This window comes from Priestia sp. JNUCC 25, from assembly GCF_053667915.1.
This window is the reverse complement of record NZ_CM132211.1, coordinates 1,858,198-2,088,883: the sequence shown is the minus strand read 5'-3', so window position 1 is coordinate 2,088,883 and position 230,686 is coordinate 1,858,198. Positions and strand designations below refer to the sequence as shown.

Here is a 230,686-nt window from a genome sequence, read left to right as displayed (position 1 = left end):
TTTTTCTGTATCCTTTTTTCCATAAAAAGGTGCCTGCAAACACCTCAATTTCTTCTATTTTCTTTCTTCTAATAATCGTTGTTTTTCGTGTTAAAAACTGCGATCGAATACTGACAAATACATCGTTCATCATTAAGCCGCCTTGACGATAGCTGCCCCAGTGAATAAGTACGTATACAAGGCATAGCACAGCAATAATCCACACAAACATGGATTTCCAAAAGCTGATGCCAATCCCTGCCGCCGCAAATAACAAGACCGGTACTAGTAATGGATACCACGCATATTGAATTGCTGTATTTCTTGGACACTTTATATATTCATAGTGCGGCACATATACGTTCATTAACGCTGCAATCTTTTTTTGCTGGATAAACGGGTGCAAATAGACCTTTTCTTTTAAATCAGAGGTTACGACGTTTAACGAAACGGAAGACCATCCAAATAAGCGTCGAACCAACCCTTCCTCTATCGTAACAGCCTGTATTTTATGAAAAGGAATCGTAAGGGATTTCTTATTTAACAGTCCGTATTTAATATGTAGATAATGATCGTAGCGTTCTACGGTAAAACCGCCAAATCGTATCACATATAAAACGATAGACAGCAAATAAGCAAGCACCACAATTACAGTCACTAATACAAATAAACCAAGCATCGATTGATGAATCACTTCTTCGTAAGCTGTCTTCACCCAGCGGTTGATATACGTATCAATATACTGATAGAGAAAACCAAGAGCAGCAAATATATAGCCAAAATTCCCGGAAAACGCAGCAGCTAACGCCAGCTGTTTCACCGACACTTTCATCGTACGTTCAGGACTTTTTTCCCTTATTTCCCGCTGACTCCCTGACAGCTTTAACGTATCTTTAAGATGGTGCGCTTCTTTTAGTGAAATACCAGATAAATCAATTTCAGCATCTGTACCGCTGCTGGCCGTGTCAATACGAAGCCGGGCTAAGCGAAGAATTCTAAAAACAAAAGGCTGATCTAACTGAATCGATTGAATGCGATTTCGTTGAATAAATCTTTTTTCTTTTTTAAAAATCCCTTTATACAGACGCACTTCCGTTTCCGTTACTTCATAACGAAATTCCTTCCAAGTAAAAAAAGCAAATAAAGCGACTACGCCTCCCGCTAATAGCGTTGCCCACCAATATGTAAACAACAGGTGCCGATTGACAATAAATACAAACACAAAAGGCAGGATATTATTTTTTATATGTTCAATAAATGCTATTGCAATATATAGCGGATGCAGCCGCTTACTCATCTTCATCATCTACCTCTGCTAGTCTAGCAATATACTCTCGCAGTGCTTCAGCATCTCTTTGTACAAGTGCAGGAATTTCGACGCTTCCAGCTGCTGTGATGATTTTAACAGATGCCAAGTCAAATTTTCGAAAAATCGGCCCTGTCAACGTTTCAACGTGCTGCACTTTCACAAGCGGAATTTTCGTATGATACCAGATGAACAGCCCTCTTTGTACATCAATTTGAGTATCTGTGACTTCATATGAATATACATTCATATATACATTTGGAGCTATAATTGTATATATGATAAAGCTCACGACTAATAGTCCAGCTGATATCCATCCAATAATTGACCACCAATCAAAAAAATGAACGAGTAGAAAATAACCCGCTGTTGCAAGAAGCCACAGGCTATGCGTAAAAATGGATTGCCAGCGCATCGCTTTTTTAGCCTCGAGGGGCAATTTGCCCTTTAAATGTTCAAACTCCATAAAAACTCCTTTCTCTACCTTTTTTACTATTTCTATTACTATATTACGTTAAAAAAGGAAAAAAGTTTCATAGTTTGCTATTTTCTTATTATTTTTTGATAAAAAACAAACAAGGCTGCCTATTTCGAGGCAGCCTTGTTTGTTATCGATAAACGCCGTCTTTCTCTCCGTGTACAACAGCCGCTCTTTCAACTGCTTCAGATACTGCTTCATGTACAGCTAGATTAAGAGGATGAGGAACTAAATCGCCTGGACGCGTTGAATTTGCAATGGCTTCAGCTGCAGCTACAAGCATCGTATGCGTAATATCGCGCACCCCCGCATTTAACACTCCTCTGAAAATACCTGGGAAGCCAAGTACATTATTTACTGACCTTCCGTCAGTAGCGTAAATAGCTCCTGCTTCAAGAGCATCTTCAGGTTCAATTTCTGGCTTTGGATTAGAAAGTGCTAGAATGATTTGCCCTTTTCGAATCCATTCTTTTTGTATTAAGCCAGGTACACCTGTTGTCGCAATAACAATATCACAGTTCTCCATAAGCTCTTCTAATGAATCCGCTACTTTTCCACCGTAGCTGACTAAGCGCTCATTCGCTTCAGGAGACTTATCAGCTCCTATCACCTGTTTAACACCGTAAGCCATGAACATTCTGCAAGTAGCGATGCCGGCAGCTCCTAAGCCGATTTGTCCTACTTTTGCTTCTTTCAAATTCACACCTGTGCTGCGACAAGCTGAGATAGCTGCCGCTAGTGTCACCACCGCTGTTCCGTGCTGATCATCATGCATAACTGGAATATCGAGCTCTTCTTTTAAACGTTCTTCAATTTCAAAGCAGTGAGGCGACCCTATATCTTCTAGTAAAATACCGCCAAATCCCGGTGAAATATTTTTAACCGTTTGAATGATTTCTTCCGGCTCATTTACATTCAACAAAATAGGGATAGCGTTTACATTGGCAAGTTGATCAAATAACGCAGCTTTTCCTTCCATAACAGGCATTCCTGCAACTGGACCAATATTTCCTAATCCTAGTATAGCGGTACCATCTGTTACAATCGCAACCGTGTTTCCAATACTCGTATAAATCTTCGCTTTGTCCGGCTGTTCTTGAATAGCACGGCAAACGTTTGCTACACCAGGGGTATATACTCTTCTTAAATCAGCAATTGACTCAATTTTCATTTTGCTTTTCATTTGAATTTTGCCGCCTTCATGCGCATGAAGAACTTCATCTGATACTGTATGTAAAGTAATGCCTTCTAAACTGCGAACCGCTTCAAGCAATTCCTCAAGCTGGTCTTCACTTTCTACTTGAACCGTAATGCTTCTCATGGTGTAGTTATGTCCTACTTTAACGGTTTCAACTTCACCAATATCTCCTCCAACATTTCCAATAGCTGTTGCTACTCTTCCTAAGTTTCCCGGTACGGTCGGTGTTTGTACCATTAATGTGCGTATTAAATTGTTCATCATATCCCCATATCCCCCTTGTCTTAATCCTGCAAGTACGTATGCTTACTAATTGATACGTTTAAAATGGTCAAATTTCCTATAAGTTCATGTTATCTACTTATCTTACAAGTAGATCTATACGTACTGTCTTTTCCATTAAAAGAAAAGCAATAGATAACGCTTTCAAACAGACGTTTCGCTTTGATTATAAGCAAAGTTTTTAGAATAATCAAGCGATGACATTGTGAAAATTCATAAATTATTAAGAAGGAATTTGTTCTTCACAAACAGAAAAGACTTATATAGAAAAGAAACAAAGGAGTGAATCAATTGAAATCAATTTGTGTGTTTGCAGGATCAAGCGCTGGAATAAAAACAGAATATAAAGAGGCCGCCGTCTCGCTAGGACGCTACATGGCCCAAAAAAACTACCGGCTGATTTACGGAGGCTCGCGAATGGGCCTGATGGGAGAAGTCGCAAATGAAATGCTTCAGCATGGAGGCGAAGTCATCGGCATTATGCCCCGCGGTTTGTTTAGCGGTGAAATTGTTCATACCGCGCTGACAGAACTCATCGAAGTAGAGAGCATGCATGAGCGAAAGGCAACTATGCACGAGTTAGCTGATGGTTATATTGCGCTTCCTGGAGGTTTCGGGACATTTGAAGAGTTGTTTGAGGCTCTTTGCTGGGCTCAAATTGGTATACATAAAAAACCAGTAGGGTTATTAAATGTGAACGGCTACTACAACCCGCTTATGCAAATGGTTCAGCATGCCGTAGATGAAGGGTTTTCTACGGATTCTGCTATTCGTCTCATCAACATTTCTGATACTCCCGAGCAGCTTATCTCTTCAATGGACACGTACACGTCCCCTTCAGAGGACCAAAAATGGAACACTGAACGCTAAAAAGCAAGCGCATAATTTGCGCTCGCTTTTTAAGCTTTATTAAAAGTAATCTCGTATTTTTTTACGCCAAAAACAAAAGGGCTGCCTATTGGTTTTAAAGACTGATTTTGAACTTTCGAAAATTCTCCTTTTTCTAGTAACTTAGTAAAAGCAATTTTCCCTTCCATTCTTGCTAGCGGTGCTCCTAAGCAAAAATGGATGCCAAATCCAAAGCTCACGTGAGGATTTGTTTTACGATGCACGACAAAAGTGTCAGGACGTTCAAACTTAGCTGAATCTCTATTTGCACTCGCTGCCCAGCTAATTACCTGCTGTCCTTTTTTAATCTTACACTCTCCAAGTTCTACATCTTCAGCAGCTATGCGTCCAATCGCTTGAATAGGAGGATAATAGCGAAGCGTTTCTTCTACCAGGTTCGGAACCAGCGATATGTCTCGACGAACTTCATTCTGCACGTCTACGTCTTCTGTCATATACCGAACTCCGTTCGTAATTAAGTTTGTTGTTGTCTCATTACCTGCTACTAGCAATAAAATACAAAACCCCAGCACTTCCTCTTCTGTTAAATGCTCGCCGTCGATTTCTGCTTCTAAAAGAAGCGAAATGAGATCTTCTTGTTTATTTTGCTGACGCTCCGCGATAATTTCTTTAAAATACCCTTGTAAAAAAATCACGCCTTCATTACGCTTTTGCATCATTTTCGCAAAAGCTTCGTCTGAATTATTTTCAGCACCGCTCACTAAGTCATCGGAGTATTTTTTAAACAGTGCTCGGTCTTGTATTGGTACTCCTAGCAGCTCTGCTATTACAATAATCGGCAGTGGTCCAGCAAAGTCTTCTACTATGTCAAACTTTTTTTTGCTGCTTACTTCATCTAATAAATAATCTGCAATCTCTTCAATATGACCCTCCAAGTGCTGAATAGCTCTTGGCGTAAAAGCTTTGTTTACTAAGTTTCGTAACTTTGTATGTTTTGGAGGGTCCATCATTAAAATACTTTCTTGGCGTTCTTCCATTGCTCGTTTGGATGAAAAAAGCGACGGGTTTTTTAAAATATACTTTACTGTTTCATAATCAAATACATCCCAGCAGTTTCGGCTTTCATCGTAACGAATAGGTGCCTCTTGACGCAGACTGTTATAAATATCAAATGGGTAAAGCTGCTGTTCAACTGATTTGATTTCTTGCATAGGAATCCAGTTAGCATAGCGATTTTCTCTTTTTACTGCTTTTGAATTCATCTCGTATTCCTTCTTTCGTTTAAAAGTGACCTCGTTAAGTTTTTTAATCTTCTACAGGTCAAAGAATTTTTTTCCATCTTTGTATCTTTTGATCAGACTATCACAAGGTTTTTTCACTTTCAACGGACATAATCAGAAAATTTTGTCAATTATACAGAAGACTTATTTTATTTAAGGTCTAAATCAGTGATTATTTTCCATTTTTTTAGTTCATTTATCTTGTTTCATAATAATCATAGAGATGGTTACACTACAAGTAAGTACGTAAGAAAGTAGGGATCTCATGTGATAGATGCCCTTATGTGGGGTGGTGTCTCAGGCTCAGCTGTATTAATTGGAGCTATTATAGCTATTTTTATACCTTTAAAAAAACAGTTGACTGCTTATATTATGGCTTTTGGCACGGGCGTTTTGTTAGGAGCTGCTGCTTACGAGCTCATTCAAGATTCGGTAAAAGAAGCGGGAATCATTGCTTCTTCTTTAGGCTTTTTAACAGGCGCAGCACTTTTTACTCTTCTTGACATCTCCTTAGCTAAAAAAGGCGCTCACAAAAGAAAACGTTCGGACCACCTTGTCCCCGCTAGCTCGGGACTAGCCATTTTTATTGGTACCATTATGGATGCTATACCTGAGTCACTGATGATTGGCGCAAGTTTGATTGAACAGCACCACGTTAGCTGGCTGCTTGTTGTTTCTATTTTTATCAGCAATATACCCGAAGGAATCTCCGGGACAAGCGGACTACTAAAAAGCCAATATAAGCAAAAGAAAATTTTTTCATTATGGCTTTCTGTCTTCTTTATCTCAGCTCTTTGTTCTTGGATTGGATATCTATTTCTTCAAAATGCTACCCCAAACATGATGGGTTTTATTGCCTCATTCGCCGGGGGTGGAATTGTGTCAATGGTTGCTTCTACGATGTTGCCGGAAGCTTTTGAAGAAGGTGGCCCTGTTATTGGTTTTATTGCTTCATTAGGGTTATTAACTTCTATTATTTTGGATTATCTGTCTTTTTAGTGAATAAACTTATATTTTGTATGAAACAAAATATATAGGTCTTTCGTCTTTACAAGTAGATATAAATAAAAGGAGTTACCATTATGAAAAAAATATATGCTTCTCTTACACTTTGCACAGTGCTCACTTGCCTATCAGGGTGTGCTTATGCACCTCATAATAATCTGTCTGCCGAAAGAGTCTCTGCTTCTTCTATTCAACATACTTCTTCAAAACATGAGGCTTCAGTAGAGCAAATTACAAATAAGCTTCCAGGACACGTTTATTTAAAAGGTATAGCCTTTCAAGATACGCAAAAACCTTATTACTTAGCAATTAATTACGCTGCAATAAATAATCAGCATACGTTTGAAAAAAGCTGGACGCCTGTGAAAACTAAACGCATACTTTTACATAACGCAATCATCTTACTTTCTGCCGTACAAAATGCTGACAGCGTTCACTTTACTATTAATACGACTGTTCCTCAGACAATCACCATTACTCGAAAAGAGTTAACCGACTTCTACGGAATAGATCTTCGGAATTATAATGATGTGAAACAAGTATGGAAAGAAAAATTCGAAGGACAGCAAGAAAAAATCGAGGAATTTTATGATGCACATCCAATTACGGAAATGCAGTAAAAGCGGCCCATGGCCGCTTTTTAAAGTTGTTTTTTCATAAACACCTGCTCAAGTTTGATTCCTTCATCTGTATATAAATCTTGAAAACCAAATGATTTTAACATTTTCACGAGTAAGCTATTTCTTTTTTCAGGTACATTATATGTATTGTAAGCAATTGGTCCATACATATTAAAAATGGTTGCTAATAAAAAGCCCAGAACGTCCTCTGAATTTGAGATATGTTCCTTAACGCTTCCTTGATAAAAAGTAACGAAATTCACGATGCCTATGGAAGAAAAATTCTTTTGAAATAACAAATAGCCAACTTCTTCGTTTTTTTCATTCAACGCAATAAACGATTCTCCATCATGAATACAGTCAAATTGATTTTTCCACGGAACGTCGTACGTATAAAAGGGTAGGTTTCGAATATTTTTTGCAAGCCTTCGCTTTAACGAATACGTAAGCTGATTCTTCTTTTTAAGTAGAGAAGCGTGAAAACTACCTCTATGCTTTAGAAATAAAAGCTTATCTACAATCTCATATCCGTATTTCTGATAAAGGTGAATGGCTTTTTCATTCACTTTAAATGCTTCCAGACTGGCTTCCACTACTCCTTGCTGCTGGTATCTCTCAAGTGTAGCTTTTAGTAAGGCTTCACCAATCCCCATTTTTCGGTAAAGGAATGCTACACCTGTACCTCCATTCCAAGCATGTTTTTTTCCCTTGACCTTTTTTATTCCATTTAACATAATTCCAGCTGGTGTATTATTATAAAAAGCCATAAAAGAATGGTCGACAGATAGCTGATCGAAACCAAATCTACAAGTGAATTGATCTAGTGACAGCTCAATCGGAAGATAATAATCTTCAAAACCTTTATTGAATACTTGTAATGCATCAGAAAAAGAACACTGACTTAGAGGCTTAATTATAATCACGGGACATTCCTTCCTTTTGTAAAAAGATAATAAGCTAGAAAATCATTATAAGAAAACATCATCAATAACATTCTGAATTTTTGTGGTTTTTAAAAGAAAAGAAAGAGACATACCGTTTAAACACCCTGTCTCTTCCTTTCTTTTAACACTCTATTCTATTGTCTTTTAACCTCTACATCCGACGCTTTCACAAACGCATAGCGGTGATTAAAATAAATTTGATAATATTCGTCTTTTCCAACAATCATTTTGTGATCGTTTGGATTTGTTGTAAAAGTGGGTGCATAGTAATAGTCACTCCTTACTTTTTCTACCGCCACGTACACCTGCTCTGGAGAAATTTTATACTGAAGTGGCACCATAGCTTTAACTGGTATACCAGAAGGATAGGCTGAAGCTTCCGGAAAAGCTCCTCCGTATACTTGAATGCTTTCTTTTCCTGGTTTTGGCGTTAATAATATGCCTGTACCTTTACTTGTATTTTTATTATGCGGATTATAAAACCACGCTTTTTGCCCTCCGTACCAAATCGCTGTCCATTCTCCTTTTGTCTCAGCTACTGCATACGTTTGGCCAGTTACAGCTTTGCTTCCCCAGTCTAACGTTTGTTTCGTTCCCGGTCCTGAAGCTGCAGGCTCGTTCAGTAGCGGTGAATCATTGCTGGGAGCTTGATGCAAATACACAAAGTTGGCCGGCTGCTTTGGTGCATCTGATACCTCCGGCTGATTGTTTTGAAAGACTGGATTAATCGTAACGGCTAGTTTGTTTGTGTGCTGGCGCTCAACCGGGCTTCCTACCAAATCCATATAGTGTCCCCAATCCCAAAACGGCCCGGGATCTGAATGCATACCTGATTGAGCCTTAGGAGACAAACCTGGCACCTCGTCATGACCAATAATGTGAGCTCGGTCTAACGGAATATTATATTCTTTGGCAAGGTGGCGTACGAGTCTTGCCGAAGAACGGTACATTTCTTCTGTAAACCACGTGGATCCTTCAAGCGCAAACCCTTCATGCTCGATTCCAATACTGTGCGTATTAAAATACCAGTTTCCTGCATGCCATGCTACGTCTTTGTTATGAATCATCTGTGCGATGTGACCATCACTTGAACGGATTACATAGTTTGCAGCTGCTCTATTTGGGTTAGCAAACAAATCAATCGTTCCATCATAACTTACTTCTGTATCATGAATAACAATATAGCGAACATCTGATTTTTGGCGATTCGCAATATCATAGTTTCCGTAATCTGAAGGACTTTCGCTGAATTTCCCGTAAAATGCAGGGATGTATTCACATTTTAAAGATGCGGGACAATCTGCTTTATTCGTATTGGAATTTTCAGAGCGAGGAATCGATATATCTATGTTTTGAGGAGAAATTTTAAGATGCTGTCCATCTGAAGTTGTAAGCTCTGCTCCTTTTTCCAATGTTTCATATACATCATCGGCAAATACTTGAGCGTTTTCTTTATCCTGAGAAGCACTGTAAGCGGCGACTGCATCGTACCATTTCTGATCAGTGGACGGTATGTTTCCATTTTTGTCTTTTGCGATAAAAGCTAGCACAGCAGCGCCACCGCGAATATTTTGCACAGGATCTTTTTTTAATCTTTCTTTATCTGAGTTAAGCAGCTTAGCAGCTAAGGAGAGCGTTTGCTGTTTGTCATATGCTGGTTTTGAAGATGCAGCTCCGTTTCCTTTTCCATCTTCTAAAGAAGGGATGTCTGTTAAATGCATAAGACCGTATCCCCCGGCCGCACTAGGTTTTCCATTATGATTTTCCCAGCGCGACTTGTTGTAGGAAATTGCTTTTAAAAGCGAAGCTGGCACACCAAATTCTTTAGATGCTTGTGCAAATGCTAGCTCCAAAGAATCTGACTGATCCTCTGCAGCCAAAGCGACTACAGGCGCTTGTAGCGTATGAATAGACGTATAAGCTGTACACATAACCCCGGCTGCAAGCATGGCTACCCCTATCTTATTTAATTTTAATCGTTTCTTTAGTTTCAAACGTATTCCTCCCCCGTAAAGTATGTAAATGAAGTCAATAAAGACATAATATGACTTTACCTCGTTCTCAACCATTTCGTCTTCTTTCTTTCTATTCCCTTGAGACAATAGTCTAGAAGATTCGACAGAGTTACTAGGAGGAAAGATGTGGTACGAGGAAAAAATCATAAAAATCATCCCTCTTCTTTAAAGCTGCGCTCTCAAAAATGGTTGAGTACAAAGGCGGTCCATTCATCCCTTTTGCTGCCTTTTTAATAAAGCAGCAATATTGTAGATAATGACATTCCTTCTATAATTCAACTATTACTAAACCAAATTTCTTAATTTACCAGTTTTTTAACAGACTGTACGTTCGACATTTTAGTAACTTTTCACCATAGTTAACCATGGAAAAGGTTGCTATTATTAAAGACAAGAGAATGTTTACATATGATTGAACGCAGCAAGAACTGCTCTTGAAAGGAGATACCTTATGAGAGGACACAGCATTCCAGCAATTAAGTTGAATGAAGAAGAAAAAGAAAAATTAGAGGAACTTATTGAACACTATAATTTAAAACGAACGTCTCTCATTCGAAAATTTATTATGGATGGAAAAGTCAAGCCTCCTTTAATCGGCAAAGAAGCAGGTGTGGAACTATTGGTTAACCTCCGAAAGATTGAGTCTGAACTAAGCCGGCTAAGCAATAATATGCATCAAATTGCAAAGTACTTACATAAACCAAAAGATAAGCAAAACCATTCACAGAATCTTGAAGAAATACTATTAGAAATGATGAAAAAACAAAAACATGTACAAGAAGATGTAGAGACTATTTCAGAGCAGCTTAGCGATCATTTATACGTTAAATAGAGAAAAAACGCTCTTTTCATTTCAGAAAAGAGCGTTTTTTATAAAGAAGTAGGGATTTAAATGCTTTTTTTCATCCCGCACTTTGCGCATGTACGGATAAAAATAAAGTCTTTTACTAAGCTTTTAAATTTCACATGTCCACAGTTATCGCATCTGCCTGCAACTTTATCCGGAAACTCCTCATATACATATACTTTTGTTAAATCAATCGCTTCTTGTTGCTCTTCCATTTCCATCACACCTTTATGCATCTTTACGATTCAGCTCTTTATATTCTATCAAAAATAAGTAAAATTACTAGGGTGAAAGCTTCAAAAAACAAGCAGGTTTTTTCACTATTTTTTTATCCGTTCAGCTTTGTACCACCATTTTTCTCTATCTAAAAATGCTTTTACATTCAGTATTTTTTTATCCCGAAGTGTAATGATGGCTACTGCAGCTCCTTCTTTGGAAAAGGTTACCGCTGTTTCTAACTTTTCTTTCGTCACAAATACTTTTAATGTTTCCATATTCTCTTTTGTTAATTCCGCAGTTGTGATGGTTTCTCCTTCAATGATTGTATCTTTTTTTTCAATAAAATGTTGTCCATCAATCACCCAGGCTGCACGCGTTTCACCATAAACTTGAAAGAGGGTATTCTTTTTTAAATAACCTGTTCTCTCTGACATATTTGCATCCTTATACGTCTCCGTATCCTCAGTTGTTTTAATCCATAAAGGTTTATATAAAAAAGTAGGCTTTGGACAACCTTCCTCGTCAGAATCTCCCAAAGGATTTGTAGATTTAGGCTCCAAGTTTAAAAACTGTGCAACCCCTTTTGCATATGCCACCCCCATATCTTTTAGAAATTGAGGATTTTTTAAGAGCTTTGCATCATGTTCTGTATCAATAAACCCAATTTTAGTTAGTACAGACGGCATATATGAACGCCTTAACAAACTATGATTAGCCAATTTCCTGCCTCGGTTAGAGTGATTGTATTTAGTGAGAACAAATTTCACATGATCGTGAATATCGTTTCGTAACACAATGGTTTGGTTATTTATATTTTTGCTATAAATAAAATCTTCATATCCCGTTTCGCCGCCTGAATTTATATGAATAGATAAGTATACATCAGCACCCCACGCATTGGCTTTGTTGACCCGTTCATTTAATGACAAAAACACATCGGTTGTACGCGTTGTACAAAGAGAAAATCCTTGATAGTGAGTAGAAAGAAAAGAGATGATGTACTGTTGAACAGCTAACACTAAGTCTTTTTCATACAGCCCGCTGGCGACAGCCCCTAGATCTGCCCCTCCGTGACCTGCATCTAAATAAATTTTTTTCATATAACCTGTCTCCTCCTTATCCGTAGCATATGCATGAATAAGCGAAGACGTTTGTTATACAAAACTACTTTTATGTATAAAGCTTTTTGCTATGGCTCATTTAGAAGTCTTTACAACTGATTTACCATAGCTGGTAACATCAAAATATGTATTTGATCCATCGTCTTCATTGATCACAACATCTAAGTCATGAAAATAACGATGAAGTTCTTTTAACAGTGCTTGATCTTTCGTCTGCTCTAGCTGTCCAGCGAGCTTCTCCATATGCTGAAAGTCTTTCTTTAAAACAGAATCTTTTACTTCAATCGTGCCAATCGTATTTTTAATGGCTGTCGCTTCTTCTTGTACGGCAGGCCAGTCTGGGTGCTCAATGGCACTCCACCCCGTCAAATCATTTAGTACGTCATGATGTTCAGCTATAAAATCTTTTGCCTGCTGATCACTGCTTTCCAGCTTATCAACTTTTTGTTGATTCACTTTAATGGCACTTGCCTTTATACTTTGCTGTGATAAAAAAGGAATTTTTCCGTTTTGGTACAATATCCATCCTGTCGCTCCTCCCCCGACTAAAAGAACGGATAAAGATATCGAAATGATCATACGCTTTTTCTTACTTTTATGTCTTTTTTCCATTTGACTCCTTTCCGGGTATTCAAAACCCTTTAGGCCTTATGAACTGAAACGAATAACCTACAAAAAGAATTTTACCATATTTTTAATATTAAAAATATTAAAAAAGAGACTCCTTCGAGTCTCTTTGAATCCACTTCAATTAACTTTCACCTGTGTGTAGCGATTCTTAGGAACATTCAACTGCAAGTTACTTCTTAACGTACTCCCTTCGTATTCTGTACGATACAGGCCTCTTTCTTGCAGTATCGGTACAACGTGTTCAACAAAGTCATCTAAGCCATGGGGAACGCTTGAATGAATAATAAAGCCGTCAGCTCCTTTTTCTTCAAACCACTGTTCCATCAAATTAGCGATATGCTCTGGCGTCCCAATAAATTGTGTTTTAGGTGTAGCAATTCGCAGCGCTGCTTCTCGCAGTGTCCACTTATATTTTTTAGCATTTTCTTTAATTTTGTCTGTTGTACTGCGGAAACTATTACTTCCTATATCTCCTAAGTCAGGAAATGCCTCATCTAATGGAAACTGTGAAAAATCAAAATGATCGAAAAAGCGTCCTAAGTAGTTTAGCGCATGTTCAATTGTCACCAATTGAGAAAGTTCTTCATATTTTCTTTCGGCTTCTTCGTTTGTACTACCAATTATAGGACCAATTCCCGGGAAAATTAAAAGTTCGTTTTCATTGCGCCCTTGCGCTGCGGCTCTTGATTTTACGTCTTGGTAAAAAGCTTTTGCTTCTTCTAAATTGTCTTGTCCCGTAAACACTGCGTCAGCCGTTTTCGCTGCTAGATCTTTGCCGCTTTCAGAAGAGCCTGCTTGAAACACTACGGGCTGCCCCTGAACTGAGCGGCCAATGTTTAACGGGCCTTCTACAGAAAAAAATTCGCCTTTGTGATGCAATCGGTGCAGCTTTTTCTCCTCAAAAAATTGTCCGGTTTCTTTATTTCGAATAAAAGCATCATCTTCCCAAGAATCCCATAATCCCTTTGTTACTTCTAGAAACTCTTCAGCTATTCTATAGCGTTTGTCATGAGTGGGGTGCTCTTTTCCATAGTTAAGCGCAGATCCTTCTAATGGAGATGTGACAACATTCCATCCCGCTCGGCCGCTGCTAATATGATCAAGTGAAGCAAATTGTCTAGCCACCGTAAACGGTTCGCTATACGAAGTCGATAGAGTGCCGACTAAACCAATATGAGAAGTGACAGAAGCAAGTGCTGATAGAATAGTAAGAGGTTCAAAACGATTCAAAAAATGCGGAAGCGATTTTTCATTAATGTATAACCCATCGGCAATGAACACTAAATCAAATTTTCCTTCTTCCGCTTTTTGAGCCTGCTGCTTGTAAAAATCGAAATTAACGCTGGCATCTGACAAAATTTCAGGGTGTCTCCACGCCCCCATATTTCCTCCGACTCCATGAATAATAGCCCCTAGCTTTAATTGTCTTTGATGTGTCATATTACCATTCTCCTTTTTCATATCCATTCATAAATTCTCGTAATTGATTAGTTAAACCGCCTGCTCCAAAGCGAAGGACTCCTTCTTTTTCTGTCTTTCTTTCATTTCCTTCTTGTGCAAATTGTAAAAAAGCGATAACGTGAACTCTTCTAGGGTGAATATTTTCAATTCCTTCGTCATAAAACCATTGATCAATTGTATTGTAAATCCCTTTATTGACTTTGAATTGACTGTGGCACCAATTAAAAAACTGGAGATCAGGCAGATTTAAATATCTCGCTTGCCCTAGCTTGGAAGCTGTAGCTTCACTAGATACATAGCCCATATGTTGAAATCTTTGCTTAGCTTGTAGCGTATCAGCTTTAATTTGATGCTTTAAAAACTCAATAGAAGGGAACTTTTTCTCTCCTCGCACCCGAAAGATTACGTCGCATTGAACTGTCTCTCCATAAATAACGTCGTTAAAATCCAAAATATGAACCTCAAATGTTTTAGATAGTTCCGATCCAAATGTCGGCTTAACCCCTACATTCATAACTCCTATATGTTCAAGTCCCCGCAGATGAACGAGGACACCATACACGCCATTTTTTAATTCCTCATGCTGAGTATCTATATTAGCTGTTGGAAACCCTAAGTATCTTCCTTGCTGCCTTCCAGGTACAACCTGGCCTTTTATAATAAGTTTTTTGCTTGTTTTAGCTTTTAATGCTCCTCTATTCACTACGTTCACCCTTCTTCCCTTAAGTCTAGTAAAAAATAAAAGGTTCTTTGCACAATGTCACACATTGTGCAAAGAACCTCTAGTGATCTAGTCGGTTTGTTTAATTTGATGATTTTATCATATACTTATTATTCCTATGAGTCAAGTTGGTTTTTGATTAAAATATTAGATTGTTTTTTCATAAATATAAGAGTAAGGAGAATGCGTTGGGTTAATACGCTTGAAAAATTGCTTTGTTCGATCTTCTTTTGGGTTTAAAAATATGTCTTCAGGATGACCTTGTTCGACAATCTTTCCTCCGTCCATAAACACCACGTGATTAGAAACTTCACGGGCAAAACTCATTTCGTGCGTCACAATGATCATCGTAATTCCTTCTTCAGCAATTTTACGAATAACAGACAGTACTTCACCCACCAGTTCAGGGTCCAAAGCAGACGTCGGCTCATCAAATAAAATGACTTCAGGATTTAAAGCAAGCGCTCTAGCAATGCCCACTCGCTGCTGTTGACCTCCTGATAACTGACTTGGATAAGCATTTGCTTTTTCAGCAAGCCCAACTTTTTCAAGGACGTCTAAACTGCGTTGTTTCGCTTCTTCCTTTGGCAGCTTTTGAACAATAACTAGCCCCTCCATAATATTTTCAATAACGGTTTTGTGTTTGAACAAGTTGTATTGCTGAAAAACCATCGTTGTTTTTTGTCGAAGAGTTAAAATGTCTTTGCGATTTGGCTTTTGGCACTGAACCGTAAATTGATCAATCGAAACTTCTCCTTCATCTGCTTTTTCTAAGAAATTAATGCAGCGTAAAAACGTAGTCTTTCCAGAACCACTCGGTCCTAAAATGGTTACAACGTCGCCTTTTTTAACAAGTAAATCAATACCGTCCAATACTGTATTATGACCAAATGTTTTTTTTATATTTGTTAGTGTAATCATACAACCCCTCCTCGATTATAAACAGTTAATTTACGTTCAAGCAGCGCTGTTATTCCTTCTATTAACATCGTCAGCATCCAATAAATAAGAGCAGCAGCAATATAGGCTTCTAAAAACTTGAGATTATTCGAAGCTACGATATTAGCAGCACCGTTTAGCTCTTTTTGCGATACGATGAATGCGATAGAAGACGTATGCAAAAAGCCGATGAAGATATTACATAAATTCGGTAAAGACAAAGCAAACGCCTGTGGAAAAACAATTCGTTTCATCGATTGAAAACGATTCATCCCAATAGCATACGCAGCCTCAATTTGTCCTTTTTCTACAGCTAACAAACCAGAGCGAATAATCTCTGACATATAAGCTCCCGCTGTAAAAGACAAAGCGATTAATACAAATACGACAATAGGAATGCTGTTTGCATTGAAGCCCCATCCATAGTAACTCGATAGTTTATTAATAAATAGCGGGAACCCTAGGTAAATAACCATAATATGAAGAATAGCAGGCGTTCCTCGGAAAAATGATACGTATACGTTGGCAATTGGCGTTATTATTTTCACTGAATTGATTCTCACAGCCGCAACAGCAATACCAATAAGCAACCCGCCTAGTAACGGACCGATGGTAATAAGGAGCGTTAAAGGCAATGCCTTTAAAATTTCTACAAATGCTGTCCATATAAACGGTACGTCAATAATCATGTTTACACCTCTTTTAGTAAGCTCGTTTTATACATGAACAGGCTGATCATGTTTTTGCAGCTTCTGTTCTGATTTCACAAAAAATTTCTCTAATATAATCGCCACAAAATAATAAATAATGGCAAGTGCGATATATACCTCCACTGCATGAGCCGTTGCAGCGATAATGGTATCTCCTCTTCCCATCATATCCATCACACCAATGGTAAAGGCTAAAGACGTATCTTTTAAGGACCCAATCACAAGATTTCCAAAGTTAGGAAAGGCTACAACGAGAGCTTGCGGCAGCACAATTCGAGTGAACGTTTGTTTTCCGGTCATTCCTATACTATAAGCTGCTTCAGTTTGCCCTTTATCTACACTATTAATGGCACCGCGCATCATTTCAGAAAAAGACGCCGCCGTGCTCAGTGAATACGTGATAATAACAAATACGAGCGGAGCCATTCTTGAAACGTCAATATGAATCAATTGTAAAAGGGCAGGTATCCCGTAAAAAACTAAAAATAATTGAATTAAAATAGGCGTTCCCCTCATAAAAGAAATATAAACTGCTGCTATTTGACTTAACACCGGTACTTTATAAATACGAGGCAGGGCAATAAACAATCCCAAGGTACTGCCAATCACAAGTGAAGCAATCAAAATCCAAATTGTAATATGCAAATAAGATAATAATTGAGGAATAGAGGTGAAAATCAGCTCTATATCAAATGCTTTTCCCATCTTTTTCTCTCCTTTGTTTCCCTCTACAGGTAGCGAAAGGACCCAAGTTCAAGGCTTGGGTCACAGTAAGTGCTTTAATTATTTCCAGCTGCTTTTGTATAATCTTCTCCCAGCCATTTTTTACTTAATTTTGTCAATGTTCCGTCTTCTTTTATTTCTTTTAACGCTTTATCAACATCTTTTTGTAAACCTGTTTCATTTTTGCGAAGCATAAAATATACTTTTGAATTTGAAATAGCAGGCCCTACAACTTTTTGCTCTGCGTCCGCTTGTTTATTGACAAAGTCAACTGCAAACGGCGTACTAATCGTGGCATCCGCACGCCCTGTTTTCAGCTGCGTTTTTGTATCATCAGATCCTTGGCCTGAATAGACGATATTAATTTTATTTCCATGTTCTTTGTTATACTTATCGATTAAGTTAGCAGAATTACTCGTTGCTCCTACAATTACCTTTTTACCGTTCAAATCTTTAATTGATTTAATAGACGTATTTTTTTCGTTTACAACTACATGTAGCGGAAAGATATTATAAGGTTCTTTATTAAAAAGGAACTTTTGTTTTCTCTCTTCATTCACTTCCATCTGATGGGCTACTAAATCAATTTTGTTCGATTCTAAGCTCAAAAGTAAATTAGAAAAATCCATTGTCTTAAATTCGAACTTATAGTTTGGAAGACGTTTGTCTATTTCTTTAACAAGTTCTACGTCATACCCTGTTAGATTTCCTTTATCATCAAGAAAGCAAATGTTCGGAAATTGCGTACCCGTTCCTACAATAATTTTTTGTACTTTGTCTTTGCTTGCGTTAGCCGCTGTTTCTTTATTTGGTGTTCCGCAAGCGGCTAGTAATAAAAGAAGTGATAAAAAGATAGCTGTCAGCTGTAGTTTTTTCATGTGTTTTGTCCCTCACTATGTCTCAAAATAATTTATTGTTTTAATGAATTAATAAAATACATGTTCCAGCTATTTAACGATTGGTGAATAGTCTTCAATCAATTTTTCTATTTGTTCATAATCTTTTTCAATTACTCCTTTAAACTGCCCCTCGTCTCCAATTTCAACGACCGGTACATGGCGAATACCGTATTTAAATTCAAGTAAATCCCGCAAATAATCTTTTCCTTCTACATCGATACTTTCATATTGATATCCTTTCTCATGAAAATATGCTTTTAGTTCCTCGCAATGATGACAACCTTTTCGATTCCATAATAAAATCTTTACTGACATTTTGTCTCCTCTTTTCTTTTTAATTATTAATTAGCTTTTTGCAACTCTTTGTGTTTTTCTAACTCGTATCTTTCAGGATGTAAGATTTTCCTTAAGAATACGCCTTTTCCTTCTTCTCCTTGATCGACTTCAAAAAAACGTTCGTACCCTTTCCTTTCATACATAGGAATCAACCACGGATGTCGATCAGAAGTAGCCAATGTAACGGCAGGTTCCCCCAATTGATCCCGAATAATTGTTTCTTCAACCCATGTTAAGAGTTTAGAACCTACTCCTTTCTTTTTAACCAAAGGATCTACCGCAAACCACCATAAGAAAGGCCAGTTCGTTATTTCTTTATACGTTCTTGCTGTAATCGTAGCTACGATTTTTTTATCACTTTCCAGCACGTAGCAACGGCTGTTTTGAATGTTTTCTTTTACAAGTTCAATCGTTGCCGTTGCGGCTGGAAACTTAATTCCTAGCTCTCGAATCGGCTCGTATGCTCGAAGTGTTAAATTCAACAGTTCTTCAGCATCTTCTACGGTTGCTAATCGAAATAATTCACTCATTTTCTCCACCTCATTTTATAAATGATTGAAGAGATAGACCTGCTTTATAAATCAGCTCATCCACCGCTTCCTTTAAACGACTTTTAGCATTCATATTGTTGATGCCTGCAAAAGACACGTATTCATGCAGCAGAAAAAGACTGCTGAGCCAATAAGGTCTACCTAAAAAAGACGCTAAAAGTTTTAAATCATATTTAGCTTTTAGTAAAGAATTCACATTTTCCCCAACAAGAATCGGCAGAAGTATTTTTTTATGCAATAAATCTTCCGGCAATACTTTTGTTAGTTGTTCAAAAGACTGTACGTATGTTTCATTTACTCCAGATAACAGAACGACAATACTTTTAGCTTGGTTCACTTTTGAAATGAATACCTTTGCTTCTTTCTGAGCTTCCTCCGTTAAAGCGTGTACATCATGATACAAAATAGCTTCTGCGTGCACTCCTTTTGAGGTTAAGCAAGCTTCTAGCTCATCTTTTACTGAAGCTATTTGTTGATAATTATGAGAGCTTCCGTTATATAAAATACATACATCGCTCACTTTCTTCCCCTCCTTTTTATAGCAAAAAGGCTCCTGGAGTTTACTCAGGAGCCTTTGGTAGACCAATCAGCTTTAACTGTTTGTTTGATAAAACTGGAGAATGAAGTGAAGTGTCTTTGAAACATACTCACTTAATTCTTATTTATCCAAGTTGTTTTATCGGCTTTTCTGTTTGATGATTCAACTATATAGCCTCAAAATGGCAAAGTCAACTTATTTTTTTTAAAAATATTTTTCTTTTAAAAAACTCTTTTCATTTGGAAAATCCTTTGCTAAAATAAATCCCAATTATTCTTACCTTTTTTATCAACTTTAAGGAGTGTTTTCAGTGAAATTAAGTATTTTAGATCAAAGCCCACGTTATGAGGGTGAGCGTGCTGAAGATGCATTTCAGCATACCGTTCAATTAGCTCAGCTAGCAGAAGAACTTGGTTACCATCGCTTTTGGGTAGCCGAGCATCACGACTCTGAACATGTTGTAGGATCATCACCTGAAGTGTTAATTTCTCACCTGCTCGCTAAAACGCATCATATCCGTATTGGTTCAGGGGGCGTTATGCTTCAGCATTACAGCCCTTATAAAGTAGCAGAAAATTTTAATGTTTTAGCCTCATTATCTCCAAATCGCATCGATCTTGGAATCGGTAGAGCACCAGGAGGACTACCTCATTCTACTCAAGCCTTACAACAAAACTCTCAGCCCACTAAGTCCTTAACAGACAAACTGATAGAACTTAAACAATACCTAAACGATACGCTGCCGGAAGATCACCCTCTTTACGGTTTAAAAGCCTATCCAAGGCCGGAAAAAGCAGCAGATATGTTTTTACTGGGAGCAAGTGCTTCAAGCGCAGAGCTTGCGGGTTCATTAAACCTTCCTTATGTATTTGCTCAATTCATTAATGGTGATCAAAAAGTGCTAGAAGAAGCGATTTCTGTCTATAATCAGCACGTTTCATCTCGCGCACGCTCGCTTGTCGTTGCCCTTTCCGTCATCGTAGCGGATACCGTAGAAGAAGCAAAAGCATTAGCATCCAGCACAAAAATATTTAAAGTATACTTACAAAATGGTAACTCCGCTACATTAGGCTCCAAAGAAAAAGCGGAAGAATTTGGTCAGCAGTCCAAAGAAAGCTATCAAATTGAAGAAAAAGAAGCCAACGTCATATACGGTACAAAAGAAACCGTTCGTCAAAAGCTTAAAGCTTTGAAGCAGTCATTTTCTATTGATGAATTTATTATTCTTACTGCTATTCAAGATTTTGAACAAAAAAAGCGGTCTTATACGCTCTTAAAAGAAGCTTTCAGTGAAGGAGATGCTCAGAAAACTAATCACACTTTAGCTGCTTACTAATCTAGAAGCTGGGACAAATAAATTTTAGTTGAAGTAAAACACGAACTAATAATCAAAATTTCCGATTATTAGTTCGTGTTTTTTTATCATTAAAATGGACGTAGCTTTCATGTGTTTAGTTGCTTCTAGCTGGTGGTTGGAGGACAAGACAGAGACTCCTGCAGGAAAAGCGGAAGGGATGAAACCCCGCAGGAGCGTATGAGACGAGGAGGCTCATCCCCCGCGGAAAACGAAGTCTTGCACGGAAATCAACAGCGGTGTAACAAGTCATCCATACTAGATCATTTATTTCATTTGTTCGTCTATAGATCCGAGTGATTTCGTTATATCTCAATTTCTTTGTTTTATCTACTTACGAGGAGTTCAAACAAAGTATACGCATGCTTCTTTTTTTCAGAAAATCATTAAATTGAATCGAACGTTTTTTTATAGTACCATATGAAGATATGAGTCTAGTAAAAGAAGGGAATTTACACATATGCCTTACAAAATGATTGTTTTAGATTTGGATGATACACTATTATGCGATGATCACACTATTTCTCCGCGCACGAAAGAAGCATTAATGAACGCGCAAGAATCAGGAGTAAAAGTTGTACTTGCTTCTGGACGACCAACTTACGGAATGGTTCACATTGCGAAAGAGCTAGAATTAGAAAAGTACGGAAGCTTTATTTTATCGTTTAACGGGGCAAAAATTATTAATTGCTTAACAAATGAAGAGCTATTTAGCAGCACATTATCTCCGAGAACCGTTGCACGTCTCAACGATATTAGCCGCGAAGAAGGCGTTTTAATTCATACGTACGTTGGAGATGAAATTATAACAGAAGTAGAAAATAAATTTACGGATATTGAAAGTGACATTACAGGTCTGCCGATCCGTGTTGTTTCATCTTTTACTGATGCCGTTACAGAACCTGTTGTAAAAGTACTCATGCTTGCAGAACCAGAAATGCTGGTTCACGTTGAAAAGAAACTTCAAAAGCAGCTTCAAGGAGAGCTAAGCGTAATGCGCTCTAAACCATACTTCCTTGAATTTACAGAAGAAGGCGTCACAAAAGGGACAAGTCTCCACTTATTAATTCAACAGCTTGGCATTACACGCGATGAAGTGATCGCCATTGGCGACAGTTATAATGATCTTGCCATGATTGAATTTGCTGGACTTGGCGTAGCAATGGGAAATGCTCCTGAAGATATTAAAGAAAAAGCCAACCACGTAACAGATACAAACATGAACGACGGTGTGGCAAAAGTTGTGGAAGAATTTATCTTAAAACCCGTTAGCGTTTCATAAGACAAAAAAAGCAGCTCGTACGAACCGAGCTGCTTTTTTGTTCTGATTTTATACTCCTAAAAGTTTCATAAGAAGCGTAGCTAAAATAACAGTAGAAGCGCCTCCAAGTCTTGTTGCTACTTGAGCAAATGGCATAAGTGACATACGGTTGGAAGCTGATAAAATCGCTACATCTCCCGTACCTCCTAAACCGCTGTGACAGCCGGTTACAATGGCAGCATCCACTGGATGCATTTTCATCATTTTACCTACAAAATAACCCGTTGCTACCATAGCAATAACAACTGCAGCACATACAACTACATAGCCTGGTGTAACAATTTTCACTACATCTTCAAGAGGAATATACAAAATTCCTAGCCCCACCATTAACGGCCATGTTAAGCTCGTAGAAATGAATTTGTACATATGGTAAGCACCTTGCTCCATCTTAGCAGGCATTACTTGTAAACATTTGACTAGCGTTGCTGCTACGATCATTAAGACTGGACCTGGAATTCCTAAAAACTTATGTGCTAAGCCTCCGAAAATAAAGAAACTACATGCAATTAAAAGGCCTGCACCCATTAACGAAAAATCTACTGGCTTATTGATGTTTGTTTCTTCTGAAATTCCATCTCCACCTTTTGTCTTTACAAGAACTCCGTTACCTGTTAATTCTGGCTTTTTCTCTCCAAGACGTTTCATTAAGCCGGCACACACAATCGCAACGATGTTTCCAATAACAGCAGCTGGAATCATTTGCGACACAAAAGATTCTGCTGAACTACCTAAAATTTGAGAATAAGCAAGTGAAAGCGGTAAAATACCTTCACCAATCCCTCCTCCAATGATTGGTACAACAATGTAGAAAAATGTATGTTTTGCTCCGTAACCAAATAACGTCCCAACAGCTACCCCTGCAGCTACAGCGGCTAGCGTACCTAATACAAGCGGTACAAACATACGTGTAAAGCCTTGAATTAAAACTTTTCGGTTCATACCAAGGATACTTCCGGCTACTAAACAAGAAATATAAAGGTATAAAAAGTTTGATGTTTTCATCAAAGTTGTTACCGCTTCCATAGATGCGGGATTTAAAACATTATAAAAAACTAATACGGAAGGTACAAGCAGCGATAAAATAGCTGGTCCGCCAATATCTTTTAAAATCGGAATTTTTAATCCTAAATCACCAAGCAGCATTCCCATTACCATAATAATTGCAAATCCGCCAATCATATCTGGAGGAAGCTCGTTGTAAACGGCCGCTCCATATACAATTAAGGCAAGTAACACATATAGCGGCAGAGGAATAACTCCTACTTTAATATTGTTGATGCGCTTCCAAAATCCTTTGTTTTTAGGCTGTGAATCTTGAGTAAACGTTTCCAATTTACGTGCTGTATTCATGTCATAACCCCCTGTGGTTCTAATATAGAGAATCATACACAAGTTTAAAAAAACTATATACGTTATGTAACTTAAGAATTCTTTTTGTAACTAAAAAAAGCACAGCTTCTTTTTTGAGAAGCTGTGCTTTTTCTATCTAAAAATTAAGCATTTACTATTTCTAAAGCTTTAATTTCTTTGTATGTTGGTTCCCACATTGCTGCTTTCACTGCTGCTTTAACGTCTGATGGAACTTCTTTTGCAACTCCATCTTTAATCGCTGCGTTAGCAACTGCTAAAGCAACGTTATATGATACTTCACGTAATTCTTCTACGCGCGGTAGTAATGAAGCACCTGGTTTGCTGCTGTCTACCATCTCAGCTACAGCGTGTGCACATGCTGCGAACATGCTGTCTGTAATAACTTCTGCTTTTACCAAGATTGATCCAAGACCAAGACCAGGGAAAACAAAAGCATTATTAGATTGACCAATTTCATATTCCACACCATCGTAGTTAACTGGTTCAAACGGACTTCCCGTTGCTACAAGCGCTTTTCCTTCTGTCCAATTTAATAGGTTTTCAGGAGTAGCTTCCGCAAGCGGAGTTGGATTTGACATCGGTAAAATAGCTGGGCGTTCTACATGCTTCGCCATTTCTTTTACGATTTCTTCTGAGAATGCGCCTGCTACACCAGACGTACCAATTAAGATTGTTGGCTTAACTTGTCTGACAACTTCTAAAAGAGAAATTTTGTCTTCTTCACGGTTCCAGTCCTTCACTTCTTCTGCTTTTCGTGCATAAGGCGTTTGGAAACCTAATAAGTCGTCCATGTCATCTGTTAAAAGGCCTCGGAAATCAACTGCCCAGAAGTTTTTGTATGCTTCTTCTTCTGTAATACCGTCTAATACCATCGCGTCACGAACTTGGTCTGCAATACCGATACCTGCTGTACCCGGTCCAAAGATTAAAACGCGGTGGTCACGAAGTGGCATTTTAGACACTTGAACTGCTGAGAAAATAGCGGCAAGCGTTACAGCACCTGTTCCTTGGATATCATCATTAAACGTTAGAATTTCTTTTCCGTACTTGTTAATAATGTTACGAGCATTTACATTACCGAAATCTTCCCAGTGTAACAGTGCATTAGGGAATATTTCAAGAGATTTTGAAATGAATTGATCTACGAAATGATCATAACGCTCACCGCGGATACGTTCATGACGGTTTCCGATATATAAAGGATCATTTAATAATTTTTCGTTGTTTGTTCCTACATCAAGAACAACTGGAAGTACTCTGCTTGGGTCGATTCCTGCTGCAGCTGTGTATACGGCTAATTTACCGATAGCAATATTAATACCGCCCACGCCCCAGTCACCAATTCCTAAAATACTTTCTGAATCTGTAATAACCATTAAATCAATGTCTTCACTATTTGCATCGATATTTTTAAGGGCTTCTTCAATGCCTTCTACATTATCGATTGACAAGTATACGCCACCCGGACGGCGATATTCGTGGCTGTATTCTTGGATTGCTTGTCCAACTGTTGGTGTATAAACAACTGGAAGCATTTCTTTTAAGTGATCTTGCAATAAGCGATAGAATAATACAGCATTACGGTTCTGTAAATCGTTTAAATACACATTCTTACCAAGGTTATCTGCCTGAGCTAAAAATTGCTCATATGCACGTTTTGCCTGCTCATCTAAAGTTAAAGTCATTGGAGGAAGTAAACCTTCTAATCCTAACGTTTTACGCTCTTCTTTTGTAAAAGCTACTCCTTTGTTTAACATTGGAGCTCCTAAAATTTCTTTCCCACGTAAAGTCGTTTCAATTGTTTCATTATCTGCAAAAAATACGTTGCGCATACGACTATCTTCCTTTCTGTAGACTTGTATGACAAGCATACAAGTTGGTTAGATTTAAGTAATTAATACCTTATATGGATATTACTCATATTATTCAAATGTCCGTTAACTTTTTATGAATAGCTTGCTAATTCATTTGACAATAGTATATTTTATGCCTATCTATTTCTGCTGTCAACTATTTTAGTAGAGCAATTTTTTAGTTATAAAGAGGTGGAAATTTCTGAATTTAATATCTTTTATCAATTTTCTTTTTATATAGGTACTAAGAACCCTCTTTATTCTATTCATCTCTTTTTAAAAGTCAAAATAATCCTTTAATATGGAAAAAATGTTTAATTATAAAAAATTTATTTTGAAATAATTTTAATTTAACTATAAAAGAATATTTTTTATTTTTTTGTCTATGCTGATTAGTGAATTACTATGAATATTTTTTCCTTTCTATCTATACATATAAACTACATAGTTCTTTTTTATAATAATGGAGGTTATTGTATGTTAAAACCAGATACAGCTATTATTTTTGGATTTCTTATCGAAGAAGCGGCCAGTCGATTAGACGATCAAGAGATTAAAGAAATTGCGGCTAAAGAGCTAGAAAATGGAGAATTGGTGTTTGAAGAAGCGAGTTATTTTTATAAACGCTTTTTTATCCCTGCTTCCTCTGAATTAAGACAAGCTCTTCGCCGAGAGGTCTTATCGCTTCATTTAACATTAAATCAAATCAAAAATGCTCATGGCAACGGATCTATGTCTAAGATTGCTCATATGCATCAAATTATTGCAGAAACTGAAAAATCAACAAACGAACTTAACAGACTTTTAAATCTTGCGTTCTATGAGGGTGAGGACGATCAGACCTACGCCTCCTTCATGAATATTTTTTCAAATAAATCATAAAAAAACCGTCCTTAAGGACGGTTTTTCTTATTGAACACCTTTCATTAAACGCTGAATTTTTGGAGAAATCATTAGCACAATTACACCTAAAATGACCGACACTCCGCCCAATGCAGCAAAATAAACAACTTGCGAAATGTTTTCATAGTATTGAACAAGCTGAGCATTGATTGCCTGCGCCGCTGCGCTTGTTAAGAACCATAAGCTCATCGTCTGAGCAGAAAACGCTGCAGGTGCTAGTTTTGTTGTAGTTGATAACCCTACTGGTGATAAACAAAGCTCTCCAACTACAACTAAGAAGAAGCTTAGCACTAGCCATAGCGGGCTCGCTAACGTTTCATTTCCATGAATGCTAGCCGGGATAACCATGACAAGGAAAGAAAGCCCTGCAAATAAAAGTCCTAATGAAAACTTCTTTGGTGTAGAAGGCTGTCTGTTTCCTAATTTTACCCAAACCGCTGCAAAAACTGGCGCAAATATAATAATGAATAGGGGATTTAACGATTGGAACCAGCCAACTGGAATTTTAAAACCACCATACGTTAGCTGCGTATGATCTTTTGCATACGTTGCTAAAATTGTTGACCCCTGCTCTTGAATCGCCCAGAACATTACTCCAGAGATAAAAAGAGGAATGTACGCTAATACGCGTGAACGCTCATCAGCTGTTGTCTTGGGGCTCTTATACATAACAACAAAGTAAATAATAGGAATAACAATCGCTAAAATACTTACAAATAAAATAACGCCTTCAACAGTTAAAATGCCCGCTAAAGAAGTCAGTACAATAAAGATTGCAAGTACAACTACAGCAAGTGCAATGGTACCAAAAACTTTTTTGCGTTCTTCTGGTTTTAAAGGGTTTGGAACTTGTCTGCCTGCACGACCTAGGTTTTTGCCTCGTGTAGCCATAAATACGATTAGACCTAAAAGCATTCCTACTGCCGCGATTCCAAAACCTAAGTGGTAGTTATACTTTTCACCTACTGTTGAAACAACTAGCGGCGCGATAAATGCTCCAGCATTTACACCCATATAGAAGATACTAAATCCAGCATCTCGACGGTTATCAGTAGGGCTATACATATCACCCACAACGCTTGAAACGTTTGGTTTTAATAAACCTGTTCCGATGATAATTAAGAACATTGAAATAAACAGCGCGGTTACACCTGCTGGCAACGCAAGCACTAGATGTCCGAGCATAATAAATATACCACCGTAAAACACCGTATTAGACGTACCTAAAATGCGGTCTGCAATCCAACCGCCAATAATTCCAGACATATAAACAAGGGAACCATAAATAGAAAAGATCGCTAAAGCGGTTCCTTGTTCCATTCCTAATCCACCGTTTGCAATTGTATCGTACATGTACAATACAAGTAGCGCACGCATTCCATAGTATGAAAAACGCTCCCAGAATTCTGTAAAGAACAAGGTAAATAACCCTTTAGGATGTCCGAAGAATCCTTTTTGAGGAACTGTTTCATACACTTTTTCTCTCTCTACCGACATATTCCTTAACCTCTCTTTCAACCGTAAACCATCATAGACAAAACTGTCAAAAAATTATGATGATATAAAAAAATAGAAACAAGAAAATTTTATTCTTATAAAATGATTCTGTCAATATCAGAATTTTACAATGAGTGCATAAAATACGGTTTTCCATTATAAAATTGCACCTATAAAAAGCTTTAAATCAAGATTTCTTTTCTTAAAATATCTTTTTGAAAATTTTTTTATACAAAACCCTTGATTACAAAGCATCTGATTATCTACTTTTCATACAACCAGATAATATTTTTCTTTTTGGAAATTTTTTCTCCATATTAAAAAAGAAGCTTTATTATTTTTTCATTATGCTTCCCTCAACCAAAAATATATTTTTTCAGAATAATAAAAACCTCTTTAGAAATGTCTCTTTTGTTATAGTAGATACTCATTTTTCTCCTATGTATTACCTTTAATATAAGTCATCCTCATTTTTTTATGTAAAAAAAGAGATAAAAGGTTTATTTTTTATCTCTTTTTTCACTGTACCTACAATTTTACGTATTCACCGTTTACCATTTGTCCTTTGTGAAGAGGAAACACACCTTCTTCTTTATTGTATACAATCGTTCCTCTATTAATAGTGGTTAAAATAACGCTATTAAATACCGTTCCTTCATATATACTGTGCTTATGTTTGAAAACCATTCCTTCTTTTGTCACTTTTTCAGTTTGATCCAGATCAACGATAACCAAATCCGCATCCGACCCTAGCAAAATGCTTCCTTTTTTAGGATATAAACCGAATCGTTTAGCTGGATTGGTTGATACAAGCTTTGAAATGTGAGAAAGAGAAATCCCTCTAGTGATGGCTCCCTCACTAATCATTGCTTGCAAAGAGTACTGACCGCCTGATATTCCACCCCAAACTTTAAATAAATCATTCTGATGAACTGTTTTTAACTCAATTGGACAAGGAGAATGATCCGAAGAAATCATATCTACCTCCTCTGATTGAATACAAGCCCATAATTTTTCTTTTTGACTCCTGCTGCGAAGAGGAGGTGCACACTTAGCCGTTACGCCAATTTCTTCAAAGTCTTCCTCTGTAAAAAGTAAATAATGCGGACAAGTTTCCAGCGTAACGTTCATTCCATTCTTCTTTGCTTCCGTAATAAGCTGCACTGCTTCATAGCTGCTAATGTGCACAAAGTGAAGCGGACATTCCGTTTCTTCACCGTACTCAAGCGCTTGCTTTACTGCGTTTACTTCTGCTACAACCGGTCGCGTTTCTAAATAATCTTTAATAGCAGTTTGCTTTTGCTTCTGTTTAGCCTGTTCAAGCTTTTGTATTAAGTCATTTCTTTCAGCATGCAGGGCAAGCACTTTATTTAGTTTTGCAATCTCTTTCATTCCTTCGTATAATGTGAGGTCATCTGAGAAATCAAATTCAGAACCGGCTTCTGACATAAATGCTTTAAAACCTATTACACCCGAATGAGCCATTTTGGCTAATTCTTCTTTATTACCAGGAACCAACCCTCCCCATAGACCATAATCTACTACTGACTTTTGATCAGCTAGCTTTTTCTTTTCCCACAGCGCTGCTTCTGTTACGGTAGGAGGAACGCCGTTTAAAGGCATATCAAAATATGTAGTGCAGCCTCCCGCAGCCATAGATGCTGAACCATAGTCAAACCCTTCCCAATGGTCTCGGCTCGGTTCATCAAAATGCACGTGAATATCAATCATTCCAGGCAGAACATATTTGCCTTTAGCATCTACGTATTTTTTTGCTGGTGTGCTAACACCTTGCGCTATTTCTGCAATCTTTCCTTTTTTAATCCCTATATCCGCTTTTACTATTTCGTCTTCTAATACGACCGAACCATCCCGAATAATTAAATCGTACATGTTATCAAACTCCCCTTTATTTAACTACTCCATCTTCTTATTAAACGAAGCAGTCTGCTATTGTTCTATCATGCACTGTTTCCTTTAAAAAGTCTTTATCCTTGTAAAGAAACCTGACACATAGACTGGTTATTACGCTAGTAAATATAACTGAATTATCTGATTTTCACACTCGCCATTTTGTCTAAACTTTTCTTTTTTATTTGGTCACTTTCACTAACTAAAAAGAGATTAAGACATAACCAAATCAACAGCTAGAAGCAACTACATACATGAAATCTACGTTCACCCTAAACATAAAAAAACCGAACGAGTTTGATTCCCCATTAAGAATCAACTCGTTTGAATCTTCCTTCAACTAATTTTTTCACAGTCTCTTTTAACTCTTTTTCACTTTTTGTGACATTGGCAACCTTACTGTAAATGTACTTCCTTTTTCTTGTTCACTTTCTACGTCAATTTTCCCTTTATGTGTTTCTACGATCCATTTAGCGATTGCTAAGCCTAGCCCATGACCTCCCATTTGACGAGATCGCGATTTGTCAGCACGATAAAAGCGGTCAAAAATCCGATCCTTTTCATCTGGATGGATCCCAACGCCCGTATCACGTACTTTTAATATACATTCACTTCCATGCTGAACTACTTGAATGTTTACACTTCCATGAGGAGTCGTATATTTAATCGCATTGTCTAACAAAATGTAAATCAGCTGAGTTAGACGCTCTTGATCTCCAGTTACTACTAATTTTTCCGGCGTATCCAGTTGCAAATCAATATGTTTAGAAATCGCTAGGGTTTCAACGGATTCCATTACCTTTTGCACCGCGTCTGTAATATCAAAGGGCATCATTGCTTTTTCTACTTTATTAGAGTCTGAGCGTGCAAGCGTAAGCAAATCACTGACGAGACTCGTCATGCGCTTCACTTCAGCTTTCATATTATTGATTAATTTTTTAGAAAAAGGATCTTCTGTTACTTCCTCCTGCATTTCTAAAGCGTTGATAGAAGAAAGCATAACGCTAAGCGGCGTTCTTAACTCATGGGATGCATCCGCCACAAACTCTTTTTGCTTTTGGAAAGCTGTTTCAATTGGAACCATGGCCCGTTTTGACATTAAGCGGCTAATATAAATGGCTACTCCTACAAACAGTACGGTAAGGCTTAACATAATAATAAGGAGCCACTTTAACAGCTGATAAAGAAATGAAACGTCTTTTCCAATATAAAGCATCCCTAAAAATTGACCTTTATAAAAAATAGGTTCACCCGCCATCATCAAATCAATATCTATTTTGCCTTCCCCGTTTTGCCCTTTTACTCCTTCAATGTGTTCGAAACTAGGACGCGGGGCTTTTATTCGTTCTTTCCTCACTTCATTTTCAATAGGGATCCACCCATCAATTAAATCTAATAAGTTAGAGCGAAGCCGCTCGCTCGCTTCGTTTCCCATAATAAGGTCCCCTTCAGGACTGATTACATAATAAAAAAATTGATCTTCACCAGCTACGACAATGTTTTTGTACTCTTCTTTTGACTGTTGATTGGAGCTGTTTATCGCTTGTTTAATTAAGATGCTTTGGACAATTCGGGACTCTTGCTTTAGCATGCTATTTAAGTTTTGCTGCTGACTATTGGATACAACCACATATACCAATGCATAAACAATAAACACGAATAATAGCAAAAACAGCATTAGTAATGCGCTATATCGGAATGTTAAACGATTTTGCGTCTGGCTGAATAAATCTTGCTTTACTTTTTGTTTTACTTTCTGTTTAGCTCTTGTAAGGAGTTTAGCTTTCAATTTTGTAGCCTACTCCGCGAATGCTTTGAATAAGATCCTGTTTGTTAAATTTCTCTAGTTTTTTTCGCAAAAGTTTAACCGTCGCATCAATCGTTTTAATGGAAACATCTGATTCATATCCCCATACCCGGTCTAAAATAATATCTCGAGAAAGAACTTGTCCTTTGTTTTTCACTAAAAAATCTAGGAGTTGAAATTCACGAGGACTTAATTGAATAAACTCCTCGTCAAACTGTACGGTTTGACTTGCTCTTTTTAATATCATGCTGGCAATCTCTACTTCTTCTTCTAAAATCGGTGCATAATTACGACGAGACAAAGCACGAAGCCTTGCAAGCAGCTCGTCAATTTCAAATGGCTTAATAACGTAATCATCCGCTCCCGCATCTAAGCCTTGTATACGATCTTGAACCGCATCTTTTGCTGTTAACATAAGAATAGCTCCGGCGTATCCTTCTTTTCTTAGACGTTTACATACATCGATTCCGTCGCCATTGGGCATCATCCAGTCAAGAATTAACACATCATAATGCGCTTCAGATGCATAATCATATGCATCATTCCCTTCCGTCACCCATTCGACGTTATAGCCTCCTTTTTTCTTTAGCATATAACTAACTAATTCACCTAGCTGCAAATCATCTTCTGCTAGCAGTACATTCATTCCGCGTAACTCCTTCCTTCGATACATTTCGCTGCATCCTTTTGTTTACTTTATTATACAAAAAGAATCAGCAGAAACAAGCTGCCTCTACTGATCTCTTTTCATTTTAAATTCCCTTAGCTATACTCAGCAGGGGCGTAAACTGCTGTTCAGCAGTTTGCGTCTTTTGTACTCTTTATGAATGCCTAACGATTTGATTTGAATATGAAGGATTTGATCCATTAACAGTTTCTGTGACCTTTACAACACGCCGGCATATCTCAGCTCGTACACCTCTGTGCTTCAATTGCTCGACGATTTTTTCTAACTTACTATAAGACGCTGTTTGTTTCATATCCATCCCCTCATTTCGTTAAGGTATTATTTATGAATCAAGTTTGTTTGTAATATCATACTTTTTCTTTAGCTTTTGTAACCATGTTGGATACTCTGTTTGGTATTTTTGATCAAGCAGCGTTTGCTTGATTTTTGCTTTACTATTTTCATATGTTGCTTTTTGCGCTTCTTTTTTGCCTGTTACTTTAATAATGTGATAACCGTATTCTGTTTTAACTGGATCACTTACTTCATTTACCTTCATTGAAAATGCTTTGTTGGCAAAAGCTTCGACCATATCACCTTTTTTGAAATATCCAAGGTCTCCGCCATTTGATTTAGAAGCTGTATCTGTTGAGTATTCTTTTGCTAACTTCGCAAAATCTTCTCCTTTATCAAGCTTTGCCTTTACTTCTTTCGCTGTTTTTTCGTCTGCTACTAAGATATGACTAGCTTTCACCTGTGCTTCTGTAGCTAGTGAATCTTTATTTTGATTAAAGTACGATTTCATTTCACTATCTTTAATATTAATAGTCGACTCGACCATTTTTTTTGCTTCAATATTCGTCTTTAAATCTTTTTTCAGCTCTGACAATTTTACACCGCTAGATGCTAATGCTTGATTTAATGCATCTTCTCCCCCGTACTGACTTTTAAGGTTTTCTAATTCAGCATTAATTTCTTTATCGGTTACTTTAATATTTTGTTTAGCTGCTTCTTTTGAAATAACTTTTTGTTCAATCAGTGAATCAAGGACACTTGATCCTCCTTGAGCAAGAAGAGCATCGTACAGCTGATCTTTTGTGATTTTTTCATCACCAACGGTAGCAACCACCTTTGATTTATTCATTGCTACGGCACCAATAGCTACTGCAGCAATAATCACAACGGCTGCAATAATTATAATTATTTTGTTTTTAGACATCGTTAAACTCCTTTTCCATTTCTCATTACTTACCTAAACTTAAACTTTTGCGCCTTGGTAACGGTTTAAGCTCAATTAAAGGTCTTGCAATAGTAGATACGTATTTACTCGACAACAACCACGCCACTCCACAAGCTCCAATTAGAAGAATACTGTATCCTTGTACACTTTCTATCCAGTCTCCAAAAGAAGATAGGCGGATATATTTAATCAGAAACCCATGTAGCAGATATACATAAAAGGTTTGAGCACCTCGAGATGTAAAGGACATCGTTTGTGTAGGGATCAAAGCTAGAAAGGAAATCGTCATTGCTAAGCTGATGCTATAAAATAGCGTACGAATGGTCATTCCCTCTAATTGATTTACACCTAAAGAGGCATAAGATTTTGAACCAAATAACCACTCTTTCTCAAAATCCGGTGCTATATACTGAATCCATAGAGCAATAATCAGCAAAGTGCCTCCAGCTACTTTTTTGCAAGAAACAGACGTCAACTTTTTAAAATGTTCTTTTTTCATATAAAATCCTGCTAAGAAGAAGGGAAAGAACACAAAGGTTCTAGAAAGGCTTAACGTTGTTTCCAGCGGTTCACATAAGCCAATCATAATTCCTAAAACTGCCGCAACGGCTAAAGGATATTTGATTTTTGTAAAAATGAACAACATGGCGTTCCAACAAAATAAACTCAACAAAAACCATAGCGACCAAGCTGGCTGAAACACTGAAACTTCGAATGTGGATTCATCATACAGTTTATAGTCGTATACCGCATAGATAAGTTGAAAAATAATATAAGGAAGTAATACTTTCTTCGCCATCTTCCACATATATCCTTTTTTTCGGTATCCCTTTGCAAAATAGCCGCTTATTAAAATAAACGCTGGCATATGAAAGGTGTAAATAAATATGTAGAGCGTTCGTAGCCACTGTTCATCATTGATGAAGGGAGTTAACAAATGGCCAAACACTACTAATACAATTAAGATAAATTTTACATTATCAAAATACGCATCCCGCTTAGCCATTTGACCTCCTCCTTTCTTTCGCGTTCTACGGATCTGTACGACGTGCTGCTGCGAATATCTTTTCTTTACATTCCTTACTATACATAGTGAAAATGAAAAAACAGTGAAAACCTTGCTTATTTCTATTTTTAAATAAGGCGCGGCTAAATAAGTTTGACAAATGGCGCCTCTTTCTCTACTATATAGATACGCACCCTATCCAATTCAATTTCGCTTGTTGCGGGACACTTAACCAGTACGGATGGATAGGGTGTTTTTGTATGCAAAAAAAGCAGAAGACCTAGGTCTTCTGCTTTTTATTTTGCTATAGGCTGACTTTCGTTTTTTCTGTTTCCTTTTTTATTTTTCAAATAATAAAACAAGTAACAAAAAAGGACAAATGGGATACCGCAGTATAATGCGATACGCTGACTCTCATCAAAAGCCAGTCCTACACAAGCAGCAAAGCATAAAACAAACGCTAAAATAGGTACAATAGGATATAAAGGAGCTTTGTAAACAAGCTTCGATACATCATTCCCTTCTTTAATATAGCGTCTTCTGAACATAAAGTGAGAAGCCGCAATAGCCATCCATACAGCTACAACCGCAAATCCAGAAATAGAAACTAATACTAAGTAAACAGTTGTTGGTGCAACTACGCTTGACAGCAAGGACAGACATGCCACTCCCATGCTGATAAGTAACGAATTAAATGGAACTCCTTTAGACGTTACTTTCCCTAACCAAGTGCTGACCATTTTTTGATCAGATAATGACCATAGCATTCTCGAACATGCGTATAATCCTGCATTAGCGTTTGATAATAAAGCTGTTAAAATAACCAAGTTCATGATATCTGCTGCGTAAGGAATACCTATTTGATCGAATACCGTTACAAAAGGACTTTCTAACACTCCTGCTTGTTTCCATGAAATCAATCCAGATAGTACAAACATGGCGCCAATAAAAAAGAAGAACGTACGCCAAATGATATTTTTAATTGCGCGAGGTATGTTCTTTTCCGGATCCTCTGTTTCCCCCGCCGTAATACCAATTAATTCTGTTCCCGAAAAAGCAAAGCTAACAGAAACCATCGTAATTAATACAGGCATAAGTCCATTTGGAAATAAACCGCCCTCTCCTGTAAAATGAGAAAGCATCGGCGCTTTTTCATGACCGCTAAGAGGAATGAATCCAAACATCGCTGCTGCGCCTAAAATAATAAATACAATAATCGTTAATACTTTAATACTTGAAAACCAAAATTCTGTTTCGCCGAAAAAACGTACAGATGTTGCATTTAAACCAAATAATAAAAGGGCAAACAGCGCGCTCCATATCCAAACCGAAACGTCAGGAAACCATCTTTGCATAAGCAATCCAGACGCTGTAAACTCCGAACCGACAGATACCACCCAAGTCAGCCAGTAGAGCCAGCCAACCGCAAAACCAGTTCCCGGCCCGATAAACTTCGTAGCGTATACTTGAAATGATCCTGACACAGGCATTGCTACGCTTAGTTCCCCTAGACATATCATGACTAAATACATAATTAATCCACCGATTAAATAAGCAAGGAGTGTTCCCCCAGGACCTGCTGCATTAATTGTGTAGCCTGAATTAAGAAACAGCCCCGTACCGATAACACCACCAAGAGAAATCATAAATAAATGACGGCTTTTCATTTTTCTTTGTAACTGATTCATAGATGTTGTATTCTCTCCCATTATGTACCTCCTTTTTGTAGTAAACCCATCCAAAAACTTGGTTTATTTACATATTCTCTATAGTCTCTTCTCTGCAGGAGTAGGCTCTATTTCTTCGATATGTACGAATTTTGTATATTGTATACAATATACACTTCTTAAATCTTTTTACGATTATATCATTTTTCAGATTTTTTACAACAATGAATAGTAAAAAATATTTTAATAATTCTATTTTTTATATTCTAACTAAGATTAAATGAAGTGATATGATATGATTATTTTTACACCTGTACGTTCTTTCATGCTATTTTTATACTTTTTCATCACCATGACATGAAGAGAAAGAACGGCTGATGCGATATTTATTTTAGGGGGAAACAATGAACAAGGGGCCTATGATTTATCATTCATTAAAAGATCATGTATATAACTACATAGCAAGTCAAATTCAAGACGGTACACTGCTGCCTAACGACAAAATAAATGAAGCCAGTATTTGTTCTCAGCTGAATGTCAGCCGAACGCCTGTGAGAGAAGCGCTTATTAAACTGGCTTCAGACAATCTATTAGAATACAGACCGCGCAGAGGGTTTACTGTAAAGGAAATTGACACACCAAAAAAACTAGAAGTATTTGAAATCGTCGGTGCTTTAGATGGTCTTGCAGCTGCGCTGTCGATTGATCACTTAACGGAAGAAGATTTTACGAAGATGGATGACCTTATTAAAAAAATCGATGTTTCGATTGAATTAGAAAATTATCAGGATTATCAAAAATATCAAACGTATTTTCATCGAGTATATTTGAACCGATGCGGTAATGTGACCTTAAAAGAACAGCTTATGTCTTTGCAAGACGGATTCATCAGACAAACGTACTTTAGCAATGACAATAAAGAGCTATACGCCATTTTACATGTGATGAATGAGCATCACCGCCATATTCTAAAACTTCTGAAGCAGAAAAAAAAGGCGGATGTTCAGCTTTACCTTCAAAATGTCCACTGGAACATCGAATATCCAGAAATGATTTGATCAAAGAGCTCGAGACATAACTAAATCAATCCAATCAACAGCTAGAAGCAACGAAATACATGAAACCTACGTTTATCATACCAATAAAAAAATCCGAACGAAGTTGATTCTCCATCAAGAATCTCAATTCATCGTTCGGATCTTCTTTCAACTAACATACTGTTGTCTCAGCCTCTTTTATTTCGCTATAGAAGAACGCTGTTTTTCTTCGGTTACGTACCAAATGAATTTCCCTGTATATCCGTAAATAATCGCCAAAATAATAGAGACAAAGCTTAGCCACATAAACGGCAGATAAGCGAATGTAGAAATCCCAAGCGTTGTAGCTAGAAATACACCGTTGTCCGTCCACGGAACCATCCCTGAAGTTAAGGTTCCCCCTACTTCCGAGTTACGGGCAAGCACTAGACGCTGTATTCTTAACTTGTCATAACTTTTCTCCATAATTTTCGGTGTTAAAATTAATGAAACATACATTGCACAACCAAATATATTCCCTAATAACCCAACGAAAATAGTAGAAGCCGTAACGTTTCCTGAATTGACAAGAATTTTTTCGAATTTAGATAACAGGACTTCTAAGACGCCGAGCTCATCTAATAACCCGCCAAAGCCTAGTCCAAAAATAATGACAATAATGGAACCGACCATGCTTAAAATTCCGCCACGATTTAACAGCTCACTTAAAAATGTGTTGTCGGTATTAATTTTAAACCCTTCATAAGCCGTATTAAATGCGCTCGCCACATCCATATGTTGAAAGACAACTGCCCATATAATTCCTAATAATGAGCCAATCGCAATTGCTGGAAGAGAAGGTTTCTTGAATGCTAAAAGGACAATGACAGCCAAAGCCGGAATCAGCATCCACCCGCTGATATGGAATGTATCCAACAGCGAAGATTTTAATCCTTCTACCCGTCCAGCATCAAAATCTTTTCCTCCATACATAAACCCTGTTACCGTAAATAATACTGCCGTAATGAGGTAAGCAGGAATATCCAACACTAACATTGCTTTTACGTGATCAATAACGTTCACTCGAGCCATTGACGCAGATAAAATGGTACTGTCAGAAAGAGGAGAAAGCTTGTCTCCAAAATAAGCTCCTGAAATCACAGCTCCAGCTACTAAAGCGAGCGGCATGCCTAAGCCTTGTCCGATTCCCATCATCGCGATTCCAGCTGTACCAACCGTTCCCCAAGATGTTCCTGTTGAAATCGAGGTAATAGAGCAAATGATAAGTGTAGCAAGTAAAAAGAATGTTGGATTAATAAACTCTAATCCAAAATAAATAAGAGAAGGAACAACTCCTCCGGCAATCCATGTTCCAATTAACGTACCGACGGCTAATAAAATTAAAATAGCTTCTAAGCCGTTTGATATTCCTCTTGTAATGGCCCCTTGCAGCTGATTATACGTATACCCAAGTCGTACTCCTAGCGCCATAACAATAAACCATGAAATAAATAAAGCGAGCTGAATAGGTAAATCAAAAACAGTTGCAAATGAAATAACAACTGCTAAAAATAAAGCAAGCACAATCATTATTTCCCACATAGCTGGTAAACGGGTTGTGTTCAAACTAGCTCCTCCTAAACTGGTATGTAGATTCTGGAATGTGGTATCGTTTAAGAGTAAAACGTCCTTATTCTATTCTTTAATTGTTCCTCTTACTGCTTGAACCTATGTACTTCTTTGAATGCTTAAACAATAAACTGCATCTTTTTAAGAACATAAAATAAGGATACTCGTGTAAACAATAAGCCATTTTTCTTTTATCCAGTGGTCATAATACCACAAGAGCGTGCTTTCTTACAAGACTAGTTATAAAGCGCTTTCTGTTTATTTATACATTTTAATACATAAATATATTTTTATTTATTTCATTCAACGAAAAGAGGTAAGTAACGTGAAAGAATATGCAACATTTGCGGGAGGATGCTTTTGGTGCATGGTCGCTCCTTTTGATCAGCTTCCAGGAATCAGCAGTATCCGCTCGGGCTACGCTAAAGATGAACAAATTACTTCTGAAGCTAAACAGGAAAGCGAATACGTAGAAGCAGTACAAATTGTATGGGATCCTTCTCATATTATGTTTGAAGAACTGCTTAACCTGTATTGGCAGCAAATTGACCCTACGGATTCTGGCGGACAGTTTTCAGACCGCGGACCGGCATATCGAGCCATTATTTTTTATCACAACGAAAAACAAAAAGAAGCGGCTTTCGATTCTAAAAAAAAGCTAGCCCAAAGCGGACGCTTTAAGCATCCTATCGTCACACCTATTTTACCTTTTTCTTTTTTTTATGAAGCAGAAGAGCAGCAGCAGGATTATTATCGAAAAAACACATTTCACTATAAATTATACAAAGAAGGCTCGGGGCGAACTGATTTTCTGGCACAGCATTGGCCAAAGGACCGCTCCTATCTAAAAAAGGTCCTAACGCCCATGCAATATTTTGTTACGCAGGAAAACGGAACCGAACCTCCTTTTACAAATTTATATTGGAATAACAAAAAACAAGGAATTTACGTTGATCTTCTAACGGGAGAAGCACTGTTTAAAACGTCAGATCAACTCCCTTCCCATACAGGGTGGCCGGTTTTTAAACGCCCTATTTTATACGGAAATATAAAAAAAGTTCCGATGCAGCATGAAACAGCACTAAAAAGCAAAGAAGGAAATAACTATTTGGGTTTACTATTAACCGAAGAAAACAGCGAATACTATCAAGTAAATTCCGCGGCTTTGCGCTTCATTCCAACAGAGAAGCTTAAAGAAGAAGGGTATGAAGACTTTTTAATTTTGTTTTGATACTTATACTTTTTTAAAAGGATAAAAATAAGCCGTGACTTGATTTGCATAGTGCACAATTAAATCGCGATTGTCCGCGGGACGCAAAAAAGGCGGAGTAATAGAATCATCTCTTATTTCACACTCCCCTTTTTGCAGCTCCCAAGGATCATGATAAAGGTCTCCTCTGTAGACATTTCCTTGATGAGTGGTAAATAAGCAGTAGCGCTCTGTAAGCCAATGAGCTAATTCTCCTTTTCTACTGCGATAGGACGGAGAAATACCTCTATATGTAAGCTTTACTCGCTCTTTTTTTGAGTCTCTGTGCGTTCGAACTGACTGAAAAGAAATATGGTTCTGAGTTTTGTTGAATGTCATAGTAGCGTGGTAATAAGGCAAATGAAAAAACTGACGAGCAATCCATACCCCTAGCGGATTGCTTGCGTCTAAACTAAAAAAATAAACGCCTTTTTCCCCTTTATATGTAACATATGTACGCACATTCAGCTCATATAGCCGTGAAAAGAGGGGAACTGCGGGCGTTCCTTTGAATCGAATGTCTGTCATCGTAAAAGGCACAAGTGCAATCCATCCTTGACCATCATAGGTGTCAGGCTCTAACTGACTAGGCAATAAAGAAGCCAAAAATGCCGGATCTACAGGCCAATGAATAAACAGTAAATCTTTCCACGTTTGTTTCATTATCCAATTATTTTTCACTTCTTGGTCCCTCCTTTTTCTAGATGTTCTTTCCCATTAATTCAGCGGCTGCCGATTTCCCTGACAAATATGCGCTCTCTAACCGTGAGTGATTTGTTTCGTCTTCCCTTCTTAAAAAAGCATCTCCTGCCACCAGTAGCGACGGCATAATTTTAGCAAAGGGCTGATGAAGAACTTGTTCAACCTCTGCATAGCGCCATTTCTTTAACTGAATGCTTTTAATATGATTTGCACCTATCCATTCTTTTATTTCATTTTTTATCGCCCGCAGCAGCTCATGTTCATGTTCATCAAAATGTTTTTCTGACCAGTCTTTATTCATATATATGCTAAGAACGGGCGTCTTTGATATTCCTTTTTGCTCATGATTAACGATTCTTTGGATTGTGCTAGAAGGATTCGTGATTTGACCATGATCACCATACAGCATCTCTGTGTAAAGCTCCACGATAGCAACCAAGCAGGGACTAAATTTCAGTGTATTAAGAATTGATTGGTCCGTTTGCAGCTTACTATTATTAAGTACCTCAATAACCTGAGGAGACGGAGGTGTAAGAATGATATCAGTCGCTTCAAAAATCTCATTTTCTTCTGTATACAGCTGATACCTTCCGTTTTGAAAATCAATGGCTTGAACTTTTCGATTCACGTATACGCGTAGATCTTCAGCTAAATATTTAGCTAGCGCATTCATGCCATTCATACTTTGATACCGAGGGTGATGGTCACCAAACCACTTCTTAACCTTTCTATCAGCTATCCATTTATTTACGTCTTTTTGAAATTCATCGGATCTCACTGTAAAAAATTGAGCTCCGTGATCTGCTTTTCCATCTCCTACTCTTCGGGTAGCCATTCGTCCCCCTACACTTTTACCCTTATCAAGAAGAAAGACCTCTATTCCTTCTTTTTGTAATTCAGCCGCTGCTGTAAGGCCCGTCATTCCAGCACCTACTATTCCTACTCGTCTCATTTTTTCCTCCTTATTTAACGCATTTACTTACAGTATAAAAAAAGCGGAATGATTGAGCTAATTTAAACTGTCTTTTTCATTTAACTGCGTTTCTGCTTGTTTCAAAAAAATAGTCTACGATTCCATTCAGCTGAGTATACTTGTTGTATACAAATATATCTTTACCTGCTAGCACGTCTATAGATAGGAGGACTGTCACATGATGCTCTATGATATTAAGCACAAAGTATATTACGAAGTATTTAATACAGCTCGCCCTAAAATGAAGGACGCTCACCAAGGACGAAGCTGGGGATATGTTTATAAAAATCTCAATGGACAACCTACAAAGTTTTGGATTGATTTTACGCACGGACGGTTTATGTACTTTCAAGTTGAAGACAAGTGGTATCGCGTGCAATATTTGCAGTCCAATGATAAGAAAAAAACAGCGGATGTCTTTAAAGGCGCTCTCATTGACTTGATTTTAGATGGAATGGATCTCAAGTTAGTACGAGGAAACTTTGAAAAGAGAAGACTCTTAGCTTTATAACACATAGAAAAACAGCCGTAAAAGCAGGACTGCTTTTACGGCTGTTTAATTGTACGAGGAGTAATCAATATTTCAACCCTCCTATTTTTCGCTTGTCCCTCTGCTGTATTGTTAGATGTCACCGGTTTGAACTCTCCAAATCCTTTTGCACTGAACATGCTTGGATTAAGCTTATCGTTTTTTAAGATAACTTTCATAAAGTTAACTGCTCTCATCACGCTTAACTCCCAGTTGGATTCAAAACCAGCGTTGCGAATAGGTACGTTATCGGTGTGACCGCTAATAATAATATTACGAGGAGGATCAATCACCAAAAGCTCTGAAATATCATTTGCGATTTTTGTATCTTCACTCCGAACTTGTGCTCTTCCCGAATCAAACAATACATTGTCTCGAATGGAAATTAAGAGACCTTCCTCGGTTAGCGAAGTCTGTAATTGATTTGTTAAGTTTTTCTTTTTAATATACGCATTAATTTTAGATTGAATTTGCTGAAGCTCTTCTTGATCAGCTTCTCGAATGGTTTGCTCCTTTTGTTCGCTCGTCAACGATTGTGAAGAAGCAGGAGACTGATTGGGGGCTGTCTCCACTTCATTTGTTTTTTCCGTACTTTTAGCTGCAGGAGTATTTGAAGGCTGAACCGCTTCTTCAGATTCCTGCAGAGATTGAAATTCCATCACGCCCGTTCCTCCAACGAACGCTTCATTAAATGCGCGAGAAAGGTTCTTAAATTTCTGCGCATCCACTGAGCTCATTGCAAACAATACAATGAATAAAGCAAGTAAAAGTGTAAGCAAATCTGAGTAAGGAAGCAGCCAGCTTTCGTCAACATGGTCCTCTTCATGCTTTCGTTTTCTGCGTCTACTCATTTATGCCCACTTCACTTTCTTGAAGAAGCTTTTTACGTTCCGCTGTTGGCAAATAAGAAGCCAGCTTTTGCTCAATTACTTTTGGTGTTTCTCCTTCTAAAAGTGAAAGCACTCCTTCGATCATCATATACTTTACCTTTACTTCATGTTTCGATTTACGCTTTAGTTTATTTGCAAACGGATGCCATAGTACATACCCAGTAAAAATACCAAGAAGCGTAGCAACAAACGCCGCGCTGATCGCATGTCCTAGCGTATCTGTATCTTCCATGTTCCCAAGCGCAGCAATTAACCCTATAACAGCTCCAAGTACACCCAGAGTTGGAGCATATGTACCTGCTAAAGCGAAAATACTTGCACCCGTTTGATGTCTTTCTTCCATAGCATCAATTTCTTCAGACAACACGTCTCGTATATAATCCGCACTTTGACCATCAATAGCTAAATTCAAACCATTTTTTAAGAAAGGGTCATCTACATCAATAATTTTGGCTTCAAGTGATAGTAACCCTTCTTTTCGAACAACTTGTCCCCATTCAGAAAACATGGATACTAAATCAACGGGCTGCAGCATTTTTTGTTCTTTAAACAGGACACCAAACAGTTTTGGGACTCTCTTGATTTCATTTGAAGGAAATGCAATCACTACTGCTCCGACGGTTCCGACAATAATAATTAAAATAGCAGCCGGATTTCCTAACACAGATGGATTAACCCCTTTGAAAAACATGCCTACAATAAGAGAGGCTATTCCTAAAATCAGTCCAATAAAAGATGTTTTATCCATATGTAATTCTCCTATCCTTAACTTCCTGTTCTTTCTTTTTGTGTATTTTATCCTCATCTTTTATTTCGACTATTTCATAGAATTTTTAAGCTTTTTATGAATCATATTTACAATTACAGCTTTTCTCTATTATAAAAACACTTTTTTTAACTTTTCATAAAGAATATCTGAAGGTCCAGCTATAATCGCTACAATTTGATTTTCCACATAAATAGCAGCCGTCATCTTATTATCAATATCAGCTAAAATTGCAAATCCGACGTTAATGTTCAACTTTACTCACCTCTATCACGTTCTTGTTTATCCAACATATAAAAAGAACAGTCTTACCATTTATTTTTCCGTCTTTTATTGACATTTGTAAATTTTATATTAAGATTATGTAAATGAGTTGACAAAATGGAGGTGATATCATGCTACTAGAAAAATACTGTAAAGACACTGATTTAATGATTATCCAGTTTACAATCGAACTAACAAAAGACATTCACGCTAAAATCTCCGCACGTACTTTATTTTATGAAGAACAGGTGATACGTTATGCTAATAAAAGAATACGTTCTTTCTTACATCCTCTTTCCCTTAAACATACGCTAAAATTTGTCTATCAATCTGAAATACTACAAACCATTCTATTCAAATTAAAACCAACTTTTGAGCAGCAGCATGTATTGCGCTGTATTTCATCTTAAAAAGGAGTTTCCTTTAGCGGAAACTCCTTTTTGATTTGATTCTACGATATAGACGATATGCTTTTCTGATAACGTTTAAAAGCGGGTACGGCAAGCGGATATGGTACTTATCAATAAACGGATAAAAGGTGTAATAAGCTTTTACAAGGTCTGTCCATTTTTTATCAATACCTTCTTTATAAAAGTCAGAGATATCCACCACATACCCTCGTCCATCTTTCATCATGACATTTTTACCATGCACATCATATGGGTTTAAACCCTGGCTTCTTGCATAGTCCAAAGCTTTATTCACATCTTTTATGACTTGTTCTGGAATCTTTATGCCCCGCTGGACGGCATCATACAGTGTAACGCCTGTAAGCCTTTTTAAAATCAAGTACGTCTTTCCCTCATGAAAAAGTTGAGAATAAGCTGGGTGAACGCCCAGCTTTCTATACACTTGCGCTTCTTTTTTTACACCATAAATTTCTCTTCCGTATACTTTCACGACAAATTCAGGATAATTTTCGTGCGTAAACACACCGGCATAGTTTCCTTTACCAATAAGTACCCACTCTTTTGTTTTGTTCGTAACTTCAACTGGATCATAGTCACTTTCACTTTGAATCGTAACTTGCGTTAGTAATGATGTTTCAACTAGCGACACCAACTGTTTAATTATTTTATCCATAGTCCCCTCTAAAAATCCTTCAGTAATCTCTATCAAATATTACCCTATGATAAATCTCAATGGAGGATGTGTCAATAAATTGACAGCCTGATATAAAGAGGGAAAGTATTCCCGTTCATTCAAGACTGCGTGTGAACTTTGTGAACATTCACATTCAGTTCTTCTTTCATATTCAGCATTACGCCCGCCATCGGAGCAATAGATTCGGGCTTAGTCAGCTGAAATAAAAAGCGCTTTGTCATTTCTGACATAAAAATGGTTACTATTTCAGTGATATAGTCCATGCCCCTTTCCGCTTGATGCTCAATCCCAAGCGGCATATACATATAGCTTGGGACATCAATGGACCCTCCTTTTTCGAAACGGTCAGGTAAAAATTCACTTGGCTCTAAAAAATAGTCTTCATGGCGATGCATCATATAAGGGCTAATTAACATAATCTCCCCTTTTTTAATACTATAGCCATCTATTTGTATATCTTCACGTGCTTGACGCCCAAATAGCCAAAGAGGCGGATACAACCTCATGCTTTCAGCAATTATTTTACGCATATAGGTCAGGTTTTTGGTTGAAAGTGATTCGCCGCTAGCATAGGCTTGAATTTCTTTATGCAGCTGAAGATGCTCCCTAGTATTTTGAGACAGTAAATGAATAGACCAGCTGCATACGTGCGTAATCATTTCATACATCGAAAGGAATATAGATTTTAGCTGTTCGTATATTTCTCTTTCATCGATTTCTTCTCCGCAAGAATTCAATATATACTCCAGTAAATCATTTCCTTCGGTTTTGTTTTGAACACGCATTTGAACACGTTCAAAAAGGAGTTGTTCTAGCTGCTCATCTGAGTCAGGCTGGTGCAAAGGTAGACGAATATAAATTTTGCCTAACTTTTCTTTTTTTCTCATAAGCGCTTGAACATAGTAAATTTTATCTTTATCCTGAATCGAAATGCCAAATACAAGTTGAAGGAGTACAGCTACGACTATCTGTCTTATGTCTTTTACTATCGTTCGAAGCTGCCCTTCTTCCCACGTTTCCGTATGCTTTTCAATTATTTTTGCGATTACTTCCTTATTATAAGTTAGATGTTGTTTAAGTTGTGAGGGTTGAATGGGGCTCATGTATAATGCTTCATCTGTCCATAACATTTCTTCGCCTAGCAGTGTTTTAAACATGTGCGTTAGTTTAATTTTTTGAAACGCCTTGCTGTTTGTAATGACTACATCTTTAATAAGTTGAGGGTCTCTCGTTACATAAAAGCGTTTGTGCGCAACTCTAAATGTTGCAATTTCTCCATACTGAGTCAAGTTTTCCAAAAAACCCAGTGGGTTCTCTCTAAACTTTTGCAGGTGACCGGTAAGCTTATACGACGAGGGGCCCTGTATAACCGGCAATGTTATCACTCCTTTTCTAAAAATGCGGGACTTAAACAAATAAAAGAGTAGTCCACTAAAGACTACTCTTTTTCACACAAAGATATGCTATTGATTTTCACAAAAAATCTTACTTATTATTCCATATTGATCCATACGCTTTTCACTTCAGTGTAATTATCAAGCGCATAGCTTCCCATTTCACGACCAATTCCCGACTGTTTATAGCCTCCAAACGGGCTTGCTGCATCAAATACGTTGTAACAGTTCACCCAAACTGTACCCGCTTTAATACCATGAGCAATATAGTGTGCTTTCTTTAAATCCTGTGTCCAGACGCCCGCTGCTAGACCATATGCTGTATCATTTGCTTTGACAATCAAATCATCAAGATCGTCAAACGGCATAGCAGCTACAACCGGACCGAAGATTTCTTCACGAGCAATCGTCATCGAATGATCGACATCTGCAAAGATAGTCGGTTCTACGAAATAGCCTTGATCAAATGGAATGTTTCCTCCTGCGAGTACTTCCGCTCCTTCTTCAATTCCTTTATCAATATAGGTTTTCACTCGTTTTTGCTGCTGCGCAGATACAAGCGGACCCATTGTCGTCTCATCTGCTAATCCATTTCCTTGTTTAATAGATTTCGTTTGAGAAACTAAATCAGCTACGACATTATCATATAAGCTTTTTTGGACATACAGACGACTTCCAGCACAACATACTTGTCCTTGATTAAACATAATACCTGAAAGCGCACCAGGCACTGCTTTTGTTAAGTCTGCATCCGGGAGGATAATGTTTGGTGATTTACCTCCAAGCTCTAACGTCACACGCTTTAAGGAGTCGCTAGCTTGCTTCATAATTGCTTTTCCGACAGCAGTAGATCCTGTAAAAGCAATTTTATCGACAAGATCATGATGAACGAGCGGTTCACCTGCTGTTTTCCCGTAGCCTGGCACAATGTTTAGCACGCCTTTTGGGAACCCTGCTTCATCGGCTAGTCGAGCTAAGTAAAGTGCAGAAAGCGGCGTTTGCTCTGCTGGCTTGAGCACAATTGTACATCCAGTTGCCAAAGCGGCTCCGAGCTTCCAAGCGGCCATTAAAAGTGGAAAGTTCCACGGAATAATTTGGCCAACAACCCCTACTGGTTCATATCTTGTATAGTTAAAATACGCTCCTTGCACAGGAATAGTTTGTCCAACCATTTTAGTTGACCACCCAGCAAAGTAGCGGAAATGTTCAATTGCTAATGGAATGTCTGCATTTGATGTTTCACGAATTGGTTTTCCGTTATCAAGCGTTTCAAGCTGCGCAAGCTCCAATTGATGTGTTTCCATTAAATCAGCTAATTTATAAATAAGTCGACTTCTTTCAGCTGCTGACATCTTTGTCCAAGGTCCATGATCAAAGGCTTCTCTAGCCGCTCTGACGGCACGATCAATATCCTCTGGATTTGCTTCAGCTACATCTGCCAACTTTTCACCCGTTGCTGGATTTACTGTTTCAAACGTTTTTCCTGAAACAGAGTCTACCCATTCGCCGTTAATGTATAGCTGTTTAACTCCTTTTAAAAACTCCACTACTTTCGGACTCATTTCAACTTTTTTCGCTCCAAGATTTTGCATCAAATACATACCTCCCCACGAATTTTGAAAACGCTAACAATGAATATTTTACCATGTTATCTAGTAAAATCAACAATTTTGCATACAATATTCTGAATTTTTCTACATATATTCTAGTTGTCTAAAATTTATCTTACTAGTACAAATGTCGAAAGAGGCGAAACGTTTACTGTATTTCCCTTCACCGTACGGAGCGTTTTTGTTCCTGCCTGCTCGCCGTCAACAAGTAATCTCCACGTTCTGTTAGAAGGTAGATGAACCGTTTGAGCTTGTTTATTTGCATTATGAATCACCATTATTTCGTTTGCTTTATCTTTATTGGCTTTAGCATTTAACGTATAGCCTACTACGTTTGCTGATGCATTAACAAAGCGTAAATTTTGATGAATAGCCTGTGCACTCGTCATTCTAAATGAGGAATATTGCTTTCGAAGCGCAATAAGTCCCTTCATATAATCTACTTCTTGGCTGAAAGCTGCTCGGCGCTTCCAATCTAGCTGATTGACAGAATCGGGTGACTGATAGCTATTATGATCTCCGCCTTTTGTTCTCATAAACTCTTGACCTGCATGTATAAAGTTCATTCCTTGAGATGTTAAAATAATAGAAGAAGCAAGCTTATGCATTTGCTTTTTCGTTTGTTCGGTTTCAGCAGGGTTCGTCAGCTGAAGTTTATCCCATAATGTATGGTTATCGTGTGCTTCTACATACGTCACAACTTGATCTGGGTCTTCATACGTGGCAGTTGAATGATCATAATCAATTCCAGCTGCTATACTTTGCTGTATGAGCTTTTCTTGACCCTGTTTTCCATTGACAAATCCGTTGTCACGATCAAAAAATACGCTGCCTTTAAGACCATCTCGCATACCGTCATTAAAGTGAGCGATGCGCTTCATATCCTGAGCGTTTTTCTGATTAGCTTTTAGCTTAGCATCAAGCTCGGTTTCTAGATCCCAGCCTTCTCCTAAGACGATAATAGAAGGATCAACTTCATCTAACTTCTTTCTCACTTCATTCATTGTCTTTATATCGTGAATCCCCATTAAATCAAATCGAAACCCGTCAATGTGGTACTCTTTTGCCCAATACGCAACAGAATCTACAATAAACTTCCGAACCATTTTCCGTTCAGACGCCGTGTCGTTTCCAACACCTGTTCCGTTGGATAGAGTTCCATCTTCTTTATAACGGAAGTAGTAGCCTGGAACTAGTTTATCAAAGCTATGCTCACTCACTGCATACACATGATTATAAACAACGTCCATTATCATACGAAGCTGCTTATCATGAAGCGTTTGAATCATTTGCTTGAGCTCAATAATTCTCGTCTTAGGATTATATGGGTTTGTTGAATAGGAACCTTCTGGGACGTTGTAATTTTTTGGATCATATCCCCAGTTAAACTGCGGCTCGTTTAATTTCGTTTCATCCACCGTACGATAATCGTAAATAGGCAGGAACTGAACGTGCGTCACACCTAAATCTTTAATATGACTGAGTCCTGTTTTTACGCCATTTGGTCCTTTCGTATTCCACTCCGCTACGCCTAAATATTTTCCTTTATTTTTGATACCGCTCTCTTTTTGAGACGATAAATCTCGTACGTGCAGTTCATAAATAATCGCATCTTCTGGATTTTTAAATTTCGGCTTATTTGTACTCCACTTTCTCGGATTTGTCTTAGCCAAATCTACGACAACTCCGCGATCTCCATTCACCGTTGTTGCTCGTACATATGGATCAACCGCTTCGCTCCAGCTGTTCCCAATTTTTACTTTGTACGTATAAATTAGTTCATCTTGATTTCCTTTTAATTCCGCTTTCCACGTTCCTTTTTCACTTTTGGTCATAGAAATTTCTTTTACAGCTTTGGAGTTCCATGACGAATAAGTCACTAGCTTGGCTTCACTTGCGGTTGGAGCCCATACGCGAAAATTTGTTTGTTTCTTAGAATACGTGTTTCCTAAATCGTTTCCGCTATATGCATACTTTTCGTCAAATTCTTTCGTGCGAACGACATTTCCATTGACTACATCAGCTGAGCCGTAGCCTTTTTGCTTAACTCTATACGTTTTTGTAACGTCCAAAGGCTGTTTTGTTATAATTTTAACTTTAGTAGTAGCAGCGTCTCCTCCCTCTTTATAAGGTGTCACTTTCTCAATTTGAGCTCCGTCAATTTCAATGTCTCCTACACTCTTAGAAGAGTCAAACGGCACGTTTGTTTCTAAGGTGATTTGATTAAATGTATCCATAGTCGCTTTCGTGATTTTCCGAGTGATATCTACTCCAGCTCTATCATAATAAATTCGATTTTGTCCTTGAACAATCCATACTTCTACATTCCCATCTTTACCAACCTTGGTAATAAAGCGGTCCCCTCCGTCTTTATTTTCCCAATCGCTGTCACTAGTAGAATGGCGTACAATAAAACCAATTTTGTCAAATAAATTACCGCTTCCACTGTTAATGGCGTAAGTCGCTCTCTTCCCAAAATTCGTGTCTTCCGTAAATTCGATTTGCTTGCCTTCTTTTTCATCACCTGGCCATGTCCAAATGTTCCACCCGCTGTAATCTCCGTCGTACCGATGATAATTTAAGGTAACGTTTACTTTATCAAACTTCGGTAAATCTCGGTATTCACCGTCAGGAGGAGACGTATATGTATGTTCATCTCCACTTTTCACCCATACTTCTCCTTCACCGTTCTCCACTGAAACGAAGCGGTCTCCTCCATCTTTTTCCCACGACTCTGTTCGAACAATAAAACCTACTTTGTCATAAGTACCGGGTAATTCAACTTCAGCTACTTTTCCAAACTGGTCTTCTCCTGTAAATGCGTAAGGCTTCCCTTCTCCTCCTTCAGGAAAAACCCATAATCCCCATTCCTTTTTATCATTTGGAGCAGACTGATAGTGAATCGTGATTTTTGTTGCGTCTGCCGCAGATGCAAACGATTGCATAAACGGGCTAAAAAAAGAGCTTACTAGTAAGAGCAAAGCCGTCAGTACCATTGCATATTTAGTCCAACTACGTTCCAATGAAAACCCTCCCGTAAAATAGAGTACGTACACATTTTTCACTATAACCTTTTTTGAAAGCGTTATCATAAGTATTTTTTCCTATTTTATGTGAATGAAGAAAAAAAATCCATAGTTAACAATGTTAACTATGGATGACGTATCTCTTTTACACTTCTGCTGTTTCAGGTGAAATGGTTTGATCGTTGTATACGCTTGTATCTAGCTCTTTTGTTAATTTACTAGTGACGACTCCGGCTGTCATACTTCCACTTACATTAAGCGCCGTACGCCCCATATCAATTAATGGCTCTACTGAAATTAATAAACCTGCTAGCGCTACTGGTAAATTCATAGAAGATAATACAAGTAAAGCCGCAAATGTCGCTCCTCCGCCAACGCCTGCTACGCCAAACGAACTAATTGCTACAATGGCAATCAACGTGAAAATAAATGAAGGCGTTAAGGGATCAATACCTACCGTTGGTGCAATCATAACGGCTAACATAGCTGGATATATTCCAGCGCATCCATTTTGACCAATTGTAAGACCAAATGAACCTGCGAAATTTGCAATTCCTTCTGGAACCCCTAACTGTCTTGTTTGTGTATTAACATTCAAAGGTAATGCTCCAGCACTTGTACGGGAAGTAAAGGCAAAAGCCAATACAGGAAATACTTTCTTAACATATGTGATCGGATTTACACCGATGATTGTTAGAATAACTAAGTGAACAATAAACATAGCTGCCAATGCGACATAGGATGCTACAACAAATTTTCCAAGTTTAACAATTGCATCAATATCACTCGTTGCTACTGTTTTGGTCATAATTGCAAGTACCCCATAAGGAGTTAAACGAAGAATTAGCGTCACTACACGCATTACGATTGCATAAAGCGTATCAATAATTTTTGAAAATAACGCCGCTTCCTCAGCTTTTTTACGCTTCACGCCTAAATACGCAATTCCAACAAATGCCGCAAAGATGACAACGCCAATCGTGGAAGTTGAACGTGCGCCTGTTAAATCAAGAAACGGGTTAGCAGGTAATAATTCTACTACTTGCTGCGGGATTGTTTTTGCTTCTAAACTAGATAAATTGTTTTCTAAGTCCTCTCCGCGCTGAAGTTCCGCTTCCCCTTTTGTGATTTGGACAGATTCTAAATTAAAGCTCGTTGTTGTAAAAATACCAATTGCAGCTGCTATCGCTGTTGTGACAAGCAAAATCCCAATAATTAAACTACTAATCTTTCCAATATTGCTCGTCAATTTTAAGCGAGTGAATGCCGCTACAATCGATACAAATACAAGCGGCATAACAATCATTTGAAGAAACTTAACATATCCGCTTCCTACAATGCTAAACCAATCGGCGGTCGTCATCGTTACTTCATGAGTCGGACCATACACCCACTGAAGAGCAAAGCCAAAAATAATCCCTAGTCCAAGCGCTGTAAACACACGCTTTGAAAATGATACATGTTTTTTCTGCATCATAAACAGCCCCGCAAGCAATGCGAGCATAATGAAGATGTTTAGAATGACTAATAAGTTATTCATAGATGTTCCCCCTGTAATTTTTCCATAAATTATGTCTCTATTACTTATAATATAACAATACCAATAAGTCAACTAGGTTTTATGTTTTTTCCTAAAGACAGTTTTTTTGAATAATTTTGATAAAGCAAAAAAGCTAAGGATTTTCCTTAGCTTTCTATTTTACGCTTGTATGTACTTCAGTGGTCTTTTGCTCCGTTACCAGAGATGGTCCTTCTTTCATCACACCGGATGTACTACGATTCATATATAGGATTACATTTCATATAATTCATTTAGCCATTTTACAAACAAATGTCTCGGTAATTCTAGTTCGTGAAGCTCGACATATTGAATATCAGATAGCGTCGTCCCTCTAGCCATATAAAAGTACCACTGCCAGCCAATATCTTTAGCAATGGCATAGGATTTAGCTAGATCTTGTCTATTATCTGTCTGCTGCATATCATTCATCCACTGCGTTTCATCCGCTTCATACTCATAATAATGGAGAGTATATTTATCACACCAATACGCAAGGTCTTGATGGGAAAACGGATTTTCCCCGTCACATACTTGAAGCAATAGCATTCTTAAATTTTCCGGTGTATACGGTAATATAATTTTTTGATCTGCACGTCTCATTTTGCTACCTTCCTGACATGTTCGTTTCTTTTATTACATCATGTACGGCTGCGTTTAGCAATAAGAAATGGATGACGTTTTCATTACTTTTCGTTTACAACATTTCATTTGCTTGCAAAACCGCCGTATCTTCGACATACAGAGGCAGTCGGATTTTAACAATCGTCCCTTTGTTCTGTTCACTCTCAATCTGCAGGGTACCGTGATGATCATGAATAATTTTGGAGCTGATTGTTAATCCAAGCCCCATTCCTTTTTCTTTTAAAGTAAAAAACGGTTCTCCTATATGTTCTAGACGGTCTTTAGAAATTCCTACTCCTTCATCTCTAACTTCTATAAAAATATGGTTATCCTGCGCTGTTTTGATTGTAATGTAAATATTTCCAGGCCTATCCATGGCTTCAATTGCGTTTTTAAAAACATTAAGTAATACTTGAATAAGGTGATTTTTATTTCCATACACACTAGCGTTATTTGTTTGTTCATCGTATAAGAAGTCAATGTTTTTCAATAAAGCTTCATGGGAAGTTAAACTCATTACATACTTAACCGCTTCTGTAAGAGAAAACACGCGAAAATGTTCACTTTCAGGTTTTGACAAAAGGAGCATTTCACTGACAATACCATTAATTCGTTCCAGCTCATCAAGCATGATGTTAGCATACCCTATTGCGGATCGGTCTGTTTCTTTCATGAGCTGAACAAACCCTTTAATACTCGTAAGCGGATTTCTAATTTCATGAGCAATTCCAGCAGCTAATTCGCCTACTACAGAAAGCTTTTCCTTTTTTATCAGAAGCGCTTCTGCAAGCTTTTGCTGAGTAATATCTCGTCCAATCGTGATAAGAGCTTTTCTTGAGCCATCATCAAAAAACACAGGTATTTTAATAACATCAAATGTTTTGACCTCGCCGTTTGGTATTTCAAATGCTTCTTCCGTGCGTACCTTTTCCTTTTTTCTCCAAGCTTCTTCATCCGATGAAATACAGTGTAAGAAAGCCGCTTGAAAGAAAGGCACAAGCTCCCCAAGTTCTGCATCGGTTTTACCCCTGTAATCAATACCCTTTAAATGATAAAGTTCTCTTCCAAAATCATTCACCGCCACCCATTTGCCAGCTCCATCTTTAAAACAAATAAAATCTGGCATTGAATTTATTAATGTAGCAAGCTGATACTGTTCATCAGACACCTGGGTATGAACCGAACGCTTATGAAGTAAATAAAACGTGCCAGCCGTTACGCCCACTAGTAAACTATCTTTTATCAAACTGCTAAGAGCATATGCTCCTTTAAAAAATGCCATTGTTTGAAAGACGATGTACGCCCCTACAAGCAGAAGACCCGCTACCGCCGCTGCTTTTCGTACACCCTCCCTATTTTTTATCAATATTTCCCACCAGCCTTTGTTTTTTACGTGAATACTCTCTATGTCTCATCAATTAAGTTCTGAACATTCTTCTTGCTTTTAAACTAGTTTACCTTATTTTTTTATTCTTATCTAATACCTTTTTTTATTACTTTTGACACAGTTTCTTTTATCCTCTTTATTTGTTTCCGCATTTTCATTTTATTTGAATTATTTTCTCTATCAAAATAGGAATTTAGATACGGAATACCCTGGAACATTTAGGTAATAATACTCTTTTTTGTATTTTCTTAATATTGTAAATTCGAGTAGTACCAACTACATCGATAAATTTAGGGGGATTTTAATGAAAAAAACCGTGATTTCTTTGGCTGTAGCAACAAGTTTGACTTTATCTTTTACAAGTGTACAAGCTTCTACTTCTGCAAATACTTCTCACCATCAAAGTTCTGAACAAAAAGTATTAAAAAAAATCAATGCTGAGAAAATTTATCAAGACATTGCGTATCTCTCAAAAAAACCTCGTGTGGCAGGAACTGAAGCTGAACGCGAAGCTGCTACATTTGTTCAAAAGCGTTTGTCTAAACTAGGCTATGAGAGCGCAGTAGAGCCTTTTACCTTTACCGGTTACACACCAGCAGCTAGTTTTTCACTAAGCGTAAACGGTACGAGCTACTCTTCAACAACTTTTACTTATAGCACCAATGGAAATGTCACCGCTGAAATTGTAGATGGAGGGCTGGGTACAAAAGATAATTTAGCAAACAAAGATGTGACAGGTAAAATTGTATTAGTTCAGCAAGGCACTATTACTTTTGGTGAAAAAGTATTAAATGCTGCTGAAAAAGGGGCTGCAGCCGTCATTATTTTTAATAATACAGACGGTGAGCTAAACGGAACGCTTGGCGGCGCTAATGATAACTACATTCCGTCTCTTGCTGTTACCAAAGAAGAAGGTGAAAAGATTCTTAGTTCTATTCAAAAAGGCGAAAAGCCTTCAGGTACAGTAAAAATTGAAGGAGCTGTCGTAAGTGAGCGAACATCTTATAATGTAACCGCTACTAAACCTTCTACTTTTAAGAAAAAAGGAACAAATGATATTATTGTAGTAGGTGCTCATCATGATTCTGTGGCCGGAGCGCCTGGGGCAAACGACGATGCTTCTGGAACAGCAATGGTGCTTGAATTAGCTCGCGTATTTAAAACTCTTCCTACTGATACAGAACTGCGATTTGTTACATTCGGAGCTGAAGAAGTAGGCTTACTAGGATCCGAGCATTATGTTAGTGAGCTATCTGAAGATGAGAAAAATCGTATTGTTGGAATGTTTAATTTAGACATGGTAGGAAGTCGAGATGCGGGAGATTTGGTGATGAATACAGCTGATGGAACACCAAATCTTGTCACAGAATTAGCTCAAGCTTCAAGTACAAGATTAAATGGATCACCTACGCCATTTCAAGCTGGCGGCCGCAGTGATCACGTTCCTTTTGCAGAGGCAGGAATACCGGCTGCTCTATTTATTCACAGTCCGTCTGAACCTTGGTATCATACGCCTGAAGATACCCTTGATAAAATAAGCAAAGAAAAACTTCAAGATGTGGCTGAGATTGTTGGAACAGCTATTTACGATCGTTCCAGTCCCGACCAACAAGGTTCTTCAGTTAAAAAGAAAGCAACATTTAAAGCTCCTCACCTTTATCACGAGCAAGATGTTAAATAAGAATCTATCCCTGTTATTCATACATGATCAAAAAAAGAGATGTTTATGCATCTCTTTTTTTGATAAGCAGATTTCTCAAGATTTTAAATCCATTATGCTACAATTATTATAGAGGAACCTCACTTATTGCTTACATAAAACTTTTGAACAAAAGAGGTGTATTTTTTGGATTTTACGGTAGACCATTCAATTCTTTTATTATCTATTCTCCTTGTCATAGGGGTACTTACTGCAAAGTTCTCTACTCGCCTTGGAGTCCCTTCGCTCGTACTCTTTATTATTGTAGGAATGGTTGTTAGCCACTACATCTACTTTGACAATGCTCTTTTAACACAAGGATTCGGAATATTAGCACTTATCATTATTCTTTTTGATGGGGGTGTGCAGACAAAATGGAAAGATGTTAAACGCGTTGTTCGCCCTTCCGTTTCATTAGCTACTTTCGGAGTCCTCATTACGACAGTTTTAACGGGTGTACTTGCCAAATATATTTTAGGTGTTACTTGGCTTGAAGGCTTTTTATTTGGGGCAATCGTTGGCTCTACAGATGCTGCGGCCGTGTTTTCTGTACTAGGGACACAGAATATCCGCCAAAAATTAAACTCCACGCTAGAAGCAGAATCTGGTTCCAATGATCCGATGGCCATCTTCTTAACCGTTTCTATTATTGAATTAATTCGACATCCGGACTCTCCTATCCTCTCATTAATCCTTAATTTCTTTTGGCAAATGGGAATCGGGCTGGTACTTGGTTTAGTACTTGGAAAAGCATCCGTTTGGATTATTAATCGAATTAATTTGGATTCTTCAGGTCTTTACCCTGTGCTTACATTGTCATTGGCCGCCTTAACCTATGGAATTTCCACATTTGTAGAAGCAAGCGGTCTACTTGCTGTATATGTAATGGCAGTGGTAGTAGGAAATGCAGATCTAACTTATCGTCATACAATTGTCCGCTTTAACGAAGGTTTTGCATGGATGATGCAAATTTTAATGTTTATTTTACTCGGCCTTCTTGTCTTTCCTAATCAACTGCTAGATATCATTTGGCAGGGTATACTGTTATCTCTTTTACTTATGTTTGTCGCTCGTCCGCTCGGCGTATTTCTTTCGATGATGTTTGCTAAATACTCATCCAAAGAAAAACTGTTTATTTCTTGGGCCGGTTTAAAAGGAGCTGTTCCAATTGTATTAGCCACTTATCCTATGATGGCAGGTTTGGAGAACAGCACGCTCATTTTTAACGTCGTTTTCTTTGTTGTCTTAACTTCCGCTCTTCTTCAAGGAGCAACAATCGCTCCTTTAGCCAAATTTCTAAACCTTTCTCAAGGTGAAAAAGAGACGGTTCCTCACAGTCTCGAGCTTGTTTCGATGGGCAAAACCAAAAATGAAATGATTGAGTTGAAGCTCGTGGAACATGCAGATATATCAGGAAAATCGCTTGAAGAACTTCACCTCCCTGAAGACATTTTAGTGACTGCTGTTATTCGAAATGATAAACTACTTACACCTAGAGGAAATACACAAATTTTTGCAGGTGATACATTATATATTCTTATTTCGAAGAAAAAACGGGATAAAGTAAAAGCATTTTTCCAAAAAAATACGTCTGACGGGGACGAAAGAGAAGGAAAAACCAGTTAAAAAATTGGTTAAAGCCTTTACTAGAAAAACAGCACCCGATTATTGAACGGAGTGCTGTTTTTGCTGTTGCATCAAATAAAGAGATTTATAATTAGGGTGATGTTTTAAAAGTTCTGAGACCGTTACAAATTTATACCCCTCTTCCTTTAACTTCGGTAAAATTTGTTTTAATGCTTCAATGGTTTGGGTTCGATCTCCTCCAGTATCATGAAACAATACAATATCTCCTGACCTGGCATGGTTAAGCACTTGACTTACAATTTTACCTACGCCTGGATTTCTCCAATCAAATGTATCTTGATGCCAAGACCAAAGAATAATGGTATACTGCTGATTTTTAGCAGCTTTTACTACCCGATCGTCATAATAGCCAGTAGGTGGACGAAACAGGTAAGGTTTTATTCCTGTAATAGCTTGTATACGTTCATCCGCTTTTTCAATTTCTTGTTCAATTCTCTCTACTTCCTGGCCCCTTACTTTCAAATGGCTATATGTATGATTAGCAAGTTCATGACCTTCGCGAACTTCTCTTTGAGCAAGCTTGGGAAACGACGTTATTCGATCGCCGACTACAAAAAAAGTTGCTTTGGCACCGTACTTTTGCAATAAATTTAAAATGGTCGGCGTATATTTAGGATCTGGTCCATCATCAAATGTAAGCGCAATTAACTTTTCATCTTTCATGGGAACTTCCCACACGATATCTCCTTTTTTTTCATAATAAAATCTGCTCTTCTTTGCAGCATCCGCCTGAATACCATAGAAATTAATGGAAACAATAATGATAATTGACAAGCACCATTTCACTCAATGACCTCCTTTTTTGTCTAGGTGTGATTCATGCGTATTGTCAATAAACGCTTTAATACCAACTGCAAATAATCGTTCATCACCCAAACACACGCGCTGTTGACGGCGATTAGCTGCAGAAGTTGATTTACGGTTTTTCATAGTCTTCTCTCCATTACTAATTGATTGTGTTTTTAGCTTTACCAAAAAGTCAAAAATAAACCTACGGGTTCTAACATGGCGAAAACATTTTTATATAGTAACTACACGCTGTCTAGCGTTTTGAATAGGAGATATATACATGCGAAAATTTTATTTAGCGCTTCTGTTAATGATAAGCGCAACCATAGTTATACTGCCTTCTGTTAAAGCAGTCAGTGAAAGCAATGAAAAACATCAGCAGCTCACCGTAAGCGAACAAGGATATTCTCTTTCATTGCCCAATGAATATACGCTTCAAAAAGAAGAGGATGGAAAAGATATTCTTTTTTCAACCAAGACTCCCTATACGTGGATGCGAATTGAAGTCCTTTCCGGGAAAGAAAATACAAGCAAATCATATCTAGATCATTCAAAAGAATTGTTTGATGACCAGTTTGGAAAATCGTTAAAAATTTCTTCTACATCCCTATTTATTCAACCCGTTGTATTTGCATCTATATCCGGGAGTAAAAAAGAAACGGCAAAGCTATATGTACTAAGAGAAACAAAGGGGCACCCTCCTTTAAAAATCACGATGGTTACAGCTAAAAATTCTGATGATGAAAAAAAGTTAATTTCAATTGTTAACTCAGTAAAAACGCATGAATGAAAATAGATAAGGAAGCCAGCTATGAAAAAAAAGATATTTCTTGTTTGCTTTATATGTTTGATGAGTGGCTGCTCAACTGCTTTTCGTGAAGAGCTTATTAACACACAGGAAGAAATTCCAAAAGAACGCTTGCCACAGCAAGAATTCACCTATCCTTACAAAGGAAGCAGTAGAACAGATGTGGGTTATCTTAAAAGAAGCATCAATCAAAACTATACGCTTTACGTACTAGAAGGATACGAGTTTACAGAAGAAGAGCCCCGAAAAGATGTCATTTACAACAAAAAAAATGATGCTTTGTGGATGCGGATTGAAGTGTTTCCCTCAAATAAAAGTGTAGAGGAGCTCAATAAAGAAACAAAAGAAATTTTAAGAGCTGGCTTTTCAGAAGTGGCTTCCCTTGATACGCACCTCATTCACCATAACTTAGAGATAGAAGCTGCGTACAAAGCATCAGATGATAAAAGTAACGCATACGGTTTTCTCGTTCGAAAGCAAAATCAACACCCTACTTTCCGGTTAACGATCTTTGCTCCTAAATCTGAAAGAGATTTAACTCCGTTTTTAGAAATGGCGAGAACGCTTCAAAATGCATAAAACAGAGAAAAAGTCGGTTTACAAAGTGTGTAAACCGACTTTTTCTTTATTTCATATCTAATAGTTTAGTTTTTAAATCTTTTTCCATTTGATACAGCTCTGATTCTGCCTCGGTACGCTTCGTACGTCCTTCTTCTTGTATCTTTAGCACTTCTTCTAACGTGGTAATCAAATCGGACTGCGTTTTTTTCAATGTTTCGATATCGACAATCCCCGCCTCGTTTTCACGAGCTACTTCAATCGTATTCTGCTTGAGCAGCTCTGAATTTTTAGTAAGCAAGTCGTTTGTTGTCTTAGATACTTGCTTTTGGGCTTCCATTGCTTTCTTTTGGCGTAATAAAGTGGTTGCGATTACTACTTGATTTTTCCAAAGTGGAATAGCTGTTAAAATAGAGCTTTGAATTTTTTCCACAAGGGTCTGATTGACTTCTTGAATTAATCGAATCTGCGGTGCACTTTGAATGGCAATTTGACGGCTCAGTTTTAAATCATGCACTCGTTTTTCTAGCCTATTGATAAATTGATTTAAATCATTGACCTCCTGAGCCATCAAGTAGTCATTTTTTTGAGATGCTGTTTGCTGAAGCTGGGGCAGCGTTTCATTCTGCAGCGCCACTAACTTGTATTCTGCCGCTGCAATGTAGACGTTAAGCGCCTCGTAAAACTGTTTATTTTTATCATATAAGCTATCTAGCATCGTAATGTCTCGATACAGCATTTGTTTTGAGCGCTCTAACTTATCTGCAATTTTATCAATTTCAACATTAATGCTTTGATATTTTGTTAATAAATTTTGAATAGGCCTAGAGACTCCTGAAAATAATCGACCGATGACTCCTTTTTTCTTTGCAGAAAAATCATCGGGATTCACTTGGCGAATCTTACTCATTAAATCTCCTATAACGTCTCCTACTGGTCCCGTATCTTTCGTTTGAACATGCTGTAGTACAGATTGAGAAAACTGAGATAGTTCTGACTGAGCTGCTACCCCGTACTGTAAGATAGCCTGCTGATTTTTATAATCAATTTGATTTGCGATTTTCTGTGCTTTTTCCTGATATTCCGGTGTCAAATCATCGTATGTGTTTCTTTTTGCAGCGCGAGAGTCCGATTGTACCTGCGGGGTAGGCGACGCAAAAGGATCATCAAGCAGCGCATCTAACGATTGATTTTGATTATATTCTTTCATCATAAAATCCCATCCTTTGCATTTACGTTACTTTGTGCGATTAGTAGCTGTCGGTATATACGGCTGCTCCTCTTCAAATGCTTGTTTTAGCACTTTAAGCTCTACATCTAACGTCAGCTTATCTTGTGAAAGAGCACTTGTTAATAAATGCTCATACTTCCCTGATAACCCGCGCAGCATGTCTTCCGCTTCATGAAGACTTTCTTTTACTTCTATGCTTTTTGTTGGTTTTGATAATAAAAACATATACCTTTCAATGACGGTAACCGTTGATTGTAAGTAGTTCGTAAAAAAGGGCTGAACATCTTTATATCGTGCGGGCTCTTTTTCTACCATTTCAATGATGCTTTTACCTACTTTGTATAGTTTAGAAAGTTCTGTCCACATATGAACAGACCGAATTTTAAAACGATAGCTTCCAATGGTTCTTAATTGCTTTTTTGCCTCTTTTACTTGATGACGAACGTATGCAATTTCTTCTCTATACGGATTTTGATAATGACGTCGAGCACTGCTCATAATAAAAAACAGGCTCGTCACGACCATTACTCCTATACTAATGCCAAAGGATTGAATCATCGTGGTACTAAATCCAAAATAGCTGACCGGAACGGCTACTGCTCCTGTTACCCAAATGGCAAGAATCTTTTTTATGATTCGAACGACTTTCATCGCTTTCACTCCTATCTCAAATGTGACCGAACTTTTAAACGTATACATATTATACCATTGTCTTTCCGTCTCTTAAAACGATTACTGTTATAATTTATATACGGATAAAACCTTTAAAGGTTTCATAAAACAAAAAAACAGGCAGCTATTAAAAGCTGCCTGTTTTTTATTGATCTTCGCGCTTGTTGTAATCATACTTCGAACGTTCAATTGGTTTGAACCCTTCTGGTGTATGAAAGCGGAGTAAATCTCCGTAAACAAGTTTATCTGATAGTTCTAGTTTTTTCTTAACTAGTTCATCATACTTATCATACTGTTTCGCTTCCTTATCTGAAAGCTGCTTGCCCGTTGCGTTGTCATACACTTTCTGATCAACTTTTGTTACCTTAGGTGTAACAAAGTCACCGTTACGGAAAGGTACAACTTGCTGATGTTCTTTTGATAATAAGTCTGTACCAAAGTCAATATAGTCTTTTGTATCAAGACCTAATAAATGCATCACTGTTGGACGAACATCTACGTCTCCGCCATACGTATGATTTACGCCGCCTTTAAGGCCTGGTGAAGTAATAAATAATGGTACGCGCTGCAGTTGAGCTTGTTCAAAATCATTGATGTTTTTACCCATTACTTTGCCCATTGCACGCTTATGGTTTTCAGAAATACCGTAGTGGTCACCGTACATCACGACCATCGTATTGTCTGCTAAACCAGAGGCCTGTAAATCCTCAAAGAATTGCTTGATTGATTCATCTAAATAACGAGCCGTTTGGAAGTATTGGTCAACTGACTTATCTCCCGTATTGTGAGGTCCAATCGTTTGGTCTTCCTTATCTAGCGGATAAGGGAAGTGGTTTGATAACGTAATGAACTTCGCGCTAAATGGCTGCTTTAAGCCTTTTAGGTACGGCATTGATTCTTTAAAGAATGGTTTATCTTTTAAACCATAGTTCAGCGTATCTTCGTCTGACATATTGTAATAAGCTGAATCAAAGAATTTTTCTACACCCATTGATTTATACATTTCATCACGGTTCCAGAACGATTTTCCATTTCCGTGGAACACAGATGTTGTATAGCCTTGCTGATCTAGAATACCAGATAGCGACTGATAGGTGTTATTTGCTTTTGTTGTAAATACAGAACCTTGAGGTAAGCCGAATAATGAGTTCTCCATCATGAATTCAGCATCTGACGTTTTACCTTGCCCTGTTTGATGGAAGAAGTTATCGAAATACATTGTGTTCTGATCTTTTAATAGTGAATTTAAGAATGGCGTTACTTCTTCACCATTTAACTTATAACCAATCATAAATGACTGAAGTGACTCTAATGAAATATAGATGACGTTTTTGCCTTTTGCTTGACCGAAATATTCTTTGTTCGGCTCAGCATATGTTGCTTTTGCATAGTTCTCTACCTCAGCCACATCACTGCTATCTGCTAACGCGCGCTGTGCTGAAGATTTCGAGCTCTGGATGATGTCATAGATCGTATAGTTATACGTTCCTAAATATTTTACTAAATAGTTGCGGTCAAATGTTCTTGTTAATAGTTGAGGACGATCCATTTCCGCTAGTGCGATGTTGGCACTTAAGAATAAAATCCCTGATAAAAATACACCTGTCACAGTACGTCGACTAATTGTTGCTGGTAAGTCAACTTTTTTCCATAGTACTAAAACTAAAAGAATAAAGAAATCTGTGAAGTATAAAATATCAGTTGGGCTAATTAAAGCCATGGCACTGCCGCCTAATTGACCAAAGTTGTTTGACTGAGTCAATACAGGAACAGTAATAAAATCATTAAAGAAGCGATAGTATACTACATTTGCGTACAGGATGAATGAAAGTAAAAAATTCATTCCAAGCAGTGCTCGTACTTTTCCGCGCCCTTTAAATAGTAGTGCAATGGCAAAAAAGAAAATTGCCGAACCAATTGGGTTTATGAAAAGTAAGAACTTTTGCATAAAATTATCTAACCCTAAGTTAAATTCGATACGATAAACGGTATAGGTTTTAATCCAGAACAACAAAACTGCAATTAGAAATAACGGCAGCTGTTTCGAAAAAATATTTTTACCGTTTGTCATGAGCTGTTTCATATTCCCACCTCTGTCTCTATTGAAATTTAAGCTCACTTTTATTTTTATAGTAAATGTAAAAAGAAATCTCTCTTACAAAAAATGTAAGAGAGCTAATCTGTTCTTTCACATTTTAACTCTTTAAAAAAAATTGTCAACACCGCTACGTATAATTTTCACCAAACGTGAGAAAATAACTACTTTCTTATTCCCAGCTCTATCGGCTTTCAAACACAAATGTTTTCTGTGCTTTTTTCTTCTCACTATTTAATACGGACAACTTCTCTTTAAGTTTCACTATTTTATATTTATTTTTTATTTTGTCCACTATACATATAAATTTAACACTTGCCTTAGTTTTCCTTCTCCTTTACAAGAGAATGCATAAAAGCACTTGTGAATATTTGTTATATCAATACCTCTTATTTTCTTTTCTTTCTACAGTAAACCACATATTTTGAGTTATTTCTTTCTTTAAATTTGAAAAAAATGTGTCAGTTTGCATCGAAAATTTTTATTTTTTTACCTTTTTGTTTATAATATAAATTATAAATATTATTTGAAATTTCAGATCTCTTTAACATCTGATCTAGAAAGTGCATTTTTTATATAAAATTGGAATGAGTACAGGCTATGCATGCTTGTATACCTAGAAGTTTAAACGTCTTACATTTTTATAAAGGAGAAAAAATGAAAGAATGTATTGTTTTCATTACAAATATTATTAATGTATTGCACGACGGATTAATTTATATTTTTTATTTACTAGGATTTTCTCTTTCAGATAAAGAACTTCACTTCTGGATTATTGGTATTATTGGACTGCTCACGTTTTTAAGCGTTTATATGATCTTTAAATTATTGTCAAAGTGGAAATTTAGTATTACAGCTATTTCTTTTATCTATACCCTTACCGTTATGCTTGTCTTAGTTTTTGCCATTGAAATTCAGCAAGGAATTACCACCCGGGGCAATATGGAATTTGATGATGCCATAGCAGGTTTATGGGGGTTTTTAGTCTTTTTTAGTATTTATATCGCCTTTGCTTCTTTTTTTCTTTTATCCAAGAAGTTATTGTCTTCGAATAAGGAGAAAAAAATAAAAACCGAGGCCCCTACTCGGAGCCAAAGGCACGTGAATTAATTTCGTTTGAGTTTCAAAACGACTTGATGAATTCGTATTCGATTATATCGTTGAACCAAAATAAACGGTACGTTTGCAACAATCGCATAAATAACCATCCAAACACCTATAGAAGGAGAGTTCCATATAAAAAAAAGAATAGAAGGAAGTATGCTGATCCAGTGAGTTAACTCTGCTCGATTTGTTTCAATTAAAAAAAGCTGTGCATATTCCTTCGTTCTACTCTCCCATTTCTTTTTATAAAACCCTCGTTTAAATAGCTTTCCTCCATCAGGAAGCCACGTTTTCCATCGGTGTACCCCGAATTTTTTATATATCCCAACTGTTTCCCAGGTTTGAACCTTAAACAGCGCAAGGTCCTTCTTTAAATAAAAGGGAGAAATTTTTGTGCATCTGTAGGCGATCAACATGTGAATCACAAACCATGCCATGATATTAATTAAGAGCTGAGCACCTGTCATTTTATCACTTTCTTCTTTTTTTCTTCTTCTATAGATATGCTGCGTTCTTTCCATTTAACTTGCTTTCTCACTGCTGTTTGGATGAAAGACCATACGAATAGACCCAGAAAAAACAGCACATGAATAGGAAATAAGCACAAAGAAAAAAAAGTAAAAGAACCTATTTTTCTTAAGCTATTAAATAAGAGACTTACATAGCAAACATAGCTGCTAATTGCCAAGCCTGCATGTTGATTCCATAGAGTAGGTAAAAAGAGGACATAATTAATCATGCTAGTAAGCCACAAACTTACTAGAAATAAATAAATGGCTTCCGTTTTCCCCGCACCTGAAGCAAAACTTTTACTCCACCCTCTTATAAGGCTTTTTATACCATTTGGATACATGCGCATGGAAAGAGCTCCCTGTCCACTCATACACGTAATAAATTCACCTTGTTTGTTCATTTTCTCAACCAGCGCCATATTTTCAACCACTTCTTTTTTTATCCCTTCGTGGCCTCCGCTTTGAAAGTAGGAGGCTGCGCTGCAAAGCAAGCACTGCCCGAAACCGACAGAAGGACTTTTCCAATTTTTAAAGGGGTGAAACGCGCCAATCGATGCAAACGTAACATAGTGAAATAAAGCAGAAAACATTTCATAAGGCCTCTTAACAAGATGATAAGGATGAACCGACAGCACGCCCCCTTGCTGTTGATAATAGAAAAATACTTTTTCAATTCCGTCTTTCTCTACTGTAATATCAGCATCTAAAAACAAAAGCACCGAGCCTTTTGCTTCTCGTGCTCCATTCCAGCATGCCCATGACTTTCCTAGCCACCCAGCTGGAAGTGCGCCAGGGTGCACTACTTTTACGCCAAATGCTTTGGCTACCCTCTCAGTATTATCTGTTGAGTTGTCATCTACAACAATCACTTCAAAGTCAGCGTTCCGTAACTGGAGTGACTGCAATAAAAAGGTAAGGTTTCTTTCTTCATTTCTAGCTGGAATAATAATGGACAAACATGACATATCGTTTCTTACTATTTTTACACGTTTAAATGTAGGGATAGTGATGACAAGCGTACCTGTCAAGACAAGAGCAACCAGTAAAAAAGACATCCTTTTCTCCTTTCCTTCACGTATGAAAATTAGCGAACTGGACAAAATAAAAAGTTGTAGACCTATTTTTATTTTGCGTGAAGTCATTTTATACACATTGTTGACAACTCGCTTTTGTTTTATAAGGAGGAAAAAGATGAAAAAGAAAGTAATTGTTGTAGGCGCAGGTTTAGGTGGTCTGTCAGCTGCTATTCGTCTGTCAGCTGATGGATATGATGTAACAGTCGTTGAAAAAAGCGAGCGAATTGGCGGTAAGTTAAATATTCGCAGCGGCAAAGGATTTTCTTTCGATACGGGACCTTCTATTTTAACAATGCCGTGGGTGCTAGAGCAGCTGTTTGACAGTGCAGGCCGCAATATCCACGACTACTTAACAATAGAACGAATTGAGCCTCAGTGGAGAACTTTTTTCCAAGATGGAACACAAATTGATTTGACCAGTGACCTTCCTCGCATGCTTCAGCAGCTTCAAGAACTTGCTCCAGAAGACATTGAAGGTTTTTTTGACTATTTATCTTATGCAAATAAAATGTATGAATCGAACTTAAAAAGTTTTTATAAAAAAAGTTTATCTGGACTGCACGATTTACGAACGATGCACACGGTAAAAGAACTGCTTCAAATGGATCCAATGAGATCTATGGATGCTACTACACGCAAATATTTTTCAAACAAACATTTGCGTCAATTGTTTAATTTTTTAATTATGTACATCGGTTCTTCTCCTTATCATGCACCGGCTGTATTAACACAGCTTGCTCACGTTCAGCTAGGATTAGGTATTTATTACGTAAAAGGCGGAATGTACAAAATTGCTGAAGCGATGGATAAGCTCCTTCAAGAACTTGGCGTCACTGTACATCTAAATACGCCGGTAAAAGAAATCACAACAAGCGGAGCAAAGGCAACTGGAATTAAACTAGAAAATGGCGAGAATCTATCAGCAGATATTGTGGTATCTAATCTAGAAGCAATTCCAACTTACCGCTATTTATTAAAAAATCATGCGCAAGCAGCTAAACAAACTCAGCAGCTTGCAAAATTTGAACCTACTGTTTCTGGCCTTGTTCTTTTATTAGGGGTTAACAAACAGTACAAGCAGCTTCAACATCATAATTTCTTCTTCTCAAAGGATCAGAAAGAAGAGTTTGATACAATCTTTAACAAAGGTCAAGTAGCCATGGATCCGACAATTTACATTGGCGTATCGTCTAAATCAGACCCTACGCAAGCTCCTGAAGGAAAAGAAAACCTGTTCGTTCTTACTCATGTACCTCCTTTAAAAGAAGGCGACGACTGGGCTGCATTAAAAGACCGCTACCGTGATGTCGTATTGAAAAAGCTTGAGGCAATGGGATTAGAAGACTTACGTTCAAGCATTGAGTTTGAATATACGTTTACTCCTAATGATATCCAAGAGCTTTACGGTGCTAACGGCGGGGCCATTTATGGCGTAGCAACTGACCGTAAGAAAAATGGAGGTTTTAAAATTCCGGCAAGAAGTCAGCTTCTTTCTAACCTTTATTTTGTGGGCGGCTCTACACACCCTGGAGGCGGCGTGCCAATGGTGACATTATCAGGTCAGCTTACAGCGGACGCAATTAATGAAGATTTTCAGATTCCTCGTATGCAAAAAGATATTGGATAATGAAAAAGTGCAGGAAATTCCTGCACTTTTTTTAAAAGTTCATTTTTGACTGTCCACCGTCTACGTTTAACGTCGCACCCACTATCCATGAAGCTTGAGACGATGCTAAAAAAACAACGGCGTTTGCCACTTCTTCCGGCTCTCCAAAGCGCCCTGCTGGTATTTCATTTTCAACAAACTGCTTAATCTTTTCCGGATTTTCATCCATTCTTTTTTTCCAATTACCCGTTTCATGCAAAATGCTTCCCGGCGCTACTCCATTTACACGAATTCCTTTAGAAATCATTTCATCTGCAAACGACTTTGTAAAGCTGATAAGCGCTGCTTTGGCGTTATTGTACGTGACTTTCCCTCCACTTTCCCTTCCGAAAATAGACGTAACATTAACGATTGCCGCATCTTTTGTCATATGCGCCGCTGCTAGCTTGCTCAAGTGGACAGCTGAAAAGTAGTTAAGCTCCATCGCTTCTTTGAAAAGGGATAAATCTGTTTCCATCGCAGTGCTTCCATTACTTCCTCCAGCGTTATTAATTAAAATATCAATGCTTCCGAGGTCGCTAATGAACTTCTCAATTAATGCAACTCTGTCTGATTCGTTTGTTAGGTCTGCTGTATATGTATGCACGTTTTCTAATTCTGACTGTGCATCCTGTAACGCTTCCTCTCCTCTTGCCGCAATTCCAACATTTGCTCCTTCTTGAATAAACAAAGCAGCAATAGCCTTCCCAATTCCTTTTGACCCGCCGGTAATAAGTACATTTTTACTTTGCAACTGTAAATCCACACGTATCCCTCCACGTTAAATGATAATTACTATACTTTCTATCATAGCTCACTGCATGTCAAAATTAAAATCATATACTGTTTTACCTTTTTATTCCTTTTAAATCGCTGCGTTTTATGGATACATTCTTTGAATTTATTGTCAGAACTCTTAGCAAAAACAAGCCACGGCGTGATATAATGCTTTTTGGTGTAAATGTTTTCAAATTGGGGGTTTTTTAATGCAACAAACGTTTTCAACATCTCAAAAAGTTAAGCAGTTCGTTTTTATTTTATTTCCGATATTGGTCACCCAGTTTGGAATGTTTTCAATGACTTTTTTTGATACGATGATGTCAGGAAGGGTAAGTGCAGATGACTTGGCAGGGGTAGCAATTGGTTCAAGCTTGTGGGTACCTGTTTTTACAGGGCTAAGCGGGATTTTAATGTCTATTACGCCAATTGTTGCACAGCTTGTTGGAGCTAATCAAAAGAAAAAGGTTCCGTTCTCCGTCATTCAAGGGCTTTATGTGTCCATTTTAATGGCCGTTGTTATTATTTTAATCGGTTTTTTTGTTGTTGATCCTATTTTAAAAGGGATGAATTTAGAAGCAAACGTAATGCGCATCGCCAAACAGTATTTAATTGCTTTATCTTTTGGTATTATTCCGCTTTTTATTTATACGGTTTTACGAAACTTTATTGATGCTTTAGGGCAAACTCGTACGTCTATGCTTATCACCATTTTAGGGCTTCCGGTTAATGTAGCTTTAAACTATGTATTAATCTTCGGTAAGCTGGGCTTCCCCCACTTGGGTGGAGTAGGCTCTGGTTATGCAACTGCCGTTACGTATTGGTGCATACTCATTGTATCCATTGTAATTATTCATAAAAAAGAACCTTTTTCTAACTTCGATTTATTTAAAAGATTTCACCGTATCTCTTTTTCTACTTGGAAAGAAATATTAAAAATTGGTTTACCTATCGGTTTTTCGGTCTTTTTCGAAACAAGTATTTTTTCAGCCGTCACGCTGTTTATGAGCTCGTATAATACCATTACAATCGCTTCTCACCAAGCAGCTATTAATTTTGCCTCATTTCTCTATATGATTCCGCTGAGTATTTCTATGGCTTTAACGATTGTTGTGGGATTTGAAGCGGGTGCTAAGCGTCATCAAGATGCAAGAAGCTATAGCAGGATCGGTGTAACTATCGCTGTTGGCATGGCTTTTGTTTGCGCAGGTCTTTTATTTACTCTTCGAGAATCAGTAGCTTCTTTGTATACAAAAGATGCAGATGTACTTGCATTAACTTCTCATTTTTTGATTTATGCAATTTTCTTTCAGCTTTCTGATGCTCTTCAAGCTCCTATTCAAGGCGCTCTGCGAGGATATAAGGATGTAAATGTTACCTTTTTAATGTCCTTGGTATCTTATTGGGTAATTGGTCTACCTTTAGGCATTGTTTTAGCAAAATACACCGATTTGCAGGCGTTTGGCTATTGGATTGGACTAATTGCGGGGCTTGCTGCAGGAGCAACAGGACTTGCGTATCGTTTGATAAAAATACAAAAAAAGCAGCTGCTAGAGGAGAATAAATCTTCTCGAACGGCTTAATCAAAAAAAGAACGTTCTCAAAAGAACGTTCTTTTTTAGTTTAAAGACGGATTGATATTCTTCCTTATACTAAAACTTCTTATTTATTTAAGGTACGCTCTAACTCTTGTAAAAGCTGTTCCGCACCTTTTTTACTTAACACAACGTTTCCATTCCCAAAGGTTAAGTTTTCACGCGTAATTTCCCCAGTTACTAAGCAAGCACCATACGGGCTATACTTTTGTAAAATAATAATATCTTCATCAACATATATTTCTACTGGATCACCTGTGTTGATATTTAAAATACGGCGCAATTCAATAGGAATTACTACGCGACCCAATTCATCTACTTTTCTTACAATTCCTGTAGACTTCATAAAATCCATTCCTTTCATAGTAAACAAATAATATCTTCTCGATACAAATCTAGTCAAATTCGTCAGAGTTGCTAAAACCAAAATGCTTCAATGATGGTCTGATAACGGTTTATAAGTTCTTAAAATATGGCAAATAACGCATTAAATAGATTTATATACACTTTGTATCATATCAATTCGTACACTATTTATGAATAGTGCATAATCTTTAAAATCGAATTCATCCATATATGTTAAAAGTGTGTATTTTATCCATAATATAACTATATATCCATCTTTTACACTACTTTGTACCCATTTTATAACTTTTATTCCGACATAAGACGACAAAATCAGCTATAGAAAAAACGTGTCTTTTCTAACTAAAGACACGTTCATTTGGACCCGAAGTTGTCACGAATAGCTTTTTGAATCATAGCTTCACACCGCTCCAGCTCTACTTTTAATTGTTTTTTATATAATTTAGCTTTCTCTTCTCCCTCATTTGTAAATGTATAATAAACCACTTCTTGAAGCTTCATTCCTTCTTTTTTACGCTTCACCTGTTTGAGGACACCGTCTTCAATCAAGTCATGAAGAGCTTTGTATACTTCAGAATGATTAGGTTTGAACCCAAAAGGTCGAAATTCATCTCTTAACACATCTAATAACCGAAGGCCATACAGACGCTCTTGTTCTGTCATCGTAATCATATATAATTTTAAGAAAGCACGTTGTTTTAATAGAAAACCACTGGATGTACGCTTTTCTCTCATCTCAACTTCCTCCTTCACATACTTGCTTTCATTCAGGATAATAGAAAGCTCTATACGTAATTATACTTTTTTTATTCTACATAATCCTTCTTTTTCACTCAAAATCTCTTTTTTTTCTCACATTTTTTCACTTATTTACGTGTTTTTCTCATTCTTTATAAGCAGGCATTGAATTTTCTTTTTTTCATATATATAGAAGGAATTTACGTGAATATAAGGAGGGGTTCCTTTGAGTAAAAAATATGAAGAGATTGATTGGGGTTCGATTCAGCATAAGGTAGAAGATATGCTTGGAAATCACTTTTGGAGCGATTTAAATCACATCTTGCCCAAGCGATTTCCAAACGTCGACTTATATGAAACCGATAAAGAAGGCATTATCGTCGTTGAGGTTCCTGGACTGCATTCAACTAACGACATTCAAATCAAGTTGGACGCAAATATATTAACAGTTGAAGGAAACGTTCCTTATGCTTATGAAGCATCTAAACAAAAGTTAAAGCTCAACGAACGCCATACAGGCATATTTTCTCGCACGGTCAAACTTCCTTTTCACTACACAGACGAACCAGTTCGCGCTAAGTACAAAAATGGATTATTGGAAATTCGACTGAATAAGATAGAAAATGATCAAACCATTGCCATACAATTTGAAGATGATTAACTGCACGTAACAAAAACCCTTCTGTTAGCAGAAGGGTTTTTGTTAGAGCGCTGAACTTAACACAATGTTTCCTTTTGGCGTCTTATTATTCGCATTCGGTTCTAAAGTAATCGCCATAACATCCCACTTTTCAGTCTGTTCTTTTTGGCTCATCGTATAGACCACTGTCCCGTTTCCATTTTTATCTGTTACAAAAGCACCTGCCGGATGAGGCTTATCACCTTTTATGAGCCACACCTGATAGACTTCATTCCCCTTTACGTTTTTCAAGTTATTCGCTTGAATGACCACATTTAAATTTCCACCTTTTTTCGTAAGGGATGCTGTTGCTTCGCCAGAAACGTTCGGCTCTGCCTGCAGCTTCATTGTTTTTTCAGATGTAAGAGGTTCGTTTTGAGGAGCAACCGAAACATTTGATTCTTGTTTGCCTTTGTCTTCATCTTTCAACAGAAAGTAGCTGTTTCCTGCAAGGGATAAAAGAAGTGCCGCAGCTAATCCAATAATGATGGATTTTTTATTTGATTTCTTAGACGCAGCATGTTGTTTTTCATTTTTTAAAGCTATTGGTTCTCTCTTTGTCTCCCCTTGATCTTCTTCGAATACATTCGCAAGTATTCGCTGTTTCATTTCTGGCGGAGGAGATTGTTCTGGTGTCAAATACGTTAGATCTCCAAGAACTTCCTCCAGTTCTCTTAGTTCTTCTTGACAGCTTTGACAGTTTTTTAAATGCATTTCAAACTCTTTTTTCTCATGGGAAGTCAACTGATCATTATAGTAATCAATTAGTTTATTGCACATACTCATGAATCAGCTCTCCCTTCTGCATCAGTACCTAAATATGTTTTTAATTTCCGCAACGCTAATCGCACCCTACCCTTTACTGTTCCTAGTGGGATTTGCTGCTCTTCTGCTACTTTTTGCTGCGTTAATCCCTTAAAATAAACGGATTGAATAATCTTTTTTTGGTCTTCAGACAATTTTGATACAGCGTGCCGTACTCTCTGCTGTTCTTCTTTCCACTGAAGCTGCTCGTCAATCTGAGGATGATCATCTTCAATAAAATCAAAAATCTCTTCTGAGAAAATAGGATCGGTTTTTCTTTTTCTCACAATATCAATCGCGGTATTTCTTGTAATCGTAAACAGCCATGATGAAAACTTCCCTTTTCCATCGCTGTAAACTCCCTTTCCTCTCCACAGCTTAATAAATACTTCTTGAACAGCTTCTTCAGCAATATCAGAGCTATTTGTTAACCGGTATACAAACGAATAAAGAATTCGCTCATACTTGTCATACAGCAGTTCAAGGGCTTTTTTGTCTCGTTCTTTTATTCTATTGTATAAGACAACGTCGTTTTGCTCTTTCATACCCTTCTCCTTTAACTCTTATGAGTCCTTATTATATAATCGAATTACCTTTGAATTCGGATCACTTTCACATCTTTTAAAAGTACCTTTATTTTTCAAAAATGACAAGTAATTATACTTTTTTTATGGAATAGGAGCGAAATTGTCCAATGAAACATTTAATTCTTTTTGATGGTATATGTAATTTATGTAATAGCAGTGTTCAATATATTATTAAACATGATGAACAAGCTTTGTTTTCTTTCGCTTCTCTTCAATCAGATTTCGGAAAGCAGCAGCTAGCCTCTCACGGCTTACTTCCTGAGCAATTAGACAGCATTGTATATATTCATGGAAACCAAAGATATGTAAAATCAACGGCTGCTTTAAAAATCGCCAAGCGCTTAGATGGACCCGTTAAATTTTTATATGCTTTCATTATCATTCCTGCACCTATTCGAGATATAGTATACAACTGGATCGCTCGCAACCGATATAAGTGGTTTGGCAAACAGCAGCACTGCATGCTTCCAACTTCTGATACGAAAAAGCGGTTTGTTGATGACTAAAAAAGCTTGGGACATAGAGAAAAAACAGTTCTAAAGAGGACTATATTTATGTTAAGGAAGTCTATTCATTAAAAAATCCGAACTGATTCAACATTCTAATGAAAGAATGCTGAACTATAGTTCGGATTTTTCAGCTAACATATGGTTGTACGAGCTTTTTTAGCTTCCACCCATTGCTTTTTTATTCGTTGCTTCAATTGCCTGCTTTATTATTAAGGAAAAGTCTTGTTCTTTCATCACTTTTAACCCTTCGGCAGTAGCGCCGCCTGGAGTTGTTACTTGCTCTCTTAAAGACGCAGGATCTTTGGTTTCATGCAACATTTGTACAGAGCCATACATCATTTGAATAACTAAATCTTTGGCTGTTTTTTCGTCCACACCGTAAGCAGTAGTTGCATCAATTAACGATTCTGCAAAATAATATAAAAATGCCGGTGCACTGCCAGTTACAGCCGTTAGCTCATGTACTTCTTTCTCTGAACACTCATGCGCTTCACCAATTCCTTTTAAAATCATTTGAAGCACTTCTTTATGCTCTTTTGTGGCAGAAGTTCCAAGTGTATACAGTGACATCGATTGTCCAATCATAGCAGCTGTATTTGGCATAATCCAAGCGACAGGCGTATCCTGCGGAAGATGACTTTCTAAGTAACTCGGACCAATTCCTGCCGCTAACGTTACGACAAATTGTTGATTTAAATGAGTCGAAAGTTCCTTGAGCACGGAAGGATGGGCCTCGGGAGGCATCGCTAAAATAATAACATCCGAATTGTCAACTTCTTGGCGCCAATTTTGCGTCGTTTGTACGCCGTACGTTGTTTCAACACGCTGTAACCGCTCAATATCTCCGTTGTTTGACATCACCACTGCCTCAATACTGTCAGCGCTGCTCGTAACCAAACCAGCCGCTACAGCTTCAGCCATTCGTCCTGCTCCAATAAATAAAATTCGCTGTTTTTTCATCTGTTACTCCCAGTTATATGTCCAGAATTCTTCTCTAGTTAATAAACGTTCCATTTGCGGATAGTCAGATAAGCGATCGAAGTCAATTGCGTTCATCATTCCTTCTGTTTGAGAACGATGGGCTTTTAACGCTTCAATTTTTTTATCTTTCATCGCTGTTACATCAAAAATAACATCTGGTTCTCCAATATGTTCAATACGATCTTTTGAAAACGCATGACACCAAACAACCGGACGCTTTTCTTTTGGCATACGTTTTACCGCTTGAATCGTAGCTGCACCCGTAGCATTATGATCAGGGTGTACCGCAAAGCCAGGGTAATGCGTTAAAATGTGAGTCGGCTTTACATCGTTAATGATTTCTTCAATTTTATCTGCAAAAACATCAATATCAAGAAATTCCAGCGTTTTATCACGAAGCCCTAGCATACGCAAGTCTTGAATATCTAAAACGTTCGCTAAATCTAAAAGTTCTTTTTTTCGGATTTGAGGTAAAGTTTCACGGTTAGCAAACAGCGGTCTACCCATATTTCGTCCCATTTCACCTAGCGTAACACAGGCATATGTAACGGGCGTTCCCTTTTGTCTAGCTTGCGTGATCATTCCTGCTGCTCCATATGCTTCATCGTCAGGATGCGGAAATACAATTAATAATCTTTCTTCCATGTTCTATTCTCCTCTCTTTTCTGTTATGAAAACGGATGTTCACTTAATTGAAGGGCAACTGCTAAACGACCTTCAAAGTCATGCCCAGCTAGAAGAAGTCGGCCTTCTTCATCAATTTCCCAATCTGTTAATCCCTCTGCATAAATCCATCCTAAATCAATTTGAAGACCTACACGATAAGGACCTTCTCCAGTTATCTTTCCGTTTGAAATACTGACTTTACCATTGCGAATAAAAGCCCCAACTGTCATTACTTTTTCATTTACGTGTGAAGCATATGCACCGTTTGTCGTTTCAAGGTGTACATATACGTCTTTATTTAAAAATGTTTGTATTTTTTTTTGGACTGTTTCTTTATGAATTGGTTGCACGCTTGTTACTCCTTTCTCATGTTCATAAATTGTATTGTACTAAAAATCATGAGCGAATCCTAATGTTTAGTTCTAGACTTTGAATTTCTTTATTCCATCGTTCATAATCATACATAAATGTTAATTTTTCCCAAGTCAACATACTGATTTCTTGAATGTCTATAATAATCTCAGCGAGTTCACGACTAAGCATACCTAGTTCTTTTCCTTCGACCAGCTTTTTTTTGTAACGATTAAAAGCTGGATCTAATTGTTCAATTTGTGCATAAATTTCATGGATAGAGCCATATTGTTGAATAAGAGGCAGTGCGGCTTTTTCTCCTACACCAGGAACGCCCGGAATATTGTCAGATTTATCACCAAGCAATGCTTTTACGTCCACCCATTGACGAGGATGAATATTGTATTCTTCTTGAAAGTGCTTAAAGCCATAAACAAGATCGCCAACCTGCTTTTTGGCAATAATTTGCGAAATATGTTGATCTAGAAGCTGAAGCAAGTCTCGGTCATTGCTATAGATGTACCCTGGACTTTGCTTTTCCTTACTCCACTTGCTTGCAAGTGCTCCAATTAAATCATCTGCTTCATAAGAAGACAATGACATTTGATAAATGCCTACTGTGTCAAAAAATTGTTTTAACGTTTCGTACTGCTGAATCAGCGGCTCAGGCAGCTCTGCTCTTGTTTGCTTATATAGGGCGTATGTATCTTTACGTTTTGTATCCTCACGCTTAACATCCCAAGCGACGAAAATATGGCTTGGCTCATATTGGTGAATCAATGCATGCATTTTTTGAATCGTTACTCTCAGGGCATTTGTAAATTGGCCCTTACTGTTTCTTGTCAACGCTGCTTCATCTCTGCCATAAGAAGTAGCAAAATAACAGCGGCTTAATAAATTAAATCCATCAATTACTAATAGTGTTTCGTTCACGTAGTCACGTCCTTTGAAAACTTTGCTCCTTTAGCTTTTAGAGCAAACATACTATAGCACTTGTTCTTTGCACGCGTCAATGAAGCGCACAAAGCTCAAAACACGCCCACTTTTTTCTCTCAATGTAAATGTAGTATAAAGATGTTAAATTGTTGTTATGATTTATTCGTTTGACTTTTAGAACTTTTGACTATCCTATAAAATGAGGATGAAAGATCAATCCTACAAATGAAGGTGAAAAAAGTGAATAAAAACACGATGATTAAAACATTAAAAGTTATATCTGTTGTGTCGCTTCTCGCTTTGTTATTTATCATTGCTTATGATCGTTCCATGTCTACATCCATGATTATTTTGTTCAGTTCGCTCATTTTCTTTGTATTTGTACTTAGCGACTTTTTTTTCGATCGCAAGCCGTGGGGATTAAAAGGCCTTCAATTATATATATCACTGATGTTATTCATCATTGCCATTTTTGAAATGCATCAAGTTGTCAGTTCACTTTGCGTTATTTCCATTATGGCTCTACCAAAAGTTATTGACGAATTAGCTTAAGTGTGAATGATAAATGATAAAATCCATGATCACAATGATCATGGATTTTATTACGTTTTGAGTAATTTTTCAGAGATGCGAAGAGCTTCTTCTATGCCAAATTTACGCACTAAACTGATGGCTTCCTTTATTTCTCGTTTTTTCAAATCATGGGTCAGATTTAAATTTAACAACACTTGAATAACAACTAAATCCCGCATCGTAAACATCATATTCTTTTTCATATCTCGCTGAAATGTATACTGCTCTTTTAAGAGCCGGTCACTTATTGCTAACACTTTCGACTCCGGAAGATGTAGCTGCGCTCCTGCTTCTTGACAAGACCACAATTTTTTCACTCGATCTTCAGCATTCATATTTGCGACTCGTGCATATGTAATATCGCTGTTTTCTTGACGAATCTCTATCTCTTTTAACGTTGGCTTTAGCACCGTTTTTCGCTTGGAGACTTTTTTCTTATCAACTCCTGTATCCCTGAGGACTCTGCCGTGAACGGTGTAAATGTCGTATTCATTTTCTCTTTTTACATCTTGTTTATTGTATTTTGGAAAATAACCATTTACAAGCATCGTTCTCAGCATATCTAATTCTTTTTTTAATCCATGAACTTCAATATATCCAACAGCATAAATTTCTTTGTGGAATTTTTTTGTGTTGCTAACGCCTTTTCCTGCAACGTGAGCTCTTACTCTTTCTAATAGAGAGCCCGTCGTTGTTCCGATATACAAAAGCCTGCCGGGTTTATCAAAGAAAAAATAAATGCCGGGAGCGGAAGGCAATTGTCCTATTTCTGCTGTACTTAGCAGCTTCTGCAGTACCTGCATGACTGCTAAATCAATTTTCGCTGTCATTATTTTTGATAACCTTTTAACATTTCTTCATACACTTTTAGATGCGTATACACAGTTTGAAGAAGGGGTACGTGTATAGACGATTTTTCAGCTAATGTCAACAAATATCCTTGAAGGTGGTCTCCTTCAATTTGAAAACTTTTTTCCATATCACGCTGCATCGATGACTTCATGTCATACGTCATTTTGTCCATCGTATTCATATGCTGTTCAATAATCCCTTCAGCTAATGGTGCATCGTATGCCATCATAATATTTTCAACTTCTTTAAAAAGCTCTTGTACGAATTGACGCCCTCCTTTTGCCGCTAGCACTGGGCCAACAGGTGCGCGCATAAGAGTGGTCATGCCTGACATAACCGTAATAAATAAATACTTATGCCACATATCCTGTTCAATATATGAACTTTTTACAAACGAAGCTTTTGTACCACTGAACGCTTGCTCAATCAGTTGTAATCTTTCTGTTTCCTTCTGCTTAAATTCACCGAATACAAGTCTGTGAGCTGGACTTGTCTGGACGACATCTCCATCTTTGTTTAAAGTTGTTTCAATAAAACACAGTCCTCCAATGACTTTTTCTTCCCCAAAAGCTTCTTGTAAAGGAACGACGTGAGCCATACCGTTTAACAAAGGTACGACAACTGTCTGATTCCCTACAAAAGGACGCACATCCTCAATTGCCTGTTTAAGATGATAAGCCTTAGTTGTGAACAAAATAACATCATAAGGCTCTTTCATCTCAGATTTTGTAATAGCTTGTACAGGTGAAGTGAAGTCACCGTGTATGCTCTTGATAACAAGTCCATTTTGTTCCAGCTCTTTTTTTCTGCGTTCTCTAACAAGAAAAGTAACATCCTCTCCTTTTTCCACAAGCCTGCCTCCAAAATAACCTCCAACGCCGCCTGCGCCTAAAACTAATATTCGCATAACTTTTGCTCCCCTTTTTCTTTTTCTTTTATTGTAGCACAGCTAGTTTGAAATTTTATAATATTCTTATTTCATTGTATTTTGAGTTTTTTACAAAAGATAGCCATAGCGCTTTTAAAGTTGTTATAATGAATACAAAAAAGCATAAAAATTTACGCATAGATATTTATCCCCTCTTGGATATACTATTTACCAATCCGTAATCGGAAAAGTTTCGATTTAAACAATGTTATTTACATAGGAGAGACTGAAATGAAAACAGAAATCTACATTTTATCTGGATTTTTAGGCAGTGGAAAAACAACGTTACTTAAACAGCTGCTTCAGCAAGAAAAAGATCGTAATCGCAACATTGCTGTTGTGATGAATGAGCTTGGCCAAGTTTCGATTGACTCAAATGAAGTAGAAAAAGACACGCCGTTAAAAGAATTGCTAAACGGCTGCGTGTGCTGTACTATTCAAGGTCAATTTGAAACTCAGCTTCATTCACTTCTACAGGAGAACACATTGGATGCTATCTATATAGAAACAACCGGAGTTGCACATCCCATTGAAGTATTGGATGCCTGTATGTCTCCTCTTTTTGCGCATCAAGTCACGATTAAAAGTATTATCACCACACTCGATGCAACAAGGTGGAAAGAACGTGGGTCCTTAAGCATTCAACTTCAAAAACTTCTTCAAGAACAAGTAAAACATGGGGATGTAATTTTATTAAATAAAACGGACATGCTGTCTGAGGCAGAAAAGTCTTCCCTGCTTTTTGAGGTTCAATCAATTAACGCTCGTGCAATAACATTATTAACGACATTTTCCCGCGTGAAGCTTGACGTGATTCAAAGAGCTCAGCTGTCTCAAAAACAGCCGCACCATAAGGCTCATGTTGAAGATCATCTTCATTTGAAAACATTTGTATATGAGTTTACAAAAAAAGTGGATCTTGAATTATTTGAAAATTGGCTGCGCCAAATGCCAGATACCATCTATCGTATTAAAGGCTATATGCGCTTTACTCATTCGGATGATACGTATTCGTTTCAATATTCATACGGCATGCCTCTATATATGAAAGAAATAATGAAGCTGCCCACCACTCTTGTCTTTATAGGGGAAAACCTCAACCACACTAAGATGAAACAAGAATTATTTAATCTTGAACAGCAGTCCAATTAAAAATCCCGCCTAGAGCGGGATTTTTTTTATTACTTATAAACAGGCATTTTGTACTCTGCGCAAAATTTCATATGCACGATTTCCAGCTAACTCTGTCAACTCTTCAAATTTTTCATCTCTTTTCAAATCAAGTTCAATAATTTCTTTTGCCAGCTCAATAATCTCTTCTTTTTTCAATTGTTGCACAGCCATTTAAAACGCCCTTCCCTTTTAGAATTTATGTATATTCTCACATTTATTTTCTATTCATCATTTTGAAAGCAAGTGGTTAACCACAAAGCTTTATCCTGTATAGTTAACCACTTGGGATCGAGTTAATCATTAGTTTATAGGACTCTTTTCCCTATTTCATTATTTATGTCACTTTTTCTCACATAGTAATTCAAAAATATAACATATATATGTTAGAATGTATTACATGTTATAAATTTTTGTATTTTTTTCCTTTATAATAATAACATACTACTACGTACTCAGGGGTGAGGGAGATTGTCTACGAATGAAGCGTCATATCGAGATAAAAAAGTCATGTCTATTGGGATTGTAAAAGAATTAACCGGTTTATCAGAAAGGCAAATTCGCTACTACGAGAAAAGAAGCCTGCTCTTTCCGGACCGAACCAATACGGGTATCCGGAAATATTCGTTTTCAGACGTCGAACGATTAATGGATATTGCCGATCGCATAGAAGAAGGAGTTCAAACGAGTGAAATACGCACAGAACTGGCCAAAAAAGATGAAGCGAGAAAAATGAAAGAAGTAAAAAACCAAATGCTTCAAGGTCAGTTGAACGCTCATTTCAAGCGGAAGCTATAAAGTTATACATACGGTGACTTTCCCGTCTCCGTTTTTATTTCTTTACGGCAGACAAAAAAGCGCATATCTAAAGATATCCGCTTTTTTGTCCGTTAAGCTGAGCGCCCTTTAAAGAATTTCGGCTGATGAGAACTCATGAACTTAGTTTTAGATAAAATGAACATAACCGATCCGCCCCAAATGAACAAAAAGGCAATCATCTCTACGCTAGAAAACGGTTCATGATACACGAATACCCCTAATAAAAGCGTCATGGTAGGAGCAATGTACTGTAAAAAACCGACCATCGATAGCGGAATAAGCGGGGCCCCTTTAGCGAAATATAATAGTGGCATAGCTGTAGCAACACCGCCTCCAATTAAAAGAGCACTCAGATCAAGCGACTGAAGGGAAAAACTTGAAGATCCTTTCACTAAAAGAAAAATAAAATAAATAACTGCAATAGGTGCAACCATCATCGTTTCAATCGTTAATCCTACTTTTGCTTCTAATTGAATAGTCTTTTTTACAAGACCGTACAAACCAAAGCTAAACGCTAAGCTTAATGATACCCATGGGATATGCCCGTATGTAACTGTCATAACGATAACACCTATAGCAGCTAATCCAACAGAAGCACCCTGCCAAAAATTAAGCTTCTCTTTTAAAACGACTATACCAAGTAAAATACTAACGAGCGGGTTGATGTAGTAACCTAAACTTGTTTCAATAATATGATTATGGTTAACCGCCCAAATGTAAACGAACCAGTTGATGCTGATCAGCACTGAAGCCACAAATAAAATGACCGCTTGTTTCGTATTACGAAATAATAAACCAAGCGTCTTCTTTAAAGCACTCATTTGCTTTGTCACAAGCAAAAGTAAAAGCATAAAAACAAATGACCATATGACACGGTGAGCGAGTATTTCATTCGCATTCACCTCGCCAAGAAGCTTCCAGTAAAGCGGAAAAAGCCCCCACATAACGTAAGCGCTGGCTGTATAAACAATACCTGCTCGTTTAGAATCTTGATTCATTTCTCAACCTCTTTTCTTTATCTCTCTGTCTCTTATCATTATAGATGCATTTACCTCTTTTTTACAGCTTTATTTTGCCTATCGAAATAGCTCATTAAAAAAAACGATCGCTTTTAGCTCGACCGTTTTTTATACCTTATTTTTTAGGCTGTTTAAATACTTTGGCACTGCGAATATATTCTACATCTTGTACATTTTCTCGCGCGTTAGCGATTCGAGCCGCAGCAAAGAAATAATCGGATAAACGATTTAAATACTGAAGCACCGCCGCATTAATTTTATACTCACGCTGCACGCCAACAACAAGCCGTTCTGCGCGGCGTGTAATCGTCCGGCAAATATGAAGCGTTGTCGCTGCAGGTGTGCCTCCAGGTAAAATAAAACGCTCAATGGCCGGCGCTTCTGACATATAGACATCAATGCGTTTTTCAAGTACTGATATCATGTCGTTTGTTACTTTGTACGGATGATCATCTTTTGCAAATGCTAAATCACTTCCACAGTCAAAAAGCTCATGTTGAATCGTAATTAGCTCTTCTTTTACATCTTTTAATGTTGTTTCATCCAGCTGATAAATCGCTTGACCTACAAAGCCATTTAGCTCATCAATCGTACCGTATGCTTCCACTCGAATATCATCTTTATTTACTCGTCCTCCAATTAAGCTTGTCTGCCCTTTGTCCCCTGTTTTTGTGTAAATGTTCATTATATTTCCTCCTTCAATCGATTAGCAATTCCGTACCAAATGTGATCTACTTTCCGGGCATGTGCCGCTAAATGCTGATACGCATACCCGCATTCATCTCTCCACTGCCGTTCTGTTGGATCTAAAGGAACAATCCCTTTGCCGACTTCAGTTCCGATCACTATTAACTTTTCCCATACACCGCTGTCTCTCCACTTCTGTATTAACTTTTTAACCACAAGGTGCGGAGACTCCAGCTCGCTATGTATTAATTCCTTAACATAGTGCTCAAATCCTTCTAGCACTATGTAACTTTCTTCGAACTCAAGCGCTGGTAAAACAGGGTTTTCATACAAACAATGCCATTTTACCGACTCACTGGCATAATGCTGCTTCACCCATTTTCTTTTGCCGGTAAATGCACCGCCGAATACGAAATGCATGCTCTTCTCTCCTTTGCCTGTTTGTATGTACACGCTACTGAAAAACCTTCTCCATAAGAAAAAGAAACATCCCAAAGCGACGCTGTCTGTTTAAAGTGGGATGCAAGTAAACGCAGTGGTCCGCCGTGTGAAACAATAGCAATGTGACGCAATTGCTGACTGGCCGCCAAATCGACCGCTTCTTCCCACGCTGCCCAAATTCGGTTTGAAAAGCTTGAGAAGCTTTCACCATTCGGAGGCGTATGTTCTGTCCAGTGATCAATCCAATTTCTATACGCCCGTATGTTTTTTAAATCTTCATACGTCTTCTCTTCCCAATCTCCAAAATGCAGCTCACGCCAATTTTTACTTTTAACCACCTGAGATTTTGGAAAAACAACTGCACTTGTTTCTAGCGCTCTTTTTAAGTCACTGGAAATAACGAGCTGAGGTTCTAGAAAAAGCTCTTTCAATTCATTTTTCCCTTCTATACTTAAAGGCGGATCACTCCACCCTATATATTTTTTCTGTTGATTTTCAAGCGTCATGCCGTGACGAATACATGTGATAACCAAAGAATTATCCATAAAAGCGTTTCTCCTCCTTCAATGGTTGCCCCTATAACATCTCCTGTTACGCCACCAAACTGCGAACGATAAAATCGTATCCAGAGCCATAGAAAACCGGCAAAGAAAAGAATAATGAATTTATTGTCCATAAAAATAACGAAAATAGCAACTAAGAATAGGCTCATGATGATAAATCCGTAAATAGACCGTTTGGTGACTCCTTTTTGAAAATATGCAGCCAGACCCGTCTCTTTAGCGGGCTTATCTCTCAACAACAAAAAGGCTGCTCCAATTCTTGGAAGCGTAAAGACAATTAAGCATGCCCAAATTGATAAAGAAGAAAGAGACACTAATTCATAGATCGCACTAAAACGCAGCAGCAGCAGAACCATAAGAGAAAGAATAGCAAAAGACCCAACGTGCGGATCACTTAAAATCTGCAGTTTTTTTTCCTTTGACTGATGAGAAAAATACGCATCGCTTACGTCCATCCAGCCGTCTAAATGAAGGCCACCCGTTAAAACAAGCGGTAAAAGCAAAACTAAAATACTATCAACAATCGTAGTGATAGGTGAAGATTGAAGCAGCTGTAAAAAGCTATAAAACATCAAGCCTAGTAACATACCAATCCAAGGCAGCACAAAAAGTGAGCGTGCCGTTCTTTTTTCAGTCCATTGAACGGTTTTAGCCAGTGGTAAGATCGTAAAAAACTGGAGAGAAATTCGTAGTATAGCTATCCATTCTTTCATATATCTACACATTCCTTTCCTTTTTTAAAACGATAAATTCCCGCTTCTACACAAATAGCCACATCTGCTTTTTCTACAATATACTGATGTAATTTCCCTAACATCTTCATATAGCTATATGTGGGCTCTTCTAATACGCCCGCTTCAAACAGTTCATTAGATACTAGCACAACCGTCTGAGACTGCGCAAACAGCTTATCGAGCGTTTCTATCATATGAAGAAAAACCGCTTGTTTCCCTTCTTTTGTTTGCCACCTTCTTTCTGTTAAAAAAAGCTCATTGGCAAGCCAATTCGTGACACAATCCAAAAGTATAGCATCATCACTTTGAAGATTTGGAAAAATTTGTTGTAAATTTACAGACTGTTCGATCGTTACCCAAGGCGTGTTCGCTGCTTGGCGTTCTTTTTGATGAAGCTGGATGCGTTTTTGCATTTCCTTATCTGTTTGCCTGCTTGTGGCAATATAAACAGCGCGCTTTGCACAAAAAGTTTGAACCATATTCTCCGCTCCACGTGATTTTCCGCTTCGAACGCCTCCGCTAATAAAGATGATCATATTTCATCGAGTCCTTGTTTGATTACTTTAAGTAAATAGTCATTTTCTTCTTTCGTTTTCACGGCCAAACGGATATAGCGTCCATTTAAAAATGGAAAGTTTTCAGTATGACGAGCTACCACGCCATGGCTTGCTAAATAGACAAGCCATTCGCGCGTTTTAATAGAAGACGGAACGCTGCAAAGATAATAGTTTGTTTGAGAAGGAGAAACCAAAAGCCCCCATTCCTTTAGTTGACTCAAGATCCGTTCCCGTTCTTGTTTAATATAATGTACGGTTTTTTTCACAAAATCTTTTTCATCCACACATATCATTCCTACTTGCTGCGACAATCCATTTACACTCCAAGGAGGCTGCTTTTTAGACATCTTGCTAATGATTTTTTCATTTGCCAAAATATAGCCAAGACGAAGCCCGGCAATATTAAACATCTTTGTCATGGAACGCACCACAATGATATGCTCATAATCCAGAATAAGAGAATCAAATGAAGGCTGATGTTCGACAAAATCAATGAATGCCTCATCAATTATTAAGTATGTACCATGATGAGCAGCAGCTTTTACTACTTTCATCCATTCCTCATGACTATACATAACACCCGTTGGATTATTTGGATGGCAAATCCACAGTACTTTTATGTCCGGAAGAATACTCATAATCAACTCTATATCCCAACTCCAGCCATTTTCTTCAGCTAAAGGAACGTATGTCACTTCACATCCATAAGCTTTACTTGCCTGTTCATATTCAACGAAGGTCGGCTGTACAATCCCTGCTTTCTCTCCTGAAAATAACGAAGCAATAAGGAAAAACGCTTCAGCGGCGCCATTTGTAGGCAGCACTTGAGCAGCTGAAACATGATGATGAGCTGCAAGTTTATTTTTCAGCTCTGTTACTTGAGGATCAGGATAACTAAACGCTGCATCCTTGAATTCGTTCCACTTTTCGTGAAGCACAAGGGGAGCCCCTAAAGGATTTGTATTCACGCTAAAGTCTTTTATATGCGATAAATTCTCGGCCCCTATTGCTTTTAAAAAGACATTAGGATTAGCTCCATGTGTAGGTAATAGCACTAATAACTCCTCCTAACAAAAGATATAATAACCACGTAGCATAGACCGTCCTTTTCATAATGAAAACAGCTTGTTCAATATGACCGGCTTGCAGGGGAATGAGTGGTTCACCCATTTTTGCACGATTAGATTCTATGCCTTTATATGTATTAAGCCCTCCGAGTTGAATACCTAAAAGAGCAGCCACTGCGCTTTCCCCGTATCCGCTATTTGGGCTTGGATGCTTCTTAGCATCACGCTTAATCAAACTCGTTACATGCCCAAGAGAATACTGGCTTTTTACTACATTAACAGCCGTCATCACTACTGCAGTTAGCCGACTTGGAATATAGTTTAATACGTCATCGGTTTTTGCACTAAAGTAGCCGAACAGAAAGTAGCGGTCATTTTTGTACCCAACCATCGAATCACATGTGTTAATAGCTCGGTAAAAAAAGGCTAGGGCTCCTCCTCCTATAAATGCATAAAAAAGCGGAGCTGTAATACCATCACTTGTATTTTCAGCCACGGTCTCTACCGTCGCTCTGGCAATTTCTCCTTCTGACAAACGATCTGTATCTCGTCCCACAATCATACTTACTTCATATCTAGCTTTCTCCATATCTCCTAGCTGAAGCGGCTTTTGTACCTTATAAGCAGCTTCGCTTAAAGAACGAGTGGATATAGTAGTCGCAATCATTACGCCCTCTACTAAAACACCTGCTATAAAATCAACTCCGTACAAAGCATGGAGGAACAAAAAGGGAACAACTCCTGCTAGCACAGCCATACTTATCACAAGAAGCAATCCTTTGAATCGTTTTCCTACACCTTTATTTAATCTGGAATCCATCCAATAAATCCACTTGCCAAACCAGCGAACGGGATGCGGCCAATTTTCGGGGTCGCCTATGATTCGGTCAATTAGTAAAGCAATCGTCATGGCCGTCATGTGTGCAATTATCGCTTGTGTAATACTCATTTTTTCACCTCTTTCCCTTAAGTCCCTGCTCTAAGCTTATTTTCACCAGCTTGGCTACCGCTTGACCTAAAGCGGTCATAGAGCCTGCATATTCATATAATGGTCCTTGCTGAGACGCTGCAACTGAGATGCTGTCCGTAGATGTTCCCGTAGCAATCGTCTTTGTAGCTGGATCTATGACCCCCAGCTGTGACAGCGTTTTTGTTTTAGCTTCTGTGGCCGCAATAAAAAGCTGTAAAAACGCAGCATCCGTAAGCGTACCTTCCACGAAAAAAAACATATTAATTGTACCGGGAGAGGAATAGAACGGGGCAGCTTCGTCAGCTGTAATATCTACTGCGTTTCCTACTCCAGCCGTTATCACGGAAGCTACTCTTACTCCGTAGCCTTCATAACAGTAAACCGCTCTTTCTTTTAACCAAACGGCTGTCATCAACCCTACGATTTGCTCATGGCGTACATTTTCTTTCATCAAATATTGCTCATACTCCATAGAAGGAGTATCTGAATAATAGTCTTTGTGAACAAATCGATTGTAAAAGGTGTCCGTTTCCGTAATACCTGTTCCTAAAACCCCTGAGCTGTATGTTTTATAAGAAGTCTCGGTTTTCACGATTAAAAGCTCAGGCCGTTCTTCAATTTTAAGATGTGAAAAGGGACCAATCCCCTTTTCAATTCGAACTGGAATATGGTCCCTCTTCTTATTTATTGTACACCTCAGGGTATACTGCTTTTGCTAAGTCCTCTAAGCCATCTACAATACGAGGTCCTAAGCGGTTGATTTTGTTTTGATCAACCTTCTCGATGTTACCCTCTTTTACAGCAGTCATGCTGCTCCAAGCGGGACGCTTCATAATCTCATTTTTGTCTGCATCATACGTTGCGATAATAACGTCAGGGTTTAACTTAACAACTTGCTCTTCAGAAAACTTAACCCAACCCTTTTCACTACCCGCTACGTTATCAGCACCGATCATAGTAAGCATTTCGTTCATGAACGTACCTTTTCCTGTTGTATAAATCTCAGGAGCTCCTGATACCTCTATCCATACTTTTTTACGATCTTCTTTTGAAATCGTTTTTGCTTTTTTCTCAATTGAAGCTACTTTTTCTTTCATGTCTTTAATTGTTTGATTAGCTTCTTTTGTTTTACCTGTTAATTTACCGATTTGCGTAATAGAATCATAAACCGTATCAAACGTTGTTGAATCTTTTACAACAAATACCGGAATACCCGCACTTTCAATTTGTTTAAATACTTCATCCGAAACGCCCATACTTGAAGCGTGTGCCAGCACTAAATCAGGATTTAAAGCAATAACTTTTTCTGCATTAACGTTCATATCTCCTACCTGCGCTTTTTTCTTTACGCTTTTAGGATAATCATCGTTGCTTGTAACACCGACTAATTCTTTTTCAAGGCCAAGGGCATATACAATCTCCGTATTACTTGGCATTAATGAAACAATTTTCTTAGGCTGTTTTTTCAACGTAATTTCTTTATCACGCGCGTCTTTTACCTTCACTGGAAATGCAGCTTGTGACGTTTGTGCCGTATCTTGCTTCGTTTTTTTATCACTGTTGCTTTGGCTGCCTGCACCGCATGCAGCAAGTACGATGACTAACAGTGCAATAATGGAATACGAAAGCCATTTTTTCATCTAAATACTCCCCCTATATATTGTTCATTGTGAATACGAAACCTCCACGTTAAAGAAAAAGCAAATGATCATGCAAAAAGCAGCGCTATCCCGTTTTTCCGCTTTGACTATGTATACTGCTCGCCGGCAGCTTCAAAATAAAAAAGCTTTACTTTCAATTGAAAGCAAAGCAGGTAACGTCAAGATAAGCAGGAAAAGAATCCGTTCACTATACTTGATAAGTATGTTCATTACCCTGCTTCACCCTTCCTCGAAGGTTTCACAGCTAACAATAAGGCAGGTCTCCTGACTTACGCACAAAGCGCTTACAGTGGCGGGACCGCGCTGGTTTTTCACCAGACTTCCCTTTTCACTCAATCTTTAAATTGAGACCTTATTGCTTTACGATTATTCACTTGTCCTAGTATACCCCACTCATGGAAAAATGGAAATAGCCATTCTCACAAAAAAAGCTGCGAGAATGCTCTCGCAGCTTCAGGAATTAAAGAGTTGCTAAAAATTCACGGACCGCTTCAGGCGTTTTAGCATTTGCACTGTGCAAGTGTGCAATTTTTTCACCGTTTTTATATACAAGAAGAGAAGGAATACCCATTACATTGTTTTCAGCAGAAAGTTCTTCAAACTCATCCTTGTCAATTTTAAACCATGCTTTATCTGTATTTTCGTCAACAATTTCATCAATGAACATATCCAAACGTTTGCAATCAGGACACCACGTTGTCGTAAAAATCCCAACGCTTAGTGTTTCGTTCTTAATTTGTTCGCGAAATTGTTTTTCTTCCGTAAATTGTTTCATTGTGTTACCTCCAGCATCTATTCGTTCCTTCTCACTATTCTATGGTAAGAAGTCTGACTTCATTATAAACGATTTTTTTATCGTTGTGCTAATGTTTCAGCTTATTTAGACCATAACGGTTTTAGACGTAAAAAAATGCTAGCTTAAAAAAGCTAACATTTCGAAATCGTAGAATGTTGTGTCTATTATCAGCTAAACCATTTAGGCGGCATGTTTCGGTTCCAATAAATTTTCCCTAAATCATAATGCTTTTGAAAATTATCTGCAGCCGCATGATAGTGAAAATTAAACCAGTATCCATCTTTTGGAGGATTTTCACGCCGTACGTGAAACCGTATTAAGTCCTGACCGGTCTCCCGGTCATATACATGGAAAATCTTTTCACCGTAGCCAGCAGCAGGATGCTCGCTTATCTCGAGATTCTGAATTGACTGTTCACGTTCAGTGCCAATGTCGGTCAGCACTTCTTCAATTTTAGGTAACACTGCTTGACGAAATTCATCTTCAATGACAGGCCCAATTTTTGTTCCAAATTTTTCCACTGACTGTTTTTCAGCTGATTCCATTGCATACGTAACAAATGATGAAACGTCTTCATATTTTGGTTCTTCATATGGCAAATGAATATCTTCTATAACAGCTGTGACAGGAGTTGTTTCTCTTACATACCCTGCTTTATGTTGCTTGTCCGCTTTTGCATCATCAACGTATAAATATTCTGGTGGAGTGACAAGCCCAAATGTAAATACTGTAATAAATACAACTAGCATTCTTTTTATCCATCTAGGCATTCGTATCTTTCCTTTCTCATCTTTTCCCATATGGTCTTTTCATATCGTAAAATTCATTGTTATAACTCACTAGGTATTGTAACATACTTATTAATTTTTTACCTATATTTGCTTATTCATTTATGCTGCCTACGGGCATTCGAAGACTTTTTAGTTAGCACCTTCCTTCTTCTGTTTGAGGTTGTCACACCGAGCGGAAACCTATACAAGATATTCCTTTTTTGCTGGATGCTTAAACACAAAAGTATTTTTATGTTCAAAAATATATCATACTTTTATGAACTTTAGATGAAATTCATAAAAAAAACTTCCAAAACTTTTTAATTCCTAAAAGGTTTTGGAAGTCTTTTCAATGATCGGAATTCATTTTACTTTTTTGTTTATTATTGTATATCAATTGTCCCGTAATGAAATTTTGATGTTTTTCGTTTCTGTACGGTAAATCCATGTTCTTCAAAACGACTGCTTTTCCAATGATCTTTTAGCACGATCTTTTGTTTGGCTACTCTTTTTGCTTCTTGTATAGCCATTGGCGTCAGCGTAGTATACAGTGCTATTGCTTTAATACCGTTAATTCCATTCGATTCATCAATTTGCTCTTGAAACATAGGATCAAAGTAGACAACATCAAAAGAATTACCTTCACAACACGCCAAAAACGATTCAAAATTTTGATGAACCACGTTTATACGCTTCATTGCATCGTTCAACTCTTGTACGTCACTTTCCCAATTTAAAAGTCCTTGTTTGACTAAATAAGCTACATAGCGGTTGCCTTCTAGTCCGACAACTTTCCCGCTTTTCCCTACCGCTGCGCTCGCCATCATACTATCCGATGCAAGACCAAGTGTACAGTCAAGCACGCTCATTCCTTTTTCTAAACCAGCAGCTTCAATAAACGGATCACGTTCTCCGCGCAGCCATCTCTTCACTCTAAACATAGCGGAATTTGGATGAAAAAAAATAGGTTCCTCTTCGTTTTGAACGTGCAACTCTACTCTATTCTTACCGACAACCAGCACGTCTGCAGCTTGAAGATTCTGAAGATCTGCAACGGATTTCTTCTCTCTTACTACAAAAGGTATACTTAAATCAGCGGCTACTTGTTTGGCTTTTACAATCATCTGTTCATTTGTTCGACCAGCAGTCGTAACAATCACTTTCATAACTCCCCCTACACTGTTTGGCTATTTACATAAAGAAAAAGGATGCCGATAGACATCCTTTTTCTTATAAAGTATATGCGATTTTTCTCTAAAAATCTATATACTAGATGTGACAAAAGCAGGACATTTTATGAACAGTGCTGCTTAAAGCCATTTAAAATGTTTTCAAAAATAACTTCTAACGGCTGACCTTCAATTTCATGTCGAGGAATAAAATGAACGACTTCTTTTCCTTTTAAAAGCGCCATAGACGGTGATGAAGGCTCAATGTCCCCAAAATATTCACGCATTTTAGCTGTTGCTTCCTTATCTTGACCGGCAAAAACAGTTACCACTTGATCTGGTTTTTGCTCAGACTGTAAGTACGCTTGCGTTGCTGCAGGACGTGCTAAACCAGCAGCGCATCCACAAACTGAATTAACGACAACAAAAGTTGTTCCTTCTACGTTTTCCATAAAATCAACTACGGCTTCCTCTGTTGTTAATTCTTCATAACCAGCTTGAGTTAATTCTTGACGCATTGGTTTAACTAACTGACGCATATATTCTTCATATGCCATTGACATATTAACATTCCTCCTAACAATCATTCACGCTAAAAGCATACTATAAAAACCAGGAAAAATCTAGCTACTCACTCTTCAAATCCTTATCGTTGTCCCAATCTCATTTTTCATTTGACAAAAAAAGATTAAAACCGGGTCATATCATCTAATTTTTTTCCATAAAAATGTCGATTTTTACTATTAATATTCCATTTTTTGTACTATAGTAGTAAATAGTAGTTTAGTAGAAAGGATTTTCAAATTGAACCAGCGATTTAAGCCAAACAAACGATTTTATGCATTTTTGTCTTTAGTGTTAGTGATCGTCGCTTCTTTGTTTTTTATTACAGAAGTCAAAGGGAGTGAATCCGCTGCATCTCAGCAAGTCTTAGCATCTACTGATTTGCCGCTGAAAGAAGCTGCATCTTCAGTACAGCCTGAGAAGCTGCTTAATACACTTCACCATAATATGTATGTAGGAAATACGTTAAACGATCAAAATCAAGCTCTTACACAGCCTGTTTACCTTACGTTTGACGATGGCCCAACACCTGATACCCTTCACATTTTAGATGCTTTGCGTCAATATAACGTAAAAGCAACTTTCTTTATGTTAAAGCATCAAATTGAGGCTCACCCTGAAATTGCTAAAAAAGTAGCTCAGGAAGGACATGCTATCGGCTGTCACGGTGTCTCTCATGATATTCATGTCATGTATAGTGAAGATGGCGCAGCGTTAAAAGAAATGCAGGAGTGTCAAGCGACAGTTAAGAAAGTAACCGGTGTTGACAGTAAGTTAATCCGCGTTCCTTACGGCAGCGTTCCTTATTTAAAAGAGCCCCACCGTACAGAGTTGCTAAGCCACTTTAAATTATGGGACTGGAATGTAGACAGCGAAGACTGGGCACTTCGTTCTGCACCTAGAATTATTCAGGGCCTTGAACCTCATATTCAAGGGGTTAACTCCAATGGAAGAACACCAGTCATTTTATTTCATGATAAATCCTTTACGGCACAATCCCTTCCTGCTATTTTGACTTACTTAAAGCAGTCGGGCTATCAGCCTATTAAAATTGATAACACTATGCAGCCTATGCAGTTTCCAACTCCCGCTGCAAAACAGTCGTAAAAAAAGATCATTCAAGTGAATGATCTTTTTTTATGCTTTTCTGCTTTCCGTCATTTGTTTCCAAACAGAACCTTTTGCTTCTTCTCCGCCTTCGATACGTTCAATTGCTAGCTTGATTTGTAAATCTACCTCAAATTCTTTATCATTCTCTGCTGCTTTTAATGCAGGAAGAGCCGTCTCGTCCCCTACCTCGTATAAATACATAGCTGCACGCCAGCGAACAAGCTTGTTTTTATCACCAAGAGCTTCACACATTGCCGGAATACCTTCTTCAAAACCTAAATCTGACATGCAGTCTCCAGCAGTACGGCGCACAGTGACTGATTTATCTTTTAATGCTTTGTATAAATAAGGCAGTACCGCTTTTGATTCAATCATTCCTAAGTAGACCGTAGCTAAGCGGCGAATAGATGCTTTTTCATCATCAAGCGCTTTATTTAAAACTTCTAAATCAGCTTCTGTTGGATCCATTTGTTCTAAATGGGCATAGCGCACTGACCAATCGTTGTCTTCTAGCATTTCTTCTGTAACTTTATAGGTTTTACGCGGCTGTACAACTTTTCCGCCTTCTTTTTCTTCTTGTGCATTAGACACAAGGCGAGTTAATCTTTCTTGCGGATATGCTGCTGCTAACTCTTCCACTACTTCGTCTCCGATAGCCGATAACTCTCCATAACGAACGCCTTGTTCTTTCCATTTCCGTTCTAATACCACATTATCTGAAAAACGTTGAAGTTCTGCTACCGCTTTTGCAAATCGCTCGGGCAGACCAAAGCGCTTTTCTTCATTTCCGTCCGTTAGCTTGACTTGCATCGGTACATTTTTGAACATTTGAACTGACACATTGACCTCACCAAAATGCTCATTCATTTTGTGCTGTTCACTGTTGCTTTGCAAATCTTCACCAAACGCTGCACGAACTTGCGGCAAAATCTGCTTCCAGTCATATTTGGCATTTCGCTCTACTGCCAAGAAGTCCGCTACGTGGTAGACTCCTTTTACCCCTTCTACTTTCAAAATGTCTTGAACAACTTCAGGGGCTGCTTCAGCATTTTTTTCCGTATAGTTATTGCTTTTTCCGCCTGATAGCACTTCGTCTAAATTAATTTTCATTGTATTCGGACTTGGCGTTGGCTCAATTGATTTAATGTTCATGTCGTATCGTACTCCTCTCATTAAAATTGTAGCATGTGGCTTATACTCAGTCTAACGACTTGTTTACGCGTTTTCAATTTCTTCAATCAGCTCTGAAAGCTCTGCCCAGCGATCAAGCAGTGCACTTAATTCTTCATTTGCTTTTTCTTGTTCTAACGATAGGTTATGCGCTTTTGTATAATCGCTGCCCACCTGTTCAATTTCACTTGTTAAGCGTTCAATTTCTTCTTCTTTTGCTGCAATATTATCTTCGATTTCTTCCCATTCTTTTTGTTCTTTATACGTTAAACGACGCTTTTTCGTTTTCTCCGGCTGTTTTGGCTTTTCTTCTTTCACTTTAGCCTGCTGAACCATTGCCTGCTTCTTCATCGCTTCTTCCAATTGATCTGTATAAGCTCCAAAATAAATCGAAATGTTTCCTTCTCCTTCAAAAACTAGTAAGTAATCTGCTACTTTATCTAAGAAATAGCGATCATGCGATACGGTGATAACAACACCTGGAAATTCTTCGAGATAGTCTTCAAGCACCGTTAGCGTTTGAGTATCCAAATCATTAGTCGGCTCATCTAGAAGCAATACATTCGGCGATGTCATTAATAATTTCAACAAGTATAAACGACGGCGCTCTCCTCCGGACAACTTTTGAATCGGTGTTCCGTGCGTATGTGAAGGAAATAGAAATCTCTCAAGCATTTGCGAGGCAGAGATCATTTTCCCATCCGTCGTATGCACAACTTCTGCCGATTCTTTAATATAATCAAGCATGCGTTGATTCAAGTCCATATCATCGCTTTCTTGGGTATAGTAAGCAACTTTAACCGTTTGTCCTCTGTCAATTTCACCGCTGTCCGGCTCAATTCGTCCTGCAATCATATTCAAAAGAGTAGACTTTCCGCTTCCATTTTTTCCTACAATTCCAATTCGATCTTGTTTTTTCACGATGTGCGTAAAGTCTGAAAGAATGATTTTATTTTCATACGTCTTAGACACATCTTTTAATTCAAACACTTTTTTCCCAAGGCGACTGCCTGCTAAACTTAAATCCAGTGATTCTTTTTCAGAGGAATCGATTTTCCCTTCTAATTCATCAAATCGCTGAATACGCGCTTTTTGCTTAGTCGTACGCGCTTTTGCTCCTCTGCGAATCCAAGCCAATTCATTGCGGTATAAGTTGCTTAATTTTGCTTGAGTTGCTTTTTCCTGCTCTTCTCGAATCGCTTTTCCTTCTAGAAAAGCAGCATAGTTTCCTTTATAGCTATATAAATTTCCACCGTCTAATTCAAAAATTCGGTTTGTAACAGCATCCAAGAAATAGCGATCATGAGTAACAAGCAGCACAGCTCCTTGATATTTGGATAAATATTCTTCGAGCCATTTAACGGTCTCATAATCTAAGTGGTTAGTCGGCTCATCTAAGATCAGTAAATCAGGTGTTTGAATTAGACTTTGCGCAATGGAGACGCGCTTTTTCTGTCCACCTGAAAGCTCACCGATTTTTGCACTCATATTTGAAATTCCAAGCTTCGTTAAAATCGACTGTGCGTTAGAATTGGCTTCCCACGCGTTCATCGCATCCATTTTCTGCTGCAAATCATACAATGTTTGCTGATTTTTTTCGTTTGCAGAGTCTTGCTCTAACGCATACAGAGCTAGCTCATAGTTTTTTAATAAGTTAAGAAGAGGCGTATCTCCGCTGAAAACTTGCTCCAAAACCGTTAAGTCTTCATCAAAATCCGGATGCTGCGGTAAATATGTCACGCTGTAGTCTTTAGCATGAACAATATCTCCTTCGTCCCCGAGCTCTAAACCCGCGATAATTTTAAGAAGCGTTGATTTCCCTGTTCCGTTTACACCGATTAAGCCGATTCGCTCATTTTCCGTAATGGTAAATGTTAGTTGATGAAACAGCTCTTTTTCTCCATACGTTTTTGTTAAGTTTTCAACAGTCAGCATTTTCATAATGATAATTCCACTCTTTCTTAAATTGAACTAAAAATTCTTTCATATATGTATGTCGCTCTTGCGCTAGAGACCGTGCTGTTTGAGTATTCATTAACGCAGTGAGCTTTAATAACTTTTCATAAAAATGTGCAATAGCCGTTGATTTCCCGTGTCTGTATTCTTCTTCCGTCATCTCACTTCGTACAGCAATGTTTTCATCATACAAAACCGTGCCTTTAGCACCTGCGTACATAAACGTACGTGCGATACCAATTGCACCGATCGCATCTAAACGATCTGCATCTTGAACAATTTGACCTTCAAGCGTAGCCATAGCCGGACGGTTTCCGCCTTTAAATGACATCGTTTGTAAAATGTGAACGATATGCTTGCAGTTCTCTTCTTCTACCTGCTGACTCTTCAGCCACTCCCGCACTTCTTCGTACGCCTTTTCAACATCTTCCACTAGCTTATCATCTACAACATCGTGTAAAAGCGCAGCTAGTTCGATAACTTCCCGATTGCCGCCTTCTTTTTTATATAAAAGCACTGCATTTCGACGCACGCGATCGATATGCTGCCAGTCATGACCCGTTGTGTCATGCGCAAGCTTTGCTTGAACCCACTTTTCCGTTTCCACTATTTTATTCATTTGCTCACCTCAATTATATCCACCATTATTTTAGCACAAAGTAAGGCGCTCGTCTCACTGACAGCGGATCACCGTTTGAAAATCCTCGCTGAAAAATAAAAAACAGATGGAGATCCACCTGCTTTTACAGCAATTCTTTTATATCTTTTTGAATATCTTTTGGTGCAGTTTGAGGTGCGTATCGCTTCACGACTTCACCTTGACGATTCACTAAAAACTTTGTGAAATTCCACTTTATCCCTTTGGAACCTAGTAGACCCGGTGCTTGTTCTGTTAAGTATGTAAATAACGGGTGTGCATGCTCCCCTTTTACATCTACTTTTGCAAACATCGGAAACGAAACGCCATAGTTTAACTCGCAAAATTGTTCAATATCATTTGAACTTCCTGGCTCTTGACCACCGAACTGATTGCAAGGAAAACCTAGAACCGTTAGGCCGTTTTCTTTTTCTTCTTCGTACAGCGCCTGCAAATCTTTATATTGAGGGGTGAAGCCGCATTTGCTAGCTGTATTCACAATCAACAGCACGTCACCTTGATAGTTAGATAGCGATACGTCTTCGTCTTTAATTGTTTTTGCCGAGTATTCATACACGCTCATCAAAACGCCTCCTTTTCCCTATTGTAATTCACTTTATTTCGGAAGTACAACTGAAACGCTCTTATGATTTGTCGTAAAGAACCTTTAGCTGATCAGTCGTTTGCAGCATGTAATCAATCATCTCGATTAAATCTCCTACTTGGTCTTCGTAAATAAATCGGTTAAAGGTTACCTCAATATTGTTTTCGTATTCACTTCCTCCGACTTCATGAGTAATACGCTGCTTAACAACTCTTGTTGTTCCCCAGATCCTCTCACACATTTCCTGTATGTTTTGAAACTCAGCTTCTTCAAACGGTTTTTGTTTTTTCAGCTGAAAATGAATATAAACTGTACACCCTGGTTTTTCTACACGGGAAGGCGTTAATTCGGCATGAATGTTGTCTAAGTCGGTTGATAAAGTTAGCGACGCGGTACAGCAAAAATGCTGTTGAAAAGAAATGCGGTACGTTCGAGTAAACTGAGCTAAGTCTACAAAATCTTCGCGATTCGTAACAGATACTTGCCCAGATAAGTCAAGATCATAGATCTCTCCTTCTACAACAACTTTTAAATTATCAAATACAATCGGATCAAACATTTCAACTACTTCCTTTTTTATAAAATACGAACAGTCAGCTCTTCTTCTTTCTTGCCAAATTAATTCATAACATACCTGTTATTTTATTTTATATTGCAAGAAAGAGATTGAGACACAACTAAGTCCACCCAATCTACATCTAGAAGCCACTACACCCATGAAACTTATTTTTACCATAACTATGAAAAAATCCGAACGAGTTTGATTCTTCATCAAGAATCTTGCTTCATCGTTCGGATTTTCCTTCAACTAAAATACTCTTACCCTAGCCTCTTCTCTTAAAAAATCCCTAGTGCATGTCCATTCTCGTCAATATCCATATTGAGCGCAGCAGGTTTTTTTGGAAGTCCAGGCATTGTCATAATTGAACCTGTTAGCGCCACGAGAAACCCAGCTCCGAGTGAAGGACGGAATTCCCTTACCGTAATCTTAAAATCAGTTGGTCGCCCAAGCTTCGTCTGATCATCACTTAACGAATACTGCGTTTTGGCCATACAGATCGGCAGATGATCCCAACCGTTTGCTTCAAATTGCTGTATTTGCTTTAACGCTTTTGGAGCAAAATCTACGCCTTTTGCTCCGTATACGGTTTTAGCAATAGCTTCTACTTTTTCTGGAATCGAAGCTGACACATCGTAAAGAGGAGAAAATTGACTTTCTGTCTCGTTCATGACTTCAAGAAGTTTTTCAGCAAGCATGACGCCGCCTTCTCCGCCTTTTTCCCAAACTTCTGTTAAAGCAACGGGAACATTCTTTGAAGTACACCAATTCATAAGCGCTTCTACTTCGCCTTTTGAATCCGTTACAAAACGGTTCACGGCTACAACATAAGGAACGCCGAATGCTTGAATCGTTTCAATATGCTTTTCAAGGTTTTCAATTCCCGCTTCTAATGCCTCAATGTTTTCTTCATTTAACCGCTCTTTAGGAACGCCTCCATGCATTTTCAGAGCGCGAATTGTCGCAACGATTACCACCGTTTCTGGTTTAATATCTGCCATACGAGCTTTAATATTTAGGAATTTTTCTGCGCCTAAATCTGCCCCGAATCCCGCTTCTGTTACTACATAGTCGCCTAGTTTTGCAGCCATTTTTGTTGCAATGACGCTATTGCAGCCGTGGGCAATATTAGCAAAAGGACCTCCGTGAATGAGAGCTGGAGTATGTTCCAACGTCTGTACAAGGTTTGGTTTAATCGCGTCTTTTAAAAGAAGAGTAAGCGCTCCTTGTGCACCTAAGTCTGCAACCGTTACAGGCTCATTATCCATGTTGTAAGCTACCACAATAGACGCTAAGCGACGTTTTAAGTCTTGTAAATCTGACGCTAAGCAGAAAATAGCCATAATTTCTGATGCCACCGTAATATCAAATCCATCTTCTCGAGGAACACCTTGCATCGGACCACCTAATCCAATGACAACCTGACGCAACGCGCGGTCGTTTAAATCAACCACTCGTTTCCACGTGATTTTACGTGTATCAATGCGCAGTTCATTGCCTTGATGTATATGGTTATCCAAAATAGCGGCCAGCGCGTTGTTAGCTGTTGTGATGGCATGCAAGTCTCCAGTAAAGTGCAAGTTAATATCCTCCATTGGAAGCACTTGAGCATAACCGCCTCCAGCGGCACCTCCTTTAATTCCCATTACCGGACCAAGAGATGGTTCACGCATGGCGACAATCGCTTTTTTACCTAATCTATGTAATGCCTGAGCTAAGCCAACCGTCACTGTCGACTTCCCTTCTCCTGCTGGAGTTGGATTAATAGCTGTAACTAAAATCACTTTTCCATCTTGTTTTGTGTGTAAACGTTCCATAACGGACAAAGAAAGCTTGGCTTTATAATGTCCATACGGCTCTAACTCGGCCTCTAAAATATCTAGCTGCTCGGCAATCTCTTTAATCGGTTTAATCGTTGCCTCTTGTGCAATTTGCAAATCACTTTTTATTTGCTTCTTAGTTGTCATATAAAAACCCCTTTTCTGCTGAGAATTCTTTTTAAACACTTCATCAAAAAAGGATAAAATCCGTTTTCTGGGGGAGATATGAAGTTTAATGAATACAGGAACGACTGCTCTATAAATTTTACTGAGTTTCAGTCACGCTAAAAAAGCATAGCAACGCTCCAGTTTAACCTTATTGTACCATTTCATTTTAGCCATTACGCATATTAATGCTCTTTTTTTTTCAAAATTCAATTGCTTAATATTCTGTATATTCCTATAATAGTATATTGTACATAAATGTTGAACCTCATCTTCACGTGAGAAAGAACATTTATACGCGTCATTACTTCGAAATCGAATAGGAGGAATTTTATTGCCTATTAATATTCCACGTGATCTTCCGGCAAAAGAAATTTTAGAAAAAGAGAGAATTTTCATCATGGACGACGTGCGCGCGGTTAACCAAGAAATTCGCCCGCTTAATATTGTTATCCTAAACTTAATGCCGGAAAAAGAAAAAGCTGAAACGCAATTATTACGTTTACTCGGGAACTCACCGCTGCAAGTGCATATTACACTTCTTTACACAGCAAGCCATAAAGCAAAAACAACGAGTAAAAATCACCTAGATCAGTTTTATAAAACGTTTGAACAAATTAAAGAACGAAAATATGACGGAATGATTATTACAGGAGCACCTGTAGAACATATACCATTTGAAGAAGTAAACTACTGGAAAGAACTTCAAGAAATTATGGATTGGTGTAAAACAAATGTGACTTCTACCCTTCATATCTGTTGGGGAGCTCAAGCCGGACTTTATCATCACTTTGGCATTGACAAGCGACCTCTTTCTGATAAATGCACGGGTGTATTTACACATGTTGTATCGAGTGAAGAACCGATTAAGCTGCTGCGAGGATTTGATGATGTCTTTTATTCTCCTCATTCTCGTCACACCGACGTCGACATGAATGAAGTAAAAAACCATCCTGACCTTGAGCTTCTTTCCTACTCTGAGGAAGCTGGTGTTTATATGGCGATGTCTAAAGACGAAAAGTTTGTTTTCGTTACAGGACACCCAGAATACGACGTTCAAACACTGCAGGAAGAATTTCTTCGAGATACAGAAAAAGGGCTAGAGCCAAAGCTTCCGGAACACTATTTCCCAAACAATGATCCTGACAAAAACCCTTTAAAAACATGGCGTTCTCATGCCAACCTGCTGTTTATGAATTGGTTGAACTATTATGTTTACCAAGAGACTCCATATCTGTGGGAATGAAAGAACCGATCTGTCCCAGTGTTCAATTAAATTACGCATGCTCTTTTTTATGTTAAAACTGCAGCAAATGAGAAATAAAATAGAAAACCTGCTGCTCGTTTAGAGAAGCAGGTTTTCTATTACTAATTCTTCTTTATTCCGCAATTAAAGCTTTCTTTCAGAAATTCAGCATCAACAACACTGCTTTTGAGATCCAACATTCACATACTATTGCTCATTCCCCCTTTTCATCTTCATTTAGTTTTGTTTCATCCATTTCCTTTTTTTGTTCTTCTATCATTGTGTCCAGCCATTGGGGCGGCTTACCGTCTTGGCTTTCATTGTATACTTCTGATATATCTTTTTCTTCCAAAGAGGATAAGATGTCCTGAATGTCATTTTGGTTGCCTAAAATATTGCCAAATCCTTGACTCACTTTTTTATGACTTCTGAAGTTTGTCGGAAAATTATTGCCAAAATTCACAGCTGAAGCATCTTCAATTGTGCCAATGTGGATGTCACCTATGCTAAAAGCTGATTCTAGAGCTTGATCAGGCTCCCCCATTTCTTCCGTATGGGTTAGTGTATAAGGGACACTTCTTTCATTAATTTTAACTGATATTTCAGAAGGACCCTTTTCTTTATTATTCTAACTACCCGATTTTCGACTGACATCAGATTCATTTGTTGTTTTTTTACTTTTCTTTCCCGGCACTTGATATTGATTCGTTTGCGAAGGAAAAGTATTACCAATATTCAAAGTTCCACTAAGTTCCTTTACATCAATGTGCTCTAAATAATAAGACAGTTCGTCCAAGTTTAGTGTTTGAACGTTCTTTATATCTAAATGAAAAGAATGGACCGTTTTTTTTGAAAGTTCATTCATGTTTTTTTCTAAATCTGTAAGCCTTTTTTCAATGTTTTGGAGTATATTCAGCACCTTTTCATCCATAGAGTTTGACCCCTTATTTGATTTAACACTTTTAGCCCATCTACAACATATAATAGTGTATTAGATGACTTCTATTAATGTCTCATATGTATCGGGAGGAATTATGAAAATACATCTTCGTTCTCCTCAGATCGTTTTTGATGATCTCACCGTAAATGCGGTTAAAAACAACGCAGGAGTTTTTATAGGGAAGAATGTGCAACAAAATTGGGAAACTACGATCAGCAGCAGTAATTCAGGTTTCGGCACAATTTTGGGAGATGATAATCAACTATCCTATAACACACATCTTGTTCTTGGTGAAGATGATGTAAATGATTCTTTTGAACAGGTCAGAAAGGAGGATTGACTCTACGTTTTTATTCATCATTCTTTTTAGGGATTTTCGCAATGGTGGTATTATTTAAAATTTTATTAGAATTACCAACTACTTTTCCGAAACCATCAGAAATTCGACTTTTATGATTCCACTTATATTGAATATTAACGCCGTAAAATAGGCCTGAACTATTTTGAATTTTGTTTACTTTAATCGAATGATAGTGAATATTAGCCATAGACAACACCTCACAGACAGAAGTTTGCTTCATCTGATTCAATATAAAACTGAAAATACATTATCTTATGTTTAAATTCTTATCTATTTACCTCAAATTGAATGTCTCTTTAACCATTTGAGCTTTTACGTCTTTTCTATGATACTTACTCCGTTTACGATAAAAGTATTCCTGTCATTACCTTTTAGTCTATGTTAATAGCTGCGATTACACCCTAAAATAAGCTAGCAAAAAACCATCTGTATAAAAGATGGTTTAACTCTATTACTAATCTATTCTCGCCACTCTAACAGAATAATTAATAGAGTGCTTAAACGGGTATTTGCGGAACCCGTTTTTCCTCATTTAACTTTGTGTAACAGGGGCGTTGTTGACATCTATATTTTCAGAAAAATAGGAATCAACGACGTCATTATCGTTAATGATATTTACAATTTGAGAGGCAAAGTTGTTATAGCCGATTATTTCACCAAACCCCGTATTACTTTTCCAATTTACTTGCCAATCTGATTGAGTATTTTCCCCTGTGAAAATACCAGAATTAGTAGAAATATACGTAACATTAAGATTAGTAAATTTTATAATTAACTTTTTCAACTTCTTTCGTCTTCTGTTTTCCTAGAACTGAGAAACTGGTTGAGGATTAATATTTTCCGGCTGGGTAATTGGCGTGTCACAAACATCCTGATCATTAATGATATTCGTACTGCCCAATATAGCTGAATTTACAGCAAATCCGTTTCCTAAGTTAAATTTACCTTGGGAATTCCAATCTGGCTGGCTATTTTGTCCCGAAGCAATTACTGAATTGGAAACCATGCTCACCACATTTATTTGGTTAAAAATGACGGAAACAGGCATTAGTCCATTCCTCCGTTTTTTAAAAATTTTAATGTAGTATATGCGTTCTTTTAAAGGATGGTTCAATCGATTTTCTGCAGTTACAAATGTTAGTCATTTCTACAGCCACTAATTTTAAATGTTCTTCTCATAAGCCGTTTTGCACTACCCCTAATTAGCAAGCGTGAAATGGGGAATTTCTCGATTATCTTGGCTAAAAAAAGTATTTAGTCATCGTTTCTTTTTTGTACACAGCTATGTTTTTCTCTTTAATTCGCATTTAGAACATAGTTTTACTAAAAAATAAAACACAATCTTTTAAGAGATTGTGTTTTATAGCTCTTTAATATATTCAATGACAGAGTCTGGAAATTCATTTCGACTTCCGCAATTTCCACAGTAAAATCCGCTATATTCGTCTGTCGCAACGTACTGTCTTAAAAGAAACAATGTTAACCTGTTTGGGAGACCGCATTCTGTGCAAAACGCCAAGTACTTGCTGCGCTGTCTGTTTGCTGACATACGTTTCATCCTTTCGATTAACTATAGAAAGCGTTTTCTTATTTATATGGAGCTTTCTTATCAGTTTATGACAGCAATTACGGCCTATCTCCAATTATTGTCGCGGCGAGAAGAGCGAAAAAAGCGCAGAATTAAATTAATGACAAGCACAATAGCCAAAATATTAATTAATAACCCAAAAATCCCGCCCAGTGCCCCCATATGACCAAGCAAACCTCCAAATAAAAGTCCTGCTAGCCCTCCATACAGAAGTCCACGGGCGAATCCCCCGCGGTTTGAACGAGTAACGCCTCGATTTACCGTTCCATTTCTGCGGTTTGAAAAATTAGACCTTGGCTCATTTTGTCTAACGCTCGGCTGTCTATTAAACGAACGCTTTCCCGAACGATACGACCTTGCACTTGCGTTATAGTCATCGTGATAGGAAATATATTCAGCTAAGGGAGATAAACTTAGCGAAAAGATTAATGCTACAGCGATCAGTATTTTTTTCATCTGTTTTTTCCTTTCTTGACCTAATAGTAACTGTTTATTATAGTGCGCTGTTTCATGCATATCATACGTTTTGGAACAAAAGGGCAATTCAGCTTCATACAAATTTTTTAATCGGGTATCATAACGTTATACTTTGTCCTAGAAAGGAGCGTGCATGTACATGATACGAAGAATTAGTATACTGCTTCTCACACTGTGCTTCTTATTTAATGGAGCCCTTCCTGCACTATGTAAAGCGGAACAAGTAAAAAATATAGCTGTGCGTGACCGTTTGCTTTATCAAGGTAATAACCACCTAAAGCAAACCGCCCTAACATTTGATGATGGACCGGATCCGCGCTTTACTCCACATGTATTGGATCAATTGAAAAAGCATGGTATTAAAGCAACCTTTTTTCTTATTGGGGCAAAAGCTCACGAACATCCTGAACTGGTGAAAAGAATGGTAGCTGAAGGTCATGCTGTTGGGATTCATACCTATTGGCACCCCAATTTACTAAAAGAATCGACTGAAAAGTTTCACTGGGAAATTGCCAAAACTCAGGCTATTATTAAAAACATTACCAGTTTTGAAACACAGCTGTTTCGTCCTCCATATGGAAATTTAACGCAAGAAATGATCAGCGAGCTGCCAAATGAAAATGTCTATGCGATTAACTGGTCTTCTGATTCATTAGACTGGAAGCAAATCCCAGAAGCAGAAATCACCAAGAATGTATTTAAGAACATGCATGCCGGAACAATTGTTTTGATGCACGACGGAGGCCATTGGACCATGGACCTTTCCAACACCGCAAAGTCGCTGGATACCATCATTCCTAGACTTAAACAAGAAGGATATCATTTTGTGACCGTCCCAGAACTTTTGCACATCCCTTATCCAAAAAATTAAGCTCCAACGAGTTTCTGATTTAGAAACTCGTTGGAGCTTTACGATTTCCCTTAATAGAAAGTAAATATGCCCCTCCTACAAAAAGAGCGTGTCAAAAGATCTAATTCAAATCCATCTTAAAACTCAAACATATGCCTTATTTCTTCAAAATGTTATCATACTAAAGATACAAAATAAGGCATTCTTTTTTTGTTCCATCGCTCTACAATAGAGGGAATTTACGGATAACCTCTAAAATAGGTTTTAAGTTGCATGATTAGGAGTAAATATTATACTATAACTACTCTCATATTTTTAGACAAGCTGCATATAGATAAAATGAGAGAGTCGAACGCATTCCACATATCCCTAAATTTCTTCTTCTCACAAAAAAATTGACGAACTTTTTTTGTCAACAGGTGCGTATAGATATGATAGAATTCCTATATAATGACCTGGATTCATTTCTAAACAAGGAGTTTTGACTATGATTAATGAACAAGAGACGTTGTTATTTATTAAAGAACTTGGCCGCTTGTTGAAAGACTATCAAAACTGTTCAAACGCCTCTGTAAAAAGTGAAATATATAAAGATATCGTGTTGTTGAGCAATGTTATCCAGTTAGATCACGTGAACGTTTCTTACGCTTAGAAAATCCTTTTTATTTCTTTATAAATTTCAGTTTTTCTACTATAACTACAGAAAAGGAAGAAAAGAGACGATTTCCATCCATCTCTTTTCTTCCTTTTCTCGTTCTCATATTTTTATGGTTATTTAGAACATAGTTTTATTAAAATTTCTATAGAGTTTTTCGAGTGTCTTCGGTCCAACTATTCCATCTACCTGCAGATAAAGTGCTTGTTGAAAAGCTTTTACCGCTTTGAGAGTGGAAGACCCGAATATACCGTCTGCTCCTCCAGAAAGAGAATAACCTAAGTGAATAAGCATACGTTGAATTAACTGTACATGATTTCCTCGATCTCCGTATTCAATTAGCACTCTTGAAGCCTTTTCCGTCTGTTTCTCAGGTTTTTTTCCACTTCGAAGCTCCGACAAAGATAAACCGAATGTATATTGAAAATGAGGGTAATCTTTTAAGCTTGTCCAATCTCCTCCCCATTCCAACCCGATCCTTTTTCCTATCTCTCCCGCTTTGTTCCATCTTCGATCAATGGTCCAGTCAACTTCTCCGTTGTCATCAAGCAGCGCAATATCAAAAGCTAGTCCATAATTATGATAAGAATAGCCGCCTTTAGCATTAGTCACGATACTTCCTGGTGTTGTTCGGCCTTTTGAATATAGTTTATGCTGCTGCTCTATCGATCTAAATCCTTCAGTTATCACAACAAATATGCTTTCTTTATATGCTTGCCTAATGAGCTCGTACGATTTTTCTTGCACTATTTCATGTACATTCTGCAACTTATTTTCTGCTTTTTTTAACAGCTTGTCTAATGATAAACCGCTCATACTCCCCACTCCTTAACTAGATGGCTTCTCCTTATATATACGTATAAGACGAACTCTAAGGGAGGCATCCAGTATCAGTTTATGCGGGAAGTAGTTAAATGGTGCAACAGTGCCTGCTGTGTAGAGCTGCTGTTATTTCAGCACCCAGTGGCTGATAGCCTTCGCTACTCCGTTATTGACATTTGTATCTGTCACCCAGTCCGCTGCTTCTTTTACAGCTTCCTGAGCATTTCCCATGGCGATTCCACAACCTGCCGCTTCAATCATAGCCATATCATTTAAGCTGTCTCCCATTGCAATGACTTCATCCATTGAAATGCCCAAACGTTCACATACCGTCATAATCCCTTTTGCTTTGTTAATACCAAGTGCATTAATTTCTAGATTCGTTAAACTAGAGTTGCTGATTTCAAAATCTGAAATGCCTGCTATTTGTTTCAGCACTTCTTCTCGTAAAGCATCATCTGGAATATCGTAGCCAAACTTCAGCCATTCCTGTGAAGCAATATCTTCTGGAAATTCATCTCTCCATACTTTATCCGTAGTCACCGCCCAAAAGTTAAGCTTATGCTCTTGCGTTAAATTCCACATTTTCTCAATGTGTGAAGCATCAATTAACTTTCGTTCTACAAGCTGTCCAGATTCATCCCAGATTTCGCTTCCGTTTACTGTAATAAGGTAAGAAGACAGCTCAAGAGATTGCGCGTATTCACGGCATGTTAAAAGAGAGCGTCCCGTACTTAGCACCACATGAACACCTTGTTCTTGAGCTTTAGCAATGGCCTCACGATTTTCTTTAGAAATTTCCTGCTGATTGTTCAGCAGCGTTCCATCCATATCTAGTGCAATCAGTTTAAATTCTTTTTTTTCATTTGTTGGCATCTTTCTCTCTCCTTCTTATGAATAGTAGATATAACATTACGCTGAACATTTGGCTTACACTATGTAACTCTTACTACAACTGTAGCACAGGAGCATTTCCCTCTGCATTAGATAAGTGCTGAAATGGTCAATTATTCTACGGGGAATAATTGAAGGAAAATAAAATAGCTTTGCCGTAATTTATATTTAACGCTTTTTATTTTTATTTATTTCAACTAGAATGTTGGTAAAAGGATGTGAATATTATGAATACTATTATTTCACCACGCGAATTACATACTGCATTGCAACAACCCCAACAATCCATTATTTTGCTTGACTGCCGATTTACCCTTGGAAAGCCTGAGGCAGGCTCAGATGCTTATCAAAATGAGCACCTCCCGGATGCTCATTATTTGGATTTAGAAAAAGATTTGTCCTCTGTGGCTACTTCCCACGGAGGCAGACATCCCCTGCCCGATGTTCAAAAGCTAGCTCAGAAGCTCGGCAGCTTAGGAATTAATGCTGATTCCAGAGTCGTCGTTTATGATGAACAAAACGGGATGATGGCTTCAAGAGCATGGTGGCTACTGCGATATATAGGAATTGAATACGTACAAATTTTAAATGGAGGTTTTACTAACTGGAAACAATCGGGATATGAAACAACTAAGAGCGTTCCAGCAGCTTCTCCTCAAACTTTTGTACCTTTCGTTCAACAAGATTGGGGACTTGCAGGAGTTGAATACGTAAAAGAGAATCTTCATAACCCTAATGTTGTTCTTGTCGACTCTCGTGAAAAAAAGAGATATCTCGGCTTAGAAGAACCCATTGATTTTGTAGCAGGACATATTCCAGGCGCCATTCATTCTTTTTGGCAAGATGTGTTAACTTCAGAAGGTTTATGGAAAACAGATAAAGAGTGGAAGGAGATGTTTTCTGCTATTGATTCTCACGCTGAAATCATTGTATACTGCGGATCGGGTGTATCTGCTTGCCCTAACGTTTTAGCTTTAAAATCAGCAGGTTTTCCAAATGTAAAATTATATGCCGGCAGCTGGAGCGATTGGATTAGCTATCGTGACAATCCAATCGAGAAAAACAGATAGACAAAGAAGGCTCAGTCTCACCAAAAGTATAGGGACTGAACCTTCTTTTTTTGTATTCTTCTTATTAGCCGCATGTTATTTGCTGAGCCTTAACATAAAATCATGAAGCCGCTCTAAGGTAAGCAAATTTTGATTACATGCTTCGCTATCTTGACAAATATAATTTCCTCGTTGTGTAAATGTCCCTTGAACAGTTCCTTTGATTTCAGCAGTGAACATACCGACTTCCTCGTAGCTGTGGCAAAGCGTGCATATTCCTTTCTGATTTATAGGCTTAAACGTTCCTTGAATACCTTTTAACTTCTGGGTATACGGCTCCTGCGCTACGATAAACTTTCTGTTTGAGCCTTTATCGATCCAGCTAACATAGGAAATGCTCGTTAGATCAACGCTATCAGCAGAAGGGACTTTTAACTTTTTCACTTTTGGAAACAACTTTTTCACGCCAGCTTCTGTAAAAGATTTAAATGGAATCACGTAAGGCTTTATCGTTTCTAAAAACACCTCTGCTTGCTCCTTATTTCTAACTTCAGCAACTGACAGCAGTAATTCTTCCTGTTCCTCGCTAAGAACATCAAACACATTTAATACTTTTTCTTTTGCAAGAGCTTTTAAAGCCTGCAGCACATCAGAATTGTTTACTGTTCCATGCCCATTGATAAGGATTTGCGTTTGGCTTTTGATAAAGTTATATTGATCATTTCTTATAAACGCTTCCACGTTCTTCACTCCTTCTTCATTTAATCAGCTACTTTTTACTTTACCGTACAGATTCCTTTTATGAAATGTAAAAAATAAATCAGAAATAAACTATACCTAAAAAAGCGCGGGCATTCAGTTGCCAGCGCTTGATTTCTATCGTTGCTTTTTATATACAATTTTTTTGATGGTTTCGGTTGATAAAAAGTATTCACGGGCTAGTTCCTCAATTGAAGTTCCTTTTTCAAAGAAATTCTTAATCCGTTCGTTTCGCTCGTCAATCAACTTTCTTCCACCAGAGCAAGTTCCCCATTTTCTTTTTGCCTTCTGCGGCTTTGGAATATAAATGGTTTCTCCTTGAATATATTTTTGAATTTCACTAATCAGCTCTTCAGGTAAAACATTTGTTGCTTTTACATACGTCATTTCTGCCAGCTCCTTATGTGGTTTTGCTCATACAATAAGGGGCAAAGCCGTATATATTAGAAATGAGATATGCGCGGTTAGGCGATGTCTATTACTAAACCGTCCACCCCATGCAAAGTATCGCCTTTCTAATATCAGGCTTTGCATGAGACGCTGCAGTATCCGGTAAACATCTTTTATTTACCATTTATTACACCTCCACTTTACATCGACTGTAAACCAAACTTGTATAAAATTACAATTATTGGCTCAGATTTTATTATAAGCTATCTATAATCTTGCACACAACACCTTCTTACTTATAAAGATGACACCAAAAATAAAACGAACTTGCAGTGAGCTCGTTGTTCTCCCTGCAAGTTCGTTTTATTTTTGTTATGAACGCTTCTGCTTTTTGTTAGCTGAACTGCTTTGAACACCTTGTTCAGAAGTGGTCGTCCCTTGTCCTTCTACATTTGGTGAACCTAGCTCTGATTTTGAGCGGTCTTTTTTAATTTTACTCATGTCACTCACCTCCAGTTTGTAGTGTACCCTTTGTACAGCTACATATAAGGAGAGGTGTGCTGTTTTTATTGTTTCTTGAGCATAAATAGCCATAGAAACGTTAAAGCTTGCTTTAATTCATTTGGGAGCTGTCCAATCAGCTTATCAGTAACATTTCGCTTATATACACCTTCGCCATCGATTACTTCCCATCCATTTTCTTTTGCAAGCTGTTCAAACTCCCACGGCATCATCGTATTGCAAATGACGTGTTCACCATATAATCGTCGAAAGCTAGTGGTACGAGGCTGAGCAGTTGGTCCAAGAATACCTACGCATGCATATCCTCCTGGTTTTACAACTCGGTACAATTCCTTCAGAGCTAATCGAGGATGCTCGGTCCATTCTAGGGCGTTGATTACCATAACCCCTTCTACTGATTCAGAAGAAAGCGGCAGCGTCATAATATCAGCTTGAGCGAACGACAAATTTTCACTTTTATGCAGCTGGGATGCTTTTTGAATCATTTCTTCCGATAAATCAAGACCGATTGCTTTATATCCAGAAGCAGCTAGAAGAGACGTTCCAAACCCATCACCGCAGCCCACGTCTGCCACCATACCACCTGATTTAAGATGTTTTTGAATAAATGGAATCACTGTTTTCCGACTTCCGTTTTTCCACATTTCTTCACTTCGGCTATTCCAAAATGATACTTTTTGGTTCCACTCGTCTTGAGCTTGATCATGCCAATTAAATGTTGTCATTTTTTATCCCCTTTGTACTCTTTTCTTTACCTTATCACTTTTTGCAATGAATAAAAACGACTATTTCAGCAACCATATAGATGTAAAGGAAGGTGTTTATTTGTATGAAAGAACGTTTCGTTGCAGTACGTAAAAATGCAGACGGTGACCTCTTAGAATTCCAAACAGCTTCAGGAGACGTTTTAACCTATGAAGAAGCATTAAAGAAAGTAGAAGCAGGGGACGTTGAGCATGTGAGTACCTTTGTAGGGAAAGATGGCGGTACGTATATTCGCAGCATTCCTGATCATGACAAAACAAATAATCTCGATGCATTGCCATCGTTTTAAAGGAGAATGAAGATGACTAAAAAGAATAACAAAGGAAGCGCTAATCAAAGTAATCCAAAAACGCAGCACCATCTTGTAGAAATGGGTGAAGAAATTTCAAGCGGGGATAATTCAAAAGGAAACAAACGCAACAAAGATCAGTCAAGTAAAACACAATAAAAAAAGCCGTGCTTCTTAGCACGGCTTTTTCTTATTAATGTTGGCTAGGAAGACCTAATGTTGAAAAATCTCCTGTTGCTACGCTTGTTCCAACTGACGCAACACCTGCTACTAATGTAAACGCTAATGCCATACCGACTAATACTTTTTTCATAATTATTTCCTCCTCTTTCTTTGATTTGACTCTAGTGTATCACAGGATAAAAGTAGATGAATTCCTTTCTATCAGCATTTATCCCCTTAAAACCACGGATTTCCTCCATTTTGATAGAAATTTCTCAAAAATTATAATGATAGGAATATTTTAAACAAATAGAGCTTCAAGTTCTTTTTCTACTAGCTTGACGAATCGCTCATTTCGTTGCAGGGTGAAAATGGTCATAGACTTTTCCATATATTCTTTACCTTGTTCAATTTTACCTAATTTGATTAAGCTCTCTCCTGCTTGGTAATGAAGTTCTCCAAATAAATACATTGATTCATTACTAATGCACAAATCAATTCCTCGGTTGCTATATATTAATGATTCATCATAGTTACTCATATCTCCAAGCGTTTTGGCAAGTGCATTTAAAATTCTAATTTTTATATTTTCGTCTTTTGTTTGGGGCAGCTCATTTAAGCTTTTGAGTGCTGTTTGATATGTATCTAGAGCCTGTTCATACTCTTTCTCTTCATAAAGAATAATCCCAATGCTATTTAAAATTTCAATTTCTCTTTCCTTATAAAACGTTGCCGATTGCTTAGTAAGATCGATCGCTTGGTACATTTTAGACAGCGCATCTTCTTTGTTGTGATGAATGTAATACACGCAAATACCTTCGTGCCACATTAAAAATTGCTTGTTCAGCGGGTTTTGAAACAGGGGACTTTCTTTTTCTTTTACAATGATATTATGAATAGCATCATAATCTCTCTGACGAATATATTGACGAATTAACGATTGAACCGCATCTACGTAATCAAGTCGAGGTGATTCTACACTATCAAAAAAGTAGTTAACATCTACGCCAAGGCGCTTAGAAATTTTATAGAGGGTAATGCTTGATGGATATTCTTCACCGTTTTCAATTTTGCTGATTTGCGCTTGTGTACAAATGTCTCTTGATAATTCTTGTTGTGTCAACCCTGCCATTTTGCGAAGGTCTCTCATAACACTCCCAATTCTATACTCTCTCATCTCTTTTCTCACCCTTACTTTCACATAATATATTCTCTCTATAAACATATAGTGATTTTATTTAGATAGTCAACTGTAAACTCGTTAAAAATTTATACAATGTTTCGAAATTGACCATTCCCTATAATAGCAAATTAATCTATAATAGTAAAATAGTGTATTATTTCTCTTCTCTAAAAAATCCTGCAAAAAAATAATATTGAGACATAACGAAATCAATCCAGTCTACAGACGAACAAATAGGATGAATAAGCTAATATAGATCACTTGTTACACCGCTAAAAGCACCTGCATACATGAAACCTATGTTCACCATAACAGCAAAAAATCCGAACGATTTATCGTTCGGATCTTCCTTCACCTAACATATTTTTGTTCCATCCTCATTCACATTTTTATTTATAAACAGGATATCCAACAAATTTAAAGTCTTTGCCGATTGACGTCACAGAAAGACGCTCCACGTCCACTGCGTCCCACATTTTCTCTACGCCTTTTCCTTCTAGGAAAGTAGGAGCTTCTTTTCCTCCTGAAAGCTTTGGAGCCATATACAGCACCAATTTATCAATTAAACGATTCTCTAAGAATGCGGCATTCACTTCGCCCCCTCCTTCAATTAAAAGAGACGACACAAATTTCTCACCTAGTATAGAAAGCATATCTTCAAGATTTACTTTGTCCTCACCGCTTGTAACAAATACTTCGACGCCTTGCTTTTCGAGCTGTTCTTTTTTTTCTTTTGAATAGCCCTGACTTGTAAATACCCACGTTGGAGCTAAAGAATCTGTTGCTAGCTTAGATTCAAGCGGCATGCGCAGCTTTGAATCCATCACAATACGAATTGGACTGCGGCCGCCTTCAATGCGAGTTGTCAGCTCGGGGTTGTCCTTAATGACCGTGTTCACCCCTACTAAGATACCCGCTGTTTCATGACGCAGCTGATGTACATCCAAACGAGCTTCCTCAGACGTAATCCACTTGCTGTGAGAAGAAGCAGTTGCTATTTTACCGTCTAACGTAATCGCTGACTTTAATGAAACAAACGGCTTCTTCGTTACAATATACTTATTGAAGACCTCATTCATTTGACGTGACTCTTCTTCACATACACCTGTTATGACCTCAATGCCTGCGTTTTCTAAAATTTTAACTCCATTACCTGCTACTAAAGGATTGGGGTCTAAAGTTGCTATGACCACTTTTTTTACACCGGCTTCAACTAGCGCTTCAGCACAAGGACCTGTACGTCCGTGGTGTGAACAAGGCTCTAGCGTTACGTAAGCAGTCGCTCCTTTTGCTTGTTCGCCAGCCATTCGCAGCGCATGAATTTCAGCGTGCGGCTCTCCCGCTTTTAAATGCGTACCGATTCCAACGATTCGATTATCGTTTACAATGACAGATCCTACAAGCGGATTTGGATCTGTTTGTCCTTTTGTTGCTTTTGCGTTTTGTAACGCTATATTCATATAAAATTCGTGATTGATCAAAGAAGAACCTCCTCTTTTAAGTGTCCTGAACGTTTAACTTTGGTGTCTAGATACTTTTCATTAAACTGAGATACATCTCCCCAAAGTGGAACGCGCCCGGATAAAAGTGCGCCGTTTTTCTCAAGCGCGATTAGCTTTTTCGGATTATTTGTAATCAGCGTAACAGGTTTTTGACGCAGCACTTTTAACACGCTGATGGCATCACTATAGCTGCGAGTATCATCTTCAAATCCTAACCCTTCATTCGCCTCTACCGTATCAAATCCGTTTTCTTGAAGAACGTATGCCATTGCTTTGCTGAATAGGCCAATGCCGCGTCCTTCATGATTTGCTAAATAAAATATCGCTCCGCTTCCATTTTCGACGATCATTTTCATAGATTGTTTTAATTGAAAACCGCAGTCGCAGCGTTTGCTTCCGAATATATCTCCCGTATGGCAGATACTGTGCATACGAATTAGTGCCTCATGCGATTCTTGAAAATCTCCGTACACAAGAACACTCGATTGCTGCATGTCAGCTAAATTAGCTCCTTGCATTTTTTCAATAAGCTCTTCCGTACTTAAAGATTCTTCTTTTACATTATCAGAACGCAGCCATGAATACCAACTAAATACTTGTGTCTCTCCATCTAGATTCACCGGAAGCGTGATAGGTCCTACTATATAAATAAAATGATCATCATTTTTTACTACGTTAATTTTATCTTTTAAAATTGAAACAACTTTTTCGTTAATCACAGTCATTTCCTCCTCTTATGTGTCTTTCACTTATCTACTATTTTCACATTGTGTTCAATCTCTCACATGAACAAATATTTTTTCTAGCACTTCACTACATTTATCTTTTATCTTTTTTAATTGATGTATCAGCTTACTAAAAGTAAGTAACTTTACTTGCTTAAAGTATTATATGACGATACATTTATCTTGTAAAGCTTTTATGTTCTTTTTGTTACTTTTAGTAATTAACTTCTTTAATTATATAAATTATATAATCAAAACATAAAAGCGTAAAGTAATTTATGTTCTTTAAGTAATTAAATTACACAACACTAGATAAAATGCTGACTTTGTTTTATAATATAGGAAGAGAATGGAGGTAATAACATGGACGGTTTAGCACTCTGCCCGCGTTTTGAAAAGGCTGTTACTATACTAACGAAACGTTGGACGAGTTTGATCATTTTTCAGCTACTTTCCGGCTCACAGCGGTTTTCTCAAATGCAAGAAGCACTTCCAGTAAGCGGAAGACTCTTATCCGAGCGCCTAAAAGAATTAGAGCATGAAGGAATCGTCATTCGTACGGTTATTCCGGAAACTCCTGTTCGAATCGAGTATTCGTTATCCGACAAAGGATTAGCACTAGCGCCGGTAATTCAGGAAATTCAGACATGGTCCAGTGAGTGGATTACAAAAGAAGAAGTGGAATAAAAGAAATCTCTAAAGAAATCAGGAGAGCTTCTATATCGATATGCTCACAGCCGTTTTCTTTAGAGCTCCATAAATAAAAAAGGCATGCTCCCCTTGAGCACGCCTTTTTTTATTTATGTTATTTTCCTAATGATTCATTTTGAGAAATAATACGCTGTTTCTGGCTTTTTCGGCCGTGCAATACAAGGTATGCTGCTATAGCTAAAAGAGCAACAATGGAACAGAATACATACATTCCTTTATAACCGGCTGCTGTGGATAAAATGCCTAATAAAAAGGACCCTAAGCCCATTCCAGAATCAAAAAACACAAAAAACGTAGCTGTGGCGACACCTCGGCGATGAGGAGAAGCTTTTTTTACAGCAATGGATTGAAAACTTGATGTAATCGTTCCAAAGCCTAATCCAATCAATGCTCCAGCTAATAAAAACACCCAGCTTGTTGTCGCTTGGCTAAGCAAAAAGATACCGATAGCTAAAGATAAAATGGACGGATATACCACGCTGTTTTCTCCGTATTGATCAAACCATTTTCCAGTAAAAGGTCTAGAAGCTAATAAGCACACCGCGTAGACAACAAAGAAAAAGCTTGAAGCTTGCGTAAAGCCCATTTCTTTTGCATAAATAGACACAAACGAAATAACACTTGCATATGAAAAAGCTACCACAAGGCCAGCAACAGAAATAGGCAGCGAACGGTATTCAAAAAACGCCGCAAGACCTTTAGCTGGCTGTATTTCATTTGTTGCAGAAGAAGCTTGCACCTCAGGTACACGAAGTACTAGACTGCATAATACTGCTAAAACAGAAGATACAACCGCAACGGTAAAGACCGCTGTATGACCCAAAGTATTCGTTAACGTTAAGCCTACAAACGGACCTACTACCATCGCTAAGTTCATAAACGTCGCATAGTACCCCATCCCTTCGCCTTTCCTCTGTTCTGGAATTACATTTGCAACGATTGCTCCTGTGGCAGTTGTGCTCATTCCAAAACCAATACCATGAAGCACACGCAGCAGCAGCAGCGCAGATAATGAGTGAATGTTCATATATAAAATAGAACCAATTAAAAAGATAAAGACACCTATTAATAGTACTTTCTTTTGTCCTAATGTTGTCATCCACTTACCGGCTAGCGGTCTGAACACAATGCCGGACACTAAAAAAATTGTCACAATTAGCCCTAGGCTTTGTTTACTTGCATGAAGTTCATCCGTTGCAAACAGCGGCAATGTGACAGTTAACATATAAAAAATGACAAAAACAAAAAAGCTGGTCAATGAGACCGCTAAAAAATCTTTTGTCCATAATTTTGATTTCTGCATGATTTTCCTCCTTTTATTTGTTTGTTCGTATCTATTTATTAAAACAAACTAAATCATAGTCTAGAAATAATATGCATACGAATTATCTCAACTCAAACTATTATAGGGTTCATATATGTAAGTGTCAACATGTATTTATCGATTTTGATTTCCGTGCAAGACTTCGCTTTTCCCGCAGGAGTCTTCGCCTTGCCCTCCAATCAACCGCTAGAAAGACCTACACACATGAAACCTACGTTTACCACAAAAAAACAAACCATGAATCAAACACTTTGATCAATGGTTTGTTTTTCACTTCGTCTAATATTCTTTTGTCCTAGCCTCTTTTAGAACCTTCACTTCTTTAAATGAGAAATAATTTGATCCGTTACTTCACTAGTAGTTGCGCTGCCTCCAACATCTGGTGTAATGATGCCCGATTCCGTCACTTGTTCGATAACCTCTAATAAATGACTGCCTAATTCTTGTTCACCAAAATGATCCAACATCATTTTAGCCGTCCAAATCTGTCCGATTGGGTTTGCAATTCCTTTTCCGACAATATCAGGAGCAGACCCGTGTACCGGTTCAAACATCGAAGGATATTTTCCGTTCACATTAATATTTGCAGCAGGAGCAACGCCAATACTTCCCATAATAGCAGCTCCGATATCTGTTAAAATATCTCCAAATAAATTGCTTGCCACAATTACATCAAAACGACTTGGATTTGTAACGAAAAAAGCCGCCAGCGCATCGATGTGCTGTGATTCTGTTTCAATATAAGGATAACTCTTTGCAACATCTTGAAACACTTCGTCCCAAAACGGCATTGAATGAACAATTCCATTTGACTTCGTTGCGCTTGTAACTTTCGCTTTTCTTTTAGAAGCTAATTCAAATGCGTAGCACATCGCTCGTTCTGTTCCTTTTCGAGAAAAAACCGCATTTTGAATAGAAATTTGATCTTCTCCTTGATAAATCCGGCCTCCTACTTCACTGTATTCTCCTTCACTATTTTCACGAACAACAATTAAATCAAAATCTTTTGGGTTCGTTAGTGGAGATGCGATGCCTTTTAACCTTTTGGCTGGACGAATATTAATTACCTGCTGAAATTCTCGACGAATCTTAATGAGCAGACCCCATAGCGACACGTGATCTGGCACAAGATTTAAATTTCCTACGGCTCCTAAAAAAATTCCGTCAAAGTGTTGAAGCTGCTTTAGCCCATCTTCCGGCATCATCTGTCCGTACTTCAAATAATAATCACAGCTCCAAGGAAATTCTGTAAATTCAAATTTTACTCCCCCGTGAAGATCTGCAATCGTGTGAAGCACCCTAACCGCCTCCGGCACAACTTCTTTTCCTACTCCATCTCCTGGTATGTTCGCTATTTTTAACGTTTTCATCAAAAATCCCCCTGCGTCTTTTATGTAAAAAATTATCGGTCGACCGTCGACTGATATTATCTATTTGATTATACGTAAAAAGAACGCTTTTAACAAGAAAATTCTGAATATATTCATTCTCTTCAAAAGTTCAAAATTATTATGACTCTTATGAACAAGCGTATTATAATTAGGAAATAAATGATTATAAATAAACGAGGTATATCAATGAACAATTTTGATTTACACAAGCCGTTACCATACTATCTTCAATTTTATGAAAAAATTAAGCAAATGATTGTGAACGGTGAATATGAACCGGGTCAGCGAATCAATGAAACCCAGCTAGCTAAAGCATTTGGGGTCAGCCGCTCTCCCATAAGAGAAGCAATGCGTTTATTAGAAAAAGACGGCCTTTTAGTTGCAGATCAAAAAACAGGCTTTATTGTTTATTCCCTGTCTCCTGAAGACGTAGAAGAAATTTATCAAATTCGTACGGCTTTAGAGTCTTTAGCCATTGAGCTGTGTATTACTCGCGCTTCTGATGAAGAGCTTCTTTTCATTGAGCAACTGTTAGACAGAACCGCTGAGGAAATAAAGCAAGGAGCCGAAGATTCTCGACTTATTGAGCTAAATGAACATTTTCATCAGCTGATTCTTCAATACAGTCATAATAAACATTTAAAAAAACAGCTCGATAGCGTAAATGTATTGATTTATTTTTGTCGGGTGCTTAATTTTAAAGGTAAAGGGCGCGCTGCTGAGATTTTAGATGAGCATCAGCAAGTGTTCACCTTTATGAAAAAACGCAGTTTAAAAGCTGTTGAACATATGCAACAACATTTACATCATGATCTTGTTTATTTACAAAAACGATTAAACACCAAAAGAGATTGAGACATAACTAAATTCATTCAATCCAAAGACGAACAAATGAGATACATAAAAAAATCCGAACGATGAATCGAGATTCTCCATCAAGAATCTCAATTTATCGTTCGGATCTTTCTTCAACGAAAAAAATTTTGTCCTAACCTCTTTTTTAAATAGGCACAAACACTCCAGGTGCTTCCCCATGCTCATCGTCATCGAGCCACCACTTAAAGCCTTCTTGTTCAACTAATTTCTGGGCTTCTTCAGGGCCTTGTGAGCCGGATGGATATTCATAAAGCGGCAGCATATCAGCTTCAAATGCATCTAATACAGGCTGCACCCACTGCCAAGATAGCTCTACTTCTTTCCAATGAGCAAAAAACGTGGAGTCTCCGATTAATGCGTCGTAAATAATTCGTTCATATGCTTCCGGCACACTTTCTTCTTCTCTTGAAAACGTAATACGAACCGGCTCAATAACACCATTTTTTAATGGGTTTTTGCTGTTAAGCTGCAAAGCGACGTTTTCGCTTGGACTGATTTCGATAATAAATAAGTTTGGTGCTACTTTGTCATAAGGAGTTTCGTACAGACCCTTTAAAGAATCTTTAAATTCTACGACGATACGAGTTGATTTTTCTTTCATTCGTTTGCCCGTTCGAATATAAAAAGGAACGCCTTTCCAAAATGGATTATCAATCCATAAACGTGCTGCCACAAACGTATCATTTTTAGAGTCTGCTTCTACGCCAGGCTCTTCTTTGTATCCTCTAACAGATTTGTGATTGATTTCTCCGTTTCCGTATTGTCCTCTTACAACATCGCGAGCTACTTCTTTCGCTTGAATTTTCCTCAGTGACTCCATTACTTTTTGCTTTTCTTCTAAAATGTTTTCTGAGCAAATTCGTTTTGGAAGATGCATAGCTGTCATCATGAGAACCTGCAGCATATGATTTTGAATCATGTCGCGTATGGCCCCCGTATGATCATAATACCCTGCACGATTTTCAACACCGACTGTTTCACTTGCCGTAATTTGTACGTTCGCAATGTGTTTGTTATTCCACAGCGATTGCAGCACGGGGTTCGTAAATTCAAGCGCTTCTAAATTTTGCACCATCGGTTTACCTAAATAATGATCAATTCGATAAATTTCTTCTTCTTTAAACGTACTGCTTAGCTTTTCATTAAGCTCTCTTGCTGAAACAAGATCATGTCCAAATGGCTTTTCAATCATAAGACGCTTCCACCCGCTGGTTTGATCCAAGCCGCTTTTTTTTATATGCAGAGCAATTACATCGAAGTATTCGGGTGCTACGGACAAATAAAACAAACGATTTCCTTTACTTCCATGAGTTGTTTCTTGCTCATTCACAACCTTTAATAGCTGTTTGTAATCTTCTGTTTTGCTTGCGTCTACTGCTTGATAATGAAACAGGGACAAAAAATCTTCTTCGTTACTTTCCATTTTCTGTCTCGAAAAATCGTTTATAGATTGCTTTACACGCTCTTTAAAATCCTCATGAGACATCTGCTCGTACCCCGATCCAATAATAGAAATAGCATCAGGGAGCTTTTTGTCTGTAAATAAATTATAAAGAGCGGGAAAGATTTTTCTTTTTGCTAAATCACCCGTTGCGCCAAATAAAACAAAAGTTAAGGACTCCACTTTTTTTCCTCCCGTCAGGTTGTATGTATGATGGATTTTCTCTTCTCCTAGCTTACCTCTGTTTATTTGGGAATATCCTTTTTTTCATCAAAAAGGACGCTCACAAGTGCGAGCGTCCTCAGTTATTTACATTAAAATGTTTGTCATTCCCCACAGCAGCAAAAAACTCAGCAGAATCGTCATATTTGAAACGGTGCCGACAAATTTTTGATCGTATTTGAATTCTACTGCGTAAGGTAAAACTGACCCCGCTACTGGTAGAATGAAGCAAACTAAGATTGTATACCGGAACATATCTTCAAATGGAAGCAGGAAAAACAGCGCAATTCCTACCCCGAGTCCGATTACGTAGCGGATACTTAAAAACATAATAATTTTTTTCAAGTAGCTTTTTTGGAACGAAAAATTTAAATATACGCCTAAAAGCAAAAGAGAAAGCGGCATATTAGCTTTAGAGATAATGCCTGAAACGTCTAATACATATGATGGTAAATGAATGCCTATAATCGCAAGAAGACAAATGATTACGTAGGTAAGAAGCGGCATCGATTTTAATACTTTGTATAAAATCTTTTTAAATTCAATGTCAATATCATCTCCTGAGTAGTAGCTGCCAATCACATAGCATAAAACAAAAATAACAAAGGCATTTCCGACATCAAACATACCAAAATATTTAAGCCCTTCTTTTCCCCAAATGCCTTCTACTAACGGATAAGCAAACATTCCAATATTAAACCCTGGAATCATCATCGTCAGCATGCCTTTCACTTTTCTTTCATCTTTTCGAAAAACAAAAATTCCTACCGCAGCTAACAGCAAGCCATAGACAATTCCAATAACTAATAGTAAAATAAGCGATCCATCAATTTTAATACTGCTGAATGTGACAATAATCAAGCAAGGCATTGTAATATTAAAAATAATTCTGGCTAAAGCTTCCCCGTCTTTTTGCTGAAGGAGGTTTGTTCGTTTTAGTATGTATCCTAATAGAATGATTGTAACGGAATACAAAAACTGACTGTTAAAGCTGCTCATAGACCTACTCCCTTGCCCTCTAAGATAAACGTTTTATAGAAACGTTCTTCATATCTTTTATACTTATTTAATCGATTGTTTTACCCTGTCTTTTTTAATCCTTGTTTCATTATAATATAAGCAGCTTAAAAAGAAACTAGAGAATTGGATGCAGTTTACCTGTTTGTTAGACAAAAACAGCTTAGAAACAAATGAAAAAACTTTCCTCCAAACTGATTTTAAAACAGGAGATTTTTCTTTTTTATGGAATTTGTTTAAAAGGTATGTAGTATTTTTATGAGGAGGAAGAAACGTGAAACGAAAAATGATAGCGCTTACTTTTTCTGCTGCTCTTTGTTTTTCAGCTTCAGGATCTCTTGCTGAAGCTTCTAACAAAACAGATGTAATTCCAAATGCTGATCAGTCGGCAGAAACCTATTTCGACGGAGCGAACGGGAATTGGCTCACCACTAAAAACCCCACTCAATATCAGCAGGCTACGCTCTATGGCAATATTGGGCTTACTCCTTATAACTGGGGGAAACCTGAAGATGGATCGGGCTGGTATCGAATCAATCAGCCCGCTGAGGTCAAAGGAACGCAAGTAAATGGCATTTTTGAAGACGCTCAGTTCGTCATCCGTGTTCCTGATAACTGGAACGGAAAACTTGTGGTAGCCGGCATTCCTGCCACGCGCAACGAAACGTCCACCGATTTATTATTCAGCGATTACGTTCTTAAAAAAGGCTATGCATTTGCAGCCACCGATAAAGGAACGCAAGGAGAAAGTGACCCTAACGATCCTTTTGCTAAAGTAAAAAATGCACTCGCTAACGATGACGACAGCGTAGCAGAATGGAATATGCGCTATCGTCAACTGACAAAAGCTGCCCAGCAATACTTGACTACTCATTATTCAGACAAGCTAATCAACCCGTCCAACCGAAAAAATCCTGCAAGCGATTTGATTCGAAACGATCATAAAGTACCAACGTATGCAATTGGCATTTCAAACGGTGGATACGTCGTCAGATACGCACTTGAGCACGATGATCCAAAGCAAACAAAAGAGCCTCGTTTATTTGATGGAGGCGTCGATTGGGAAGGCGTATTATGGAGTTCAAAAGCACCAAATTTAATTAGCTCACTAACACCTGTTGTCAACAACGCAGAAGAAGCGCTGTACGGAACGGGAAAAGAGCAGAAAAAAGCCATTAAACAAATGTATAAAGCAGGTCTTCCGAAAGGATCAGAAAAATTGTGGAATTACCATGATCAAGTGTACTGGTCGGTCACATTAAACATTTACCGTGATCACTTTGATCCAACTGCTCCCGGAAGAACAAACTGGCACAACTATTTAAACTTTACTTCAGCAGGTTTACGTGATCGCTCATGGGATTATATCTTTGAAAATTATCGCTATCAAACCCGTCCAAAAAGTGTAAAAGAAAATGTAGCAAAAGTAGAAAATACAGGCGATATCGATGTACCTCTTATCAGTATGGCGGGCTCTCTCGATTCACTTATCTTCCCGTCTATTCACGCGGAAGGCTATGAAAAACTCGTTAAAAAAGCTGGCAAGGCAAATCTTCATCGTCTTTATACCGTTAAAAACGGAAATCACGTTGACAGCTTAGTATGGAATAAACAAACGGATCCAAATCAAGAGCTTCAGCCCCTGCTTCCATATGCCCATCAATCTTTTGATTTGTTAGTAGACTGGGTGGAAAATAAAAAAGCTGCACCTGCAAGTAAAGATATTAAAGCACCTCAAAATAGCCTTAAAGTAATGGATATAAAATCCGGACAAGAAGTAGATCCACGCTGAGGTTGAAACATAACTAAATGAATCCAACCTAAAGACGAACAAATGAGCTACATGAGCTGGACTGCTTATTACACCGCAGTTGATTTCCGTGCAAAGCTTCGCTTTCCGCGGGCGGTCGCTGAGCCTCCTCGTTGCTTGCGCTCCTGGGGGGTCTCATCTGTTCCGCTTTTCCCGCAAGAGTCTTCGCCTTGCCCTCCAATCAACTGCTAGAAGGAACGAAACAGATAAAACTATATTCGCAATCACAAAAAACGAACCACTAATCAGACATGTTGATTAATGGTTCGTTTTTCACTTGGGCTAAAATACTTTTCTCTCAGCCTCAGTCTTCATAATAATCAAGATACAAATGACCTGCTGAGTCTGCTTGACCTAAAAATACCTTATCGGCTGCAGCACCTTTCTTTTTGAGCTGTTCTTTAACCCACGCTACGCTATATCCCAGCTCATGAACCGCTTCTTTCATTATATTTCCATCCATGATAATCGTTTGAGGTAATCGTGTCGCCTCTCCTTTTATTAATAAATCTTCTCTCGTAACGTTTTGCTTTTCTTTCTTTAACAGCACGCTTAATTCGCCGTTGGTTTCGAGCATGGCAAAAGCTACGTCTTCCACATAAAAGATGTCTTTTTTTCGAAGCTGCTCCATGAGCTCATCTACTGTATATTTTTCTTTTTTTACATTTTCCTCAAGAATTTTTCCTTCTTTAATGAGGATCGTTGTTGTCCCTTCCACCGCTTTTCGAAAGCTTATACTTTTTAACGATACGTTTGATACAAAAATAAGAAACGATGCCCACACTAAAATTGCGACTACCCCGTGACTTGCCTGTAAATCTACATCCATTGAAATTGTTCCTGCAATATCTCCAATTGTAATGCCAACGATATATTCAAAAAAAGAAAGTTTGGATAACTGTTTTTTCCCCAACAGCTTTGTGATAAAAAACAAGCCAAGTAAAATCAGCACTGAACGAAGTACTACTTCCATCCAATGATTCAACGCATGCACCTTCTTTACTAAAATTGATGTATCCTTTATCTTGTACTTATTTTTATGTATGAACACGTTTTTTCATCTTCCATTATTTACATACCTTTCACGACAGGTTAGAGTAGAAAGAAGTAGGATGCAAATGGGGGTTTTATGATGAACGATGAAGTGTTAACCGTATTTAACGACCAACAGCAGCGCATAGGAACAGCGTCTCGCAAAGAAGTTCATGAAAAAGGCTATTGGCACGAAGCGTTTCACTGCTGGTTTGTCAGCCGTGAAACTGATACAGACTATATTTATTTTCAAATTCGAAGCGAACAAAAACAAGATTATCCCGGTGCGCTTGATATCACAGCTGCCGGACATTTGTTTCATACAGAAACCGCCGTGAACGGAGTAAGAGAAATTCAAGAAGAGCTCGGTGTCAACATTTCATTTGATGAATTGCTTCCTTTAGATGTCTTTAAATACGAAGTATCTCAGCCAGACTATATTGATAAAGAATTCGCACACGTATTTTTATACTACAGCTCTCACCCTCTTAGTGCTTTTATTTTGCAGCAAGAAGAAGTATCAGCACTTGTAAAAGCGCCTTTTTCTCACTTTTGCGAACTGTGGCTTGGAAATCAAACAGAACTGATCATTGAAGGGATAACAAATAAAAAAGAGCCAATTCACCGTACAGCACATAAAAGTGAATTTGCTCCTCATCCCAAAGCTTACTATGAAACGATTATTTCATTCATTAGGCAACAGCTGCATTCAGCAGAAAAAGCTTAGAACCCTAAGCTTTTTCTACTGAAAAAATCATATATGTTGCACTGCCAAGCGCAACAAGTTTACCGCTGCTGTCTTCAATTTTCACTTCTCCAACAGCGAGCGTTTTGCCGCGGTGAGACAGTGTAGACTTTGCAACTAAATAATCGCCTATACCTGGTCTAGTATAATTTACTTTTAACTCAACTGTACTGGCGCTTTCATCCTCAGAAAGAGAAGACCGCACAGCCGAACCAACCGCCGCGTCGATAAGCGTGGCAATAACACCTCCATGAACCGTTCCTCTTCCTTGCAGAAGCTGAGGCTGAATCGTGATTTTTAACTCTGCATATCCTCTTTCAAGCAGCTTTTCTTCAATGCCAATATAATCCCAAAACGGAATCATCCCTTTACTCGTTCGTTTCATCAATCTCATCCTTTATATAAATAAGCTATGTAAGAACTTCTAGAAAAGCTGGAGAAATCCTGTTTCTTCACATGCAAAAAGCGCTTGCTCTTTAGCAAACGCTTTTTATTTCTCTATTTTTCAAACAAAAACTGCACTTTGTTTTCTTTCCATTCTAACTTGGCATTAAAGGTTTTATCGCCTTTTTTAAAGCCTTCAATCAAATCTGTCTGTCCTTCACTTAACAGCTTTTTTAAATTAGCCTGCGTGACTGTTTTACCTAAAATCTTTTTCGATACGGTAAACGTGCATTTTGTTTTTGCATAGTTTGAGCATCCGTAAAATGAGCCTTTATCAACTACTTTTCCGTCGCAAAGCTTACATGAACCAAACGATTTAGAAGAAAAACCTTTACCTTTTCCATTACCTTTTCGCTGAATGGATTCAGTATCGTATCCGCTGAAGTTCCACTTGCTTTCTGCTTCGACAGCGTCTTCGATAATTTTAGCTGACAGCTTCTTTGTTTGTTCCATAAAGGCAGCGGCCGATGCTGTTCCTTCTCCAATTTCAGCTAGACGCTGCTCCCATTTAGCCGTCATTTCTGGAGAAGCTAAAATTTTATCGCCAATCGCGTCAATCAATACCTTTCCTTTATCAGTCGCAAATACTTGGTTTTTTTTCACATCAATATATTTACGATCTTTAAGCATTGTAATGATTCCAGCGCGCGTAGCTTCTGTTCCTAAGCCTTCTGATTTTGCTAAAATTTTCTCCAGCTCGTCATTATCCAAATGCTTGCCTGCTGTCTTCATCAGTGTAATCAACTGACCTTCGGTGTAGCGTTTTGGAGGCTGTGTTTTACCTTCTTTTACGTCTACTTTAATAACTTTTCCTTCTTCGCCTTCTTGGACATTCGGAAGAATAACGTCGTCATCTTTCTCATTTTGAAAAATTACTTTGCGCCAGCCTTCTTGGATTTGCTGCTTTCCTTTTGAAATAAAAGCTGCTCGCTTTTCCACTAGTGTCGTAATCGTTGTATAGTCGAAAATCGCTTTTTCGTAGTGTGCCGCAATTAGACGTCTTACGACTAAGTCGTAAATTTTCTGTTCGTCTCCTGACAGTTTGCTGGGGTCCTTCACTTGTTCCGTTGGAATAATCGCATAGTGATCGCCAAATCAAGAGTACTATTATAAAATGTTATATATATAAGAGGCTTAATCGTAAAATACATGTCTTAAAAGATAGTCAGGCATTTTACTCTATTTCATTTTCTAACTTAGATACCTCTAGCTAATTATCAAAATTCCAAAACGTATGTTCTAAATATATTTTATCATCAAAGTACCCTTAATAGTAAACCCCATGTACATTAGCATTAAAATATAATTGAATATGGAACATATGCGAAAAGCTCCACATCAATAAACCTTGATGTGGAGCTTTTTATAAACCGTCAAATATTTAAATAAATCAAAAGGATTTTCAAAGATTTTACTATTTTTCAAACTCCATCTTCTAACTAAAATTTTCAATTGTTATTGACAATTAGCTTCAACAAGAAAAAATATTATTAGATAAATTCCAAAAAATCCCTGTCCATGAACTATCTACACGGATTATTGCATTCCAACATTTATCCGATTTATATCCAAAACATCGGTGATTCCTTTCTCATCCATTCTTTCTAGCAGATACTCATACCCTTTTTCCAATGCAAGCTTTCTTTCTTCTTCATAGATAGGAACAAGTGTATACATATTTATGTCTTTATCTCGAGTATGAACGTTAGCCAGTCCGGACTCTTGAGGACGACAGATCATTACGCATGATAACTTTGTATTTGATGCAAATGGCTGAGGAGGTTCTCCATTTGGAAGAATAACTCCTTCCTCAAGCCATCCATCATAAAGGTGTGGAATATGAGCCACTTTCCTTAACCATCCAAAGGGCCAATAATGATTTTGATCTTTCATATTATCCTTTTCGACTACCCAACTTGAAGGTAACTTTAGTAACAGCTCTGCATACTTAAATGTTCTTTCTTCATCTGAATAATCCATAGGTTCATCACTCATACCGGTAGTTACAAGAGTGACAAAATCTTTATTGATTGACGGAGGGATTATGTGAATAGTAACTGATACTCTACTACCTGGAACAGTTTCAGTTATAGTATTTTCAATAGGGCCAAAATGCTTCGTAATATGATTTAAAATCTCAACATGACGGTCCTGATCATTATGATTTGTTGTAGTTACATCCGTGGAGAGCCCTCTCTGACTTTCTAACAACTTAACAATTGCTTTTTGTCCTTGTTCCTTTGCAAAAGTCAATGCGTCTACCTCTCTCATAGATTCACCACTATATGTAACATTCGTATCTATACCACTTTCAATTAATAGTTCTGCAATATTAGCATGGCCATTACTAATTGCACCAAACAATGGATTTCTTTCTGGATCGCTTACATCCATATCTGCTCCACAAGATAATAGATACCTGACTATATCAATATGACCTGCAGAAGCTGCTTCGTTCAATGCTCCGCCACCATACACTCCTCCAAGTACATTAACATTTGCACCGAGTTCTATTAGTTTCTTAACAATATCTAACTCTCCTCTAGAAGCTGCAACATGAAGCCACGTTCCAAAAGGGGTCATCATATTTAAACGTTCAGCATCGGAGCCAATTAATTCAACTACCTTTTCAATATCGCCTTTTTTTATAGCCGAACGAATTTCTTTTGCAATTTGTTTATTATCCATTTCTAATTACCTCCTCCTCTTGGCAATGTCACCAAGCTTTTCAAGCATTTCTACCATGTCTTCCCTATCTCCACCAGCGTCTCTTACTTTTCTTATATTATCCACAACATTCGTAAGTGCTTCAATACCATGTTGTCCTTTAACTCTATTTGGAGCCCAAACCAGGTTTTCAAGCCCTAAAATTGGATCAATATCATATTCTCTTAATATTTCTTGGCCTTCCCTCACTAGTTCTTTTTGAGCCGCCCCATTTCCTTTCTTAAATACAATATGATGTGCATGGGGATCATACATATCACTTGGTGGATTACCTATATTCTTTTTCAAATAAGCTCCGTAATCAATTTGGTCTACATTTCTAGTAGATTCACCGGTATTCTGAATTACCTGTTCCTTAGTTTTCTCTATTCCCAGAGTTTCTTCGCTTACTTTCACCGGCTCAATTGGCTTTTGTTCCGCCTTATTCACACTATGTGGATCGCGAGTAAACTGCCCTGTATCTTTTCTTCGATAACGTTTAGCGTCTTTATCATACCAAATTTCAATATCATTAATAAACTGCATGGTGTTTTTCGCTGTACTCTTCAAAACATCCCGGACAGTCTGTTGCGCAAAGTCTGCACTCACACCAACTGGTACTTCCTGTGGTAAAAACCTCGGTACTTTTGTATCTAATACAGCATCATACATCTTTTTAGCTTTATCGATACCGGCTGCTGGCATTTTTCGCATTGCATGGTGAATGTCTTTTCCATATTGAGTCACTTTACTCGTATGAACGACGTTGCGCATATCACTGAACTTTTTGGTGACTGCCTGTGCACCTTTTTCAACAAGCTGAGTGGATACCTTAGAAGTAAGCACACCTCCTGCTGCAATTCCAAATGTTTGAAATAAACTAGTTTGCTGCTGCTCTTTTGTAAGCTTATTTCCTAATACGTCTTTTCCGGTTGTATATTCGTACATTCCATTCGTTAAGACAAGTCCATACAGCCCTTTTTCCGTTTGTTCAAGTGTCTTAAAAGCTTTAGGTGTTTGGTAAATGGCCATGGCACGATGCGCAGCACTCATGCCTTTTGCAGTTTTATAGACAACACTGCCACCTTTTATAGCTCGTCCTGCCCAGCCTACAAAAGGAATAAATCCAGCTGCCGCCATGGCTCCAGCTGTCACTCGTTGTGTAGCAGACAGTTTTTTGTGTGTAACAGGATCGACTCCTTCTGTAGCACGTTTAAAATCATAGTATCCCGTAATTTCTCCTGCGATGTCTAATCCTTTTTCATACCATGGTTTATTGGCTTGAATTTGTTGTTGTTTTTCAGCTTCAATAGCTGCTTTTCTTTGTTTAGCCTCTTGTTTTTGTTTAGCTTTTCCTTCTACATAACCCGAAGCCACTTCATCAATTTGCTGCTGTGTTTTGTATGCTTCGCTACTTTTGTAAGCTTTGGCATCAAAAGTTAGCTGAGAAGCGCTGCCCCCTTGAGAAGTCAGCTGTTCCAAACCAGCTACGCTGAATTGCACAGATTCATAGAACTTCTCTAACATTTCATATTCACTTGAAAGTTGGTTATCTAGTTCTTCTACTGCGGTAATAGTTTCTGTTCTTTTTTTCTCAGCAGCGCTTAACTCATCTTCAAAGCCCTCTGTGGAAGACGGTGTAATATGTATAATATCTTCAATATTGCTTAAAATCGTTTTAAGTTCAGTGTGCTGCTGTTCAACCATTTGCTTAGAGCGATCATTAGCAACAGCTAGCTCTTGTTCTAAGAACGATACATCTACAAATGTATCTCCTTTTAGTTTAGCTTGTTCTGCATAATCTGCAATACTATTAAAATAGGCTTGATGTGACGACACCAAGTTTTTCCAATGTGTGACAATATCTACTTGTAATGTATAAAAATCTTTGATACTGTCGGCACCGTTCCCTTGAAATTTGTTACCTAGTGTAGCCACAGCATGAAGAGCTTTTTTTAATGCGTCTAGCTGCTCATCAAATGTTTTATACGCTTGGACCCTGTCTTTCGCATAAGCTAAAAGCGTACTGGCTTCATATACTTTTCCCATTATAAACCCTCTTTTATCTCATAATTAATGCGTCTCTGATGCGAATTTTTCCTCTATTATCCATTATAAAATTACCAATAAACTATCTAAATAGGATAATAAGCCCTTTTATGAGTTTGTTGATACATTAAAAAGGATATAACTTCAAAATAAAAGAAAATAGCCATAGGTATAAATATTCACCTTTAATTCATATCACACATAAAATATTATAAAAAAGAGTTGGAGAGTCACCAGTATATTTTCTTAGATTTATAATTATAGATGGATAATTACTTTAGTTAGATAGGTACTAAAAACCTGCATTAGAATTCACTATGTAGTTAAATAGAATCCTACCCATTTCTATTTCTCACGTAATTAATGGTACAAAAAGGAGAAAAGAACCCTTTTAACTAAAGGATTCTTTTTTTCTTGACCATACCTTACCAAGGGGAATAGGCTATAATTATTTATCAAACTCCATCTTCCAACTAAAATACTCATTATCAGCATTTTTCTCATATCTTAGGTTCGCATCAAATTTGTTTCCTTTTTTACTGGTTAAACCTTTCACAGGAGCAATACCATTCTTCAATAATGCCTTTACCATAGTTTTAGTAGGCTTCTTTTTCATTGTTGCTAAGAACTTATCATTTTTCCAAATAACAAACTTGCAGCCATTTTTCCAATTGCTACAGCCAAACCCTTTTTGACCCTCAATTACAGCATGACCACAAACTGGACATTTGCCCATTATTTCGTTCGTTTTACGCTGAGAAGCTACTTCGTTAATCGTAACTTCTTTCTCATTTTTAATTGTTTCTACTGCCTTTGTAGTAAACTCAAAAATCAACTGTAAAAACTCATCTTTTGTAAAGTTTCTTTTCTCAATATCATTCAACGATTTTTCAAGACGACCTGTGAACTCAAGATTAAATAAATCTTTTATAGGGAATGTTTCTATCAGCTTTCTTCCAAGCTCTGTACAAAGCAAATTTTTATTCTGCGTTGTTATATAACCAACATCTTTTAATTTTTTTATTGTTTCAGCTCTTGTTGCAGGTGTACCGATACTAAATCCACTTAAAATTGCATTTAGGCTTTCTTCATCCGTACCTTCTCCATCGTAGTTCTTTCCACATGTCTCCATAACTCGAAGCAGCGTTCTTTCTGTATGCTGCTTAGGTGGCTTTGTTACGTGTGTAGTGATTTCATGCTTCACTAAATCTACGTCATCATTAACTTGTACAAGAGGCAGAATCGTATCCTTAGATTGAACTTTCTCTACTTTTTTCCATCCTTCTACGAGCTGAACTTTTCCTTTAGAAATAAATAACCCTTTTAAATCCGCACCAGTAATTTTCGTTTCAATTCTTGTTTCCTCATACTCAGCTACAGGCATGAATTGCATAATGAATCTATTTTTAATGGCTTCATAAACTTGTTCTTCATCAGTTGATAGCTTTTTAGGTTTTAAATAAGTAGGTACAATTGCACTATGGCTCTCTACTTTAGAGTTATCAAAAATTCTTTTTGATTTAACAAACTTCACTTCGTCTTTGTATGGTAAATCTTCTGTTAGCGTTTCTAGAACCTTTGCCGTCTTACCTACCAAACTTTCTTCCAGAGCTACGCTGGCCGTACGTGGATATGTGATGAATTTTTTCTCATACAGAGATTGAGCTACTTTTAACACTTTATCAGAGGTCCATCCCTTGTATTTATTCGTAATATACCCTTGTAGGTTGGATAGATTGAATAAAAATGGCGGATATTCCTTCTTTTTTTGTACCTGCTTATCGCTTACAATTCCTGATTTATCAATCAGTTTTTGCTGAATCCCTTCCAAGGTTTCTTTACTTTTAAATTTCTCTTCTTTACCTTCAATATAGGTTCCTTCATACTCTTGTTCATCTTTCGTTTTAAAAGTTGCTTGAAGTTTGTAATAGTTCTCTGGAACAAACTTTTCAATTTCTTTATCTCGATCATAAATAATTTTTAAAGTTGGTAATAAAACTCGACCAATGTTCAGGGCTTTCCCTTTACCTTTTTGGTATTTAAGAGTAGCCACAGATGTCAGATTAATTCCAATAACCCAATCAGCCCATTGACGGCTAACACCAGCGTCCTGTAAAGGTCTTAATTCTGTATTTAGCTTAATATTTTCTAACCCATTCATAACCTCAGCCGGTGTCCATTCGTTTAATAAAAGTCTATAAACAGTTTTATCGGTCTTCAGATTATAGATGATACTATCTCCTATGACTTGACCTTCGCGATCGTAGTCACAAGCCGAGATAATTCCATCAACATCAGGTCTTCTCATCAAGCTTTGGATAATTTTCAGCTGTTTTTTAGCACCTGTATCAGGCTTTTCTCTATCACGAGGATTGCTTTTCACTTTATACTTAAAGACTTGCGGAATAAATGGGAAGTTTTCCATTTTCCATGTAGACATCTTATCGTCATAATCTTTTGCATCATATAATTGAAGTAAATGTCCAAATGCCCATGTAACAATGTAGCCATTTCCCTCAAAGTAGCCATCTTGCCGGCCTTTTATCTTTAGTGCATCTGCAATGTTTTTTGAGACAGATGGTTTTTCTGCAATAATTAACTTCATTTAATTAATCACCTTACGTTTAAAATTTCCAAAATAAACTTACTTAGTTTTATTATTTTATCATAGAAAGAGCTGTTGGAGTATGAATGAAGAGAAAAGTAGCTTAGATGAGAAATACCTATCTCATTTTAAAAACGTGTCGCTATCCGTTATACCTTTTCAATAAAAAAGCTGTAGATCATTTTCTACAGCTTCGATACACATCTGAATTTTTCTGGCAACAGCCATTATCATATCGACTAAAACAAATCTCCTTTAGGACGTGTTATGAAATAATCAATAACCAAATATACAAACCAACAAGCGTAATAAACAATGTCGGAATCGTTAAGATAATACCTGTTTTAAGATACGTTCCCCATGAAATCTTCACGCCTTTTGTTGAAAGAACATGAAGCCATAAAAGCGTCGCTAAAGAACCAATCGGGGTAATTTTCGGACCTAAATCCGATCCAATGACGTTTGCATAAATCAATGCTTCCTTGATTGTTCCGGCTGCGTGTGTTGCATCGATTGCCAGTGCATCAATCATAACGGTTGGCATATTGTTCATAATCGATGAAAGAATAGCCGCAGTGAATCCCATACCAATTGTTGCTACAAACAGTCCATGGCTGGCTGTTGCTTGGATCACGTCAGCCAGAATTTCTGTTAAACCAGCATTACGCAAGCCGTATACAACGACATACATGCCGATAGAGAAAAAGACAATCGCCCATGGAGCTCCCTGTAACACTTTTTTTGTATGAACCGCTCGGCTTTTTTTGGCCATCATCAAAAACAGAATAGCAATAATACCTGCAATAATCGAAACAGGGACGCTGAAGAATTCTCCAATTAAATAGCCTAGCACTAACAAAACTAAGACAATTCCGGATAACCGAAACATCTTTTCATCTTTGATGGCATCCACTGGCTTCTGCAAATCTGCTACATTGTATTTCTTAGGAATTCTTTTGCGGAAATACAGATATAAGACCATAATACTTGCAAACAGAGAAACCAAATCTGGAACAATCATGCGTGATGCAAATTCAGAAAAGCTAATACCAAAGAAGTCGGCTGATACGATATTTACTAAGTTACTAACAACAAGGGGCAGCGACGTTGTATCTGCAATAAATCCACTTGCGATGATAAACGGAAAAACCATTTTATCGTCGAACTTTAATGCCCGAACCATGGCTAGTACAATGGGTGTTAAAATCAACGCTGCTCCGTCATTAGCAAATAGCGCTGCTACAACGGCTCCAAGAAGAGACACGTAAACAAACATACGCACGCCGTTCCCTCCTGCAGCTCTAGCCATATGAAGCGCTGCCCATTCAAAGAAACCAATTTCATCTAAAATTAAAGAAATAATAATAATAGCAATAAACGTAAGAGTCGCATTCCACACAATGCTGGTTACCTCAAGAACGTCTTGAAAATCAACAACGCCTGCCAGTAAAGCAATCATAGCTCCCCCGCAAGCCGACCAGCCGATTGATAAATTTTTCGGCTGCCAAATGACAAAAATTAATGTTACTAAAAAAATCAATGATGCTAGTACAACTGATGCCACTTTTTAAACCTCCAATTATTCACAACAACTAATACGCAGTCCTTGTTTTTCCAGCTCTTTTAAACGTTCGTCCTGACTTGGCACAGATTCAAGTATGCCCAGAACGAACTCATAGTACTGGCTTTCCTTATTAAGAGAATAAAAAACCCATTGCCCTTTTCTTCTTTCCTTCACAAGCTCAGCATCTCTTAATTTTCGTAAATGCTGACTAATTGAAGGTTGGCTAGCTTGATAGATATCTACGAACTCACACACACAGCATTCATTGTTCTCTATTAATTTCACCATCGAAAGCCTTGTTTTATCTCCCAATAATTTTAAGATTTGGGCTGCCTTTTCAATACTATCTATAGATTTTGTGCTCATTAATGAATACCTCCTACTCCCTTTTAGTTGATAGATAATAATGTGCTTATGTATTAATGCTCATTACTATAATTGATTTATATATTATTTACAACTCTTCTAGCAAAATGCAATGGATGAACTATGAAGAATAATAACTAGGTCTGATTCTTAGGCTGTTTTTTAATAGATGTAATTTATATAGTTGACAATTTTCATCATAAGATTCATCCTGTCAGCTGCCCCAACTGTCCTTTTTCCTGTCTTATCTTTTTGAAATTCATGAATTCTCGTTAATTCTCGTTAAGCTGTCTTTTCATTTAAACTTTGTCACAAAAAGAGGCTGGGACAAAAGTATTTTAGCCCAAGTAAAAAACGAACCATTGATCAACATGTTCGATGAGTGGTTCGTTTTTTTGGTTATGGTGAATACTGCTTCATCTGTTTCGTTCCTTCTAGCAGTTGATTGAAGGGCAAGGCGAAGACTCCTGCGGGAAAAGCGGGACAGATGAGACCCCGTAGGAGCGCAAGCGACGAGGAGGCTCATCGCCCACCCGCGGAAAGCAAAGCCTTGCACGGAAATCAACTGCGGTGTCATAAGCGGTTCAGCTCATGTATCTCATTTGTTCATCTTTAGGTTGGATTCATTTAGTTATGTCCCGGCCTCTTTTTAATTAATCCGCTTATTTCAGAACTTACTTCGCTTTTTCTCTTTTTTGCAAAAAAATAGAGGCACTAATCCACGAAGTAATTGGAATAATAATGGCTACACCAATGCCTCCGCTCAAGATAGAAATGACTTCTGCACAAAAGGTTTTTGAATTGACAATATCTCCAAACGAATACGACAATCTCTTAAACCATATAATTAAAGTTAAATATCCCCCTACAAATGCAAAATACAGTGTATTGGTTGTGGTGCCTAAAATATCTCTTCCGATTTTCAATCCTGAATTGAAGAGATTTTTTTTAGTTACGGACGGATCATGAACAAATAATTCATTCATAGAAGATGAAATAGATAGCGAAATATCAATGATTGCTCCTATGGCTCCCATAATAATGGTACAAATGGCTATTTTAGCAAAGTCAATTCCAACGTAAAGTGAAAAAGCGTTAATTTCTTCTTCTTGTTCTTCTCCAAACCCTTGAATCATGGCATGATGTTCAATGATAAAAATAAAGAGTACTAAAACGGCTAAGGTAATAATCGTTGAAACAAACGCAGCAAGCGTTTTATGATTGAATTTATTAATATAAAATAAATTAATGCAGCTAATGATTGTACAAGCGATTAACGTAACAATAATCGTATTTTTTATAGACAGCATAAAGAGAATGGTTAGAAAAATAACGCCAAAATTCAAGAACAAAGCAAGGAACGATCTAACCCCTTTTTTTCCGCCCACAATACTCATCAAAATAAATAAAATAAGAGCAAGCAATAGTAAAACGTTCACTTTCTGTTCCCCTTCCTAAAAATAAAAAGAATCGAAAGATAGAGTGTAATTGGAATCGTTAGCACAATGCCAATACTGCCAGTAAGAGCACGGATTAACTCTAACGAAAAATTCATCGAAAACGTGTATCCTAAAGGAGAGCCGTTTTTTAAATAAAGAAGAACCATTGGAATTGTTCCACTTATATATGAAAAAAATAAAATATTCGTCATGGCTCCCATGATGTCTCCGCCAATTTCCTTGCCCGATTTTAGTAAGTCTTTGTGCGCTATCTCTTTATTCTTTTCATATAGTTCATAGACAGAAGAAGTAATCGTAATAGCTACATCCATGACAGCTCCTAAAGATCCAATTAGTACCTCACTCATAAATATTTTTTGAGGAGGAATCGTCACAAACTCCATTCCTTCATAATGAAGACCATTAGAATCTGTTAGCTGCATAACGATGTATGCAATTAACAGAGAAATAAACGTACCTATTAAAGTTGAAATAATTGCTACATGCGTTTTTTCTTGATTACCGCTTACTAATAATAAAGAAATAACCGTAAAAAGAACGACCGCAACAATACATACAGCTAGCAAGCTCACATTCCCTAGTGCTAGATATACATTTAAGGCTCCGATTAAAAGAACAATATTAATAAGTAAGCTGATAATTGAATAAAAACCTTGTTTTTTTCCAATCGCCAGCAAAATCAGTATAAATAAGCCTGCGACAGCGGTAACCTGCTTGTCCCGCTTCACTCCTTCAATCGTGCCGCTTAAAGCATGCTGTGAATTCTTTTCTAAGGAGACAAAAAGATCTGTTCCGACAGTGTACTTTTGATCATAAGCACCTGAGTATGAGTACGTATTCTCTAAATGGATAAGCCTTCCTTTATATTTTCCGTTCATGATTTTAGCAACAATTTCCTGAGAATACACGGTATCTTTATTATGATTTAAATCAGTAGATTTATGTTGTTCTACAACATTCGTCTTCACTACCTCCGCTATCGGTTTTTTATAAAGCGAATAATTGTGGTTTGTTACTATTAGCGCTATACACAAACAGCAAATTCCTAGTATATAGAGAAAGATTTGTTTACGCGATAATTTATTAAACTTTTGCTTCGAAAAAAGATTCCTTATATGCTGGAAATACAGAGGTGACATCACATAATTCCTTTCTGGTTATTATTTGAACGCAGAGCTCTTGAACATGAAGAGACTGCAAAGAGATCTAAGACCCTTTGCAGTCTTTTCATTCGTTTATTTATTATGGGCGCTATACAGCAAAACACACTATGATCATGCAAGACACTCCACATGCTATTTTTCATTCCGTACTGTATCAGAGAAAAGTGAAATTATAGTGAAAACATAGAACGATTTATCTACTTCACTAGTTTTTTATGACTATCTTATATAATCATAGGAATATAAAAACAAATAGAAAACTGTCTGCGCTATAATAAATTGACTTTATAGCTACTGATTAGTTATAAAACTCATGAAAAGCGACAAATAGTTGCTAAAAACAAGGAGGTTATTTCATGTTAACGAAAAAAACACTTGTCATGCTTTCTACTCTTACACTTGTAACAACATGCGTAGCATTCAGCACTCCAACTACTGAAGCAGCTGCTAAAGATGCCTACTCAAAAAAAATTGAGGCTAAAGCAGAAACGAGGCCTACGCTTCGTAAAGGTTCTCACTCTAGCTACGTAAGAGATTTACAGCAAAGCTTAAAGGATGTGAAGTATAACACATCAGTTGATGGAATTTTCGGTACGCAAACGCAAAATGTAGTAAAAGAATTTCAAACCGATCACCGCTTGTCTTCAGATGGTATTGTTGGCCCCTTAACATGGGCAGCTTTAGATGAGAACAAGGTAGAAAGAAAGCAATTTCCTGTCAGCACGGCTATTACATTCGGTAAAAAAGAACTCGGTGACAACATTGTTTTCAGTACAGACGACCGCTTACGGAAAGATAACAACGATAAAGCTTACTATAGATTCGTAGCAAAAAATAAAGACTGGATGGATCAAGGAGGATCAGGTACCATAGGGTGGTATCATATTTACAAAAATGGAGATGTGATTGAAGCATCCAATTAAATCTATTTACAAATAACGGTTCGCAAAAAAACCTTTATAATCACTCTTTTGAGTGATTTACTGCCCGCCTTACAGAATGCTAAAATTTAAAGGAATCATTCCGTAGGTATTTTACTTGAACAAGAACAGCTGTTACTCCCCGTCGCTGTTCTTGTTATTTTTTTAGGTAAAAATACAAAAAGCAGCATGTAAACATTCCACGCGCTGCTTTTTGCAATTACATGACTACTCTGCGGGTCGAGGTCCTGCTTCTCGTCCTGAGCTCTCTACCGTTAGTATTGGTCGAACGGTGATATCTTCATTTACACGAATTTGACATGATAAGCGCAAGTGATCTTCAATTGAACTTTCTGAGTATGCATTTTTCTCCGCGTGTGTTAAATCACAATATTCACCTTCAAGCACTTCTACCCTGCAAGTTGTGCATTTGGCTTTCCCGCCGCACCGATGAAGAATATTTATACCATTGTCTTCAAGTGCCAAGACAAGCTTTTTTCCTTTTTCCACTTCAAAACTTCCGTGTCCTAAAACGGTTACTCTTGGCATGTATCTCCCTCTTTCCCTCTACTGTGTACAAGCGATTTAAATTACACTATATGCAGTTTCTTTTTATTGCATGCCTAAATAAGTTACAATCCATTATTTCTACTGATTGCGACGCTTGTTTGTACGTTACAGGCCCCTTTTGCATGCCTAGATCCAATTAAGAAGACCATCATTTTGTAATACGGCAACTAAAACGACAATCCCAAGTATAATAACAGGTATCAGTGCTTTTAAAATTTGATACTTAGATAATTCTACGCGTTGAGGCTCCTTTAATGAGTGGCTTTGTTTTAACTCAGTGTTGTTTTCACTTTCTTTGTGATCCATGTTCCTCTGCCTTTCTATTTTTTATAGTGCGGTTCATATCTACTTCTGCTGAAATCACAAAAATAGAAACAGAATTTCTTCATAAAAACCAGCTTAACCTTTTTAAGAACATGCTATACTAACAATTCTATTTTAAAATACGCACCTATCTTAAATTTCAGACAAACAAATTCACCATGATCATAAAAAACACGAACTATTCATCCATTCATGATAAATAGTTCGTGTCTGACTTTACCTGCACTACTTTTGTCTCGAGCTTTTTACTTTATATGTTGTTTTTTTGGAATTTTAATTTGTTTAATATCTCCAAGCACATAAATATAAAAAATTAAGCCTAGCAACAATACAGTTCCCGCTACAATAAAGCTTAGATTAAAAGAACCAGTTTTATCTAAAAGATATCCCGTTAAAGCTGTAGCTATAATTCCACCAAACAAATTATTAGCTAAATTAACAATAGAACTGAGAAGAGAAATAGAGCCTGCAGGCGCAATTTCAGCAGAAATAGACCAGCCGATTGGTGCCGTTGCAGATATACCTGCCAGTCCAATCGAAATACAAATCATCGCTACGACGACATTATCGGTGAAAATAGAGCCTAAAAACACAAACCCTAAGCATAACCCTACTACAATGATCGTACGATATACATTTTGACTGTTATACCCTTTTTTTATAAGGTAATCAACAAGCCAGCCGCCAACTAAAATGCCAGCAAATGTAGCAATTAGCCAAGGTACTGCCGTAAGCAGACCCGATGACATGATATCCATACCGTATTTTTCTTTTAAAAAAGTTGGCAGCCACGTTAACAGTAAATTAAACGTATATCCATAGCCTGTAAACCCAATCATGAGCCCCCAAACTTTTCGATTCGTAAATAATACTTTTAAGGTATGTAAAAATTTTGATGTTTGCTCATCGTTTGCATTTAGATTATTTTCTTGAATATACTTCAACTCATCATCTGATATACGTCTATGCTTTTCTGGCTTTTCGTAATAAAACCAAAACAGCAGCGTAAACAGCACGTTTATAATTCCAATGGATAAAAATGCTGTGCGCCAATCAAATTTGGTGATGAGAAACGCTACAAGAGGCGCGCCAAGTACATTTGAAAATTTGGCCGCTGAATCAAACAAAGAATTTGGTAAGCTTCTTTCGTTTGGAGGAAACCATAGCGACGTAGCTTTTGATGCTGCCGGAAATGCGGAAGCACTCATTATTCCTATTAAAAACCGGACAATATAGAGAAGAAGTTTTCCTTGCAAAAAAGCCATCGACATCGTTAATAAACTCCAAATCACCATACCGACTCTTGTCACCCAAGCTACTCCGAACCGATCAAGCAAGCTTCCGGCAGGTATTTGCATGATCGTATAAGAATACGTATAAATAGAAAAGACAATTCCGAGCTCTGTTCCTGTTAAGTGAAATGCATCTTGTATTGCAGGAGCGGCTACTGACACCGCTACACGATCAAAATAGTTTAAAATAATCATACTGCTTAACAAAGATGAAATGAACCATCGTGTGCGTCCTGTTCGCTTTACTGTATGTTCACTCATAGCTAGCTCCTTTCATCTGTAGTTTGTTCGTTTTATTACCGTAGCATTCTACTTAATACCGCAACTTCTTTTGAAAGAAACATGCGTTTTCTTCATACATCATGTCAGAAATTCATCATTATAAAACATAAAACAAGAAGTAAACAAAAAGAGATTGAGTCATAACTAAATCAATCCAAACTACAGCTAGAAGCCACTACCTACATGAAACCTGCGTTCACCATAACAATGAAAAAATCCGAACGAGTTGGATTCTCAATCAAGAATCTCGATTCATCGTTCGGACCTTCCTTCACCTAAAACACTTTTGTACCAGCCTCTTTTTTCGCTAACAGTCTATTTGGTTGAAAGTTCACTTTCGGTTACCCATTTGTGATTTTTTACTTTCTCTCCGCCTGTAGTCGGTTTGTAGTCTACCATATACACCGTTGTTTTTTCGGCTGAATCAATCGTTGCTTTTGCCCCTTTCATACCTTTCATATGATCTGCTTCAATCGTCACTTCGCTACCTGGCTTTAACTGTTCGTTACCCGCATCTTTTATTTCTTCTTGAATAACCCACTTATGATTTTTTACTTTTTTTCCGCCAGTCTTTGGCGTATACGAAACGGTATAGGCCGTAGTGGCGTAAGCACCAACAATTGTTGCTTCAGCCCCGTTCATGCCTTTCATATGATCTGCTTTTATAACGGCTTTATCTCCAACTTTATATGTTGGATTCTCAGCTTGCTTTAATCCTTTTGGAACCTCTCCTGAACTAGAGTGATTCATCTCTGAGTGATCGTGCATGGATTCGTTTTTGTCAGTTGAAGGCTTTTCATGACTAGAATCGTTTCCGCATCCGCTTAGTCCAATAATGACAGATGCACCAAGAATAAATAGCTGTTTTTTCATAACAGTCCCTCTTTTCCACATAATAAATTTTAAAATAAAAATCATTTAATCCTTAAAAACAACTTATCTTTGCCTACTCTTCTACTTTTCTTTATTGTAGCCAGACTTTGTGCAGATTTTGTGAAGATGAAGGTAATTGGGTACGAAAAATTCCTGTGCCTAAAAAAGGCTTTCGTATGAAACACTTACCACAAGGAAAAAGTATAAAAATAAAAGGAGGAAAGAAACATGCTAAAAATACGCTTTGCTCTATCCTCACTCTTACTTGCAGTTAGCTTGGTGATGGGAGCCCCCTTTGCTTTCGCACACTCCGCGCTCTCATCTAGCGTACAAAAGATAGAAGTAACGTCCATTAAAATGAAAACGCTCAAAACATTTATCGATGAACAAGATATGAATGCATTCACCAATAGTATAAAAAAGGCACAGCATATGAACATTCTCTTAGATGAAGAATCTGCTGGGAGCATCGATTGCAAAATGACCATTACCTATGGAGATAGTTCTAGCCGTCATTATTTCATTTGGATTATGGATGATGGACGCGATGTGTTAATTGCTCATCAAAAGTATCCCCAGGACCTTCATCTTAAAGGGTATGAATTAAGCCAAAAAAATTCCTTGCACCTAACAAAGCTGCTAAAGAATATTCTTTAGCAGCTTTGCTTTTGGATCACTTTCACCGAGAGTGGCTCGATGACTCCAATATTTTTTAGTTTATATTGCCCACATAGCATATACTGCTATGACTGCGAGCACGTACAAAATAGCTGAGATGATCCACTTTTTCATATCTTATAGCCTCACTCTCTGCAATCGCAGTGCATTTAATACAACCGATACAGAACTAAAGGCCATCGCGGCTCCAGCGACCCAAGGAGCTAACAGCCCAACTGCTGCAATTGGAATACCAAGCGTGTTGTAGCCCATTGCCCAGAATAAATTTTGCTTAATATTAGAAATCGTTTTTCTACTCATTTCAATCGCATCTGCAATGCTCATCAAGTCTCCTCGCATCAGCGTAATATCAGCGGCTTCCATCGCTACATCCGTTCCTGTTCCGATGGCCATTCCAATATCAGCTAACGCAAGTGCAGGAGCATCGTTAATACCGTCTCCTACCATTGCGACTTTTTTACCTTGCTGCTGAAGCTTTTTCACTTCTTCTGCTTTTCCTTCTGGCAACACTTCTGCTATAACATGCTCAATACCCGCTTGCATCGCAATAGCCTGAGCTGTTTGACGATTATCACCTGTAATCATCATCACTTCTAAGCCCATTTCTTTTAACCTGGAAACTGCTTCTTTAGAAGTTGCTTTAATGGTATCTGCAACAGCAAGCATGCCGGCATATTTTCCGTCAAGAGCAACGAGCATGGCTGTTTTTCCTTCTTGTTCTAAATTTGTCATTTCTTCTAAGGCTGTATCAATATTCACTTTATACTGGTTCATAAGCTTTCTTGTTCCCACTAACAGCTCTCGCTCTTGTACAGTTGCTTTTACTCCATACCCTGGAATAGCTTCAAAAGATAACGGGTCTTGAATCTCTATACCTTTATTTTTTATACCTGCTACGAGTGCTTGAGCTAGAGGGTGCTCTGATAAACGCTCAGCCGATGCAACTAACTGTAATAGCTCATTTTCTTCGTAGCCTTGTGCAATACGCACATCGGTTAACTCGGGGGTTCCATTTGTCACAGTTCCCGTTTTATCTAAAAGAATCGTATCGATTTTATGCGTTGCTTCTAAATGCTCGCCGCCTTTGAATAAAATACCAAATTCTGCTGCGCGGCCCGACCCCGCCATAATGGAAGTTGGAGTAGCTAAGCCTAACGCGCATGGACATGCAATCACTAGTACAGCAATAAGCTTCTCTAAAGCCGGCGCAAATTCGCCAGGCGCAATCCAAATATACCAAACAAAGAAAGTAAGAAGAGCAATTCCAACTACAATTGGCACGAATATACCCGAAATATAGTCAGCTAATCGCTGAATAGGCGCTTTAGACCCTTGCGCTTCTTCTACTACTTTAATAATTTGCGCAAGCGCTGTCTCTTTTCCAATGTTCGTAGCTTTTATTTTTAGAAAACCATTTTTATTGAGTGTAGCTCCGATTACTTTATCTCCAACGTTTTTATCTACCGGTACGCTTTCACCTGTCAGCATGGACTCATCTAAAGCTGATTGCCCTTCAATAATCTCTCCGTCTACTGGTACTTTTTCACCAGGTTTAATAAAAATAACTTCACCTTTTTGCACTTCTTCCACTGGTATTTCAACTTCCGCTCCGTCTCTTACTACAACGGCCGTTTTAGCTTGTAAGCCCATCATTTTTTTTATCGCTTCTGAAGAACGGCCTTTGGCATTTGCTTCAAACAATTTCCCTAAAAGAATCAGCGTAATTAATATAGCGCTCGTTTCATAGTAAAGCTGATCCGTATGAGCAGATGACCCAAGCGATTTAAGAGAAGAGTATAAACTGTAGAAATAAGCTGCGCTTGTGCCTAATGCTACTAAAACATCCATGTTGGCGCTTTTGTTACGAAGAGCTTTAAATGCGCCTACATAAAATTGCTTCCCTACCACGAATTGAACAGGCGTAGCTAAAGCGAGCTGAACCCATGGATTCATCAGCATATGAGGCAAAGGAATAAACGATGTAAACGTAAAATGGCTAACCATTGCCCACAATAACGGTACGCTTAAAATCAATGAAAACCAAAAATTTCCTTTTTGTTTACTCAGTTCTTTTTCTCTGTAGCTTTGCTCTTCTTCTTTTTCTTCTGACTTTAGCTTTGCTCCGTATCCAAGTTTTTCAACTCGCTGCGTTATATCTTGCGGAGCTATTTGAGAAGGGCTGTATTCAACAGAAGCCGTTTCTAAAGCAAGATTAACGCTTGCCTTTGTCACGCCTTCTAATTTGTTTAACCCTTTTTCAATACGAGTCGAACAAGCGGCGCACGTCATGCCCGTAATAACAAATTCGGCTTTTTCACTTACAACTCCATACCCAAGCTTTTGGATTTTTTCTTCAAAGACCTGTGGACTTGTTTTAGACGGATCAAATATGATAGTAGATCTTTCCAAAGCCAAATTCACGTTTGCTTCTTTTACACCTTCTATTTTTTTTAATCCTTTTTCAATTCGGTTAGAACACGCTGCACATGTCATACCTGTAATTTGCAAGGTGGCTTCTTTTTGTTTATCACCCATCACGTTTCGCCTCCTGTTATATACCTATAAGGGGTATATATTTTTCCTAAATCAAGCGTGCGAAGGTATTCGCACGCGATGCTGTTTATGCTACGTCATAACCTTGGTCATCAATAGCCTCTTTAATATCTTCGACCGTTACTTGACTTGGATCAAATGCAACCGTTACTTTTGCATCTTCTAAGCTTACTTCTACGCTTTTTACGCCATTAAGTTCGCCTACGCCGCCTTCAACAGCTTTGACACAATGACCGCAAGACATTCCTTTTACTGATAATGTTACGTTTTCCATTTCTAGCATCTCCTTTATTTCATTAATCGTTTAATGGTTGTTAATAATTCATCCACTACTTCTTCATCACCATCTTGCACACGTTCTACAATGCAATGCTTCAAGTGGCCTTCAAGCAAAATTTTACTTACACTATTTAAAGCAGACTGCGCAGCTGCGATTTGAGTAATCACGTCGTCACAATACGTATCTTTTTCAATTAATCCTTTAATTCCTCGAATTTGTCCTTCAATTCGATTTAATCGGCTTGTTAGATTTTTTTTCACTTCTGGAGAATGGTGACTTTTTCTTTCACTATTTATCGTACAACATTTTTCTTCACTATTCATGTGATTCGCTTCGACCATCTAACATCCTCCCTTCATAACTTCATGATACTATACCCCCCTACCCTATGTAAAGAAAAAAGCTCGCTTCTGCTTACTTTATCTTTTCACCAATTTCACCAGCTATGCTTATATCATTTTCAACTAACATCAACCCACTTATAGCCTATTCCCCATACGGTTTGCAGGTATTCGTCTACAGGAAAGCCCGCTTTTCTTAGCTTATCCCGAACATTTCGCACATGAGAGTCAATAGTACGGTCTCCAATCTCCGCCTCATATCCCCACACTAACACAAGCAAGTCGTCCCGGCTGAACACACGATTTAAATGCTGAAGAAGTAACCCCACTAATTCAAACTCTTTAGGCGTCACTTGAATGTGCTGATTTTTATATTGTAATACGTGGTCTTCCTTGCTCCATACTAACCCTTTGTAGGTGATTTCATGTTTTTCTTTTAACGAACGTCTAAGAACCGCGCTGATGCGTGCAACCAATTCTTCTTCGCTAAACGGTTTGGTAATATAGTCGTCTGCCCCTATATTTAATCCTTTTACTACATCTAACGTTTGGCTGCGGGCTGTGAGCATAATGACCGGTAGATCAGACATTTTCCTTACTTTTCGGCAAATCTCCCACCCATCTTCGCTTGGCATCATAATATCTAATAACATCAAATCTGCTTTGTTACCTTCATAAAGATAGCGCAGCGCTTCTGTGCCCTTTTCAAATTTTATACATGTAAATCCGTTTGGCAGCAGATAAAGTTCTAGTAAATCCAGCATCCTTGCTTCATCATCGACTAATAAAATCGTTGTCATCCTATCCATCCTCTCTTAATGCAATCTCTACAGTCGTTCCTTTTCCCGTCTCGCTTGTGATGGTTATTTCTCCTCCATGAGCTTCTACAATCTCCTTTACAATTGATAAGCCTAATCCGTAACCTCCGCTTTTTCTCGAGCGGGATTTTTCCACTCGATACAGCTTGTCAAATACGTAAGGTAGATCTTTTTCTGGAATGCCTATTCCTTGATCTTTAAGAGTTATTGTCAATGATTCAGCTGATTTTTTTACCATTAAATCGATTTTAGTCCCTTCTTTTGAATATTTCATTGCGTTATCAAGTAAATTGATAATCACTTGCTGAAATCTTTCAGGATCTAGTGAAATATAAAGACCTTGAGAGCAGCTTATGTCCAGCTCCATCTCTTTTTCTTTTAAAGCTAAATGAAAATGCGCGCATATGGTGTGCAAATACGTAGCCAGTTCTACTTTTTGTTTTTGAATAAAAAATGTATGCTGATCCAGCTGCGCCAGCTGAAACAAATCTTTGACTAACTGTGAAATTCTTCCCGCTTCTTCTTCCACAATAGCAAGATATTTATCACGTTCTTGCGGTGTATTAGAAGGCCTTCTTGCTACGTCTGCATAGCCCTTTAAATACATCAAAGGAGTTTGAAGTTCATGTGAAATGCTGCTTAAAAATTCATTTCTCTCTTTTCGTAACCGCTGCAGCTCATTCGCTAGCGACTGAATGGACATTCCTAATTGTCCAAGTTCATCTCTTGAATGAGCACCCAGCTTTACAGACAAGTCTCCTTGACTCAGCTTCTCTGTTGCTTTTTTCATCTTGATTAAAGGAGCGGTTATAAATTTAGACAGAGCAAAAATAGTCACAATCGAAAATAAAATGGAAACAGCTCCCGCTACGTAAAAATGATGCTGTAGTCTCGCAATCATTTCGTGAATATCGTTTGTGTTTTTGAACATATAAACCGTTCCGAACTGCTGACGGCCTTTTTTAATAGGTGATGCTGTGGCGATATAAGGTTTGCTTTTCCAGTCGCCTTGCATAATTTCACCTTTGTATGTAAGAGACTTTCCTTTCCATTTCTCTACTGCTTTTCTTGCACCTTGAATTAAAGGCCTAGATGAACTGATAATTCCCCCTGTTTTATCCGTTATGACAACATCAGTTTCTGCTTCAGATTCCATCAGTGCAACATGGTTAAGCGTAGCCGAATCATGATGCTTCTCTAATACTTCCCGGTGACTGTTTCCTCTTAAACGCAAACTTTCTAATTCCTCTGAAATTCGTGTATTGGCAAGACCACTATATAAGTAAAAAAAGAGAGCGGCTTCAATTATTAAAATGAACATTAAAAACAAGAGTCCAAGCTTAATAGAAATTCGATTCATTTATTCACATCCTTTGCTTTCATTATAGAAGTAATAATTGAAGAAACTGTGCAGAATAAAGCATACATGATTAAATAACATTATTCTCTGACAGTTTACCACAGGTATCTGACAGCTTAGCGTATGACGTACGTTTATCATACAGCAAATTTCAAACTCGCGAAGCGTGCAACACATACATACACATGAAACCTACGTTCACCATCACATAAAAAAAATCCGAACGAGTTGGATTCTCCAGCAAGAATCTCGATTCATCGTTCGGATTTTTCTTCAACTAAACTACTTTTGTCTCACCCTCTTTTTATTTAACAATGATAACAGGACATTCTGCGGATTGAGCAACTTCGTGACTTACACTTCCTAAAAATGTCTCTTTAACAAAGCCCTTTCCTTGACTTCCTATTACAATGACGTCTTGTTGATTGTCATGTGCGTATTCGATAATTTTCTTTGAAGCGGTGCCTTCTAAACCGTATGCCTTATATGGAATACCTGATTGAGTTAAATGATTGTGAGCTTCAGATAAAATATCGCGATTTTCTTCTTCTATCAGTGCGTCTAAGTCAACGCTAAAAACAGGCTGCTGCAAGTGAATTCTTTCCTTAATATGTACAATTGTCAGCTTATTAGCATTTACGCTTTTAGCTAGTTTACTTGCATGTTGAAGAGCACGAATAGAAGGTGCCGAACCGTCAAAGGCGACTAAGATTTTGTTATACATATAAAGAACCCTCTCTCTTTTTGTTCTTTCGTGATGCGCTGCCATCTAGATGCTGTAGATGATAAAGCAAAAAATAATAAAGTAAGAGACTTCTTGATTTTTGCTTTATCATCCATACTATACTTTTACCGCTTTCAGAAAAAACAAAACATTTATCCGTTTTTTTCCATATAAAAAGCCTTTGCTCACTAGAAGCAAAGGCTGATCGTTTATGTTAGTAGGTTATTTAACAAACTTCTTTTAACTCTTCAGTTAAACGTAAAAAAGTTTCTTTATCTCTTTTTTCTAAAGACTGATCAATTTGCAGTAAAAGCTGTGCTTTTTTAAAGTCACGAAGAGATTTGTTTAGCACTAGTTGAGCTGCTGTCGCGTCTGATACTTTTACTTCTTCTTGTGTCATTTTGCGGGACGTATAGTTTTCCATTACAAGTCAACTCCTCATCCTTTTCGCTATTATATAAGAAATCATATAATTATTCAAATATTTTTTCTTATTTTTCATTTTAAATTTGTCCCTCAAAATGAGGTTGGAACATACCAAAATCAATTTAGTCCAAAGGCGAACGAATTGGATTAAATTGATTTCCGTGCAAGGCTTCGCTTTCCGTGGGCGGCTGGTGAGCCTCCTCATCGCTTACACTCCTTCGGGGTCTCACCTGTTTCGCTTTTCCCGCAGGAGTCTTCGCCTTGCCCTCCAATCAACAGCTAGAAGCAGCAGAATATACAAAATCCACGTTCACCATCGCCATGAAAAAATCCGAACGAGTTGGATCCTTTATCAAGAATCTCGATTCATCGTTCGGATTTTCCTTCAACTAAAATACTTTTGTCTCAGCCTCTTGATATCACAACCACTCTGGGCATGAAGAACCTCGAGGAACCAGAACCGTCTTATATTTCCCTGGAGTTTCCGACATTTCGATTTGTTCTGTAAGCCCTTGGTACAATCCTAAAGGTGTTTGGGCTGTAAAGAGATTCGGTGCAATGTACTCGTGCTTCTCTGACGAACCAGCTGTTTGATGAGCGTACGCTTTGTCATAGATGCCCATTGATAAAATCCATAAAGATACGCGATCCAATGATACACGCACGCGGTAGCTGCCTCCTTCTTTTGCTCTTCTTTCCAGTGCCATTAAAGCACCGACTTCAAGCAACCAAGAAACCGCATAATCATTGACAACTACAATAGGAGGCAGCTTAGGATTTTCTGGCGATCCTTCTAACGCCATGACTCCCGTTACACTTCCCGCTGTCTGATCAAATCCATTTCTTTTTGCCCACTCTCCTTGCGTTCCATGCAGGTTAACGGTGCAGTGGATGATTCCTGGTTTTAGTTCTGCACACTCTTCAGCTGTTAGACCGTATCTCTCTAGAAATCCGTATCGACGGTTCGCAAAAAAGATATCGGCTTCTTTTAGAAGTTCAACCATTTTTTCTTTTCCTTCTTTTTCACCGATATCCAGCGTTGAAGAGCGCATACCGACATTAGACGTAGCGTAAATCGTATCATGCTCCCAATCCGTTGGCTTCCAAATATTTAAGACGTCCGCACCGTGTAAGGCAAGAGCTCTACCAAATCCTGCTCCCGCAATAACATGACCAAGCCCTAATGCTCGAATACCATCTAGCGGCGTTTTAGGATCTTTTGAAAAAGGAATCGGCTCACTTTCTCCAATCTTTTCAATTTCAATTAAAGGAAGCTGCGCTACTTCTTCATACACGGACTCATTCATAAACTCTTCAATTGTCCGCACAACAGGCATGATAACTCCTCGCTCAGCTGCAGCTTTTTCTAATTCTTCTGCATTCCATCCGCGAATTGCTTTTGCCACTGCATCAGGGTCTTCTATACAATTTAACAGCTTTAGCGTTTCATGCTTGGAGCGTGGATATGGATTCAGCGGCATCACCCATTTGTCATCTTTTGTTTGATAAAAGCGAAAGCCTAATGGGTTATATGGATCATTTGCTTTACTTGGTGCGTACCCATTAAGCTTTTCCCATTTTTTATCGTAAAAAGGTGATAATCTTCGGATAGCTTTTCGTAAATCCATATGAATATCTTGACCTTTTCCTCCGCATATTCTCCAAATTTTTGAGACAGCTACTGATTTAGCAACTAGTGCAATAGCTGCTGCTGAGGCAAGGCGCAGCGTACTAGGAACAACCGGATCTTCTCCGTAAAACGTAATGTTTCCTCCACTGTCTTTTGCTGATAAACCTACTCCTTGAAGCACATTTTCAAGCTCTTGATAGATATCAAAATCACTATTATCCGTTAAACGATTTTCATTTGCTTTCAAAATAGATTTTGTTAGCTGATCTTTCGTAATGTTGCTCACGTATAGTCCCTTCTTTCCTAATATAATTACCTCATTATGTCCCTGCTTGCTGAAGTTATGCCCTCATGGAGTTAAATCAAAACACTTTAAATATAACCTTTACGTTAACGTTAATATTACCTTAAAACGAATGTATCATATATCACTTATGCGAACAAATAATTTGTTTCACAGACAAACAAAAGCGCTTTATGTTTTTGTACATAAAACGCTTTTTTCCTATTTCATATTTTCTTTTTTGAACTACTTTTCGATTGGTTTTTTTAATGCATGTAAATTTTCTTCTGCAGAAAGCATGACTTGGTTCATAATATCTTCCGCATCTTTAATTGCTTGGTTATAAAAGTGAGGACCGATATGTTCTTTAATAAACTCTAATACATTTTCCGCTGCAAATTCACTTATTTCTTCATCTCGTTCGTTATAAAAAAACGTTTGAATTTCATTCAGCATTTTATCTTTGTCTTCTTTTGAAAAATTAATAAACATAAACAAAACTCCTCTTTACATTGATATCTGTCTACCTGACATCATAGCAAGAGGAGCTGAGAAAATGCAGTCTTTTTTTCTTGTTGTTTTTGTGTACAATGCTGATGCTAATTTTAATTAGCTAGACACCTTCATAGCCGGTTTTTCTTTTATGCGGCTTGAGCGTTTTTTCATATCTTGTAAAATTTCTAGATATCTCTTTTCCGTCAACTCATATTTTACGAGTGGGACAAGTGATAACAAACAGAGAATACCCGGAATAATCGTAAAGATTAAAGCAATCCAAATGAGTGTGCTGTGTGACTGAATTTGATTTGGCACGTACCCTACTGCTGAAAGGATATACCCCCCTACTGCTCCACCCACTGCTGAAGCGACCTTTGTTTTGAAAATATTCGTAGAAAACACCATTCCTTCTGCTCGGTTCCCCGTTTTCCATTCGCCGTATTCTACACAGTCAGCGAGCATAGATGTTTGAGCAATGTTACTAACTCCACCGCCAAAAGAAGCTAAAAAGCTTAAAATCATCACTGGCATAACGTGGAAACCCGTTGCAAACATTGTAAGAGTGGCTACAGCATTTAGCGCAATCCCCCCTATTGCTGCACGTTTCTTTCCAAATTTATTTGAAATAAAAGGAGACGCGATCGCCCCTACAATTTGTGCTGTAAAAAATAAGGTTAAATAAAGAGACGCGATGTTCTCTGCATTTAGATTGTATTTAAAATAGTAAATAGAAAAAGTAGTTCGAATTGTTAAAATCGTTTCGACTAAGAGCATCGAGAAAATCAGGTAGCGCAGCGGTTTATTTTGAATAAATAAGTTCCAAACTGCTTTTGGCGTCTGCTTTTCCTGTCTTTTTACGGTATAGTTTTCTTTTACTCCTGAAAATGTAATAATCATTGTAATCATTAAAATACACGCATAAATAAGACTAAGCATAAACCAGTTTCCAAAATAATGAGCTAGTGGAAGAGTTAATAAACTAGCAAATAAAGACCCTACTGCTGCAATTGTTCTAGGAAAAGCCACTACTTTATTTCGTTCTTTTACATCTTGTGTAATCGTTGCTGAAAGCGACCAATAGGGAATATCCATGATGGCAAAACTTGTTCCCCATGCGATATAGGTGATATAAGCATAAATTAATTTTCCTGTATGAGAAAGATCAGGACTAATAAAACACGCCACTGTAGCAACAGCTGCAAAAAATCCGCCTATTAACAGGTAAGGTCTAAACTTACCAAATCTCGTTTCTGTATTATCAACAATCATTCCAATAATAATGTCTGCAATTCCATCCCATATCCTAGCAATAAGAAATAAAGTTCCTACAGCTGCGGCATTTAATCCTACGCTATCCGTATAAAAAATCATTAAATATGTACTTGTTAATGCATAAATAATATTGTTTCCAAAACTCCCCATTCCGTATGATAATACGGTTTTTAGAGAAACTTTTGACTGTACCCCCATGCTCATATAACTTAACTCCCTTCTCCTATAAAACGCTTTCATATCATTGGTGACTAGAATCTCATTGCTTTATGAGATTCTAGTCTTCTATTACGGCTGTATATTTTCCACAACTCGACTTTCGTAAGGCTGCAGAACAATATCTTTAAATACTTTTACTTCTGACGTATGGTTCATAAGGAAGTAATAACTTTTCTCTCCAAGCTTGCGAGGATATACTTCAATTCCATCTTCACTTTCTCTATGCTCAATATGCTGCTGTTTCACAATATCAAGCGCAATTTTTTCAAACGTTTGCTCCTCAATTCCACAGCCTACATAATAAACCGTTCCGCGACCAAACTGATTTTTTGTTACAGCTGCTTGATTATAAAATGGATCATCATACTCATACAGCACTTCAGCTGTTACAGGCGTGATAATATCTCTCCACACGGACGCACTTGATTCTTCTCCTTCATACGGTCCTTTTCCTTTAATAGCTGCTTTTTGAGTAGAAGACAGTGCTTCCACTTCATGAATTTCAATTCCTGTTATTTCTTTTACATATCCCGGGAGCGTCTGTTTAAAATGAATGTTATTTTGTTTGTCTTTAATGCCGGTTCTAAAAGTAAAAATAATCACGCCTCCGTTTTCAGTAAATTCAGTAAATCTCTTACCTAGTTCTTCATCAATGATTTGCAAAGCCGGAACAACCAGTACTTTATAGCTTGAAAAATCTCTCGAAGCAGGAATAACATCAATAGGTGTATTCAACTTATAAAACGGTGTATATCCTCTAAGAAGCTCTTGCGTAAAGTCAAATCCTTCACTTTGCTGCTGAAAGCGCCATGACCATATATTTTCATAGTCATATAAAACGGCAACATCGGATTTAATATCAGACTCAAGTACATGTTCGTAATGAACGATTTCACTAAATAACGACTGAACTTCTTTGTAGCGTCTTCCATAATGATTATCGTGACCTACAACTCCATAGCAGTATTGCTCGGCTCCTCTTGTCATTCCGCGCCAACGGAAATACAGCATATTCGTACATCCATGAGCAAAAGCCTGATAAGACCACATCTTTGCCTGGTTAGGTCGCGGAAGATAACCGATGACATCATGACCTTGAGCGCCCATTAATTCCTCTACAATCCAGAAGTTTTTATGTAGCAAGCCTCTATTAAAATCATGCCCTAGTGCAATATGAGCCGGAGTAATTGGCTCTGTTTGACCGCCCCATACCGGATAATTGTCATAGGATACAAAGTCCATTACTTCTAGATTTTCTTCATGATCAAACCATTTATCAAAGAAGCCTCCTGATACGTTCGTTGTCAACAGCTGGTGATCACCTTTATATTTCTTCACAATCGCCGTTTGTTCGTGAGCGTATCTGTTTAATGAAAAAGAGCGAAAGCGCGCCCAGTCAAGCTTTAGCGAAGGGCTGTGTGTCGTAATTGTTTTTACAGGCATAGGCACTTCAGTAAACTCGTTATATGTTTGTCCCCAGAAAATAGTGCCATACTTTTCATTTAGCTCATTAATATCTTTATATTTTCTTTCCAAAAACTGCTGAAACTCTTTATGACATTGTTCGCAGTAACACATGTCACTGCCTTCATGGCCAAATTCATTGTCAACTTGCCATGCTACGATTGCTTCTTCTGAGCAGTAGTGCTTTACGAGTTGTTCTGTAATCTGGGCGCTATACTTCCGGTAAAGAGGCGAATTAAAACAATATTGACGTCTTCCTCCAAAGGCTCTGACCGCCCCGTTTTCATCTTTTGATAAAATAGAAGGATGCTGCTTCGCAAGCCAAGCCGGAAAAGTGGCAGTAGGCGTACCAAACATAACATCAATATTCTGTTTTTTAAGCTTATTGATAACGCTATCAAAAAAGGAAAAGTCATAGTGCCCTTCTTTAGGCTCCATAAGGTGCCAAGCGAACTCTCCTATTCTCACCATGTTTGATCCTAGCTCTTTAATGCCTTGGATATCTTCTTCTATCATATTCTCTGGCCAATGTTCAGGGTAATAATCGACGCCGATGTACATTTTTCTCTACTCCTATCTATTTCTTTATTTCATTAAATGAACGATTTGCTGCTAACTGTTAAGGTCTACTCGGAAACGGTAATCAAAAGCAAAAAAATCACATTTATTTTCTTCATAAATAAATCTCTATTCAACTTTCAAGATACATACTTCCTAATCTTTTAAAACGCTTACAAATTTATTTTATGAACTTTATTCAAAATATTCAATGGTAAAAATTTAGAGAAAAACATCCTTTTTTTGCTCTTTATTAAAAGAAAGAATAAAACGCTTACAAAGACAAATGTTTTTATAATTCTTTTATACACCTCCCCTCACACTTCCCATATCCACATTTAGGTAATAAATTGCTAAGAAAACCATCGTCAAAAGTCATTTCATTTACACATGTTATCTATCAATTAGCAGAAGTCATTTGACTTATCTATAAAATAGCAAAAATTAAAGAGCAGGTTTTTACCATTATTAATATATTAAACCTACGTTCACCCTCACAACAAAAAATACCGCACAATTAATCAATAATCTCGATTAATTGTGCGGCTACTTCCTGGGCTAAAATACTGTTGTCCCGCTTTTTACTTACAGCTGATTATAAACACACTTTTACCGGTTTGTGTTCATGCAGCTTCCATTTATACAAAGCTCTTCAAACTTACATAGAGCTTATACAAGGGTAATAAGGCGAACGGCTGTCTTTAATGCTATAATTAACTTCGTATGCAAAATATCACTACTAGCATTTAAACCATACATAGCCGCTTCACCTTATTTTCGTATCATTTAAAATAAAGGAATTTTAAAGAGAAAAGTGAATAGTATAAACATGCACTTTATTTACTATCTCTTTTTAATTTTCATATATTCATTGCTTTTAAAGGAGAGGATATCATGCCAGGAGCTACAAGCATGGTCGTAATTGGAATTACTGCCTTAATTGTATTTGGACCAAGTAAATTGCCGGACATAGGACGAGCATTTGGACATTCCCTGCGAGAATTTAAAAATGCAGCAGAAGGAATTATACAGGATGACGACAAAAAAACTCCAGAGGATACTACTGAAGATAAAGAGGAAAAATCCTAATTTTTATGTAAATGAAAGTTATAAAGACTAAAAAGCCCACTTTTAACGTGCAGTGGGTTTCTTTTTTGATGTATGATAGTAAAAAATAGTAAAGAAAGAGGGTAACTTTTTGTTTAAATCGAAACTGCATTTTTGGACATTAGAACTATTAATGATTGCTTTACTGATTTACATTTGTAAACATATTTCGTTTGTTTTTCTACCAATCGGTGTGTTTATCTCCACTTTGTTTTTCCCTATTCTTGTAGCTGGTTTTCTTTTCTTTTTATTCGAACCAATTGTGTCATTTCTCACAAGAAAAAAAGTGCCAAAAACACTGGCCATCTTATTATTATACGTTGTTTTTATCGGCGTAATTGCTTCTATTGTGGGCGGTGTTGGACCTACTTTATCTAAACAATTAACTGATTTGGCTAAGAATATTCCGTCTTATATTGTAGAAACGAGAGAGTACATAAATGATTTATCTAACTCAAGATGGTTTAACTGGCTCGTTGAACAAAAATATGTGTCGCTCGATCATATTGAAGAGTCACTTTTAAACTACGCGTCTACTTTACCTACGAATCTCACAAACAGTATTTCATCTGTTTTAAGCGTCGTAACAAATATTACACTTACGGTTGTAACCGTTCCTTTCATTCTTTTTTATATGCTTAAAGACAGTCATAAACTTCGTAAAAATACGCTGCGTATGGTTCCTGCTTCTTACCGAAAAGAAACGTTACGTACAATGAAAGAAACAACAAATACGCTAGCTACTTATATTCAAGGCCAAATGCTCGTTTGTTTATTTGTCGGTATTAGTACATTTATTGGTTACCTCATCATCGGGTTGCCTTATGCATTAATACTCGCACTAATAGGAGCCCTTACTAATATTATCCCGTACGTCGGCCCTTTTATTGGCGTAGCACCCGCTTTAATCGTAGGTTTATTATACTCTCCTACAAAAGCAATATTAGTAATTATCGTCGTCGTAATCGTCCAACAGCTAGATGGGAACATTATTTCTCCGCTGGTAATTGGAAAAAAATTAAACACTCATCCTTTAACGATTATTATTTTATTGCTTGTTGCAGGTAATATTGCAGGAATACTCGGAATGATCTTAGCGATTCCGGCTTATGCTGTAACAAAAACAATTGTGATAAATATTGTAAGAATGATTCAATTCAGAAACAAATCTATCAAGTTATAAAATGCAAAGGCAATACAATAAAAGGACCTTCTCTTGAAGGTCTTTTTATTGTTCCATAGGTTCAGCACTGACACACGATCAGGTGATTTCCATCCGGATCTTTAAATGTAAACCAATGATTGTGTTGAATTCCTGTCGTTAGCTCTACTTTTTTCTGCTTCATATATTCATAAGCTTCTTTGATATCGTTTGTATTCAAATGAAAAGCTGGCGTTTTAAAAAGCGTATTTTTTGAATACGTTTTGCTATCTAATACAATTCCTGTTCCATTCATAGGTATCACATATAAATGATCATATAAAATGTCCCCATCTGCTATCAAACCTAGTATGTCACAATACCAATCTCGTGCTTTTTTTATGTCCTTTACAGGAATAAAAACCGTGCCTACTTCATTTAATATAGGGTTCATTTATGACCTCCGGTATGGATTTAGTAGTTTTACAAAGTATTCTCTTTTAATCGCTGATAACCTTTTATTTTGAGATACTTTCTATCAGTCCATTAAACTCGGTAGCAGAATTAGTAGTCTTGCGGACAAGGTTATTCTCCATACATAAGCTACACGGCAAATGTATATACTTCATGACCAAATGTAGATTACTAAAAAAGAAAATGAGAAAATCTCCCCCTTCCTCTGCTTTGCACGTGTATAATGAAAAATAGACTATAGATAGTAGCCTTCTTTTGTTTGTAGCATCGAACTTTCGTGCATTACAATAGATTTAAAGCCACTATCCAGCTAAGAATTAAAATGACTAACTTAAGGTTAAGGAGGTTAGATGTGTATGGATTATTCATCTTTACTCATACGCGAAGTCATTGATAGAGTATCTAAATTACGCCTCTTATCTGTTTATAATGAAAGTATAAAAGGAGATTTAGAAAGCACCATCCTCCCTCTTTATCAGCAGCACTTTGAAAATAAAGATGTAAACGAAACGTTGAGAATTTTAAAAAAAGACTTTCTCAATCGTACGAAACGCAGATGGTTAGATGCTGCTATACGCGACTATGAGCAAAAAAATCCTAAGAAGAATAAAGAGCTGATTGGAGAATACAAAGCGCTAACAGCTTATTATAAAACGAATGGAAAAGAACTCTTTTGCAAACAGTTTGAAAACGTATCATCTCCGGAAGAAGTCATTAGTAAACGAATTGGTATTCTACGTGAATGGAGTCAAGAAGATAGCTTCTTCTTAACGGATTATCCTTATATTCATCAAAAAACCAAGACCCAGCGAGAAAAAGCAATCCATACGGATATATCTATTATTATTGGGCTTACTATACTGGATCCAAGCTTCCAAAACGGAAATCATAGTATTATTGAGAGCCCTTTTTCAACTGTAGAGAATCCTTTTTTCTCTAACTCAAGAGCAAAACTTCTCGTCGAGCAACCCCTATTAGAGAAAGAAGGAAAAGAATATTTCTTAAGTACTTATAACTCTGAAGACGGGACAGATTACGAATTGTTAATAGAAAAAGAATACGCTGAAGAAAATGGAAATAAAATTAGTGATTTAGATCGGTTTGATTATAAAGTGTTTTTAGAAATCATGAGCCAGCGGGACGAGTTGTTCGCTACACAAAAAATCATTAACGTAAAAATTGGTGACCTTGTGAAAGCACTTTATAAAACAGATAGTAAGCGCAACTATCAGATGATAGAAGAAAGAATTACAAAAATGAAGCACTACAGCATGACAAAAGTACAGCATAATAAGAAAATTGCCTATGGTATTTTTGACTTTGTAGATATTACTACGATGCCGAACGGAACGCGAATTGCTGAAATTCACGTCAATGAAGTGATATATAGAGACTATATTCAACGCCAAACGGTGCGTATTTATAAAAATAAAGTAGAAAAATTAAGTTTAGACGCCGCTTATCATTTGCTATTCGTTATGCAAAAAGAGCGCCTCATTTGCTATGAAACAAAATCTTCATACAATGTCACAAGAGATTATTTATATTTTTCGACAAGAGTCCGCTTTCGAAAAAGACGAAAAAAAGAAAACCTTGTCGAAATTGAAACAGCCTTAGATGAGCTAGTCGAACAAAAACTAGCTGTCCAATCCTATAAAAGAGTGGGCCAAGTGTTTCAAATTACCTTTATTCCTGTGGGAGAAAGTGAAGTAAAAGACTTATTAGCTGGTGATTACGAATATGCTCCCCTTTCTATTTATCAAAACGTAACAAGTTCTATAGGCTAAAAAGAATGCCCTTATAATCTTTATAAGGGCATTCTTTTTATCTATCTACTATTAATCACTGCATTTTTTGCTCCACATTTCCGTGCGAAAGTGTTTTTTTGCTCCAATTCTTTATGTAAACATATTATTTCCCCTGCTAATATAGCTATTAAACTTCACCTTCCTTATCATTTTGTGAACTTTTTATGTCTTAAAAAGTATTTATAATTGTTTTTTGCTCCAGACCCCCGTGCGAATGTGCCGTTTTTCTTTCTATACTGCATTTACTATAAGTTTGGCTCCAATCTTCCGTGCAAATATGCCACTTTTACATAAATTTTCTTGTGCCAGCGACTTTCCCTCTTCGTTTCCTTCAATTTTTGCTCCACATCTCCGTGCAAAAGTGTTTTTTGCTCTAGATTTCCGTGCAAACATGCCACTTTCTTAAAAAAACACTATTTTTGCTGCAAATGTTTGTTTATCCCCTCTGAAAATGTGAACTTTTTGTGTCTCAAAAAGGGCAATTTTCTTTTTTTTGTCCCTTTTTTCCGTGCAAATGTGTCACTTCCTTGCCTGGATCTTTACTTTTATCATTTTTGCTCCTATTCTCCGTGCGAATATGTCATTTTTACATCAAAATTTTTTTGGAATTTGTCGCATTTTGTGTATTTCATCCGTCATAATACGACATTTAGCTTAAGAATGCTGTTTTATCAACGTTTATGAAATATAACACTATTTTTGCTCCACATCTCCGTGCAAAAGTGTTTTTTGCTCTAGATTTCCGTGCAAACATGCCACTTTCTTAAAAAAACACTATTTTTGCTGCAAATGTTTGTTTATCCCCTCTGAAAATGTGAACTTTTTGTGTCTCAAAAAGGGCAATTTTCTTTTTTTTGTCCCTTTTTTCCGTGCAAATGTGTCACTTCCTTGCCTGGATCTTTACTTTTATCATTTTTGCTCCTATTCTCCGTGCGAATATGTCATTTTTACATCAAAATTTTTTTGGAATTTGTCGCATTTTGTGTATTTCATCCGTCATAATACGACATTTAGCTTAAGAATGCTGTTTTATCAACGTTTATGAAATATAACACTATTTTTGCTCCACATCTCCGTGCAAATATGTCACCTTTTAAATAGATGTCTCGTCCCTTGATATCACTAGTCTTTTTAAAAAATGCACCATTTCCCCGTGCAAATATGTCATTTTACAGCCTATATGACTGTGTCTATACTGTAAAAGACGACGTCTATAGTTTTGGAAAGGAGGTCACTACATGAGTATACAAAAGCTGTCACTAAAACGGCACACCCTTGTAGCAAACAAGCTGCTGATTGCCATGAGCGGCTTAAGTAGAAACACTAAACGAGACAATAGCTATTACTATGAAAAACATTCATTTGGTCTTGCGAAAAACTTTGTAGATATAAAGTGGACGGGTTCTCTGATGAAGCAAATTTTAGCTTACGTAGCCAAATGTAACAGCCAGGGGCATATTTCAATTATTTCTGAGCAAGAACTGGCTAATACAATCCAATGTTCCGTTCGGACCGTTCAAAATAATAATAAGCTTTTAGAAGACTATGACATCATTCGCTGGGATCGTTTATGGGGAGACTATATTCAAGTTTCTTTAAACAACTATTTAGAGGATTTTTTAGATTTACATATAAAAGAAGCTGCTGATGTTCAAAACATATCATATAATCCTGAAATGCTTGATGAAGATAACAATACATATACTTCAAAAGGTGGTTATACTTCTGTTTCGATGGAAGTGATTTATCAATTGCTGGCTATTAAAAATATCAACATGCTGCGTCTGGCTTTACGTGCGTTGTACGTATACGAATCTGATGTAAACGTAAAGAAAGATTCAGAAGCACTTTTATCTTATACCGAGGTAAAACACATTCTTCCAAAATACATTGGCTATAAAGCTGCTATTAAAGAAATGGCTAGTAAATTGAGTACAATTTTCCGTATCGATGTGCTAGAAAAAGATGATTGTGTCAAAACATTATTAGAAGAAAAGCAGCCAAGAAAATCAATTATTGAAAAAATCAAGGATGGTTTTATTTTAAGCTTTAATTTAACTGGTGCTCATGATAGTAAAAAACAAAAAGAAATCGAAAAAATCCGTGGAGAGCATGCATTTGCTCAGTTTAAGAATTTCTTTAAATCTTTTGGACATTATTCAATTAAAAAGGAAGATATTCATTCCATTGTACATGAGTTTGGTTTAGATATAATCGAAAAATCATTAACGTCCGTTCAGCGTCACCTACAACAAACTTACATAGAAGAAAGTATGGATGCATTTCGCCCTCTTGTGCATGAAATGGAGTCAAACTTCTTTACGTATATCCGCAAAATTGCCAACGGGTATTATCAGGCAAAAATTAACGCTCTATAATACTCTTTTTTGTTATGCCTTTTTTTACTCATTTCTACTCTATTTTCCTTCCATTCTTTCTTTCTCTTTAACTTACTAAAACATAAATGTCTGTGAGCTATAATAAATCCTTTTAAATGATAATGATTTTCGTTTTCATGAAAAAAATCAACTAAATGAACAAAAAACACAATAAATAAACGTTATTTTCCGAACTACTGCGTAGAAAATATGGCTGTTATAAAAAAATCCTATATTTTTTCGTGAAAATTCTTGTAGTAAACTGCAGTTTTTTTGATTGCTTTATTCCCTTTAACCTCAGTCAGCAGAAGGCTTTTACCCATATAAGTTTTAGCAATGTTTATAATTTCTTTAATTTCTTTTTAATGTCTTATAAATGTATAGTAATGTCTCTAAAATAAAGGGCATCAAATAAATAGCAGGTATATATATGAAATGATGAAGCTAATCTATGAGATATAATCATGAGTTGATTTAATTCAGCTGACAAAAAAAGCTGTTTTATACGTCAAATTTCTCACGTATAAAACAGCTCAGCCTGTTATTCACATATTTTCACGAAGCCCTATTCACTACGTTCAATTACTAGTTAGCTGGACTTCTTTCTTTTCTTCATTTTCTTCTATTCCCGCTTCTTCTATATTCACAAAAGGTTGATCAGCAACGGTCACAAGCTCGCCGCCGCAAACATGGCGAACAACGGTTACTAGCTCTGGAAAAGCGGGAAATTTGCCGTATAACGTTTTTAAAGGAAGTGCACCTTTACATATCTTACTGTTATGTGGTTCATACCCTTTGAGCGTATCAAGCAATAATTGTTCTCCGCTTTCAGTCAATTTGATGTAGGTGTTTCTTTTATCATCTTCTCTTTTGGACAAATGCAGGTATCCTTGATTTTCTAATTTTTTCGAAAAATTAAACGCTGTAGAGATATGCATAGCTCCTAAATTAGCTAACTCTGACATAGAGATTTCTCCCGTGTTACTAGCTAAACATAAAATATGATGCTCATTTACGTTTAGTCCATAAGGTTTCACCCATTGCTCCCAGTCATCTTCCGCAGCTCTCCAGATGGCTTTACTTACCTGCATTAATTTTAATCCAAACAATGATGCATCTTTTATTGTGTATTCACTTTCTTGTTTCGACATACTATCATTCCTTATTTGTAGGCTGTTGTAAGTTAGTTTATTTTTAAAACGCGTAAAAACATTTTTATTTCATCTAATTTATCAGTATACCTACAAAATCAGACGAAAAAATACACGTACAGTTTAATTTATCAGCTTTATTCCACAAAATTTCTACAATTCTGAAGAAGTGTCTACCAACTAAAAAGAGGTACTTACTTTATTTTTATTAAAAAAAGTAATACGCGTCTTTTTAATTACTAATAGATGATGCGGATTCTAAGTGAGCAAATGCTTGTTCTAAGTCTGCAATTAAATCTTCCGTATCTTCAATTCCAACAGATATGCGAACCAGTCCTTCAGATATTCCAAGGGCTTTACGTTCTTCAAGCGTACATTCTACGTGACTAGTCGTTCTTGCTGGTCCATAAATCGTTTCAACCGCTCCTAAATTGCCGGCTTTATTTGCATACGTTAACTTTGGCAGCAAAATTTTAATAGCTTCCATTTCTCCTTTTAAAACAAAGCTTAATATTCCGCCAAAGCCTTTCATTTGTTTTTTGGCAATATGATGATGAGGGTGTGTTTCCAATCCAGGATAATAGACGGCTTCAACAGCTTCTTTCTTTTGAAGAAATTTAGCAATTTCCAAAGCGCTTCGTTCTTGTTGACGTATACGTAATTTTAACGTTTTCATTCCTCTTAAAATAAGATACGCTGACATGGGATCCATGGTCGCGCCATTGATCTCACGGTAGTGATACACTTGCTGCACTAATTCTTTAGAGCCGCATACTGCCCCTCCTAAGGCATCCGCATGTCCGCTTAAAAATTTTGTTGCGCTGTGAATGACAAGATCTACCCCTAATTGAAGAGGGTTTTGATTAATGGGTGTCGCAAACGTATTATCAATAATGACGACTGCCCCTGCAGATTTTCCTGCTTTTGCTATTCTTTCAATATCAATAATTTTCATCGTAGGATTTGTAGGTGACTCTAGATATAGCACTTTACATCCTTTATTTACTTCCGCTTCAATTTCTTCATGATTTCCCGTATTACATAAGGTTACATCAACTCCGATGTTAGGAAGGAACTCAGTGAAGATTTTATTTGTTCCTCCATATGTATCTTTTACCGATACGACGCGGTCTCCAGGTTTTAAAAACGTGTATAATGTGCTGCTAATAGCCGCCATACCGGAGGAAAATGCGACCGTTTCTTCTGCTTCTTCAAGTATCCTTACTTTTTCTTCAAAAGCTTTGACCGTAGGATTACTCATGCGATTATACGTATAGCCTGGTTTATTTCCTAACGCAACTTCTTGCCATTCGTCTACATCATCATAATTATAAGCTACGCTGAAGACGACAGGAACTTGAGTAGCATTGTAAGCAAGCGATTCTTTTTCTCCTGCCCATACCGCTTTTGTTCCGTCTTGTACATTTCTAAACTGTTTGTCTGTCATTCACTCATCACCTCTGATTTTATTAATTAGATAATGATTAGATTATATATTGTATACAATATACTGTATATAGTACAGAATAATCTGATAATAAAATAACCATACTTACCTTATTAAATTTAAAGAGGTTGAGACATAACGAAATGAATCCAATCTAAAGACGAACAAATAGGATACATGAGCTGAACCGCTTGTGACACGTCAGTTGATTGGAGGACCTAAACAAATCGAACCTACGTTCACCCTAACAAAAAATGAACCACTAATCAAAAATCTTGATCAATGGTTCATTTTTTACTTCGTCTAAAATACTTTTGTCCCACCCTCTTTTTTTATTCAGCTTTCACCAAAATTTTCACCTGTTCTTTTTCTTTTAACAATGTCTCAAAACCTTCTTCAATTACATTCTCTAGCTTGATACGTTTTGTCACCAGTTTATCAGCAGAAAAATAGCCTTTTGCCATTAAACTAATAACCGCTGGAAATACATCGCGGTAGCCAATAATACCTGTTACTGTACGCTCTTGTAAAACGATTGTTTGGGGATGAATGGACGCTTCTTTTTCAAATCGTGCCATCTTAATGCTTTCATTCTACTCAGCTCCTATCCTTATTTAAAAATTTAAAACAGCTAAAAACTCTTTGCTTACAAATTGAATCTTTTTAATCTGTTATAAAATGTACTTCTTGGTATATCTAACAGCTTAGCGGCAAGTGACACATTTCCCTGCGTTTTACGTAAAGCATCCATCATTAAGTCTTTTTGAACTTTTTCACGAAATGTGAGTGCGGGTAAGGACGTAAAATCATTTTCTTCTATTTCTTGTGAAGTATCAAAGTGGGAGATGCTCTTCTGACCGCCAAGATTTAAAGAACTTAAATAATTCAATATCCTCTCTTTTTCTGTTTCTGTTTTAAGCGAGATCTTCAAGCGTTCAAGTACATTAAATAATTCTCGAATATTGCCGGGCCACTGATAATCTATTAATTTATCTACTAACTCTTTGGAGAAATTCATATTCCAAGCATTCTTTTGACAAAAGTAGCGCATCAGATGTGGAATATCTTCTTTCCTTTCTCGCAAAGGCGGAACATGCACAGGATACACGTGAAGCCGGTAATATAAATCTTCTCGAAACTTCCCTTCACTGACAAGTTGACGAAGATCTCGATGAGTAGCGGTAATAATCCGGATGTCTACCGGAATTTCCTGATTGCTTCCAACAGGCGTTACCTTGCGCTCTTGCAATACTCTTAACAAAGAAACTTGCATAGAATGAGGAAGTTCACCTATTTCATCAAGAAAAATCGTACCGTGATTAGCCTGCTCAAACTTTCCTTGATATCCTTGACGCCGTGCTCCTGTAAACGCTCCTTCTACATAGCCAAATAATTCACTTTCCATAAGTTCCTTCGGAATAGCACCACAATTAAGAGCAATAAAAGGCCCGTTTTTACGCGAGCTGTTTTCATGAATTGTTTGAGCTATTACTTCTTTTCCAGTACCTGTTTCCCCTAAAATATAGACCGTTGTATCCGTAGGAGCCGCATGCTTTATTTCTTCTAGTGTTTGCTGAAAGGAACGGCTTATGCCTGCTTCTCCTTTAAAAGAAAATGATTGAGCAGGGATCTGTGTAGTTGTTTGGTTATGGTGCGCTTCTTCTGATAGATAAATAATCTTTCCAATAGAATGACCGTGTCTCTTTGAAATGACAGGCACTTCCATCACTATACGAAATCCCTGTTGTACAATCGTATTTAACTGCAGGCCTGACCATTTTGGTATACATTCCCGAACGGTTTTGCTTGCTCCTACAATCACTTCTTTGTAATTGCAAAGAAGCAAGAGCTGTTTGCTATCAACAAAATTCATAGAAGCGTGAACCAACTCAATTTCGTCTTTGTGCATTCGAATGCTTAACTCCCGCTCAATTGTATAAGCAATGGACGTAACCATTCCAAGTGTATAAGGGTGAGCTCTGTTTACAGGACAAGAAATATTAATAATCCCAATTAAATTTCCGTCGTCATTTCGAACAGGCGCCGCCGAACAGCTCCATTGATGCGAAGCAATCGAATAATGTTCTGTACCCGTTATCATAATGGGCTCTTCCGTTTGCAGAGCCGTACCGATTGCATTTGTGCCTACTTCTTTTTCTGTCCAACAGGCACCTTCCACAAAATTAATTTTCCTTGCTTCATTCAGTGTAAGTCTATTTCCTGTAATAGATAAAATATAGCCTTCTGGGTCAATTAATAAAGCAACCATTCCTAAGTCCGCCGCTGATTGTCTGATTCTTTCTAAGTGCGGCAAAGCCGTCTCAAGAAATAAAGAGTTCATTTGTTTTCGAGAATGAAAAGCTTCGTTTTTTAATATCGATCTGCCTTTATCTAGGTAAGGATTAACATCTGCGCTTTTACAGCGGTGCCACGATTTTACAATGATGTCGTTTAACCTTGAAGATTCAAGTGCTCCTTCGTTTACAAAACGTTTCCATGTGTTTAAAGAAAGTGTGGATTCCATTTCTTACCTCTCCCCTATAAACTTAATTGAATATAGTAAATCAAGGCTTGTTACTATTATTATAAATCACAAAGAAAACGTTATCATTACCAAAGAGAGATTCTTAAACTTACGTTATGTAAAAATTAATAGAAAAACTAGACGAGGATGCAGGAAAAATCCTATCCCTCTTACATGATTCCTTCATCCTCTAGTTTATCTTTTTAAGCCCTTCATTTTTATTTTTCATTCTTAAAGGGCTTAATCACTTAGGGCATTTGTATAGTTAAGAGTGAACGGCCTGACCCGCTGACTGCAAAAGAGCTTCGTGAATGGCTTCAGATAATGTAGGGTGAGCAGCGATAAAGTCTTCCATTATATCTGTGGTCAACTCTCCGTGCATCATAATGGTTCCTTGTCCAATTAATTCTGTAGCATGTGAACCTACAATGGAAAGCCCAATAATTTCATTAAACTGCGGTTCTACGATTACTTTCACTTTTCCAACGGACTCATTGGCAATCATCGCTTTGCCGTTTGCCGTAAACGAGAATTCTCCGACGCGAATATCGCCGTATTCGCTTCGAGCCTGCTTTTCTGTCATACCGACACTTGCAATTTCAGGGTGGGTATAGATACAGCGGGGTACAGCTCGATAATTTACGCTCTTATCTTTTCCGCATGCGTGTAAAGCAGCAACTGTGCCTTCATGAAAGGCGACATGAGCAAGCTGAATTCCGCCAACTACATCTCCACAAGCATAGATGTTAGGTATATTCGTTTGCATATGCTCATTAATATCAATTCCTTGTTTCGAAAAATGTACGCCAACCTGTTCTAAACCCAAACCTAGCACTCTAGGTTTTCTTCCAATTGAAATTAATGCATACTCAGCTTGCAGTTCATGCAGCTCCTCTTTATGTTTAAATAGAGCTGTTTTATCTTCTGGCTGCATTTCTGTTAACGAAGAGGATGTATAAATTGCTACGCCTTTTTTCTCTAATTCTTCCTGTAACGTAAATGCGATGTCGGCATCTTCACCAGGAAGCAGCTGATCTGCCGCTTCCACAATCGTTACTGTTGTTCCCATTTGGCTGTAAATGCTTGCAAATTCACATCCAATTACACCCCCTCCTACTATTAGAAGAGTTGAAGGGATAGCAGGCAGCGACATTGCTTGTTTACTGTGAATGATCCACTTTCCATCAAAAGGAGCAAATGGCAGGCTAGCGGGTTCTGAACCCGCAGCAATAATAAACTGTTCAGCCTCTATCTCTTCTACGTGATTTTCGTTTCGCACAGATAGACGATGATTTGTCAAAAAAGAAGCTTCTCCTTTTATGACTTTAATACTGTTCTTTTTCATCAAATAGCCAATTCCCCTGACCAAGTTTTTAACAATAGCTGTTTTATGATGCTGAACGCCATCCCAGTTAATTTTCACTTGTTCTAAAGGAATAGTGATACCGAATTGCTCAGCTTTCTTAATTTTCTCATAGGCTTCCGCGCTTGCTAATAGCGACTTTGTTGGCATACAGCCCTCATTTAAACAGGTTCCACCTAAATCTTTTTGTTCGATTAACGTAACTTGTTTTCCTTGCCGAGCGGCAGTGATTGCCGCCACATATCCTGCTGGACCGCCGCCAATCACAACTAAAGGTTTCACGGAATGCACCCCTTTCTATAAGAGTAGTAAAATAGGCTGTTCTAAGTATTGTTTAATAGTTCCAAGGAAATTAGCTGCAGGTGCTCCGTCCAGTACGCGATGATCAAACGTCAGGCTTAAAGGCAGCAAGTTTCTTTTTTGTAATTCGTCTCCTTTATACATCGGTACATCTTCAGTAGCTCCAACACCAAGAATTCCTGTTTCAGGCGGGTTTAATACAGGTGTAAAATACTCTACTCCGTAAGCACCGAGATTAGTAATAGTGAATGTAGAACCTTGCATTCTATCAGTGCTCAGCTGACCTTGCCGAGCATCTGCTGCTCGTGTTTTGATCTCTGTAGCTAATTCAACTAACGACATCTTTTCAGCATGCTGCATAACTGGAACAACTAACCCATTTTCTAAAGCTACGGCCATTCCAAGATGAACATGGTTATAGAGTTGAATTTCGTTATCAATATAGGCACTGTTCATTTGTTTGTGTTCTTGAAGTGAAAGAACAACAGCGCGAGCAATAAAATCAGTTAGAGATATCTTCACCTTATGGCGTTGCTGGGTCACATCTTTAATTTCTCGTTGAAGAGACAGCAAATCCGTCACGTCAGCTTTCATATTAATCGTTAATTGGGCACTGTTTAATAAACTGTTATGCATTCGACTTGCAATGACTTTCCTCATGCCCGCTACTGGAAGCGTTTCTTTGTTTATAGCGGGGTTATCTCTTTCTACCGTTTGGTGACTCGATTCTGAAGCTCTTTCCGCCAGCACTTTCTCTACATCTGCTTTGGTGATTCTTCCTTTTGGTCCTGTGCCTTGAATCGTTTCAATATTAATGTTTTCAGATTCTGCTATTTTCCGTGCAATTGGTGAAATGCGCACAGTTTCTTTATTCTTTTTTGATGAAGCTGTGTTTGCTGGTGGCTCTTCTAAAGAGATAGCAGCCGCTACCTCGTTTTTAGGCGCTTGCAGCTCATTTGCTGAACGGTTCTGCTCAGTGAGCTGCTCGTTTGGCTTTCCAACATAACAGATAATCGTTCCAGGAGGCACTCCTACATCTTCTTGTACAAGAATATCAAGAATCACACCGTCCTGCGGCGCTTCAATATCCATTTCGATTTTTTCAGAATTAATGCTTGCAATCATATCTCCTTTTGAAACGGAGTCTCCAACTTTTTTGTTCCACGTCGAAACGGTTCCTTCTTTCATTGCCATACCTAGTTTTGGCATTACAACCTCTGCAGCCATTTGCTTCCTCCTCCTTTTCTTTAATTACACGCTTAGAAGCGATTTATCTCCTAGTAACTCCGATACAACTTCAATTACTTTTTGCGGGGTTGGCAGATAAATATCTTCTAATGGAGGCGAAAACGGCACAGGTGTATGTGGTGCTGTAATTCGTTTAATAGGTGCATCAAGCATGTCAAATCCTTTATCAGCAACTAGCGCAGCAATATCTGTTGCTATGCTGCATCTTGGATTGGCTTCATCAATGACAATTAATCGATTCGTTTTTTCTACAGACGAAAGAATGGTCTCTTCATCAAAAGGTGATAGACTTCGCGGATCGACTACTTCTACGTCAATTCCCTTGTGAGATAATTGATCTGCTGCCGCAAGTGCAGTATTTACTTGTTTTCCAATTGCTACAATGGTTAAATCTGTTCCTTCGCGTTTCACGTCAGCTTTCCCTAACGGAATCGTATAGTAGCCTTCAGGAACCTCTCCTTTCATGTTGTACAATGTTTTGTCTTCAAAAAAGATAACCGGATCATTGTCTTCGATTGCTGCTAACAATAACCCTTTTGCATCGTAAGGGTTAGAAGGCACTACTACTTTAATGCCAGGAATGCTAGTAAATAAGGCGTACAAGCTCTGAGAATGCTGAGCTGCAGCCCTAAATCCAGCTCCATGGGTTGTCCGAATCGTGACGGGCACTTCAGCTTTTCCTCCAAACATGTATCTAAATTTTGCGCCTTGATTCAGCACTTGATCTAAACAGCAGCCAATAAAGTCATTAAACATTAATTCTGCAACCGGCCTTAACCCTGTAGCTGCAGCTCCCATTGCAGCTCCTATATAAGCTGCTTCTGAAATAGGCGTATCAAGAATTCGTTCACGTCCAAATTCTTGTACAAGTCCCTTCGTAACTCCAAGGACCCCGCCCCACGCCTCATCATCTTGCAGGTGGTCAATTTCCGCTCCGCCAGCTACGTCTTCTCCCAAAAGAACCACATTCTCATCTTTTCGCATCGCTAGTTTCATAGCTTCGTTAATAGCTTCAGACATGCTTAATTTTCTAGTCATTTTCTTTTCCCCCTTTAATTAATAAGATACATAAACATCCGTTAATAGTTCCGAAGCATCAGGATAATCGCTTGTTTCTGCTAGCTCAACTGCGTGTTTTACTGCTTTTTCTACTTCACCATCAATATCTCTAAGCTCTTGTTCTGTTACTACTTGTTCTGAAAGCAAGTAATTTTCAAAAAGAGCGATAGCATCTTTTTCCTGGAGATGTTCTTTCTTTTCATTTCCTGATTTATACGTTTGTGCGTCACCTTCAAAATGTCCGTAATTTCGATACGTTACACATTCAATTAACGTTGGACCTTCCCCTCTGCGGGCTCGTTGAATAGCTTCTGCAGCTGCTTCATAAACTGCCATCACATCTTTCCCATCTACCCTTACCCCTGGAATGTTATAAGATGCGGCACGGTCTGCAATCGCACTGCAGCTCGAAGCATAAGAAAATGGAGTTGCCTCTCCGTAGCCATTATTTTCAGCAACAAAAACAACCGGCAGTTTCCAAATGGCTGCTAAGTTAATTCCTTCATGAAACGTCCCTTCATTGCCTGCTCCGTCTCCAAAAAAGCAAACGCTTACATCTTTTGTCTTTTTATACTTAGCAGTTAAAGCAGAACCGCATGCAAGCGGAAATCCTCCTCCTACAATTCCATTTGCTCCTAAAATTCCTTTATCTAAATCCGCGATATGCATGGATCCGCCTTTTCCTTTGCCTAACCCCGTTACCTTTCCAAAAAGCTCCGCCATCATGCCATCTAAATCGCCGCCTTTAGCAATACAATGGCCGTGTCCGCGATGAGTGCTCGTAATACTGTCACTGTCATTAAGATGAGCGCACATTCCAACCGCTACCGCTTCTTCACCTGCATACAGATGAACAAAACCAGGCAGTACCCCTTTTGCGAAAATTTGATGTACTTCATCTTCAAACTTTCGAATTTCTACCATTTTCTGATACATCCAGCTGGCTTTTTCTTTCGTAAGCTTTTCTGTTTTGTTTTGAGCAGTTTTCATTATGGTAAGCCTCCTCATTTGATTATCAAACTTCACTTAACTACTATTGCAAGTACCGTGCCAATAGTAAAATCGCTTCATACTAGCAATCTATTGTTGTATTTGGCCTCATAAAGTTAGACAAAATTGGACACTGTTCCAACTTTGTCTAACTTTGTCCAATCTTAGAGGAAACAATTATGTAAACTGAATTTAAGGTGCATAATAAGCGTGCGAGATGAAAATCGCATTGAATAATCAACAAGAAAGCTTTTATATAAATATGATATAATGCTGAAGGAATCGTCTTCATTTTGAAGAATACTAAAGCTCCTAAAGGAGGTTGGTTAAAGCAAAACAGGCTTTATATAAGTTTTACCGTAAAGTTGGATGTAAATTAAACGATGAAAGATGAGGTGAAAACCTGGAAAACATCCAAAGTTTTTGTCATCTACACTTCGTGATGTCTAGATGACATATCGCCAGGTTACTGTTATGCACAATGCAATTCAACACATTACAAGTTTTCATGTATACGCAGCCATTATTATATTTATCATTACATATTTTTTGATTATGACTGAAAAGATCAATCGCGCTTCGGCAGCTCTTTTAGGTGCTATATTGATGATTTTGTTAGGTATTGTTGACTTTAATAAGGCCATTATGGAACACATTCAGTGGGAAACGATTGTCCTTCTTATGGGTATGATGATTTTAGTCGGCATTACAAACAAAACAGGCGTGTTTCAATACGCAGCCATCAAGTCTGCTAAAATCGCTAAAGGTGATCCTGTTCGAATTCTAGTTATTTTATCAATCTTAACAGGCGTCGGATCAGCATTTTTAGACAACGTAACAACCGTGTTATTAATTGTTCCCGTTACATTTTCCATCACTACTATTTTGAATATTAATCCTTTTCCCTTTCTTATATCAGAAGTGCTGTTTTCAAATATTGGAGGAACGGCAACTTTAATAGGCGACCCGCCTAATATTATGATTGGGGCAGCGAACCCTCATCTTGATTTTAACGCTTTTTTATTAAATTTAGCTCCTGCAGTACTAATTATCGGTGTTGTTACACTAGGAATTCTTGTTCTTATCTATCGTAAAAAGTTAAAAGTAGAAGATAGTAAAAAGCAAGAGCTAATGAGTTTAAATGAAAAAGATTATATTCAAGATTCCGTTTTAATGAAAAAATCGTTAACTGTATTAGTCTTAACGATTCTAGGTTTTACCCTGCATTCCGTTTTACATATTGATGCCGCTATGGTAGCTATTACAGGTGCAGCTGTATTATTGGTAATTGGATTAAGAACTCATGATGAAGTAGAAAGTGCGTTTGATTCTGTTGAATGGACAACCATTATTTTCTTTGCTGGTTTGTTTATTCTTGTCGGGGGATTAATCGATGTAGGCATCATTAAAAAGCTGGCTGCAGGCGCGTTAAACGTTACAGACGGCAATATCGCACTGTCAGCTTATCTCATTTTGTGGATTAGCGGAATTGCATCAGCTGTTATTGACAACATTCCTTTTGTTGCTACAATGATTCCGCTTATTCAAGATATGGCTCATGGAATGGGAATGAGCCCTGATTCTGCTCAAATCAGTGTACTATGGTGGTCATTAGCTCTAGGGGCATGTTTGGGAGGAAACGGTACGTTAATTGGAGCATCTGCCAACGTCATTGTAGCTGGCATGGCTGTAAAAAAAGGACATAAATTTTCATTTATGGATTTCTTGAAAATTGGAGCTCCAATCACACTCGTATCTCTTTTGATTTCAACGTTATATATCTTCCTTCGCTATCTTTTATTTCTGTAAGGGAAGAAAAATTAGAATCTACGCGAACAGTAAAAAAGACTTCTCAGCTGAGAAGTCTTTTTTACTGTAAATACATGCCTCAAGCAGCCCAGACGAAGTTGATAATAAAAGCGGCGCTAATGATGTACATAATCCAGTGAATTTCCTTCGCCTTGCCTGCTAACAGTTTAACGAATGTATAAGATAAAAACCCTAGCGCTAAGCCTTCGCCGATACTAAACGTTAACGGCATCAAAATGATGGTACAAAAAGCAGGCACAGCATCTGTTATCTCGTCTAAAGGAATGTTTTTGATTTCTGTTAACATGAGAGCTCCAACCATAATTAAAATAGGCGCTGTAGCAAAAGCAGGAATAATGCTAATTAATGGCGTAAATAAAATGCTCACTAAAAACAACATGGCAACGACCAGTGCTTTAAGGCCCGTTTTGCCTCCTTCTGCAATTCCCGCAGCATTTTCTACATACGCGTTCATTGCGGTAGATCCCATAGCAGCACTGGCTACAGTCGCAAGAGAATCTGCCATAAGCGCTTTATCTAACCCTTTAATTTTTCCTTTTTCATCCATTAATCCAGCTTTTTTAGATAATCCAATCATCGATCCTAAATTATCAAATAGCTCCACAAGTGTAAATGAAAAAATAATAGAGAAAAGACCGTAATGAAGAGCAGATTTAATATCCATTTGTAAAAAAGTTTCCGATATGCTCGGCATTGAAAACGACACCACGCTGCTGATGCTTTTAGGTGCTTCTACTATGCCCAGCACCATCCCGGCAATTGATACTAGCAAAATGCTAATCAGGGCAGCTCCTTTAATTTTTCGAGCGGTTAATACAGTTACCGCGATAAAACCTAATAAAGCAAGTAATGGGCCCGGTTTTGTAAGCTGACCAAGGGCTACTAAATTTTCTTTGTTGCTTACAATAATTCCTGCTTGCTTAAAACCGATAAAAGCAATAAATAGACCGATTCCAACAGAAATAGCACTTTTTAAAATAGCGGGTATCCCTTCAATAATCTTCTTGCGTAAGCCTGTTATGGTTAAAATAAAAAATACAACCCCTGAAATAAATACGGCTCCTAAACCTGTTTGCCACGTTAACCCTTCACCCAATACCACTGTATACGTAAAAAAAGCGTTTAGCCCCATTCCTGGTGCTACTGCAATAGGCATGTTCGCCCATAATGCAAACAAAAGAGTTGCAAAGACAGTGGCAAAAATCGTCGCCGCAATTGCCGCTTCTTTGGGAATGCCTGCATCTGCTAAAATCGTCGGATTAACAAAGATAATATAGCTCATCGTCACAAAAGTAGTAATTCCAGCAAGAATTTCTGTTTTTACATCTGTTTTGCGTTCGGTTAAATGAAACAGCTTATCCAACCATGAAGGGTTAGGTGCTGATTTTTTTATTAGTTCCATATGCTGAGTTTCAACTTTTTCATTTATCGCCACTTGCTTTTCACTCCTTTAATTTTCGATTCAGCTTCTTTTCACTCGCTTTTACAACTCCTCTATAAAACAGTGTGTTTTTAACCATTTCCCCTCTCTTTTTTATGAAAATATCTATAAAAAGAGCCGTGAAAACAGAAGGGAATCCTTCTATCTTCACGGCTCTTTGCTTCTGTAAACAGAAGATAAGCATCCGTCTTTTACGTGTTTTGCACAACAAACGATTTCATCGAACGTTTTGCAATTTATATAGAGAAGTTATTTAAAGCAAATAACCGTACAAGAATTCTCTGTAACAGGATCATAGTCTCTAAATAAAGAAGTGACCTGGATATCAAATAAAAGCTCCACTTTTTGCTTTAGCATTTTTTTATATTTAGTCGACAAAGCGGCATCAAGAGACATCACTAATTCTCTATATTCTTCACTAAGTGCTTCTAGTGCCGGCATTCTTTTTGATTGAGCTAGTATAAGGATTTTATTATCAATAATATCTATTTTTTGAGTATTCACGCCTACATTAAAAATTTCTTGGCTAATTTGAGTATACAAAGTAGCTATCTTCTTTTTAGAGATCGGCTCCATATGCTTCACCTTTTTCATTGTTAAAAATATGTTTTTGCTATATTGTTTTCGCTTGATTATTGTCCTTTGACCAGCTGCCGACAAATTCAGGCTCATCATAGTCAAAGAAATTGGTTAAATTCTCATGGCGATTATCAATAAAAAGCTGATTGGCGACTTCTGAGACGAGCTTTGGTATCGCATATTTTAGCCCTGAAAGAGCGGATGCAGAAATTCCACAGCTAATTAAAGCGGAATAATTAAAAGCAAAAAGGCCATATACCATTTTTTGACCTTCCCTATTACGACTTAAAAAAGCAAAGCCGTTACTAAGGTAAGGATGGGCATCCAATACTGGGTTGGCAATTTCATGCGGTGCTTTGTAATGATCGTTCCAGCGGGCGATGTGTTTTTCAACAAGTTGCAATTCTGGACGCAGAGCCGGATCTGTTAGAAGTCCGGTGCTAATAATTAAATAGTCAAACGTAAACGTTCCCTGAGGAGTGGTTACAACTGCTTTGTTCTGTTTTTCCTCGACGTCGAGCCATGGGGCATGTACGTGCAAATGAAAACCTGGCCATGAGGAAGCGCGTCCAAATGTATCATTCGTAGGCGGCTGATTGTATTCGAAAAAATGAGCCATCACTTCATATTTTTCAGCATCTGATAGAGCATGGAAACGTTCAATCATTCCTGAAGCTTCCATTTGTCTGATTGGATTAATACGGGGAAGTTCTTTTCGTCGAACAAATACATGAGCTTCAGCAACCCCTTCAGAAAGCGCATAGTTGGCGTTATCAAACGCGGAAGCTCCTCCTCCTAAAACAGCTACTTTTTTGTTCTTCAACGTAGTAAAATCAATGGTTTGTGAAGTGTGAGAGTAAAGATGAGACGGCAATTTTTCAGAAATCATAGATGGAACATGCCATTCTCCTCCTCCTTGAATTCCTGTAGCTAGTATAACTTTACGTGCCATCAGTGTAGGGCACACGGCTCCATTCCCTTCAATATGCAAGCGATGGATACCTGTTTCTGCAGGCTCAATTAACGTTAATTTTATTTCATTTGCCACAGGAAGGTTAAGAATGTTCCGGTACCAGCGCAAATAATTCATCCAGTCTCCTCTTGGGATTTTGTCAAGAGCTTCCCAGCCTTCTGAGCCGAATTGTGCTTCCCACCACGCTTGAAACGTAAGTGAAGGCATACCTAAATCGATAGACGTTAAGTTTTTGGGCGTTCTTAGCGTAATCATTCGCGCGTACGTTTCCCACGGACCTTCTAAACCCGAACGGTTTTCATCAATAACAAGAATATTCGACACGCGTTCTCGCAGCAAGCCAAAGGCCGTTCCTAAACCGCTTTGACCTCCTCCAATAATGATTACATCGTATACGTGTCCGCTCTTAGGGATAATTGGCTGTACCTCTGTTGGTTTCCTGAAGGAAAGGTAAGAAAGATCGGTTTCTACTCTTTTATTTAAAGCTTCTAAGCTCATCGTTATCTCTCCTTTCAATAAAGTTTCTCCGTGATAAAAGTTTATTTTATACCTAACACAAAATGATAGGTTTTATAACATCATTTAATTTATATTTATATTATCACTTTTGGAATATGATTGTATCTCCATTCTCTCTAAAGTTTTTTTTGCAAATTGTATAAAATCACTAATATATTTTTTTTATATCTTATGTATGGAAGCATATTTACATCGTTTAAAAGGAAAAAACCATTACAAAGTTTAAGGAAGAAAGCTTTTCTGACATAAATTTTAAGGTAAACATGTGCGAGTTTGTGACAGTTATTTGTTAATTACGCTCTACTACTTGACTATCGTATTCATCAAATCTATAGTCATAATTAGTAACTCAGCAAAGGGAGTCAACGTATGAGAAATTTATTTAAAATAACAGCTATATTTACAACGATTGTTATGTTTATTTTAATGATTGCCGGCAGTCTGGTCACAACCACAGGATCTGGATTAGGATGTGGAAACGAGTGGCCGCTGTGTAACGGGCAGTTAATACCCGAATACGCGGTAGCAACAATGATTGAATATACGCATCGTTTGATTACCGCATTTGCAGGTCTTCTCGTTTTAGCATTTTCTATTTGGGCTTGGATTCGTTACCGCAGAAACCGTGAAGTGAAAATTTTAGCGATTATGAGTATTGCATTTATCGTTATTGAGTCATTACTCGGGGCTTCTGCAGTTATTTGGCCTCAGTCAGCTGAAGCGCTAGCGCTTCATTTCGGTCTTTCGCTTATTGCGTTTACCGGCGTATTTTTACTTTCAATGTTTGTTATTCAAAAGGACCGTTCGGATCATTTTATTAAAGGAGCGGTTACAGGCAAATTTAAATGGCTCGCATGGTTTACGCTTCTGTTTACTTACTGCGATATTTATTTAGGGGCATATGTGCGTCACAAAGGTGCAAGCTTAGCATGTACAAGCTTTCCTGCTTGTTATGGCAATACGCTTATTCCAAAACTTTCAGGAACAACAGGTATTCATTTTGCCCACCGATTTGCTGCTCTTGTGCTGTTTGTTCTTATCATTTGGATTATGGTATCTGCCATCAAACAGTATAAAGAAACCCGCCGTGATATTTATTACGCGTCCATCATTGCGGTTGCTTTAACCATTGCTCAAATATTCAGCGGTATCTTTGTTGTCATGTCTCGTTTAAATGTCTTTGCTACACTGTCTCACTCGGCATTTATTACAGCGTTATTCGCTACGCTTAGCTACATTTGTGTACAGACTTTAAAAGGTAAAAGACGATAAAACCAAAAAAACACGTGCAGTTCATAACTGCACGTGTTTTTTTTGAGTTAAGCTAGTTCTATCCCGCCTGTAATCCCGTAAACTTGAGCTGTTACGTAGCTTGCATCCGTTGAAGCTAAAAATACGTATACATTTGCTAACTCTACCGGCTGACCAGCACGCTGCAAAGGTGTATCTTGTCCAAAGCCTGGAATAGCGTCGCTTGGCTGCCCTCCAGAAATTTGCAGCGGCGTCCAGATAGGTCCTGGAGCAACGGAGTTGACGCGAATACCTTTTGGAGCTAATTGCTTGGCTAGTCCGCGAGTGAATCCGTTAATGGCAAACTTTGTAGCTGCATAGTCTAATAAATTAGGACTTGGGCTATAGCCTTGTACAGAACTTGTTGTAATAATAGAAGCACCTGCCGGTAAATAAGGCAGCGCTGCTTTTACGGTCCAATATAAAGAGAATACATTTACTTCAAAGGTTTTGCGCAGTTGGTCCGTTTCTAAATCAGCAATATCTTCTACCGCCTGCTGTTTGCCAGCTACGAGCGCTAGAACATCTAAACCATCTAATTCTTTATAAGCTTTTTCTACTAGCTCTTTGCAAAAAGATTCTTCGCCTACATCACCAGGTATGAGAACGGCTTTTCTTCCTTCTGCTTCAATAAGCTTTTGTACTTCTTCTGCATCTGCTTGCTCTTGTGGCAAGTAATTAAGCGCAACGTCTGCACCTTCTCTTGCGTAAGCGATCGCTGCTGCCCGGCCAATACCTGAATCTCCACCCGTCACAAGAGCTTTTCTGCCTTTTAATTTACCTGCACCTATGTAACTGTTTTCCCCGCAGTTCGGGATGACGTTCATTTTTTTCTGTACACCGGGCGGTTCTTGATACTGTTTTGGATAGTCTTCATGGAAATATTGAGTTAATGGATTATTTAGTTTTGACATATTCGTCACTCCTTTATGAATGAATCCTTAACCAACTAAGGAAAAGTTTTCTATACACTTGTTCTTCCCGTCCTCTTCTTTAGTAAACATGTTTGATGTGCTCTATTATCCTCACTTTTCTTTCGTTACCCTTCCCCTTCAATCAACAGCTAAAAACAGCTGCATACATGAAACCTACGTTCACCATCACAATAAAAAAATCCCAACGAGTCGAATTCTCTATTAAGAATTCGATTCCTCGTTCGGATCTTCTTTCAACTAGAATACATTTATCCCCCCTCTTTAAATAAATGGTGAGAGCTTTGTATTTTGCTGTGAACAATAAGCTTTCTTTCTCTTCTGTCCTGCTACTCTGTTAGTTCCACTTGTAAAGGCTTTGATTCTTCTTCGGCTTCTTTAGGAGTGCGAACGATTAACACATCACATTTGGCATAGCGTAAAATATGTTGAGATACGCTTCCGATTAAAATGCGCTCTACGGCGTTTAACCCCGTCGCACCGCATACAATTAAATCAACGTGCTTATCGGGAGCAATTTTTTTAGATATTTTTGTTTTAGGGGAGCCGTGTTCAATTAATGTCTCGACTTTCGTTACTCCAGCTTTGATGGCTAGGTTGCTATAGTTGGTCAAAAGTTCTTCAGCAAATTTCTCTGCATCTTGAAAGCGTGTATCCGTATAGAATGCATAAGGTGATGGACTTAACGCCTGTATGTCGATAACGTGACAAACTATCAAATAAGCGTTATTTTTTTTCGCACTGTTAACTGCTTTTTTAAATGCCCACTCTGCTTCTACAGAACCGTCTACTGCTACGAGGATGTTACGATAAGCCATATTCATCATAATCTCTCCTTTGTCTTTCGTTTATAAAGAACTTTCCTTGCTACACTTTTATTTTACTTCTTACGCAAACGAAAGTATGTGATTTTTATCACAAAGTAGAGAAATTAATAAAAATGGAGCCGTGTGTAGTGCACGGCTCCATTTTTATTGAACTTGAGAGTTAAAAGTCATTATCCAAATCGACCCTGCTACAATCGTAATAACAAAAACGATTCCAAGTATTAAAGCCATCACATTATAACGGGGCTTCTCTCCGTCTTTAATATGCATGAAGAAAAACAGTTGAATGAAAAATTGAAGCACGGCCATTCCTAGAATACTAGCTAGTAATATATTTTTAGCAAATACATGGTTTAATACGAGCATCGGAGGAATAACGGTTAAAATAATCGAGAAAATAAATCCGATTGTATAAGCTTTTAACGACCCATGGTTCTCCATCTACATCACCCCCATTAAATACACAACCGTGTAAAGGAAGATCCAGACAGCATCAAGAAAATGCCAGTATAAGCTGATAATCGTCACTTTTCGCTTTGTTACAGAGGTAATTCCGTATCGTTTTAATTGGATTGTAATTGAAATCATCCAAATGATGCCGACAGAAACGTGCAGCCCGTGCGTACTAACTAGCGTATAGAAAGCTGTAAAAAATGCGCTGGTGGAAATGGTTGCTCCTTCATGAACCATTGTTTGAAATTCATGAATTTCAAGGCCAACAAAGCACATACCTAAAAGCAGAGTTACGATTAGCCAGCCAATTAAAGGCTTTATTTTTCCCTTGTGCATGCTCAGCACAGCTAATCCGCTCGTAAAGCTGCTCGTTAATAAGATAAACGTTTCAGAAACAAATCCTGGAACTCCAAAAAATTCCTTTCCTGTAAGGCCACCCGCAGTATGATTAACAAGAACGGCATAGGTCGCAAATAATGCTCCAAATAAGATGCAGTCCGTTACGAGGAAAAGCCAAAAACCCATAACTGTGATTCCTTTATCATGTTCGTCATGATGTTCTTCGTGGTGCGCTGTCGCATAAGCCATGTCAGCCAACCCTCCCTACTGAATCTTCTATATGTCGAATTTCATCCACCGGAATATAATAGTCCGAGTTGTATTGAAAAGAACGAGCTAGTAAACAAGCTCCGACTCCTGTCAAACCGAATATCGCCATCCACACCCAGTGGAACGTTAAGCCAAAACCAGCAATGAACCAGAAAACCGCCATGATAAATGGAATACCTGAATTCTTAGGCATATGAATCGGAGAAAAAGCAGCTGTTTCCTTCGCTTTTTTCTTTTTTCTTTCTTCTTTTATTGTCCACCACGCATCTTGCCCCGTTACTGTTGGAATCGCTGCAAAATTGTAGTGCGGCGGCGGTGAAGGAATGGACCATTCTAATGTACGTCCATTCCAAGGATCCCCTGTTACATCTCGTTCTCCGTACTTAATGCCATGAAGAATCTGCCATGCTTGAAAGATAAACCCTATGCCCATAAAGAAAGCTCCGACTGTAGAGATAACGTTCAGCGGTCCCCATCCCATGTCAAAGTCGTACGTATAAATACGGCGCGTCATTCCCATAAACCCTAATGCGTATTGAGGCATGAAGCATACATAAAAACCAATATTCCACGTCCAAAACGCCCATTTACCAAGACGGTCATTTAGTTTAAAGCCAAACATTTTTGGCCACCAATAGTACAAACCTGCAAAAAAGCCGAATACAACGCCTCCAATTAACACTTGGTGAAAGTGTGCAACTAAAAAGTAGCTATTATGATACTGATAGTCTGCGGGAGCTGCTGAAAGCATAACACCCGTTGCTCCTCCCACAACAAAGCACGGGATAAAAGCAATTGTCCATAGCATTGGCTGCGTCATTTGAATACGGCCGCGGAACATCGTAAATAACCAGTTGAACACTTTAACACCCGTTGGAATTCCGATAGCCATCGTCGTAATAGCAAAAAACACATTCACATTAGCGCCTGCACCCATCGTAAAGAAATGATGCACCCATGTGAAATACGATAGAACGCTAATAATCATCATTGAAAAAACCATAGACTTATAGCCAAATATCTTCTTTTGAGAAAACGTGGCAACGATTTCAGAAAAAATACCGAATGCAGGAAGTACAACAATATACACTTCGGGATGTCCCCACATCCAAATTAAGTTAATGTACATCATCGGATTTCCTCCGCCGGTCATAGTAAATAAGTGTCCGTCAAAGAAGCGGTCAATAAACAATAAAGCAAGCGTTACGGTTAATACAGGAAACGCGAAAATGATAATAATACAGCTTGCTAGAACGGACCACGTGAATAGCGGCATATGCATAAGTTTCATGCCCGGCGCACGCATTTTTAAAATAGTCATAATAAAATTAATTCCGGAAGCCAAGCTGCCAATACCTGATATTTGAATACCCCAAATATAAAAATCTTGACCTGGTCCAGGACTGAACTGCATGCCAGAAAGCGGCGGATAACTCAACCATCCTGCATCTGGCGAGCCGCCGATTACGAACGACAAATTGAAAAGCATGGCGCCAAAGAAAAATAGCCAAAAGCTTACCGCGTTTAAAAAAGGATAGGCGACATCTCTTGCTCCAATTTGAAGCGGTACAACAATGTTAAAGAACGCAAACATAAGCGGCATTGCCATAAATAGAATCATAATGGTTCCGTGCGTAGTGAAAATTTCGTTGTAATGATTAGAATCTAGAAAATGCCACTGAGGGAATGCTAGTTGAATACGCATTAATAGTGCATCTACTCCGCCTCGAAACAGCATTAATAATGAAGAAAGCATATACATAATTCCAATTTTTTTATGATCCACCGTTGTGAGCCATTCACGCCATAGCCACTTCCATTTTTTAAGATACGTAAGAACAAAAATAATACCGGCTAGTGTTAACAAAATGGCGACATCTGCTCCATAAATCATCGGCTCCCCTGTCACAAAAAAACGAGATGAAAAATCTTTTAATTTGTCTAACAACTTATTTTCCTCCTTCCTGGTGCTCGTGCTGTGTATGTGTTTGTTCATCAGAAGCCACATTCATGGTCTTCATGTCTTCGTTTTTCATATGGTGATGCTGACTATAATATTGACCGCCGTTTTTAATGACAATTTCTTGGAATAAACCTTTAGGAATAGTAGAATACGATTTTTCCAAGGAAAGACCTTGTTTGGCAAGACTGTTATAATCAGCTTTTGTTAAAGCTGGTGCGGTTTCTTTCACTTGTTTTACCCACTGATTAAATTCTTTTGTCGATGTAGATTTAACTTTAAAATTCATATGAGCAAATCCTTCACCTGTAAAATTAGCGCCTGAACCAAAATATTCTCCCTTGTGATCAGCTTGCAGCCACAGTCCCATTGCCATTCCCGGCATGGTATATAATTGTCCTCCCAGCTCCGGTACCCAAAAAGAATTCATAGGTGCATCTGACGTTAGCACGAATTGAACGGGCACATCTTTTGGAATTTCAACATAGTTGACTGTCGCAATATCTTGATCCGGATATTGAAATAGCCATTTCCAGTCAAGGGATGTTACTTCAATTGTTAACGGTTTTACATCTTTTTGCGGCGGATCTACTAAGTCATACGTCGTCTTGGCCGTAGCGAAACCTAAAATACCAATAATAATAATAGGGATGCCCCACCAAATAAATTCAAGACGCTTACTATCGTCCCAGCTTGGCCGATACGGAGCCTTGTTTCCAGGCTTATCACGGTAGCGTAAAACGATATACACAAGCAGACCTAAAACAGGAATAACAACGATTGTGCATAAAATTATGGAAAAAATAATTAAATGGTATTCTTTTTGAGCCACCGCCCCCTGTGGATTTAAAATCAAATAACGACTATCACAGCCTGCTAAAAAAATTGTAATGAATACGAAGAGAATGATTAACTTGCCAATATGCATTGATCTTTGCTTTCTCACCTAAGCTCAGGCTCCCTTCTTCTAAATCTCTGTACATAATAATGGTATATAAACGTTCATATTAGAGATGCATCCCAACGGATCAAAGAGCTAATAACCTCCTAACATATTGAATTTTGTCATGACATATTGCTTACTCCTAAAAAATTATCATGTTGTGTTGTTAAAGGGTGTGATATTTATCACACTTAAAGCGGTTTTTATCTATTTTGAATACCTTTACCATAATTTCGTCACATATTTGGGTAAAGGTGGTGTGAAAGGTGCCTTGCTCCTGGCGGGTAGATTCTTATAAAAGCAAAAAGCTCTTCCAGTTATTATCAACTGGAAGAGCTTTTTATAAGTAATAGTAGAAGTGGCGAGCTTCAAATCCTTATGAATTTGTTTACTTGATCTGCTGAAATATCCAATCAATCATCTTTTGTTAAGAGAGTTATGACTTCCTTATATTCCTCTAACTCTTTGGTCTGTGCGAGAGTATAGATTTTCTCTAGCGATAAAAGAGAGCTCTGAATAATAAATGTGCGAGGCTCCGTATCATTTTGCAGTAATTCATCAGATATAAACGTCACAAATTCCAGACTCTTCTTTTGTTCCTCTTCATTTATTAGTTTATTTTCAATCACCCGTTTTAACTTCGCGGTTACGCGCGTAAGCTCAGTCGAAAAATGACTTTCTGTTTTCTCATTAAATACCGCAGAGTAAACGGAAGGGTTAAATAACTGTTCTTTTTGTTCTGCTACTTCGATTACGATTTCCTCTATACGCTTCATACAATAACGGACAATTTGTTCAATAGGCAATGGATAGTTTAGTGCTTTATTCATTTTAAATATATTGTTAAGCATTCCTTCTAGCAGCACAGCTCCATCAAATAAATAAGGAGAAGTCTTAGAGGGGAAAATCTCCTGAAAGCGTTCATATATCCAGTTGAATGTTGCTGCTTTTAACTCCTCTATATATTGAAATGTTTTAACTTCATTTAAAACGAGTGTACTTTCAATCATTTCAGGAATTTTGTTTTGCTCTGCAAAGTTCAGCATAAAAATTATCTGTTCTTCAAATACCTTCTGATTATCTCCTTTATATTCAATGGCTACTTTTTCTCTTTGTAGAATAAGTGATTCTTGCAAAGACGAAAGTAATGAGAGAAGCAGTTCACTTTTAGATGAAAAATATTTATAAAATGTTCCTTTTGAAATACCGCTTCTTTCTAATATATCTTGTACCGAAGTGTCTACGTATCCTTTTTCCATAAAAAGCTGGTGCGTATGCCCTAAAATATCGAGCTGTTTTTGATTCATTGCTGCTACTCCTCTGTTTACAATTTACTTTTTATTTAGTATAACTTATCTGCCTTTTCCTACGTGAATTTTATCCTTTTTCCTTGATAAATAAATAAAAATAATTATATACTATTAGTACATTTTTATACTATGTGTATAAAAATGTACTAATAGTATACTCGTAAAAAAGCTACATCCGGCTACAACTATATGGAGAAAGGAATGTTTTTGTGAAAAACCTAGATAAAACCGTAGAAGATAAGGAAGTTTTAGACTTATTTAGTGGTAAGAGCCGCGAAAATCCATTTGTGTTATTTTCGAAAATGCGGAAGATGGGAGCTGTTATTCCTATTCCTTCTCCTATGGAAGAAATAAAAACGCAGGCGTGGGTTGTGACTCGTATGGAAGAGGCTATGCAAGTTCTAAAAGGTCATCATCATTTTACGGTAGACCAAAGTTCTATTAACACACCTCATGATACACGAAAACATAAAACTGATGAGTCTGATCCCCCTACATTTTTTGGCGGACAATCGATGCTTTCTGTTGATGATCCAGATCACCGGCGCCTACGCAAGCTTGTATCAAAAGCATTCACGCCAAGATATATGGAAAGCTTACGTCCGCGTGTACAAGAAATAGCCGATGAGTTACTCGATGAAGTACAGGACAAAGGAAAAATGGATCTTGTTAAAGACTACGCCTATCCGTTACCCATCAACGTTATTTCTGACATGCTCGGTGTTCCGAAAGAAGATAAAGAAAAAATTCACGGTTGGTCTGCTGCTATTGCAAAAGGACTGAGCCTAGGGAGAAGAGATCCTGGGGTGGATAAACAAATAAAAGCTTTTGGAACGTATACCATGCAGCTAGTAGATGCTAAGCGTAAGCATCCTGCCGACGACTTAACAAGTCAGTTAGTCGCGATTGAAGAAGAAGGAGATCGCTTGAGTGAAGCGGAATTGCTTTCAATGATTACGTTATTAATTTTTGCGGGGCATGAGACTACCTCAAATTTAATTGCGACCGGATCTTTAATGTTATTTGATCATCCTGAACAGCTGGAAAAAATTAAAGCCAACCCTGCTTTAGTAACTTCAGCTGTTGAAGAATTGCTTCGTTTTAACGGGCCAGCCACTATTTCAGGACCTCGTTATGCCACCAAAGATCTTGAATTGGGCGGTCAGCAGATTAAAAAAGGCGACATGGTAATTCCTGTCTTAAAGTCAGCAAATCGTGATGAGCAGCAGTTTATAGATTCAGAGGAACTTGATATTACGCGTACTATCAAGCGGCACTTGGCCTTTGGTCATGGTATTCATATGTGCTTAGGAGCTCCGCTAGCTCGTATAGAAGCAGATATTGCTTTTTCTACCTTACTAAGACGTATGCCTAATCTGCGCCTTTCCATTCCTCGGGAAGAAGTAAACTTACATTTTACACTAAGCTCACAAGGAGTAACTTCCTTACCCGTTATCTTTTAAAATACCTAAAAAGTACAATTCGATAAAATAATTATTGATCTAGCAAGTGACAACTACTAAGCGCTATGTAGCTAGTAGATTCCAAATTTATACCTATTCTGAAGGAGGAATAAGATCATATGAACAAAGAAGTCATTCCCGTTACAGAAATTCCAAAATTCCAATCACGTGCAGAAGAGTTTTTCCCTATCCAATGGTATAAAGAAATGCTGAACAACCACCCTGTTTATTTTCATGAAGAAACAAACACATGGAATGTATTCCAATACGACCATGTTAAACAGGTCTTGAGCAACTACGAATTTTTTTCAAGCGATGGACAAAGAACCACTATTTTTGTTGGAGATAATAGTAAGAAAAAAAGCACATCTCCAATTACCAATCTTACAAACTTAGATCCTCCTGACCACCGGAAAGCGCGATCTTTGCTTGCTGCAGCCTTTACTCCTCGCAGTTTAAAGAACTGGGAACCGCGAATCACACAAATTGCAGCAGAGCTTGTAGAAGCGATACAAAAGAATTTAACTATTGATATTGTTGACGATTTATCTTCTCCTTTTCCTAGTTTAGTTATAGCAGATCTATTTGGCGTACCGGTAAAAGACCGATATCAGTTCAAAAAATGGGTAGATATTCTGTTTCAGCCTTATGACCAAGAAAGATTAGAAAAGATTGAACAAGAAAAGCAACGTGCAGGAGCTGAATATTTTCAATACCTCTACCCCATTGTCATTGAAAAGCGCTCCAACCTTTCTGATGATATTATCTCAGACTTAATTCAAGCCGAAGTTGATGGTGAAACATTCACAGATGAAGAAATTGTACACGCTACCATGCTGCTTTTAGGTGCAGGCGTTGAAACCACAAGTCACGCTATTGCAAATATGTTTTATTCTTTTTTATATGACGACGAGTCGTTATACAGCGAGCTGAGAAACAATAGAGAATTAGCTCCAAAAGCAGTAGAAGAAATGCTTCGATATCGTTTTCACATCTCCAGACGAGATCGGACGGTTAAACAAGATAACGATTTATTAGGCGTTAAGCTAAAAAAAGGAGATGTGGTTATTGCGTGGATGAGTGCATGTAATATGGATGAAAATATGTTTAAAACCCCTTTTTCTGTAGACATTCACCGTCCAACTAATAAAAAGCACTTAACATTCGGAAACGGACCTCATTTTTGTTTAGGCGCCCCTCTTGCTAGACTTGAAATGACAATCATATTAGAAGCATTTTTAGAGGCCTTTTCTCACATCGAACCATTTGAAGATTTTGAATTAGAGTCGCATTTAACAGCTTCAGCTACGGGGCAATCTTTAACATATTTGCCGATGACGGTGTACAGATAAAGTCTATGTGCATGCCAAAGTAGAGAAACGTGAAAGAGGTTTATCTTCTCTCATGTTTCTCTTTTCTTTTATTATCTCGTTTAATTATTTATGTACCAAGTTTAGGAGGCCTTTAATATGATTTAAAACTGACAGTATCGAAATTTAAGTGACGATGAGCCGGTTAACGAAATATCAGCTATTGTCTTCCCTGCCTTAATACATCTTCTATAAAATGCTGATACAAATAATTAATAAGAGCAGTCGCAATCGAGATGATAAAAAGTTGAAAACGCGTCATGTTGACCATTTTGTATACCTTTAGTTTTTCTGCCAGACTCGTCAAAGGATAAGCAAATAGATAATCAAATAGAACGTTAATCAGCAAATATTTTTTGAAATTCCCATAGGTCAGCTTGAATACCCAAAAATTAGCTACAAAAAATGGTCCAAAGATAAAAGAAATGTCGCTTGAAAGTTTAGGAAAAAGAGGTTTTCTCACTTTCCACCAAGTAAAGCTTTTAGATAACTCACTGATAAAGGCAATAACCAATGAACTAAACGTCAAAACAGGTAGGTATCTTTTAAAGACAAATTTATCAACTTTTACTATAGACAGCCAAGGCAATAAAAGTACTGCCAAAAGCGTTAATTTACCTTTCATTATGTACCCAACTCCTGCCGTTACGAAAATGTAAGCTAGATCATATCCTCTTTAGTTTGTGTAATAGGCTCTTTTTTATGTGCTTATTACACTGCGTTAGTTCTTTTATTCACCTTTTATTACAAAATTTTTTCCTTTCTTTATTTTAATCCTGTACTTTTTTGCTTTTAGGAAATTATTGATTCTCATATTCTGCATGTGCATGGAGAAAATACGGAGGTGAATGTTTAAAAGGAGGAAATAAAAATGACTACAGTACGTGAAGTTATGACTAAAGATGTGAAAGCTTGTGCACCGCACGACCCAGTAACAGCAGCTGCAAAATTAATGCGTGATATTAATTGTGGTTCTGTGCCGGTGTGTCAAGAAAATCGAGTAATGGGAATGATCACAGACCGTGATATCGTATTAAACTGCGTGGCGGATGGAAAAGATTGCAACACTGTGCATTGCCATGATTGTATGACCAAAGATGTAATTACGTGTTCTCCGGATACGGATATTCACGAGTGTGCCCGTATGATGGCTGACCATCAAATTCGCCGCATTATTGTAGTGGAGAATAATAATATGGTTGGAATCTGTGCAATCGGCGACCTTGCGACAGTGAACGTATATGTTGATGAAGCCGGTGCAGCATTAAGCGAAATTTCTAATCAAGTTCATTAAAACTTTTCAGCATATAAATCCTTAATGCTTGTACAAAATAACCCTGTCTGCAAGGAGGTGCTAACATGCCAAATTTAAACGATAACAAATTTAAAAAGATTCAGTCTGAGAGTCAAAAGCAAGGAAAGTCTCAAGAAGAATATGCAGCTGAGCTTGACGCTAATCGTGCAAAAAGCCAAAAGAAAAAGTAACAATAAAAAAGGATTACAATCGGCAGAGGCTCGGTTGCAATCCTTTTTATCATCCCGTTTTGTTACAGGCTGCGATCAGTTATAAATGTATAGTGAGTATATGCTTCATACTTTTCACCGGGCTTTAATACACAAGAAGGAAAATGCTTATGATGAATAGCGTCCGGTAAACCTTGTGTTTCTAGGCAAACACCGAGGTATTTCTCTGAGTGAACTCCTCTAATTTCGAATTCTTCGTCTAGATGATTTCCCGTATAGAGAACAACTGAAGGCTGATCCGTTTTGACTTCTATTTTGCGGCCGCTTGCAGGGTCAAATAATGACATCTGATTTTTAGCTTCTGCTTCTAAAAGAAATGGATGATCGTACCCTTTACCCACTAATATGTTTTGCGGATGTGTGGATTCCACACCTTCCTTGAGACTATGTCCTTCTCTAAAATCAAATGGGGTACCTGTGACATTTAGCGTTTCTCCAGTAGGTAAAAGATCATCATTCAACTCTAAGAATTCGTTACTTTTCAGCTTCAAAACATGATCCAAGACCGTTTCTTTTAGATTTCCGCTTAAATTGAAATACGTATGATTTGTTAAATTGATAAGAGTGTCTTGATCTGTTGTTCCTTCATAAGAAATATGGAACTCATTTTTATTCGTTAATGTATACGTAACTTTCACTTCAAGGTTGCCGGGATACCCTTCTTCTCCGTCTTTACTTACATATGTAAATTCAACACCTACATGGTCACTTGCTTCAATTATTTTGGCATTCCATATCTTATGGCTGAATCCTTCTTTTCCGCCATGCAAATGGTTGTTTCCTTCATTTTTCTCTAGACGATAGGTTTCATTATTAAGCTCAAACGATGCTCCACCTATACGCCCTGCTACGCGTCCGACCACAGCTCCGAAATAAGGAGAATACTTTTGGTATTCTTCTATTGAATCAAATCCCAATACAACACTTTCAATCTTCCCTTCAGAATCCGGCATTTCAATATTTGATATCACACATCCATAGTCAAGGCAGGTGATTTTAAGCCCTTCATCATTTAATAAGGTATAAGCATGTACAGCTTGATTGTTTAGTTCGCCAAATTTCTCTGAGTTCACTTTCACTTTTAATCAGTCCAATCCTCTTTTTATTCGTAAATTGCTTAACGGATCCTACATGTTATAAACATCGGATATGTTGTTATAGTTCCCTCTGCAATACTTCCTGAATCTTCATTATTCTCATTTTATTGTAATCGTGTACATTTCTTAATTCAAGCTTGAATGATAAAGGCTGGCCACTGTGTGTCATTGCTATTTCTTTAGTATTCCTAAGTATTCTTCCCAAGGTCCTACATCTTCTCTATATCGTTCTGCCATTACTCGAACAATTTGCGCAATATGGGTTAAATCATGAGCAACCCAAGTCGAGAGCAACTCTCTGACTTTTACTTCCCCAAACGCCGGGTGTTCTCCTCTCACTTCAAGGTGCTTTTCATGCTTAACTAGCAGCTTTAGTTGATGTAAATTCTGTATTCTTATCTTTTTGAATTCAAGAAGCTTCTCTTCAATAGAACTAGCAGATTCCTTGTTTAAATGGGCATAGCGGTCAAACGGAGGAAAAACTCCCTCTTTTCCTTTTTGAAGGATAAATTCTAGCCTTGGTATCCAATTGTTTTTTTCTGCTTCTATTAAATGTTCTATGACTTCGGAGGTATTCCACGTTCCTTCTCCTTCATTGCATTGCAGCCACCCTGCAGATAGACCAGACAAAAGTTTTTCAAGTGTTTGTGGCGTATGCTCAAGTATTTCAAACGCTTCTTTTAAATTAAAATTCATATCAATTCCCCTTTCTCAACGTAATGATGCTGAGCTGTCAGTTATGTGAATCCTTTAGAGATTATAGTCAATTTTACCATAATTCGCTTCTATTAAAGGAGCCAACTATTTTTCTAATTCCTTTTATGATGACTAAAACAAAACAAGAACACATGTTTGGTTTTTCTCTAAAAATATGATAAAATATATATAGACTAAAACGCAGTGAGTATCAGTCTGAATAGGCACTGCTCATTCGTAAAATAGATTGCTAGCAACTTTTTCATCTTGAGCTTTTCGTGTGAATTGGAGTGAGACAACAGTGAGTAAAAATCAAAAGCGATGGACAAAAGAAGAAGATAGATTTCTTATCCAACACTATGGTGCTATGACGCTTCAAGAGATGGGTAAGCATTTACATAGAAGCAAGGAATCGGTTAATAAACGACTTACTCGATTAAATCTTCGTGCTTCGGATACAGCTTTACGTAAAAAATGGACGCTTGAACAAGATGCGTTTTTGCAGGAGAACATTGATGTCATGAATAACCGTGAAATGGCACATTCCTTAGGCAGAAGTCCTTCTTCTATTGCTACGCGCATAAAAGTTTTGGGACTAACACGAAAAACGGCGATGCGAAGATGGACGCTGCAAGAAGACGAATATTTGCTAAGGTATTACGGGGTAAAACCTCTTTCACACATATCAGCTAAATTACAGCGAAGTGTGCAAGCGCTAGAATCGAGGTTGAACCGTTTAGAAGTGTATGGAGCCAAAGCACACGTAGGACATATTACAGCGTGTGAACTAGCAGCCTGCCTTGAAGTAGATGTTCATACAATTTACAAGTGGATTCATAAAGAGAATCTACCGTACAAAATGATCATCGCCAAGACCAGAACATTTATGGGAATTGACATTCAATCTTTTTGGAAGTGGGCTGAACAAAATAAATCGTGCCTTAACTTTTTTAAAATACCTAAAAATACGCTTATTCCAGAACCAGCGTGGGTGAATGAACAAAGAAAACTAGACTATGTAAAGCGCCCTAAATACGAGCATAAAAAGTGGACAGCAGAAGAAGATGCCAGATTGTGGCGTATGTTTTATCAGGAAAAGCGCAATCAGCGAGAAATTGGGCAGCTGCTTGGGCGTTCGAGAAATAGCGTGCAGCGACGCTTAGAGCGTTTACGTAAAAAGAAACTAGTTAGTTAAACGATAAAAAGCTTGGAATAAGCTATGCTTACTCCAAGCTTTTTTTATTGATATGACTTTTTGTTAAGCTTTAACTGCTTTTTCCCAATCTGCTGCAAATTTTTCCATTCCTTGGTCAGTTAACGGATGTTTTGCTAATTGCTCAATAACAGCGTATGGAATTGTGGCAATATGAGCTCCTGCAAGTGCTACACGCGTTACATGATCCGGATGTCTTACAGATGCCGCAATAATTTGAGAGTCGATGTTTTGAACGCGGAATAACTCAGCAATTTTAGATACCAGCTGTACTCCGTCTTCTGAAATATCATCAAGACGTCCTAAAAATGGAGAAACATACGTCGCTCCAGCACGAGCTGCTAAAAGCGCTTGGTTTACTGTAAAGATCAGGGTTACATTTGTTTTTACGCCTTTTTTAGCAAGGTAGCGCGTCGCTTCCAAGCCAGCCAATGTCATAGGCAGCTTAATCGTAATATTTTTATCTCCGTCGTTAATTTTAATCAGTTCTTCAGCTTGAGCAATCATCTCTTCAGCAGAAAGTGCGTCAGGAGTTACTTCAGCGGAAACGGATTCAACTTCCGGTACCATTTGAAGAATTTCTTCGATGCGGTCTTCAAATCTTACGCCTTCTTTTGCTACTAAAGATGGATTTGTTGTCACACCAGCTAGAACACCTACTTTGTATGCTTTCTTAATATCCTCAAGGTTTGCTGTATCAATAAAAAATTTCATCTCACTATTTCCTCCTTATTGTTATACATCAATCTGCATTTCCACGTATGCGAACTATAGCTTAGCCAATTTGCTGCAGAGCATATAGATTTTCTATAGAAGCGTTTTCAATCTCTTTTGCAGTTAATACCTTTAATTTTTCTAAAAATTGTATAGCGTCCACTCGGTCTTCAATGTCTTCTTCTGTACGAATATTCTCCGTTTTAATCTGATGGATACATTCGTTGATGACTTCTTTGTACGCATTCGTTTGGATAAACCATTCTGCTAACAGCGTTTTTGTTGCTTCTCTTTCTTCTTCACTTTTAACTGCAAACAAACTCTCTGTTTCCGTTTCACTCAGCATAAGGCTGCTAAAATCGTGATTCATACAAAGCCAAAAATAACCTTTTTGGCTATCGTAATACTTTCCTTCTCTTAAAAGAAAATACTTGATTCCAAATTTAATTTTATGAGATTGGTTCTCTGAACTCGGCATATGAACTTCTTTTATTTCTACGCTTTCTGATACATCCAGATATGTTTCTAAACCGTACTTTGTATTCACTACTTTTGCATCCAATATGTCCATCCTCATTCTCCTTTTCTCAAGTTCTATTTATTTTTATAAAAAAACAGAGGCCTGATTTTATGTAATAACGAATCCAGTTTTTGTGGATGTTTTTCTTAACCAACCGACATGTTTCACTGTTTACGCTTTCATTATATATCAGATTATTCAAAAAAACATCAAAAACAATCAAATTCATTCAAAAAAAGTCATAAAATCCTAAAAATTAGTCAAAAAAGTTCATGGGACATAAAAACTACGTAGTCATAAAAGATTTTTACAGTACAATTGTAAAAATTAGGGGTAAAGTAGCTAAACTCAACGATGTACTAATAAGGGTTGCACTTGAAACAAATTCTGGCTCAGTATTAAATTGAAGCGCATACATTGTCGTGTTTGTTGCTGTTGGCATAGCGGCCGTAGTAATCATAATCTGTTTAACCATGTCATCAACTGGAAGAAACAAAGTAAGTAAATAAGCAACGGCAGGAGAAATGATCAGTTTAATTATAAGTGATAAAGAAACTTTGCTCTTGGCTAAATTTCTAACTGATATTTTTGCCAGCTGCATGCCGAGTACAATCATAACCGTAGGAATTGCTGCATTCGCAACTAAATCTACCGCTTCAAGGACTGATTTCCCTAAATAAATATTGAAAAATTGAAAAAACGCTCCCAAAAAGGCGCTATATATAGCAGGCATGCGCTGAACAGCACGAATAGCTGAACGTATACCATTTCCTTCTGCACTTCCTTTTGCGGCGTAGTAGACCCCAATTGTACACATTACCAGCTGTTGAATAACCATTAAAATGATTGCACAGTCAAGTCCTGAAACTCCAAAGATTAGTAAAATTACAGGAGTACCGTAATTCCCATTGTTCATAAAAGAAGAAGCTAATATCATCCCGCATGTCTCTCGAGTGGAATACTTCTGAATAAACGCCACAATATATACAACTATAATTAAAGTAAAGCAAAGGGCAAATGTATAAAAAATAAGATATAAATAATCCACCTGAAATTTTGTCGTATAAAACGTTCTAAAAACTAATATCGGAGACATTAAATAAAGCGCCATGGTGGATATCGTTTTTGTATCGAACCCTATTTTCTTCTGCCCAATAAAACCTAGTGTAAATATGCCGAAAATAGGTAATAGGATTGTTAAAAATTCCATTTTAATCACCTGTTTATATTCTATTCTTTAGAGAAACAATTGAAAAGCCTAGATAGTCAACTCTCTAGGCTTTTCATTCCCTAATTCATGTACGTTCCGCCATTCACATTAATGGATTCACCCGTTATAAAATCAGACATACTTGAAGCTAAAAATAGAACGCTTTCCCCAACATTTTGAGGAGTTCCTAACTTATTTAACGGAATTCGCTTTGTTACTTCTTTCCTGTATTCATCTGTCCATTGATTACTCATGTCCGTTTCTACAGGACCTGGACATACGGCATTTACAAAAATATTATGATGCGCCATTTCTAAAGCTAAATGCATCGTAAGGTAGTTAACCGCAGCTTTTGAAGCTCCGTAAGATGGCGCTGCATTTTTATGCGCTGTTTTGGCTGTTGTAGAACTTACATTGACAATTTTCCCGTAATTTCTGTCAATCATATAAGGCAAGGCGGCTTTACAGAAATATAAAGTTCCATTCAAATTGACATCTAATACCTTTTTCCAATCATCTAAAGTCATTTCTAGTGTTGAGCTGCGCATATTGATACCCGCATTATTTATTAAAATATCAACTTTTCCAAAACGCTCTACAGCAGCTCTTACAACCTCGGTTGCAACATTTGGATCTGCTACATCCCCAGCTTTTACAATACATTCTCTACCTAAGTCCTCAACCTGTAAAGCTAATTCATTTAATAAAGTCTGATTCGTACCGTGTATAACTAATGAGGCACCGTTTTTAGCTAAAGTTAAAGCGATAGCCTTTCCAATACCTCTACTAGCTCCTGTAATAATCGCAATTTTGTTTTCCAACAGCATACTTTATCCCTCCGAAGTATATGAAGCTATTAAGACTTTATGAATTCTTCTGACACACACACATATTTAATAGCTTGTCTAAAATACGTAAAAGCAATATGAACTTTTCCATCAGCGCTTTGTTTAATAGAAGGATATGAGTATTCTCTATTTAATTTTTCTTTTGAATTATTGGTCATTGCATAGCCATCCCCTATTTCAATATCCTTTTTATATGGCCATGTTCTCCCTCCATCTTCTGAAATCGCAACTGTCATCGGTGCTCTAGGTGCTCCCCAAAATGCTTGTCTGCCTTCATCATCTTTTTCAGGTGTATCTTGATTAGCAGGCAGAATATCTGTATCCTCTTCATCTTCAATTTCATCATAAAGCGACAGCCTGCGCTCCGTACAATTAGCGGCGTTCATATTGTTAAAGACGAGCGCTAAATCCCCGTTATTTAATTTTGTGAATTGAATAGAAGAATTGTTATTAGGTAACTGCGTTGGAATCGGCTCGCTCCACGTTTTCCCGTAATCAGTTGAACGGCTGCTATAAATATGATCAGCCCAGCGGCTGCGAAATAATGCTAAAAGCGTACCATCATCTAATTTTTCAATATTCATATGAACACACCCTAAGCTATTAGGCACTTCATACTCTTCCCAAGACTCACCTTGATCTTTTGAGATTTTTACTGCGCTTATATCTTTATTTCCTGTCCACTTTTGTCCTGGAGGCGTAATGCAATAGAAAACAGGTAAAAGCCAATCACCGTTATCTAATACAACAATAGGCTGTCGAATAAAAGTACCTGGCTGATCAAATAAAGTTTCAATAGGTCCCCACGAATAACCTTCATCTTCCGAAATACGATATCTTACAATCGCTGTGTCTTGATTACCGGATTTTTGTGCCGTGTACAATAGCCATAATTTATTGTCTGGGGCACGAAATAAAATTGGGTTTTGCTCAGAACGAGTAGGATCGTCTGAAAGTTTTACAGCTTTACTCCATTCTTTTTGGCCTTTTTTAAGTCTTGATAGATAAATGTGGATGTCGGCTATTCCCTCTTGTGTGCCGCCAAACCAAGTGCATAACAGGTCACCGTTGTCTAGTACAAGTAAATTAGAAGCGTGATTTTGTATACAATCAGAAGGAATATATGCCTCTACATGTTCCAATCCGTCTGGACACATTTTTAACTTTCCATCTGCTACAATACTCGTTGATTGATTACTCATTACATTTCTCTCCTTTTAACTTAAACTAAACTATTTTCTACTTTGCATCTATATATTCTACAGTGTTATATTCAGTATTTTCAGACTTTTTATCTTTTCCACCGATAAATCGGTCAATTACCATCACAATAAATGGGGTAATGACAGCGACATACATATTGTCAATACCAAAAGGGTTTCCTAGCAAATACCATACAGTTGTGAAAATACCGGACATTGCTAAGCCGATAGTTGCACCTCGGTTTGAACTAAAGAATGGAAGATAAAATCCCATTGCAGCTACCACAGCAATAGATGTTCTCAATGCACGAGTGAAAAAAGATAAAGTTAATAGTTCTGGGGCTAAAACCACACCAAGTAAAGGAATGATACCAACAACTACAGAAATAATTCGAGTCATCTTCATCTGTTGTTCTGGAGATGGTTTAGCTTTTGGAACATAAAAATCGTCAACAATTAATGTTGTTGTAGCTAAAGCCACGGTTGAAACCCCAACGAAAATGGATGCTACTAAGGACGTTGCTACAATTGCTGTTAATACTGGATTCATATGTTCTAAGAATACTGGAAACGCATAGATAGGATCGATATTTGGATACAAATATCGTGCACATACCCCAATCACTCCGATTGCCAATGCAAGCGGCAGGCATAATAGTGCTGCATATAAACTTGATTTTTTAGCTGCTTTTGCACTTTTTGACGACGTAATGGCTTGAATAATAAATTGTGTAGAGAAAATAGCTCCCATATTTCCAATAAGCCACGCAAAAATGGTCCCTCCACCGATCGTTCCATCCCATGTAAAGTAGCTTTTTGGCAGTTCTTGCACGATAGGCTTGAACCCACCGCAAAGGTACAATGCAACTCCTACTGTGATTAAGACACCCGCATATTTTACAAATGAGTGAAGAATGGTGACCCAAGCTACTCCCTTCATTCCTCCGAATGTAAAATAAAACGTACTGACGATGGCTGTAATAATAGCACATGTCATCAACGGTAAACCTAAAAGAGAAGCAATGGCCGCAGAACCACTGAGGTAGTTTCCTAGGTTTACAAGTAAAAGAGCAGCTATCATAATAATCGATACAACCGTTTTTGTAGATCTTCCAAATTTCTGCTCAATTATACCGGAAATGGTATATTTCCCAGTTCCATAAAATTTATTAACTAAAAAGAATGAAAAGAGGAAAAAAGCAATTGTTACCGTAATAAGTGACCAAGAAGCTGCAATACCATCAGTAAATGATGATTCAGCAGTCCCTACTGTCGATTTAGTGCCGATAAACTCTGACATTAATAAAATTCCAACTACAAGAGCAGGCAATGTTTTGGCTGCGTTATTAAATTCCGCGCTGGATTTACTTCTTAGTCTCATTGTTAACCATGTGGTAAATAAAATATATACAACAATTACTGCTAAAACAAAAATCAGGCTTGAAGGATTTAATGCTTTCATTACAAATTTCCTCCTATAATAACAACAGAATTTTGATATATGGCGATAAAATTTTCAATATTTTACGATTTGTTTTTCTCTATGCTTCTACCATTTTTTCTGTCCTAAAGAGATCCGTCATTGGTCAGTGGTCATTATGCGGACATTTATTAAGCGCTTTCATTCTTGTTCTGTGAAGAAGGATAAAACATTACAAATTATAACTCATTGTCTTCGGAGTCTTTAGTTACAATCCACGTTATTGCAACTACTATACTCACAGTAAAAGATATTCAAGTTGCTCCGAAGACATTTTATAAGAACTTTATAACAATACTATTTTTAAAACTTATTTAAAATCTTTTTAGGCGACAGTTCTGCAGCGGACTGAAGAGCTGCTAGCATACTTCTTTCATCAGCAATTCCTTTTCCTGCGATATCAAATGCTGTACCGTGATCGACAGAAGTGCGAATAACGCCGCCGTTTAAACCAACTGTAATGTTGACGCCCTCTTCTAACCCTAGGACTTTAATAGGCACATGTCCCTGATCGTGATAACAAGCGATGACAATATCGAAATCTCCGCGAACTGCACGGAAAAATAGCGTATCTGCAGGGTATGGACCTGTAACATTTATCCCTTCAGAAGCTGCAATTTGAATACCAGGAATTAGCTTTTCTTCCTCTTCTCCTTCTCCAAATAAACCGTTCTCTCCAGCGTGAGGGTTAATTCCGCAAACGGCAATTCGCGGTTTTTTATACCCTGCGCGACTTAATGTTTCATGAGCAAGTTTGATAACGGTGTATGTTCGTTCCGGTGTAATAGCATCTATTGCTTTTTTTAATCCTACATGAGTAGTAAGGTGGATGACTTTTAGTTTTGGTGAAGATAACATCATAGAATAATCCTTTGTATTCGTAAGCTCTGCCAAAATTTCAGTATGGCCAGGGTAAGTGTAGCCGCCCTTATGTAACGCTTCTTTATTTAAAGGTGCCGTACAAATGGCCTGTATCTCTTGCTTTTTTGCTAATTCAATCGCTTTTTTAATAAATTTAAAAGCTGCGCTCCCAGCTAATGATGAGATTTCTCCAACTGGAAGATCTTCCGGCACTAAGTCCAAATGAAGACAATCAATTACGCCACGAGTAAATTCTCCTTGATTTACCTCGTTAACGCGATGGACAGTTAACGAGGTTTGTGTCATTTTGATCGCTCTTTCTACTATCTTAGCGTCTCCTACGACAATAGGACGACACGCTTCATAAACCGATGGATCTGCTAGTGCTTTTACAATAACTTCTGGACCTACTCCAGCTGCATCGCCCATTGTAATTCCGATAACAGGTTTCATCATATTCCTCCTTTAAAATTCACTTCAATTTTTATTGCACTGTTTAATTATTTGCTTAATCTTACAGAGGGTTCCCAAACATCTTTTTTCCCCTGCAGCTTCGATTTAGCTTTAAGCATAGCTACATCTGTACCAAAACTTCCTGCTTTCGTTACAGCAAAAATCTCTCTTTTATAATCTAACTTGCCAAGTGGTATACCAGGCTCCACTTCGTCAACCAAATGAAGTCTATGAACCTGTAATTGACTTAACACTTGTTGAGCCGTGTCTCCTCCCGTAAGAAAAAGATTAGTAATAGTACATTGATTAATTAGATCTACAGCTACTTCTCCCATCGTCATTGAAATATAGTCACTTATTTCAATAGCGCTATAGCCTTGTTTTTTACCAATCTCTTGTGTTTCTTTTACTTCTTCTGAAGAGAATAAAGCAATACTTTTTCCTGTTTTCAGAAATGTTAAAGCCCTCTCTATTACCTGATCTATTTCTTTTTGTCTGGAAACACCGTCTAAAATGATTTTTGATGGGTTCATTTCTACACTAATGGTGTCAGAGTATAGTAATAGTTGGTTCAGCTGATTTCTTCCAACTTTACTTACGCTTCCAATAACAAATAGCACAGGTTGATCATTTCTTAGAAAACTGACTTTCTTTGTGGATGGCTGTAGTCCATAAGCTTGAGGTAAATAGTTAATTAACCCGCTTGAACCGGACCATACAACAGAAAATTCCGTCTTTTTTATCGTTTCAACGAGACATTTAAGATCTGATTCATGAATTGAATCTACTGTGATGTATGAAATGTTTTGATTTTTGTATGCTTTAAGCTTTTTGAAGATAAATTCATATCCTGCATGAAGATCTTTGTACGAAAGATGGCCCACTTCCTTTTGCGCTTGGTTTTTAACCAGTCGGGCAATTAAAGAATCCTTTACGGGAGTTTTAGGATCGTTCGCTACTTCAGTTTCATCTAAACGTTTTTGATTCAGAAAATGTACGCCGTTAATCACTTGTCTTCCGGCGTTTGGAAAGGCTGGAGCGATAAAAACAAAATCAGGTTGAAATACGTCGTACACAGCATTAATTTCTTGTCCGATATTGCCTCTCATTGTGGAGTCAATTTTTTTGTAAATAACATCAAATGTTTCACCTTGAATTCTTTCACAAACGTTTTTAACTCTTTCGTAAGCCTCTTTCCCTGAAACAGCGCGGCTATCCGTATTAAATATAAAAGCTTCTTTTTTACTTAAATTACTATTGTCATCGGTTAAAACAACAGAAACATCTAACCCATAACGAACTAATTGTCCTCCGCAATCACTTGCGCCTGTTAAATCATCAGAAATAACGGATATTTTCATAGAATGTCATCACCTTTTTAAACAAGTAATTTACGGTAAATTCCTTCCATATCTTTCAAACTTACTTCTTTAGGATTATTATTTAATAATCGCGTTACTTTTGAAGCGGAAAGAGCTAGCTCTGGAACATCTTCTTCCTTTACTCCATATTCTTTTAGATTTTGTGGGATTTCTAAAACGTTTGTCCACTCTACAATACGATTTACTACTTTTTGAGCTACTTCCGTCTTTGAAAAACCCTCTATTTTAATTCCCATAGGCTCAGCTACGAGGAACAACCGATCTTCAATGGCATCCATGTTAAACTCCATCACATGAGGTAAAAGCATCGAATTAGCTACACCGTGAGGAATCTTAAATTTTCCGCCTAGCGGATATGCTAATGCATGAACCGCAGCAGTACCTGCACTTGTTAAAGCCATTCCGCCGTACATAGAACCTACAAGCATTTTTTCTCTCGCCTCGACCGAATTCCCATTTTGATAAGCTTCTATAATACTAGACGAGATGAGACGAATTGATTCTAATGCAACCATATCGCTTATTAAATTTGATTTATTTGAAATGAATGATTCTAATGAGTGAGTAAATGCATCCATCCCGGTTGCAGCTGTGATAGGTCTTGGCAAACTTAATGTTAGAACTGGATCGAGTACCACTAATTTAGGCAGTAAATACTTACTTACGATTCCAATCTTCAATTCTTCATCGGGCAGTGTAACAATCGCATTAGGCGTTACTTCCGAACCTGTTCCTGAAGTAGTTGGAATTAAGATAGTTGGTGTACCTGGGTTTTTAACTAAATCTGTACCTAATAGTTCACGGATAGATTGGTTATTTGTTTGTAAGACTGAAAGAATTTTTGTTGCATCAAGCACGCTTCCTCCACCAAATCCAATTAATACATCATACTGTTCTTTGCTAATGGCTTGAAAAACTTCTTCAATGTTTTCAACCGTTGGCTCTGGAAGAACATCAATATTCACATAGGCTGATACGCCTTTGTCAGATAACTGATGAATAAGCTTCTCGACAAAACCTAACCTTTTCATCGATGGTTGAGTAATAATTAAGGCTGACTTGACTTCTGTACCTAATAGAGAAAGGTGTTCTCCTACTTTTTCAATTGAATTTGGTCCTGCGATAAGATGATTTGCCGTTTGAAATTGATAAAGCTTTTGCATCATTTTAACCTCTTTTCCTTATAGTTAGTTTATTTTAAAGTGCATTCTGTTTTTTATAGCCCACAACCATTTCTTTTACCTTTTCAAGCCCCTCTCCTGATAGTTCAGAGACTGGCAGTTTAGGAGGGCCTACCGGAATTCCATATAGTTCTACAGCTTTTTTCAAAGCCGATGGAAGCGTCCCGTATTGGAATGTGTCTCGAAGAGGCTGTAATTTTTTTTGAGCTTCTTCCGCTTCGTTGTTAAATCCCTTTAACCAGCTGGTGTAAATAGATACGACAATATCAGGGACCATATTTGCAGTTGCTGCAACTGCTCCTACTCCCCCTGCTTCTAAGGTCTTTAGTATTAAAGAATCCGTTCCCGCAAACACGGAAAAATCTTTATCTTTTGTTACATGAATATAGTTTTTGATATTTTCGAAGCTGCCGCTGCTATCTTTAATTCCTACTATATTAGGAACATCTGCTAGCTTGGCGACAGTGTCGGGCTCTAAGCTCATTCCCGTTTTTGAAGGAATATTGTATAAAAGAACTGGTAATGATGTTTCTTCTGCTATTCGCTGAAAATGAACGATCACTTCTTCTTGAGTTGGTGTAACAAAGTAAGGAGTAATAACAGAAAGAGCATTTGCTCCAAGGTTTTCCATCTGTTTTGATAATTCAATAACTTCTTCTGTACTGTTCCCTCCCGTACCAACAATTACAGGGATTCTTCCTTTGACCTCATCAATGATCACTTGAGCAATTTTTAATTTTTCTTCTTTTGTGAAGAGATGAAATTCACCATTTGTTCCTAAAGCAAAAATGCCGTGCACACCAGATTCAATAAGATGACTAGTTAATTGACGCAGTACCGGTTCATTTATTGTCTGCTCTTTTGTTAAAGGCGTTAATAACGCTGGAATAATTCCTTTTAACTCCATATTCCTTCCTCCCTACAGTATCTATTTGCATTTAGTTAATTGTTTATTTTTGCAACGTATATGTACAATTTACTTTTTTTAAAACGTTTACAATTCGAATTATATACATAAATGTTTAATTAATCAACAGTTAAAGAAAATAAAATTTAATATTTTCTAAATTGTTTAAAAATTAAACAACAAAAACCACTTTATCTTTACTAACTTATAGATAAAGTGGTTTTTAAATTTGACTCAATAGAATACATATAGGAAATTTTATTTTAGTTTCCGCCACAGAGTGGTTCGATTTATACCTAACCTTTCAGCTGTCTTTGTTTGATTCATACCCTCTTCTAACCATATTCTTTTTATGATTTTTCGTTCGATTTCTTCTAACGTTCCGTTTAAATCAATTTCCTGATTGTCACTTGTAACGCGAATTGTACTTATTACTTTCTTTAAATCATGAAGCTCTAAAAAAGCCCCTTCAGCTAATAGTAGACTCTCTTTAATGATCTGTTTTAGCTGCTTTACATTACCAGTCCATTCAAAATTCTTTAAGTTTTCGTTTGCATCGCTACGTATCCCTACGATTTGCTTGCCGAATTTTATATTGTATTCTCCGATAAAGAAAAGAGCTAAGCTTTCGATATCTTCTTTTCTTTCTGTTAATGAAGGAAGGTCCAAGGTTAAACTAGCTAATAAATAATACAACTCTTGATCAAAACGCTGTGTTTCAGTTAAGTATTCGATACTTTTACGCGATAAAGTTATAAAACGGCACGTAGTTGAATTCTTTTTTAAATAACTCGCTAATTGTTTTTGAGTATCCAATTCTAAAAAATCTATATTGTTTAAAATAACGCTTCCATGCGGATTATGGGCTAATAAATCATCATAGGAACTTTTGTCTAGAAGGCGCGCCCATTGTGCTTTTGAGAGAACTTGACAATCTATAATAAGCAGTGGATATTCACGTCTTTCACTATTAACATGAATAAGTTTTGCTAGTCGTTCTTTTCCAGTTCCTTCTTCACCGCTAATCCATACATGCTCTTCCGTATTAGCATAAATAGTTGCAGCTCTTAAAACGCCTTTCATTCTCTCATTTTTTGTGACGATAGTAGTAAGGTTACTTGCAGAGCTTACTTCGTTTTGTAAAGACACAATTGAGATTCCATCTATACCTTGATTTTCATCGGACTTATATTGATTAATGCGAAACACAATCAATTTTGAATGTGAGGTTTCCAGAGGATATCCTTTTACTGTCCAAAAGTCATCATCCCTACTAAAAACTGTTTCAAAAGAACCTGTGCTACATACAGTCTTTATAGCCTCTTCTACATTGAGGTTTTGTTTAAAGCTGTCACTGAAATTCTTATTAAAATAAGGATTAGAAAAAATAGCTTGAGACGTTGAATTGTATACAACAATTCCTTCCCTTTCATTTTGAATAATATCATAAGACATCAAGTAATTTTTTTTGAAAGACGAAAGAAATCCATATATTTTCTTTGCATTTTGAAAAGATTTTAAAACACTTTCCTTTCCAGAAGTCAGCAATATACCATTGAGTCCAAGCTTTTCAGCTATTTTTACCGTAATGGCATCTCCAATAATATTTGTATATCCATCTTGCTGTAATTGAACTAAAATAGGCTCGATTTCTTTCTCGCTTTTGACTTTGTATGCAGACATATTGATATCTAGTATTTGACAAATTGTAGAAGCTCCTTCTGAAATAGGAGAGAACCCAACGATTGCTTTTTTTCCTGGGTAACCCTTAGCAAGCGTCAGCACGCGAAGCATATCGTAACCAGAAACTTCAATTTCAACAACCGGGATAGTTAACTCTCTTTGGATGAGTTCCGCCGTTCCTCCTCGGCTGATGATGATATCTATGCCATTATGTATTGCATCTTTAGCAAGAGTCAGGCCTTCTTCTAAATCACCTATCTCTACTTGCAACTCGAATTCTTCTTTTTCTCCTAGGGTAACCATTAGCTCTTTTAAACCGTTATAAGGAGCGATAGCCAGTACTTTCATTCAATCACCTTCTGTTGCATTTTTAAACACATCTATAATATACCAAAAAATTCTTTTGATGCAAAATGAATCAACTTACAAATGTTTCAAAAAAAGCCTTATGTCGATTAAATATAGGCAAGGCTTGAAAACACGGGCAAGGGTTACCTGCTAAACGACCTCTTTTTTTATTAGTACAAACTTCTCTATATTGAAAATATACCCACTCATTTCACCGTTTTTTCACTTTAACATGATATCCTGTAGTATACTTTTGTTTCACGTACTAATTCCCATAATTTTTTACTATTTGAGGTTATTCGTTTTTATTAGTGGGAAAGTTACATAAATACAACACGTTATAGGGGGACTTTAACATGGATAAAAGAATTGAAACATTAAAAGAAAAGCTGCCTGATAATCATAAGGAAGTTGCTGTTCTGACCTCTCATATTTTTGATGCGCTTGATAAATTAACAACTGAGCATCGTAGATACGTTGATATTTCGGCAGCAGCCAAAATAAAGCCTAACCCGGATGAAGAGAGAGCTTTTTTTGATACCATTTATCAAGTAAAAACACTCATTATGTCAGAGCTTGAAAAAACCGTTGAGGATATCGAGCATAAAGGTGATAAAAACTGGCATAAGAACTATAAAGATGGAATCGAGTAACGATTAAATAAGATGTTTAAAAGCCTGTGCTTTGTGAAGCACAGGCTTTTTTCTATAAGTCCCTCTACTGGCTTGATTTGGAGAGCTCTTGGAATTCAATCATTGAAGATTTAATACCGTTACTTTTTCACGAGTCATGGATTCAATACTTTTACGAATGCCTTGAGCACCCATACCGGATCCTTTTACGCCGATAAAAGGAAAATGATCAGGACCGCGTTCTGTACGGCCGTTGATTTGAACGGAGCCGACTTCAATTTTGTTTGCAATTGAGAAGGCTTTATTAATATCTTTTGTAAAAACACTTGCTTGTAAGCCAAATTCTGATTCGTTTGCTATATCAACGGCTTCTTGATCAGAAGCGACGCGGATAATTGGTAACACAGGACCGAATGGTTCTTCCCATGCCACGCGCATAGTATCATTCACGTCATCTAAAAGCGTAGGATAGATAAGGTTTCCTTCACGCTTGTTTCCAGTCACAACTGTTGCACCTTTTCCTAGTGCATCTGCAATTAAAATCTGAATAAAGTCCGCTGCTTTGCTATCAATTAATGGAACGATCGTACATCCATCTTCAGGAGAACCGACTGATAGTTTATGTACTTCTTCTTTTAAAATATTTACGAGCTCGTTTGCCACTTTTTCATGCACAAGTACACGTTTAATAGCTGTACAGCGCTGACCGGAATAAGAAAATGCTCCGCTTATAATATGTTTTGCTGCTTCCTGTAAATCTGCATCTTCACATACAATACCCGGGTCTTTTCCTCCAAGTTCTAGTACAAGAGGAATCATGCCTGCCTTTTTAGCTAATTGAGTACCCGTGTTTGTTCCTCCGGTAAATGAAATCATGTTAATGCCTTTATGTTCAACTAAATAATCCCCAATAACAGATCCGCGGCCCGTTACGACGTTTACAAGACCTTGTGGAATACCTGCTTGATGAAGAGCTTCAATCATCTTAATACCGCTGATCGCTCCTTGCGTTGCGGGTTTGAAAAGAACTGCATTTCCTGAAATAAGCGCAGGCGCCAGTTTAGCAGCTGCTAAATTTACCGGATAATTAAAAGGAGGAATTGCGAGTACAACCCCTAAAGGCACGCGTTCAACAATGGCAACTTTAGACTTAGAACCTCCTGGAAAACTATCTCCCTTCATGCTTTCTCCGTTCATATGAAGGGCTTCTTCAACTGTATAGCGAATGAAATCTGCTGTGCGCACTACTTCATTCCTTGCATCTTTTAAGCTTTTTCCAACTTCTTTCATAATAATTTCGGCAATTTCACTCTGCATTTTTACCAGCTCATCCGCCCAGTTGTATAAATATTTGGCACGTTCTTGCAGAGAAATTTCTGCCCACCCTTTCTGAGCTTTTTGCGCGGCATGTACTGCTTCATCGACCTCTTCTTTTGTGATAGCCTGCACTTTTCCAATCACGTCATGACGGTATGGAGAAACAATGTCGATTGTCTGACCTGATTTGCTTTCTTTCCACTCACCGTTAAGATAAAAAGAATAAGTTAATACATTTAATACCGTTGTTGTCATAAAAAGTCCCCCTTAACAAAAGTGAAATTATTATCAAAATTTTCAGTCTTTTTTACGAATGAAAACTATGTGAATATCTGAGCAAAAAGAATTCTAGATGCATCCATTTCTATAACTTTTTATATCGCTTGTAACTTCCTTAAACTTGTTGCCTTTAAAGCAGCAGCTTTTCTCTTTTCGACTCAAAACCAAAGCATCATATAATTTAATGAATATTTTGTATTTTTAATATATATAAATTTCTTTCATTCGTACAATACAAAAAAGTTATCTCAACGATTAATAATTTTAATGATTTGTATCCCCCATACGAAAAAAATTTATGGCTTCCTACTTTTTTAGGGAAAATGGGATAAGCTCCCTTGATTATATTTATTTTGAGGGAGATATTGAGGAGATGCACTACTCTTTTTGTTCTATGTGTTGAGAAAATAAAATAAGGGTATATAATAAATATAGGAAAATGAAGATAAAAGTAGAATATATATTCTAAAGGGAGGGATTTATTGTGATTGTTACTTTAGGTTTTGCGGCATCAATTATTGCTTTGTTTATGCTTTTTACTAACCGGACGTCCAATATCCCGGAAGAAATAATCCATGAAACAACAAATGTTAATAAAGATGAGCAGTATATGTATTATATATAAAGCGTCTTAACAGACGCTTTTTTGTTGCGCTTTTTACAAAGTCTATAGCGGTTAGAAACAGCCCTCACCTATCATTTATCTTTATTTGTCAGTGCCTGATAGCCATAAATAGTTAAGCAGAAACTAATAAACGAAAAAATTTTTTTAAAAGCTGCCAAACGTAAAATGAAAGATTCACAGTGTCCCTACCAAAAAGGGTCCAAAAATAAAACTACTATCGTTTAAAATTTTTCCTTTCTACCCTCCTTTTACACTCCACCACTTGTAAGGAATAGCTAATGAGCACATTCCAATTACTAAAGATGAGACAAAAAGAGAAGCGGGAAAATAGGTTCTCATTGATTTTTTGGCATAAAAACAAGGGAAATCCACGGAAGAAACAATTGAAGAATTCTGATGACATTGGGCATATTAGTAAATTCTCCTTTCTTATGTTAACATGCCTAAATGTAATCGGATTATGCCTATATCCAAAAAACAGGATAAGCTCTGTTGGTCTGTGAGTTATTTACAACCGGGGAACAATCACAATTAAGATAGAGCACAGCTTCCAGCAAAACGTTTAAGAGCTAATTCTTTTTAAATGAAAATATCTGAATTCAAAATACGACAGACTTCGACACTATCTATTTGTTACTATATTTTTTAGGTTCTATTTTTAGATTGGAACCATTTTTACATAAATAATTCAACAATTTAAGCCTTTAAAATGACGTGGCAAGTGGAGGAAACTTAATGTGTTTCAAATGTAGACTACTGCTGATAAAGATAGAATTTATACGAAAAATGATGATGATGATTGCTCTAGAAGAAGGGTTTACAAGTAGTAATACGATTAAAATCAGTCAGGATCTAGATGTATTGTTAAATCGGTTTGAAGCTACTTGTTAAAACATGTTCGTTGATAACAGAAAAAGGATCTTTCGATAAGATCCTTTTTTGCTGTTGGTAGACAATTATTTGTTTCAAAAAAAATGAAAGCTAATGTTATTTAGTAGTACATCTTGATCGCTCGTTCATACTCTATTCAATCATTCTGTGCTTCAAAAAAGTCCCACATCATTTTTGAAGCATTAGGACCTTTTGAATCAGTATCTGATCCATTGTCATTTCCTCCTGACCATGCATGCCCCATATCCTCTACCATAATTTTTTTCATCCAGATTTTATTTTCTGCATCTATGTAGTCAGACATTATGTAGCTATAATGATTTCCGTTGTCTTGTGACGTATAAAAAGCAGCATTTTCATGTAAGTTTATACCGAAATTCTTATAGGTATAAATCCACTGCTGAATTAATGTAGACGCATTAATTGGATTGACTGTTGTATCTGATTGACCATGAAACGTAATGATGGGAACAGGCCGTGCATAAGGTCCCATTTTTTTATAAGCTTCATCACCGTCAAGTTCAGGATTTAAAGAGCCGTATAGCATGACTTCTCCAGCTGTGATGAGGTCTACAGCATACGCATTACTGCCTGCTGAATGAATGCCTACCGCTTTAAATACATCGGGATAAGCAATAGCCATCACATTTGCCATAAAGCCTCCAGCTGACATGCCAGCAAGGTATATATTAGTAGAATCAATCGCATATTTAGCGGTTATGTGATCAATCATATCTTTTATTATGTCTGGCTCTCCATTACCGCGAAACTGGTTATACTCATAAAACCAATTCCAGCACCCGTTGGAATTAGCAAAGTAATTCATTTGAGGATAGAGAACAATAAAGCCTTTTTCTTCCGCTAGCTTATTCATCTCCGTACCTGCAGCAAAATCATCTGCATCTTGTTGACATCCATGAAGCATAACGATTAATGGTACTTTACTTAATCCAGTATATGTACTTGGAACATACACCTTGTAGGTAAAATAATCATCATAATTATACTTTTTCCAAATAGGTTGAAAGAACACGCTCTGTAATTCTATTAAAAACGTAGAAGCAGTTAAAACCGGGTTCGTAAAAAAGGAATATAAAGTATTCACGGAGTTTACCCTCTCTCTATTTCTGATGTATATACTCTTTATTTCGTTATATCACAAAATAATCCTTTTATTATGTATCTCATCTTTCTTATATGTCTTCCATTATTTTTTTCTTCACTCTTTAGTGGTGCAAATTCATAGAGTAAGTTACGCTCTGCGCTGGATAACAACTTTAGTTAATTTTATTAAACTTAATATAACGACTATCCAATCGGGGAAATTTTAAAGGGAGTGTTCAAAATGCCGAAAGTAAAGCCTGGTTTTAAACATTACTGGAATAAGATCATTCAAGCCCTTATTACCACCAAATAATAGACAAAAATCCTACTACAGAAAAAAGTTGTGCAGCACGGATAGGTTAGTAAGGCTAGCCCTTTACCATAGCGATAAAACAGTGGGTCTTATCGAAGAAGGCACGCGTGAGTTTAGCTTAAAAGAACCTATCTTTCCATATTCCGAACCGACTACAAAATAATTGTCTTTTAAGAGAATAAAAAAAGGCTGGCTATAGAAAGCCAGTCCTTTTTGTGTTATCGAACGCTTATTGGTTTAAACAAAATTAAAAACTTACATTATTTGGCGGGATGCTGTCGTCTTTGTCATCTGTTTTCAACTCGGATTCTATGTATGAATCTTTAGAGGATTCTCCCATACGCCAATAAACAAGAAAGCTGATGGCGATACATCCTGCTACATAGAAAAAGAAAAGTGATTCATGGCCGATACTTTTCAGCCATAGGGCGATAAATTCTGCAGTGCCTCCAAATATGGCAACTGTAAGTCCATACGGTAACCCAACACCAAGAGCTCGAATTTCTGTTGGGAAAAGCTCGGCTTTTACAATAGCGTTAATCGATGTATAACCTGTTACAATGATAAGTCCAATTGTCATTAATAAAAAAGCCATGACTGGGTTATGTGCTTGTTTCATAAAAAGAAAAAGCGGTACTGTCAGTAATGTTCCTAAAATACCAAAGCTCATTAACAGAGGTCTGCGTCCAATTTTATCAGATAGCATACCTGCTATTGGCTGAATAACAACAAATACAAGCAGCGCACAGAAGTTAATCCAGCTTACGACTCCTTTATCTAGCCCTACACTGTTTACCATAAATTTTTGCAAATACGTCGTATACGTATAAAAAGCGACTGTTCCTCCTAGTGTTAAGCCAATAACGGTCAACACTGCTTTAGGATGCTTCATAAGTGCTTTAATAGTTCCTGCATTTTCACGGCTTTCAGAGTCCATTTTAGAAAATTGCTCTGACTCATCCATTGTACGGCGCAGCCATAAAACGCTTAGCGCTCCGATTGCTCCAATGACAAAAGGAATACGCCAGCCCCATGAAATCATATCTGCTTCACTAAGAACGTTTTGCAGAATAATTTGAACACCTAATGCCACCAGCTGACCAGCAACAAGCGTCACATACTGAAAGCTTGAATAAAACCCTCTTCGCCCGCTGCTTGCCATTTCAGAAAGGTAAGTTGCAGACGTTCCGTATTCTCCTCCTAAGGAGATTCCTTGCAGCAAACGCGCTAGTACTAGAATAATAGGAGATAATAACCCTATCGTGCCATAGCTAGGAGTACAGGCGATAATAAAAGAACCGCTCGCCATAATGGTAATAGATAAGGTAAGCGCAGCCCGACGACCGTATCGATCCGCATAGCGCCCCATTAATAAACTTCCGATTGGACGCATTAAGAAACCGACGGCAAAGATTGCCGCTGTGTTAAGCAGCTGACTTGTTGAATCACCTTCCGGGAAGAATTGCGATGAAAAATAGACGGCAAAAGCAGAGTAAACGTACCAATCGTACCATTCAATTAAGTTCCCAACAGATCCTTTAAAAATATTACTTGTAACACGCCTGTTGTTTGCAGCTTCACTGGTATGAGCCATGATTGATCCCTCTTTTCTTTGAGTGTTTAATGTTGGTTCTTCTGTAACATGAAGTAGTAAGTAATTTACCAGCAAATCTTTTTAAACAGCTAGACTGTATTGCTTTCTATAAAACCTGTTCAACCAATTACTTATATAATGAGAGCGCTTAAAAAAGGTTGGATAATTCATTTCAATATCATCTATAGATAACAAAATAAGCGGTTTTAAAAGCGGCTACTGTCTATTACATATGTAGTGTTAATCCTCCCTTCTATTTATATATTGTACTATTTATTTATTAGAAAATATAATATTTTCTAATTATTTATACAAAAATTTTACAAAGTTCGGTTTTCTAATTTATATGACAAACTAAGGGAACTAAAAAAGCGAAACGCTCATGTCGTAGTGCGTTTCGCTCAAGGGAACTACATTTCAACTATCTTTTGTGATGTCTGCTAAACCTATGCGAATTACTTTTGATAAGTCACTTAACGTTAACTGTATTTGGTGACCTACACGTCCACCTGAAAAGTAAATCGTTTCGCAGTTTTCTGCTGTAGAGTCAATGAAGGTTGTGAACTGCTTTTTCATTCCGATAGGAGAACACCCGCCGTGAACATATCCTGTAAGGGGCAACAGCTCTCTTTGAGGAATCATTTCTAAGGACTTTTCACCAGCTGCTTTTGCCGCTTTCTTTAGGTCAAGCTCCTTTTCAACGGGTACCATGAAGACGTAATGTTCTTTTGATTTCCCTACGGTCACCAGTGTCTTGAAGACTTTAGCAAGATCCTCTCCGAGCGAAGTAGCTACCTGTACCCCACTCAGATTTTTAGTTTCATAAGAATAATAATTGTACTCAATTTTTTTCTGATCTAAAATTCGCATGACATTCGTTTTATCTGCTTTTTTACCCATAATTATCACCGATACTATCATAACACGTTTTGTTTTCATATCTCCATATATTAGGATAGGTAGGTTAGTAAGGATTATTCATATCTTTTATATAAAAATGAATCTAATATGCTGAATAATGACTTTTCTCAACCCATTGAACCCGCTTTTTTCACAGAAAAAAAGCCACTAGAGGTACTAGTGACTTTTTCATTTTTATTTATTCCATTATGCTGCTGCATTACTACGTTGCTTTCTATATCTCTACAGCTTCTCAAATTAATTATAAAGATGACATTTTACTTTATGCTGGCTGTCAATCACTGTATCTTCAGGTGTTTCTTTCATGCAGCGGTCAAATGCGAACGGGCATCTTTTATGAAACGCACAGCCTGAAGGCGGATTAAGAGGAGAAGGAATTTCACCTTTAAACTCAATTTTTTCGCGTTTTTCATGTTCGTGAATTGCCGGGACAGATGATAAAAGAAGTTTTGTGTAAGGATGACGAGGATTTGAAAAAATCTCATCTGTTGGCCCTTCTTCTACTAATCTTCCTAAATACATCACACCAACGCGGTCTGCAATATGTCTTACGACGCTTAAATCGTGGGAGATAAAAAGATATGAAAGCTTCATTTCTCTTTGCAAACTGCGCAGCAGGTTTAAGATTTGTGCTTGAATGGATACGTCCAGCGCTGAAACCGGCTCATCACAAATGATAAGCTTGGGGTTTAAAATCAATGAACGCGCAATGCCTATGCGCTGGCGCTGACCGCCTGAAAATTCGTGCGGATAGCGGTTGTAATCTTCTTCGTTAAATCCGAGCTTTTTTAATAACTCAATGACAAGCTGCTTTCGTTCGCTTTTTGCGCCTACATTATGAATTGTTAATGTTTCTTGAATGGAAGCACCAATCTTTTTCCTTGGATTAAGGGAAGTATGCGGATCTTGGAAAATCATTTGCAAATCTTTACGAATGGTTCGTAAGCGTGATGTTTTAGATTCGAAAATACTTTCTCCATTAAACTGTGCTTCTCCGCCCGTTGGTTCTACTAATTTTAAAAGCGTGCGCCCCGCTGTACTTTTCCCGCAGCCAGATTCACCTACTAATCCATACGTTTCGCCTTCATAAATATCAAAGGATAAATCTTGAACTGCTTTGATTTGGCCTTTTGCTTTCCCCAAAGCAGAACGAACCGGGTAATATTTTTGCAGGTTGCGAACTTCAAGCAAGGGCTTGGCGCTTTGCTGCTTTGCTTCACTAGACATACGCAACCTCTCCTTCTTGAATTTTTTCATAGTGCCAGCATCGAACGCGATGTGTATCATCGGCATGCTCTAAAACAGGTACTTCTTTATGGCATTTTTCCGTTGCAAATGGGCATCTTGGTGCAAAACGACAGCCGTCTGGCACGTTTGAAAGCGGCGGAACCGTTCCGGGAATGGACGAAAGCTCTTCTGTTCTGTCGCCATCTAAGTGAGGAACCGACTTAATTAGGCCCATTGTATAAGGATGAAGCGGCTTTGAAAACAGCGTTTTAACATCCGTTTCTTCCATCACTTGTCCTAAATACATCACGGCTACTTTTGTACAAATATTAGCCACAACGCCTAAATCATGGGTGATGAAAAGCACGCCCATGTTGAGCTTGTCTTTTAAATCCATCATGAGGTCAAGGATTTGCGCTTGAATGGTTACGTCTAAAGCTGTTGTTGGCTCATCGGCAATAAGAAGCTTTGGCTCACAGGCTAAAGCCATCGCAATCATAATGCGCTGCCTCATTCCACCGGAAATTTCATGCGGATACTCTTTTGCTCGCTGTTCTGGAGACGGAATGCCAGTTAGTCTCAAAAGCTCTACGACTTTCTTTTGCGCTTCTTTTTTGGAGACTTTCTGATGCAGACGAATCACTTCAGCAATTTGTTTTCCAATGGGCATAACGGGATTTAATGACGACATTGGATCTTGGAAAATCATTGAGATTTCGTTTCCTCTTAGCTTTTGAATTTGCTTTGAAGACATGTCTAATAAGTTTTTTCCTTCAAACAAAATCTTGCCATCGTAGCTTGTGAGGTCTTCATCTAATAGCTGAAGAATAGATTCGGATGTTACGCTTTTTCCAGATCCTGATTCACCGACAATCCCTAATACTTCTCCTTTATTTAATTGAAGAGATACATTGTCAACAGCCGTTACTTCTCCGCTATACGTTGTAAAAGTTACTTGTAAGTCTTCTAATTTTAAAAGGGCGTTACTCAACGTTTTTTCCTCCTTTTCTTCAGCATTACGTTTTTCGGATTTAACCAATCGCGCAGACCGTCACCAAATAAATTAAGGCCAAGTACAATTAAAATGATGAATACACCCGGAAACACGGTCATCCACCACGCGTTGTAAATCGCAAGCTTTCCGTCATACAGCATATTTCCTAAGCTCGGTGTCGGCGCAGGAATCCCGGCTCCTAAAAAGCTTAGCGAAGCCTCTGTTAAAATCGTCACGGCAAACACGTATGTTACTTGAACGATTAAAGGCGATAAGACGTTTGGCGCCATATGAAAACAAATGATTCGAAGTGAGCTTGCTCCTTGAGCTTTTAGCGCTTCAATAAACGTTTTTTCTTTTACAACAAGCGCAGTTGAACGAACAATTCTCGCAATCGAAGGAATAAATACAAGGCTCAATGCGATAATAACGTTGCTTGTTTTAGGTCCTAAAGCAGACATAATGGCAATTGCTAGTAAAATAGATGGAAAAGCAAACAAGCCGTCACAAATTCTCATTAAAATATAATCAAGAATTTTATAATAAGAAGATAAAAGTCCAACGATTAAACCAAGTACAGTAGCAATAATCGTTACTGCGGCTCCGATCATTAATGATATTCTGACGCCGTACATTGTGCGGCTAAATACATCTCGTCCAAAGTTATCCGTTCCAAACCAGTGCGTGCTTGACGGCGGTGCTAATCGATTTGCAGGGTCGATTTGTAAGCTGCCAAAAGGAGAAATGAGCGGAGCAAAAACAGCAATCAAAATCGATAATAAAATAAGTATCGCTCCTCTTACTAACAAACGATTTGAGAAAAAGCGCGCTACCGCTGGGTTTCTTTTTTTCTTTGCAGTTACTGAAATGGTCTCTGTATTTTGTTGTGCGTTCACATTCATCACCCTCCTTTAATCATGATAAGAATTGCGTACACGCGGATCGATCACTGCATACAGCAAATCAACAACTAAATTGATGACCACATAAGCAACCGTAATTAAAAGTACGGCTCCTTGAATAAGCGCGTAATCTCGGCGTTCAATTGATGAAACAATCAGCTGACCTAGCCCTGGAATGTTAAATAATGATTCTGTTACCGCCGCTCCGGTCACAAGCCCCGCAAATGATTCTCCGATAACTGTTAAAATCGGTAAAAAACTCACGCGCAGCGTATGCTTAAGCATAATTGTGCGTTCATTTAATCCTTTTGCTTTTGCCGTTTTAACAAAGTTCTCAGAAATGGTATCGAGCAAAGATGAACGCGTCATACGCGTAATTAATGCAGCTTGAATCGCTCCAAGTGTAATCGTTGGTAAAACTAAGTACTTTAAATACTCAAATAATCCAGCATTTAACGGAACGTATCCTGAAACAGGAAAAATTCGAAGCTGTACCGCAAAAAGCAAAATAAGGAATGAACCGAGAAGAAAGCTAGGAATGGAAATACCTAAAAGGCTGGCTCCCATAATGCTTTCATCACGAATCGTTCCTTTATGTTTAGCTGCATATATACCAAATAGTAAAGCAAAGGCCACACCAAAAATTTGCGCGAGTATAGCTAGAGAAACCGTAGGACCTACATTATCCCAAATTGCCCCGAGCACAGGTTTATTTAAAAAGTAGGAATAGCCAAAATCTCCGTGAAAAATGTTAGATAGCCAGATAAAGTATTGACTTACCACAGGCTCATCCAATCCCATTTCTTTGCTCAGCGCTGCAATTTGTTCCGGACTTGCGCCTTGTCCTAAAATGATTGCTGCGGGACTCCCAGGCGTTAAGCGCGTAATTAAGAACACAACAATAGATACAATGAATAAAACAGGAATTAGTGCAAAAAGTCTCTTAAGTGTATAAGCTCCCATCGTAAACTCCTTTCTAAAACAGAGAGCATAAGCTCCCTGTTTATTAGAATAATAAGATATTATTTTGTTAGACTCATATTGTAGAAAATTGGACCTAAATTATACTCATAGCCTTTTGCATTGTTAGAAACGGCATTGATGTTCACTTTATGACCAATAAGCGTAAACGGAAGCTCGTCCCATACGTATTGCTGAATTGCATCAATGTCACCGCGAGCTTCTTTAACAGAAGGAGCAGCTTTAATTTTGTTTAAGTAGTCCATTGATTTTTCAACTGATGTACCTTTTGTAGTCCAGAATCCTTGGAAGATGGTAGAACGAGCATTCCAGTCAACAGGATAGATGTCCCATTGGCTTGTATCACTCATTTTATCGCTGAATGTCGCCCAGTCGTATACTTCTAATTTTACATTCATACCAATGTCTTTTAACTCTTGTTGAACCACAACAGCTGTATTGTATTGATCTTGGTAATCACGAGACGCCATTAAGCGAATTTCTTCTCCGTTATAACCAGATTTCTTCAAATATTCTTTTGCTTTTTTCTTATCATGCTGGTTATATTCTTCTTTTCCAGCTGTACTGTAGTAATTTGGATACTCTTTGTTCACAATGGATGAAGAAAGCTTGTAATAATCCGAGCTTCCGTAAGAACTGTCTAAGATATCTTTTGAGTTAAGAGCTGCGTTAACTGCTTTTCGTGCATTGATGTCTTTAAAGACGCCTTTATCTGCGTTGTAGAAAAGTCCCATAAATCCGCCTGGTGATGTTTCTACTTTTGCATTTTGGCTGCCTTCAACTTGTTTGGCATTATCGCTCGATACAGATAGCGCAACGTCAAATTGTCCGGTTGTAATACCAGAAATCCTAGTTGACTCATCGCTTACGAAACTAATCTTAATTTCATCGACGTGAGGAGTTTTCTTAACTTCGCGGCCTTTCGAAGAATAATCTTTAAATTTCTCTAATAAAAGATATTGATTTTTCTTCCATTCTTTTACTTTATATGGACCTGTTCCTATGTAGTCTTTGATCCCTTCATCAGATGCATTGTCAACCACTTCTTTTGGTAAAACAGCTGCTGCAGGGATTGGATCAGCTAATAAAGATAGCGTGTTAACGTTTGGTGATGGTAAATGAAGCTCCACCGTATCATCATTGGTTTTTGTCATTTCAGCACCAGAGAAGTTTGTTTTTCCAAGGGATGATAGCTTAATCCAGCGGTTAATAGAAGCGACAACGTCATCTGCAGTCATTTCTTTACCGTTATGAAATTTAACCCCTTTTCTTAAATGGAACGTGTATGTTTTTTTATCATCGCTAATATCTACTTTAGACGCTAAGTCAGGCTTAGGATTTCCTTTGTCGTCTAAAATCATCAACCCTTCATAGATACTGCGCGTTGCGTCTTTCACGTCGGAGTCCCCAGTGATTTGAGCATCCAGCGTTGCTGGCTCACTTTGAGACGCGACGTTTAGCGTTCCGCCTTCTTTTCCTTCTTTTTCACTTGAAGTATTTTTACTTGCGTTACCACTGCACCCTGCTACCATGAGGACAATGGTTAAAAGAGAAATGAAAAGTAAATAAGTCCTTTTCACTAAAATCACTCCTATTTCCTTGTATAAAATTTTAATCCGACTATAATAAGAAGAATAGTAGGAATGTGAACAATTGTAGCACTACCTTCTACCTTTGGCAATTAGTATTTTTAACATACAGAGGCTATCATACCATTTTCTATTAAATAAATATGGTATATATGTATAATAGTTGAACAAAAGAACCATTTATTTCTTATAAAGCAAGAGATTGAACACACTTTATCAACGCAGGAAAAAGAAAAAATATCTCAAGAAATGGTAATTTAACAAAAAAGGAGAAAACAACAGTGGGATTTTTAATTGGTATATCAGGAAGCATTATTGTGGATCAAGGAGGACGCTTTCCAGGCTATAAGCGAGCGTATGTGAATAACGACTATATCGAATCAACAGCGCTCAGCGGCGGAGTTCCTTTTATCTTGCCAGTGCTAAAAGACGAAGAAATGATTAAAGCGCAGGCAGAAAGTATAGACGGGTTGATTTTATCAGGTGGACAAGACGTTAATCCCCTTTTATACGGAGAAGAACCGACAACCAAAACGGGTTCACCTTTTTTAGCACGAGATCAGTCTGAACAGCTATTGTTAAAGCATGTGATTAATCAAGGAAAGCCCGTGTTAGCGATTTGCCGCGGCTTACAAATTTTAAACGTTGCTTACGGAGGCACTCTTTATCAAGACATCTCAGACATTAAAGAGTCATTTATCAAACATGATCAATACAACAATACAAGCGACCCTTCTCATTCCATCATGATTAAAGACGGAACACAGCTACATAGTCTTTATGGTAATCAAGCTCTTATTAATTCATTTCACCACCAAGCTATTAAAGACGTAGCGCCAGGTTTTGAAGTTTCTGCATGGGCAAAAGATGGAGTCATTGAAGCCATTGAAAAACAGGGAGAACAATTTGTAGTCGGCGTCCAGTGGCATCCAGAAATGATGGCAAAAGAACATACTTCAATGCTAAACTTGTTTAAACTGCTTATGGAGCATGTGCAGCAGTCGGCTGTAAAAAAAGTCAGCATTTGACGTTTTAATCTACTGCGTCACCGATACAAAAAGGCAGGCCGTTCTAATGGCCTGCCTTTTTGTATTACCTGAAGATACGCATAGAAATCTACACAAATTTTCATCTATTAATAAAGAAGAAAAACAGCGCAATCATCTTTAGCTTTTACAACATTTCAATATACCCTTCTGTTCCATGTACGCGAATTCGCTGTCCGTCTTTTATCAGCCGAGTAGCATTCTCTACTCCGACAACCGCTGGCAATCCGTATTCACGTGCAATGACTGCTCCATGAGTCATCAGTCCGCCAACTTCCGTAACAAGCCCCTTTATCCCTACAAATAACGGGGTCCAGCTGGGGTCAGTAAAGGAAGTGACTAATATATCTCCCTCTGATAGATCAGCATTTTCCATATTTAAAATGACGCGCGCTCGCCCTTCTATCACTCCTGAAGAAACCGGTAAACCTACAATTGCTTGGGACGGAAGATTTTCTCGTTTGTACGCACCTGTAACAATTTCGCCATGAGACGTGATGACACGCGGAGGTGTTAGCTTTTTGTATAATCGGTATTCTTCTTTTCGCTTGGTGATGATTTGATCATTCACTTTATGTGTACGCACGACTTCTTGAAATTCGTCAAACGTCAGATAGTATATATCTTCTGTTTCAGAAATAACACCGGCTTTTACAAGCTGAGCGGCTTCTTTCAGCAGAGCCTGCTTATAAACAAAATAGCGATTAATCATGCCGTATTTGGGATATTCACGATAACCGATAAAATTTCGGATGAGATTAATCTTTTCTTTTGTTTCTTTTGCTTTTTGTTCACCATCCGGCAATTGCTTCAAGCGGTTTAGTAGCTCTTGCTCTTTTTTCAAGGCTTCCTGCAGGCCTTTTTCAAATTTTTGCTTGCTAGCGTTAGCCTCAAAGTTTTTAATATTACCAAGAATCACGGGGATAAGTGCAGCCGGCTTTTCGCTCCAGCGAGTTTTCGTAATATCGATTTCGCCGGGGCACCGCATTCCGTATTTGCTGAGATAATCATAGATAGCGTCTTGAGTTTTCTCTCCGCCTTCAAACTTAACCAGTTTCTCCAAAAAGTTATCATCTTTTCCATGTTTTAAATAATGAATTACTTCTGGATAAGGACGAATCACATCTGCGACATCCAATAGCGCCAGACCCATTTCTGAAGTAATATTGTGTGGTACAGATTGAGAAAGCACGTCTGCTGCGTTTTTTTCACCTAGCCACGTCTCCATTTTTTCATTGATCCATGATGAAGCATCCATAGCGGCCATAAACACAGCTGAACTTTGTGGGTCAAATAAAATCTTCTTTAATGTCCCGATATCTTCTGAAATAAAATCGACTAATTCCGACCCTGATTTCGTTTGGATGGTTTGCTTTAGCTCTTCTATTGATGCTTGATTCTTCTTGATCAAGTCAGAAACGATGGTCGAGTCGTTTTCGATTTGTGCCTTAGGCTTCGTAGGCGGCACGCTTTTATTGCTTTTACCGGAACTTTGATTATTTGGTAAAGGTTTTATAAAGTCTCCTCGCTCTATTATGCTTGTAAGTGCATCTTTCATGAGCGGATCATGTTGTGCCATGGCACCTAACATCATTTTTCTGCTGTCAGGTGAAGCTAGCATAGGGGTGACATCAACAAACAGCCTTCCACCGGCTGTACGCATCGGTGCATTAGTCGTTAACAGAAAAAAAGACAATCCCAGTGGTTTCATGGCATCGGTCATCATTTGTTGATGTCCAACAGATACATAAACGCGATTTTCCTGATCATGTGCTTCAGGAATTGGATATAAAGTAGTAATTGGACGACTTTGGACAATGTAAAATGTATCATCAGCCAAGCACCATTCAATATCTTGAGGACAATCAAAATAAGCTTCAAGCTGTCTTCCAACGCGTTCTAGCTGTAAAATTTGAAAGTCAGTGAGCGCTTGCGTTTTTTGCAGATCGAAATGAACTTCCTTCGTTTCTGTTCCGCCTTCTTTTAATCCGTAGATAGCTACCTTTTTAGCTGCTATTTTTTTATCGCCGATTTCTCCTTCTTGTACTTTATAGCAATCGGCAGAGACCAAACCTGACACTAGCGCTTCTCCAAGTCCAAATCCCGCATCGATTGATAACAGCTTTCGGTTAGAAGTAATTGGGTCAGCGGTAAATAAAATACCTGAAGCCTGTGGAAAAACCATTCGTTGAACAATAACCGATACGTGCACTTGACTATGGTCAAATCCATTTTTAATACGGTAGGTTACCGCGCGATTTGTAAACAGGGAAGCCCAGCATTTGCTAATGTGCTCAAGGATGGCTTCTTTGCCTCTGATGTTTAAATAGGTGTCATGCTGACCAGCAAAAGAAGCATGTGGCAGATCTTCAGCAGTCGCACTTGAACGAATTGCATAAGCATGCTCTTCCCCAAACTGAGAGAGAGAATGAATAACTGCTTTTACAACGTCAGAAGGAATTTTTATTTCCAGAATGATTTGGCGAATTTTTTCGCTAATTTCACCAATTTGATCTCGGTCATCAGCTTTTAGCATTGTCAGCTGGTTCAGTAACGTTTGAAACGTTTCATTGTGTTCAAGGGCTTTTTGATACCCGGTCGCTGTCACACAAAATCCGTCCGGCACTTGTATTCCTTGAATTTTTGATAACGCCCCTAAATTCAAGGCTTTTCCTCCAACAAGTGAAAGCTGTGTATCTTTTATTTCTTGAAAGCTAAGAACTAAAGAGTTCATTCAACATCTCTCCTAACCGGTAATGTTTTATTGATTTTACCAGCAGTAAATGAGAATAAACAGTCTATATTGACGTTTTTTTATGTGATATAATTAAAGTAGGAAGAGAAGTACATACCTTTTTGTTTGCTGTTACATATTTAAAAGTTGTATAACTAACTTATCTAATTGATTCATATCCTTTTTAAAGCAGGTAAGTACACGTTTGAAGTATTTGTTGATCTTCCTCATTTAGCACTTTCTTTTTAGCGGATAAAATTTCAGCAACTCTCCTCATTTTAACCCTTCTTTCATTTGATCACCTGAAGAGTCTAGCTCATTAGATGACTAACTCTCTTTTTTTGAACTATTCCGAAACCATAGTATTACGAATGTATCTCTTTGCTCGTTTTCTAGCAAGTGTATAAATAATTACCTGCAGGACAAGCGCCGCAAGGCTTATCAATACTACTTGTTCGACAGAATTAAAGGGCGAAAAATATTTCTCCCATTTAGAACCAGGAAGCCTTAATGCGTTATAAAAATATGAAGTACTAAAAGAAATTATATTTCCTAAAATAAGTGATAAATCCGCTCTAATAAGCCCACTTAGATAAGACAGTGCTACTGTAACTATGGCCATGATTATATAGTTTACCTTTGAATCATCCTCAAAATCTTTTCGCATAGATAAATAAACGTATGGAATGCAATACATGGTAAAAATTATAAAAGGAAGTATTCTTCTCATATAGTAATATCTCCAATATTTAGGATTCGACATAGTTTTCTATTATTATAAATTACCGAAGAGAATTTTTTCCAGTTTTTTGTACGCAGAGAGTGTAGAAATACTTATATGTATCATGATCGTTTTTAGAATCATTCCTTAAGGCAAAGTAAAAAAGCACGCTTATGAGTGCTTTTTTACAGCATATTTATTTAAACAGGACGTGTGTTTTAATCGAACATTTTCTGTTTACTGGTAACAATTACTTCTTTATTTTTCTCCTAAAATGGCTACAAGGCTAAACACCTCGTAATGAATACGTTCGTTTGGTATATCCCATCTACGTAATGCTTTAAGAATAGCTTCCATAAACGGAATCGATCCACAGAAATAAAAGACAGCTTCTTTTGAAGGAACAACGGATTGTAACAATTCTAAATCAATATAACCCTCTTTATCAAAATCAGTGCCAAGTCGATCCCCTTCATTAGGCGAACTATAACAGATGAAGGAGGTACCATTTTCGTTATTTCTATTTAGTTGAGCCACATGTTCTTTAAAAGCATGCGTTTTACCATTAATACTTGCATGAAGAAAGGTAACCTTACATGTAGGTTGTTTTTCTACAATGGTATTCAGCATACTAAGCAAAGGTGTAATACCTATACCTCCACTAATTAGCACAACGGGAAGTTCACTGTGATCAAGTACAAAATCTCCAGCAAGAGCTGAGAACTTAAGAGTATCTCCTGTCTGAACTTGTTTATGTAAATAGTTTGACACGATTCCTGCTGGCGCACCGTCATGCGCATCTTCTCGTTTTACACTGATTCGATAATAATCCTTTCCAGGGGCTTCAGAAAGACTATAGTGACGAATATGCGTGTATTTCTCTCCCGGAACAACTTCCCGTCCTTAGGCTATTTAGCAGTCACCTTCAGTTGCAGAAGTCTTTAGCTTAATTTATAAGCTGATTAGAAAGATATACGGGCAATTATAACGAATCAGCGAAAGCATCTAATAAGTCTTCACCTTTAGTTTCTGAATAGCTTTTAATACATCTTCTCTATTCTTAGCAAACTTCATCCACTTTGGCAGTCGACTCTCGACACTTAAATAATACGGATGTGACTCCCTGAGTTCAGCTTCTATTTCTATATAGCTTTCGATATAATTTAAATGTTCCAGGTTTAATGTCCATAAGGTGTTTCCACTACATTCAATTTGTAAATAGAGCAGAAGTTGAAAATACCAGTCGCAGGGATTTCTAATTAAAATTACTTCATAATCAGCTTTAGGTTCATACGATACTCTTGCTTGTCCGTAACCGTTTGCTTTTATAACTTTGTCTTTTGTAGTTCCGCAAGTAGTACAAACAAACCTTCTTCTGACGTTAGCGACGTAGGGACTCCAATCATCTAAAGCTATGACTTTTGCACAAGAGGCGCAATGTGGACAAACGACTAGAAATTCATATCCTAACCCTATAAGTGTTTTATTTTTATTTAGAAATGTTTTTTTAAAGACATTTTCTCCCTTGAATTTATTAATTCATATTATCGAAGCGATGGAACTACAACATTGATTTCAGTTTTAATTTTACATTAATCGCCAGAGGCAAATACTAATTTATTTAGCTTTAGTGCCTCTAAGCAAAGGCCCTTTAATGCTTCAGCAAATGTTTTCGTCTTCAGATCTATCTGCTTTGGTTGTCTACAGATAGTCTGTAATGCTTCACATACCTTGATTAATTGATTTATTTCTTGTACAGAAAACAACTTGTCACCATATTGATCTAATCCTGTCAATAATTCAAACGAATCTCTGAATTCTCTTGTTAACAGGTAGTCGTGTACTCTTTCCTCAAATTTTACACATTTAGTAGAAAAAGCTGCTTCTTTCTTATTATCGGCAATATAGAAATCAATTCCTACCATCAGTCCCTTCCTTCCTCTACATTCTTTCTAAGTTTAATAGGTACTAAAAAAGAGGACAGCTAGGTATATATTAAACTACTATCTGTCCTCTTCTGGCCGTACTTTTATCCAAATCTTTTAACGAAGCAATAATTAAGTAACATCTTCTACAAACTCTTTTAGAGAATCATACATTTCTAAAGCGTCCCATTCCCCCATTCCGTGTTCAACTGTGAAAACTGGGTAATCTACATTCGCTATATCAATAAAGAGCGGGTCACCGCCTATTTCTTCATCATACCCTATGACAAACCAGCTTTCTTGCCAATCTCCTTCTTGATTTCCTATAAGGGAATTTGCTTCTAAATCTTCTCTGTAGCCTAATTGTCCATCTAAAAACTCGCTTTTAAGGTAGATATAATAAGGAGTAGAAAGAGTTTCTCCCACTTCATCTTCAAATTCTACTTTCACTGACGTACCTGGAAGTTCTTTAAGAATTTTATAGATTTTCTCTATATCAGGTTTTATCATTTGCTTCTCCCCTTTAATGATCTGTATGACTTATCGTGGCTGTTACCCATTCTTCTAAGCTGTCTGCTATTACTTCACGCTGTTCCCAATCGTGCCAAAAGGTGATAATTTGGCCAATTTTCCCTCCTTCATCAGGATCCAAGTCTATACAAATATCATCTCCTCCCCCATTCGTGGCAATCGAAATCCAACGTGGGTTCCACCAAAATTCTTTTTTTACTGGCCCAATAGGTTCAATTTCTGGAAAATCTTCAAATTCTCCTCCGTCTAAAAGCTCTTTTAATGTTTGCCACGTATACAGAATCTCCTCTAAAGGTAATAGAGTATAATTTTCAATAACTGCTATATATTCATCACGCTGTCCATTATGTATCATTAACCAGTCTTTAAGGTTTTTGGGAAATGTTAGTCCCATCTTTTGTTCAACCGCTGCAATTTCTGATTCACCAGCTGCTTCGTTAAGTGTTCCTACTGCTTTTGGTCGATTTGTCTTCAACCACTGTTCAAACTCATTCCAAACCTGCTTCATATTAGGAGCCTCCTTATATAACGTCATTAAATGAATCTATGAAAAATGATTAGATACTTTTTAAACTTATACTAATTATGTATGGAAATCTTATGTAAATAAACTGTTTTATTATTTTCTACTACATGAAACGAACATCAATTAGCTCGCTTAACCTCATTTTGTTCGTTTGCTTACATCCTTCATCTATAAATACAAATAAACCTCCAAGGGAATCTACAAATTGAATAACTCCTGTTTCCGTTATACATTGCCCGTGGTTGTAATACGTAAGGTATACTTTTTTATGTGTATGAAGAGCTTCGATCAAGGTAAAATTAACTTGTTCCATTTGATCTTCTGTTAAAAAAGGTTGAGGTATTTCTGATTGCTTTTTTATAACTTCTTGTAATCCTCTGTATTGCTCTGGCATAGTGGCGAATGGTCGCCATTTTTTCATTCCTCTGTTTTGCATATCATCTTCCTCCTTTATGCTTTATGACCTCCTAAAAGGCCGTTTCGATAACGAGCTGTTGAATGCTCGAGATGGCTTGAAGCTCGCAAAACACTATTCTTCCCATAACGCATCCGTATTTCATCAATCGTTTTAGCAAGTGCATAGGCTCTTTCGCGCTGGTCAATATCTTCAAATAAACTCATTTGCTCCTCTTCTTGAATAAGGGTGTTCGATAATGAAATCCCAATAGAACGAATTGGCATTCCGCTATCAAACGTATGTAAAATCGTTAAACAATAAGGGAAAATATCTTGGCTTAAATTCGAAGCTCTTCCCATTTTCTTTTGCCTTGAGAAGCCCCCACCTGTTTGTTTGCTATATCCAATGGATAAATGGATAGTTTGTGCCACGACTTGATGCATACGTAAACGAAAGCACACATCGTCTAACAGCTCTAATAGCAGCAATTCCACTTCTTTTCGATTTGTATAGTCTTGAAACAGAATTTGACTCTTCCCGAATGATCGAGAGCTCGGAATATACACGTTAGAAATGCGACTAAAATCAATTCCGTTTGCATGTTGGTGGAGTTCTTCTCCCAAGATGCCAAACTCTTTTTGTAACATCTCTTTTGAAGAAAGAGCGAGTTCTTTGATGGAGTGAATGCCCAAACGATTTAAGCGCCTTTCCGTAGCGGATGAGATTCCCCAGAAATCCTTCATTGGGTGAATCGACCATAATTTAAAAGGAATATCTTCGTATCGCCAATAAGCTACCCCTGTTGGGCTATTCTTGGCCTCATGATCTAAGCTCACCTTAGCCAGTAAGAGATTCGGACCTATGCCTGCAGTAGCTGTCAGCCGTGTTTTACGATAAATCTCGTTGATGATTTTATGGGCTAATTCTTCTGGTGTGCGAGCGAATAAATGCAAAGAAGCTGTGGCATCAATAAACAACTCATCAATGCTATACGCATGAAAATCCTCAGGAGCCACATACTGTAATACTAAACTAGAAACATAGTTCGAAGCCTTGACATACCTTTCCATGGATGGGTTTACGACGTGGATATCTTTCCTTCTAGGAATGTCGAAAAGACGGCTGCCTGTTTTGATTCCTTCTTTCTTTAATAAGGGTGTGGCAGCTAACACAACTGATCCCGACCGCTTTGTATCTCCTACAACTGCCAACTTTGTTTTTAATGGATCTAGCCTACGTATCACGCATGAAACAGAAGCAAAGAATGCTTTCATATCAATACAAATAATGACTCTGTTTGGTAGATATTCATAATCCATTGGAATAACTCCTCAAATAAAGAACGTTTGTTCTCTATTATATACGAACAAACGTTCTTTATTCAATAAAAACTCTAAATTTTTCCCGATTATTGTTACTCTAATAAGAGAAAAGAACATCGCATATAAATCGGAAGAATGGAGGGGTGACCTATGAATAGAAAAATGCCTAATTATATTATCTTTTTATCATGGTTTTTGTTTTTAGTTCTTTTATGGATTATCTTCTCATTTTTTAAAGGTGAAAATGGACAGTGGTGGTCTATGTATCGTTTAAATATAAAGAAATATGGTCCTTGGGCTTTAGAGGTTTCTTACATAAAAATTAGTATTGCTGCTGTTATCTGCTTAGTAATAGCTTATATGGGGAGTTTTGGCTTCAAAAGAAAAAGATAAGGTTAAATAAAGTGCTTTTAAGGTAATATATATCATTCAATTTAATCGTAATAAGCAATAAAGATAAAAAGACCTTAATTAATTTGTTAATAAGGTCTTTTCAGTATATATAAAATTTATGACATATTTTAAAAAAGAAAAGATGGTCATTATTACTTATCCTCTGACTGCTTGAGTGGGGTACCATAAGATAATGATTCAAAGGAAACAGAAACATTTTTGATTCTAGACAGTAATTTTACATTAGAAAAGTACTTTGTTTAGAGATAAGCTGTTGATTGTCAAA

General features: G+C 37.6%; 226 protein-coding genes, 2 pseudogenes and 1 riboswitch (1 of these 229 cut by a window edge). Of the genes and pseudogenes, 53 read left to right on the top strand and 175 right to left on the bottom strand.

All coding sequences use genetic code 11. The features are described from left to right. The 3 genes from JNUCC25_RS10570 to JNUCC25_RS10560 form a co-directional block, all read right to left on the bottom strand. A protein-coding gene (locus JNUCC25_RS10570; RefSeq protein ID WP_263033021.1) for a PH domain-containing protein crosses the window boundary here: on the bottom strand, positions 1 to 1,276 show its 5' portion. Its footprint begins 107 nt before the window's first position; the window shows 1,276 of its 1,383 coding nt (coding positions 1-1,276); it begins with the start codon at positions 1,274 to 1,276; the stop codon falls past the left edge of the window. Further along, entirely contained in the window at positions 1,269 to 1,751 is a 483-nt protein-coding gene (locus JNUCC25_RS10565) for a PH domain-containing protein (RefSeq protein WP_013056785.1), read from the bottom strand. Before JNUCC25_RS10565 ends, JNUCC25_RS10570 begins: the two co-directional genes overlap by 8 nt. Before the next feature lie 142 nt (positions 1,752 to 1,893). Beyond that, a complete protein-coding gene (locus JNUCC25_RS10560) occupies positions 1,894 to 3,225 on the bottom strand; it encodes an NAD-dependent malic enzyme (RefSeq protein WP_014460373.1) in 1,332 nt (443 codons plus the stop codon). 309 nt (positions 3,226 to 3,534) lie between these two features. Here JNUCC25_RS10560 and JNUCC25_RS10555 point away from each other — a divergent pair, with 309 nt between their 5' ends. Then, complete coding sequence (locus JNUCC25_RS10555) at positions 3,535 to 4,113, top strand: LOG family protein (protein ID WP_029321425.1); 579 nt, start codon at positions 3,535 to 3,537, stop codon at positions 4,111 to 4,113. A gap of 29 nt (positions 4,114 to 4,142) precedes the next feature. On the opposite strand, the gene JNUCC25_RS10550 is transcribed toward JNUCC25_RS10555, so the two are convergent. After that, on the bottom strand, positions 4,143 to 5,354 hold the full coding sequence (locus tag JNUCC25_RS10550) for a cytochrome P450 (protein ID WP_013056782.1): 1,212 nt from the start codon (positions 5,352 to 5,354) through the stop codon (positions 4,143 to 4,145). Positions 5,355 to 5,639: 285 nt separating this feature from the next. On the opposite strand from JNUCC25_RS10550, the gene JNUCC25_RS10545 reads away from it, so the two are divergent. Continuing rightward, positions 5,640 to 6,371, top strand: a complete 732-nt coding sequence (locus tag JNUCC25_RS10545) for a ZIP family metal transporter (protein WP_013056781.1) — start codon at positions 5,640 to 5,642, stop codon at positions 6,369 to 6,371. An 83-nt stretch (positions 6,372 to 6,454) separates the two neighbouring features. Further along, positions 6,455 to 6,997, top strand: a complete 543-nt coding sequence (locus JNUCC25_RS10540) for a DUF4825 domain-containing protein (protein WP_064471605.1) — start codon at positions 6,455 to 6,457, stop codon at positions 6,995 to 6,997. A 20-nt stretch (positions 6,998 to 7,017) separates the two neighbouring features. Here the strand turns inward: JNUCC25_RS10540 and JNUCC25_RS10535 are convergent, their stop codons facing one another. Both JNUCC25_RS10535 and JNUCC25_RS10530 read right to left on the bottom strand, forming a co-directional pair. After that, entirely contained in the window at positions 7,018 to 7,920 is a 903-nt protein-coding gene (locus tag JNUCC25_RS10535; RefSeq protein WP_064471604.1) for a GNAT family N-acetyltransferase, read from the bottom strand. 155 nt (positions 7,921 to 8,075) lie between these two features. Next, positions 8,076 to 9,935, bottom strand: coding sequence for an N-acetylmuramoyl-L-alanine amidase (locus tag JNUCC25_RS10530; RefSeq protein ID WP_064471603.1), 1,860 nt, complete (start codon positions 9,933 to 9,935; stop codon positions 8,076 to 8,078). A 472-nt stretch (positions 9,936 to 10,407) separates the two neighbouring features. On the opposite strand from JNUCC25_RS10530, the gene JNUCC25_RS10525 reads away from it, so the two are divergent. After that, positions 10,408 to 10,788, top strand: a complete 381-nt coding sequence (locus JNUCC25_RS10525) for a plasmid mobilization protein (RefSeq protein ID WP_013056777.1) — start codon at positions 10,408 to 10,410, stop codon at positions 10,786 to 10,788. A gap of 56 nt (positions 10,789 to 10,844) precedes the next feature. On the opposite strand, the gene JNUCC25_RS10520 is transcribed toward JNUCC25_RS10525, so the two are convergent. The 12 genes from JNUCC25_RS10520 to JNUCC25_RS10465 form a co-directional block, all read right to left on the bottom strand. Continuing rightward, positions 10,845 to 11,024: a hypothetical protein gene (locus JNUCC25_RS10520; RefSeq protein WP_025752091.1), complete on the bottom strand. Its 180-nt coding sequence runs from the start codon at positions 11,022 to 11,024 to the stop codon at positions 10,845 to 10,847. Positions 11,025 to 11,123: 99 nt separating this feature from the next. Next, positions 11,124 to 12,122, bottom strand: a complete 999-nt coding sequence (locus JNUCC25_RS10515) for an N-acetylmuramoyl-L-alanine amidase family protein (RefSeq protein WP_029321415.1) — start codon at positions 12,120 to 12,122, stop codon at positions 11,124 to 11,126. A 96-nt stretch (positions 12,123 to 12,218) separates the two neighbouring features. Further along, complete coding sequence (locus JNUCC25_RS10510) at positions 12,219 to 12,755, bottom strand: hypothetical protein (protein ID WP_013056774.1); 537 nt, start codon at positions 12,753 to 12,755, stop codon at positions 12,219 to 12,221. A gap of 135 nt (positions 12,756 to 12,890) precedes the next feature. Beyond that, positions 12,891 to 14,213 (bottom strand): LLM class flavin-dependent oxidoreductase, encoded by a 1,323-nt coding sequence (locus JNUCC25_RS10505; protein ID WP_013056773.1) that lies wholly within the window; start codon positions 14,211 to 14,213, stop codon positions 12,891 to 12,893. Position 14,214: 1 nt separating this feature from the next. After that, the gene (locus JNUCC25_RS10500; protein WP_035439125.1) at positions 14,215 to 14,937 is read right to left on the bottom strand and encodes a riboflavin kinase; all 723 of its coding nucleotides are present in this window, start codon (positions 14,935 to 14,937) and stop codon (positions 14,215 to 14,217) included. A gap of 165 nt (positions 14,938 to 15,102) precedes the next feature. After that, positions 15,103 to 15,876, bottom strand: a complete 774-nt coding sequence (locus JNUCC25_RS10495) for an amino acid ABC transporter ATP-binding protein (protein WP_029321411.1) — start codon at positions 15,874 to 15,876, stop codon at positions 15,103 to 15,105. Beyond that, positions 15,873 to 16,583, bottom strand: coding sequence for an amino acid ABC transporter permease (locus JNUCC25_RS10490; protein ID WP_013056770.1), 711 nt, complete (start codon positions 16,581 to 16,583; stop codon positions 15,873 to 15,875). The genes JNUCC25_RS10495 and JNUCC25_RS10490 overlap by 4 nt, the downstream gene beginning before the upstream one ends. 27 nt (positions 16,584 to 16,610) lie before the next feature. Further along, complete coding sequence (locus tag JNUCC25_RS10485) at positions 16,611 to 17,309, bottom strand: amino acid ABC transporter permease (RefSeq protein WP_013056769.1); 699 nt, start codon at positions 17,307 to 17,309, stop codon at positions 16,611 to 16,613. Between the two features lie 74 nt (positions 17,310 to 17,383). Further along, positions 17,384 to 18,205, bottom strand: a complete 822-nt coding sequence (locus JNUCC25_RS10480; RefSeq protein WP_013056768.1) for an amino acid ABC transporter substrate-binding protein — start codon at positions 18,203 to 18,205, stop codon at positions 17,384 to 17,386. A gap of 69 nt (positions 18,206 to 18,274) precedes the next feature. Beyond that, positions 18,275 to 18,541, bottom strand: coding sequence for a glutaredoxin family protein (locus JNUCC25_RS10475; protein WP_013056767.1), 267 nt, complete (start codon positions 18,539 to 18,541; stop codon positions 18,275 to 18,277). Positions 18,542 to 18,567: 26 nt separating this feature from the next. Further along, positions 18,568 to 19,092 (bottom strand): GNAT family N-acetyltransferase, encoded by a 525-nt coding sequence (locus tag JNUCC25_RS10470; RefSeq protein WP_013056766.1) that lies wholly within the window; start codon positions 19,090 to 19,092, stop codon positions 18,568 to 18,570. A gap of 10 nt (positions 19,093 to 19,102) precedes the next feature. Then, positions 19,103 to 19,633: a hypothetical protein gene (locus tag JNUCC25_RS10465; RefSeq protein ID WP_029321409.1), complete on the bottom strand. Its 531-nt coding sequence runs from the start codon at positions 19,631 to 19,633 to the stop codon at positions 19,103 to 19,105. Positions 19,634 to 19,961: 328 nt separating this feature from the next. Here JNUCC25_RS10465 and JNUCC25_RS10460 point away from each other — a divergent pair, with 328 nt between their 5' ends. Continuing rightward, positions 19,962 to 20,987 carry an LLM class flavin-dependent oxidoreductase gene (locus JNUCC25_RS10460; RefSeq protein ID WP_064471601.1) on the top strand — a complete coding sequence of 342 codons (1,026 nt, stop codon included), beginning with the start codon at positions 19,962 to 19,964 and terminating at the stop codon, positions 20,985 to 20,987. A 478-nt stretch (positions 20,988 to 21,465) separates the two neighbouring features. Beyond that, complete coding sequence (locus JNUCC25_RS10455) at positions 21,466 to 22,287, top strand: Cof-type HAD-IIB family hydrolase (protein WP_013056763.1); 822 nt, start codon at positions 21,466 to 21,468, stop codon at positions 22,285 to 22,287. Between the two features lie 48 nt (positions 22,288 to 22,335). Here JNUCC25_RS10455 and JNUCC25_RS10450 read toward each other — a convergent pair whose 3' ends face one another. After that, entirely contained in the window at positions 22,336 to 23,679 is a 1,344-nt protein-coding gene (locus tag JNUCC25_RS10450) for a 2-hydroxycarboxylate transporter family protein (RefSeq protein WP_029321404.1), read from the bottom strand. Between the two features lie 143 nt (positions 23,680 to 23,822). Further along, entirely contained in the window at positions 23,823 to 25,532 is a 1,710-nt protein-coding gene (locus JNUCC25_RS10445) for an NAD-dependent malic enzyme (protein WP_454223253.1), read from the bottom strand. 498 nt (positions 25,533 to 26,030) lie between these two features. Between JNUCC25_RS10445 and JNUCC25_RS10440 the strand changes: the two genes are divergently transcribed. Further along, entirely contained in the window at positions 26,031 to 26,435 is a 405-nt protein-coding gene (locus tag JNUCC25_RS10440; protein ID WP_013056760.1) for a hypothetical protein, read from the top strand. Positions 26,436 to 26,462: 27 nt separating this feature from the next. On the opposite strand, the gene JNUCC25_RS10435 is transcribed toward JNUCC25_RS10440, so the two are convergent. From JNUCC25_RS10435 to JNUCC25_RS10400, 8 genes are all read right to left on the bottom strand, one after another. After that, positions 26,463 to 27,953: a peptide MFS transporter gene (locus JNUCC25_RS10435; RefSeq protein ID WP_016763874.1), complete on the bottom strand. Its 1,491-nt coding sequence runs from the start codon at positions 27,951 to 27,953 to the stop codon at positions 26,463 to 26,465. A 528-nt stretch (positions 27,954 to 28,481) separates the two neighbouring features. After that, positions 28,482 to 29,846, bottom strand: coding sequence for an allantoinase (locus tag JNUCC25_RS10430; protein WP_064471600.1), 1,365 nt, complete (start codon positions 29,844 to 29,846; stop codon positions 28,482 to 28,484). A 379-nt stretch (positions 29,847 to 30,225) separates the two neighbouring features. Beyond that, entirely contained in the window at positions 30,226 to 31,653 is a 1,428-nt protein-coding gene (locus tag JNUCC25_RS10425; RefSeq protein WP_013056757.1) for a sensor histidine kinase, read from the bottom strand. Then, positions 31,643 to 32,317 (bottom strand): response regulator transcription factor, encoded by a 675-nt coding sequence (locus tag JNUCC25_RS10420; protein WP_013056756.1) that lies wholly within the window; start codon positions 32,315 to 32,317, stop codon positions 31,643 to 31,645. Before JNUCC25_RS10420 ends, JNUCC25_RS10425 begins: the two co-directional genes overlap by 11 nt. A 175-nt stretch (positions 32,318 to 32,492) precedes the next feature. Continuing rightward, positions 32,493 to 32,651, bottom strand: a complete 159-nt coding sequence (locus tag JNUCC25_RS10415) for a hypothetical protein (protein WP_014460408.1) — start codon at positions 32,649 to 32,651, stop codon at positions 32,493 to 32,495. Between the two features lie 30 nt (positions 32,652 to 32,681). Further along, positions 32,682 to 33,557: a peptidylprolyl isomerase gene (locus tag JNUCC25_RS10410; protein WP_013056755.1), complete on the bottom strand. Its 876-nt coding sequence runs from the start codon at positions 33,555 to 33,557 to the stop codon at positions 32,682 to 32,684. 25 nt (positions 33,558 to 33,582) lie between these two features. Further along, the gene (locus JNUCC25_RS10405; protein ID WP_057273057.1) at positions 33,583 to 34,584 is read right to left on the bottom strand and encodes an acyltransferase family protein; all 1,002 of its coding nucleotides are present in this window, start codon (positions 34,582 to 34,584) and stop codon (positions 33,583 to 33,585) included. 296 nt (positions 34,585 to 34,880) lie between these two features. Beyond that, positions 34,881 to 36,293 (bottom strand): amino acid permease, encoded by a 1,413-nt coding sequence (locus tag JNUCC25_RS10400; protein WP_025752074.1) that lies wholly within the window; start codon positions 36,291 to 36,293, stop codon positions 34,881 to 34,883. Between the two features lie 362 nt (positions 36,294 to 36,655). Between JNUCC25_RS10400 and JNUCC25_RS10395 the strand changes: the two genes are divergently transcribed. Beyond that, positions 36,656 to 37,309, top strand: coding sequence for a GntR family transcriptional regulator (locus JNUCC25_RS10395; protein ID WP_029321391.1), 654 nt, complete (start codon positions 36,656 to 36,658; stop codon positions 37,307 to 37,309). Between the two features lie 177 nt (positions 37,310 to 37,486). On the opposite strand, the gene nhaC is transcribed toward JNUCC25_RS10395, so the two are convergent. Continuing rightward, complete coding sequence (gene nhaC, locus JNUCC25_RS10390; RefSeq protein WP_029321389.1) at positions 37,487 to 38,893, bottom strand: Na+/H+ antiporter NhaC; 1,407 nt, start codon at positions 38,891 to 38,893, stop codon at positions 37,487 to 37,489. A 328-nt stretch (positions 38,894 to 39,221) separates the two neighbouring features. Here nhaC and msrA point away from each other — a divergent pair, with 328 nt between their 5' ends. Beyond that, entirely contained in the window at positions 39,222 to 40,127 is a 906-nt protein-coding gene (gene msrA / locus JNUCC25_RS10385; protein WP_013056750.1) for a peptide-methionine (S)-S-oxide reductase MsrA, read from the top strand. A gap of 3 nt (positions 40,128 to 40,130) precedes the next feature. On the opposite strand, the gene JNUCC25_RS10380 is transcribed toward msrA, so the two are convergent. After that, positions 40,131 to 40,826 carry a YqjF family protein gene (locus tag JNUCC25_RS10380; protein ID WP_338789537.1) on the bottom strand — a complete coding sequence of 232 codons (696 nt, stop codon included), beginning with the start codon at positions 40,824 to 40,826 and terminating at the stop codon, positions 40,131 to 40,133. 19 nt (positions 40,827 to 40,845) lie between these two features. Next, positions 40,846 to 41,799, bottom strand: a complete 954-nt coding sequence (locus JNUCC25_RS10375; protein ID WP_454223252.1) for an NAD(P)/FAD-dependent oxidoreductase — start codon at positions 41,797 to 41,799, stop codon at positions 40,846 to 40,848. A gap of 199 nt (positions 41,800 to 41,998) precedes the next feature. Between JNUCC25_RS10375 and JNUCC25_RS10370 the strand changes: the two genes are divergently transcribed. Beyond that, positions 41,999 to 42,331 carry a hypothetical protein gene (locus tag JNUCC25_RS10370; RefSeq protein ID WP_013056747.1) on the top strand — a complete coding sequence of 111 codons (333 nt, stop codon included), beginning with the start codon at positions 41,999 to 42,001 and terminating at the stop codon, positions 42,329 to 42,331. A 35-nt stretch (positions 42,332 to 42,366) separates the two neighbouring features. Here JNUCC25_RS10370 and motB read toward each other — a convergent pair whose 3' ends face one another. The 3 genes from motB to JNUCC25_RS10355 form a co-directional block, all read right to left on the bottom strand. Next, the gene (gene motB / locus JNUCC25_RS10365; RefSeq protein WP_013056746.1) at positions 42,367 to 43,200 is read right to left on the bottom strand and encodes a flagellar motor protein MotB; all 834 of its coding nucleotides are present in this window, start codon (positions 43,198 to 43,200) and stop codon (positions 42,367 to 42,369) included. Continuing rightward, positions 43,193 to 43,987 carry a flagellar motor stator protein MotA gene (motA, locus tag JNUCC25_RS10360; protein ID WP_098287441.1) on the bottom strand — a complete coding sequence of 265 codons (795 nt, stop codon included), beginning with the start codon at positions 43,985 to 43,987 and terminating at the stop codon, positions 43,193 to 43,195. The genes motB and motA overlap by 8 nt, the downstream gene beginning before the upstream one ends. Positions 43,988 to 44,116: 129 nt before the next feature. Beyond that, positions 44,117 to 44,260 (bottom strand): hypothetical protein, encoded by a 144-nt coding sequence (locus tag JNUCC25_RS10355; protein ID WP_014460421.1) that lies wholly within the window; start codon positions 44,258 to 44,260, stop codon positions 44,117 to 44,119. A gap of 140 nt (positions 44,261 to 44,400) precedes the next feature. On the opposite strand from JNUCC25_RS10355, the gene JNUCC25_RS10350 reads away from it, so the two are divergent. Beyond that, positions 44,401 to 44,679, top strand: coding sequence for a hypothetical protein (locus JNUCC25_RS10350; RefSeq protein WP_029321381.1), 279 nt, complete (start codon positions 44,401 to 44,403; stop codon positions 44,677 to 44,679). A gap of 13 nt (positions 44,680 to 44,692) precedes the next feature. Here JNUCC25_RS10350 and JNUCC25_RS10345 read toward each other — a convergent pair whose 3' ends face one another. From JNUCC25_RS10345 to JNUCC25_RS10315, 7 genes are all read right to left on the bottom strand, one after another. After that, on the bottom strand, positions 44,693 to 45,352 hold the full coding sequence (locus JNUCC25_RS10345; RefSeq protein WP_013056744.1) for a serine/threonine-protein kinase: 660 nt from the start codon (positions 45,350 to 45,352) through the stop codon (positions 44,693 to 44,695). Positions 45,353 to 45,471: 119 nt separating this feature from the next. Further along, entirely contained in the window at positions 45,472 to 46,758 is a 1,287-nt protein-coding gene (locus JNUCC25_RS10340) for a cytochrome P450 (protein WP_098287599.1), read from the bottom strand. Positions 46,759 to 46,865: 107 nt separating this feature from the next. Continuing rightward, positions 46,866 to 48,359, bottom strand: coding sequence for an aldehyde dehydrogenase family protein (locus JNUCC25_RS10335; RefSeq protein ID WP_098287440.1), 1,494 nt, complete (start codon positions 48,357 to 48,359; stop codon positions 46,866 to 46,868). A gap of 128 nt (positions 48,360 to 48,487) precedes the next feature. Then, entirely contained in the window at positions 48,488 to 51,469 is a 2,982-nt protein-coding gene (pulA, locus tag JNUCC25_RS10330) for a type I pullulanase (protein ID WP_098449310.1), read from the bottom strand. Between the two features lie 79 nt (positions 51,470 to 51,548). Then, positions 51,549 to 52,943, bottom strand: a complete 1,395-nt coding sequence (locus tag JNUCC25_RS10325; protein WP_013056740.1) for an L-cystine transporter — start codon at positions 52,941 to 52,943, stop codon at positions 51,549 to 51,551. A gap of 252 nt (positions 52,944 to 53,195) precedes the next feature. Next, positions 53,196 to 53,564: a hypothetical protein gene (locus JNUCC25_RS10320; protein WP_013056739.1), complete on the bottom strand. Its 369-nt coding sequence runs from the start codon at positions 53,562 to 53,564 to the stop codon at positions 53,196 to 53,198. A gap of 94 nt (positions 53,565 to 53,658) precedes the next feature. After that, complete coding sequence (locus tag JNUCC25_RS10315) at positions 53,659 to 54,951, bottom strand: ATP-binding protein (protein WP_013056738.1); 1,293 nt, start codon at positions 54,949 to 54,951, stop codon at positions 53,659 to 53,661. A gap of 325 nt (positions 54,952 to 55,276) precedes the next feature. Between JNUCC25_RS10315 and JNUCC25_RS10310 the strand changes: the two genes are divergently transcribed. Together JNUCC25_RS10310 and JNUCC25_RS10305 are read left to right on the top strand one after the other, a co-directional pair. Continuing rightward, the gene (locus JNUCC25_RS10310; RefSeq protein WP_454223251.1) at positions 55,277 to 56,653 is read left to right on the top strand and encodes a M28 family peptidase; all 1,377 of its coding nucleotides are present in this window, start codon (positions 55,277 to 55,279) and stop codon (positions 56,651 to 56,653) included. A 165-nt stretch (positions 56,654 to 56,818) separates the two neighbouring features. Further along, positions 56,819 to 58,297 (top strand): potassium/proton antiporter, encoded by a 1,479-nt coding sequence (locus tag JNUCC25_RS10305; protein WP_407728366.1) that lies wholly within the window; start codon positions 56,819 to 56,821, stop codon positions 58,295 to 58,297. A 39-nt stretch (positions 58,298 to 58,336) separates the two neighbouring features. Here the strand turns inward: JNUCC25_RS10305 and JNUCC25_RS10300 are convergent, their stop codons facing one another. Both JNUCC25_RS10300 and JNUCC25_RS10295 read right to left on the bottom strand, forming a co-directional pair. Then, complete coding sequence (locus tag JNUCC25_RS10300) at positions 58,337 to 59,104, bottom strand: polysaccharide deacetylase family protein (RefSeq protein WP_013056735.1); 768 nt, start codon at positions 59,102 to 59,104, stop codon at positions 58,337 to 58,339. Next, a complete protein-coding gene (locus tag JNUCC25_RS10295; RefSeq protein ID WP_013056734.1) occupies positions 59,105 to 59,248 on the bottom strand; it encodes a hypothetical protein in 144 nt (47 codons plus the stop codon). A 139-nt stretch (positions 59,249 to 59,387) separates the two neighbouring features. Between JNUCC25_RS10295 and JNUCC25_RS10290 the strand changes: the two genes are divergently transcribed. Next, on the top strand, positions 59,388 to 59,897 hold the full coding sequence (locus JNUCC25_RS10290) for a hypothetical protein (RefSeq protein ID WP_098287436.1): 510 nt from the start codon (positions 59,388 to 59,390) through the stop codon (positions 59,895 to 59,897). A 21-nt stretch (positions 59,898 to 59,918) separates the two neighbouring features. Continuing rightward, on the top strand, positions 59,919 to 60,494 hold the full coding sequence (locus JNUCC25_RS10285) for a hypothetical protein (RefSeq protein WP_029321371.1): 576 nt from the start codon (positions 59,919 to 59,921) through the stop codon (positions 60,492 to 60,494). A 46-nt stretch (positions 60,495 to 60,540) separates the two neighbouring features. On the opposite strand, the gene JNUCC25_RS10280 is transcribed toward JNUCC25_RS10285, so the two are convergent. From JNUCC25_RS10280 to JNUCC25_RS10270, 3 genes are all read right to left on the bottom strand, one after another. Further along, entirely contained in the window at positions 60,541 to 61,686 is a 1,146-nt protein-coding gene (locus JNUCC25_RS10280) for a toxic anion resistance protein (RefSeq protein WP_013056731.1), read from the bottom strand. A gap of 24 nt (positions 61,687 to 61,710) precedes the next feature. After that, positions 61,711 to 62,355: a 5-bromo-4-chloroindolyl phosphate hydrolysis family protein gene (locus JNUCC25_RS10275; RefSeq protein ID WP_013056730.1), complete on the bottom strand. Its 645-nt coding sequence runs from the start codon at positions 62,353 to 62,355 to the stop codon at positions 61,711 to 61,713. 166 nt (positions 62,356 to 62,521) lie between these two features. Beyond that, positions 62,522 to 64,459 (bottom strand): LTA synthase family protein, encoded by a 1,938-nt coding sequence (locus JNUCC25_RS10270; RefSeq protein ID WP_013056729.1) that lies wholly within the window; start codon positions 64,457 to 64,459, stop codon positions 62,522 to 62,524. 669 nt (positions 64,460 to 65,128) lie between these two features. On the opposite strand from JNUCC25_RS10270, the gene JNUCC25_RS10265 reads away from it, so the two are divergent. Continuing rightward, complete coding sequence (locus tag JNUCC25_RS10265; RefSeq protein ID WP_013056728.1) at positions 65,129 to 65,581, top strand: hypothetical protein; 453 nt, start codon at positions 65,129 to 65,131, stop codon at positions 65,579 to 65,581. Here JNUCC25_RS10265 and JNUCC25_RS10260 read toward each other — a convergent pair. Next, positions 65,578 to 66,096 (bottom strand): glycosyl-4,4'-diaponeurosporenoate acyltransferase CrtO family protein, encoded by a 519-nt coding sequence (locus JNUCC25_RS10260; RefSeq protein WP_223268914.1) that lies wholly within the window; start codon positions 66,094 to 66,096, stop codon positions 65,578 to 65,580. The two genes, JNUCC25_RS10265 and JNUCC25_RS10260, sit on opposite strands and share 4 nt — an antisense overlap. Then, a complete protein-coding gene (locus tag JNUCC25_RS10255; RefSeq protein WP_064471597.1) occupies positions 66,039 to 67,142 on the bottom strand; it encodes a glycosyltransferase in 1,104 nt (367 codons plus the stop codon). The genes JNUCC25_RS10260 and JNUCC25_RS10255 overlap by 58 nt, the downstream gene beginning before the upstream one ends. A gap of 136 nt (positions 67,143 to 67,278) precedes the next feature. On the opposite strand from JNUCC25_RS10255, the gene JNUCC25_RS10250 reads away from it, so the two are divergent. Next, positions 67,279 to 68,790: a phytoene desaturase family protein gene (locus tag JNUCC25_RS10250; RefSeq protein WP_454223250.1), complete on the top strand. Its 1,512-nt coding sequence runs from the start codon at positions 67,279 to 67,281 to the stop codon at positions 68,788 to 68,790. Positions 68,791 to 68,821: 31 nt separating this feature from the next. Here the strand turns inward: JNUCC25_RS10250 and JNUCC25_RS10245 are convergent, their stop codons facing one another. Then, positions 68,822 to 69,574 (bottom strand): SDR family NAD(P)-dependent oxidoreductase, encoded by a 753-nt coding sequence (locus JNUCC25_RS10245; protein ID WP_454223249.1) that lies wholly within the window; start codon positions 69,572 to 69,574, stop codon positions 68,822 to 68,824. A gap of 220 nt (positions 69,575 to 69,794) precedes the next feature. Here JNUCC25_RS10245 and JNUCC25_RS10240 point away from each other — a divergent pair, with 220 nt between their 5' ends. Next, on the top strand, positions 69,795 to 71,168 hold the full coding sequence (locus JNUCC25_RS10240; RefSeq protein WP_029321363.1) for an MATE family efflux transporter: 1,374 nt from the start codon (positions 69,795 to 69,797) through the stop codon (positions 71,166 to 71,168). 79 nt (positions 71,169 to 71,247) lie between these two features. Here the strand turns inward: JNUCC25_RS10240 and JNUCC25_RS10235 are convergent, their stop codons facing one another. Both JNUCC25_RS10235 and JNUCC25_RS10230 read right to left on the bottom strand, forming a co-directional pair. Then, the gene (locus JNUCC25_RS10235) at positions 71,248 to 71,526 is read right to left on the bottom strand and encodes an AbrB/MazE/SpoVT family DNA-binding domain-containing protein (RefSeq protein ID WP_025752053.1); all 279 of its coding nucleotides are present in this window, start codon (positions 71,524 to 71,526) and stop codon (positions 71,248 to 71,250) included. A 374-nt stretch (positions 71,527 to 71,900) separates the two neighbouring features. Then, positions 71,901 to 72,281: a helix-turn-helix transcriptional regulator gene (locus JNUCC25_RS10230; RefSeq protein WP_013056721.1), complete on the bottom strand. Its 381-nt coding sequence runs from the start codon at positions 72,279 to 72,281 to the stop codon at positions 71,901 to 71,903. 229 nt (positions 72,282 to 72,510) lie between these two features. Between JNUCC25_RS10230 and JNUCC25_RS10225 the strand changes: the two genes are divergently transcribed. Further along, entirely contained in the window at positions 72,511 to 72,945 is a 435-nt protein-coding gene (locus JNUCC25_RS10225; RefSeq protein ID WP_013056720.1) for an Hsp20/alpha crystallin family protein, read from the top strand. Between the two features lie 42 nt (positions 72,946 to 72,987). On the opposite strand, the gene JNUCC25_RS10220 is transcribed toward JNUCC25_RS10225, so the two are convergent. Further along, positions 72,988 to 73,749, bottom strand: coding sequence for an anti-sigma factor (locus tag JNUCC25_RS10220; protein ID WP_064471595.1), 762 nt, complete (start codon positions 73,747 to 73,749; stop codon positions 72,988 to 72,990). Beyond that, positions 73,746 to 74,312, bottom strand: coding sequence for an RNA polymerase sigma factor (locus JNUCC25_RS10215; RefSeq protein WP_013056718.1), 567 nt, complete (start codon positions 74,310 to 74,312; stop codon positions 73,746 to 73,748). Before JNUCC25_RS10215 ends, JNUCC25_RS10220 begins: the two co-directional genes overlap by 4 nt. Positions 74,313 to 74,461: 149 nt before the next feature. On the opposite strand from JNUCC25_RS10215, the gene JNUCC25_RS10210 reads away from it, so the two are divergent. Then, on the top strand, positions 74,462 to 74,860 hold the full coding sequence (locus JNUCC25_RS10210; protein WP_013056717.1) for a thiol-disulfide oxidoreductase DCC family protein: 399 nt from the start codon (positions 74,462 to 74,464) through the stop codon (positions 74,858 to 74,860). A 159-nt stretch (positions 74,861 to 75,019) separates the two neighbouring features. On the opposite strand, the gene proC is transcribed toward JNUCC25_RS10210, so the two are convergent. The 4 genes from proC to JNUCC25_RS10190 are packed head-to-tail and all read right to left on the bottom strand — an operon-like array spanning position 75,020 to position 77,794. Beyond that, positions 75,020 to 75,823: a pyrroline-5-carboxylate reductase gene (gene proC, locus JNUCC25_RS10205; RefSeq protein WP_029321359.1), complete on the bottom strand. Its 804-nt coding sequence runs from the start codon at positions 75,821 to 75,823 to the stop codon at positions 75,020 to 75,022. A gap of 3 nt (positions 75,824 to 75,826) precedes the next feature. Next, complete coding sequence (gene bshB2 / locus JNUCC25_RS10200) at positions 75,827 to 76,489, bottom strand: bacillithiol biosynthesis deacetylase BshB2 (protein WP_013056715.1); 663 nt, start codon at positions 76,487 to 76,489, stop codon at positions 75,827 to 75,829. A 23-nt stretch (positions 76,490 to 76,512) separates the two neighbouring features. After that, a complete protein-coding gene (locus JNUCC25_RS10195) occupies positions 76,513 to 76,860 on the bottom strand; it encodes a YojF family protein (protein ID WP_064471594.1) in 348 nt (115 codons plus the stop codon). A gap of 46 nt (positions 76,861 to 76,906) precedes the next feature. Continuing rightward, positions 76,907 to 77,794: a 5'-3' exonuclease gene (locus tag JNUCC25_RS10190; protein WP_013056713.1), complete on the bottom strand. Its 888-nt coding sequence runs from the start codon at positions 77,792 to 77,794 to the stop codon at positions 76,907 to 76,909. Between the two features lie 243 nt (positions 77,795 to 78,037). Between JNUCC25_RS10190 and JNUCC25_RS10185 the strand changes: the two genes are divergently transcribed. After that, positions 78,038 to 78,349 (top strand): hypothetical protein, encoded by a 312-nt coding sequence (locus JNUCC25_RS10185; RefSeq protein ID WP_016763842.1) that lies wholly within the window; start codon positions 78,038 to 78,040, stop codon positions 78,347 to 78,349. Between the two features lie 50 nt (positions 78,350 to 78,399). Here the strand turns inward: JNUCC25_RS10185 and JNUCC25_RS10180 are convergent, their stop codons facing one another. Further along, entirely contained in the window at positions 78,400 to 79,200 is an 801-nt protein-coding gene (locus JNUCC25_RS10180) for a GIY-YIG nuclease family protein (RefSeq protein ID WP_454223248.1), read from the bottom strand. Further along, entirely contained in the window at positions 79,200 to 80,129 is a 930-nt protein-coding gene (gene panE, locus JNUCC25_RS10175; RefSeq protein WP_013056710.1) for a 2-dehydropantoate 2-reductase, read from the bottom strand. The genes JNUCC25_RS10180 and panE overlap by 1 nt, the downstream gene beginning before the upstream one ends. A 252-nt stretch (positions 80,130 to 80,381) precedes the next feature. Here panE and JNUCC25_RS10170 point away from each other — a divergent pair, with 252 nt between their 5' ends. Further along, on the top strand, positions 80,382 to 81,302 hold the full coding sequence (locus tag JNUCC25_RS10170; RefSeq protein ID WP_029321353.1) for a CobW family GTP-binding protein: 921 nt from the start codon (positions 80,382 to 80,384) through the stop codon (positions 81,300 to 81,302). A gap of 33 nt (positions 81,303 to 81,335) precedes the next feature. Here the strand turns inward: JNUCC25_RS10170 and JNUCC25_RS10165 are convergent, their stop codons facing one another. Next, the gene (locus JNUCC25_RS10165) at positions 81,336 to 81,494 is read right to left on the bottom strand and encodes a hypothetical protein (RefSeq protein ID WP_013056708.1); all 159 of its coding nucleotides are present in this window, start codon (positions 81,492 to 81,494) and stop codon (positions 81,336 to 81,338) included. A gap of 297 nt (positions 81,495 to 81,791) precedes the next feature. On the opposite strand from JNUCC25_RS10165, the gene JNUCC25_RS10160 reads away from it, so the two are divergent. After that, positions 81,792 to 82,118, top strand: a complete 327-nt coding sequence (locus tag JNUCC25_RS10160) for a MerR family transcriptional regulator (protein ID WP_013082852.1) — start codon at positions 81,792 to 81,794, stop codon at positions 82,116 to 82,118. A gap of 92 nt (positions 82,119 to 82,210) precedes the next feature. Here JNUCC25_RS10160 and rarD read toward each other — a convergent pair whose 3' ends face one another. From rarD to JNUCC25_RS10090, 14 genes are all read right to left on the bottom strand, one after another. Beyond that, positions 82,211 to 83,137: an EamA family transporter RarD gene (gene rarD / locus JNUCC25_RS10155; RefSeq protein WP_013056706.1), complete on the bottom strand. Its 927-nt coding sequence runs from the start codon at positions 83,135 to 83,137 to the stop codon at positions 82,211 to 82,213. Between the two features lie 136 nt (positions 83,138 to 83,273). Next, entirely contained in the window at positions 83,274 to 83,843 is a 570-nt protein-coding gene (locus tag JNUCC25_RS10150; protein WP_013056705.1) for a cob(I)yrinic acid a,c-diamide adenosyltransferase, read from the bottom strand. Further along, entirely contained in the window at positions 83,843 to 84,265 is a 423-nt protein-coding gene (locus JNUCC25_RS10145; RefSeq protein WP_279824770.1) for a bifunctional adenosylcobinamide kinase/adenosylcobinamide-phosphate guanylyltransferase, read from the bottom strand. Before JNUCC25_RS10145 ends, JNUCC25_RS10150 begins: the two co-directional genes overlap by 1 nt. Continuing rightward, complete coding sequence (locus JNUCC25_RS10140; protein WP_013056703.1) at positions 84,217 to 84,831, bottom strand: histidine phosphatase family protein; 615 nt, start codon at positions 84,829 to 84,831, stop codon at positions 84,217 to 84,219. Before JNUCC25_RS10140 ends, JNUCC25_RS10145 begins: the two co-directional genes overlap by 49 nt. Further along, positions 84,789 to 85,562, bottom strand: coding sequence for an adenosylcobinamide-GDP ribazoletransferase (cobS, locus tag JNUCC25_RS10135; protein ID WP_013056702.1), 774 nt, complete (start codon positions 85,560 to 85,562; stop codon positions 84,789 to 84,791). Before cobS ends, JNUCC25_RS10140 begins: the two co-directional genes overlap by 43 nt. Beyond that, a complete protein-coding gene (locus JNUCC25_RS10130) occupies positions 85,559 to 86,119 on the bottom strand; it encodes a bifunctional adenosylcobinamide kinase/adenosylcobinamide-phosphate guanylyltransferase (RefSeq protein WP_454223246.1) in 561 nt (186 codons plus the stop codon). The genes cobS and JNUCC25_RS10130 overlap by 4 nt, the downstream gene beginning before the upstream one ends. Then, positions 86,116 to 87,195 carry a threonine-phosphate decarboxylase CobD gene (cobD, locus tag JNUCC25_RS10125; RefSeq protein WP_013056700.1) on the bottom strand — a complete coding sequence of 360 codons (1,080 nt, stop codon included), beginning with the start codon at positions 87,193 to 87,195 and terminating at the stop codon, positions 86,116 to 86,118. The genes JNUCC25_RS10130 and cobD overlap by 4 nt, the downstream gene beginning before the upstream one ends. Continuing rightward, positions 87,170 to 88,156: an adenosylcobinamide-phosphate synthase CbiB gene (gene cbiB, locus JNUCC25_RS10120; RefSeq protein WP_098278111.1), complete on the bottom strand. Its 987-nt coding sequence runs from the start codon at positions 88,154 to 88,156 to the stop codon at positions 87,170 to 87,172. Before cbiB ends, cobD begins: the two co-directional genes overlap by 26 nt. A gap of 4 nt (positions 88,157 to 88,160) precedes the next feature. Beyond that, entirely contained in the window at positions 88,161 to 88,769 is a 609-nt protein-coding gene (locus tag JNUCC25_RS10115; RefSeq protein ID WP_454223243.1) for an adenosylcobinamide amidohydrolase, read from the bottom strand. A gap of 88 nt (positions 88,770 to 88,857) precedes the next feature. Further along, positions 88,858 to 89,817: an ABC transporter substrate-binding protein gene (locus JNUCC25_RS10110; RefSeq protein ID WP_013056697.1), complete on the bottom strand. Its 960-nt coding sequence runs from the start codon at positions 89,815 to 89,817 to the stop codon at positions 88,858 to 88,860. 258 nt (positions 89,818 to 90,075) lie between these two features. Then, positions 90,076 to 90,208: riboswitch (cobalamin riboswitch) on the bottom strand. Between the two features lie 90 nt (positions 90,209 to 90,298). After that, complete coding sequence (locus JNUCC25_RS10105) at positions 90,299 to 90,613, bottom strand: thioredoxin family protein (protein WP_013056696.1); 315 nt, start codon at positions 90,611 to 90,613, stop codon at positions 90,299 to 90,301. A 188-nt stretch (positions 90,614 to 90,801) separates the two neighbouring features. After that, the gene (locus JNUCC25_RS10100) at positions 90,802 to 91,404 is read right to left on the bottom strand and encodes a YpjP family protein (protein WP_025752035.1); all 603 of its coding nucleotides are present in this window, start codon (positions 91,402 to 91,404) and stop codon (positions 90,802 to 90,804) included. A 383-nt stretch (positions 91,405 to 91,787) separates the two neighbouring features. Beyond that, positions 91,788 to 92,564, bottom strand: coding sequence for a class I SAM-dependent methyltransferase (locus JNUCC25_RS10095; RefSeq protein WP_454223282.1), 777 nt, complete (start codon positions 92,562 to 92,564; stop codon positions 91,788 to 91,790). Positions 92,565 to 92,698: 134 nt separating this feature from the next. Next, positions 92,699 to 93,136 (bottom strand): BrxA/BrxB family bacilliredoxin, encoded by a 438-nt coding sequence (locus JNUCC25_RS10090; RefSeq protein WP_013056693.1) that lies wholly within the window; start codon positions 93,134 to 93,136, stop codon positions 92,699 to 92,701. Positions 93,137 to 93,377: 241 nt separating this feature from the next. Here JNUCC25_RS10090 and JNUCC25_RS10085 point away from each other — a divergent pair, with 241 nt between their 5' ends. Beyond that, positions 93,378 to 94,244 carry a polysaccharide deacetylase family protein gene (locus tag JNUCC25_RS10085; protein WP_454223242.1) on the top strand — a complete coding sequence of 289 codons (867 nt, stop codon included), beginning with the start codon at positions 93,378 to 93,380 and terminating at the stop codon, positions 94,242 to 94,244. Between the two features lie 30 nt (positions 94,245 to 94,274). Here JNUCC25_RS10085 and JNUCC25_RS10080 read toward each other — a convergent pair whose 3' ends face one another. From JNUCC25_RS10080 to JNUCC25_RS10055, 6 genes are all read right to left on the bottom strand, one after another. After that, entirely contained in the window at positions 94,275 to 95,399 is a 1,125-nt protein-coding gene (locus JNUCC25_RS10080) for a conserved virulence factor C family protein (protein WP_454223240.1), read from the bottom strand. A 63-nt stretch (positions 95,400 to 95,462) separates the two neighbouring features. After that, entirely contained in the window at positions 95,463 to 97,358 is a 1,896-nt protein-coding gene (locus JNUCC25_RS10075) for an ABC-F family ATP-binding cassette domain-containing protein (RefSeq protein WP_013056690.1), read from the bottom strand. Then, a complete protein-coding gene (locus JNUCC25_RS10070; RefSeq protein ID WP_013056689.1) occupies positions 97,339 to 97,992 on the bottom strand; it encodes an HD domain-containing protein in 654 nt (217 codons plus the stop codon). Before JNUCC25_RS10070 ends, JNUCC25_RS10075 begins: the two co-directional genes overlap by 20 nt. 124 nt (positions 97,993 to 98,116) lie before the next feature. Continuing rightward, positions 98,117 to 98,593 (bottom strand): glutathione peroxidase, encoded by a 477-nt coding sequence (locus JNUCC25_RS10065; RefSeq protein ID WP_025752029.1) that lies wholly within the window; start codon positions 98,591 to 98,593, stop codon positions 98,117 to 98,119. A 61-nt stretch (positions 98,594 to 98,654) separates the two neighbouring features. Beyond that, positions 98,655 to 99,173 carry a hypothetical protein gene (locus JNUCC25_RS10060; protein WP_025752028.1) on the bottom strand — a complete coding sequence of 173 codons (519 nt, stop codon included), beginning with the start codon at positions 99,171 to 99,173 and terminating at the stop codon, positions 98,655 to 98,657. 278 nt (positions 99,174 to 99,451) lie between these two features. After that, positions 99,452 to 101,140, bottom strand: coding sequence for a formate--tetrahydrofolate ligase (locus JNUCC25_RS10055; RefSeq protein WP_029321336.1), 1,689 nt, complete (start codon positions 101,138 to 101,140; stop codon positions 99,452 to 99,454). 352 nt (positions 101,141 to 101,492) lie between these two features. On the opposite strand from JNUCC25_RS10055, the gene metA reads away from it, so the two are divergent. Next, positions 101,493 to 102,404, top strand: a complete 912-nt coding sequence (gene metA, locus JNUCC25_RS10050) for a homoserine O-acetyltransferase MetA (protein WP_013056685.1) — start codon at positions 101,493 to 101,495, stop codon at positions 102,402 to 102,404. Positions 102,405 to 102,618: 214 nt separating this feature from the next. On the opposite strand, the gene JNUCC25_RS10045 is transcribed toward metA, so the two are convergent. Then, positions 102,619 to 102,948 (bottom strand): hypothetical protein, encoded by a 330-nt coding sequence (locus JNUCC25_RS10045; protein WP_258198354.1) that lies wholly within the window; start codon positions 102,946 to 102,948, stop codon positions 102,619 to 102,621. 84 nt (positions 102,949 to 103,032) lie between these two features. Further along, on the bottom strand, positions 103,033 to 103,335 hold the full coding sequence (locus tag JNUCC25_RS10040) for a hypothetical protein (RefSeq protein WP_258198353.1): 303 nt from the start codon (positions 103,333 to 103,335) through the stop codon (positions 103,033 to 103,035). 103 nt (positions 103,336 to 103,438) lie between these two features. Between JNUCC25_RS10040 and JNUCC25_RS10035 the strand changes: the two genes are divergently transcribed. Next, positions 103,439 to 103,684 (top strand): hypothetical protein, encoded by a 246-nt coding sequence (locus JNUCC25_RS10035; RefSeq protein ID WP_025752024.1) that lies wholly within the window; start codon positions 103,439 to 103,441, stop codon positions 103,682 to 103,684. 10 nt (positions 103,685 to 103,694) lie between these two features. Here JNUCC25_RS10035 and JNUCC25_RS10030 read toward each other — a convergent pair whose 3' ends face one another. The 5 genes from JNUCC25_RS10030 to JNUCC25_RS10010 all read right to left on the bottom strand — a co-directional run bounded on the left by JNUCC25_RS10030 (position 103,695) and on the right by JNUCC25_RS10010 (position 105,749). Beyond that, positions 103,695 to 103,892, bottom strand: coding sequence for a hypothetical protein (locus tag JNUCC25_RS10030; RefSeq protein WP_029321332.1), 198 nt, complete (start codon positions 103,890 to 103,892; stop codon positions 103,695 to 103,697). A gap of 345 nt (positions 103,893 to 104,237) precedes the next feature. Further along, positions 104,238 to 104,489, bottom strand: coding sequence for a hypothetical protein (locus JNUCC25_RS10025; protein WP_034275938.1), 252 nt, complete (start codon positions 104,487 to 104,489; stop codon positions 104,238 to 104,240). A gap of 21 nt (positions 104,490 to 104,510) precedes the next feature. Then, entirely contained in the window at positions 104,511 to 104,753 is a 243-nt protein-coding gene (locus JNUCC25_RS10020; RefSeq protein WP_029321328.1) for a hypothetical protein, read from the bottom strand. Between the two features lie 312 nt (positions 104,754 to 105,065). Then, entirely contained in the window at positions 105,066 to 105,254 is a 189-nt protein-coding gene (locus JNUCC25_RS10015; protein WP_013056683.1) for a hypothetical protein, read from the bottom strand. An 84-nt stretch (positions 105,255 to 105,338) separates the two neighbouring features. Beyond that, on the bottom strand, positions 105,339 to 105,749 hold the full coding sequence (locus JNUCC25_RS10010) for a hypothetical protein (protein ID WP_029321326.1): 411 nt from the start codon (positions 105,747 to 105,749) through the stop codon (positions 105,339 to 105,341). Between the two features lie 160 nt (positions 105,750 to 105,909). Here JNUCC25_RS10010 and JNUCC25_RS10005 point away from each other — a divergent pair, with 160 nt between their 5' ends. Beyond that, complete coding sequence (locus JNUCC25_RS10005) at positions 105,910 to 106,641, top strand: polysaccharide deacetylase family protein (protein ID WP_454223236.1); 732 nt, start codon at positions 105,910 to 105,912, stop codon at positions 106,639 to 106,641. Between the two features lie 466 nt (positions 106,642 to 107,107). Next, on the top strand, positions 107,108 to 107,272 hold the full coding sequence (locus JNUCC25_RS10000; RefSeq protein WP_013056680.1) for a hypothetical protein: 165 nt from the start codon (positions 107,108 to 107,110) through the stop codon (positions 107,270 to 107,272). 123 nt (positions 107,273 to 107,395) lie between these two features. On the opposite strand, the gene JNUCC25_RS09995 is transcribed toward JNUCC25_RS10000, so the two are convergent. Next, entirely contained in the window at positions 107,396 to 108,091 is a 696-nt protein-coding gene (locus JNUCC25_RS09995) for a peptidoglycan-binding protein (RefSeq protein WP_263033036.1), read from the bottom strand. A 132-nt stretch (positions 108,092 to 108,223) separates the two neighbouring features. Continuing rightward, positions 108,224 to 108,973 carry a Cof-type HAD-IIB family hydrolase gene (locus JNUCC25_RS09990; protein ID WP_057273030.1) on the bottom strand — a complete coding sequence of 250 codons (750 nt, stop codon included), beginning with the start codon at positions 108,971 to 108,973 and terminating at the stop codon, positions 108,224 to 108,226. 245 nt (positions 108,974 to 109,218) lie between these two features. On the opposite strand from JNUCC25_RS09990, the gene JNUCC25_RS09985 reads away from it, so the two are divergent. Continuing rightward, a complete protein-coding gene (locus JNUCC25_RS09985) occupies positions 109,219 to 110,061 on the top strand; it encodes a sulfurtransferase (protein ID WP_029321314.1) in 843 nt (280 codons plus the stop codon). Positions 110,062 to 110,136: 75 nt separating this feature from the next. Here JNUCC25_RS09985 and JNUCC25_RS09980 read toward each other — a convergent pair whose 3' ends face one another. The 4 genes from JNUCC25_RS09980 to JNUCC25_RS09965 form a co-directional block, all read right to left on the bottom strand. Continuing rightward, entirely contained in the window at positions 110,137 to 110,781 is a 645-nt protein-coding gene (locus JNUCC25_RS09980) for a FusB/FusC family EF-G-binding protein (protein WP_029321312.1), read from the bottom strand. 135 nt (positions 110,782 to 110,916) lie between these two features. Beyond that, entirely contained in the window at positions 110,917 to 111,186 is a 270-nt protein-coding gene (locus JNUCC25_RS09975) for a CD3324 family protein (RefSeq protein WP_013056675.1), read from the bottom strand. Between the two features lie 375 nt (positions 111,187 to 111,561). After that, entirely contained in the window at positions 111,562 to 111,690 is a 129-nt protein-coding gene (locus JNUCC25_RS09970; protein ID WP_013056674.1) for a YuzL family protein, read from the bottom strand. 65 nt (positions 111,691 to 111,755) lie between these two features. Beyond that, positions 111,756 to 112,436 (bottom strand): class I SAM-dependent methyltransferase, encoded by a 681-nt coding sequence (locus JNUCC25_RS09965; protein ID WP_064471588.1) that lies wholly within the window; start codon positions 112,434 to 112,436, stop codon positions 111,756 to 111,758. Between the two features lie 104 nt (positions 112,437 to 112,540). Between JNUCC25_RS09965 and JNUCC25_RS09960 the strand changes: the two genes are divergently transcribed. Beyond that, positions 112,541 to 112,765: a DUF3892 domain-containing protein gene (locus JNUCC25_RS09960; protein WP_013056672.1), complete on the top strand. Its 225-nt coding sequence runs from the start codon at positions 112,541 to 112,543 to the stop codon at positions 112,763 to 112,765. A gap of 12 nt (positions 112,766 to 112,777) precedes the next feature. Next, positions 112,778 to 112,924: a hypothetical protein gene (locus tag JNUCC25_RS09955; RefSeq protein WP_013056671.1), complete on the top strand. Its 147-nt coding sequence runs from the start codon at positions 112,778 to 112,780 to the stop codon at positions 112,922 to 112,924. Between the two features lie 304 nt (positions 112,925 to 113,228). Here the strand turns inward: JNUCC25_RS09955 and JNUCC25_RS09950 are convergent, their stop codons facing one another. The 3 genes from JNUCC25_RS09950 to JNUCC25_RS09940 form a co-directional block, all read right to left on the bottom strand. Beyond that, positions 113,229 to 114,104: a helix-turn-helix domain-containing protein gene (locus JNUCC25_RS09950; RefSeq protein ID WP_029321308.1), complete on the bottom strand. Its 876-nt coding sequence runs from the start codon at positions 114,102 to 114,104 to the stop codon at positions 113,229 to 113,231. A gap of 395 nt (positions 114,105 to 114,499) precedes the next feature. Continuing rightward, the gene (ribD, locus tag JNUCC25_RS09945; RefSeq protein ID WP_013056668.1) at positions 114,500 to 115,591 is read right to left on the bottom strand and encodes a bifunctional diaminohydroxyphosphoribosylaminopyrimidine deaminase/5-amino-6-(5-phosphoribosylamino)uracil reductase RibD; all 1,092 of its coding nucleotides are present in this window, start codon (positions 115,589 to 115,591) and stop codon (positions 114,500 to 114,502) included. Next, complete coding sequence (locus JNUCC25_RS09940) at positions 115,588 to 116,337, bottom strand: GTP cyclohydrolase II (RefSeq protein ID WP_171843215.1); 750 nt, start codon at positions 116,335 to 116,337, stop codon at positions 115,588 to 115,590. The genes ribD and JNUCC25_RS09940 overlap by 4 nt, the downstream gene beginning before the upstream one ends. A 363-nt stretch (positions 116,338 to 116,700) precedes the next feature. Between JNUCC25_RS09940 and JNUCC25_RS09935 the strand changes: the two genes are divergently transcribed. After that, entirely contained in the window at positions 116,701 to 117,024 is a 324-nt protein-coding gene (locus tag JNUCC25_RS09935; RefSeq protein WP_014460492.1) for a winged helix-turn-helix transcriptional regulator, read from the top strand. A 118-nt stretch (positions 117,025 to 117,142) separates the two neighbouring features. On the opposite strand, the gene JNUCC25_RS09930 is transcribed toward JNUCC25_RS09935, so the two are convergent. Further along, entirely contained in the window at positions 117,143 to 118,351 is a 1,209-nt protein-coding gene (locus tag JNUCC25_RS09930) for an MFS transporter (RefSeq protein WP_013056665.1), read from the bottom strand. 335 nt (positions 118,352 to 118,686) lie between these two features. Beyond that, a complete protein-coding gene (locus JNUCC25_RS09925; protein ID WP_064471585.1) occupies positions 118,687 to 119,742 on the bottom strand; it encodes a tartrate dehydrogenase in 1,056 nt (351 codons plus the stop codon). 207 nt (positions 119,743 to 119,949) lie between these two features. Here JNUCC25_RS09925 and JNUCC25_RS09920 point away from each other — a divergent pair, with 207 nt between their 5' ends. Further along, a complete protein-coding gene (locus JNUCC25_RS09920; RefSeq protein ID WP_013056663.1) occupies positions 119,950 to 120,618 on the top strand; it encodes a GntR family transcriptional regulator in 669 nt (222 codons plus the stop codon). A 145-nt stretch (positions 120,619 to 120,763) separates the two neighbouring features. Here JNUCC25_RS09920 and zwf read toward each other — a convergent pair whose 3' ends face one another. Beyond that, on the bottom strand, positions 120,764 to 122,263 hold the full coding sequence (gene zwf / locus JNUCC25_RS09915; protein WP_029321301.1) for a glucose-6-phosphate dehydrogenase: 1,500 nt from the start codon (positions 122,261 to 122,263) through the stop codon (positions 120,764 to 120,766). A 126-nt stretch (positions 122,264 to 122,389) separates the two neighbouring features. After that, positions 122,390 to 123,301 (bottom strand): AEC family transporter, encoded by a 912-nt coding sequence (locus JNUCC25_RS09910; protein ID WP_025752008.1) that lies wholly within the window; start codon positions 123,299 to 123,301, stop codon positions 122,390 to 122,392. 292 nt (positions 123,302 to 123,593) lie between these two features. On the opposite strand from JNUCC25_RS09910, the gene JNUCC25_RS09905 reads away from it, so the two are divergent. After that, a complete protein-coding gene (locus JNUCC25_RS09905) occupies positions 123,594 to 125,111 on the top strand; it encodes a tannase/feruloyl esterase family alpha/beta hydrolase (protein WP_029321299.1) in 1,518 nt (505 codons plus the stop codon). A gap of 322 nt (positions 125,112 to 125,433) precedes the next feature. Here the strand turns inward: JNUCC25_RS09905 and JNUCC25_RS09900 are convergent, their stop codons facing one another. Beyond that, positions 125,434 to 126,123: a DUF421 domain-containing protein gene (locus tag JNUCC25_RS09900; protein ID WP_223268947.1), complete on the bottom strand. Its 690-nt coding sequence runs from the start codon at positions 126,121 to 126,123 to the stop codon at positions 125,434 to 125,436. A 135-nt stretch (positions 126,124 to 126,258) separates the two neighbouring features. Between JNUCC25_RS09900 and JNUCC25_RS09895 the strand changes: the two genes are divergently transcribed. After that, entirely contained in the window at positions 126,259 to 126,888 is a 630-nt protein-coding gene (locus tag JNUCC25_RS09895; protein ID WP_407728364.1) for an NUDIX hydrolase, read from the top strand. A 4-nt stretch (positions 126,889 to 126,892) separates the two neighbouring features. Here the strand turns inward: JNUCC25_RS09895 and JNUCC25_RS09890 are convergent, their stop codons facing one another. The 9 genes and pseudogenes from JNUCC25_RS09890 to JNUCC25_RS09850 form a co-directional block, all read right to left on the bottom strand. After that, a complete protein-coding gene (locus JNUCC25_RS09890) occupies positions 126,893 to 127,291 on the bottom strand; it encodes a PaaI family thioesterase (RefSeq protein WP_029321293.1) in 399 nt (132 codons plus the stop codon). A 113-nt stretch (positions 127,292 to 127,404) separates the two neighbouring features. Next, positions 127,405 to 128,439: pseudogene (locus JNUCC25_RS09885) on the bottom strand (DNA topoisomerase); the annotation flags it as partial. A 447-nt stretch (positions 128,440 to 128,886) separates the two neighbouring features. Continuing rightward, positions 128,887 to 130,038, bottom strand: a complete 1,152-nt coding sequence (locus JNUCC25_RS09880; protein ID WP_029321289.1) for a suppressor of fused domain protein — start codon at positions 130,036 to 130,038, stop codon at positions 128,887 to 128,889. 6 nt (positions 130,039 to 130,044) lie between these two features. Beyond that, the gene (locus JNUCC25_RS09875) at positions 130,045 to 132,105 is read right to left on the bottom strand and encodes a T7SS effector LXG polymorphic toxin (protein ID WP_140456765.1); all 2,061 of its coding nucleotides are present in this window, start codon (positions 132,103 to 132,105) and stop codon (positions 130,045 to 130,047) included. A 448-nt stretch (positions 132,106 to 132,553) separates the two neighbouring features. Then, on the bottom strand, positions 132,554 to 134,710 hold the full coding sequence (locus tag JNUCC25_RS09870) for a type IA DNA topoisomerase (protein WP_029321285.1): 2,157 nt from the start codon (positions 134,708 to 134,710) through the stop codon (positions 132,554 to 132,556). A 265-nt stretch (positions 134,711 to 134,975) separates the two neighbouring features. After that, positions 134,976 to 136,274 carry an arsenical efflux pump membrane protein ArsB gene (locus tag JNUCC25_RS09865; protein ID WP_029321283.1) on the bottom strand — a complete coding sequence of 433 codons (1,299 nt, stop codon included), beginning with the start codon at positions 136,272 to 136,274 and terminating at the stop codon, positions 134,976 to 134,978. A gap of 15 nt (positions 136,275 to 136,289) precedes the next feature. Continuing rightward, a complete protein-coding gene (locus tag JNUCC25_RS09860) occupies positions 136,290 to 136,640 on the bottom strand; it encodes an ArsR/SmtB family transcription factor (protein ID WP_013056623.1) in 351 nt (116 codons plus the stop codon). Positions 136,641 to 137,314: 674 nt separating this feature from the next. Then, entirely contained in the window at positions 137,315 to 138,079 is a 765-nt protein-coding gene (locus JNUCC25_RS09855) for a YibE/F family protein (protein ID WP_035438913.1), read from the bottom strand. Continuing rightward, positions 138,076 to 139,068, bottom strand: coding sequence for a YibE/F family protein (locus JNUCC25_RS09850; RefSeq protein WP_013056621.1), 993 nt, complete (start codon positions 139,066 to 139,068; stop codon positions 138,076 to 138,078). Before JNUCC25_RS09850 ends, JNUCC25_RS09855 begins: the two co-directional genes overlap by 4 nt. Positions 139,069 to 139,619: 551 nt before the next feature. Between JNUCC25_RS09850 and JNUCC25_RS09845 the strand changes: the two genes are divergently transcribed. After that, positions 139,620 to 140,186: a peptidoglycan-binding domain-containing protein gene (locus JNUCC25_RS09845; protein WP_029321277.1), complete on the top strand. Its 567-nt coding sequence runs from the start codon at positions 139,620 to 139,622 to the stop codon at positions 140,184 to 140,186. A gap of 225 nt (positions 140,187 to 140,411) precedes the next feature. Here JNUCC25_RS09845 and JNUCC25_RS09840 read toward each other — a convergent pair whose 3' ends face one another. The 4 genes from JNUCC25_RS09840 to JNUCC25_RS09825 all read right to left on the bottom strand — a co-directional run bounded on the left by JNUCC25_RS09840 (position 140,412) and on the right by JNUCC25_RS09825 (position 143,524). Continuing rightward, on the bottom strand, positions 140,412 to 140,732 hold the full coding sequence (locus JNUCC25_RS09840) for a 2Fe-2S iron-sulfur cluster-binding protein (protein WP_013056619.1): 321 nt from the start codon (positions 140,730 to 140,732) through the stop codon (positions 140,412 to 140,414). A gap of 147 nt (positions 140,733 to 140,879) precedes the next feature. Next, positions 140,880 to 141,059: a hypothetical protein gene (locus tag JNUCC25_RS09835; RefSeq protein WP_013056618.1), complete on the bottom strand. Its 180-nt coding sequence runs from the start codon at positions 141,057 to 141,059 to the stop codon at positions 140,880 to 140,882. A gap of 263 nt (positions 141,060 to 141,322) precedes the next feature. Then, positions 141,323 to 142,630: an MFS transporter gene (locus JNUCC25_RS09830; RefSeq protein WP_029321275.1), complete on the bottom strand. Its 1,308-nt coding sequence runs from the start codon at positions 142,628 to 142,630 to the stop codon at positions 141,323 to 141,325. 336 nt (positions 142,631 to 142,966) lie between these two features. After that, positions 142,967 to 143,524 (bottom strand): YdhK family protein, encoded by a 558-nt coding sequence (locus JNUCC25_RS09825; protein ID WP_013056616.1) that lies wholly within the window; start codon positions 143,522 to 143,524, stop codon positions 142,967 to 142,969. 228 nt (positions 143,525 to 143,752) lie between these two features. Here JNUCC25_RS09825 and JNUCC25_RS09820 point away from each other — a divergent pair, with 228 nt between their 5' ends. Continuing rightward, on the top strand, positions 143,753 to 144,181 hold the full coding sequence (locus JNUCC25_RS09820; RefSeq protein WP_407728362.1) for a hypothetical protein: 429 nt from the start codon (positions 143,753 to 143,755) through the stop codon (positions 144,179 to 144,181). A 138-nt stretch (positions 144,182 to 144,319) separates the two neighbouring features. Here JNUCC25_RS09820 and JNUCC25_RS09815 read toward each other — a convergent pair whose 3' ends face one another. The 11 genes from JNUCC25_RS09815 to JNUCC25_RS09765 all read right to left on the bottom strand — a co-directional run bounded on the left by JNUCC25_RS09815 (position 144,320) and on the right by JNUCC25_RS09765 (position 156,631). Beyond that, positions 144,320 to 146,737 (bottom strand): heavy metal translocating P-type ATPase, encoded by a 2,418-nt coding sequence (locus JNUCC25_RS09815; protein WP_064471583.1) that lies wholly within the window; start codon positions 146,735 to 146,737, stop codon positions 144,320 to 144,322. Positions 146,738 to 146,822: 85 nt separating this feature from the next. Beyond that, entirely contained in the window at positions 146,823 to 147,029 is a 207-nt protein-coding gene (gene copZ / locus JNUCC25_RS09810; RefSeq protein ID WP_013056613.1) for a copper chaperone CopZ, read from the bottom strand. Between the two features lie 14 nt (positions 147,030 to 147,043). After that, on the bottom strand, positions 147,044 to 147,376 hold the full coding sequence (locus JNUCC25_RS09805) for a metal-sensitive transcriptional regulator (RefSeq protein ID WP_013056612.1): 333 nt from the start codon (positions 147,374 to 147,376) through the stop codon (positions 147,044 to 147,046). 119 nt (positions 147,377 to 147,495) lie between these two features. After that, positions 147,496 to 148,176, bottom strand: a complete 681-nt coding sequence (locus tag JNUCC25_RS09800) for a response regulator transcription factor (protein WP_029321271.1) — start codon at positions 148,174 to 148,176, stop codon at positions 147,496 to 147,498. Position 148,177: 1 nt separating this feature from the next. Beyond that, entirely contained in the window at positions 148,178 to 149,554 is a 1,377-nt protein-coding gene (locus JNUCC25_RS09795) for a sensor histidine kinase (RefSeq protein ID WP_029321269.1), read from the bottom strand. Between the two features lie 304 nt (positions 149,555 to 149,858). Then, positions 149,859 to 150,278, bottom strand: coding sequence for a universal stress protein (locus JNUCC25_RS09790; RefSeq protein ID WP_057274853.1), 420 nt, complete (start codon positions 150,276 to 150,278; stop codon positions 149,859 to 149,861). Positions 150,279 to 150,504: 226 nt separating this feature from the next. Further along, positions 150,505 to 150,702 (bottom strand): IDEAL domain-containing protein, encoded by a 198-nt coding sequence (locus tag JNUCC25_RS09785; RefSeq protein ID WP_013056608.1) that lies wholly within the window; start codon positions 150,700 to 150,702, stop codon positions 150,505 to 150,507. Between the two features lie 421 nt (positions 150,703 to 151,123). Continuing rightward, entirely contained in the window at positions 151,124 to 152,620 is a 1,497-nt protein-coding gene (locus JNUCC25_RS09780; protein WP_454223225.1) for a CoA transferase, read from the bottom strand. 243 nt (positions 152,621 to 152,863) lie between these two features. Next, a complete protein-coding gene (locus JNUCC25_RS09775; RefSeq protein ID WP_013082790.1) occupies positions 152,864 to 153,109 on the bottom strand; it encodes a DUF2164 domain-containing protein in 246 nt (81 codons plus the stop codon). A 117-nt stretch (positions 153,110 to 153,226) separates the two neighbouring features. Then, positions 153,227 to 154,591 (bottom strand): glycoside-pentoside-hexuronide (GPH):cation symporter, encoded by a 1,365-nt coding sequence (locus JNUCC25_RS09770; protein WP_043981959.1) that lies wholly within the window; start codon positions 154,589 to 154,591, stop codon positions 153,227 to 153,229. An 84-nt stretch (positions 154,592 to 154,675) separates the two neighbouring features. Beyond that, on the bottom strand, positions 154,676 to 156,631 hold the full coding sequence (locus JNUCC25_RS09765) for a beta-galactosidase (protein ID WP_013056604.1): 1,956 nt from the start codon (positions 156,629 to 156,631) through the stop codon (positions 154,676 to 154,678). Positions 156,632 to 157,522: 891 nt separating this feature from the next. On the opposite strand from JNUCC25_RS09765, the gene JNUCC25_RS09760 reads away from it, so the two are divergent. Next, positions 157,523 to 157,717, top strand: coding sequence for a twin-arginine translocase TatA/TatE family subunit (locus JNUCC25_RS09760; protein WP_013082787.1), 195 nt, complete (start codon positions 157,523 to 157,525; stop codon positions 157,715 to 157,717). A 109-nt stretch (positions 157,718 to 157,826) separates the two neighbouring features. After that, positions 157,827 to 158,918 carry an AI-2E family transporter gene (locus tag JNUCC25_RS09755; protein ID WP_025751972.1) on the top strand — a complete coding sequence of 364 codons (1,092 nt, stop codon included), beginning with the start codon at positions 157,827 to 157,829 and terminating at the stop codon, positions 158,916 to 158,918. A 61-nt stretch (positions 158,919 to 158,979) separates the two neighbouring features. Here the strand turns inward: JNUCC25_RS09755 and JNUCC25_RS09750 are convergent, their stop codons facing one another. After that, positions 158,980 to 159,330, bottom strand: coding sequence for a VOC family protein (locus tag JNUCC25_RS09750; protein WP_078081727.1), 351 nt, complete (start codon positions 159,328 to 159,330; stop codon positions 158,980 to 158,982). 376 nt (positions 159,331 to 159,706) lie between these two features. Between JNUCC25_RS09750 and JNUCC25_RS09745 the strand changes: the two genes are divergently transcribed. Both JNUCC25_RS09745 and JNUCC25_RS09740 read left to right on the top strand, forming a co-directional pair. Continuing rightward, positions 159,707 to 161,137, top strand: a complete 1,431-nt coding sequence (locus JNUCC25_RS09745) for a hypothetical protein (RefSeq protein WP_454223221.1) — start codon at positions 159,707 to 159,709, stop codon at positions 161,135 to 161,137. Between the two features lie 1,259 nt (positions 161,138 to 162,396). After that, positions 162,397 to 163,536, top strand: a complete 1,140-nt coding sequence (locus JNUCC25_RS09740; RefSeq protein ID WP_029321232.1) for a hypothetical protein — start codon at positions 162,397 to 162,399, stop codon at positions 163,534 to 163,536. 578 nt (positions 163,537 to 164,114) lie between these two features. Here the strand turns inward: JNUCC25_RS09740 and JNUCC25_RS09735 are convergent. From JNUCC25_RS09735 to JNUCC25_RS09700, 8 genes and pseudogenes are all read right to left on the bottom strand, one after another. Beyond that, positions 164,115 to 164,687: an HTH-type transcriptional regulator Hpr gene (locus tag JNUCC25_RS09735; RefSeq protein ID WP_029321230.1), complete on the bottom strand. Its 573-nt coding sequence runs from the start codon at positions 164,685 to 164,687 to the stop codon at positions 164,115 to 164,117. Positions 164,688 to 164,919: 232 nt separating this feature from the next. Continuing rightward, entirely contained in the window at positions 164,920 to 166,134 is a 1,215-nt protein-coding gene (locus JNUCC25_RS09730; RefSeq protein WP_029321228.1) for a cystathionine gamma-synthase family protein, read from the bottom strand. Between the two features lie 332 nt (positions 166,135 to 166,466). After that, a pseudogene (locus JNUCC25_RS09725) lies at positions 166,467 to 166,703 on the bottom strand (butanediol dehydrogenase); the annotation flags it as partial. A gap of 77 nt (positions 166,704 to 166,780) precedes the next feature. After that, a complete protein-coding gene (locus tag JNUCC25_RS09720) occupies positions 166,781 to 168,658 on the bottom strand; it encodes a sigma-54-dependent Fis family transcriptional regulator (protein WP_029321224.1) in 1,878 nt (625 codons plus the stop codon). Positions 168,659 to 168,923: 265 nt separating this feature from the next. Continuing rightward, a complete protein-coding gene (lpdA, locus tag JNUCC25_RS09715) occupies positions 168,924 to 170,303 on the bottom strand; it encodes a dihydrolipoyl dehydrogenase (RefSeq protein ID WP_454223218.1) in 1,380 nt (459 codons plus the stop codon). A gap of 15 nt (positions 170,304 to 170,318) precedes the next feature. Continuing rightward, complete coding sequence (locus tag JNUCC25_RS09710; RefSeq protein ID WP_029321221.1) at positions 170,319 to 171,548, bottom strand: dihydrolipoamide acetyltransferase family protein; 1,230 nt, start codon at positions 171,546 to 171,548, stop codon at positions 170,319 to 170,321. A 24-nt stretch (positions 171,549 to 171,572) separates the two neighbouring features. After that, complete coding sequence (locus tag JNUCC25_RS09705) at positions 171,573 to 172,607, bottom strand: alpha-ketoacid dehydrogenase subunit beta (RefSeq protein ID WP_029321219.1); 1,035 nt, start codon at positions 172,605 to 172,607, stop codon at positions 171,573 to 171,575. A gap of 18 nt (positions 172,608 to 172,625) precedes the next feature. Beyond that, positions 172,626 to 173,618 carry a thiamine pyrophosphate-dependent dehydrogenase E1 component subunit alpha gene (locus tag JNUCC25_RS09700; RefSeq protein ID WP_035438909.1) on the bottom strand — a complete coding sequence of 331 codons (993 nt, stop codon included), beginning with the start codon at positions 173,616 to 173,618 and terminating at the stop codon, positions 172,626 to 172,628. A 474-nt stretch (positions 173,619 to 174,092) separates the two neighbouring features. Between JNUCC25_RS09700 and JNUCC25_RS09695 the strand changes: the two genes are divergently transcribed. Further along, positions 174,093 to 175,427, top strand: coding sequence for an ArsB/NhaD family transporter (locus JNUCC25_RS09695; RefSeq protein ID WP_013056582.1), 1,335 nt, complete (start codon positions 174,093 to 174,095; stop codon positions 175,425 to 175,427). 79 nt (positions 175,428 to 175,506) lie between these two features. Here JNUCC25_RS09695 and JNUCC25_RS09690 read toward each other — a convergent pair whose 3' ends face one another. From JNUCC25_RS09690 to JNUCC25_RS09680, 3 genes are all read right to left on the bottom strand, one after another. Further along, a complete protein-coding gene (locus JNUCC25_RS09690; RefSeq protein ID WP_029321214.1) occupies positions 175,507 to 176,883 on the bottom strand; it encodes an NCS2 family permease in 1,377 nt (458 codons plus the stop codon). A gap of 255 nt (positions 176,884 to 177,138) precedes the next feature. Then, positions 177,139 to 177,465 (bottom strand): Na-translocating system protein MpsC family protein, encoded by a 327-nt coding sequence (locus tag JNUCC25_RS09685; RefSeq protein WP_013056580.1) that lies wholly within the window; start codon positions 177,463 to 177,465, stop codon positions 177,139 to 177,141. A gap of 37 nt (positions 177,466 to 177,502) precedes the next feature. After that, on the bottom strand, positions 177,503 to 178,939 hold the full coding sequence (locus JNUCC25_RS09680; protein WP_029321212.1) for an NAD(P)-binding domain-containing protein: 1,437 nt from the start codon (positions 178,937 to 178,939) through the stop codon (positions 177,503 to 177,505). Between the two features lie 390 nt (positions 178,940 to 179,329). Here JNUCC25_RS09680 and JNUCC25_RS09675 point away from each other — a divergent pair, with 390 nt between their 5' ends. Then, positions 179,330 to 180,232, top strand: a complete 903-nt coding sequence (locus JNUCC25_RS09675; protein WP_013056578.1) for a COX15/CtaA family protein — start codon at positions 179,330 to 179,332, stop codon at positions 180,230 to 180,232. A 47-nt stretch (positions 180,233 to 180,279) separates the two neighbouring features. Here JNUCC25_RS09675 and JNUCC25_RS09670 read toward each other — a convergent pair whose 3' ends face one another. From JNUCC25_RS09670 to JNUCC25_RS09640, 7 genes are all read right to left on the bottom strand, one after another. After that, entirely contained in the window at positions 180,280 to 181,164 is an 885-nt protein-coding gene (locus JNUCC25_RS09670) for an SDR family oxidoreductase (RefSeq protein ID WP_454223214.1), read from the bottom strand. 347 nt (positions 181,165 to 181,511) lie between these two features. Beyond that, positions 181,512 to 182,006 (bottom strand): universal stress protein, encoded by a 495-nt coding sequence (locus tag JNUCC25_RS09665; protein WP_029321208.1) that lies wholly within the window; start codon positions 182,004 to 182,006, stop codon positions 181,512 to 181,514. Between the two features lie 147 nt (positions 182,007 to 182,153). Beyond that, entirely contained in the window at positions 182,154 to 182,450 is a 297-nt protein-coding gene (gene cyoD, locus JNUCC25_RS09660) for a cytochrome o ubiquinol oxidase subunit IV (protein ID WP_454223212.1), read from the bottom strand. Further along, on the bottom strand, positions 182,451 to 183,050 hold the full coding sequence (cyoC, locus tag JNUCC25_RS09655) for a cytochrome o ubiquinol oxidase subunit III (RefSeq protein ID WP_064471578.1): 600 nt from the start codon (positions 183,048 to 183,050) through the stop codon (positions 182,451 to 182,453). A gap of 1 nt (position 183,051) precedes the next feature. Continuing rightward, positions 183,052 to 185,019, bottom strand: coding sequence for a cytochrome aa3 quinol oxidase subunit I (gene qoxB, locus JNUCC25_RS09650; RefSeq protein ID WP_078081720.1), 1,968 nt, complete (start codon positions 185,017 to 185,019; stop codon positions 183,052 to 183,054). Position 185,020: 1 nt separating this feature from the next. Then, positions 185,021 to 185,959: a ubiquinol oxidase subunit II gene (locus JNUCC25_RS09645; RefSeq protein WP_064471576.1), complete on the bottom strand. Its 939-nt coding sequence runs from the start codon at positions 185,957 to 185,959 to the stop codon at positions 185,021 to 185,023. A 428-nt stretch (positions 185,960 to 186,387) separates the two neighbouring features. Beyond that, the gene (locus JNUCC25_RS09640) at positions 186,388 to 187,281 is read right to left on the bottom strand and encodes a TetR/AcrR family transcriptional regulator (protein ID WP_064471575.1); all 894 of its coding nucleotides are present in this window, start codon (positions 187,279 to 187,281) and stop codon (positions 186,388 to 186,390) included. Between the two features lie 212 nt (positions 187,282 to 187,493). On the opposite strand from JNUCC25_RS09640, the gene JNUCC25_RS09635 reads away from it, so the two are divergent. Both JNUCC25_RS09635 and JNUCC25_RS09630 read left to right on the top strand, forming a co-directional pair. Beyond that, entirely contained in the window at positions 187,494 to 188,747 is a 1,254-nt protein-coding gene (locus JNUCC25_RS09635; protein WP_053487174.1) for a cytochrome P450 family protein, read from the top strand. A gap of 119 nt (positions 188,748 to 188,866) precedes the next feature. Continuing rightward, on the top strand, positions 188,867 to 190,099 hold the full coding sequence (locus JNUCC25_RS09630; RefSeq protein ID WP_064471574.1) for a cytochrome P450: 1,233 nt from the start codon (positions 188,867 to 188,869) through the stop codon (positions 190,097 to 190,099). 178 nt (positions 190,100 to 190,277) lie between these two features. Here JNUCC25_RS09630 and JNUCC25_RS09625 read toward each other — a convergent pair whose 3' ends face one another. After that, a complete protein-coding gene (locus JNUCC25_RS09625; RefSeq protein WP_029321189.1) occupies positions 190,278 to 190,742 on the bottom strand; it encodes a hypothetical protein in 465 nt (154 codons plus the stop codon). 246 nt (positions 190,743 to 190,988) lie between these two features. Here JNUCC25_RS09625 and JNUCC25_RS09620 point away from each other — a divergent pair, with 246 nt between their 5' ends. Then, the gene (locus JNUCC25_RS09620; RefSeq protein WP_013056563.1) at positions 190,989 to 191,411 is read left to right on the top strand and encodes a CBS domain-containing protein; all 423 of its coding nucleotides are present in this window, start codon (positions 190,989 to 190,991) and stop codon (positions 191,409 to 191,411) included. A gap of 65 nt (positions 191,412 to 191,476) precedes the next feature. Next, positions 191,477 to 191,602, top strand: a complete 126-nt coding sequence (locus JNUCC25_RS09615) for a hypothetical protein (RefSeq protein WP_013056562.1) — start codon at positions 191,477 to 191,479, stop codon at positions 191,600 to 191,602. A gap of 62 nt (positions 191,603 to 191,664) precedes the next feature. Here the strand turns inward: JNUCC25_RS09615 and JNUCC25_RS09610 are convergent, their stop codons facing one another. Continuing rightward, positions 191,665 to 192,720 (bottom strand): aldose epimerase family protein, encoded by a 1,056-nt coding sequence (locus tag JNUCC25_RS09610; protein WP_013056561.1) that lies wholly within the window; start codon positions 192,718 to 192,720, stop codon positions 191,665 to 191,667. 189 nt (positions 192,721 to 192,909) lie between these two features. Continuing rightward, positions 192,910 to 193,434, bottom strand: a complete 525-nt coding sequence (locus JNUCC25_RS09605; protein WP_064471572.1) for a DinB family protein — start codon at positions 193,432 to 193,434, stop codon at positions 192,910 to 192,912. Positions 193,435 to 193,735: 301 nt separating this feature from the next. On the opposite strand from JNUCC25_RS09605, the gene JNUCC25_RS09600 reads away from it, so the two are divergent. Continuing rightward, a complete protein-coding gene (locus tag JNUCC25_RS09600; RefSeq protein ID WP_029321183.1) occupies positions 193,736 to 194,629 on the top strand; it encodes a hypothetical protein in 894 nt (297 codons plus the stop codon). A 63-nt stretch (positions 194,630 to 194,692) separates the two neighbouring features. On the opposite strand, the gene fsa is transcribed toward JNUCC25_RS09600, so the two are convergent. The 11 genes from fsa to JNUCC25_RS09545 form a co-directional block, all read right to left on the bottom strand. After that, positions 194,693 to 195,361: a fructose-6-phosphate aldolase gene (fsa, locus tag JNUCC25_RS09595; RefSeq protein ID WP_013056558.1), complete on the bottom strand. Its 669-nt coding sequence runs from the start codon at positions 195,359 to 195,361 to the stop codon at positions 194,693 to 194,695. 61 nt (positions 195,362 to 195,422) lie between these two features. Continuing rightward, the gene (locus tag JNUCC25_RS09590; RefSeq protein WP_454223207.1) at positions 195,423 to 195,932 is read right to left on the bottom strand and encodes a hypothetical protein; all 510 of its coding nucleotides are present in this window, start codon (positions 195,930 to 195,932) and stop codon (positions 195,423 to 195,425) included. Positions 195,933 to 196,188: 256 nt separating this feature from the next. Then, positions 196,189 to 197,091 (bottom strand): AEC family transporter, encoded by a 903-nt coding sequence (locus JNUCC25_RS09585; RefSeq protein WP_454223205.1) that lies wholly within the window; start codon positions 197,089 to 197,091, stop codon positions 196,189 to 196,191. Between the two features lie 80 nt (positions 197,092 to 197,171). Further along, complete coding sequence (locus JNUCC25_RS09580; RefSeq protein ID WP_115653636.1) at positions 197,172 to 197,918, bottom strand: SDR family NAD(P)-dependent oxidoreductase; 747 nt, start codon at positions 197,916 to 197,918, stop codon at positions 197,172 to 197,174. 29 nt (positions 197,919 to 197,947) lie between these two features. After that, a complete protein-coding gene (locus JNUCC25_RS09575) occupies positions 197,948 to 199,141 on the bottom strand; it encodes a sialidase family protein (RefSeq protein WP_115653635.1) in 1,194 nt (397 codons plus the stop codon). Between the two features lie 37 nt (positions 199,142 to 199,178). Next, positions 199,179 to 200,603 carry a sodium:solute symporter family protein gene (locus JNUCC25_RS09570; protein WP_454223204.1) on the bottom strand — a complete coding sequence of 475 codons (1,425 nt, stop codon included), beginning with the start codon at positions 200,601 to 200,603 and terminating at the stop codon, positions 199,179 to 199,181. 321 nt (positions 200,604 to 200,924) lie between these two features. Continuing rightward, positions 200,925 to 201,938 carry a 4-hydroxythreonine-4-phosphate dehydrogenase PdxA gene (pdxA, locus tag JNUCC25_RS09565; protein WP_115653633.1) on the bottom strand — a complete coding sequence of 338 codons (1,014 nt, stop codon included), beginning with the start codon at positions 201,936 to 201,938 and terminating at the stop codon, positions 200,925 to 200,927. Between the two features lie 44 nt (positions 201,939 to 201,982). Further along, entirely contained in the window at positions 201,983 to 203,296 is a 1,314-nt protein-coding gene (locus tag JNUCC25_RS09560; RefSeq protein ID WP_115653632.1) for a four-carbon acid sugar kinase family protein, read from the bottom strand. 17 nt (positions 203,297 to 203,313) lie between these two features. After that, the gene (locus JNUCC25_RS09555) at positions 203,314 to 204,480 is read right to left on the bottom strand and encodes an iron-containing alcohol dehydrogenase (protein ID WP_098626732.1); all 1,167 of its coding nucleotides are present in this window, start codon (positions 204,478 to 204,480) and stop codon (positions 203,314 to 203,316) included. A gap of 34 nt (positions 204,481 to 204,514) precedes the next feature. Further along, positions 204,515 to 205,405, bottom strand: coding sequence for a 4-hydroxy-tetrahydrodipicolinate synthase (gene dapA / locus JNUCC25_RS09550; protein ID WP_115653631.1), 891 nt, complete (start codon positions 205,403 to 205,405; stop codon positions 204,515 to 204,517). Between the two features lie 258 nt (positions 205,406 to 205,663). Beyond that, on the bottom strand, positions 205,664 to 207,436 hold the full coding sequence (locus JNUCC25_RS09545; RefSeq protein ID WP_454223202.1) for a PrpR N-terminal domain-containing protein: 1,773 nt from the start codon (positions 207,434 to 207,436) through the stop codon (positions 205,664 to 205,666). A gap of 356 nt (positions 207,437 to 207,792) precedes the next feature. On the opposite strand from JNUCC25_RS09545, the gene JNUCC25_RS09540 reads away from it, so the two are divergent. Next, complete coding sequence (locus tag JNUCC25_RS09540; protein WP_013056556.1) at positions 207,793 to 208,089, top strand: hypothetical protein; 297 nt, start codon at positions 207,793 to 207,795, stop codon at positions 208,087 to 208,089. Positions 208,090 to 208,188: 99 nt separating this feature from the next. Here the strand turns inward: JNUCC25_RS09540 and JNUCC25_RS09535 are convergent, their stop codons facing one another. Beyond that, entirely contained in the window at positions 208,189 to 209,640 is a 1,452-nt protein-coding gene (locus JNUCC25_RS09535; RefSeq protein ID WP_454223200.1) for an NADP-dependent glyceraldehyde-3-phosphate dehydrogenase, read from the bottom strand. 508 nt (positions 209,641 to 210,148) lie between these two features. Here JNUCC25_RS09535 and JNUCC25_RS09530 point away from each other — a divergent pair. Both JNUCC25_RS09530 and JNUCC25_RS09525 read left to right on the top strand, forming a co-directional pair. Then, entirely contained in the window at positions 210,149 to 210,289 is a 141-nt protein-coding gene (locus JNUCC25_RS09530) for a hypothetical protein (protein WP_013056554.1), read from the top strand. A 735-nt stretch (positions 210,290 to 211,024) separates the two neighbouring features. After that, positions 211,025 to 211,180 (top strand): aspartyl-phosphate phosphatase Spo0E family protein, encoded by a 156-nt coding sequence (locus JNUCC25_RS09525; RefSeq protein ID WP_016763750.1) that lies wholly within the window; start codon positions 211,025 to 211,027, stop codon positions 211,178 to 211,180. 136 nt (positions 211,181 to 211,316) lie between these two features. Here JNUCC25_RS09525 and JNUCC25_RS09520 read toward each other — a convergent pair whose 3' ends face one another. From JNUCC25_RS09520 to JNUCC25_RS09485, 8 genes are all read right to left on the bottom strand, one after another. Beyond that, on the bottom strand, positions 211,317 to 212,285 hold the full coding sequence (locus tag JNUCC25_RS09520; protein WP_057274832.1) for an extracellular catalytic domain type 1 short-chain-length polyhydroxyalkanoate depolymerase: 969 nt from the start codon (positions 212,283 to 212,285) through the stop codon (positions 211,317 to 211,319). 559 nt (positions 212,286 to 212,844) lie between these two features. Continuing rightward, complete coding sequence (locus JNUCC25_RS09515; protein WP_057274831.1) at positions 212,845 to 214,191, bottom strand: MFS transporter; 1,347 nt, start codon at positions 214,189 to 214,191, stop codon at positions 212,845 to 212,847. 417 nt (positions 214,192 to 214,608) lie between these two features. Then, complete coding sequence (gene ybaK, locus JNUCC25_RS09510; protein WP_029321172.1) at positions 214,609 to 215,091, bottom strand: Cys-tRNA(Pro) deacylase; 483 nt, start codon at positions 215,089 to 215,091, stop codon at positions 214,609 to 214,611. 258 nt (positions 215,092 to 215,349) lie between these two features. Continuing rightward, positions 215,350 to 216,339 carry an ABC transporter ATP-binding protein gene (locus JNUCC25_RS09505; protein ID WP_064471569.1) on the bottom strand — a complete coding sequence of 330 codons (990 nt, stop codon included), beginning with the start codon at positions 216,337 to 216,339 and terminating at the stop codon, positions 215,350 to 215,352. Continuing rightward, positions 216,332 to 217,330 (bottom strand): ABC transporter ATP-binding protein, encoded by a 999-nt coding sequence (locus JNUCC25_RS09500; RefSeq protein ID WP_029321169.1) that lies wholly within the window; start codon positions 217,328 to 217,330, stop codon positions 216,332 to 216,334. Before JNUCC25_RS09500 ends, JNUCC25_RS09505 begins: the two co-directional genes overlap by 8 nt. Beyond that, positions 217,327 to 218,235: an ABC transporter permease gene (locus JNUCC25_RS09495; protein WP_029321167.1), complete on the bottom strand. Its 909-nt coding sequence runs from the start codon at positions 218,233 to 218,235 to the stop codon at positions 217,327 to 217,329. The genes JNUCC25_RS09500 and JNUCC25_RS09495 overlap by 4 nt, the downstream gene beginning before the upstream one ends. Before the next feature lie 9 nt (positions 218,236 to 218,244). Further along, positions 218,245 to 219,198 carry an ABC transporter permease gene (locus JNUCC25_RS09490; protein ID WP_029321165.1) on the bottom strand — a complete coding sequence of 318 codons (954 nt, stop codon included), beginning with the start codon at positions 219,196 to 219,198 and terminating at the stop codon, positions 218,245 to 218,247. Between the two features lie 59 nt (positions 219,199 to 219,257). After that, the gene (locus tag JNUCC25_RS09485; RefSeq protein WP_029321163.1) at positions 219,258 to 220,796 is read right to left on the bottom strand and encodes an ABC transporter substrate-binding protein; all 1,539 of its coding nucleotides are present in this window, start codon (positions 220,794 to 220,796) and stop codon (positions 219,258 to 219,260) included. A 290-nt stretch (positions 220,797 to 221,086) separates the two neighbouring features. On the opposite strand from JNUCC25_RS09485, the gene JNUCC25_RS09480 reads away from it, so the two are divergent. Then, on the top strand, positions 221,087 to 221,833 hold the full coding sequence (locus JNUCC25_RS09480) for a gamma-glutamyl-gamma-aminobutyrate hydrolase family protein (protein ID WP_029321161.1): 747 nt from the start codon (positions 221,087 to 221,089) through the stop codon (positions 221,831 to 221,833). Positions 221,834 to 221,978: 145 nt separating this feature from the next. Here JNUCC25_RS09480 and ppsA read toward each other — a convergent pair whose 3' ends face one another. The 8 genes from ppsA to JNUCC25_RS09440 all read right to left on the bottom strand — a co-directional run bounded on the left by ppsA (position 221,979) and on the right by JNUCC25_RS09440 (position 230,004). Continuing rightward, positions 221,979 to 224,585 (bottom strand): phosphoenolpyruvate synthase, encoded by a 2,607-nt coding sequence (gene ppsA, locus JNUCC25_RS09475; protein WP_029321159.1) that lies wholly within the window; start codon positions 224,583 to 224,585, stop codon positions 221,979 to 221,981. A gap of 346 nt (positions 224,586 to 224,931) precedes the next feature. Further along, positions 224,932 to 225,315, bottom strand: coding sequence for a hypothetical protein (locus tag JNUCC25_RS09470; RefSeq protein ID WP_064471567.1), 384 nt, complete (start codon positions 225,313 to 225,315; stop codon positions 224,932 to 224,934). Positions 225,316 to 225,564: 249 nt separating this feature from the next. After that, positions 225,565 to 226,077, bottom strand: coding sequence for an NO-inducible flavohemoprotein (locus JNUCC25_RS09465; RefSeq protein ID WP_253880751.1), 513 nt, complete (start codon positions 226,075 to 226,077; stop codon positions 225,565 to 225,567). 821 nt (positions 226,078 to 226,898) lie between these two features. After that, positions 226,899 to 227,231, bottom strand: a complete 333-nt coding sequence (locus JNUCC25_RS09460; RefSeq protein WP_029321155.1) for a hypothetical protein — start codon at positions 227,229 to 227,231, stop codon at positions 226,899 to 226,901. A 132-nt stretch (positions 227,232 to 227,363) separates the two neighbouring features. After that, on the bottom strand, positions 227,364 to 227,741 hold the full coding sequence (locus tag JNUCC25_RS09455; protein WP_029321153.1) for an SMI1/KNR4 family protein: 378 nt from the start codon (positions 227,739 to 227,741) through the stop codon (positions 227,364 to 227,366). Between the two features lie 13 nt (positions 227,742 to 227,754). Then, the gene (locus JNUCC25_RS09450; protein ID WP_029321152.1) at positions 227,755 to 228,270 is read right to left on the bottom strand and encodes an SMI1/KNR4 family protein; all 516 of its coding nucleotides are present in this window, start codon (positions 228,268 to 228,270) and stop codon (positions 227,755 to 227,757) included. 121 nt (positions 228,271 to 228,391) lie between these two features. Next, positions 228,392 to 228,724 carry a YolD-like family protein gene (locus JNUCC25_RS09445; protein WP_029321151.1) on the bottom strand — a complete coding sequence of 111 codons (333 nt, stop codon included), beginning with the start codon at positions 228,722 to 228,724 and terminating at the stop codon, positions 228,392 to 228,394. 14 nt (positions 228,725 to 228,738) lie between these two features. Next, complete coding sequence (locus JNUCC25_RS09440; RefSeq protein ID WP_029321150.1) at positions 228,739 to 230,004, bottom strand: Y-family DNA polymerase; 1,266 nt, start codon at positions 230,002 to 230,004, stop codon at positions 228,739 to 228,741. 153 nt (positions 230,005 to 230,157) lie between these two features. On the opposite strand from JNUCC25_RS09440, the gene JNUCC25_RS09435 reads away from it, so the two are divergent. Beyond that, complete coding sequence (locus JNUCC25_RS09435) at positions 230,158 to 230,400, top strand: hypothetical protein (RefSeq protein ID WP_013056539.1); 243 nt, start codon at positions 230,158 to 230,160, stop codon at positions 230,398 to 230,400. The last annotated feature ends 286 nt before the right edge of the window (positions 230,401 to 230,686 follow it).

What these genes read in the sequence shown, in the direction of transcription:
- JNUCC25_RS10005 (WP_454223236.1), top strand. Translation starts at nt 105,910, where the DNA reads ATGATACGAAGAATTAGTATACTGCTTCTCACACTGTGCTTCTTATTT.
- JNUCC25_RS10235 (WP_025752053.1), bottom strand. Translation starts at nt 71,526, where the DNA reads ATGAAGTCTACAGGAATTGTAAGAAAAGTAGATGAATTGGGTCGCGTA.
- JNUCC25_RS10065 (WP_025752029.1), bottom strand. Translation starts at nt 98,593, where the DNA reads ATGAGCGTGTATGAATACTCGGCAAAAACAATTAAAGACGAAGACGTA.
- ppsA (WP_029321159.1), bottom strand. Translation starts at nt 224,585, where the DNA reads ATGAACTCTTTAGTTCTTAGCTTTCAAGAAATAAAAGATACACAGCTT.
- JNUCC25_RS10410 (WP_013056755.1), bottom strand. Translation starts at nt 33,557, where the DNA reads ATGTCTAAAAACAAAATAATTATAATTATTGCAGCCGTTGTGATTATT.
- JNUCC25_RS10015 (WP_013056683.1), bottom strand. Translation starts at nt 105,254, where the DNA reads ATGTCAGCAAACAGACAGCGCAGCAAGTACTTGGCGTTTTGCACAGAA.
- JNUCC25_RS10515 (WP_029321415.1), bottom strand. Translation starts at nt 12,122, where the DNA reads ATGAAAAAAATTTATTTAGATGCAGGTCACGGAGGGGCAGATCTAGGG.
- JNUCC25_RS10070 (WP_013056689.1), bottom strand. Translation starts at nt 97,992, where the DNA reads ATGAATAAAATAGTGGAAACGGAAAAGTGGGTTCAAGCAAAGCTTGCG.
- JNUCC25_RS10055 (WP_029321336.1), bottom strand. Translation starts at nt 101,140, where the DNA reads ATGACAACTAAGAAGCAAATAAAAAGTGATTTGCAAATTGCACAAGAG.
- JNUCC25_RS10325 (WP_013056740.1), bottom strand. Translation starts at nt 52,943, where the DNA reads ATGAATAACTTATTAGTCATTCTAAACATCTTCATTATGCTCGCATTG.
- JNUCC25_RS10525 (WP_013056777.1), top strand. Translation starts at nt 10,408, where the DNA reads ATGAGAGGACACAGCATTCCAGCAATTAAGTTGAATGAAGAAGAAAAA.
- JNUCC25_RS10215 (WP_013056718.1), bottom strand. Translation starts at nt 74,312, where the DNA reads ATGAAAGAGCAAAACGACGTTGTCTTATACAATAGAATAAAAGAACGA.
- JNUCC25_RS10470 (WP_013056766.1), bottom strand. Translation starts at nt 19,092, where the DNA reads ATGAGTGAATTATTTCGATTAGCAACCGTAGAAGATGCTGAAGAACTG.
- JNUCC25_RS09545 (WP_454223202.1), bottom strand. Translation starts at nt 207,436, where the DNA reads ATGAAAGTACTGGCTATCGCTCCTTATAACGGTTTAAAAGAGCTAATG.
- JNUCC25_RS09435 (WP_013056539.1), top strand. Translation starts at nt 230,158, where the DNA reads ATGAATAGAAAAATGCCTAATTATATTATCTTTTTATCATGGTTTTTG.
- JNUCC25_RS09575 (WP_115653635.1), bottom strand. Translation starts at nt 199,141, where the DNA reads ATGAGTAATCAATCAACGAGTATTGTAGCAGATGGAAAGTTAAAAATG.
- JNUCC25_RS09490 (WP_029321165.1), bottom strand. Translation starts at nt 219,198, where the DNA reads ATGGGAGCTTATACACTTAAGAGACTTTTTGCACTAATTCCTGTTTTA.
- JNUCC25_RS10150 (WP_013056705.1), bottom strand. Translation starts at nt 83,843, where the DNA reads ATGAACATTTACACAAAAACAGGGGACAAAGGGCAGACAAGCTTAATT.
- JNUCC25_RS09920 (WP_013056663.1), top strand. Translation starts at nt 119,950, where the DNA reads ATGAACAATTTTGATTTACACAAGCCGTTACCATACTATCTTCAATTT.
- JNUCC25_RS10345 (WP_013056744.1), bottom strand. Translation starts at nt 45,352, where the DNA reads ATGGATAAAATAATTAAACAGTTGGTGTCGCTAGTTGAAACATCATTA.
- JNUCC25_RS09560 (WP_115653632.1), bottom strand. Translation starts at nt 203,296, where the DNA reads ATGAAAATATCCGTTATTTCTGATGATTTAACAGGCGCAAGTGATTGC.
- JNUCC25_RS09625 (WP_029321189.1), bottom strand. Translation starts at nt 190,742, where the DNA reads ATGAAAGGTAAATTAACGCTTTTGGCAGTACTTTTATTGCCTTGGCTG.
- JNUCC25_RS10560 (WP_014460373.1), bottom strand. Translation starts at nt 3,225, where the DNA reads ATGATGAACAATTTAATACGCACATTAATGGTACAAACACCGACCGTA.
- JNUCC25_RS09750 (WP_078081727.1), bottom strand. Translation starts at nt 159,330, where the DNA reads ATGAACCCTATATTAAATGAAGTAGGCACGGTTTTTATTCCTGTAAAG.
- JNUCC25_RS10280 (WP_013056731.1), bottom strand. Translation starts at nt 61,686, where the DNA reads ATGATGAAAGAATATAATCAAAATCAATCGTTAGATGCGCTGCTTGAT.
- JNUCC25_RS09890 (WP_029321293.1), bottom strand. Translation starts at nt 127,291, where the DNA reads ATGAAACGAACGAGTAAAGGGATGATTCCGTTTTGGGATTATATTGGC.
- JNUCC25_RS09605 (WP_064471572.1), bottom strand. Translation starts at nt 193,434, where the DNA reads ATGAATTTTAATTTAAAAGAAGCGTTTGAAATACTTGAGCATACGCCA.
- JNUCC25_RS10180 (WP_454223248.1), bottom strand. Translation starts at nt 79,200, where the DNA reads ATGACAGCGAAAATTGATTTAGCAGTCATGCAGGTACTGCAGAAGCTG.
- JNUCC25_RS10440 (WP_013056760.1), top strand. Translation starts at nt 26,031, where the DNA reads ATGTTAAAACCAGATACAGCTATTATTTTTGGATTTCTTATCGAAGAA.
- cbiB (WP_098278111.1), bottom strand. Translation starts at nt 88,156, where the DNA reads ATGAGTATTACACAAGCGATAATTGCACACATGACGGCCATGACGATT.
- JNUCC25_RS09470 (WP_064471567.1), bottom strand. Translation starts at nt 225,315, where the DNA reads ATGAGAAGAATACTTCCTTTTATAATTTTTACCATGTATTGCATTCCA.
- JNUCC25_RS09640 (WP_064471575.1), bottom strand. Translation starts at nt 187,281, where the DNA reads ATGAATCAAAAACAGCTCGATATTTTAGGGCATACGCACCAGCTTTTT.
- JNUCC25_RS09955 (WP_013056671.1), top strand. Translation starts at nt 112,778, where the DNA reads ATGACTAAAAAGAATAACAAAGGAAGCGCTAATCAAAGTAATCCAAAA.
- JNUCC25_RS09760 (WP_013082787.1), top strand. Translation starts at nt 157,523, where the DNA reads ATGCCAGGAGCTACAAGCATGGTCGTAATTGGAATTACTGCCTTAATT.
- JNUCC25_RS09835 (WP_013056618.1), bottom strand. Translation starts at nt 141,059, where the DNA reads ATGGATCACAAAGAAAGTGAAAACAACACTGAGTTAAAACAAAGCCAC.
- JNUCC25_RS09975 (WP_013056675.1), bottom strand. Translation starts at nt 111,186, where the DNA reads ATGACGTATGTAAAAGCAACAAATGTTTTACCTGAAGAGCTGATTAGT.
- JNUCC25_RS10145 (WP_279824770.1), bottom strand. Translation starts at nt 84,265, where the DNA reads ATGCATTTCGTATTCGGCGGTGCATTTACCGGCAAAAGAAAATGGGTG.
- JNUCC25_RS09570 (WP_454223204.1), bottom strand. Translation starts at nt 200,603, where the DNA reads ATGAAAGCATTAAATCCTTCAAGCCTGATTTTTGTTTTAGCAGTAATT.
- JNUCC25_RS09790 (WP_057274853.1), bottom strand. Translation starts at nt 150,278, where the DNA reads ATGTATAACAAAATCTTAGTCGCCTTTGACGGTTCGGCACCTTCTATT.
- JNUCC25_RS10400 (WP_025752074.1), bottom strand. Translation starts at nt 36,293, where the DNA reads ATGGGAGAGAATACAACATCTATGAATCAGTTACAAAGAAAAATGAAA.
- JNUCC25_RS10490 (WP_013056770.1), bottom strand. Translation starts at nt 16,583, where the DNA reads ATGATTATTGACGTACCGTTTATATGGACAGCATTTGTAGAAATTTTA.
- JNUCC25_RS09970 (WP_013056674.1), bottom strand. Translation starts at nt 111,690, where the DNA reads ATGAGTAAAATTAAAAAAGACCGCTCAAAATCAGAGCTAGGTTCACCA.
- JNUCC25_RS10480 (WP_013056768.1), bottom strand. Translation starts at nt 18,205, where the DNA reads ATGAAAAAACTACAGCTGACAGCTATCTTTTTATCACTTCTTTTATTA.
- JNUCC25_RS09745 (WP_454223221.1), top strand. Translation starts at nt 159,707, where the DNA reads ATGGATTATTCATCTTTACTCATACGCGAAGTCATTGATAGAGTATCT.
- cyoC (WP_064471578.1), bottom strand. Translation starts at nt 183,050, where the DNA reads ATGGCTTATGCGACAGCGCACCACGAAGAACATCATGACGAACATGAT.
- JNUCC25_RS09895 (WP_407728364.1), top strand. Translation starts at nt 126,259, where the DNA reads ATGATGAACGATGAAGTGTTAACCGTATTTAACGACCAACAGCAGCGC.
- JNUCC25_RS10565 (WP_013056785.1), bottom strand. Translation starts at nt 1,751, where the DNA reads ATGGAGTTTGAACATTTAAAGGGCAAATTGCCCCTCGAGGCTAAAAAA.
- JNUCC25_RS10105 (WP_013056696.1), bottom strand. Translation starts at nt 90,613, where the DNA reads ATGAAACAATTTACGGAAGAAAAACAATTTCGCGAACAAATTAAGAAC.
- JNUCC25_RS09990 (WP_057273030.1), bottom strand. Translation starts at nt 108,973, where the DNA reads ATGCCAACAAATGAAAAAAAAGAATTTAAACTGATTGCACTAGATATG.
- JNUCC25_RS09585 (WP_454223205.1), bottom strand. Translation starts at nt 197,091, where the DNA reads ATGGAATTTTTAACAATCCTATTACCTATTTTCGGCATATTTACACTA.
- JNUCC25_RS09815 (WP_064471583.1), bottom strand. Translation starts at nt 146,737, where the DNA reads ATGGGTGATAAACAAAAAGAAGCCACCTTGCAAATTACAGGTATGACA.
- JNUCC25_RS10270 (WP_013056729.1), bottom strand. Translation starts at nt 64,459, where the DNA reads ATGAAACAGCTCATGACAAACGGTAAAAATATTTTTTCGAAACAGCTG.
- JNUCC25_RS10275 (WP_013056730.1), bottom strand. Translation starts at nt 62,355, where the DNA reads ATGAAAGTCGTTCGAATCATAAAAAAGATTCTTGCCATTTGGGTAACA.
- JNUCC25_RS09495 (WP_029321167.1), bottom strand. Translation starts at nt 218,235, where the DNA reads ATGAATGTGAACGCACAACAAAATACAGAGACCATTTCAGTAACTGCA.
- JNUCC25_RS10100 (WP_025752035.1), bottom strand. Translation starts at nt 91,404, where the DNA reads ATGCCTAGATGGATAAAAAGAATGCTAGTTGTATTTATTACAGTATTT.
- JNUCC25_RS09535 (WP_454223200.1), bottom strand. Translation starts at nt 209,640, where the DNA reads ATGACAACAACGGTATTAAATGTATTAACTTATTCTTTTTATCTTAAC.
- JNUCC25_RS10220 (WP_064471595.1), bottom strand. Translation starts at nt 73,749, where the DNA reads ATGAGTATGTGCAATAAACTAATTGATTACTATAATGATCAGTTGACT.
- JNUCC25_RS10445 (WP_454223253.1), bottom strand. Translation starts at nt 25,532, where the DNA reads ATGCGCAACGTATTTTTTGCAGATAATGAAACAATTGAAACGACTTTA.
- JNUCC25_RS10030 (WP_029321332.1), bottom strand. Translation starts at nt 103,892, where the DNA reads ATGGCTAATATTCACTATCATTCGATTAAAGTAAACAAAATTCAAAAT.
- JNUCC25_RS09555 (WP_098626732.1), bottom strand. Translation starts at nt 204,480, where the DNA reads ATGCAAAAGCTTTATCAATTTCAAACGGCAAATCATCTTATCGCAGGA.
- JNUCC25_RS09930 (WP_013056665.1), bottom strand. Translation starts at nt 118,351, where the DNA reads ATGCAGAAATCAAAATTATGGACAAAAGATTTTTTAGCGGTCTCATTG.
- JNUCC25_RS10285 (WP_029321371.1), top strand. Translation starts at nt 59,919, where the DNA reads ATGAAAAAAAAGATATTTCTTGTTTGCTTTATATGTTTGATGAGTGGC.
- JNUCC25_RS10405 (WP_057273057.1), bottom strand. Translation starts at nt 34,584, where the DNA reads ATGGCTAAGCGGGATGCGTATTTTGATAATGTAAAATTTATCTTAATT.
- JNUCC25_RS09675 (WP_013056578.1), top strand. Translation starts at nt 179,330, where the DNA reads ATGAGAAATTTATTTAAAATAACAGCTATATTTACAACGATTGTTATG.
- JNUCC25_RS10130 (WP_454223246.1), bottom strand. Translation starts at nt 86,119, where the DNA reads ATGATCATCTTTATTAGCGGAGGCGTTCGAAGCGGAAAATCACGTGGA.
- cobS (WP_013056702.1), bottom strand. Translation starts at nt 85,562, where the DNA reads ATGAAAGAATGGATAGCTATACTACGAATTTCTCTCCAGTTTTTTACG.
- JNUCC25_RS10060 (WP_025752028.1), bottom strand. Translation starts at nt 99,173, where the DNA reads ATGTTTGATCCGATTGTATTTGATAATTTAAAAGTTGTTGTAGAAGGA.
- JNUCC25_RS10430 (WP_064471600.1), bottom strand. Translation starts at nt 29,846, where the DNA reads ATGTACGATTTAATTATTCGGGATGGTTCGGTCGTATTAGAAGACGAA.
- JNUCC25_RS10540 (WP_064471605.1), top strand. Translation starts at nt 6,455, where the DNA reads ATGAAAAAAATATATGCTTCTCTTACACTTTGCACAGTGCTCACTTGC.
- JNUCC25_RS09770 (WP_043981959.1), bottom strand. Translation starts at nt 154,591, where the DNA reads ATGAGCATGGGGGTACAGTCAAAAGTTTCTCTAAAAACCGTATTATCA.
- JNUCC25_RS10080 (WP_454223240.1), bottom strand. Translation starts at nt 95,399, where the DNA reads ATGAACATTAAATCAATTGAGCCAACGCCAAGTCCGAATACAATGAAA.
- JNUCC25_RS09665 (WP_029321208.1), bottom strand. Translation starts at nt 182,006, where the DNA reads ATGAATATGGCTTATCGTAACATCCTCGTAGCAGTAGACGGTTCTGTA.
- JNUCC25_RS10265 (WP_013056728.1), top strand. Translation starts at nt 65,129, where the DNA reads ATGAAAGAATGTATTGTTTTCATTACAAATATTATTAATGTATTGCAC.
- JNUCC25_RS09800 (WP_029321271.1), bottom strand. Translation starts at nt 148,176, where the DNA reads ATGACAACGATTTTATTAGTCGATGATGAAGCAAGGATGCTGGATTTA.
- JNUCC25_RS09730 (WP_029321228.1), bottom strand. Translation starts at nt 166,134, where the DNA reads ATGACAGACAAACAGTTTAGAAATGTACAAGACGGAACAAAAGCGGTA.
- JNUCC25_RS09775 (WP_013082790.1), bottom strand. Translation starts at nt 153,109, where the DNA reads ATGTTTATTAATTTTTCAAAAGAAGACAAAGATAAAATGCTGAATGAA.
- JNUCC25_RS10000 (WP_013056680.1), top strand. Translation starts at nt 107,108, where the DNA reads ATGATTAATGAACAAGAGACGTTGTTATTTATTAAAGAACTTGGCCGC.
- JNUCC25_RS09670 (WP_454223214.1), bottom strand. Translation starts at nt 181,164, where the DNA reads ATGTCAAAACTAAATAATCCATTAACTCAATATTTCCATGAAGACTAT.
- JNUCC25_RS10295 (WP_013056734.1), bottom strand. Translation starts at nt 59,248, where the DNA reads ATGAAAAACCGTAAATCAACTTCTGCAGCTAATCGCCGTCAACAGCGC.
- JNUCC25_RS10395 (WP_029321391.1), top strand. Translation starts at nt 36,656, where the DNA reads ATGAACAAGGGGCCTATGATTTATCATTCATTAAAAGATCATGTATAT.
- JNUCC25_RS10350 (WP_029321381.1), top strand. Translation starts at nt 44,401, where the DNA reads ATGCTACTAGAAAAATACTGTAAAGACACTGATTTAATGATTATCCAG.
- JNUCC25_RS10035 (WP_025752024.1), top strand. Translation starts at nt 103,439, where the DNA reads ATGAAAATACATCTTCGTTCTCCTCAGATCGTTTTTGATGATCTCACC.
- panE (WP_013056710.1), bottom strand. Translation starts at nt 80,129, where the DNA reads ATGCGAATATTAGTTTTAGGCGCAGGCGGCGTTGGAGGTTATTTTGGA.
- fsa (WP_013056558.1), bottom strand. Translation starts at nt 195,361, where the DNA reads ATGAAATTTTTTATTGATACAGCAAACCTTGAGGATATTAAGAAAGCA.
- JNUCC25_RS10020 (WP_029321328.1), bottom strand. Translation starts at nt 104,753, where the DNA reads ATGCCTGTTTCCGTCATTTTTAACCAAATAAATGTGGTGAGCATGGTT.
- motA (WP_098287441.1), bottom strand. Translation starts at nt 43,987, where the DNA reads ATGGATAAAACATCTTTTATTGGACTGATTTTAGGAATAGCCTCTCTT.
- JNUCC25_RS09845 (WP_029321277.1), top strand. Translation starts at nt 139,620, where the DNA reads ATGTTAACGAAAAAAACACTTGTCATGCTTTCTACTCTTACACTTGTA.
- JNUCC25_RS09840 (WP_013056619.1), bottom strand. Translation starts at nt 140,732, where the DNA reads ATGCCAAGAGTAACCGTTTTAGGACACGGAAGTTTTGAAGTGGAAAAA.
- JNUCC25_RS10370 (WP_013056747.1), top strand. Translation starts at nt 41,999, where the DNA reads ATGATGCTCTATGATATTAAGCACAAAGTATATTACGAAGTATTTAAT.
- JNUCC25_RS09515 (WP_057274831.1), bottom strand. Translation starts at nt 214,191, where the DNA reads ATGGCTCATACCAGTGAAGCTGCAAACAACAGGCGTGTTACAAGTAAT.
- JNUCC25_RS10375 (WP_454223252.1), bottom strand. Translation starts at nt 41,799, where the DNA reads ATGAGACGAGTAGGAATAGTAGGTGCTGGAATGACGGGCCTTACAGCA.
- JNUCC25_RS09875 (WP_140456765.1), bottom strand. Translation starts at nt 132,105, where the DNA reads ATGGGAAAAGTATATGAAGCCAGTACGCTTTTAGCTTATGCGAAAGAC.
- JNUCC25_RS09785 (WP_013056608.1), bottom strand. Translation starts at nt 150,702, where the DNA reads ATGGAAAACTATACGTCCCGCAAAATGACACAAGAAGAAGTAAAAGTA.
- JNUCC25_RS10040 (WP_258198353.1), bottom strand. Translation starts at nt 103,335, where the DNA reads ATGGATGAAAAGGTGCTGAATATACTCCAAAACATTGAAAAAAGGCTT.
- JNUCC25_RS10240 (WP_029321363.1), top strand. Translation starts at nt 69,795, where the DNA reads ATGCAACAAACGTTTTCAACATCTCAAAAAGTTAAGCAGTTCGTTTTT.
- JNUCC25_RS10255 (WP_064471597.1), bottom strand. Translation starts at nt 67,142, where the DNA reads ATGTCTTTTTTACTGGTTGCTCTTGTCTTGACAGGTACGCTTGTCATC.
- JNUCC25_RS09870 (WP_029321285.1), bottom strand. Translation starts at nt 134,710, where the DNA reads ATGAAGTTAATTATTGCAGAAAAACCATCTGTCTCAAAAAACATTGCA.
- JNUCC25_RS09580 (WP_115653636.1), bottom strand. Translation starts at nt 197,918, where the DNA reads ATGCTGTTGGAAAACAAAATTGCGATTATTACAGGAGCTAGTAGAGGT.
- JNUCC25_RS10140 (WP_013056703.1), bottom strand. Translation starts at nt 84,831, where the DNA reads ATGGATAATTCTTTGGTTATCACATGTATTCGTCACGGCATGACGCTT.
- JNUCC25_RS09460 (WP_029321155.1), bottom strand. Translation starts at nt 227,231, where the DNA reads ATGGTAGGAATTGATTTCTATATTGCCGATAATAAGAAAGAAGCAGCT.
- ybaK (WP_029321172.1), bottom strand. Translation starts at nt 215,091, where the DNA reads ATGGGTAAAAAAGCAGATAAAACGAATGTCATGCGAATTTTAGATCAG.
- JNUCC25_RS10310 (WP_454223251.1), top strand. Translation starts at nt 55,277, where the DNA reads ATGAAAAAAACCGTGATTTCTTTGGCTGTAGCAACAAGTTTGACTTTA.
- JNUCC25_RS09995 (WP_263033036.1), bottom strand. Translation starts at nt 108,091, where the DNA reads ATGAGCGGTTTATCATTAGACAAGCTGTTAAAAAAAGCAGAAAATAAG.
- JNUCC25_RS10230 (WP_013056721.1), bottom strand. Translation starts at nt 72,281, where the DNA reads ATGAGAGAAAAGCGTACATCCAGTGGTTTTCTATTAAAACAACGTGCT.
- JNUCC25_RS09705 (WP_029321219.1), bottom strand. Translation starts at nt 172,607, where the DNA reads ATGACTAGAAAATTAAGCATGTCTGAAGCTATTAACGAAGCTATGAAA.
- cyoD (WP_454223212.1), bottom strand. Translation starts at nt 182,450, where the DNA reads ATGGAGAACCATGGGTCGTTAAAAGCTTATACAATCGGATTTATTTTC.
- JNUCC25_RS09720 (WP_029321224.1), bottom strand. Translation starts at nt 168,658, where the DNA reads ATGGAATCCACACTTTCTTTAAACACATGGAAACGTTTTGTAAACGAA.
- JNUCC25_RS10320 (WP_013056739.1), bottom strand. Translation starts at nt 53,564, where the DNA reads ATGAGACGTGCAGATCAAAAAATTATATTACCGTATACACCGGAAAAT.
- JNUCC25_RS09455 (WP_029321153.1), bottom strand. Translation starts at nt 227,741, where the DNA reads ATGATAAAACCTGATATAGAGAAAATCTATAAAATTCTTAAAGAACTT.
- copZ (WP_013056613.1), bottom strand. Translation starts at nt 147,029, where the DNA reads ATGGAAAACGTAACATTATCAGTAAAAGGAATGTCTTGCGGTCATTGT.
- JNUCC25_RS10520 (WP_025752091.1), bottom strand. Translation starts at nt 11,024, where the DNA reads ATGGAAATGGAAGAGCAACAAGAAGCGATTGATTTAACAAAAGTATAT.
- JNUCC25_RS10110 (WP_013056697.1), bottom strand. Translation starts at nt 89,817, where the DNA reads ATGAAAAAATGGCTTTCGTATTCCATTATTGCACTGTTAGTCATCGTA.
- proC (WP_029321359.1), bottom strand. Translation starts at nt 75,823, where the DNA reads ATGAAAAAACAGCGAATTTTATTTATTGGAGCAGGACGAATGGCTGAA.
- JNUCC25_RS09525 (WP_016763750.1), top strand. Translation starts at nt 211,025, where the DNA reads ATGTGTTTCAAATGTAGACTACTGCTGATAAAGATAGAATTTATACGA.
- pulA (WP_098449310.1), bottom strand. Translation starts at nt 51,469, where the DNA reads ATGATAACGCTTTCAAAAAAGGTTATAGTGAAAAATGTGTACGTACTC.
- JNUCC25_RS09735 (WP_029321230.1), bottom strand. Translation starts at nt 164,687, where the DNA reads ATGTCGAAACAAGAAAGTGAATACACAATAAAAGATGCATCATTGTTT.
- JNUCC25_RS09450 (WP_029321152.1), bottom strand. Translation starts at nt 228,270, where the DNA reads ATGAAGCAGGTTTGGAATGAGTTTGAACAGTGGTTGAAGACAAATCGA.
- JNUCC25_RS10335 (WP_098287440.1), bottom strand. Translation starts at nt 48,359, where the DNA reads ATGCAAAATCTTGGAGCGAAAAAAGTTGAAATGAGTCCGAAAGTAGTG.
- JNUCC25_RS09620 (WP_013056563.1), top strand. Translation starts at nt 190,989, where the DNA reads ATGACTACAGTACGTGAAGTTATGACTAAAGATGTGAAAGCTTGTGCA.
- JNUCC25_RS10495 (WP_029321411.1), bottom strand. Translation starts at nt 15,876, where the DNA reads ATGATTACACTAACAAATATAAAAAAAACATTTGGTCATAATACAGTA.
- JNUCC25_RS09710 (WP_029321221.1), bottom strand. Translation starts at nt 171,548, where the DNA reads ATGGCTGCAGAGGTTGTAATGCCAAAACTAGGTATGGCAATGAAAGAA.
- JNUCC25_RS10485 (WP_013056769.1), bottom strand. Translation starts at nt 17,309, where the DNA reads ATGGGAAAAGCATTTGATATAGAGCTGATTTTCACCTCTATTCCTCAA.
- JNUCC25_RS09765 (WP_013056604.1), bottom strand. Translation starts at nt 156,631, where the DNA reads ATGTACATCGGCGTCGATTATTACCCTGAACATTGGCCAGAGAATATG.
- JNUCC25_RS10210 (WP_013056717.1), top strand. Translation starts at nt 74,462, where the DNA reads ATGAAACATTTAATTCTTTTTGATGGTATATGTAATTTATGTAATAGC.
- JNUCC25_RS09910 (WP_025752008.1), bottom strand. Translation starts at nt 123,301, where the DNA reads ATGAGCAGCTTTAACAGTCAGTTTTTGTATTCCGTTACAATCATTCTA.
- JNUCC25_RS10415 (WP_014460408.1), bottom strand. Translation starts at nt 32,651, where the DNA reads ATGAAACAAACAGCGTCTTATAGTAAGTTAGAAAAAATCGTCGAGCAA.
- JNUCC25_RS09950 (WP_029321308.1), bottom strand. Translation starts at nt 114,104, where the DNA reads ATGAGAGAGTATAGAATTGGGAGTGTTATGAGAGACCTTCGCAAAATG.
- JNUCC25_RS09825 (WP_013056616.1), bottom strand. Translation starts at nt 143,524, where the DNA reads ATGAAAAAACAGCTATTTATTCTTGGTGCATCTGTCATTATTGGACTA.
- rarD (WP_013056706.1), bottom strand. Translation starts at nt 83,137, where the DNA reads ATGAATCAAGATTCTAAACGAGCAGGTATTGTTTATACAGCCAGCGCT.
- JNUCC25_RS10075 (WP_013056690.1), bottom strand. Translation starts at nt 97,358, where the DNA reads ATGAAAATGCTGACTGTTGAAAACTTAACAAAAACGTATGGAGAAAAA.
- JNUCC25_RS09700 (WP_035438909.1), bottom strand. Translation starts at nt 173,618, where the DNA reads ATGAAAACTGCTCAAAACAAAACAGAAAAGCTTACGAAAGAAAAAGCC.
- JNUCC25_RS09940 (WP_171843215.1), bottom strand. Translation starts at nt 116,337, where the DNA reads ATGACTGTGATTAACGAAAAAGTTGTTTCAATTTTAAAAGATAAAATT.
- JNUCC25_RS10455 (WP_013056763.1), top strand. Translation starts at nt 21,466, where the DNA reads ATGCCTTACAAAATGATTGTTTTAGATTTGGATGATACACTATTATGC.
- JNUCC25_RS10450 (WP_029321404.1), bottom strand. Translation starts at nt 23,679, where the DNA reads ATGAATACAGCACGTAAATTGGAAACGTTTACTCAAGATTCACAGCCT.
- JNUCC25_RS09615 (WP_013056562.1), top strand. Translation starts at nt 191,477, where the DNA reads ATGCCAAATTTAAACGATAACAAATTTAAAAAGATTCAGTCTGAGAGT.
- JNUCC25_RS09645 (WP_064471576.1), bottom strand. Translation starts at nt 185,959, where the DNA reads ATGCATATTGGCAAGTTAATCATTCTCTTCGTATTCATTACAATTTTT.
- JNUCC25_RS10010 (WP_029321326.1), bottom strand. Translation starts at nt 105,749, where the DNA reads ATGAAAAAAATACTGATCGCTGTAGCATTAATCTTTTCGCTAAGTTTA.
- JNUCC25_RS09830 (WP_029321275.1), bottom strand. Translation starts at nt 142,630, where the DNA reads ATGAGTGAACATACAGTAAAGCGAACAGGACGCACACGATGGTTCATT.
- dapA (WP_115653631.1), bottom strand. Translation starts at nt 205,405, where the DNA reads ATGGAGTTAAAAGGAATTATTCCAGCGTTATTAACGCCTTTAACAAAA.
- JNUCC25_RS09960 (WP_013056672.1), top strand. Translation starts at nt 112,541, where the DNA reads ATGAAAGAACGTTTCGTTGCAGTACGTAAAAATGCAGACGGTGACCTC.
- JNUCC25_RS09740 (WP_029321232.1), top strand. Translation starts at nt 162,397, where the DNA reads ATGAGTATACAAAAGCTGTCACTAAAACGGCACACCCTTGTAGCAAAC.
- JNUCC25_RS09440 (WP_029321150.1), bottom strand. Translation starts at nt 230,004, where the DNA reads ATGGATTATGAATATCTACCAAACAGAGTCATTATTTGTATTGATATG.
- JNUCC25_RS10250 (WP_454223250.1), top strand. Translation starts at nt 67,279, where the DNA reads ATGAAAAAGAAAGTAATTGTTGTAGGCGCAGGTTTAGGTGGTCTGTCA.
- pdxA (WP_115653633.1), bottom strand. Translation starts at nt 201,938, where the DNA reads ATGATGAAACCTGTTATCGGAATTACAATGGGCGATGCAGCTGGAGTA.
- JNUCC25_RS10435 (WP_016763874.1), bottom strand. Translation starts at nt 27,953, where the DNA reads ATGTCGGTAGAGAGAGAAAAAGTGTATGAAACAGTTCCTCAAAAAGGA.
- JNUCC25_RS09680 (WP_029321212.1), bottom strand. Translation starts at nt 178,939, where the DNA reads ATGAGCTTAGAAGCTTTAAATAAAAGAGTAGAAACCGATCTTTCTTAC.
- JNUCC25_RS09935 (WP_014460492.1), top strand. Translation starts at nt 116,701, where the DNA reads ATGGACGGTTTAGCACTCTGCCCGCGTTTTGAAAAGGCTGTTACTATA.
- JNUCC25_RS10420 (WP_013056756.1), bottom strand. Translation starts at nt 32,317, where the DNA reads ATGAATGTACTGCTAGCAGAAGATGATTTGCAGCTAGGTGAATTAGTT.
- JNUCC25_RS09820 (WP_407728362.1), top strand. Translation starts at nt 143,753, where the DNA reads ATGCTAAAAATACGCTTTGCTCTATCCTCACTCTTACTTGCAGTTAGC.
- JNUCC25_RS10170 (WP_029321353.1), top strand. Translation starts at nt 80,382, where the DNA reads ATGAAAACAGAAATCTACATTTTATCTGGATTTTTAGGCAGTGGAAAA.
- JNUCC25_RS10290 (WP_098287436.1), top strand. Translation starts at nt 59,388, where the DNA reads ATGCGAAAATTTTATTTAGCGCTTCTGTTAATGATAAGCGCAACCATA.
- JNUCC25_RS10510 (WP_013056774.1), bottom strand. Translation starts at nt 12,755, where the DNA reads ATGGAAAAAAGACATAAAAGTAAGAAAAAGCGTATGATCATTTCGATA.
- motB (WP_013056746.1), bottom strand. Translation starts at nt 43,200, where the DNA reads ATGAGTAGACGCAGAAAACGAAAGCATGAAGAGGACCATGTTGACGAA.
- JNUCC25_RS09795 (WP_029321269.1), bottom strand. Translation starts at nt 149,554, where the DNA reads ATGAATCGAATTTCTATTAAGCTTGGACTCTTGTTTTTAATGTTCATT.
- JNUCC25_RS09925 (WP_064471585.1), bottom strand. Translation starts at nt 119,742, where the DNA reads ATGAAAACGTTAAAAATAGCGAACATACCAGGAGATGGAGTAGGAAAA.
- JNUCC25_RS10165 (WP_013056708.1), bottom strand. Translation starts at nt 81,494, where the DNA reads ATGGCTGTGCAACAATTGAAAAAAGAAGAGATTATTGAGCTGGCAAAA.
- JNUCC25_RS09445 (WP_029321151.1), bottom strand. Translation starts at nt 228,724, where the DNA reads ATGCAAAACAGAGGAATGAAAAAATGGCGACCATTCGCCACTATGCCA.
- JNUCC25_RS09590 (WP_454223207.1), bottom strand. Translation starts at nt 195,932, where the DNA reads ATGGACATATTGGATGCAAAAGTAGTGAATACAAAGTACGGTTTAGAA.
- JNUCC25_RS10475 (WP_013056767.1), bottom strand. Translation starts at nt 18,541, where the DNA reads ATGTCAGTAAAGATTTTATTATGGAATCGAAAAGGTTGTCATCATTGC.
- JNUCC25_RS10090 (WP_013056693.1), bottom strand. Translation starts at nt 93,136, where the DNA reads ATGTCAATGGCATATGAAGAATATATGCGTCAGTTAGTTAAACCAATG.
- JNUCC25_RS10550 (WP_013056782.1), bottom strand. Translation starts at nt 5,354, where the DNA reads ATGAATTCAAAAGCAGTAAAAAGAGAAAATCGCTATGCTAACTGGATT.
- JNUCC25_RS09985 (WP_029321314.1), top strand. Translation starts at nt 109,219, where the DNA reads ATGAATACTATTATTTCACCACGCGAATTACATACTGCATTGCAACAA.
- JNUCC25_RS09805 (WP_013056612.1), bottom strand. Translation starts at nt 147,376, where the DNA reads ATGGTCGAAGCGAATCACATGAATAGTGAAGAAAAATGTTGTACGATA.
- JNUCC25_RS09860 (WP_013056623.1), bottom strand. Translation starts at nt 136,640, where the DNA reads ATGAGCACAAAATCTATAGATAGTATTGAAAAGGCAGCCCAAATCTTA.
- JNUCC25_RS10260 (WP_223268914.1), bottom strand. Translation starts at nt 66,096, where the DNA reads ATGGAAAGAACGCAGCATATCTATAGAAGAAGAAAAAAAGAAGAAAGT.
- JNUCC25_RS09880 (WP_029321289.1), bottom strand. Translation starts at nt 130,038, where the DNA reads ATGGATAATAAACAAATTGCAAAAGAAATTCGTTCGGCTATAAAAAAA.
- bshB2 (WP_013056715.1), bottom strand. Translation starts at nt 76,489, where the DNA reads ATGGAAGAAAGATTATTAATTGTATTTCCGCATCCTGACGATGAAGCA.
- JNUCC25_RS10045 (WP_258198354.1), bottom strand. Translation starts at nt 102,948, where the DNA reads ATGGGGGAGCCTGATCAAGCTCTAGAATCAGCTTTTAGCATAGGTGAC.
- JNUCC25_RS09695 (WP_013056582.1), top strand. Translation starts at nt 174,093, where the DNA reads ATGCACAATGCAATTCAACACATTACAAGTTTTCATGTATACGCAGCC.
- JNUCC25_RS10505 (WP_013056773.1), bottom strand. Translation starts at nt 14,213, where the DNA reads ATGACACATCAAAGACAATTAAAGCTAGGGGCTATTATTCATGGAGTC.
- JNUCC25_RS09540 (WP_013056556.1), top strand. Translation starts at nt 207,793, where the DNA reads ATGGATAAAAGAATTGAAACATTAAAAGAAAAGCTGCCTGATAATCAT.
- JNUCC25_RS09630 (WP_064471574.1), top strand. Translation starts at nt 188,867, where the DNA reads ATGAACAAAGAAGTCATTCCCGTTACAGAAATTCCAAAATTCCAATCA.
- JNUCC25_RS09505 (WP_064471569.1), bottom strand. Translation starts at nt 216,339, where the DNA reads ATGTCTAGTGAAGCAAAGCAGCAAAGCGCCAAGCCCTTGCTTGAAGTT.
- JNUCC25_RS09685 (WP_013056580.1), bottom strand. Translation starts at nt 177,465, where the DNA reads ATGGAGCCGATCTCTAAAAAGAAGATAGCTACTTTGTATACTCAAATT.
- JNUCC25_RS09965 (WP_064471588.1), bottom strand. Translation starts at nt 112,436, where the DNA reads ATGACAACATTTAATTGGCATGATCAAGCTCAAGACGAGTGGAACCAA.